The 222,535-nt window shown below is 61.6% G+C and carries 223 protein-coding genes, 3 tRNA genes, 1 pseudogene and 2 riboswitches (2 of these 229 cut by a window edge); of the genes and pseudogenes, 119 read left to right on the top strand and 108 right to left on the bottom strand.

Annotated elements, in window-relative coordinates; genetic code table 11:
• On the bottom strand, positions 1-924 hold the 5' portion of the coding sequence (locus HFC70_RS02200; RefSeq protein WP_168471555.1) for an RsmB/NOP family class I SAM-dependent RNA methyltransferase. Its footprint begins 366 nt before the window's first position; the window shows 924 of its 1,290 coding nt (coding positions 1-924); the start codon lies at positions 922-924; its stop codon lies off the left edge, out of view.
• Between the two features lie 101 nt (positions 925-1,025).
• A complete protein-coding gene (locus HFC70_RS02195) occupies positions 1,026-1,388 on the bottom strand; it encodes a septal ring lytic transglycosylase RlpA family protein (RefSeq protein WP_168471554.1) in 363 nt (120 codons plus the stop codon).
• Here HFC70_RS02195 and HFC70_RS02190 point away from each other — a divergent pair.
• Entirely contained in the window at positions 1,336-1,524 is a 189-nt protein-coding gene (locus tag HFC70_RS02190; RefSeq protein ID WP_168471146.1) for a hypothetical protein, read from the top strand. The genes HFC70_RS02195 and HFC70_RS02190 overlap by 53 nt on opposite strands.
• Before the next feature lie 203 nt (positions 1,525-1,727).
• Here the strand turns inward: HFC70_RS02190 and HFC70_RS02185 are convergent, their stop codons facing one another.
• From HFC70_RS02185 to HFC70_RS02175, 3 genes are read right to left on the bottom strand one after another with little or no spacing between them, the layout of a single operon-like run.
• On the bottom strand, positions 1,728-2,600 hold the full coding sequence (locus HFC70_RS02185) for an SDR family oxidoreductase (RefSeq protein WP_168471553.1): 873 nt from the start codon (positions 2,598-2,600) through the stop codon (positions 1,728-1,730).
• Positions 2,591-3,757 carry a tRNA epoxyqueuosine(34) reductase QueG gene (queG, locus tag HFC70_RS02180; protein WP_168471552.1) on the bottom strand — a complete coding sequence of 389 codons (1,167 nt, stop codon included), beginning with the start codon at positions 3,755-3,757 and terminating at the stop codon, positions 2,591-2,593. The genes HFC70_RS02185 and queG overlap by 10 nt, the downstream gene beginning before the upstream one ends.
• Positions 3,758-3,769: 12 nt before the next feature.
• A complete protein-coding gene (locus tag HFC70_RS02175; protein WP_168471551.1) occupies positions 3,770-4,462 on the bottom strand; it encodes a glutathione S-transferase family protein in 693 nt (230 codons plus the stop codon).
• A gap of 153 nt (positions 4,463-4,615) precedes the next feature.
• On the opposite strand from HFC70_RS02175, the gene HFC70_RS02170 reads away from it, so the two are divergent.
• Positions 4,616-5,422 (top strand): undecaprenyl-diphosphate phosphatase, encoded by an 807-nt coding sequence (locus tag HFC70_RS02170; protein ID WP_168471550.1) that lies wholly within the window; start codon positions 4,616-4,618, stop codon positions 5,420-5,422.
• A 54-nt stretch (positions 5,423-5,476) separates the two neighbouring features.
• On the opposite strand, the gene HFC70_RS02165 is transcribed toward HFC70_RS02170, so the two are convergent.
• The 3 genes from HFC70_RS02165 to HFC70_RS02155 form a co-directional block, all read right to left on the bottom strand.
• On the bottom strand, positions 5,477-5,641 hold the full coding sequence (locus HFC70_RS02165) for a hypothetical protein (protein WP_168471549.1): 165 nt from the start codon (positions 5,639-5,641) through the stop codon (positions 5,477-5,479).
• Positions 5,642-5,830: 189 nt separating this feature from the next.
• On the bottom strand, positions 5,831-6,811 hold the full coding sequence (locus HFC70_RS02160) for a complex I NDUFA9 subunit family protein (RefSeq protein WP_168471548.1): 981 nt from the start codon (positions 6,809-6,811) through the stop codon (positions 5,831-5,833).
• Positions 6,812-6,924: 113 nt separating this feature from the next.
• On the bottom strand, positions 6,925-7,212 hold the full coding sequence (locus HFC70_RS02155; RefSeq protein WP_168471547.1) for a DUF1330 domain-containing protein: 288 nt from the start codon (positions 7,210-7,212) through the stop codon (positions 6,925-6,927).
• 105 nt (positions 7,213-7,317) lie between these two features.
• On the opposite strand from HFC70_RS02155, the gene HFC70_RS02150 reads away from it, so the two are divergent.
• Positions 7,318-8,394, top strand: a complete 1,077-nt coding sequence (locus HFC70_RS02150) for a right-handed parallel beta-helix repeat-containing protein (RefSeq protein WP_168471546.1) — start codon at positions 7,318-7,320, stop codon at positions 8,392-8,394.
• An 18-nt stretch (positions 8,395-8,412) separates the two neighbouring features.
• Here HFC70_RS02150 and pyrF read toward each other — a convergent pair whose 3' ends face one another.
• From pyrF to dnaN, 4 genes are all read right to left on the bottom strand, one after another.
• Positions 8,413-9,111, bottom strand: a complete 699-nt coding sequence (gene pyrF, locus HFC70_RS02145; protein WP_168471545.1) for an orotidine-5'-phosphate decarboxylase — start codon at positions 9,109-9,111, stop codon at positions 8,413-8,415.
• Positions 9,108-9,698, bottom strand: a complete 591-nt coding sequence (locus tag HFC70_RS02140) for a histidine phosphatase family protein (protein WP_168471544.1) — start codon at positions 9,696-9,698, stop codon at positions 9,108-9,110. Before HFC70_RS02140 ends, pyrF begins: the two co-directional genes overlap by 4 nt.
• A 17-nt stretch (positions 9,699-9,715) precedes the next feature.
• Positions 9,716-10,309, bottom strand: a complete 594-nt coding sequence (pmtA, locus tag HFC70_RS02135) for a phospholipid N-methyltransferase PmtA (protein ID WP_168471543.1) — start codon at positions 10,307-10,309, stop codon at positions 9,716-9,718.
• A 185-nt stretch (positions 10,310-10,494) separates the two neighbouring features.
• Positions 10,495-11,613, bottom strand: a complete 1,119-nt coding sequence (dnaN, locus tag HFC70_RS02130; RefSeq protein WP_168471542.1) for a DNA polymerase III subunit beta — start codon at positions 11,611-11,613, stop codon at positions 10,495-10,497.
• A 243-nt stretch (positions 11,614-11,856) separates the two neighbouring features.
• Between dnaN and rsmI the strand changes: the two genes are divergently transcribed.
• The 9 genes from rsmI (at position 11,857) to HFC70_RS02085 (ending at position 21,039) form a co-directional block, all read left to right on the top strand.
• The gene (gene rsmI / locus HFC70_RS02125) at positions 11,857-12,780 is read left to right on the top strand and encodes a 16S rRNA (cytidine(1402)-2'-O)-methyltransferase (RefSeq protein WP_168471541.1); all 924 of its coding nucleotides are present in this window, start codon (positions 11,857-11,859) and stop codon (positions 12,778-12,780) included.
• Positions 12,781-12,818: 38 nt separating this feature from the next.
• Positions 12,819-13,175 carry a YraN family protein gene (locus tag HFC70_RS02120; protein WP_168471751.1) on the top strand — a complete coding sequence of 119 codons (357 nt, stop codon included), beginning with the start codon at positions 12,819-12,821 and terminating at the stop codon, positions 13,173-13,175.
• Positions 13,176-13,320: 145 nt separating this feature from the next.
• The gene (locus HFC70_RS02115) at positions 13,321-14,619 is read left to right on the top strand and encodes an extracellular solute-binding protein (RefSeq protein ID WP_168471540.1); all 1,299 of its coding nucleotides are present in this window, start codon (positions 13,321-13,323) and stop codon (positions 14,617-14,619) included.
• A 160-nt stretch (positions 14,620-14,779) separates the two neighbouring features.
• Positions 14,780-15,661 carry an ABC transporter permease subunit gene (locus tag HFC70_RS02110; protein ID WP_168471539.1) on the top strand — a complete coding sequence of 294 codons (882 nt, stop codon included), beginning with the start codon at positions 14,780-14,782 and terminating at the stop codon, positions 15,659-15,661.
• Between the two features lie 11 nt (positions 15,662-15,672).
• Positions 15,673-16,515 (top strand): sn-glycerol-3-phosphate ABC transporter permease UgpE, encoded by an 843-nt coding sequence (gene ugpE / locus HFC70_RS02105; RefSeq protein WP_168471538.1) that lies wholly within the window; start codon positions 15,673-15,675, stop codon positions 16,513-16,515.
• 17 nt (positions 16,516-16,532) lie between these two features.
• Entirely contained in the window at positions 16,533-17,648 is a 1,116-nt protein-coding gene (gene ugpC, locus HFC70_RS02100; protein ID WP_168471537.1) for a sn-glycerol-3-phosphate ABC transporter ATP-binding protein UgpC, read from the top strand.
• A 121-nt stretch (positions 17,649-17,769) separates the two neighbouring features.
• Positions 17,770-18,270, top strand: a complete 501-nt coding sequence (locus HFC70_RS02095; protein ID WP_168471536.1) for a cupin domain-containing protein — start codon at positions 17,770-17,772, stop codon at positions 18,268-18,270.
• 97 nt (positions 18,271-18,367) lie between these two features.
• Positions 18,368-19,315, top strand: a complete 948-nt coding sequence (gene gshB, locus HFC70_RS02090; RefSeq protein ID WP_168471535.1) for a glutathione synthase — start codon at positions 18,368-18,370, stop codon at positions 19,313-19,315.
• Between the two features lie 194 nt (positions 19,316-19,509).
• A complete protein-coding gene (locus HFC70_RS02085) occupies positions 19,510-21,039 on the top strand; it encodes a YifB family Mg chelatase-like AAA ATPase (RefSeq protein ID WP_168471534.1) in 1,530 nt (509 codons plus the stop codon).
• Between the two features lie 105 nt (positions 21,040-21,144).
• Here the strand turns inward: HFC70_RS02085 and cysK are convergent, their stop codons facing one another.
• Positions 21,145-22,113 (bottom strand): cysteine synthase A, encoded by a 969-nt coding sequence (gene cysK, locus HFC70_RS02080; RefSeq protein WP_168471533.1) that lies wholly within the window; start codon positions 22,111-22,113, stop codon positions 21,145-21,147.
• 135 nt (positions 22,114-22,248) lie between these two features.
• Positions 22,249-22,359 (bottom strand): annotated as a pseudogene (locus HFC70_RS27230) (LysE family translocator); the annotation flags it as partial.
• Positions 22,360-22,458: 99 nt separating this feature from the next.
• Between HFC70_RS27230 and HFC70_RS02070 the strand changes: the two are divergent.
• Positions 22,459-23,091 (top strand): LysE family translocator, encoded by a 633-nt coding sequence (locus tag HFC70_RS02070; protein WP_168471532.1) that lies wholly within the window; start codon positions 22,459-22,461, stop codon positions 23,089-23,091.
• Here the strand turns inward: HFC70_RS02070 and HFC70_RS02065 are convergent.
• Both HFC70_RS02065 and HFC70_RS02060 read right to left on the bottom strand, forming a co-directional pair.
• Entirely contained in the window at positions 23,088-23,390 is a 303-nt protein-coding gene (locus HFC70_RS02065) for an NIPSNAP family protein (RefSeq protein ID WP_168471531.1), read from the bottom strand. The two genes, HFC70_RS02070 and HFC70_RS02065, sit on opposite strands and share 4 nt — an antisense overlap.
• A gap of 12 nt (positions 23,391-23,402) precedes the next feature.
• Positions 23,403-24,302 (bottom strand): DMT family transporter, encoded by a 900-nt coding sequence (locus HFC70_RS02060; protein ID WP_168471530.1) that lies wholly within the window; start codon positions 24,300-24,302, stop codon positions 23,403-23,405.
• Between the two features lie 109 nt (positions 24,303-24,411).
• Here HFC70_RS02060 and HFC70_RS02055 point away from each other — a divergent pair, with 109 nt between their 5' ends.
• A complete protein-coding gene (locus HFC70_RS02055) occupies positions 24,412-24,876 on the top strand; it encodes an Lrp/AsnC family transcriptional regulator (RefSeq protein ID WP_168471529.1) in 465 nt (154 codons plus the stop codon).
• A 9-nt stretch (positions 24,877-24,885) separates the two neighbouring features.
• On the opposite strand, the gene HFC70_RS02050 is transcribed toward HFC70_RS02055, so the two are convergent.
• Both HFC70_RS02050 and dut read right to left on the bottom strand, forming a co-directional pair.
• Positions 24,886-25,773: a GNAT family N-acetyltransferase gene (locus HFC70_RS02050; protein ID WP_246735612.1), complete on the bottom strand. Its 888-nt coding sequence runs from the start codon at positions 25,771-25,773 to the stop codon at positions 24,886-24,888.
• Entirely contained in the window at positions 25,773-26,246 is a 474-nt protein-coding gene (dut, locus tag HFC70_RS02045; RefSeq protein WP_168471527.1) for a dUTP diphosphatase, read from the bottom strand. The genes HFC70_RS02050 and dut overlap by 1 nt, the downstream gene beginning before the upstream one ends.
• A 90-nt stretch (positions 26,247-26,336) precedes the next feature.
• Here dut and HFC70_RS02040 point away from each other — a divergent pair, with 90 nt between their 5' ends.
• The gene (locus HFC70_RS02040; protein ID WP_168471526.1) at positions 26,337-27,920 is read left to right on the top strand and encodes a peptide chain release factor 3; all 1,584 of its coding nucleotides are present in this window, start codon (positions 26,337-26,339) and stop codon (positions 27,918-27,920) included.
• Positions 27,921-27,932: 12 nt separating this feature from the next.
• Here HFC70_RS02040 and HFC70_RS02035 read toward each other — a convergent pair whose 3' ends face one another.
• Complete coding sequence (locus HFC70_RS02035; RefSeq protein ID WP_246735611.1) at positions 27,933-28,607, bottom strand: HAD-IA family hydrolase; 675 nt, start codon at positions 28,605-28,607, stop codon at positions 27,933-27,935.
• Between the two features lie 140 nt (positions 28,608-28,747).
• Positions 28,748-28,844: riboswitch (TPP riboswitch) on the top strand.
• 139 nt (positions 28,845-28,983) lie between these two features.
• Here HFC70_RS02035 and thiD point away from each other — a divergent pair.
• Positions 28,984-29,796 (top strand): bifunctional hydroxymethylpyrimidine kinase/phosphomethylpyrimidine kinase, encoded by an 813-nt coding sequence (gene thiD, locus HFC70_RS02030; RefSeq protein WP_168471750.1) that lies wholly within the window; start codon positions 28,984-28,986, stop codon positions 29,794-29,796.
• 15 nt (positions 29,797-29,811) lie between these two features.
• On the opposite strand, the gene HFC70_RS02025 is transcribed toward thiD, so the two are convergent.
• The 3 genes from HFC70_RS02025 to HFC70_RS02015 form a co-directional block, all read right to left on the bottom strand.
• Positions 29,812-30,342, bottom strand: a complete 531-nt coding sequence (locus HFC70_RS02025; RefSeq protein WP_168471524.1) for a flavin reductase family protein — start codon at positions 30,340-30,342, stop codon at positions 29,812-29,814.
• A 122-nt stretch (positions 30,343-30,464) separates the two neighbouring features.
• Complete coding sequence (locus tag HFC70_RS02020; RefSeq protein WP_168471523.1) at positions 30,465-31,040, bottom strand: tyrosine-protein phosphatase; 576 nt, start codon at positions 31,038-31,040, stop codon at positions 30,465-30,467.
• 106 nt (positions 31,041-31,146) lie between these two features.
• Complete coding sequence (locus HFC70_RS02015) at positions 31,147-32,058, bottom strand: pirin family protein (protein ID WP_168471522.1); 912 nt, start codon at positions 32,056-32,058, stop codon at positions 31,147-31,149.
• Positions 32,059-32,308: 250 nt separating this feature from the next.
• Here HFC70_RS02015 and HFC70_RS02010 point away from each other — a divergent pair, with 250 nt between their 5' ends.
• Complete coding sequence (locus HFC70_RS02010; RefSeq protein WP_168471521.1) at positions 32,309-33,124, top strand: class II glutamine amidotransferase; 816 nt, start codon at positions 32,309-32,311, stop codon at positions 33,122-33,124.
• Here HFC70_RS02010 and HFC70_RS02005 read toward each other — a convergent pair whose 3' ends face one another.
• The 10 genes from HFC70_RS02005 to ubiE form a co-directional block, all read right to left on the bottom strand.
• Positions 33,125-33,484 (bottom strand): MmcQ/YjbR family DNA-binding protein, encoded by a 360-nt coding sequence (locus HFC70_RS02005; RefSeq protein ID WP_168471520.1) that lies wholly within the window; start codon positions 33,482-33,484, stop codon positions 33,125-33,127. It lies immediately after the preceding gene.
• The gene (coaBC, locus tag HFC70_RS02000) at positions 33,481-34,701 is read right to left on the bottom strand and encodes a bifunctional phosphopantothenoylcysteine decarboxylase/phosphopantothenate--cysteine ligase CoaBC (RefSeq protein ID WP_168471519.1); all 1,221 of its coding nucleotides are present in this window, start codon (positions 34,699-34,701) and stop codon (positions 33,481-33,483) included. Before coaBC ends, HFC70_RS02005 begins: the two co-directional genes overlap by 4 nt.
• Positions 34,702-34,809: 108 nt before the next feature.
• Positions 34,810-35,844: a sensor histidine kinase gene (locus HFC70_RS01995; protein ID WP_168471518.1), complete on the bottom strand. Its 1,035-nt coding sequence runs from the start codon at positions 35,842-35,844 to the stop codon at positions 34,810-34,812.
• A 15-nt stretch (positions 35,845-35,859) separates the two neighbouring features.
• Positions 35,860-36,297, bottom strand: coding sequence for a response regulator (locus tag HFC70_RS01990; RefSeq protein WP_168471517.1), 438 nt, complete (start codon positions 36,295-36,297; stop codon positions 35,860-35,862).
• A gap of 4 nt (positions 36,298-36,301) precedes the next feature.
• Complete coding sequence (locus tag HFC70_RS01985) at positions 36,302-37,789, bottom strand: CHASE3 domain-containing protein (RefSeq protein ID WP_210259103.1); 1,488 nt, start codon at positions 37,787-37,789, stop codon at positions 36,302-36,304.
• 86 nt (positions 37,790-37,875) lie between these two features.
• Complete coding sequence (locus tag HFC70_RS01980; protein ID WP_168471516.1) at positions 37,876-39,162, bottom strand: TRAP transporter large permease; 1,287 nt, start codon at positions 39,160-39,162, stop codon at positions 37,876-37,878.
• Between the two features lie 25 nt (positions 39,163-39,187).
• Entirely contained in the window at positions 39,188-39,691 is a 504-nt protein-coding gene (locus HFC70_RS01975) for a TRAP transporter small permease (protein ID WP_168471515.1), read from the bottom strand.
• Positions 39,688-40,716, bottom strand: coding sequence for a TRAP transporter substrate-binding protein (locus HFC70_RS01970; RefSeq protein ID WP_168471514.1), 1,029 nt, complete (start codon positions 40,714-40,716; stop codon positions 39,688-39,690). The genes HFC70_RS01975 and HFC70_RS01970 overlap by 4 nt, the downstream gene beginning before the upstream one ends.
• 159 nt (positions 40,717-40,875) lie before the next feature.
• Positions 40,876-42,450, bottom strand: a complete 1,575-nt coding sequence (gene ubiB / locus HFC70_RS01965) for a 2-polyprenylphenol 6-hydroxylase (protein ID WP_168471513.1) — start codon at positions 42,448-42,450, stop codon at positions 40,876-40,878.
• Between the two features lie 62 nt (positions 42,451-42,512).
• Entirely contained in the window at positions 42,513-43,289 is a 777-nt protein-coding gene (gene ubiE / locus HFC70_RS01960; protein ID WP_168471512.1) for a bifunctional demethylmenaquinone methyltransferase/2-methoxy-6-polyprenyl-1,4-benzoquinol methylase UbiE, read from the bottom strand.
• 149 nt (positions 43,290-43,438) lie between these two features.
• Here ubiE and mutM point away from each other — a divergent pair, with 149 nt between their 5' ends.
• From mutM to HFC70_RS01935, 5 genes are all read left to right on the top strand, one after another.
• Positions 43,439-44,329, top strand: a complete 891-nt coding sequence (mutM, locus tag HFC70_RS01955) for a bifunctional DNA-formamidopyrimidine glycosylase/DNA-(apurinic or apyrimidinic site) lyase (protein ID WP_168471511.1) — start codon at positions 43,439-43,441, stop codon at positions 44,327-44,329.
• A 56-nt stretch (positions 44,330-44,385) separates the two neighbouring features.
• Positions 44,386-45,159, top strand: a complete 774-nt coding sequence (locus HFC70_RS01950) for an enoyl-CoA hydratase (RefSeq protein WP_168471510.1) — start codon at positions 44,386-44,388, stop codon at positions 45,157-45,159.
• Between the two features lie 197 nt (positions 45,160-45,356).
• Complete coding sequence (rpsT, locus tag HFC70_RS01945) at positions 45,357-45,623, top strand: 30S ribosomal protein S20 (RefSeq protein ID WP_168471509.1); 267 nt, start codon at positions 45,357-45,359, stop codon at positions 45,621-45,623.
• An 849-nt stretch (positions 45,624-46,472) separates the two neighbouring features.
• Positions 46,473-48,029, top strand: coding sequence for a chromosomal replication initiator protein DnaA (gene dnaA / locus HFC70_RS01940; protein ID WP_168471508.1), 1,557 nt, complete (start codon positions 46,473-46,475; stop codon positions 48,027-48,029).
• A 58-nt stretch (positions 48,030-48,087) separates the two neighbouring features.
• Positions 48,088-48,684 carry a bifunctional 2-polyprenyl-6-hydroxyphenol methylase/3-demethylubiquinol 3-O-methyltransferase UbiG gene (locus HFC70_RS01935; RefSeq protein WP_168471507.1) on the top strand — a complete coding sequence of 199 codons (597 nt, stop codon included), beginning with the start codon at positions 48,088-48,090 and terminating at the stop codon, positions 48,682-48,684.
• Between the two features lie 15 nt (positions 48,685-48,699).
• On the opposite strand, the gene hemW is transcribed toward HFC70_RS01935, so the two are convergent.
• Genes hemW through rph form a run of 4 tightly spaced genes read right to left on the bottom strand, consistent with a single transcriptional unit; the run spans position 48,700 to position 51,698 of the window.
• Positions 48,700-49,881, bottom strand: coding sequence for a radical SAM family heme chaperone HemW (hemW, locus tag HFC70_RS01930; RefSeq protein WP_168471506.1), 1,182 nt, complete (start codon positions 49,879-49,881; stop codon positions 48,700-48,702).
• A gap of 6 nt (positions 49,882-49,887) precedes the next feature.
• On the bottom strand, positions 49,888-50,532 hold the full coding sequence (rdgB, locus tag HFC70_RS01925; protein WP_168471505.1) for an RdgB/HAM1 family non-canonical purine NTP pyrophosphatase: 645 nt from the start codon (positions 50,530-50,532) through the stop codon (positions 49,888-49,890).
• Between the two features lie 12 nt (positions 50,533-50,544).
• The gene (locus tag HFC70_RS01920) at positions 50,545-50,958 is read right to left on the bottom strand and encodes a VOC family protein (RefSeq protein WP_168471504.1); all 414 of its coding nucleotides are present in this window, start codon (positions 50,956-50,958) and stop codon (positions 50,545-50,547) included.
• A 23-nt stretch (positions 50,959-50,981) separates the two neighbouring features.
• Complete coding sequence (gene rph, locus HFC70_RS01915; RefSeq protein ID WP_168471503.1) at positions 50,982-51,698, bottom strand: ribonuclease PH; 717 nt, start codon at positions 51,696-51,698, stop codon at positions 50,982-50,984.
• Between the two features lie 169 nt (positions 51,699-51,867).
• On the opposite strand from rph, the gene hrcA reads away from it, so the two are divergent.
• Together hrcA and grpE are read left to right on the top strand one after the other, a co-directional pair.
• The gene (hrcA, locus tag HFC70_RS01910) at positions 51,868-52,953 is read left to right on the top strand and encodes a heat-inducible transcriptional repressor HrcA (protein WP_168471502.1); all 1,086 of its coding nucleotides are present in this window, start codon (positions 51,868-51,870) and stop codon (positions 52,951-52,953) included.
• Between the two features lie 172 nt (positions 52,954-53,125).
• A complete protein-coding gene (gene grpE, locus HFC70_RS01905) occupies positions 53,126-53,770 on the top strand; it encodes a nucleotide exchange factor GrpE (protein ID WP_168471501.1) in 645 nt (214 codons plus the stop codon).
• 32 nt (positions 53,771-53,802) lie between these two features.
• Here the strand turns inward: grpE and ptsN are convergent, their stop codons facing one another.
• The 6 genes from ptsN to lptC form a co-directional block, all read right to left on the bottom strand.
• A complete protein-coding gene (ptsN, locus tag HFC70_RS01900; RefSeq protein ID WP_168471500.1) occupies positions 53,803-54,267 on the bottom strand; it encodes a PTS IIA-like nitrogen regulatory protein PtsN in 465 nt (154 codons plus the stop codon).
• A 66-nt stretch (positions 54,268-54,333) separates the two neighbouring features.
• On the bottom strand, positions 54,334-54,906 hold the full coding sequence (gene raiA / locus HFC70_RS01895) for a ribosome-associated translation inhibitor RaiA (protein WP_168471499.1): 573 nt from the start codon (positions 54,904-54,906) through the stop codon (positions 54,334-54,336).
• Positions 54,907-55,133: 227 nt separating this feature from the next.
• Positions 55,134-56,690 (bottom strand): RNA polymerase factor sigma-54, encoded by a 1,557-nt coding sequence (rpoN, locus tag HFC70_RS01890; RefSeq protein WP_168471498.1) that lies wholly within the window; start codon positions 56,688-56,690, stop codon positions 55,134-55,136.
• A 156-nt stretch (positions 56,691-56,846) separates the two neighbouring features.
• Positions 56,847-57,635: an LPS export ABC transporter ATP-binding protein gene (gene lptB / locus HFC70_RS01885; RefSeq protein ID WP_168471748.1), complete on the bottom strand. Its 789-nt coding sequence runs from the start codon at positions 57,633-57,635 to the stop codon at positions 56,847-56,849.
• Between the two features lie 39 nt (positions 57,636-57,674).
• Positions 57,675-58,235: an LptA/OstA family protein gene (locus HFC70_RS01880; protein ID WP_168471497.1), complete on the bottom strand. Its 561-nt coding sequence runs from the start codon at positions 58,233-58,235 to the stop codon at positions 57,675-57,677.
• 13 nt (positions 58,236-58,248) lie between these two features.
• On the bottom strand, positions 58,249-58,914 hold the full coding sequence (lptC, locus tag HFC70_RS01875; protein WP_168471496.1) for an LPS export ABC transporter periplasmic protein LptC: 666 nt from the start codon (positions 58,912-58,914) through the stop codon (positions 58,249-58,251).
• Positions 58,915-59,263: 349 nt separating this feature from the next.
• On the opposite strand from lptC, the gene HFC70_RS01870 reads away from it, so the two are divergent.
• From HFC70_RS01870 to HFC70_RS01840, 7 genes are all read left to right on the top strand, one after another.
• Complete coding sequence (locus HFC70_RS01870; RefSeq protein WP_168471495.1) at positions 59,264-59,566, top strand: integration host factor subunit beta; 303 nt, start codon at positions 59,264-59,266, stop codon at positions 59,564-59,566.
• 149 nt (positions 59,567-59,715) lie between these two features.
• Complete coding sequence (locus HFC70_RS01865; RefSeq protein WP_168471494.1) at positions 59,716-60,060, top strand: lipopolysaccharide assembly protein LapA domain-containing protein; 345 nt, start codon at positions 59,716-59,718, stop codon at positions 60,058-60,060.
• A 105-nt stretch (positions 60,061-60,165) separates the two neighbouring features.
• Entirely contained in the window at positions 60,166-61,299 is a 1,134-nt protein-coding gene (locus tag HFC70_RS01860; protein WP_168471493.1) for a class I SAM-dependent rRNA methyltransferase, read from the top strand.
• Positions 61,296-62,156 carry an RNA methyltransferase gene (locus HFC70_RS01855; RefSeq protein WP_168471492.1) on the top strand — a complete coding sequence of 287 codons (861 nt, stop codon included), beginning with the start codon at positions 61,296-61,298 and terminating at the stop codon, positions 62,154-62,156. Before HFC70_RS01860 ends, HFC70_RS01855 begins: the two co-directional genes overlap by 4 nt.
• Positions 62,153-62,644 (top strand): signal peptidase II, encoded by a 492-nt coding sequence (gene lspA, locus HFC70_RS01850; protein WP_168471491.1) that lies wholly within the window; start codon positions 62,153-62,155, stop codon positions 62,642-62,644. Before HFC70_RS01855 ends, lspA begins: the two co-directional genes overlap by 4 nt.
• Before the next feature lie 115 nt (positions 62,645-62,759).
• On the top strand, positions 62,760-64,412 hold the full coding sequence (locus HFC70_RS01845) for a hybrid sensor histidine kinase/response regulator (RefSeq protein WP_168471490.1): 1,653 nt from the start codon (positions 62,760-62,762) through the stop codon (positions 64,410-64,412).
• 103 nt (positions 64,413-64,515) lie between these two features.
• A complete protein-coding gene (locus HFC70_RS01840; RefSeq protein ID WP_168471489.1) occupies positions 64,516-65,394 on the top strand; it encodes a GNAT family N-acetyltransferase in 879 nt (292 codons plus the stop codon).
• 18 nt (positions 65,395-65,412) lie between these two features.
• On the opposite strand, the gene HFC70_RS01835 is transcribed toward HFC70_RS01840, so the two are convergent.
• A complete protein-coding gene (locus HFC70_RS01835; RefSeq protein WP_168471145.1) occupies positions 65,413-65,637 on the bottom strand; it encodes a hypothetical protein in 225 nt (74 codons plus the stop codon).
• Positions 65,638-65,762: 125 nt separating this feature from the next.
• On the opposite strand from HFC70_RS01835, the gene HFC70_RS01830 reads away from it, so the two are divergent.
• Positions 65,763-66,710: a LysR substrate-binding domain-containing protein gene (locus HFC70_RS01830; RefSeq protein ID WP_168471488.1), complete on the top strand. Its 948-nt coding sequence runs from the start codon at positions 65,763-65,765 to the stop codon at positions 66,708-66,710.
• A 1-nt stretch (position 66,711) separates the two neighbouring features.
• On the opposite strand, the gene HFC70_RS01825 is transcribed toward HFC70_RS01830, so the two are convergent.
• Positions 66,712-68,997, bottom strand: a complete 2,286-nt coding sequence (locus HFC70_RS01825; protein ID WP_168471487.1) for an NADP-dependent malic enzyme — start codon at positions 68,995-68,997, stop codon at positions 66,712-66,714.
• A 199-nt stretch (positions 68,998-69,196) separates the two neighbouring features.
• Between HFC70_RS01825 and mutS the strand changes: the two genes are divergently transcribed.
• From mutS to murJ, 3 genes are all read left to right on the top strand, one after another.
• Positions 69,197-71,848 (top strand): DNA mismatch repair protein MutS, encoded by a 2,652-nt coding sequence (gene mutS / locus HFC70_RS01820; RefSeq protein WP_246735635.1) that lies wholly within the window; start codon positions 69,197-69,199, stop codon positions 71,846-71,848.
• Between the two features lie 99 nt (positions 71,849-71,947).
• The gene (locus HFC70_RS01815) at positions 71,948-74,776 is read left to right on the top strand and encodes a [protein-PII] uridylyltransferase (RefSeq protein WP_168471485.1); all 2,829 of its coding nucleotides are present in this window, start codon (positions 71,948-71,950) and stop codon (positions 74,774-74,776) included.
• A 3-nt stretch (positions 74,777-74,779) separates the two neighbouring features.
• Entirely contained in the window at positions 74,780-76,348 is a 1,569-nt protein-coding gene (gene murJ / locus HFC70_RS01810) for a murein biosynthesis integral membrane protein MurJ (protein WP_168471484.1), read from the top strand.
• 15 nt (positions 76,349-76,363) lie between these two features.
• Here the strand turns inward: murJ and HFC70_RS01805 are convergent, their stop codons facing one another.
• Positions 76,364-76,789, bottom strand: a complete 426-nt coding sequence (locus HFC70_RS01805) for a DUF882 domain-containing protein (RefSeq protein WP_168471483.1) — start codon at positions 76,787-76,789, stop codon at positions 76,364-76,366.
• Positions 76,790-77,157: 368 nt separating this feature from the next.
• Here HFC70_RS01805 and HFC70_RS01800 point away from each other — a divergent pair, with 368 nt between their 5' ends.
• The 16 genes from HFC70_RS01800 (at position 77,158) to HFC70_RS01725 (ending at position 91,256) form a co-directional block, all read left to right on the top strand.
• Complete coding sequence (locus tag HFC70_RS01800; protein ID WP_168471747.1) at positions 77,158-77,565, top strand: VOC family protein; 408 nt, start codon at positions 77,158-77,160, stop codon at positions 77,563-77,565.
• Between the two features lie 88 nt (positions 77,566-77,653).
• Complete coding sequence (gene trpS, locus HFC70_RS01795) at positions 77,654-78,718, top strand: tryptophan--tRNA ligase (protein ID WP_168471482.1); 1,065 nt, start codon at positions 77,654-77,656, stop codon at positions 78,716-78,718.
• Positions 78,719-78,810: 92 nt separating this feature from the next.
• Positions 78,811-79,302, top strand: coding sequence for a universal stress protein (locus HFC70_RS01790; protein ID WP_168471481.1), 492 nt, complete (start codon positions 78,811-78,813; stop codon positions 79,300-79,302).
• 115 nt (positions 79,303-79,417) lie between these two features.
• Entirely contained in the window at positions 79,418-79,978 is a 561-nt protein-coding gene (locus HFC70_RS01785) for a NifU family protein (protein ID WP_168471480.1), read from the top strand.
• Positions 79,979-79,997: 19 nt separating this feature from the next.
• Positions 79,998-80,654, top strand: a complete 657-nt coding sequence (tsaB, locus tag HFC70_RS01780) for a tRNA (adenosine(37)-N6)-threonylcarbamoyltransferase complex dimerization subunit type 1 TsaB (protein WP_168471479.1) — start codon at positions 79,998-80,000, stop codon at positions 80,652-80,654.
• A gap of 7 nt (positions 80,655-80,661) precedes the next feature.
• Entirely contained in the window at positions 80,662-81,159 is a 498-nt protein-coding gene (locus HFC70_RS01775; protein WP_168471478.1) for a GNAT family N-acetyltransferase, read from the top strand.
• 40 nt (positions 81,160-81,199) lie between these two features.
• On the top strand, positions 81,200-81,628 hold the full coding sequence (locus HFC70_RS01770) for a Fur family transcriptional regulator (protein WP_168471477.1): 429 nt from the start codon (positions 81,200-81,202) through the stop codon (positions 81,626-81,628).
• Positions 81,629-81,658: 30 nt separating this feature from the next.
• A complete protein-coding gene (locus tag HFC70_RS01765) occupies positions 81,659-82,456 on the top strand; it encodes a 1-acyl-sn-glycerol-3-phosphate acyltransferase (protein ID WP_168471476.1) in 798 nt (265 codons plus the stop codon).
• 59 nt (positions 82,457-82,515) lie between these two features.
• The gene (miaB, locus tag HFC70_RS01760; protein ID WP_168471475.1) at positions 82,516-83,916 is read left to right on the top strand and encodes a tRNA (N6-isopentenyl adenosine(37)-C2)-methylthiotransferase MiaB; all 1,401 of its coding nucleotides are present in this window, start codon (positions 82,516-82,518) and stop codon (positions 83,914-83,916) included.
• A gap of 42 nt (positions 83,917-83,958) precedes the next feature.
• A complete protein-coding gene (locus HFC70_RS01755; RefSeq protein WP_168471474.1) occupies positions 83,959-85,014 on the top strand; it encodes a PhoH family protein in 1,056 nt (351 codons plus the stop codon).
• Positions 85,015-85,033: 19 nt separating this feature from the next.
• A complete protein-coding gene (gene ybeY, locus HFC70_RS01750; RefSeq protein WP_168471746.1) occupies positions 85,034-85,537 on the top strand; it encodes an rRNA maturation RNase YbeY in 504 nt (167 codons plus the stop codon).
• Between the two features lie 12 nt (positions 85,538-85,549).
• Positions 85,550-86,743, top strand: a complete 1,194-nt coding sequence (locus HFC70_RS01745) for a hemolysin family protein (protein ID WP_168471473.1) — start codon at positions 85,550-85,552, stop codon at positions 86,741-86,743.
• A gap of 115 nt (positions 86,744-86,858) precedes the next feature.
• Positions 86,859-88,454, top strand: coding sequence for an apolipoprotein N-acyltransferase (lnt, locus tag HFC70_RS01740; protein WP_168471472.1), 1,596 nt, complete (start codon positions 86,859-86,861; stop codon positions 88,452-88,454).
• Positions 88,455-88,607: 153 nt separating this feature from the next.
• Positions 88,608-89,027 (top strand): helix-turn-helix domain-containing protein, encoded by a 420-nt coding sequence (locus tag HFC70_RS01735; protein WP_168471471.1) that lies wholly within the window; start codon positions 88,608-88,610, stop codon positions 89,025-89,027.
• 180 nt (positions 89,028-89,207) lie between these two features.
• On the top strand, positions 89,208-90,446 hold the full coding sequence (gene metK, locus HFC70_RS01730) for a methionine adenosyltransferase (RefSeq protein ID WP_168471470.1): 1,239 nt from the start codon (positions 89,208-89,210) through the stop codon (positions 90,444-90,446).
• A gap of 99 nt (positions 90,447-90,545) precedes the next feature.
• On the top strand, positions 90,546-91,256 hold the full coding sequence (locus HFC70_RS01725) for a tRNA (guanosine(46)-N(7))-methyltransferase TrmB (protein ID WP_168471469.1): 711 nt from the start codon (positions 90,546-90,548) through the stop codon (positions 91,254-91,256).
• An 84-nt stretch (positions 91,257-91,340) separates the two neighbouring features.
• Here HFC70_RS01725 and HFC70_RS01720 read toward each other — a convergent pair whose 3' ends face one another.
• Positions 91,341-91,598 (bottom strand): DUF1150 family protein, encoded by a 258-nt coding sequence (locus tag HFC70_RS01720; protein WP_168471468.1) that lies wholly within the window; start codon positions 91,596-91,598, stop codon positions 91,341-91,343.
• 48 nt (positions 91,599-91,646) lie between these two features.
• Positions 91,647-92,075 (bottom strand): Hsp20 family protein, encoded by a 429-nt coding sequence (locus HFC70_RS01715; protein ID WP_168471466.1) that lies wholly within the window; start codon positions 92,073-92,075, stop codon positions 91,647-91,649.
• Positions 92,076-92,240: 165 nt separating this feature from the next.
• Between HFC70_RS01715 and HFC70_RS01710 the strand changes: the two genes are divergently transcribed.
• Positions 92,241-93,185 (top strand): nucleoside hydrolase, encoded by a 945-nt coding sequence (locus HFC70_RS01710; protein ID WP_168471464.1) that lies wholly within the window; start codon positions 92,241-92,243, stop codon positions 93,183-93,185.
• Between the two features lie 68 nt (positions 93,186-93,253).
• Here the strand turns inward: HFC70_RS01710 and HFC70_RS01705 are convergent, their stop codons facing one another.
• The 3 genes from HFC70_RS01705 to HFC70_RS01695 all read right to left on the bottom strand — a co-directional run bounded on the left by HFC70_RS01705 (position 93,254) and on the right by HFC70_RS01695 (position 97,963).
• A complete protein-coding gene (locus HFC70_RS01705; protein WP_168471463.1) occupies positions 93,254-95,587 on the bottom strand; it encodes a methyl-accepting chemotaxis protein in 2,334 nt (777 codons plus the stop codon).
• A gap of 205 nt (positions 95,588-95,792) precedes the next feature.
• On the bottom strand, positions 95,793-96,692 hold the full coding sequence (locus HFC70_RS01700; RefSeq protein WP_168471461.1) for a ribokinase: 900 nt from the start codon (positions 96,690-96,692) through the stop codon (positions 95,793-95,795).
• A 44-nt stretch (positions 96,693-96,736) separates the two neighbouring features.
• Entirely contained in the window at positions 96,737-97,963 is a 1,227-nt protein-coding gene (locus tag HFC70_RS01695) for a DNA recombination protein RmuC (RefSeq protein ID WP_168471460.1), read from the bottom strand.
• A gap of 301 nt (positions 97,964-98,264) precedes the next feature.
• Here HFC70_RS01695 and HFC70_RS01690 point away from each other — a divergent pair, with 301 nt between their 5' ends.
• From HFC70_RS01690 to arsH, 7 genes are all read left to right on the top strand, one after another.
• A complete protein-coding gene (locus HFC70_RS01690; protein WP_168471458.1) occupies positions 98,265-99,797 on the top strand; it encodes a methyl-accepting chemotaxis protein in 1,533 nt (510 codons plus the stop codon).
• 173 nt (positions 99,798-99,970) lie between these two features.
• Positions 99,971-101,479 carry a globin-coupled sensor protein gene (locus HFC70_RS01685; protein ID WP_168471745.1) on the top strand — a complete coding sequence of 503 codons (1,509 nt, stop codon included), beginning with the start codon at positions 99,971-99,973 and terminating at the stop codon, positions 101,477-101,479.
• Between the two features lie 92 nt (positions 101,480-101,571).
• Positions 101,572-102,090, top strand: a complete 519-nt coding sequence (def, locus tag HFC70_RS01680) for a peptide deformylase (RefSeq protein ID WP_168471456.1) — start codon at positions 101,572-101,574, stop codon at positions 102,088-102,090.
• A gap of 68 nt (positions 102,091-102,158) precedes the next feature.
• Positions 102,159-103,094, top strand: coding sequence for a methionyl-tRNA formyltransferase (gene fmt / locus HFC70_RS01675; RefSeq protein ID WP_168471455.1), 936 nt, complete (start codon positions 102,159-102,161; stop codon positions 103,092-103,094).
• On the top strand, positions 103,094-103,867 hold the full coding sequence (gene truA, locus HFC70_RS01670; protein ID WP_168471454.1) for a tRNA pseudouridine(38-40) synthase TruA: 774 nt from the start codon (positions 103,094-103,096) through the stop codon (positions 103,865-103,867). Before fmt ends, truA begins: the two co-directional genes overlap by 1 nt.
• 81 nt (positions 103,868-103,948) lie before the next feature.
• Positions 103,949-104,374, top strand: coding sequence for an arsenate reductase (glutaredoxin) (gene arsC / locus HFC70_RS01665; RefSeq protein ID WP_168471453.1), 426 nt, complete (start codon positions 103,949-103,951; stop codon positions 104,372-104,374).
• Complete coding sequence (arsH, locus tag HFC70_RS01660; RefSeq protein ID WP_168471451.1) at positions 104,371-105,081, top strand: arsenical resistance protein ArsH; 711 nt, start codon at positions 104,371-104,373, stop codon at positions 105,079-105,081. Before arsC ends, arsH begins: the two co-directional genes overlap by 4 nt.
• A 10-nt stretch (positions 105,082-105,091) precedes the next feature.
• On the opposite strand, the gene HFC70_RS01655 is transcribed toward arsH, so the two are convergent.
• The 3 genes from HFC70_RS01655 to dapD form a co-directional block, all read right to left on the bottom strand.
• Positions 105,092-105,688, bottom strand: a complete 597-nt coding sequence (locus HFC70_RS01655; protein WP_168471450.1) for a hypothetical protein — start codon at positions 105,686-105,688, stop codon at positions 105,092-105,094.
• Positions 105,675-106,868, bottom strand: coding sequence for a succinyl-diaminopimelate desuccinylase (dapE, locus tag HFC70_RS01650; protein WP_168471744.1), 1,194 nt, complete (start codon positions 106,866-106,868; stop codon positions 105,675-105,677). The genes HFC70_RS01655 and dapE overlap by 14 nt, the downstream gene beginning before the upstream one ends.
• Positions 106,869-106,934: 66 nt before the next feature.
• Complete coding sequence (gene dapD / locus HFC70_RS01645; RefSeq protein WP_168471448.1) at positions 106,935-107,792, bottom strand: 2,3,4,5-tetrahydropyridine-2,6-dicarboxylate N-succinyltransferase; 858 nt, start codon at positions 107,790-107,792, stop codon at positions 106,935-106,937.
• Between the two features lie 233 nt (positions 107,793-108,025).
• Here dapD and HFC70_RS01640 point away from each other — a divergent pair, with 233 nt between their 5' ends.
• Positions 108,026-108,886: an LOG family protein gene (locus HFC70_RS01640; protein ID WP_168471447.1), complete on the top strand. Its 861-nt coding sequence runs from the start codon at positions 108,026-108,028 to the stop codon at positions 108,884-108,886.
• A gap of 65 nt (positions 108,887-108,951) precedes the next feature.
• Here the strand turns inward: HFC70_RS01640 and HFC70_RS01635 are convergent, their stop codons facing one another.
• Both HFC70_RS01635 and HFC70_RS01630 read right to left on the bottom strand, forming a co-directional pair.
• On the bottom strand, positions 108,952-109,713 hold the full coding sequence (locus HFC70_RS01635) for an EF-hand domain-containing protein (protein ID WP_168471446.1): 762 nt from the start codon (positions 109,711-109,713) through the stop codon (positions 108,952-108,954).
• Between the two features lie 117 nt (positions 109,714-109,830).
• On the bottom strand, positions 109,831-110,547 hold the full coding sequence (locus HFC70_RS01630; protein WP_168471445.1) for a pyrimidine 5'-nucleotidase: 717 nt from the start codon (positions 110,545-110,547) through the stop codon (positions 109,831-109,833).
• Between the two features lie 100 nt (positions 110,548-110,647).
• Here HFC70_RS01630 and HFC70_RS01625 point away from each other — a divergent pair, with 100 nt between their 5' ends.
• Positions 110,648-111,562: a DMT family transporter gene (locus tag HFC70_RS01625; protein ID WP_168471444.1), complete on the top strand. Its 915-nt coding sequence runs from the start codon at positions 110,648-110,650 to the stop codon at positions 111,560-111,562.
• Positions 111,563-111,573: 11 nt separating this feature from the next.
• On the opposite strand, the gene argB is transcribed toward HFC70_RS01625, so the two are convergent.
• A complete protein-coding gene (gene argB / locus HFC70_RS01620; protein ID WP_168471443.1) occupies positions 111,574-112,461 on the bottom strand; it encodes an acetylglutamate kinase in 888 nt (295 codons plus the stop codon).
• A gap of 159 nt (positions 112,462-112,620) precedes the next feature.
• On the opposite strand from argB, the gene HFC70_RS01615 reads away from it, so the two are divergent.
• From HFC70_RS01615 to HFC70_RS01605, 3 genes are all read left to right on the top strand, one after another.
• Complete coding sequence (locus HFC70_RS01615; RefSeq protein ID WP_168471442.1) at positions 112,621-113,160, top strand: sigma-70 family RNA polymerase sigma factor; 540 nt, start codon at positions 112,621-112,623, stop codon at positions 113,158-113,160.
• Complete coding sequence (locus HFC70_RS01610; RefSeq protein ID WP_168471441.1) at positions 113,157-113,873, top strand: anti-sigma factor; 717 nt, start codon at positions 113,157-113,159, stop codon at positions 113,871-113,873. Before HFC70_RS01615 ends, HFC70_RS01610 begins: the two co-directional genes overlap by 4 nt.
• A 202-nt stretch (positions 113,874-114,075) precedes the next feature.
• Positions 114,076-114,633: a fasciclin domain-containing protein gene (locus tag HFC70_RS01605; RefSeq protein ID WP_168471440.1), complete on the top strand. Its 558-nt coding sequence runs from the start codon at positions 114,076-114,078 to the stop codon at positions 114,631-114,633.
• 70 nt (positions 114,634-114,703) lie between these two features.
• On the opposite strand, the gene yihA is transcribed toward HFC70_RS01605, so the two are convergent.
• From yihA to rpmH, 4 genes are all read right to left on the bottom strand, one after another.
• Positions 114,704-115,369, bottom strand: coding sequence for a ribosome biogenesis GTP-binding protein YihA/YsxC (yihA, locus tag HFC70_RS01600; RefSeq protein WP_168471439.1), 666 nt, complete (start codon positions 115,367-115,369; stop codon positions 114,704-114,706).
• 123 nt (positions 115,370-115,492) lie between these two features.
• On the bottom strand, positions 115,493-117,358 hold the full coding sequence (gene yidC, locus HFC70_RS01595) for a membrane protein insertase YidC (RefSeq protein ID WP_168471438.1): 1,866 nt from the start codon (positions 117,356-117,358) through the stop codon (positions 115,493-115,495).
• Entirely contained in the window at positions 117,358-117,747 is a 390-nt protein-coding gene (rnpA, locus tag HFC70_RS01590) for a ribonuclease P protein component (protein ID WP_168471437.1), read from the bottom strand. Before rnpA ends, yidC begins: the two co-directional genes overlap by 1 nt.
• A gap of 32 nt (positions 117,748-117,779) precedes the next feature.
• Entirely contained in the window at positions 117,780-117,914 is a 135-nt protein-coding gene (gene rpmH / locus HFC70_RS01585) for a 50S ribosomal protein L34 (protein ID WP_168471436.1), read from the bottom strand.
• Positions 117,915-118,367: 453 nt separating this feature from the next.
• Between rpmH and HFC70_RS01580 the strand changes: the two genes are divergently transcribed.
• The 4 genes from HFC70_RS01580 (at position 118,368) to HFC70_RS01565 (ending at position 124,036) form a co-directional block, all read left to right on the top strand.
• Positions 118,368-120,383, top strand: coding sequence for a methyl-accepting chemotaxis protein (locus HFC70_RS01580; protein WP_168471435.1), 2,016 nt, complete (start codon positions 118,368-118,370; stop codon positions 120,381-120,383).
• Positions 120,384-120,574: 191 nt separating this feature from the next.
• Positions 120,575-122,059, top strand: a complete 1,485-nt coding sequence (locus tag HFC70_RS01575) for a HAMP domain-containing sensor histidine kinase (RefSeq protein ID WP_168471434.1) — start codon at positions 120,575-120,577, stop codon at positions 122,057-122,059.
• Between the two features lie 137 nt (positions 122,060-122,196).
• A tRNA-Arg gene (locus HFC70_RS01570) sits at positions 122,197-122,273 on the top strand.
• Between the two features lie 269 nt (positions 122,274-122,542).
• Positions 122,543-124,036, top strand: coding sequence for an acetyl-CoA hydrolase/transferase family protein (locus tag HFC70_RS01565; protein ID WP_168471433.1), 1,494 nt, complete (start codon positions 122,543-122,545; stop codon positions 124,034-124,036).
• An 18-nt stretch (positions 124,037-124,054) separates the two neighbouring features.
• Here HFC70_RS01565 and HFC70_RS01560 read toward each other — a convergent pair whose 3' ends face one another.
• Positions 124,055-124,357, bottom strand: coding sequence for a helix-turn-helix transcriptional regulator (locus HFC70_RS01560; protein ID WP_168471432.1), 303 nt, complete (start codon positions 124,355-124,357; stop codon positions 124,055-124,057).
• A 90-nt stretch (positions 124,358-124,447) separates the two neighbouring features.
• Here HFC70_RS01560 and trxC point away from each other — a divergent pair, with 90 nt between their 5' ends.
• From trxC to HFC70_RS01515, 9 genes are all read left to right on the top strand, one after another.
• The gene (trxC, locus tag HFC70_RS01555) at positions 124,448-124,894 is read left to right on the top strand and encodes a thioredoxin TrxC (protein WP_168471431.1); all 447 of its coding nucleotides are present in this window, start codon (positions 124,448-124,450) and stop codon (positions 124,892-124,894) included.
• A 201-nt stretch (positions 124,895-125,095) separates the two neighbouring features.
• On the top strand, positions 125,096-126,331 hold the full coding sequence (locus HFC70_RS01550; protein ID WP_246735633.1) for an alpha/beta hydrolase: 1,236 nt from the start codon (positions 125,096-125,098) through the stop codon (positions 126,329-126,331).
• Between the two features lie 160 nt (positions 126,332-126,491).
• Positions 126,492-127,532: a 4-hydroxyproline epimerase gene (locus HFC70_RS01545; RefSeq protein ID WP_168471429.1), complete on the top strand. Its 1,041-nt coding sequence runs from the start codon at positions 126,492-126,494 to the stop codon at positions 127,530-127,532.
• Between the two features lie 327 nt (positions 127,533-127,859).
• Positions 127,860-128,252, top strand: a complete 393-nt coding sequence (locus tag HFC70_RS01540; RefSeq protein ID WP_168471428.1) for a response regulator — start codon at positions 127,860-127,862, stop codon at positions 128,250-128,252.
• 28 nt (positions 128,253-128,280) lie between these two features.
• On the top strand, positions 128,281-128,778 hold the full coding sequence (locus HFC70_RS01535) for a molybdopterin-dependent oxidoreductase (RefSeq protein WP_168471427.1): 498 nt from the start codon (positions 128,281-128,283) through the stop codon (positions 128,776-128,778).
• A complete protein-coding gene (locus HFC70_RS01530; protein ID WP_246735610.1) occupies positions 128,775-131,054 on the top strand; it encodes an ATP-binding protein in 2,280 nt (759 codons plus the stop codon). Before HFC70_RS01535 ends, HFC70_RS01530 begins: the two co-directional genes overlap by 4 nt.
• Before the next feature lie 17 nt (positions 131,055-131,071).
• On the top strand, positions 131,072-132,169 hold the full coding sequence (locus HFC70_RS01525; protein ID WP_168471426.1) for an HD domain-containing phosphohydrolase: 1,098 nt from the start codon (positions 131,072-131,074) through the stop codon (positions 132,167-132,169).
• A gap of 170 nt (positions 132,170-132,339) precedes the next feature.
• Positions 132,340-133,377, top strand: coding sequence for a dihydroorotase (gene pyrC / locus HFC70_RS01520; protein WP_168471425.1), 1,038 nt, complete (start codon positions 132,340-132,342; stop codon positions 133,375-133,377).
• 90 nt (positions 133,378-133,467) lie between these two features.
• Positions 133,468-133,821 carry a DUF805 domain-containing protein gene (locus HFC70_RS01515; RefSeq protein WP_168471424.1) on the top strand — a complete coding sequence of 118 codons (354 nt, stop codon included), beginning with the start codon at positions 133,468-133,470 and terminating at the stop codon, positions 133,819-133,821.
• A gap of 54 nt (positions 133,822-133,875) precedes the next feature.
• Here the strand turns inward: HFC70_RS01515 and HFC70_RS01510 are convergent, their stop codons facing one another.
• Positions 133,876-134,028, bottom strand: a complete 153-nt coding sequence (locus HFC70_RS01510) for a DUF3096 domain-containing protein (RefSeq protein ID WP_168471423.1) — start codon at positions 134,026-134,028, stop codon at positions 133,876-133,878.
• 14 nt (positions 134,029-134,042) lie between these two features.
• Positions 134,043-134,573: a DUF1269 domain-containing protein gene (locus HFC70_RS01505; RefSeq protein WP_168471422.1), complete on the bottom strand. Its 531-nt coding sequence runs from the start codon at positions 134,571-134,573 to the stop codon at positions 134,043-134,045.
• Between the two features lie 198 nt (positions 134,574-134,771).
• On the opposite strand from HFC70_RS01505, the gene HFC70_RS01500 reads away from it, so the two are divergent.
• Positions 134,772-135,464, top strand: a complete 693-nt coding sequence (locus HFC70_RS01500) for an orotate phosphoribosyltransferase (RefSeq protein ID WP_168471421.1) — start codon at positions 134,772-134,774, stop codon at positions 135,462-135,464.
• A gap of 77 nt (positions 135,465-135,541) precedes the next feature.
• Positions 135,542-136,468: a carbohydrate kinase gene (locus tag HFC70_RS01495; protein WP_168471420.1), complete on the top strand. Its 927-nt coding sequence runs from the start codon at positions 135,542-135,544 to the stop codon at positions 136,466-136,468.
• Positions 136,469-136,548: 80 nt separating this feature from the next.
• Here the strand turns inward: HFC70_RS01495 and pgi are convergent, their stop codons facing one another.
• Entirely contained in the window at positions 136,549-138,174 is a 1,626-nt protein-coding gene (gene pgi, locus HFC70_RS01490) for a glucose-6-phosphate isomerase (protein ID WP_168471419.1), read from the bottom strand.
• A 125-nt stretch (positions 138,175-138,299) separates the two neighbouring features.
• Positions 138,300-140,000, bottom strand: coding sequence for a long-chain fatty acid--CoA ligase (locus HFC70_RS01485; protein WP_168471418.1), 1,701 nt, complete (start codon positions 139,998-140,000; stop codon positions 138,300-138,302).
• Positions 140,001-140,367: 367 nt separating this feature from the next.
• Between HFC70_RS01485 and HFC70_RS01480 the strand changes: the two genes are divergently transcribed.
• A complete protein-coding gene (locus tag HFC70_RS01480; RefSeq protein ID WP_168471417.1) occupies positions 140,368-140,760 on the top strand; it encodes a PRC-barrel domain-containing protein in 393 nt (130 codons plus the stop codon).
• Positions 140,761-140,844: 84 nt separating this feature from the next.
• On the opposite strand, the gene HFC70_RS01475 is transcribed toward HFC70_RS01480, so the two are convergent.
• Together HFC70_RS01475 and HFC70_RS01470 are read right to left on the bottom strand one after the other, a co-directional pair.
• Complete coding sequence (locus tag HFC70_RS01475; protein WP_168471416.1) at positions 140,845-141,474, bottom strand: hypothetical protein; 630 nt, start codon at positions 141,472-141,474, stop codon at positions 140,845-140,847.
• Positions 141,471-142,085, bottom strand: a complete 615-nt coding sequence (locus tag HFC70_RS01470; RefSeq protein ID WP_168471415.1) for a hypothetical protein — start codon at positions 142,083-142,085, stop codon at positions 141,471-141,473. Before HFC70_RS01470 ends, HFC70_RS01475 begins: the two co-directional genes overlap by 4 nt.
• A gap of 352 nt (positions 142,086-142,437) precedes the next feature.
• On the opposite strand from HFC70_RS01470, the gene galE reads away from it, so the two are divergent.
• From galE to HFC70_RS01455, 3 genes are all read left to right on the top strand, one after another.
• On the top strand, positions 142,438-143,424 hold the full coding sequence (gene galE / locus HFC70_RS01465; RefSeq protein ID WP_168471414.1) for a UDP-glucose 4-epimerase GalE: 987 nt from the start codon (positions 142,438-142,440) through the stop codon (positions 143,422-143,424).
• Positions 143,425-143,651: 227 nt separating this feature from the next.
• Entirely contained in the window at positions 143,652-144,959 is a 1,308-nt protein-coding gene (locus HFC70_RS01460; protein WP_168471413.1) for a UDP-glucose/GDP-mannose dehydrogenase family protein, read from the top strand.
• 88 nt (positions 144,960-145,047) lie between these two features.
• Positions 145,048-145,335 (top strand): BON domain-containing protein, encoded by a 288-nt coding sequence (locus HFC70_RS01455; protein ID WP_168471412.1) that lies wholly within the window; start codon positions 145,048-145,050, stop codon positions 145,333-145,335.
• A gap of 62 nt (positions 145,336-145,397) precedes the next feature.
• Here the strand turns inward: HFC70_RS01455 and glgX are convergent, their stop codons facing one another.
• On the bottom strand, positions 145,398-147,473 hold the full coding sequence (gene glgX, locus HFC70_RS01450) for a glycogen debranching protein GlgX (RefSeq protein WP_168471742.1): 2,076 nt from the start codon (positions 147,471-147,473) through the stop codon (positions 145,398-145,400).
• A gap of 189 nt (positions 147,474-147,662) precedes the next feature.
• Here glgX and HFC70_RS01445 point away from each other — a divergent pair, with 189 nt between their 5' ends.
• From HFC70_RS01445 to HFC70_RS01430, 4 genes are all read left to right on the top strand, one after another.
• On the top strand, positions 147,663-148,445 hold the full coding sequence (locus HFC70_RS01445; protein ID WP_168471411.1) for an SDR family NAD(P)-dependent oxidoreductase: 783 nt from the start codon (positions 147,663-147,665) through the stop codon (positions 148,443-148,445).
• A 129-nt stretch (positions 148,446-148,574) separates the two neighbouring features.
• Entirely contained in the window at positions 148,575-148,955 is a 381-nt protein-coding gene (locus tag HFC70_RS01440; RefSeq protein ID WP_168471410.1) for a response regulator, read from the top strand.
• 148 nt (positions 148,956-149,103) lie between these two features.
• Positions 149,104-150,339, top strand: a complete 1,236-nt coding sequence (locus HFC70_RS01435) for an FAD-binding oxidoreductase (protein ID WP_168471409.1) — start codon at positions 149,104-149,106, stop codon at positions 150,337-150,339.
• 128 nt (positions 150,340-150,467) lie between these two features.
• Complete coding sequence (locus tag HFC70_RS01430; RefSeq protein WP_168471408.1) at positions 150,468-150,899, top strand: hypothetical protein; 432 nt, start codon at positions 150,468-150,470, stop codon at positions 150,897-150,899.
• Between the two features lie 7 nt (positions 150,900-150,906).
• Here the strand turns inward: HFC70_RS01430 and HFC70_RS01425 are convergent, their stop codons facing one another.
• Genes HFC70_RS01425 through HFC70_RS01415 form a run of 3 tightly spaced genes read right to left on the bottom strand, consistent with a single transcriptional unit; the run spans position 150,907 to position 153,420 of the window.
• Positions 150,907-151,572 carry a sulfite oxidase-like oxidoreductase gene (locus HFC70_RS01425; RefSeq protein ID WP_168471407.1) on the bottom strand — a complete coding sequence of 222 codons (666 nt, stop codon included), beginning with the start codon at positions 151,570-151,572 and terminating at the stop codon, positions 150,907-150,909.
• Between the two features lie 16 nt (positions 151,573-151,588).
• Positions 151,589-152,962, bottom strand: a complete 1,374-nt coding sequence (locus tag HFC70_RS01420; protein WP_168471406.1) for an FAD-containing oxidoreductase — start codon at positions 152,960-152,962, stop codon at positions 151,589-151,591.
• Entirely contained in the window at positions 152,962-153,420 is a 459-nt protein-coding gene (locus tag HFC70_RS01415) for a DUF4126 domain-containing protein (RefSeq protein WP_168471405.1), read from the bottom strand. Before HFC70_RS01415 ends, HFC70_RS01420 begins: the two co-directional genes overlap by 1 nt.
• 412 nt (positions 153,421-153,832) lie before the next feature.
• Between HFC70_RS01415 and HFC70_RS01410 the strand changes: the two genes are divergently transcribed.
• Both HFC70_RS01410 and HFC70_RS01405 read left to right on the top strand, forming a co-directional pair.
• The gene (locus HFC70_RS01410; RefSeq protein WP_168471404.1) at positions 153,833-154,429 is read left to right on the top strand and encodes a DsbA family protein; all 597 of its coding nucleotides are present in this window, start codon (positions 153,833-153,835) and stop codon (positions 154,427-154,429) included.
• Between the two features lie 47 nt (positions 154,430-154,476).
• Positions 154,477-155,739, top strand: coding sequence for a glycerate kinase (locus HFC70_RS01405; RefSeq protein WP_168471403.1), 1,263 nt, complete (start codon positions 154,477-154,479; stop codon positions 155,737-155,739).
• A gap of 45 nt (positions 155,740-155,784) precedes the next feature.
• Here HFC70_RS01405 and HFC70_RS01400 read toward each other — a convergent pair whose 3' ends face one another.
• From HFC70_RS01400 to HFC70_RS01380, 5 genes are all read right to left on the bottom strand, one after another.
• Positions 155,785-157,500: a patatin-like phospholipase family protein gene (locus HFC70_RS01400; RefSeq protein ID WP_168471402.1), complete on the bottom strand. Its 1,716-nt coding sequence runs from the start codon at positions 157,498-157,500 to the stop codon at positions 155,785-155,787.
• Between the two features lie 82 nt (positions 157,501-157,582).
• Entirely contained in the window at positions 157,583-158,587 is a 1,005-nt protein-coding gene (locus tag HFC70_RS01395; RefSeq protein WP_168471401.1) for an MsnO8 family LLM class oxidoreductase, read from the bottom strand.
• Between the two features lie 96 nt (positions 158,588-158,683).
• Positions 158,684-159,640 (bottom strand): ABC transporter substrate-binding protein, encoded by a 957-nt coding sequence (locus HFC70_RS01390; RefSeq protein ID WP_168471400.1) that lies wholly within the window; start codon positions 159,638-159,640, stop codon positions 158,684-158,686.
• The gene (locus HFC70_RS01385) at positions 159,641-160,414 is read right to left on the bottom strand and encodes an ABC transporter ATP-binding protein (RefSeq protein WP_168471399.1); all 774 of its coding nucleotides are present in this window, start codon (positions 160,412-160,414) and stop codon (positions 159,641-159,643) included. It lies immediately after the preceding gene.
• Positions 160,407-161,180, bottom strand: a complete 774-nt coding sequence (locus tag HFC70_RS01380) for an ABC transporter permease (RefSeq protein WP_168471398.1) — start codon at positions 161,178-161,180, stop codon at positions 160,407-160,409. Before HFC70_RS01380 ends, HFC70_RS01385 begins: the two co-directional genes overlap by 8 nt.
• Positions 161,181-161,398: 218 nt before the next feature.
• On the opposite strand from HFC70_RS01380, the gene HFC70_RS01375 reads away from it, so the two are divergent.
• The 3 genes from HFC70_RS01375 to HFC70_RS01365 are packed head-to-tail and all read left to right on the top strand — an operon-like array spanning position 161,399 to position 165,544.
• Entirely contained in the window at positions 161,399-162,055 is a 657-nt protein-coding gene (locus HFC70_RS01375) for an ABC transporter ATP-binding protein (protein ID WP_168471397.1), read from the top strand.
• A complete protein-coding gene (locus HFC70_RS01370) occupies positions 162,055-164,469 on the top strand; it encodes an FtsX-like permease family protein (protein ID WP_210259099.1) in 2,415 nt (804 codons plus the stop codon). The genes HFC70_RS01375 and HFC70_RS01370 overlap by 1 nt, the downstream gene beginning before the upstream one ends.
• Positions 164,459-165,544, top strand: coding sequence for a lipocalin-like domain-containing protein (locus HFC70_RS01365; RefSeq protein ID WP_168471396.1), 1,086 nt, complete (start codon positions 164,459-164,461; stop codon positions 165,542-165,544). The genes HFC70_RS01370 and HFC70_RS01365 overlap by 11 nt, the downstream gene beginning before the upstream one ends.
• A gap of 74 nt (positions 165,545-165,618) precedes the next feature.
• Here the strand turns inward: HFC70_RS01365 and HFC70_RS01360 are convergent, their stop codons facing one another.
• From HFC70_RS01360 to HFC70_RS01310, 11 genes are all read right to left on the bottom strand, one after another.
• A complete protein-coding gene (locus HFC70_RS01360; RefSeq protein ID WP_168471395.1) occupies positions 165,619-168,768 on the bottom strand; it encodes an efflux RND transporter permease subunit in 3,150 nt (1,049 codons plus the stop codon).
• Positions 168,769-168,816: 48 nt separating this feature from the next.
• Positions 168,817-169,968 (bottom strand): efflux RND transporter periplasmic adaptor subunit, encoded by a 1,152-nt coding sequence (locus tag HFC70_RS01355; RefSeq protein ID WP_168471394.1) that lies wholly within the window; start codon positions 169,966-169,968, stop codon positions 168,817-168,819.
• A gap of 49 nt (positions 169,969-170,017) precedes the next feature.
• Positions 170,018-170,632, bottom strand: coding sequence for a TetR family transcriptional regulator (locus HFC70_RS01350; protein WP_168471393.1), 615 nt, complete (start codon positions 170,630-170,632; stop codon positions 170,018-170,020).
• A 294-nt stretch (positions 170,633-170,926) separates the two neighbouring features.
• Complete coding sequence (mmsB, locus tag HFC70_RS01345) at positions 170,927-171,814, bottom strand: 3-hydroxyisobutyrate dehydrogenase (protein WP_168471392.1); 888 nt, start codon at positions 171,812-171,814, stop codon at positions 170,927-170,929.
• 13 nt (positions 171,815-171,827) lie between these two features.
• A complete protein-coding gene (locus HFC70_RS01340) occupies positions 171,828-172,898 on the bottom strand; it encodes an enoyl-CoA hydratase/isomerase family protein (RefSeq protein ID WP_168471391.1) in 1,071 nt (356 codons plus the stop codon).
• Positions 172,899-172,994: 96 nt separating this feature from the next.
• Positions 172,995-174,590, bottom strand: a complete 1,596-nt coding sequence (locus tag HFC70_RS01335; RefSeq protein ID WP_168471390.1) for a GMC family oxidoreductase — start codon at positions 174,588-174,590, stop codon at positions 172,995-172,997.
• 107 nt (positions 174,591-174,697) lie between these two features.
• Positions 174,698-175,702 (bottom strand): branched-chain amino acid ABC transporter permease, encoded by a 1,005-nt coding sequence (locus HFC70_RS01330; protein WP_168471389.1) that lies wholly within the window; start codon positions 175,700-175,702, stop codon positions 174,698-174,700.
• Position 175,703: 1 nt separating this feature from the next.
• A complete protein-coding gene (locus HFC70_RS01325) occupies positions 175,704-176,591 on the bottom strand; it encodes a branched-chain amino acid ABC transporter permease (protein ID WP_168471388.1) in 888 nt (295 codons plus the stop codon).
• Between the two features lie 4 nt (positions 176,592-176,595).
• Positions 176,596-177,297, bottom strand: coding sequence for an ABC transporter ATP-binding protein (locus tag HFC70_RS01320; RefSeq protein WP_168471387.1), 702 nt, complete (start codon positions 177,295-177,297; stop codon positions 176,596-176,598).
• Between the two features lies 1 nt (position 177,298).
• On the bottom strand, positions 177,299-178,081 hold the full coding sequence (locus HFC70_RS01315) for an ABC transporter ATP-binding protein (RefSeq protein ID WP_168471386.1): 783 nt from the start codon (positions 178,079-178,081) through the stop codon (positions 177,299-177,301).
• A gap of 7 nt (positions 178,082-178,088) precedes the next feature.
• The gene (locus HFC70_RS01310) at positions 178,089-179,294 is read right to left on the bottom strand and encodes an ABC transporter substrate-binding protein (protein WP_168471385.1); all 1,206 of its coding nucleotides are present in this window, start codon (positions 179,292-179,294) and stop codon (positions 178,089-178,091) included.
• Between the two features lie 173 nt (positions 179,295-179,467).
• Between HFC70_RS01310 and HFC70_RS01305 the strand changes: the two genes are divergently transcribed.
• A complete protein-coding gene (locus tag HFC70_RS01305; protein ID WP_168471384.1) occupies positions 179,468-180,385 on the top strand; it encodes a LysR family transcriptional regulator in 918 nt (305 codons plus the stop codon).
• A 54-nt stretch (positions 180,386-180,439) separates the two neighbouring features.
• Here the strand turns inward: HFC70_RS01305 and HFC70_RS01300 are convergent, their stop codons facing one another.
• Positions 180,440-180,784 (bottom strand): hypothetical protein, encoded by a 345-nt coding sequence (locus HFC70_RS01300; RefSeq protein WP_168471383.1) that lies wholly within the window; start codon positions 180,782-180,784, stop codon positions 180,440-180,442.
• Between the two features lie 448 nt (positions 180,785-181,232).
• Between HFC70_RS01300 and HFC70_RS01295 the strand changes: the two genes are divergently transcribed.
• The 7 genes from HFC70_RS01295 (at position 181,233) to HFC70_RS01265 (ending at position 188,096) form a co-directional block, all read left to right on the top strand.
• On the top strand, positions 181,233-181,697 hold the full coding sequence (locus HFC70_RS01295) for an Rrf2 family transcriptional regulator (RefSeq protein WP_168471382.1): 465 nt from the start codon (positions 181,233-181,235) through the stop codon (positions 181,695-181,697).
• A 138-nt stretch (positions 181,698-181,835) separates the two neighbouring features.
• The gene (locus tag HFC70_RS01290; RefSeq protein WP_168471381.1) at positions 181,836-183,590 is read left to right on the top strand and encodes an SLC13 family permease; all 1,755 of its coding nucleotides are present in this window, start codon (positions 181,836-181,838) and stop codon (positions 183,588-183,590) included.
• Positions 183,591-183,647: 57 nt separating this feature from the next.
• Complete coding sequence (locus HFC70_RS01285; protein WP_168471380.1) at positions 183,648-184,103, top strand: Rrf2 family transcriptional regulator; 456 nt, start codon at positions 183,648-183,650, stop codon at positions 184,101-184,103.
• A gap of 202 nt (positions 184,104-184,305) precedes the next feature.
• A complete protein-coding gene (locus HFC70_RS01280) occupies positions 184,306-185,331 on the top strand; it encodes a sulfate ABC transporter substrate-binding protein (protein WP_168471379.1) in 1,026 nt (341 codons plus the stop codon).
• 4 nt (positions 185,332-185,335) lie between these two features.
• Positions 185,336-186,199, top strand: a complete 864-nt coding sequence (gene cysT, locus HFC70_RS01275) for a sulfate ABC transporter permease subunit CysT (protein ID WP_368669487.1) — start codon at positions 185,336-185,338, stop codon at positions 186,197-186,199.
• The gene (cysW, locus tag HFC70_RS01270; RefSeq protein ID WP_168471377.1) at positions 186,183-187,049 is read left to right on the top strand and encodes a sulfate ABC transporter permease subunit CysW; all 867 of its coding nucleotides are present in this window, start codon (positions 186,183-186,185) and stop codon (positions 187,047-187,049) included. Before cysT ends, cysW begins: the two co-directional genes overlap by 17 nt.
• A gap of 15 nt (positions 187,050-187,064) precedes the next feature.
• The gene (locus tag HFC70_RS01265) at positions 187,065-188,096 is read left to right on the top strand and encodes a sulfate/molybdate ABC transporter ATP-binding protein (protein WP_168471376.1); all 1,032 of its coding nucleotides are present in this window, start codon (positions 187,065-187,067) and stop codon (positions 188,094-188,096) included.
• A 55-nt stretch (positions 188,097-188,151) separates the two neighbouring features.
• Here the strand turns inward: HFC70_RS01265 and HFC70_RS01260 are convergent, their stop codons facing one another.
• The 5 genes from HFC70_RS01260 to HFC70_RS01240 form a co-directional block, all read right to left on the bottom strand.
• Positions 188,152-188,301, bottom strand: a complete 150-nt coding sequence (locus tag HFC70_RS01260; RefSeq protein WP_168471375.1) for a hypothetical protein — start codon at positions 188,299-188,301, stop codon at positions 188,152-188,154.
• A gap of 117 nt (positions 188,302-188,418) precedes the next feature.
• A complete protein-coding gene (locus HFC70_RS01255) occupies positions 188,419-188,607 on the bottom strand; it encodes a hypothetical protein (protein ID WP_168471374.1) in 189 nt (62 codons plus the stop codon).
• 323 nt (positions 188,608-188,930) lie between these two features.
• A tRNA-Thr gene (locus tag HFC70_RS01250) sits at positions 188,931-189,006 on the bottom strand.
• Between the two features lie 127 nt (positions 189,007-189,133).
• Positions 189,134-190,183 (bottom strand): DUF1176 domain-containing protein, encoded by a 1,050-nt coding sequence (locus HFC70_RS01245; RefSeq protein ID WP_168471373.1) that lies wholly within the window; start codon positions 190,181-190,183, stop codon positions 189,134-189,136.
• 48 nt (positions 190,184-190,231) lie between these two features.
• A complete protein-coding gene (locus HFC70_RS01240) occupies positions 190,232-191,191 on the bottom strand; it encodes a nitronate monooxygenase family protein (protein ID WP_168471372.1) in 960 nt (319 codons plus the stop codon).
• 308 nt (positions 191,192-191,499) lie between these two features.
• Between HFC70_RS01240 and HFC70_RS01235 the strand changes: the two genes are divergently transcribed.
• Positions 191,500-192,660, top strand: a complete 1,161-nt coding sequence (locus tag HFC70_RS01235; RefSeq protein ID WP_168471371.1) for a hypothetical protein — start codon at positions 191,500-191,502, stop codon at positions 192,658-192,660.
• A gap of 6 nt (positions 192,661-192,666) precedes the next feature.
• Here HFC70_RS01235 and ppk2 read toward each other — a convergent pair whose 3' ends face one another.
• Complete coding sequence (gene ppk2 / locus HFC70_RS01230) at positions 192,667-193,548, bottom strand: polyphosphate kinase 2 (protein WP_168471370.1); 882 nt, start codon at positions 193,546-193,548, stop codon at positions 192,667-192,669.
• A 229-nt stretch (positions 193,549-193,777) separates the two neighbouring features.
• On the opposite strand from ppk2, the gene phoR reads away from it, so the two are divergent.
• The 7 genes from phoR (at position 193,778) to phoB (ending at position 201,479) form a co-directional block, all read left to right on the top strand.
• The gene (gene phoR, locus HFC70_RS01225) at positions 193,778-195,058 is read left to right on the top strand and encodes a phosphate regulon sensor histidine kinase PhoR (protein ID WP_246735609.1); all 1,281 of its coding nucleotides are present in this window, start codon (positions 193,778-193,780) and stop codon (positions 195,056-195,058) included.
• Between the two features lie 194 nt (positions 195,059-195,252).
• Positions 195,253-196,308, top strand: a complete 1,056-nt coding sequence (locus HFC70_RS01220) for a substrate-binding domain-containing protein (RefSeq protein WP_168471368.1) — start codon at positions 195,253-195,255, stop codon at positions 196,306-196,308.
• Positions 196,309-196,377: 69 nt separating this feature from the next.
• Positions 196,378-197,838: a phosphate ABC transporter permease subunit PstC gene (pstC, locus tag HFC70_RS01215; RefSeq protein ID WP_168471367.1), complete on the top strand. Its 1,461-nt coding sequence runs from the start codon at positions 196,378-196,380 to the stop codon at positions 197,836-197,838.
• Positions 197,835-199,190, top strand: a complete 1,356-nt coding sequence (gene pstA / locus HFC70_RS01210) for a phosphate ABC transporter permease PstA (protein ID WP_168471366.1) — start codon at positions 197,835-197,837, stop codon at positions 199,188-199,190. Before pstC ends, pstA begins: the two co-directional genes overlap by 4 nt.
• 23 nt (positions 199,191-199,213) lie before the next feature.
• Entirely contained in the window at positions 199,214-200,002 is a 789-nt protein-coding gene (gene pstB, locus HFC70_RS01205) for a phosphate ABC transporter ATP-binding protein PstB (protein WP_246735630.1), read from the top strand.
• 46 nt (positions 200,003-200,048) lie between these two features.
• Complete coding sequence (gene phoU, locus HFC70_RS01200) at positions 200,049-200,762, top strand: phosphate signaling complex protein PhoU (protein WP_168471364.1); 714 nt, start codon at positions 200,049-200,051, stop codon at positions 200,760-200,762.
• A gap of 33 nt (positions 200,763-200,795) precedes the next feature.
• On the top strand, positions 200,796-201,479 hold the full coding sequence (gene phoB, locus HFC70_RS01195) for a phosphate regulon transcriptional regulator PhoB (RefSeq protein ID WP_168471363.1): 684 nt from the start codon (positions 200,796-200,798) through the stop codon (positions 201,477-201,479).
• A 181-nt stretch (positions 201,480-201,660) separates the two neighbouring features.
• Here phoB and HFC70_RS01190 read toward each other — a convergent pair whose 3' ends face one another.
• The gene (locus HFC70_RS01190) at positions 201,661-202,194 is read right to left on the bottom strand and encodes a GcrA family cell cycle regulator (RefSeq protein ID WP_168471362.1); all 534 of its coding nucleotides are present in this window, start codon (positions 202,192-202,194) and stop codon (positions 201,661-201,663) included.
• Between the two features lie 428 nt (positions 202,195-202,622).
• Here HFC70_RS01190 and HFC70_RS01185 point away from each other — a divergent pair, with 428 nt between their 5' ends.
• The 3 genes from HFC70_RS01185 (at position 202,623) to HFC70_RS01175 (ending at position 205,929) form a co-directional block, all read left to right on the top strand.
• Positions 202,623-203,828: an aspartate aminotransferase family protein gene (locus tag HFC70_RS01185; RefSeq protein ID WP_168471361.1), complete on the top strand. Its 1,206-nt coding sequence runs from the start codon at positions 202,623-202,625 to the stop codon at positions 203,826-203,828.
• Between the two features lie 16 nt (positions 203,829-203,844).
• Positions 203,845-204,762, top strand: coding sequence for an ornithine carbamoyltransferase (gene argF / locus HFC70_RS01180; protein WP_168471360.1), 918 nt, complete (start codon positions 203,845-203,847; stop codon positions 204,760-204,762).
• 174 nt (positions 204,763-204,936) lie between these two features.
• Positions 204,937-205,929: an Hsp33 family molecular chaperone gene (locus HFC70_RS01175; RefSeq protein ID WP_168471359.1), complete on the top strand. Its 993-nt coding sequence runs from the start codon at positions 204,937-204,939 to the stop codon at positions 205,927-205,929.
• Between the two features lie 15 nt (positions 205,930-205,944).
• Here HFC70_RS01175 and apaG read toward each other — a convergent pair whose 3' ends face one another.
• Together apaG and HFC70_RS01165 are read right to left on the bottom strand one after the other, a co-directional pair.
• The gene (gene apaG / locus HFC70_RS01170; protein ID WP_168471358.1) at positions 205,945-206,337 is read right to left on the bottom strand and encodes a Co2+/Mg2+ efflux protein ApaG; all 393 of its coding nucleotides are present in this window, start codon (positions 206,335-206,337) and stop codon (positions 205,945-205,947) included.
• A gap of 179 nt (positions 206,338-206,516) precedes the next feature.
• The gene (locus tag HFC70_RS01165) at positions 206,517-207,701 is read right to left on the bottom strand and encodes an O-succinylhomoserine sulfhydrylase (protein WP_168471357.1); all 1,185 of its coding nucleotides are present in this window, start codon (positions 207,699-207,701) and stop codon (positions 206,517-206,519) included.
• Positions 207,702-207,748: 47 nt separating this feature from the next.
• Positions 207,749-207,827: riboswitch (SAM riboswitch) on the bottom strand.
• Positions 207,828-207,902: 75 nt separating this feature from the next.
• Here HFC70_RS01165 and HFC70_RS01160 point away from each other — a divergent pair.
• A complete protein-coding gene (locus HFC70_RS01160; protein ID WP_168471356.1) occupies positions 207,903-209,000 on the top strand; it encodes a 2'-deoxycytidine 5'-triphosphate deaminase in 1,098 nt (365 codons plus the stop codon).
• Positions 209,001-209,079: 79 nt separating this feature from the next.
• Positions 209,080-209,153 (top strand) — tRNA-Gly (locus tag HFC70_RS01155).
• Positions 209,154-209,220: 67 nt separating this feature from the next.
• Here the strand turns inward: HFC70_RS01155 and HFC70_RS01150 are convergent.
• The gene (locus tag HFC70_RS01150; protein ID WP_168471355.1) at positions 209,221-211,188 is read right to left on the bottom strand and encodes a glycosyltransferase family 2 protein; all 1,968 of its coding nucleotides are present in this window, start codon (positions 211,186-211,188) and stop codon (positions 209,221-209,223) included.
• 60 nt (positions 211,189-211,248) lie between these two features.
• Here HFC70_RS01150 and HFC70_RS01145 point away from each other — a divergent pair, with 60 nt between their 5' ends.
• Positions 211,249-212,130: a transporter substrate-binding domain-containing protein gene (locus HFC70_RS01145; protein WP_168471354.1), complete on the top strand. Its 882-nt coding sequence runs from the start codon at positions 211,249-211,251 to the stop codon at positions 212,128-212,130.
• A gap of 35 nt (positions 212,131-212,165) precedes the next feature.
• Here the strand turns inward: HFC70_RS01145 and HFC70_RS01140 are convergent, their stop codons facing one another.
• From HFC70_RS01140 to HFC70_RS01120, 5 genes are all read right to left on the bottom strand, one after another.
• Positions 212,166-212,579 (bottom strand): tellurite resistance TerB family protein, encoded by a 414-nt coding sequence (locus tag HFC70_RS01140; RefSeq protein ID WP_168471353.1) that lies wholly within the window; start codon positions 212,577-212,579, stop codon positions 212,166-212,168.
• Between the two features lie 73 nt (positions 212,580-212,652).
• Positions 212,653-213,318 (bottom strand): thermonuclease family protein, encoded by a 666-nt coding sequence (locus HFC70_RS01135; RefSeq protein ID WP_168471352.1) that lies wholly within the window; start codon positions 213,316-213,318, stop codon positions 212,653-212,655.
• Between the two features lie 12 nt (positions 213,319-213,330).
• Positions 213,331-213,996: a helix-turn-helix transcriptional regulator gene (locus HFC70_RS01130; protein WP_168471351.1), complete on the bottom strand. Its 666-nt coding sequence runs from the start codon at positions 213,994-213,996 to the stop codon at positions 213,331-213,333.
• A gap of 179 nt (positions 213,997-214,175) precedes the next feature.
• Entirely contained in the window at positions 214,176-214,823 is a 648-nt protein-coding gene (locus HFC70_RS01125) for a response regulator transcription factor (RefSeq protein ID WP_168471350.1), read from the bottom strand.
• 87 nt (positions 214,824-214,910) lie between these two features.
• Positions 214,911-215,342, bottom strand: coding sequence for a hypothetical protein (locus HFC70_RS01120; protein WP_168471349.1), 432 nt, complete (start codon positions 215,340-215,342; stop codon positions 214,911-214,913).
• Positions 215,343-215,470: 128 nt separating this feature from the next.
• On the opposite strand from HFC70_RS01120, the gene HFC70_RS01115 reads away from it, so the two are divergent.
• Positions 215,471-215,815 (top strand): DUF952 domain-containing protein, encoded by a 345-nt coding sequence (locus tag HFC70_RS01115; RefSeq protein ID WP_168471348.1) that lies wholly within the window; start codon positions 215,471-215,473, stop codon positions 215,813-215,815.
• Positions 215,815-216,906 carry a quinone-dependent dihydroorotate dehydrogenase gene (locus HFC70_RS01110; RefSeq protein WP_168471347.1) on the top strand — a complete coding sequence of 364 codons (1,092 nt, stop codon included), beginning with the start codon at positions 215,815-215,817 and terminating at the stop codon, positions 216,904-216,906. Before HFC70_RS01115 ends, HFC70_RS01110 begins: the two co-directional genes overlap by 1 nt.
• Here HFC70_RS01110 and HFC70_RS01105 read toward each other — a convergent pair.
• The 3 genes from HFC70_RS01105 to HFC70_RS01095 are packed head-to-tail and all read right to left on the bottom strand — an operon-like array spanning position 216,882 to position 219,032.
• On the bottom strand, positions 216,882-218,225 hold the full coding sequence (locus HFC70_RS01105) for an MATE family efflux transporter (protein ID WP_168471346.1): 1,344 nt from the start codon (positions 218,223-218,225) through the stop codon (positions 216,882-216,884). The genes HFC70_RS01110 and HFC70_RS01105 overlap by 25 nt on opposite strands.
• Positions 218,226-218,257: 32 nt before the next feature.
• Positions 218,258-218,764, bottom strand: a complete 507-nt coding sequence (locus tag HFC70_RS01100) for a CAP domain-containing protein (protein ID WP_168471345.1) — start codon at positions 218,762-218,764, stop codon at positions 218,258-218,260.
• A 1-nt stretch (position 218,765) separates the two neighbouring features.
• On the bottom strand, positions 218,766-219,032 hold the full coding sequence (locus tag HFC70_RS01095) for a DUF6460 domain-containing protein (protein ID WP_168471344.1): 267 nt from the start codon (positions 219,030-219,032) through the stop codon (positions 218,766-218,768).
• A gap of 144 nt (positions 219,033-219,176) precedes the next feature.
• Here HFC70_RS01095 and HFC70_RS01090 point away from each other — a divergent pair, with 144 nt between their 5' ends.
• From HFC70_RS01090 to HFC70_RS01080, 3 genes are all read left to right on the top strand, one after another.
• Positions 219,177-220,205 (top strand): class I SAM-dependent methyltransferase, encoded by a 1,029-nt coding sequence (locus tag HFC70_RS01090; protein WP_168471343.1) that lies wholly within the window; start codon positions 219,177-219,179, stop codon positions 220,203-220,205.
• A gap of 34 nt (positions 220,206-220,239) precedes the next feature.
• Entirely contained in the window at positions 220,240-220,878 is a 639-nt protein-coding gene (locus tag HFC70_RS01085; protein ID WP_168471342.1) for a YitT family protein, read from the top strand.
• A 133-nt stretch (positions 220,879-221,011) separates the two neighbouring features.
• Positions 221,012-221,647, top strand: coding sequence for a YitT family protein (locus HFC70_RS01080; protein WP_168471341.1), 636 nt, complete (start codon positions 221,012-221,014; stop codon positions 221,645-221,647).
• 19 nt (positions 221,648-221,666) lie between these two features.
• Here HFC70_RS01080 and HFC70_RS01075 read toward each other — a convergent pair whose 3' ends face one another.
• Positions 221,667-222,128, bottom strand: a complete 462-nt coding sequence (locus HFC70_RS01075) for a carboxymuconolactone decarboxylase family protein (RefSeq protein ID WP_168471340.1) — start codon at positions 222,126-222,128, stop codon at positions 221,667-221,669.
• 111 nt (positions 222,129-222,239) lie between these two features.
• Positions 222,240-222,535, bottom strand: partial view of an Rrf2 family transcriptional regulator gene (locus HFC70_RS01070; RefSeq protein WP_168471740.1) — the 3' portion only. 205 nt of this gene lie beyond the right edge of the window; only the last 296 of its 501 coding nucleotides appear in the window; its start codon lies off the right edge, out of view; its stop codon occupies positions 222,240-222,242.

Here is a 222,535-nt window from a genome sequence, read left to right as displayed (position 1 = left end):
GGGTGCGTCGACCAGCACCTTGTCGATCTTGCCGAGCATGGGCACCAGCGCCTTGGCATTGTCGTGCACCTGGACATTATGCGTACCGGCGCGCTTCAGTCGCTCGATGATCGGGGCGAGCCGCTTGCGATCGGAATCATAGGCATGCACCTGACCCTTGTTGTGCATGGCAGCCGCCAGCGCCAGCGTCTTACCGCCGCCGCCGGCGCAGAAATCCAGCACCTGGTCGCCGTCCTTCGGATCGACAAGCGCGGCCACGATCTGCGAGCCTTCGTCCTGCACTTCGAACCAGCCCTTCTGGAAGGACAGTTCAGCCGTCACATTCGGCAGCCGGGACGGTCCTTCGCCGGCAGGAATGCGGATGCCGTTCGGCGCAATCCGGGCGGGCTGAACGCCGGAGCGGTCGAGCGCCTTCAGCGTCTTCTCGCGGGTCGCCTTCAGCGTGTTGACGCGAAGGTCGAGGCTTGGTCTTGCGCTAAGCGCCTTGGCTTCCTCAAGCCAACTCTCGCCGAAGGCTTCCTCGAAGGATGGCTGCACCCAATCCGGGATGTCACCTTGAACGTGAAGCGGCGCCTCGTCGAGGCTGCGGGTCTGAAAGGCGGAGAGCTGTTCTTCCGACAGCGGGGCGGGGGCGAAATGATCGCCCTCCAACTCGGCGGCCAGTGTTTCGGGCGCCTGGTCCCACTGGCGGAACATGACGGCATACCCAAGGGCTGCGGGACTGTCGTCATTCATCAGATAGGCGTGGGACAGTCTCATGCGCAGGGCGTCGTAGACGATATTGCCGATGGCAGCACGGTCGCCGGAGCCGGCGAAACGGTGGGCCAGGCCCCAGTCCTTCAGCGCATCGGCCACCGGCCGCCGCCGTGTCTCGATATCGGTCAGAACTTCGATGGCACCGGCCAGACGTCCGCCCAAACGCATGTGTTAAACTCCTTGAGGTTTCAGGTGTGCGTGGTAGCCGCGAAAGTCCTCAAGAGCAAGCGTCCCGCCGCCTCAGGCGGCTGGGGAAGATCGTGTGGCGATCAGCCGATGATTTCGTAGCAGACCTTGGCGTGGCCGGAACGGACCATGCCGATGTTCTGTGCGGCGGCCTTCGACAGGTCGAGAACCCGGCCGCGGATGAAGGGCCCGCGATCGTTGATGCGAACGATGACGCTTTTGCCGTTGTTGCGATTGGTGACCTTCACCTTGGTGCCGAAGCGCAGCGACTTGTGGGCCGCGGTCATCAGCGACGGATTCATACGCTCTCCGGAAGCAGTCTTCGAGTAGAGGGCGTACCACGATGCGCCGCCACAGGAAGAAGCGGCAAATGCTTGCAGAGGAGCCATTACGGTGAAGGTGGATATAGCTGCCAAGGTGATAATAGAGCGCGTGATGATCGCCAAGTTTCGTTTCCCCTATTCGCATATCCGGGATGGATTTTGCGTGAAGGGGCTTAAACCGGGCGAAAAGTGGCAAAAACGTGCCGAAGGCCATCACGGAATGTTTCATAGTGAAATATTTGTGATGGGAGGCCTTTGATACAAAGTGAATGGACTTGGGAAGATTCTCTTTAAAATCAGGCATAAAAGGGAAAAATATTCCTGCCTGGTCATGCTATATTAGTTCACGAAAATAATCGGAAAAAATTTGCAACAAGCGCCATAATCGCTGCCACATCTGCGAAGATTTTGTGGCAACGGAGCATGGATTTGCGCTCTACGTCAGAAGAACGCCCGAGGTCGCTATTTGTTCCAGACCTTTTCGCTCCACAGCTGGGCCAGTGAAACCCGATAGTCGGGATAGCGAAACGCGAAGCCCATGGCTCGGAGTCGGTCGTTCGCCACCCGCTTGTTCTCACCGTAGAAAGAGCGTGCCATCGGCGATAGTTCCGCGGTCTCGAAGGCCTGTTCGGGCGGCGGCGCCATGCCCATCAGCCGTGCCGCCTCGGTCACCACATCCTGCGGCGGACAGGGCTCGTTGTCGGTGACATTGTAGATCCCGTCGGCCAGCCGTGTCCCCAGGAACAGTGCCGCGGCGCCGATATCCTCGACACGGATGCGGTTGAACACCTGATCCTTCTTGATCAGCCGCCGTGCCGTGCCGTTCGACAGGTTGACGAAGGCATTCCGTCCAGGCCCGTAGATGCCGGAGAGGCGCAGGATGGACAGCGGAAGGCCGGCGGCCTGGGACAGCCCCTGCCAGGCCTGTTCCGCCTCGACCCGTTCGACCGAGCGCACTGACACCGGCCGGCACGGCGTATCCTCATCCACCCAGGCACCGCTGTGGTCGCCATAGACCCCCACCGTGGAAAGATAGCAGATCCATTGCAGCCGGGGCATCAGAGCGCGGATATCGCCTCCTGCCAGATGAACCAGCGGATCGCCCTCCTTACCGGGCGCAATCGACTGCACCAGATGGGTCACCTCCCTAAGCGACGTCCTCAGTTCCGGCGACAGCGTCACGCCGTCGAAGACGAAAGGTGTCAGGCCGATCTCCGCCAGCGCCGGCGCCTTGTCGTGAGAGCGCGTCGTGCCGCCGACGGTAAAGCCTTGAGCCGCAAACTCGGCGCCAATTGCCTTGCCGGAATAGCCGGCGCCGAAAATCATCATCTGCATGCCGCATCTCCTGCCGCAGTCCACTCGTTGCGGACATCGGGATCTGTCTCGTCTTTATAATGGGCCGACAGGTCTGCAAATGCCGGCGGAGCCATCAGCTGCGACAAAGCCCACACGGCCATGCCGCGCACTTCGACCGCCGGGTCGCCTAGCAGCCTCCGGCACGGCTCGATCAGCGAGGCTTCGCCCGAATTGCCGGCGGCAATCAGCACATTGCGCACGAAGCGAACCCGGCCGATGCGCTTGACGGGCGAGCCGCTGAAATGGGCGCGGAACGCCGCATCGTCCAAGGTCAGCAGGAAGGCGATATCGGGTGCACGCAGGTCGTCGCGGGCCTGCAACTTCATTTCACGCGCTGCGGAGGCAAACTTGTTCCACGGACAGGCCGCCAGACAGTCGTCGCAGCCATAGATCCGATTGCCGAAGGCCGCCCTGATCTCCCGGTCGATCAGGCCCTTGTGCTCGATCGTCAGATAGGAAATGCAGCGCCGCGCGTCGATCTGGTAAGGCGCCGGGAAAGCATCGGTCGGACAGGCGTCGAGGCAGGACCGGCAGGACCCGCAATGGTCACGCTCGGCCTCGTCTCTCTCCAGGTCGGCGGTGGTGAAGAGGCTGCCAAGAAAAAGCCAGGAGCCGAACTCGCGGCTGACCAGATTGGTATGCTTGCCTTGCCAGCCGAGGCCGGCGGCAGCGGCCAACGGCTTTTCCATCACGGGCGCCGTATCGACGAACACCTTTACGTCTTCGCCGGAGCGAGCCGCAAAGCGTGTGGCGATCTCCTTCAGCCGGCCCTTGATCAGGTCGTGATAGTCGCGATTGCGCGCATAGACCGAAATCGCCGCCTTTTGCCGGTGCGCCAGGATCGAACGGGGATCGTCGTCGGGACCGTAGTTCATGCCGAACATGACGATCGAACGCACTTCCGGCCACAATATGCGGGGATCGCTGCGCCGGTCGCGGGTCTCTTCCATCCACGCCATGGTGCCATGGCGTCCGGCGGCCAGAAAGGCGCCGAGCCGATCAGGCGCGTCGGGGATCGCATCGGGAGCGGTAATCCGGCAGATGTCGAAGCCGAGGCTCAAGGCCTCCTGCCGAATGAAACCGGTCAGCTTCGATCGTCGCTTCGCTGCGGTGTCGACGGCCTGCTTTTCGGGCATGGCCGCGCTCCCTCAGAAATCGAGATCGGCATAGTGGGACACCGGCGTCATGCCACGTACCCGCTCCGCCAGCAGCGGCCGGAAGGACGGGCGCGACTTGATGCGCTGATACCATTCCTTGGCGATCGGCGATTCTGTCCAGTCGATCTCGCCCATATAGTCGAGAACCGAAATCGCCGACGCAGCGGCGAGGTCGCCATAGCTCAACCGGTCGCCGGCCAGCCATTGCCGCGAGCCGGCAAGCCAGGTCAGGTATTTCATGTGCTGGCGGATATTGCTGCGAGCCGTTCGCAGGATCTTCGAATCCGGCGCACCACCGCCAAGCCCGTTGGGGATCTGCAGCTTGTGGATGCGCTCGCGCACCAAGGGCCGCGTCACGTCCTGCTCCATCTTCTGCAGGAACCAGTCGACCAGCCGGCGGATCTCGGCGCGCTGGAACGGATCTTCCGCCAGAAGCCGGCGATCGCGCTTCAGCACGCCGTGGGTCTCGTCGAGAAATTCGGAAATCACCGTCGCCCCGCACAGCGTGCGCATATTATCGTCAACATAGACGGGCAGGGTGCCGGCCGGGTTGAGCGTCAAAAAATCCCGGCGCTTCTCCCACGTCTGCTCCTCCACGAGGTCGACCTGAAATCCGTATTCGGACAAGATGAGCCTGATGAAGCGGGACGCGGTCGACATGGGATGGTGATACAACGTGGGCATTGCTACTCGAATTCTGTGATCTTGGGATAGCCTCGTGTCGCAGGCCCAGGGCGCATACGACTGGTCACGATGCCAGCATCCAAGCTATAGGTGCTTGGCCCCTTCAATACAAGCGAATCACTCGCCATTCCCCACGCTTGAAAAGGACTATCCATGGACGATCAATCGATTCTCAGCGCGCTTTTCCTTGGCCTGATCGAAGGATTGACGGAATTCATCCCCGTTTCCTCGACTGCCCACGTCCTGCTGGCCGGGCATTTCCTCGGCTTCAAATCACCCGGGAACACCTTTGCGGTGCTGATCCAATTGGGGGCGATCCTCGCCATCCTGACGGTCTATTTCGGAAAACTTCTGGGCATTGCCCTCTCCCTGCCATCGGATGCACGCAGCCGCCGCTTCGTGGTGTCGATCCTGCTCGCCTTCCTGCCGGCTGCGATCATCGGGGCGATCGCCCATGACTTCATCAAGACGGTCCTGTTCGAAACGCCGGCACTGATCTGTGTCGTGCTGATCGCCGGCGGGCTCGTTCTGCTGTGGATCGACAGGCTGAAGCTGACGCCGAAATATACCGACGTCATGGACTATCCGCCATCGCTCGCCCTGAAGATCGGACTTTTCCAGTGCGTGGCGATGATCCCCGGAACGTCGCGCTCGGGTGCCACCATCGTCGGCGCCCTGCTGCTCGGCACGGACAAGCGGTCCGCGGCGGAGTTCTCGTTCTTCCTGGCCATGCCCACGATGGCCGGCGCCTTTGCGCTGGATCTTTACAAGAACCGCGATGCGCTGAGCTTCGATGACGGTGCGATCATCGCCATCGGCTTCATTGCAGCCTTCCTGTCGGCGCTGCTCGTCGTGCGGGCTTTGCTGGATTTCGTCTCGCGGCGAGGCTATGCGCCTTTCGCCTGGTGGCGCATTCTGGTGGGAACCGCCGGACTGATCGGCCTTGCCCTGATGGGCTGAGCCAATCGTCCATCCGGTCCGCAAAACCGCGGGCCGGATAGGCTTGAAGAAAGATTATTGCTGTGCCGCAGTGCCGATCGAGCCGGTGCTGCAGGGGTCGACGCCATAGGCGGGAGCGCAATTGCCCTTGCGGGCGGCAACCGTTGTCGGTGCCATGAACGAGCCTGCCAAAATCACCAGTGCCGCACACGCGAAAAACAGTGCGATAGACTTGCCCATGAACCGTAGCCCCTCAAGAAGTGATATGTCGTTCCCGCGACGCGGCACGGCGCCGAGAACGCGCGCAGTCTTTACGCATTGGTGGTGAAAACATCAATAGTAGAACTTGCTAAACCCGCGGTTAACGGCAGTATTTTTGCTCTGCGTCTTTTGTGCAACGTTGACGCAGATGGACTGCCTTTCGCCGGATCAGGCGGCCTTGCCGGTCCCGGTAAACTGGCCCTGTGGCCGGTAATGGACCATGTAGGACGGCAGGATCGAGCGCAGTTTCGTTGGCACGATTCCCATCCCTTCGAGCGTGCGCCCCTCGGCGCGGGCCGCATCCGAAACCACGTTGTCGCTCTTCAGCAAGGTGACCTGGTCGCTGGTCAGCGGCGGCGCCACGAACGGCACCAGCGAGGCGATCTTGCCGATCAGCGATGCGATGCCGAAGGGCAGGCTGACAAGCATGTTCTTGCGGCCGGTGATCTCGAGCATGGTCTCAAGACAGTCGCGGAATGTCAGCGTCTCGCCGCCGCCCAGTTCATAGACCTTGCCGGGCACGAGTTTGCCATCGACCGACCGCCCGACCGCCTCGGCGACATCTTCGACATAAACGGGCTGGAACTTGGTCTTGCCGCCGCCGATCAGCGGCAGAACAGGCATGGTGCGCGCCATGCCGGCAAACTTGTTGAAGAAGCCGTCTTCGGGGCCGAACACGATCGACGGACGAAGAATGGTTGCATCCGGCTTGATCTTGGCGATGGCCTCTTCGGCGCGACCCTTGCTGGCGGCATAGAGCGATGCCGACTTGGCATCGGCACCGATGGCGGAGATATGGGTGAGGGTGGCGCCGGCCGAGCGGGCGGCCTCAGCCACGGCGCGCGCGCCGAAGTCCTGCACGGAATCGAAATTGTTGCGGCCGCTCTCGAACAGGATGCCGACGCAGTTGACGACATGGCTGGCACCTTCCGCGGCCTTGTCGACTGAAGTCCGGTAGCGCAGGTTGGCTTGCACCAGCGAGATCTGCCCGACATTGCCAAGTGGCAGCAGGAAGCCGGCCAGATCGGGCCGCCGAACGGCAACCCGGATGCGATAGCCGCGTTTTGCCAAAGCCCGCACCACATGGCGCCCGACGAAGCCAGACCCTCCGAACACGGTGACGAGCGGAGGAATATTGGACAAGGTCATGGCAGGCTCCCGGAGATAGGAATGGCGGATGGCATCTAACTTGCTGTCTCTTAGCTGAATTGCCCCTCAAGGTGAAGTGCAATCACGCCGCACTCGATGGGTTCAGCGCCCGTTCAGACGCCTTCCACAACCACCATTTCGGCATCGGCCACTTCCTGGCGGATTTTGGCGGCGATCTGGTATTCCGGAGAATTGTAGCAATCGACGGCGGCCTGCAGGGAGGGAAATTCGATGACGACATTGCGGCCCCGCACCTGGCCTTCGAGAGCGGTGAAATTGCCGCCGCGGGCGAGAAAGTTGGCGCCGTATTTTTCAAAGGCGGGCTTGGCCGCCGCAACATAATCCTTGTAGCGTTCGGCATCGCGAACATCGACTCGTGCAATCCAGTAGCCCTTGGCCATCAAAACACCTCCTGTCGGATTGAAGCTGCCACGGTCATCCGGTAATTTCGCCTGCCGGTCAAGGTCGGCATGGTAGGCCGCAGAGGAAACAGCGCAGTGCATGGCATGACTAAACGCGGCCCGTTGGCCTGTATTCTTTCCGCCCTGGCATGCATCGCCGTATGGGCAATTCTTGCCGGGCAAGCCCAGGCGGCGCCCTGTGGTCCCGAGGTCTATGAACACTTGAGGGCGCCGGCCGGCGAGATGCCGCAGGCGGTCCGGGTGGCTTGCGATCTGGACCTTGATCCGTCCGATGTGATTGCCCGCAAGATCGTCTTTGCCGGCGAACAGTCGTCTGGCACCACGCTTGACTGCCACGGTGCCACCATCGGGACGGCGGCCATGAAATCGGGCCCGCGCGCGCCGACGATTGCCATCCGCTCCGTGCCGAAAGGCCGGGGAGACGCGCAAATCTGGAGCGCCCCGCGCGACATCACGATCCGCAACTGTACCATCGTTGGCAGCCTGCGGCTGATCGGGCTCGGGCCGAATGGCGAAGCAGAGGCCGTGCACCGGTCGTCGCTGACGAGGGATCACACCCGAAACGCCCAGAATTCGGCACCATCGGGTATCGTTCTCGACAGGCTCAAATTTCGGGCAACAGGCGGAATTCCGCTCTATTTCGGTCCCGGTGTCACTCGGACAAGCCTCCGCAATTCTCGCTTTCTTGGTACGACTGAGAAGACGGCAATCTATCTCGACGCGGAATCGGCCGGTAACAATATCTCCAGAAACATATTTGCCATGTCGTCTGTTGGCCGCGAACTCATCGCCGTCGACGGGTCGGCGCGAAACGTCATTGCCAACAATACGTTCCGCAATCCTGAAAACGGCGGGATCTATGTCTATCGCAATTGCGGAGAGGGCGGAACGATCCGCCATCAGAAGCCGCAATATAACGAGATCACCGGCAATCGCTTCATCTATAAGGAAGCCCTAACGGCCCGTCCGGCGATCTGGCTGAACCAGCGGGATATCGGCAAGATCTTCTGCAGCCCCGATCCCAAATATCCGTTCGGCAGCAGTCTTGATTCCAGCGATCAGGCCAAGCACAACATCGTGCGCAACAACCGGTTCGAAGGGCCGTGGTCGCTGCGCATCGTCAATTTCGACGACACCAACCGGATCGTGGGCAACAAATAGCAATAAAGGCAGGCAGACTCAGCCGCCGAGAGCTGCCGTCATTTCATCGAGGATCTGCCGGGCGGCGAGCTTCGGATCCGCCGCCTTGACGATTGGCCGGGCGACGACCAGATGGCTCGATCCGGCCTTGATCGCATCGGCGGGCGTCATGACCCGCTTCTGGTCGCCTCTATCAGAGCCGGCCGGTCGAATGCCTGGTGTCACCAGGGCCATGTCGTGGCCGATGATTTTGCGAACGGCGGCCGATTCCTCCGCCGAGCAGACGATGCCGCCCATGCCGGCTGCCAGCGCCTGTTCGGCCCGGCGCAGCACAAGCGTGTGCGGATCGTATTCGTAGCCGGCATCGATCACGTCCTGCTCGTCCATCGACGTCAGCACGGTCACGCCGAGCAGGCAGAGACCCGAGCCTTTGGCGGCCGACACCGCGGCGCGCATGGCTTTCGGATAGGCGTGCAGCGTCAGCATCGACATGCCCATCTTGACGATGTTCTCGACGCCGGATGCCACCGTGTTGTCGATGTCGAGCAGTTTCATGTCCAGGAAGATCTTCTTGCCGTCGACCGCCAGATCGCGGGCGAATTCCAGGCCGCCAGCAAAGGCCAGTTGATAGCCGATCTTGTAGAACAGGATGTCGTCGCCCAGTGTCCGGACGATTGTTTCCGCCTCGCCAACAGTCGGAACGTCCAATCCGACAATGAGTTTGTCCCGAGCGCTCATGCTGTAAATCCTTGCCAGTCTTCGATGGGCGTCCAGTCGCACGACACGGCGCGCCTCGCAAGATCGAACGCAAAGAGATTGCCGCCGCCAGGTGGTTGATCCCCGGAACGGGCGATCGGCCGGCCTTCGAGATGACATTTGAGAAGCGTGCCGACGCCGCCATGGCCGACAAATGCGATCGGGGCGGTCGGGTCGTGATCGGCAAGGATGGCCTCGACGGCGCCAACGATGCGGGCTTGCGCATCAATCGCCCTTTCCCAACCCTGAAAGCTCTGGTCGGGATGAGCGAAGAACCAGTCAGCGGCCTTTTCAAATTCCGGCGGAGGGAGGAAGCCGGTCGCCGAGCGATCGTTCTCGTGCATGATCTCGACGGTCTCATAGCGGACGCCGGCGGCCTCAGCCAGAATAGCCGATGTCTCGATCGCCTTGACCTCGGCGCTGGAAACAATGCGTTTGATCTGGCGGACCCAGCCTGCACCCGCGGCTTTGTGGGTCCGCGCCATACCGAGATCCGACAGCCCCCATTGTGGAACGGGAACCGTCGCGTCGACCTTCACCTGCGGATGGGTGATGTAGAGAGCGAACATGGCCCGTCCTTCAGGCCTTAACCGCGGCGATAGATCCAGAGTTGTGCCGGCGGAATATTGCGCACGATGAAGTCGAAATGCTGGATATGATAGCGGTCCGGCTGCGCGATGATCGGCGAGACGGCGCCGTAGGAAATCTGCATGACAGGCCGGCCGGCAGGCAGGCGGTCGAGCAGGGACTCAAGCATCTTGATGCGGTCCTGCATCGGGAAATTCAGCAGCGGAACCGCAGAGATGACGCAGTCGAAGGCCAGGTTCTTCAGGTCGCCAAGCGTCTTTTCAATGTCGAAGGCATCGCCATTGATCAGGCGAACGCCGGGATAAGTCCGCTGCAGATGCTGGTAGAAGTCGGTGGAATACTCCACGGCGACCAAACGTTCCGGCGGAAGGCCGCGTGCCAGGATTGCCTTGGTAATCGCGCCTGTGCCCGGTCCAAGTTCCAGAACGGGCAGGCCGGATTGCAGGTCGATGACGCTCGCCATCTTTCGTGCCGTGACCGAGGAGGTGGGGATGATCGAGCCGGTGGTTTTGGGGCGGTCCATCATGCCCTTGAAAAACCGGATTTCCTCGTCGAACTTCTTTTCGAATCGCTGCTTCAGGCGAAAAACCATTGCCCGTCATCTCCACACGAGGTCATAGACGCTTATCATTTGCGTGTTGCCATCTTGTCGAAATTTGTCGCAAAAACAAGGCAAAATGCCGTTTGCGGCAAAAGTTTCGACAAGGACGCCCGTGTTCGGCAATGTCTGGCAACGCGGATGAAGGCCCTTCATCGCGCCAGAAGAGCCTCTGCGGGCTAGACCCGCATCGGCATCAGCACGTAGAGCGCGTCGTCGCCTGAAGTCTCGCGGATCAGCGTCGGCGATCCCGCATCAGCCAGCAGGAAAATCGCATCGTCGCCCGAAAGCTGCGCGGTGATGTCGAGCAGATACTTGGCGTTGAAGCCGATTTCCATCGCATCGTTCTCGTAGCCGACCGCCACTTCCTCCGTCGCACTGCCGGAATCCGGGTTGTTGACGGTCAGGGTCAAGTGTCCATCCGAAATCGCCAGCTTCACGGCACGGCCACGCTCAGAGGAGATGGTAGAAACGCGATCGACGGCGCGGGCGAAGGACTGGCAATCCACCCGCATCTCCTTGTCATTGCCGGTGGGGATGACCCGCTGGTAGTCCGGAAACGTGCCGTCGATCAGCTTGGAGGTCATGACGATCGAGCCGATGGTCATGCGGATCTTGGCGTCGGAAACCTCGACGGTGACGACCATGTCCGGATTGTCGACCAGCTTCTGCAATTCGCCGACCGTCTTGCGCGGAATGATGATGCCCGGCATGCCTTCGGATCCTGACGGGGCCTCGACATCGGCGCGCGCCAGCCGGTGGCCGTCGGTTGCTACAGCCCGCAGCTTCAGCGCACCCTTGTCCTCGATCGTGTGCAGATAGATGCCGTTCAGGTAATAGCGGGTCTCTTCCGTGGAGATCGCGAACTGGGTGCGATCGATCAGCATCTTCAGGTCGGTGGCCTTCAGGCGGAAGGAATGGCTGAAACTGCCGGCCGTCAGGTCCGGAAAGTCCGTTTCCGAAAGGCATTGCAGCGAGAACTTCGAGCGGCCCGAGGCGACCGTCATGGCCGATCCATCCGGATTGACAGCGAGCATCACTTCCGCGCCGTCCGGCAGTTTGCGGACGATTTCGTAAAGCAGATGGGCCGGAACGGTCGTGGCGCCGGCCTGTTCGACATTGGCAGGCGTCGCTTCGGTGATTTCCAGGTCAAGGTCGGTCGCCTTCAGGGCAAGGCTTGCACCTTCGGCCCGCAACAGCACGTTAGAGAGGATCGGGATCGTGTTGCGACGCTCGACCACCCGGTGCACGTGGTTGAGGGATTTCAGAAGATTGGACCGTTCAAGAGTAATACGCATGGACGCTGCCGCTTTCGACCTTTGCGACCCGTGGCACGGGTCGGGCTATTCTCCTTCCGAGCCATATCATGGCCGGACATTTGGGACGGGCAAAATGGCAGCAAACCGAAACAAAAAGCAAGGGCTAGGCAGCTCTAAGCCTTATCCTTTTCCGGGATTGTATTGCGCTGCGCATAAAATACGCCGCCCTTGCCCCGGGCGATGCGGTGAACCATAAAGAGACGCAGTCAGGAGAGCGGCCCCTTGGATAAAGTCACCGAAGCACAGAAAAAGACCGATCCGGTGCCGCGCAGCTACAGGCTGAACGACCAGCCGGTCGTGGCGCGACCGCTTGAGCCCGCACTCTATCTGGTCGCCACGCCCATCGGCAATCTCGGCGACATCACGCTGAGGGCGCTGGAAACCCTGGCCGGCGCCGATGTGCTGGCCTGCGAGGATACCCGCGTCACCCGCGTGCTGCTGGATCGCTACGGCATCGACAACCGGCCCTACGCCTATCACGAACACAATGCCACGACCGTCGGCCCCAAGCTCATCGAGGCGCTGGCGCAGGGTCGGTCTGTCGCTCTAGTGTCGGATGCCGGCACGCCGCTGGTCTCCGATCCGGGCTATCGCTTAGGACAATTGGCGATCGAGGCCGGCCATCGCGTCGTGCCCATTCCCGGCGCCTCGGCGCCGCTGGCGGCCCTTGTCGGCTCCGGCCTGCCCAGCGACGCCTTCTTCTTCGCCGGCTTCCTGCCGACCAAGGATAAGGCCAGGCGTGATCGGCTGACGCAATTGCAGGCGGTGCCAGCGACCTTGATGTTCTTTGAATCGCCGCATCGCATCGGCGCGACATTGACGGCCGCCGCCGATGTGCTGGGCGATGCCCGCCCGGCGAGCGTCTGCCGGGAACTGACCAAGACCTTCGAGGAATTCCGCCGTGGCGGATTGCGTGAACTGGCCGACTATTATTCAGACGACCGTGTCGTCAAGGGCGAAATCGTGCTGGTGGTCGGCCCGCCGGCCGCACCCGAGGCGCCGAGCCAGGGCGATGTCGATGGCGTCCTGATTGAGCTCGCCGGCGCCCTGCCGATGGCGAAGGCTGCCACCGAGGCCGCCAAACGCACCGGCCTGCCGCGCAAGGACCTCTACCAGCGGCTGCTGGAACTGAAGGACGAGGGATGAAACCTGCGCCGCCGACCGACAGCAAGCCGTCGGCGCGCATGCCGAATGCCGATCGGCGCAAGGCGGAGCGCCGGGGTCGGCTTTCCGAATATTGGGCCGCTCTCTACCTGCTGCTGAAGGGTTATCGCATCATCGCGCTGCGCTACCGCACCAGCCTTGGTGAGATCGACATCATCGCCCGCAAGGCAGACCTGGCCGTCTTCGTCGAGGTCAAGGCGCGCCGCTCCGAGCGCGAGGCCGTCGATGCAGTAAGCTATACGGCACAGGCGAGGATACGCTCGGCCGGCGATCTCTGGTTGTCGCGCCAGAAGGACGCCAACCGCCTGTCGCTCAGATACGATATCGTCGCTGTCCAACCGGGCCGCTGGCCGCAGCACTTCAAGGATGCTTTTTAGGTGTACGGCTCCGTTGGCATTCGCAAAAGCAAGCCTTCTCAAAGCCTTAAAAATTGTAATCTTCCTGTCATGAAAGGTTCAAGCCGGCGTCACACATCGTGACTAATGCACTCTTCACCCCAATCTTGGTGGAGAGGATTTTACCATGTTCAAGAAACTTTCGATGGCCGCACTGGCGGTCAGCTTCTCGGCTAGCTCGTCCTTTGCCGCGACCAACATCACCTGGTGGCATGGCATGGGCGGACGCAACGGCGAAGTGATCAACGAAGTCGCGACCAAGTTCAATGCAGCGCAGAGCGAGTGCAGCCTGACCCCGGTCAGCAAGGGCACCTATGAAGAGGCCCTGGCTTCCGGCATCGCCGCCTTCCGTTCGGGCGAACAGCCCAATATCCTGCAGGTTTTCGATGCGGGCGCCGCCACGATCATCAATGCCAAGGGCGCGACCATCGCTGCCGAGGACCTGATCAAGAGCGCCGGTTTCGAATTCAACCGTGACAACTTCATTGAAGGCGTGCGCTACTTCTACGCCGACAGCCAGGGCAAGTTCGTCGGCATGCCGTTCAACTCCTCGGCGCCGATCATGTACATCAACGACGAAGCCCTGAAGAAGGCCGGCGTCGAAGCCCCGAAGACCTGGGAAGAGTTCGAAGCCATCGCTCCGAAGCTGAAAGAGGCCGGCTTCATCCCGCTGGTCCAGGCACAGCTCACCTGGCAGTTCACCGAGAATTTCTTCTCGCGCCATAACCTGCAGTTCGCCTCCAACAACAACGGCTATGACAGCGTCGTCGACACGACGATCAACGTCACCGATCCGAACCATGTCATGATGTATGACAAGCTCAAGGAATGGTACGACGCCGGCTATTTCGGCTATTACGGCGCCGGCTGGAGCGACAACCAGAAGCCTTTCGAAGAAAACAAGGTCGCTCTCTGGATCGGCTCGTCCGGTTCCTTCGGTGGCCTGCAGAAGACGGCGCAGATGCCCTTCTCGGCAACCTTCCTGCCTTACTGGAAGTCGGTCAACCCGACCGGCGTTCACACCTTCATCGGTGGCGCCGCCCTCTTCGCCATGGCCGGCAAGCCGGATGCTGAAAATGCCTGCACGGCCGCCTTCTTCAACTTCCTGACCTCGCCGGACCTGCAGAAGTTCTACCACCAGGCCACCGGTTACGTCGCCATCACCAAGGCTGCCTACGAGCTGGCCAAGTCGGAAGGCTACTACAAGGAAAAGCCGGCCGCCGAAGTCGGCATCCAGCAGCTGTCGCTGCCGGGCGGCGAGTGGGACAAGGGCTATCGCCTCGGCTTCTATCCGCAGATCCGCTCGGTCATGGAACGCGAATACAACCGCATCTTCGCCGGCGAAACCACGCCGAAGGAAGCCATGGAAACCATCAAGAAGGAAGCCGACGAACTTCTCGCCCGCTTCGCCAAGACGGCCGGCTGATCTTGCTCAAGCCAACCCTCCCCCTTGTGGGGAGGGTCGGACCGTAGCGACGGGGAGGGGTTCTGTCTTTTCAGGATGTCCCCTTCCCAACCCTCCCCACAAGGGGGAGGGAGCGCGCCGGAGCAAGCCGATAATTCTTAAAGCCCCATAAGGCTGCATCATGAAGCGCGTCCAGTTTTCCTCGCCGATCCTGCCCTACCTGTTCCTGCTGCCGCAGTTGCTGGTGGTTTTCGTATTTTTCTATTGGCCCTCGGTGCAGGCGATCCAGTCCTCCTTCTATATCGAGGATCCCTTCGGATTCGGATCGAGCTTTGTCGGTCTCGCCAATTATACCGATGCGCTGGGGTCTGCCGAATACCAGAAGATCGCCCGCTTCACCGCGCTCTATACGATTCTCGTCACCGGGCTTGCCCTGTCTGCCGGGCTCATCCTGGCGCTGAAGGCCGATACGGTCATTCGCGGCAGTTCTGCTTATAAAACCCTGCTGATTTGCGTCTATGCCATTGCCCCGCCGGTTGCCGGTCTGATGGGCATGATGTTTTTCGACCAGCATATCGGTCCCTTCGTCAAATTTGCCGCGACGTTTGGCTGGGACATGAAGGTCGGCATCAATTATTTCGACACGGCCTTCGCCATGGTCGTCGTCGCGGTGTGGAAACAGATCCCCTACAATTTCATCTTCTTCCTGTCCGGCCTGCAGGGCATTCCCATGGCGATCCGCGAGGCGGCGGCCATCGATTGCCGCTCGGGAACGCGCCGTTTCTGGACCGTCGTGCTGCCGCTTTTGGCGCCGACCGCGTTTTTCCTGCTGATCATCAACATCACCTATTCGCTGTTCGACACGTTTGCCGTCATCGACGTGATGGTCAAGGACAAGGCCGCCAACAATCCGATCACCCTGGTCTACAAGGTCTATATGGACGGCTTCCGCGGCAACGACCTTGGCAGCTCGTCGGCCCAGTCCGTCATCCTGATGATCGTGGTGTTTGTCCTGACCGTCATCCAGTTCCGCTTCATCGAGCGGCGCGTCCATTACGGTTGAGGAGAACACCGATGTTCCGCACCAAATTCTTCGATCACCTCATCCTGATGCTGGGCGTGTTCTTCATGATCGGCCCGGTCGCAGTTGCCTTCATGACATCGACCCATGCGGCTGCCGACATCCACAGCAATGGTCTGGCGCTGAGCTGGGGCGGCCACTTCGTCGAGACCTATGAAAAGGTGCTGACCCGGGAAGGAGGCTTCACAGGCCAGGTGACCGGCGCGCGCATGGTGCTGAACTCGCTGATCCTGGGCCTCGGTTTTGCCTCGGGCAAGATCGTGCTGTCGATGCTGGCGGCCTATGCCATCGTCTATTTCCGTTTCCGCTTCGCCACGCTTGCCTTCTGGATCATCTTCACGACGCTGCTGCTGCCGCTCGAAGTGCGCATCATGCCATCCTACAAGGTGATGAGCGATCTCGGCCTGCTGAACACCTATACCGGCCTGATCGTGCCGCTGCTGGCCTCGGCTACCGGCACCTTCTTCTTCCGGCAGTTCTTCAAGTCCGTGCCGGACGAGTTGCTGGAGGCGGCCCGCATCGACGGTGCCGGACCGTTCAAGTTCTTCATCGATATCCTGGTGCCGCTGTCGCGCACCATGATCGCCGCCGTCTTCATCATCATGTTCGTCTATGGCTGGAACCAGTATCTCTGGCCGATGCTGATGACCACGGACGAGAGCTTCTACACCCTGATGCGCGGCATCAAGCAGATCCTGCAGGTGTGGATCGGCTCGCAGATCCCCGATTACAACGAGGCCTTTGCCCTGGCGGTCCTCGCCATGCTGCCGCCTATTGTCATCGTCGTGGTCTTCCAGAGCTGGTTCATCAAGGGCCTGACCGAGAGCGACAAATAACTGAAGGTAGTTTTCCTATGGCGTCCATAGACATCAACCAGGTTTCCAAGATCTACGACGGCAACGTCAGGGCCGTGAAGTCGGTCGATATTCAGATCGAGGATGGCGAGTTCATCGTTCTGGTCGGTCCGTCCGGCTGCGGAAAGTCGACGCTGCTGCGCATGGTGGCGGGGCTCGAGACGATCTCTGAAGGCACGGTCAGCATCGGCGGGCGCATCGTCAATCAGGTGGAGCCGGCCGATCGCGACATTGCCATGGTCTTTCAGAACTATGCGCTCTATCCGCATATGACGGTCTACGACAACCTTGCCTATGGCCTGAAGAACCGCAAGACGCCGAAGGCCGAGATCGAGGCGCGGGTGGCGGAAGCGGCCCGCATGCTGGAGCTGGAGCCCTATCTGGCCCGCAAGCCACGCGCCCTGTCCGGCGGCCAGCGCCAGCGCGTCGCCATGGGCCGCGCCATCGTGCGCAAGCCGGCCGCCTTCCTGTTCGACGAGCCGCTGTCCAATCTCGATGCCAAGTTGCGCGTCTCGATGCGCGGCGAAATCCGCCGGCTGCAGCATCGTCTGTCGACCACCGCCATTTATGTCACCCATGACCAGCTCGAAGCCATGACGCTGGCCGACCGCCTCGTGGTCTTGAGCGGTGGCGCGATCGAACAGATCGGCACGCCGCTCGAGGTCTACCATCGCCCCGCCTCCACCTTCGTCGCAAGCTTCATCGGTTCGCCCGCCATGAACCTGCTGTCCGGCACCTTCGACAGCAACCGCCTGACCATCGGTCCGGCGACAATCGCTCTTGAAGGCGATGTCGCGGCCAGCGGTCCGGTCACCGTCGGCATGCGCGCCGAGGATCTCGACATTGCGCCTGAGGGTCGGCCCTATCTGCCGTTCCGCGTCGAGGATGTCGAGGAACTCGGCGCCCACCGCCTCGTGCACGGCATGCTCGGTGACCAGGCCCTGACCGCAGTGCTGGCGCTGGACCGCGACATCACGACGGAGATGCGGCTGTCGATCGCCCCGGAACGGCTGCACTTCTTTTCCAAAGAGAACGGCCGTCGCATCCAGACATCCTTTGCCCAAAGACCCGTGGCGGCTCCGGTCAGCCTGGCGCGGCCGGAACCAGTTGCATGACGAGCCCTCGGGACCGCATCAAATCTGCGCGATCGACGCAATTTTAGCGATCCGGATGACGGGGAAGTAACCGGCATTTGATATCTCTTGGTCGGAAGATACCGGATATCGGGGGATACGGATGCCGTTGAAAATGCTTCTTCTTGGCGTGGCGGGGGTCATGGCTGCGCGCAGTGGCGACATGTCGCCGCCGGCGCTGGAGCCGATGGTGGCCTCCAACAGCGGGCATCTGGCTCTGAAACCGGCGCCGATCGAACCGTCCTGGATCATCAGTGGCACGCCGCACGCTCGCCTGGCCGATCATTCCAGGAGTGCCGACGAAGCCAGTTCGACCGCCGTGTGGGATTGCACGGCCGGCGAATTCCGCTGGTATTTCGGCTGGGACGAGACCGTCGTCATCCAGGAAGGCGAGGTGCATGTGACGGCCGAGGACGGCAGCGAACGGTGGCTGCGGGCCGGCGACATCGCCTATTTCCGCGGCGGCACCTGGGCGACATGGCGGATCGACACTTACGTCCGCAAGATCGCCTTCCTTCGCAAGCCGTTCCCGGCGCCGCTGGCCGTCGTCTACCGGCTGCGCAACGCCTTGAGGCCCCGTGCCAAAGGCGGCTTTGCCGCCTGACGCCGGCAGCAAGCATCAAAAAAATTGGATCGCCACGCCGGTTGCCTTTGCGCCCCCGCCATCTTAAATCTCAGCTGCATTCAGCGAGGGGCAGACAATGGCGAATATCAAGAACGTGGCGATCCAGATGGACCATGTGTCCGGCATCAATATCGCCGGCGATAGCACCTTCGCCATGAGCCTTGAGGCCCAGGCCCGCGGCTACAGGCTTTTCCACTATACGCCCGACAAACTGACGATGCGCGACGGCCGCATTTTCGCAACCGTCGAGCCGATGGAACTGCGCGATGTGAAGGGCGACCATTACACGCTCGGCGAACCGGAGCGCATCGACCTGTCGACCATGGACGTCATCCATCTGCGCCAGGATCCGCCTTTCGACATGGCCTATATCACCTCCACCCATCTGCTGGAGCGCATCCATCCGAAAACCTTGGTGGTGAATGACCCGGCCTGGGTGCGCAACTCGCCGGAAAAGATCTTCGTCACCGAATTTGCCGATCTGATGCCGAAGACGCTGATCACCCGCGATCCCGCCGAGATTGCCCGCTTCCGCCAGGAAATGGGCGACATCATCTTGAAGCCGCTTTATGGCAACGGTGGCGCCGGCGTCTTCCATTCCACCAAGGACGACCGCAACATGTCGTCGCTTCTCGAAATGTTCGGCCAGATGTTCCGCGAGCCCTTCATCGCCCAGGAATACCTGCCGGCGGTCCGCAAGGGCGACAAGCGCATCATTCTCGTCGACGGCGAGCCGGTGGGCGCCATCAACCGGGTGCCGGCCGAGCATGACGCCCGCTCCAACATGCATGCCGGCGGCCAGCCGATGCCGACCGAATTGACCGACCGCGAGCTCGAGATCTGCGCCCGCATCGGTCCGTCCCTCAAGGCTCGCGGCTTCCTGCTGGTCGGCATCGACGTGATCGGCGACTATATGACGGAGATCAACGTGACCTCGCCGACCGGTATCCGCGAGGTGCGCAAATTCGGCGGTGCCGATATCGCCAGCCTTCTCTGGGACGCCATCGAGCGCAAGCGGTCGTAAAGCCTGGCCGCGGAGCCAAGCCTGCGTCTTCCAGCGTTTGTTCTCCTGCTGCAACCCGCTGCAACCTCATCGCAAGAATAGCGGGCGTTTGTTCCGTTATTGTTCTTGTTTGATTCCGCAACCTATGGCAGATTGCAATCTGCAACCCGCTGGAGATGTATCCGCGGGAGGGACTGGGTCACAAGGGGCGGGCAATGGTAGCGCGTGTCAGTACGGTTGCATTCCAGGGAATAGAAGGCGTTCCGGTCGATGTCCAGGTGATGGTGGCGCCCGGCAAGATCGGCATGCAGATCGTCGGCCTGCCCGACAAGGCGGTGGCCGAAAGCCGCGAACGGGTCCAGGCCGCATTGCATGCCTCGGGGCTTGCTTTGCCGCCCAAGCGCGTCACCGTTAATCTTGCCCCGGCCGATCTGCCCAAGGAGGGCTCCCATTTCGACCTGCCGATCGCGCTCGGGCTGATGGCAGCACTCGGCGCCATTCCCGGTGATGCGCTTGTCGACTATGTGGTGATCGGCGAACTCAACCTGGATGGCACGATCGCGCCCGTCGCCGGTGCGCTACCGGCCGCCATCGGCGCCAATGCACTCGGCAAGGGGCTGATTTGCCCCGCCGAAAGCGGCGCAGAAGCCGCATGGGCAGGCCCCGATCTCGATATTCTCGCACCGCGCAGCCTGATTGCGCTGGCCAATCATTTCCGCGGCACGCAGGTGCTCGGTCGGCCGTCGCCGGCCATCCGTGCAGCACCCGCCAACTTGCCGGACCTTGCCGATATCAAGGGGCAGGAGAGTGCCAAGCGGGCACTGGAAGTCGCTGCCGCCGGTGGGCATAATCTGCTGATGGTCGGACCGCCCGGCTCGGGAAAATCCATGCTGGCGGCGCGTCTCGCCTCCGTCCTGCCACCGCTCTCGGCGGCCGAACTGCTCGATGTCTCGATGATCCATTCGATCGCCGGGCAATTGTCGGGCGGTAAGCTGTCCGATCGGCGGCCGTTTCGCCAGCCCCATCATTCAGCCACCATGGCGGCTCTGGTCGGCGGCGGGCTGCGAGCCAAGCCGGGTGAGGCGTCGCTTGCCCATCACGGTGTACTGTTTCTCGACGAGTTGCCGGAGTTCGCGCCGCAGGTGCTGGATGCGCTGCGCCAGCCGTTGGAAAGCGGCACCTGCATCATTGCCCGCGCCAATCACCGCGTGTCCTATCCCGCCAGTTTCCAACTGGTCGCCGCCATGAACCCCTGCCGCTGCGGCATGGCGGGCGAGCCGGGACACAGTTGCCCGCGGGGTCCGCGCTGTGCGGCCGACTATCAGGCACGGATTTCCGGCCCGCTGCTCGATCGCATCGATATCCGCATCGACGTTCCGGCGGTCTCGGCCGCCGATCTGATCCGCCCGCGGCCGGCGGAAAAAAGCGAGGATGTCGCGAGGCGGGTGGCTTTGGCGCGGGAGTGCCAGCGGGACCGTTTTCGCGGCGAGGGCGGCGAACTGACCACCAATGCCCGTTGCTCAACGGCGCTGATCGAGCGGCTGGCCGAGCCGGATGCCGCCGGCCTGCAATTGCTGCGCGACGCGGCGGAAAAATTCAAATTTTCAGCAAGAGGCTATCATCGCGTGCTGAAAGTGGCACGCACGCTGGCGGATCTTGAGGGTGCACCCCATCTGGGGCGCATCCATCTGGCCGAGGCGATTTCCTACCGCATCGCGTCTGAGCGCATGACCGCCGCCGCATGAGGTTTGCCAAGGCACGTCTCCGAAGACGCCAGGCAGGGAAGACTGTGAGACGGGGGGGATCGCGCTTGGCAGGCTGAGTGAACTCACCCGCCAAGCGCCAGGAGATCAGCCGCCGAGACCGTCGAACAGGGCGGTCGAGAGGTAGCGTTCGGCGAAGGACGGGATGATGACGACGATGGTCTTGCCGGCGTTTTCGTCCCGTTGGCCGACCTTGATGGCGGCGGCAAGGGCCGCACCCGACGAGATGCCGACCGGCACGCCTTCCAGCCGCGCCACCAGGCGGGCATGCTCAAAAGCTTCGTCATTGGTGATCGGCACGATCTCGTCATAGATCTTGGTGTCGAGGATGGCGGGTGCGAAACCGGCGCCGATGCCCTGGATCTTGTGCGGACCGGGCGCGCCGCCGGACAGAACCGGGCTGTCGGCCGGCTCGACGGCAATGACCTTGACGCCGGGCTTCTTGGCTTTCAGCACCTGGCCGACGCCGGTGATCGTGCCGCCGGTGCCGATACCCGACACCAGGATGTCGATGCTGCCGTCCGTGTCGTTCCAGATTTCCTCGGCCGTCGTCTTGCGGTGGATTTCCGGGTTGGCGGGGTTTTCGAACTGCTGCGGGATCACGGCGTCCGGCAGGCTGGCGGCCAGTTCCTCGGCCTTGGCGATGGCGCCCTTCATGCCTTTCGGACCTTCGGTCAGCACCAGTTCGGCACCCAGCAGCGCCAGCATCTTGCGCCGTTCGATCGACATGGTTTCCGGCATGGTGAGGATCAGCTTGTATCCCTTGGCCGCCGCCGCAAAGGCGAGTGCAATGCCTGTGTTGCCGGATGTCGGCTCGATCAGCGTCGTCTTGCCGGGGGAAATCTTGCCCTGGGCTTCCAGGCTCTCGATCATTGCCACGCCGATACGGTCCTTGACCGAGGCGATCGGATTGAAGAATTCGAGCTTGGCCAGCAGATGGGCTTTCACGCCCTTTTCCTTCGCCAGTTTGTCCAGCCGCACGATCGGTGTGTCACCGATCGTGTCGGTGATCGATCCGTAGACACGACCGCGGCCCGGTTTCTTGGTGTCAGACATGGTGTTGCTCCCTGGGTTTTAAATTCAGGAGCAGACTAGGCACAAACGCGGCATCTGGCCAGAGTGCGATTATCTGCGCTTCGGCGGTTGAGTGGAAAAAAACCGTGCGGAAGCGGTTGGGCGGAAATGATTATTTCACGCGGCGCGGGTGGCGATGAAAGCGGCCGTGCCCGCCAGAATTCCGGCCGCCACCCGGTTCAAAAGGCTGCGGCGCCACGGCATTGCCAGCAGCGACTACGCCCGGGACACCGGGAGATTTGCCATGGTGACAAGATCGCCGTTGCGCCACTGCCGCTGCTCCGGTTACCTGCTGAGACAATTTAGGATGTCAGCCAAGGTCCCCGTATGCCCACCACGACCTCCCTGCTTGCTTTTGCGCTGATCTGCCTGGGCATGGTGCTGACCCCCGGCCCGAACATGATCTATCTGGTGTCGCGTTCCATCTGCCAAGGACCGGCGGCCGGCATCGTCTCGCTGGGCGGCGTGGCGCTCGGTTTCGTGTTCTACATGCTGATGTCGGCGCTCGGCATCACGGTGCTGATCATGGCCATCCCTTTTGCTTATGATACCCTGAAATTTGCCGGCGCCGCCTATCTGCTGTGGATGGCCTGGCAGGCGCTGAGGCCCGGCGGCCGCTCACCGTTCCAGGTGCGCGACCTGCCAAGGGACAGTCCCCGCCGGCTGTTCACCATGGGCCTCGTCACCAGCCTGCTCAATCCGAAGGTGGCCGTCCTCTATCTGTCTCTGCTGCCGCAGTTCGTCGACCCGGCCGCCGGCAGCGTGCTGCCGCAATTCCTGGTCCTCGGTTCCATCCAGATCGTCATCAGTGTGTCGGTCAATGCGACCATCGCGTTGATGGCCGGCTCCATCGCCACGTTCCTGGCCGGCCGACCCTTGTGGATGGTGGTGCAGCGCTGGTTGATGGGCACCGTTCTGGCCGCACTCGCCCTGCGCATGGCAACTGAAGCTCAGCGCTAAAACACGGGTCGCATGAAGCTGCGCTCGTAGCTCAGGATGCAGCGGCTCCTTTCGGCCAGCGCAAAGGCTGCCTGGCATTCCGCGTCTTCGGCCATGCGCTGGCGATAGACCTGGTAGTCGGCAAGGCTCGGAAAGCTGAACAGCGCCAGCGCGATATTGTTGGCGCCTTCATGCGGCAGGAAATAGCCGTGATGCGTGCCGCCCAGCCGGTTGACCAGCGGGATCCACAATTTGGCATAGTCCTCGAAATCGGAAAGCTTGTAGGGGTCGATGACATATCGAATCGTGCAGGTGATCATGGACAAATCCTTTCAGAGGCTCTTGGCAATACGAAATCCAAGTGGCAGCCGCCAGCCCAGATTCATGCCGGCGGCAGCCAGCAGGATGATCGCGGACCCGGCGATCTGCAGCGGCTGCAATGCATGGCCAAAGGCAAGCCAGTCAACCAGGATCGCCGCAATCGGGTACAGAAACGACAGCGCGCCGGTCAGATGGGTCGGCAGCTTCTGGATCGCGCCATAGAGCAGCACATACATCAGGCCGGTATGCACGATGCCGAGCGTCATGAGCAGCGTCCATGTTCCGGCGTCGGTGGGCAGGCTGGTGAAATCGGCAAAGGGCGCCAGCATCACCACGCCGGTAATTGTGTGGATCAGCGCGATCAGATGCGGTGGCGTGCCTTTCAGCCATTTGGCAGCCAGTGCGGCCAGGGCATAGAAAAACGCAGCCCCCAGCGAAAGCGCAATGCCGAAGGCATAGTTTTCGACGCTTGAGGCGCCGGCCGGCTTGGCCTGGACGATGGCGATCATGCCGGCAAAGGCCAGCAGCAGCCAGAACAGCTTCTGCGCTGTGATCTTCTCGCCCAGAAACAGCGCGCCGAGACCCATCAGCATGAAGGGCTGGGTATTGTAGGCGATCGTCGCAATCGAGATCGAGGCGCGCGGATACGCGGAAAACAGCAGCAGCCAATTGGCAACGATCGCCACCCCACCCAGCACGGCGATGGCGAGTGACCGGCGCGACAGGATGCCCGGCCGCAGGTAGCCATGCACCTGGCAGATGACGGCAAGTGCTGCGGCGCCGAACAGGCAGCGCCAGAACACTACATTGGCAACCGGCTGCGCCGATGTGACGACGAACCAGCCGATCGTGCCGGAAATGAGCATGGCGGCGCTCATTTCCAAAGTTCCCCTTACCCGGTCGTTTTGCATGGCCCTGCTCTCCGCTTCTATAAAGGCAAGGATATTGCGGTGAGATCCGCGAATATATACGCTGTGAAAGGCTGGATCGAAACTTTGCCTAATTAATACGGAGGATGGGGTGGCTTTACCTAACGGAGCAGGCGAGCTGGATGCCGTAGACCGGCGCATGGTTGAGGTGCTGGCCACCAATGCCCGTATCTCGTTGAAGGAGCTGGCCGCCGAAGTCTCCCTGTCGTCGCCGAGCGCTGCCGAGCGCTTGCGTCGCCTAGAGGAACGCGGCGTGATCGGCGGATTTACGATCGACATCCGGCCGGAATCGCTCGGCTATCCCTTGCAGGCCATCGTCCGGGTGCGGCCGCTGCCGGGGCAGTTGCATGTCGTCGAGCGCATCATCCAGGAAACGCCCCAGTTCATCGAATGCGACAAGGTGACCGGCGACGACTGTTTCATCTGCCGGCTGGTCATCCGGTCGATGGGTGAGCTCGATACCATCCTCGACAGGATTTCGGAGCGTGCCGAAACCAATACCTCAATGGTCAAGGCGACGCCGGTGCGCCGCCGTCTGCCGCCGCTCGTCGACTAAGTTAAGGTCTCAGAATTCAGCCAGCGGCGACAGGCAGCAAGGCTCCGTCGGCAGCAGATCGTCGGCGCAGCGCATCATCAACACCAACGGCCCGTCGTCGCCAACCGGCTCGCCATCAAAGGCAAGCCGATCGGGAGGAATGAAGGTCTCGACCGAGGCAGGCGTCAGGTCGAGCGCACCCAGAATCTCGGCCAGGCATGGCACCTGCTCGCCGACCACGTCGAGAAGCTGAAACGCACCGCCATCGGTCATCCGCCAGGCAACAACCGTCTTCTCGTCGGGCATCAGCGACAGGCTGACATCCTCCACCAGATGGCAGTTCAGCAGAAACATTTCGGCTTGGCCGGTCACGGCCAGCCGCTGCGACACAGGCGTACGTTTTGCCAGAAGCCTCTGCAGCAGGCCAAGATCGCTCTCGATCGTCAGGCGGCGAGCAGGCTTTTGCCCGCCAATCGGCCTTGGTGCATCACCCCGAAACGAAAACTGCCGTACGGTGCGAAATCCGTGCGGCGCGTAAAGGCCCGGCTTGTCGGTATAGAGAACGACGGCTTCGAACCCCTGCTCTTCGCCGCGTTGCAGCGTATGGCGGATCAGGGCGCGAAAAAGGCCCAGACCGCGATAGTCGGGACGCACCGCACCCGATTGCCAGCCGGCCGCCTTGACCGGGCGGCCGTCGATGATCAGCGGCATGGCAAAGCCGCTGAGATTGGCGATGCAGCGACCGGACTCGTCGAAGAATGCGGAGGGAAAACTGGTCCGGTCGTAGCCGCCGACGCTATCGAGCGGGTCAAGATCGACCGAGAAGATGTCGTAAAGCAGCGATTTGATGGCCGCCCAGCCGGCCGGATCGTCGAAATAATCCTGCCGGAAATTAAGGCCGGCACGATCCGCTGGCATCATGCCACGCCTGTGGAGCCAAAACCGCCGGCACCGCGCTGCGTCTGGCTGGCGGAGGAGACTTCGGCTACCTGCATCTGCGTAACCGGCGCCATCACCACCTGGGCGATCCGCATGCCGCGGCTGATCGTGAACGGCTCTTCACCGAGATTGATCAGCAGAACCTTCACCTCGCCGCGATAATCGCTGTCGATCGTGCCGGGTGTGTTGAGGCAGGTCACGCCATTCTTGAAGGCAAGGCCGGAGCGCGGCCGGATCTGCGCCTCGAAGCCGGCCGGGATCTCGAAGATCAGGCCGGTCGGCACCAGGGCACGCCGGCCAGGCTCCAGCACCATCGGCTGGTCTTCGTCGACTGCGGCGCGGATATCCATGCCGGCAGAGCCCGCCGTTTCATAGGCCGGCAGGTCGAGGCCGTCGCCATGGGGCAGGCGCAGCAGGTGAAGGGTCGGTTGGATCTTTTGGGAAACGGTCATCGGGCATTAGTTTGTCCTTCGCACCGCAAGGTCAATTGCAATGCGGCGCTTTAGTCGCTAGATAGCCGGCAATTCCACAGGATTCACGACATGGCCGAAACGCTCGCAGAGGCGGTCTCCCGCCGCCGCACCTTCGCTATTATCGCTCACCCGGATGCCGGCAAGACCACGCTCACCGAAAAGCTGCTGCTGTTCGGCGGCGCCATCCAGCTTGCCGGCGAGGTCAAGGCCAAGAAGGACCGTATCCAGACCCGGTCCGACTGGATGAAGATCGAGCGCGAGCGTGGCATCTCGGTCGTCACCTCGGTAATGACCTTCGAATATGGTGGCAATGTCTTCAACATCCTCGACACGCCGGGCCACGAAGACTTCGCCGATGACACCTATCGCACGCTGACGGCGGTCGATGCGGCCGTCATGGTCATCGATGCTGCCAAGGGTATCGAGCCACGCACGCTCAAACTCTTCGAAGTCTGCCGCATGCGCGACATCCCGATCATCACCTTCGTCAACAAGATGGACCGCGAAAGCCGCGACATCTTCGAGATTCTCGACGAGGTCGAGGAGAAGCTGGCGCTCGATACCGCGCCGATCACCTGGCCGGTCGGCCGATCGAAGAGCTTTTGCGGCTCCTACAATCTGGTGGACAATACCTTCCGCGGCTCCGACAAGCAGGTCGAGGCGCTGCCCGTCAACAGTCCGCAGAACGTGGCGGAAAACCTGCCGGAAAACGAGCGCGCAACCTTTATCGACGAACTGGAATTGGCACAGGAAGCCTGCCGTCCGTTCGACAGGAAGGCTTTTCTCGAGGGCCACATGACACCGGTGTTCTTCGGCTCTGCCTTGAGAAATTTTGGCGTGCGCGACCTGATCAATGCGCTGGGCGATATCGCTCCGCCGCCGCGCGACCAGGTGGCCGACATCCGCACTGTGCATGCCGCCGAAGACAAGATGACGGCCTTCGTCTTCAAGATCCAGGCCAACATGGATCCCAACCATCGCGACCGCATCGCGTTTGCCCGCATCTGCTCCGGCAAGCTGGAACGCGGCATGAAGGCGAGGCTCGCCCGCACCGGCAAGCAGATCGGCCTGACGGCGCCGCAATTCTTCTTCGCCGCCCAGCGCCAGCTGGCCGATACGGCCTTTGCCGGCGACGTGGTCGGCATTCCGAACCACGGAACCCTGCGCATCGGCGATACGCTGACCGAAGGCGAAAACCTGGTCTTCCAGGGCGTGCCGAACTTCTCGCCGGAAATCCTGCGCCGCGTGCGGCTGGAAGATGCGATGAAGGCCAAGAAATTGAAGGAAGCCCTGCAGCAGATGGCCGAGGAAGGTGTCGTGCAGCTCTTCTCGCCGGAAGATGGCTCGCCGGCTATCGTCGGCGTGGTCGGCGCCCTGCAGCTCGACGTGCTGAAGGAACGCCTGGCGGGCGAATATACCCTGCCGGTTTCCTTCGAAATGTCACGCTTCTCGGTCTGCCGTTGGATCTCCTCGGACCAGCCGGCCGAACTCGACAAGTTCCTCGCCGTCAAGCGCGGCGACATCGCACGCGATCTGGATGGCGATCCGGTTTTCCTGGCGCAGGATGCCTTTTCGCTGCGCTACGAAGCGGAACGCTTCCCGGCCATCAAGATGGTCGCCATCAAGGAATATCACGTCGCCAAGGCGGCGTGATATCTTTTGGCGTCAGGCCGTCCGGACGATCTGTATGTCGCCCGTGGCATCGACATGGACCTGCAGGCCCTCGTAGCTTGCAAGCGTCGGATACCGGGTCTCCAGGACGTGGCTGTGGGTAGCCGTGATGACCATGACATCGGCTCCGGCCGCCTCGCCGGCCAGAACGCCGGCCATGACATCCTCGAACACCAGGCAGCGGGCCGGATCGGCATTGATGCGGCTGGCCCCCAGCCGATAGCCGGCCGGATCCGGCTTGCCGATCTTCACATCCTCGGCGGTAACAATTTTCGGCGGCTGCGGCAGACCGGCGGCCTCGATCCGTGCTCTGGCCAGTTTGACGGGCGAAGACGTCACGATCGCCCAGCGCTCGGCCGGCAGACCTTTCAGAAAGTCGACGGCACCGGGAAGCGCCACGACGCCGTCGATATCCTCGATCTCGCCGCGCTCGATCTCCAGCGCTTCCGCCTCCGCATCGACGCCCGGCAACGCAAGTCCGCGGATCGTGTCGATACCGCGCTTGCCGTGCATGGTCGGCAGGAAGGCCGCCACATCCAGACCATGACGTGCTGCCCATCGTCCCCAGACCCGCTCGGCGGCGGCTATGGAATTGAGCAGCGTGCCGTCCATGTCGAAGAGGAAGCCCTGATAGCGTTTGTCGAAACCTGTGCTCGGTGGGGAGGTCAATCGTGGAATCCTGATTTGCATGAAGGGACACGGGAACGGAATTAGCGATTTTTGAGGGCTTCCGCAAATCGTTCTCAGGTGTTTGTGCTGCGAAGAGCTTTCCAGGTGACAGCGGCCGGGTCCTGATCTAGAACGAGGTCATCGAAAGACAGGGGCGTTCGTCGCGAGATGGACTGAGAAGAACCCTTAGAACCTGAACCAGATAATGCTGGCGGAGGGAGTCGTTCAGGACCGTGCTTTGAAGCACAAGCTCCCTGGTCGCTGCCCCGCCTGAAAGGGGCATGATGAACGTTTCAATTTCTCCGGCATATCGTTTGGCGGCCATGGGGCATGCGCAGGTCGCTGTCCGCGAATGGACGATCGGCACGGTGCGGTCATGATCCGCAACGTGCTGTCCATCGCCGGTTCCGACCCCTCGGGCGGCGCGGGTATCCAGGCCGATCTCAAGACCTTTTCGGCACGCGGCGTCTATGGCATGGCAGCGCTGACGGCGCTGACGGCGCAGAACACCCAAGGGGTGACCGGCGTTCATGCCGTGCCGCCGGACTTTGTCGCGGCGCAGATCGAGGCGGTCTTTGCCGATGTCTGGGTCGATGCCGTCAAGATCGGCATGATCGCCAGCGCCGAGATTGCAACCGCCGTGGCCGAAACGCTGGCGCGCTATCGCGGCATTCCGATCGTGCTCGATCCTGTCATGATCGCCAAGGGCGGTGCGCCTCTGCTGGCCAAGGAGGCCGTGGCTGCCCTGACGCGCCATCTCCTGCCGCTCGCCACCCTGCTAACCCCGAACTTGCCGGAGGCGGCCGCCCTGCTGGGCGAGGCCGAGGCCACGGACCGAGCCACGATGCAGCAGCAAGCCCAACGCCTGTGCGCACTTGGGGCTGAGGCCGTGCTGGTCAAGGGCGGGCATCTCGGCACGGACGAAAGCCCGGATGTGCTGGCAATCGGCCAGGAGATCCATTGGTTCGAAGGGAAACGAACGGCCACGAAGAACACCCATGGCACGGGCTGCACTTTGTCCGGCGCCGTCGCGGCCGAACTTGCCAAGGGGCATTCGCCGCAGCAGGCGATCGCCGCGGCCAAGCTCTATCTGGCCGGCGCCGTGGCAGCTGCCGGTGACCTGACGGTCGGCACAGGACACGGCCCTGTTCATCATTTCCATGACGTGTGGATGCCGGTCGCGGGATAGCTGGGCCGGCTCGCCCTACGGCATTTTCGATGCGAGCGTAATATCTTCGCCATCCACGGCAAAAGTGCCGTAGCCCTTGTGGTGCAGCATCTTTGGCGCTGCATCGCGCGGTTCGTGCCAGGCTGCCACCACTTCCAGGACAAAGAGATTGTGGCGTTCGACGAAGTCGCGGTCGGTGACCTTGCATTCGAGGTTGGCGAAGCACTCGCCGATCAGCGGTGCGCCGACCTTGCGGGCGGGAAGGGCGGTGAGGCCGATCTCCGCAAATTTGTCGGTGTCGCGGCCCGAGCAGTTGCCGACCGCCACGACCTTTTCCGCCATGTCGGACGCGGGAATGGCGATCACGCATTCGCCGGTCTGCGACAAGGCGGCAAAGCTGTGATCAGCGGAGCTGACGATGCAGCCGATCAGCGGTGGTGTGAATTCCATCATCATGTGCCAGGACATGGTCATGACATTCTGCCGATCGTCGAGTGCTGTCGTCAAAAGGACGACTGGTCCCGGCTCGATCAACTGATAGACCTTTTCGAGCGGGTAGGGTTTCACGGACCTGCCTCCTTGCCGGGTCTGTTGCCCGGCGATAGCTACCCCGGCATCATACGCCGCGGCACCGAGACTTGGTAGTAGCCGCAGTAAATGCCGGTGAGAGTGGCGAGATGGCGCCGGTCTTAGCTGCGCAGGCCGAACGTCCGTTCGAGATTTTCCCAGCTTTCGTCCATGGCAAAGGTCCGGCTGATATAGGGAATGCCGACATGACCATAGAGGATGGGCATCAGCTGTTCTTCCGCCGTGTGTTCGTCCATCAGCGCGACCTGGTTGAGATAGAGGACTGATGCCAGTCCGCTGCGGTCCGCCCCCGCTTGGCAATGCACGAGGATCGGCTTTTGTGCCTTCTTCAGCAGTTGGACCAGTTCCTGAGCCCGCTCGGGCGTCAACGCGTGGGTCGCCGACATCTTGAAATCCACATGGGTGATGCCAAGGTCCTGGGCTGCGAGGGTTTCGTTCTGATACCAGGTCTCGGTCGAGGCGCCCCGAAGGTTAACGATCGTCCTGATCTTGTAGCGCTTGGCATAGTCGGCGATCTGCGCCGCGGTCGGCTGGGCGGATCGGTAATATTCACCGGGGATCACCTCATGAAAATTGCCGGACCATTGCAGATAGCCGAGATAGAGGCCGCAGGTGGCGATGCCTGCGGCACAGATCGCCAGCAGCCGAACGAGGAGGTATCTTCCAGGAAAGGACATTGGCGCGAGATCCGCTCATGAGACAGTTATGATGTCTCGCGCCATGTAGAATTGTTTGCTGACAGCAAGCTGAAAGCGGGCCGGACCTTTCGGTCCGACCTGTTGTTTAATGCGCGGCCTTGATGAAGGTGCCGTTCTGCAGCTCTTTCATCGCCTGCATCAGTTCTTCCCGTGTGTTCATGACGATCGGTCCATGCCAGGCGACGGGCTCCTTGATCGGCTTACCCGACACCAGCAGGAAGCGGATGCCTTCGTCGCCGGCCTGCACGGTGATCTCGTCGCCGCTGTCGAACACGACGAGCGTCCGGTTCCCGGAGAGATCACGGATGTTGAGCTCTTCGCCCTGGTACTCTTTTTCCACCTTGACCCCAAATGGCTTCGAGGCATCGCGGAACGAACCGGAACCGGCAAAGATATAAGCGAAGGCCGAGCGATAGGTATCGACAGGGAAGCTCTTCCGCTTGCCCGGCTGCACCGAGATGTCGAGATAGACCGGTTCGGCGGCAATGCCGTCGACAGGGCCCGATTTGCCCCAGAAATTGCCGGATATCACCCTGACCACCGTGCCGTCGTCATCGACGACGACGGGAATGTCGCTCGCCTTGATGTCCTGATAGCGCGGTGCCGTCATCTTCAGCGAAGAAGGCAGGTTGGCCCAAAGCTGGAAGCCGTGCATCTTGCCGGCAAAATCGCCCTTCGGCATTTCCTGGTGCATGATGCCGCTACCGGCCGTCATCCATTGCAGGTCGCCGGCGCCCAGCAATCCGCGATTGCCGAGGCTGTCGCCATGCTCGACCGTTCCAGCCAGCACATAGGTGATGGTCTCGATGCCGCGATGCGGATGCCAGGGAAAGCCGCGGATGTAATCGGACGGATTGTCATTGCGGAAATCGTCCATCATCAGGAACGGATCGGTCATCGATGGATCGCCGAATCCGAAGACGCGGTGCAGCTTCACGCCGGCGCCTTCCATGGCAGGCGTAGCATGGCTTTCATGTTTGACGGGTCGAATGGACATCAGCTTTGCTCCTTTCGAGCGGATATTCGAGTTGTCGTGAATATAATCGATCCGCAGCAATCCCGAAGACCGCCCAAAAGAACGCACTGTTCACAAAACGCCGTGCCGCACTGCAAAAAGTGATTGCCGGGTCCGTCAAGATTCTGTCATGAATAACCATCTTGTTTAGACTTCGTTAGCCATTGAAGCAAAAAATGCTGGCGATCGTCACCCCGCCGGAAGTTGCGGGCAAGCCGGAGTTGATGGAAGCATGTGTCGCTGGGCCGCCTATCGTGGAGAACCGCTCTATCTGGAGGAGCTGGTGTCGTCACCCGCCCACTCGCTGATCGAACAATCCCACTGTGCCATGCGCGCCAAGACGGCAACCAATGCCGATGGCTTCGGCCTCGCCTGGTACGGGGACCATCCCGAACCGGGGCGCTTTCGCGATGTTCTGCCTGCCTGGTCCGACTGCAACCTGAAGAGCCTCGCCCGGCAGATCCGTTCCCCCTTGTTTCTGGCCCATGTGCGCGCCGCCACCCATGGCGCGACACGGCGTGACAATTGCCATCCCTTCGTGCATGGCAAATGGTCCTTCATGCACAACGGCCAGATCGATCACTTCGAGCAGCTGCGGCGGCCGATGGAATCCATGCTCGATGACGAGCATTTCCATGCCCGCACCGGCACGACCGATTCGGAGCTTCTGTTCCTGCTGGCCCTGCAATTCGGCCTGCGCGATCGGCCTTTGGCGGCGATGGCGGAAGCGATCGGCTTCGTGGAAAATCTCAGCACCCATCTGATGGGAACGGCGCGGGTCCGCTTCACCTCGGCTTTTTCCGATGGCCAGACGCTTTACGCGGTGCGCTACGCGACCGATGCCTATGCACCGACCCTCTATGCGGCTCCGATGGGCGGCAAGGGCGGCTATTGCCTGGTGTCCGAGCCGCTCAACGATGAAACCGACACCTGGGTGGAAATCCCAGCCCGCAGCGCCGTGATCCTCAGCGAAAAAGGGCTGGATGCTGCCTCCTTCGAGCCGGTCGTCGATCGGTCCGCCGCACCGCGGGAAGCCATGGCGGTCTGATCAGCCGGTGATGCCGAGTTCGGCACGCCGTTTTTTCGTGAGGCCCGCTGCGACAAGATCGTAGGAGCGGCGCAGGTAGATCCGCAGTTCTTCGTCCGACAGCGGTGCCGATCGGCCGATCGCCACCCATTTGCGCTTGGCGAAATAGGGCGCCTGGCCGATGCCGTCGAGCGAGGTCAGGATCTCGAAACTTTCTTCGGCGCATTTGACGGTGATGCGCGCCTCTCCATCGCTGTCATTCAGCAGCGTGAACACCTTATCGCCGACCTTTGCGACGCGCGATCCCCATTGGTCGACCAGCATGGTGCCGGCAAAGCCTGTCACGAACCCATCAAATTCCACTTGGTCTAACAGGCTCATGGCTTTGCGCCCTCGACGAGCCTGTCGGCGATCAGCAGGGCGAGGCGCGTTGCCACCTCGTCCTTGTCCATATCCGGCCAGTCCGCGATGCCGGTCGCCGAGATAATCTTCACTCGGTTGCGCGTGCCGCCCATGATGCCGGTATCGGGCGAAACATCGTTGGCGACGATCAGGTCGGCGCCCTTACGCGTGAGCTTGGCGCGGCCATTGTCTTCGACATTCTGGGTCTCCGCGGCAAAGCCGACGACGATCTTGGGCCGCTGCGCATGGTGGCCGACGGTTTTCAGGATGTCCGGGTTTTCCGTCAGCAGCAGGGCAGGGGGAGCGTCGCCCGGTTGCTTCTTGATCTTCTGGCCAGAGGAAGACGCGACCCGCCAGTCGGCGACGGCTGCCACCATCACGGCGATATCGGCCGGCAGCAGCGAGAGCACCGCATCACGCATCTCTTCGGCCCGCTCCACGTGGATCGTACGCAGGCCGGTCGGATCGGCAATGGTGACCGGGCCGGAAACCAGGGTGACCTCGGCGCCGAGCTTGGCAAGAGCCGCCGCGATGGCGTGGCCCTGTCGCCCGGAGGAACGGTTGGCGATATAACGCACCGGATCGATCGGCTCATGGGTGGGGCCTGACGTAACGATGGCTTTCCTGCCGGAAAGCGGCTTGGGAGCATCGTCCAGCAGCGCTTCGACAGCGGCGACGATCTCCAGCGGCTCGGTCATGCGGCCGAGGCCCTGTTCGCCGCTTTCAGCCATTTCGCCGGCCATCGGGCCGATGAAACGAATGCCGTCGGCCTGAAGCGTTGCGAGGTTGCGCCGGGTGGCTGGATGCGACCACATCTTCGGGTTCATGGCCGGAGCGACGAGCACGGGCCGCTCAGTGGCCAGAAGAACGGTCGAAGCGAGATCGTTGGCAAGCCCGTTGGCCATCTTGGCCATCAGGTCGGCGGTGGCCGGGGCAACGAGAACAAGGTCGCATTCGCGCGCCAGCCGGATATGGCCGACATCCTGCTCGTCTTCGCGGGAGAACAGATCCGTATAGACATGGCATGCCGATAGTGCACCGACGGCCAGCGGGGTAATGAACTCTTGCGCCGCTTGGGTCAGGATCGGTCGCACCGTGGCGCCCCGCTCGCGCAAGCGGCGGATGAGGTCGAGGCTCTTATAGGCCGCGATCCCCCCGGAAATGATCAACAGGATACGTTTTTCCGAAAGAACCATGCCTGAATGTCCTCGATGAAGGGATGGCCCTGATCCTATCCCGAAAGCGTCGTCTTTCAAATCGGCAGATCGTCCCGGGTCGAACTCTCCCTGGGCATGCCGGTTGTCTCAGGGGACAATCCGGATTGGCACTTCGGCAATCGTTCCATGCGGTGTTGCGCGATACCGCAGCCCCGGTCCAAGCGCTGCCGACATCGACTTGACGATCCGGCTGCCGAGCCCCGTACCCTTGGGCTTGGAATCGAGATCCATGCCGATACCGTCATCCGCGACGGTCAACAATGCCTCGTTCTCGCCGGTCACCTCCAAGCTCACGCGAATCTCGCCGCTCGTCTCTTCGGGATAGGCATATTTGAAGGCATTTGTTACCAACTCGGTGACGATCATGCCGACCGAAACGGCACGATCGGCCGACAGGGAGATCCGGTCGGCGTCGAAGCTCAGCTTGATAGCCTTGTCCGGATTGCCCAACGAACTGCCGATTTCCGCAACCAGATTCGAGAGATAGATGTTCATCTCGACGCGGCTGACATCGTCCGAGGTGTAGAGGCTGCGGTGCATGCCGGCAATGGCGGTGATGCGGGCCTGGGTTTCCGACAATTCCGCCTTCACTTGGTCATTTTCCGAATTGCTGATCTGCAGGCGCAGCAGGCTTGCGACCAGCGCCAGGCTGTTGGCGACGCGGTGGTTGACCTCGGCCAGCAGCGCTTCGGCCCGTTCCTTGGCCAGGCGCGTCTCTTCGTCGGCCCGTTCCTTGGCCAGGCGCAATTGGGCATTGGCGACCGACTGCTCGATGGCGCTGACCAGCAGCGGCATGAAATCGTCGCTGACGGTCTTGATGACATAATCGGATGCGCCGGCCTTGATGGCCTCGATCGCGATCTGCGCTTCGTTGGAACCGGTGACATAGACCACCGGCAGCATGATGCCTTCGGCCCGCAACCGGTTCAGCACGTCGTGCCCGGTCATGTTGCTCAGGTAATGATCGAGCACGATCGCGTCGAATGCGTCATCGCCCAGAAGCCGCAGCGCAGCATCCAGGTCTTCTGCATGGATGACGGTATGTCCGCTGCGGCCAAGCGCCTTTTGAACGAGCCGCACAATGGCCGCATCGTCATCGAGATAGAGAATGCGGACATTCATGAGGAAGGGCTCGTGTCAGGGGATCTGCATGACGGCAAAAAACAATCCAAGCTGCCGGATGGCATTGGCGAAATTGTCGTAGTCGACCGGTTTGGTGATATAGACATTCGCTCCGAGATCATAGCAACGCTGAATTTCGCGCTCGTCATCGGTCGTCGTCAGAATGACGACCGGCAGGCGGCGCGTGTGAGGATTATTCTTCACTTTTTCAAGGATATCGGTGCCCGACATATCCGGCAAGTTGAGATCGAGCAGGATCAGAAGATAGCGCTCCGCCGAGACCTGGCCGCTGCGGTCCGGCCCGAGGATGTAGTCCAGCGCATCTATGCCGTTGGTAAATGGGATGATCTCGTTGTTGACGCCGGCGCGACGCACGTTCTTTTCGATCAGACGGGCATGACCTTCGTCATCTTCGACCATCACAATGGTGACTTCTTTTCCCACCGCTTTCATCGTCTCAACTCCGTACTAATTTCGATAGATCTGTTGGCAGGCGCAATATGAAGGTCGATCCGTGGCCGAATTCCGACTTGACGGTAATCTCGCCACCGAGATTTCTGGCCAGAGAGCGAACATGGGCAAGGCCGATGCCTTCGCCCACCTGGTTCTGCTGGCCCGACCGTCGGAACAGCTCGAATATTCGCTCGTGGTCTTCCTCCGAAATGCCGCGGCCATTGTCTTGTACTTCGATCCGCACCATACGCTTTCCATCGGCAATGGCACGCACGGACAGCACCAAAGGCCGTTCGGGATGTTTGTACTTCACAGCATTGTCAAAAAGGTTACCGAGGATCTGTTCGAGTGACAGCCGATCGGACACGATTGCGGGCACCTTGATCTCCGTCTCGATCCGCCCGTCGCCCTCGCTGATCTGGTGGTGAATGCTGGCGCCTGTGGCCTCCAGCAGGGCCTTTACGTCGATCCGCTCAGGTTTCAGCTGGCGCCGCCCGTCGCGAGAAATCTTCAGGATCGCGTTGATCAGCCCGTCCATCTTTTTGGTGGAAGAGCGGATGAAGCCTATGGCTTCCGGCAGGTCTTCGGATGCGGCGAGCCGCGCTTCCTGGATCTGCTGGTCGCTCAAGGCCTGCCCATCGGCGAGCACATAGGCCTGCAGGGCCTTCAGCGAGGTGTCGAGCTCGGCCGTGAAGCCCATGACGTTGACAAGCGGCGCGCGCAAATCGTGGGTCACGATATAGGCGTAGCGCTGGATTTCCTGGTTTGCCTTTATCAGGTCTTCCGTGCGCTCATTGACCCGCTCCTCGAGGCCTGAATTGAGCAACTCCACTTCGCTGCGGGCAATGGAGAGATCGCGCACATGCTGGCCGATGATCAGGATGGCCCCGCCGACAACGAGCACGATGGCGATCGCCCCGCCGATGGTGAACCACTGCAACTGGCTGGTTGCCTCGATCTGCTCGGCAACGCCCGTTTCGATATTCACGTCGGACTGCTTCTTGTAGAATTCCAGAATCTGACGGATCTGGTCCATCAGTTCCCGGCCGACTTCGCTGCGCACGGCAACAACCGCTTCTGCCTGCCGACCGTTTTGCACAAGGTCGAGGGTCGCAGACATTTCCGCGCGCTTTGTTTCGATCAGGCGCCGCAATTCCGGCATCCGCTCTTCCTTGATCGGTCGGCCTTTGATCAGCATGGCCAGGCGGTCGAGGTTGGCGCCAATCTCCGATGTTGCTTCCTTATACGGTTCCAGAAAGCTCTGATCGAGGGCGATGATGTAGCCGCGCTGACCGGTTTCGGCATCCACAAGGTTCTGAAGCAGGTCGGCACTCGTGCTGCGGATATTTCGCTCCTGGACAACATAGTCGAACGTCGTGCGGGTCTGGTCCACCAGCCAGAGGGACGACAGGATGATGCCGAGCAAGATCGCCGCGCCCACCATCAGCATCAGCAGGGTCGTGCGGATGAAGGAGGCATTGTTTGTCGACATGAACGGATCCCGGGCCACTGACGTTAAGCCTTATATGTCGGTCATCGTCAGGATCTCAAGGCTGGCCGGCAATTATCGGCCGTACGCTACATATGGGAGGGCAGGTAAAGCACCAGTGCCGGAAACAGCATCAACAGGCCGATGCGCACGAAGTCGATGGCCACGAACGGGATCAGCCCGGAAAAGATCGTTTTCAGGCTGACATCCTTGACCACCGAGCGCAGCACGAAGGCATTCATGCCGACCGGCGGCGTGATGTAGCTGATCTCGGTGACGACGACGATGAACACGCCGAACCAGATGAGATCGAAGCCGGCAGCGGCGACCACCGGATAGAAGATCGGTACGGTCAGCGTGATCATCGACAGGCCCTCCAGCATGCAGCCGAGCACAATGTAGATCGCCAGGATGGTGAGGATGATCGCGGTCGGGCTGTCGCCGAAGATGGTGAGCGCCGATTGCAGATCCTGCGTCATGCCGGAAAGGTTGACGTAACTGGTGAAGGTCAGCGCCCCGAACAGGATGAAGAACATCATTGCCGTGTTCTTGGCTGTGTCGAACAACGTGCGCATCGTGTCCGCGATGGTGAAGCGGCCGCTCAACAGCGCCAGAACCATGGCGCCGGCAGCGCCCATGCCGGCCGATTCGGTCGGGGTGAAGACGCCGAGATAGATGCCGCCCATCACGAAGAGGAAGAGCGCGAGTGCGCCCGTGGTGCCGCGCAGCGCCTTTATCCGGTCGATCAGAGGCAGCTTCTCTTCTACCGGCAGGTCGATGCCGCGCCAGCGCACCGAGATCGACACGGCGATCGCATAGCCGATGACGCCGATAATGCCGGGCACGATGCCGGCCAGGAACAGCTTGCCGATGTCCTGCTGGGTGATGATGCCGTAAAACACCAGGATCACCGAAGGCGGAATGAGAATGCCCAGCGTGCCGCCGGCGGCGATCGAGGCGGTCGACAGGCTGTCGGGATAGCGGTAGCGCCGCATCGACGGCAAGGCGATCTTGGCCATGGTGGCAGCCGTTGCCAGCGAAGAGCCGCAGACGGACGAAAAGCCGCCGCAGGCGATCACGGTGGCCATCGCCAGCCCGCCCTTGCGGTGCCGGAACCAGGCATGGGCCGACTTGTAGAGGTTTTCGGCGATGCCGGACTGCACGACGAAATTGCCCATCATCAGGAACAGCGGCAGCACGGACAGCGAATATTCCCGGCTGTTATCGAAGAAGGTCTGACCGAGCAGCGACAGAGCCGGCTGCAGGCCGATGATCGACAGGGTGCCGAGCGTGCCCACCAGCGCCATGGCAAAGGAAATCGGCATGCCGGCAAACATCAGGACGAGAAGGAGAAGGCTGCCGATCGGCCAGGTCATAATTGCTCCGCAGGCAAGGAGGTGATCATCGGGCGCGCAGGTGCGCGATGATCGAGCCGAAAGTGATGATGGCGGCAATGGCGGTAAAGCCGGCACAGAGATAGGCGATCGGGGCCACCGGAATATGCAGGCTGACGGTGCGCTCGCCATAGGCGCCCATGCCCTGCCCATGCACCAGGATCCGCCAAGCGATCACCCCGAGAACGGCGCCCGATACGAACCGGATCAGCACCTGCCGGACCGGCTGCACGAAGCCTGGCAGGTGGTCGATGACCAGGTCCACAGTGACATGCTCGTCATCGAGACAGACGCCGGTCAGTCCGATGAAGATGACGGAGGAGAGCAGCAGTGCGGTGATCTCGGTGCCGCCGGACAGCGGGCTGTTGAACAGGTAGCGGCCGATGACGTCGGCAACGGTCACCAGCATCATCACCAGGAGCAGAAGGCTGCAGATGGCCGCCAAGCTCTTCTGCAGCCGCGTCGGAGGCCTTGCCGCCGGCTTTGCCTCGGGAGGCGCCTCCAGGCTCATTCGCCCTTCTCGGCCTTGGCAATTTCCGCCTTGAGGGCGGCGATGGCCGCCGGAACGTCGATCCCGGCTTCTGCGGCTTCCTTGAGCTTGGCATCGACGGTCGGCTTCAGGCCGGCCTCGATCGCCTTCATCTGGTCGGCGGTCGCCGTCAGAAGCTTGATCTTGCCGTCCATTTCCGCCTTGCCGGCCGCGTCTGCTTTGTCCCAGGCCTTGCCGGCCGAGCGCGCCAGGGCCTCGCCCGACACGCTGTCGATAGCGGCCTTGTCGGCATCCGACAGTGCGTCCCACTTCGCCTTGTTCATCACCACGAAGAAGGACGTGTTGTAGAGCCCGCCCGGCACGATCAGCGCTGTGTCGAGCATCGGGATCAGCTTGAAGAAGGCAACGGATTCGAAGGGGAAGGTGATGCCGTCGGCAACACCGCTCGACAGCAGTTCGTAAGTCTTGGATGACGGGCCTTCGACCGGAACAGCGCCAAGGCCTTTGACCAGTTCGCCGACGATGCCGCCACCGACGCGCAGCTTGGCACCGGTCAGGCCATCCATGCTGGAAAGATCGCGGCCCTTGGTGAAGATCTCGCCCGGACCATGGGTGAACACGGCCAGAACCTTGACCTTGTCATATTCGCCGGCCTTGCTCAGCATGCTTTCGAACACGCGCCAGTAGCCGACCGAATTGGCCTCGGCGCTATCGCCGAGGAACGGAATCTCGGTGAGGTTCGTGGTCTTGAAGCGGCCGGGATTGTAGCCCTGGACGCCATAAGTGATGTCGGCCACGCCATTGACTGCAAAGTCGAAATGGGCAGCCGGCGGTCCGAGCGGCGCCGGCAGGACATTGATGGTGACGCGTCCTTGCGTGGCCGTCTTGACCGCCTCGGCATAGGGCAGCATCACATCCTTCATCAGCGGATGGGCCGGCGGCAGCCAGTTGGCAAGAGTAAGTGTTTCGGCCTTGGCCGGCAGGGCCGCCGAAAGGGCGGTGCCCAATGCCAGGGCAAGGGGAAGGACGAAAGCCGCAAGACGCATGATGAAACTCCCTGGCCGTGCCCGATTGCCACCGCGCACCAAATGAATGTCGAAAAGGGAAACGACTGGAACCTGTGGCGCTATAAAATCCCGCGACCGCCCGCTTGGCAAGCCGCAGTGCAGCAAAAAACGCGGGGAGCCCGAAAGTGGACGATAGCCTTAGGTGATCTGCCAGGCGAGATAGACCAGCGTCGCGGCAATGATCCAGAGCGCCAGACGGCCGGACCGGGTGTGGCGAGCTTCCGCCTTGCCGATCGCCTGTGCCGTCTCGGCATCGAAGCGCAGACCGTGTTCGGTCATGTGCATCAACTGGCCGTGGAACTTCTCGGTCTTGGCGGCGATCTCGGGTGCGGCCTCGGCCAGGCGCATAGCGGCCTTCAGCCCATCCTTAATGTCGGTCGCGATGCGCTTCGGCCCGAGATTGTCGCGGATCCAGCTGGAGACGACCGGTTCCGACGCCTTCCACATGTTGAAGCGTGGATTGAGGATGCGTGCCACGCCTTCGACCACGACCATGGTCTTCTGCAGCATGACCAGTTCCGGCCGGGTTTGCATGTCGAACAGTTCGGTGACCTCGAACAGCAGCGTCAGCAGCTTGCCCATGGAAATCGTCTCGGCCGGCTGTCCATGGATCGGCTCGCCGATGGCGCGGATCGCCTGGGCGAAACTCGCCACATTGTGGTGTGAGGGCACATAGCCCGCCTCGAAATGCACCTCCGCCACCCGCATGTAATCACGGGTGATGAAGCCGAACAGGATTTCGGCGAGGAACCGGCGTTCCTTTTTGCCCAGCCGCCCGGCAATGCCCATGTCGACTGCGACGATCATGCCCTGGTCATCAACGAAAAGATTGCCCGGATGCATGTCGGCATGGAAAAAGCCGTCGCGCAGGGTGTGACGCAGGAAGGACTGGATCAGCGTGTCGGCCAGCGCGTTCAGGTCGTGGCCGGCGGCCACAAGCGCCTCGACATTCGACATCTTGATGCCGTCGATCCACTCCATGGTGACGACGTCGCGGCCGGTGCGTACCCAGTCGACCTTCGGCACCCGGAAACCCGGATCTTGCCTGGTGTTTTCGGCGATCTCGGAAAGTGCTGCGGCCTCCAGGCGAAGATCCATCTCCAGCTTGGTCGTCTGCTCTAGCGTCTTGGTGACTTCGACAGGCCGCAGGCGCCGCGTATGCGGCAGGAACCGTTCCTGCAGATGGGCGACCAGAAACATTGCTTCCAGATCGTCGGCGAACCGCCTGCGCACGCCGGGGCGGATCACCTTGATGGCGACCTTCCGCCGGCCTTCCGCGGTTTCCACTTCACCGGGATGCACCTGCGCGATCGAGGCAGCGGCGATCGGCTCGCCGAATTCGGCAAACAGCTCCTCGATCGGCCGGCCGAGCGAGTCGCGCACCGAGGCTTTCGCAAGCGCCGTCGGGAAAAAGGCCATCCGGTCCTGCAGACCGGCCAGATCCTCTGCAAAATCCGGACCGACCACGTCAGGGCGGGTCGCCAGGAACTGGCCGATCTTCACATAGGACGGGCCAAGCCGTTCCACCGCATTGGCCAGCCGGTCGGACCGCTCGCGCTTCCGGGCACGGTTGCGGGTGAAAAGGCTCATCGTGGATTTGGCAAAGGCCACCAGCGGCGGCAGCCCTTCGGACGGTAGGGCCGCCACGACGCCTTCGCGAACGAGAACCCAGCCGACGCGCGCCAGCCGGAAATATGCGCCGATCGTGCTCATCGTTGAGGTTCAATCCGTGGGCAAGTGTGGTCGCGATGCTTCATGCAGCTTTGCGCCATGCGTCAGAGCTTCCAGCCGGAATGAAGGGCTGCGATGCCGCCGGAATAATTGGTGAAATTGACCCGCGAAAAGCCGGCCTTGCCGATCATCGCGGCGAAATCCCGCTGGTTGGGAAATTTGCGGATCGATTCCACCAAGTACTGGTAGGGCTCGGCCTCGCCGGTAATCATCTTGCCGAATTGCGGGATCGCCTTGAACGACCACTGGTCGTAGAACTTGTCGAGCAGCGGCATTTCAACGTCCGAGAATTCCAGCACCAGCAGCCGACCGCCGCGCTTCAGGACCCGGTAAGCCTCCTTCAGCGCCACGTCGATGCGGGGAACGTTGCGGATGCCGAAAGCGATCGTGTAGGCGTCGAAACTGTTGGCTTCGAACGGCAGTTCCTCGGCATTGGCCTCGACGAAGGTCAGGTTGTCCGAAAGGCCTTTCTTCTGGGCCCGTTCGGCGCCGACGCCGAGCATCGAACCGTTGATATCGAGCACGGTGGCATGCGCCAGCCGGTTCGAGGCCTCGACGATGCGAAAGGCGATGTCGCCCGTGCCGCCGGCCACGTCGAGAACCTTGTAGCCCGCCTCCTTGCGGGGATTGAGGGCTGCCACCATGGCATCCTTCCACAGCCGGTGCAGGCCGGCCGACATCACGTCGTTCATGATGTCGTAGCGCTTGGCCACCTTGTGGAAGACCTCGTTGACCAGGCCCTGCTTCTCGCCTTCAGGGACGTCGCGGAAGCCGTAGGAGGTTTCCATGCCGCCTTGGGCGGACGTGCGGCTCTCGGCCATCTGATCAACTCCATCGTCTGATATGGTCCGGTGACCATAGCGAAATCGGGTTCGGTGCGCTATCTCTGCGACACTATGGCAATGACGCCTGCTGTCGCGCCGTCTATAGACCACTCGCGCTGGGACTGAAACAGAAAGATGGAGCGGCGATGCCGGAATTGCCAGAGGTGGAAACCGTAAAGCGCGGGCTGGCGCCGTCCATGGAAGGTGCACGGATCGAGCGTCTCGAACTGCGCCGCCCGGATCTGCGCTTTCCCTTCCCGGCAGGCCTTGCCGAGCGAGCTTGCGGGCAGCGCATTCTCTCCCTGTCGCGCCGCGCCAAATATCTGCTGATCGATCTGGAGGACGGCGCGACGGTGATTGCTCATCTCGGCATGTCCGGTTCGTTCCGCATCGAAAAGGCAGGCGATAGGGAACTTCCCGGCGATTTTCACAGGCCCCGCTCCAAGGACGAGAAGCACGACCATGTCGTCTTTCATCTGGAAGGCGAGGCGGGCGCCCTGCGGGTCGTCTATAATGACCCGCGCCGCTTCGGCTTCCTGGATCTGGCAGAGCGGGTCGCGCTCGATCTCTACCCGGCCTTTCGCGATCTTGGACCGGAGCCGGTCGGCAATACGCTCAGCGCCGATTATCTGGCCCGGCGCTTTGCCGGCAAGGCGCAGCCGTTGAAGACGGCCCTGCTTGATCAGAAGACCATTGCCGGTCTCGGCAATATCTATGTCTGCGAGGCGCTGTGGCGTGCCCACCTGTCGCCGACCCGGCCGGTTGGCACGCTGGTCACGGCTACGGGCAAGCCGACAAAGGCATTGCTGGCTTTGACCGAGGCTATTCGTGCCGTGATCATGGATGCGATTGCGGCGGGCGGATCCTCCTTGCGCGATCATATCCAGACCGATGGATCGCTTGGCTATTTCCAGCACACCTTCTGTGTCTACGACCAGGAGGGTGAGCCTTGCCGCACGCCGGGCTGTGCCGGCACGATCGAGCGGCTGGTCCAGGCCGGGCGCTCGTCCTTCTATTGTCGGCGCTGCCAGACATAGAGCGCTGCCAGACGCAGCATCACCAAAATCATTTTTTCGAACCAAGGGAGAGAGACATGACATTTGAAACGCTGCTCGTTGAGACGAGAGGTCCCGTTGCCATCATCACGCTCCATCGTCCGCAGGCCCTCAACGCCCTGAACGCGACGGTGATGTCCGAGCTGACCCAGGCGCTGGCGACGTTCCAGGGCGATGCTGCCATCAAGGCCGTGGTGCTCACCGGCTCTGAAAAGGCCTTTGCCGCCGGCGCGGATATCAAGGAAATGCAGGCGCTCGATTTCGTTGATGTCTATCTCGCAGATTTCATCAGCGGCTGGGATGCGGTGGCGAGCTTCCGCAAGCCGCTGATCGCGGCGGTCTCCGGCTTTGCGCTTGGCGGCGGTTGCGAGCTTGCCATGATGTGCGACTTCATCATCGCCTCGACGACCGCCAAGTTCGGCCAGCCGGAAATCACGCTTGGCGTCATTCCCGGCATGGGCGGAACGCAGCGGCTGGTGCGCGCCATCGGCAAGGCAAAGGCCATGGATCTCTGCCTGACGGGCCGCATGATGGATGTGACCGAGGCCGAAAGCGCCGGCCTGGTGGCGCGCGTCGTGGCGCCGGAGCGTCTACTGGACGAGGCGGTGTCGGCGGCGACGAAAATCGCCTCCTTCTCGCAGCCGGCCCTCAACATGGTGAAGGAAAGCGTCAACCGCGCCTTCGAACAGACCTTGAGCGAAGGATTGCGCTTCGAGCGCCGTCTGTTCCATTCGCTTTTCGCGACGACCGACCAGAAGGAAGGCATGGCTGCCTTCGTTGAAAAGCGCAAGCCGGAATTCAAGGACCGCTAGCCCCGGTTTTCGCAGCGTCCGGCGTAGAATGATTCAGAATCCGCGTTGACGGACGTGTTCTTTCGGGCTATATGCCCGCCCACAGTTAGGAAAGCTTCTGGCTTTTCCACGATTGCTCCCGAATTGCTGGATTGACAGGTCGCAACGACCCGACGCGGCGAAGGCGGAGTTTGGTTTGATTTCGAAGAGAGGCATCCATGGCCAATACATCGTCGGCGAAAAAGGCGACCCGCAAGATCGCGCGCCAGACCGCAATCAACAAGAACCGTCGTTCGCGCGTACGTGGCTTCATCCGCAAGGTTGAAGAAGCAATCGCCACCGGCGATGCGGCTATCGCAAAGACCGCCCTTCAGGCCGCTCAGCCTGAACTGCACCGCGCCGCAACCAAGGGCGTTCTGCATGCCAACACGGCATCGCGGAAGATCTCCCGTCTGGCTCAGCGTGTGAAGGCCCTTTCGGCCTAATTTAAGACAAAGTTTAAATGTTCTATGAGCCTGGCAGTTTTGCCGGGCTTTTTCTGTTTGTCGCGGTTTTAGCGCGTCTGTGTTGCAAATTTGACAATTGCATGTCAGAGGCGTGACACAAAAAGTCCATTGAATTCAATGGGTTGCGCGAGGAGTTGGTTTGTTCTCCAGCTTCACTTTACGGCAGGCGACCCCAGTTTCGAGTCAAGTGATTTTTTTCTTTTTTTGTTTTTGAGCCTGCGTATATCGGCCGAAAAGCCAAACTCCTTGATTCAAAAGCGATTCTTTTTTTGGCCTTTGTGACAGTCAAAAACGGGCGCCCGAGTCAATGGTCACTTCTTAATTTTGCGTAAAATTCACTGTTGATCTTGCCATTTGATCCTGCCTTAATGGCCTTCAACAAGAGGCGCGGGGAACACCCCCGAGGCGGTCTGTAACTGGTTACCAGACATCAGCAAGCCTTCACGTCTCTTGGGACGGAGCATTATCTGTTCCGTTTTTTCTGACAGCGATCGCCGTTGTGCCGGAATCTTGGCGGATTCCGGAGGGTGGAACAATGGGTTAATCTGTGCCGCGTGCGGCCTGTCGGAGAGGGGAAAGCATGGGGGCGAGGCCGTATCTTTCATTACGAGGATGAAAGGTGCGGTGGTGCGGAGAAATCCGCGCGATGATCGGGTAACGGCCGGTCGATAGCGTTTGGCGGCAAACCCATTTGGCTTGGGACTACCGTCGCACGCAAACGGTATTGCATGGGTCGCATCACGCGACTGGTGCAGTGCGGAGCATTCTTAAGTGGCGGGCAGCAATGAAATGGCTGGCCGTCATAGGGACAATTTGGAAGGCGGCGATATGCAAGTGACGACAGTGACGGCCGGTGCATTGGCTGACGGGGACCATGCACACGCGGCGGTAAGTGCCGTTTGCTCCGAAGCGGCGGGGGACAATTCTGAAATGAGGCATAATGCTCTCTTTGAGCGCTTCAGCATTCGGCTGAAGGCTCAAGTCGGACAGGACGTGTTCGCGAGCTGGTTCGGTCGACTGAAATTGCATTCGGCGTCGAAGAGCGTGGTACGCCTCACCGTTCCAACCACGTTTCTGAAATCATGGATCAACAATCGTTATCTGGATCTGATCACCAGCATTTTCCAGGCCGAAGATCCCGACATTCTCAAGGTCGAGATTCTGGTGCGCACCGCCAGCCGCAATACGCGTACTCCTCAGCCGGAGGAGCGTCTGCCGGTTGCCGAGGCCCCGTCTGCATCCCCTGTGCGCAAGCTCGCCGCCCAGTCGATCGGACAGATCGCTGCGTCGTCCGGCAGCGTCACCAGTGTTCGCCCGGCGACGTTCGGCCCGCTGTTCGGCTCGCCGCTCGATTCCCGCTACACCTTTGACGCCTTCATTGAAGGCTCGTCCAACCGCGTTGCGGTGGCCGCGGCCAAGACGATCGCCGAAGCCGGTGCCGGTGCGGTTCGGTTCAACCCGCTGTTCATCCATTCGGCTGTCGGTCTCGGCAAGACCCATCTTCTGCAGGCCATCGCCAATGCGGCGATCCAGAGCCCGCGGGCGCCGCGCGTCGTCTATCTGACGGCCGAATATTTCATGTGGCGCTTCGCAACTGCGATCCGCGACAACGATGCCCTGACGCTGAAGGACACCCTGCGCAATATCGATCTGCTGATCATCGACGATATGCAGTTCTTGCAGGGCAAGACCATCCAGCACGAATTCTGCCATTTGCTGAACATGCTGCTCGACAGCGCCAAGCAGGTGGTCGTAGCCGCCGACCGCGCTCCGTGGGAACTGGAATCGCTTGATCCCCGCGTGCGCTCCCGCTTGCAGGGCGGCGTCGCCATCGAAATGGAATCGCCCGATTACGAGATGCGGTTCGAGATGCTGAAGATCCGTCTGGCCGCAGCCCGCAAGGACGATGCCAGCCTGGATATCCCGGTCGAGATCCTGTCGCATGTGGCCCGCAATGTGGCCAGCAGTGGCCGCGACCTGGAAGGCGCGTTCAACCAGCTGTTGTTCCGCCGATCCTTCGAGCCGAACCTGTCGATCGAACGCGTCGACGAACTTCTCGCCCATCTGGTCGGCGCTGCCGAGCAGAAGCGTGTCCGCATCGAGGACATCCAGCGGGTCGTGGCACGGCATTACAACGTGTCGCGCCAGGAACTGGTGTCCAACCGCCGCACTCGGGTCATCGTCAAGCCGCGTCAAATCGCTATGTATCTTGCCAAGACGCTGACGCCGCGCTCCTTCCCCGAAATCGGCCGTCGCTTCGGTGGCCGCGATCACACCACGGTGCTGCATGCCGTGCGCAAGATCGAGGAACTGATCGGCGGCGATACCAAGCTCAGCCATGAGATCGAGCTGCTGAAGCGCCTGATCAACGAAAACAACGCCTGAACGGACAAGAGGCCGGCAGATTTGCCGGCCTCTTTCGTTTGAAGTGTCAGGAGTGTCGATGCAAAACGCTGATGATCCGTCCGTGGCTTTCTATGCGGCCAACGCGGTCGAGTATGCGGCGCGCGACCGGAAAAGCCCGACCGCGCGTCTGGAGGCTTTCCTCGATAAGCTGGTGCCTGGTGCCCGTATTCTCGAACTCGGCTGCGGTGCGGGCGAGGACAGCGCCATGATGCTGGCGCGCGGTTTCGACGTGACGCCAACCGACGGCACAGTCGAAATGGCCGCCGAGGCGGAACGGCAGCTGCAACGGCCCGTCCAGGTCCTGCGGTTTGACGAGATCGATGCGCTGGAGCTCTATGACGGCATCTGGGCCAATGCCTGCCTCTTGCATGTGCCGAAAGACGATCTTCAGGCGGTTCTGGCGCGGATCCAGAGGGCGACAACACCGGGCGGCATGTTCTACGCCAGCTATAAGACAGGCGGCCCGCAAGGGACGGATCGTTATGGCCGCTATTACAATCGCCCGTCGGCGACATGGCTGTCGGACACCTATCGTGCTGCCGGCTGGATCGATGCTGAGATCGACCACACAACCGGCGGCGGCTATGACGGCGAGCCGACGGACTGGCTTTACGTCACGGCGCGGAAGCCATAGGCCGCGTCAGACCTGTCAGCAGGCGAGATCGGCGACAACGGCGTCGAGGATCAGCATGCCTGACGGCGTGCAGCGCAGGCGGGAATTGCCGATCCGCTCGATGAAACCGTGTTCCAGTAAAGCGGCCTCGCGCTTGGGGTCGGGATCACGGCCCGACAATTGCTGCCAGCGGGCCAGATCGACGCCCTCGCGCAGGCGCAGACCCATCAGCAGCAATTCGTCGGCCTGTTCCTCGAAGCCCAGCATCTCCTGGTCCACCATGCCGTGACCATCGCGCTCGACCAATTCTAGCCATCGCTCCGGGTTGCGCTCGGTGGCGGTCGCGAGCTTGTCATGGCCACGGGTCAGTCGGCCATGGGCACCGGGACCGATCCCGGCATAGTCGCCATAACGCCAATAGGTAAGGTTGTGGCGGCTCTCGGCGCCCGGCCGGGCATGGTTGGACACTTCATAGGCCGGCATACCCTCTCGGGCCATGATGTCCTGCGTGGCTTCATAAAGCGTGGCGGATTGGTCGCCGTCCGGCACGATCAGTTTGCCGGCCTTGTGCAGGCCGAAGAAGGGCGTGCCTTCCTCGATCGTCAGCTGATAGAGCGAAAGATGGTCGACCGCATAGGAAATCGCCTGCTTCAGTTCCTGCTCCCAGGCGCTCACCTCTTGGCGTGGCCGGGCATAGATCAGGTCGAAGGACATGCGTGGGAAAATCTCGCGTGCCAGACGGATCGCCTTCAGCGCGTCCTCGACATTGTGCAGCCGGCCGAGGAATTTGAGATCGGCGTCGTTCAGCGCCTGGACACCCAGCGAAACCCGGTTGACGCCCGCCGCCCGGTAGCCGCGGAAGCGTTCCGCCTCGACGCTGGAGGGATTGGCCTCCATGGTGATCTCGATGCCGTTCGGCATATGCCAGTGGCGGGATATGCCATCGAGGATGGCCGCAACCGTCGCCGGGTCCATCAGCGATGGCGTGCCGCCGCCGAGAAACACGCTGGTGACCGTCTTCGGGCCGCTCAGCGCCCGCATCTTGGCCATCTCCGTCAGGAAGGCGGCCGTAAAGCGCGGCTGGTCGACCGGCTGGTGGCGGACATGGCTGTTGAAGTCGCAATAGGGGCACTTGGCCGCGCAGAACGGCCAATGCACATAGACGCCGAAACCCGGTTCACCCGTATCGGGAAGCAGTAGGGAGGAGGGCTCGGCCATCAGGGTTCAGGTTTCCAGGCAGGTTTCGACAAAGATCTTGAAGGCGCGGGCTCGGTGCGACAAGGCTTGGGGATCGCCCGGCTTCCAGCCGTGCTTTTCCTCGGCGCTCATCTCGCCGAAGGTCACGTCATAACCTTCCGGTTGGAAGATCGGGTCATAGCCGAAGCCCTTGTTGCCGCGCGGCGGCCAGGCCACGATGCCTTCCACTTCGCCGCGGAACAGCTCGGTGTGGCCATCGGGCCAGGCAAGGCAGAGAACGCTGACGAAACGGGCGGTGCGCTGCGATGGCTCGGTCGCTCCCTTGTCGGCCAGCGCCTTCTCGACCTTTTCCATCGCCATGGCGAAGTCGCGGCTGCCATCCTCGCGCTCGGCCCAGTTCGCGGTGTAGACACCGGGCGCCCCGCCCAGCGCATCGATCACGATGCCGGAATCGTCGGAGAGCGACGGCAGGCCCGAGGCCTTGGCAGACGCCAGGGCCTTGATCGTGGCATTTTCCTCGAAGGTCGTTCCGGTCTCGTCCGGCTCAGCGAAGCGCAACTCGGCCGCCGACTTGGCCGAAAAGCCGAAGGGGCCGATCAGGTCGGCAATCTCGGCGATCTTGCCGGCATTGTGGCTCGCCACCACGATGGTCTTGGTCTCAAGCTTGCGCATGCATCATCCTCATCAAAGATCCCAGAGAGCGGGCTCGGCACATTCCAGGCTGTTGCCGGCCGGGTCGCGGAAATAGATCGATCGCGCTCCGTTCGGCCAGCGAAAGTCCGCCTCCAGCGTCACGCCGGCATCGCTCAAACGCTCGACCATCCGGTCGAGATTGTCGGCCGATACGCGGAAACACATGTGCCCGGCACCGCGGCTGCCATGGCTTGGCACGGGCAGGGCGCCGCTAGCCGCCGGCTTTTCGGTTTCCTGCGCATTGAACAGCAGCAGAATGCCGGCCCCGCAGCGAAAGAACACGTGCCGGTCTCCGGCCCGCGATAGTTTTGTGAGGCCCAGTGTCGCCTCGTAGAAGGCTTCTGCCGCGTCGAGGTCGTCGACGTAGAGCGCGGTTTCCAGAATGCCTTCGATAAGGGGCGTCATCTTGAGCCTCGCAATGGTCTCCGTCAGGCGATCGCCTGCTTCTGCAGGGCGACGAGTTCGGCAATGCCGTTGGTCGCAAGGCCGAGCAGGGTCAGCAATTCGTCCTGGCTGAACGGCTTGCCTTCGGCGGTCCCCTGAACCTCGACGATACCGCCGGTGCCGGTCATGACAAAATTGGCGTCGGTCTCGGCGGCGGAATCCTCAAGATAGTCGAGGTCGATCACCGGCTGGTTGGCAAAGATGCCGCAGGAGATCGCCGCGACATGGTCCTTGAGGACACGGTCGGGCTTGATCATGCTGCGCGCTTCCATCCATTTCAGGCAGTCGTGCAGGGCGATCCAGGCGCCGGTGATCGAGGCCGTGCGGGTGCCTCCATCGGCCTGGATGACGTCGCAGTCGATCGAGATCTGGCGTTCGCCAAGCGCTTCCAGGTCAACGACGGCACGCAGTGAGCGGCCGATCAGGCGCTGGATTTCCTGGGTGCGGCCGCCCTGCTTGCCGGCCGAGGCTTCGCGGCGCATGCGCTCGCCTGTGGCGCGCGGCAGCATGCCGTATTCGGCCGTGACCCAGCCCTTGCCGCTGTTGCGCAGCCATGGCGGCGACTTTTCCTCAAGGCTTGCCGTGCAGAGCACGTGAGTGTCACCGAACTTGACGAGACAGGAACCTTCCGCATGCTTGGAAAAGTTGCGCTCGAACGACACCTTGCGCATTTGGTCGGTTTTTCTGCCGGATGGCCGCATTGTTTTCTCCTCGGAATTGCTACCGCCTTCTAAGGTCGGTCGGCGTGATTTGCAAAGGAAAACCATGGAATGCCGGCGCTGCCGGGCGATATTGATGAATTTCCCGTTTGTGATCGGGCGGCGAGTGATTATATTCATTTGATCCGAAATCCAACATCCTGTGCGCGCAATGAGTTTTCCGACTATACCGGTCAAAGAGGTCTCGACGGCGCTGGACGATCGCTCGAAAGAGATATTCAGGCGTATCGTAGAGACATATCTGGAATCGGGAGAACCGCTCGGCTCCAGAAACCTGTCGCGTATTCTGCCCATGTCGCTGTCGCCGGCATCGGTGCGCAATGTCATGAGCGATCTGGAAGATCTCGGGCTAATCTATTCACCGCATATCAGTGCGGGACGTCTGCCGACGCAACTCGGCCTGCGCTTCTTCGTCGATGCCTTCATGCAGGTCGGTGATCTCTCGGAGGAGGAGCGTGGCACGATCGACCGGCATATGCGCGCCGGGCCGGATCAGCCGATGGAAAGCCTGCTGACCGAGGCCAGCCGCATGCTGTCCGGCATGTCGCGCGGTGCGGGGCTGGTGATTGCCGCCAAGTCCGATCCGGTGCTGAAGCACGTGGAGTTCATTCGTCTGGAGCCGACCAAGGCGCTGGCCGTGCTGGTCGGCGACCAGAACCAGATCGAAAACCGCATCATCGAGTTGCCGGTCGGCATCACAGCGTCGCAATTGACGGAAGCGGCCAATTTTCTCAACGCGCATCTCGCCGGACAGACATTGACCGAAGTGCGCAGCCAGCTTGTGACGCTGCGCCAGCAGGTCGCAGGCGAACTGGATGCCCTCTCTCAGGATCTCGTGGAACGCGGCCTGGCCGTCTGGTCCGGTGGTCGCGACGAGGAGAAACCGACCCGGCTGATTGTCAGGGGGCGGGCAAATCTGCTGGAAGGGCTGGCCGGCGTCGAGGATATCGACCGGCTGCGGCTGCTGTTTGACGATCTGGAGCGCAAGGAAAGCCTGATCGAGATTCTGAACCTCGCCGAGAGCGGGCCGGGCGTGCGGATTTTCATCGGATCGGAGAACAAGCTGTTCTCCCTGTCCGGCTCGTCGCTGATCGTGGCGCCCTATCGGGATGGCGAAGACCGCATCGTCGGCGCCGTCGGTGTCATCGGTCCGACCCGGTTGAATTATTCGCGCATCGTGCCGATGGTCGACTATACGGCCCAGTTGATGGCCCGCCTGTCGCGCAATCCGCACTGAGGCACGCTACGCGCCTGCCTCGCCGCACGGATATCGCCTGGTTGCCCGAACCGATGGGCGGCAAATGCCGTCTGGCGACGGTTCGGCAGCGTTCTTTCCACTCAAGCCTTGATTTTTCCACACCAAACCCTGATATCGGGCTCGGATTGAAACCATTATTCCGGAGAACGTCATGACCGACGAAACACACAAGAACGGACCTGACGCGGCGGGCTCTGAGAGCCAATCGGCCGCTCCGCAGGACGGGCAGGCCGCGGGCCAGAACGGCGAGACAGCACGGGAGCCGGATCCCCTTGTCGCGCTTCAGGCCGAAAACAACGAATTGCGCGATCGCTTTTTGCGATTGGCTGCCGAGATGGACAATCTGCGTCGTCGCACCGAACGTGACGTCAAGGATGCCAAGTCCTATGCAGTGACGAACTTCGCCCGCGACATGCTGGCCGTTTCGGATAATCTGCGCCGCGCCATCGACGCCATCCCCGAGGAAACGCGGGCTGCGGCGGAAGCCGGGCTTGCCGCCTTGATCGAAGGCGTGGAAATGACCGAACGCGGCATGCTCTCAACGCTCGAACGCCACGGCGTGAAAAAGATTGAGCCGGTCGGGCAGAAATTCGACCCGAATTTCCATCAGGCGATGTTTGAAATTCCCAATCCCAATGTCGCCAACAATACCGTCGTCCAGGTGGTGCAGGCCGGCTACACGATCGGTGATCGGGTTTTGCGCCCCGCCATGGTGGGCGTGGCCAAGGGCGGACAGAAAAGCGAGGCCGTCGCTGCCGAGCCGGGCACGATACCCGTCAATGAAAAGGACGCCTGAGGCGTCCTTTAAATGCTGATGTGAAAAGAAGATCAGGCGGCGTTGGACGCCTGATCTTCGTTGAGAAACGCGTAGATCGCGGAAGCGGAGTCGGTGGCTCTAAGCTTGGCAACCAGATCCTGGTCGCGCAGCACACGGGCGATCCGTGACAGGGCCTTCAGATGGTCCGCTCCGGCCCCTTCCGGCGCCAGCAGCAGAAACACGAGATCGACCGGCTGCTCGTCGAGCGCTTCGAAGTCCACGGGTGTCTCCAGCCGTGCAAAGACGCCGACGATCTTGGGGATGCTGCTCAGCTTGCCATGTGGGATGGCTATGCCGTTGCCCACGCCGGTCGAGCCAAGCCGCTCGCGCTGCAGGATGACGTCGAATATCTCCCGCTCCGCCAGTCCGGTGAGCTTGGAGGCCTTGGCCGCCAGCTCCTGCAATAATTGCTTTTTGGAATTTACCCTTAAGGCGGGAACAATCGCGTCTTGCTGCAGCAAATCTGCCAAGGCCATCTCAAAATCCTTCGTGCCGCCGAAACAAGGGTCTGGGGAGCGACTGTGTCGCCGCTCCTCAGTATCTCAGCTTTTGATATTGGCGGAATCGATCCAGCCGATATTGCCGTCATTGCGGCGATAAACAATGTTCAGCTCTTCATTACCCGGGCTCCGGAACAGGAGTACGGGCTCGTCGGTCATGTCCAGCGCCATCACGGCGGTCGCAACGGACATGGTCTTCAGCTTCTTCGAGCTTTCCGCCACGATCGTCGGAGCGAAATCCTCGGCAATTTCTTCGTCTTCGTCGGGAACGGCATCCATCACCGTATAGGCGATCTCGGCATTGTTCGGCAGCGCATTGGCGTGGTGATCCTTCAGCTTGCGCTTGTAGCGGCGCAGCCGCTTCTCCACCCGCTCCGCCGCCATGTCGAACGCGGCCTGCGGATCATTCGCCTCTCCGGCGGCGTGCAGATTGACGCCTGTGTCGAGGTGAACCATGCAATCGGCGCCAAAACGCGACGTCGACTTGGTTACCGTCACCTGACCGGAATACCCTCCGTCGAAGTACTTGGCGACCGCCGCTTCAATCTGCTCCTCGATCCGCACGCGGAACGAATCGCCGATTTCCATATGTTTGCCGGATACACGCACACTCATGGAGTTTTCCCTTCTTATCGTGATTTGCGAGTATCAGTTTACGCCAAGCGCCGCGCGCATCCAAGCGTTTCAAGCAGCAATGTCTACAAGACCCGAATCCGCCGAGCGGATGTTGGGGATAAGCGGTTTCCACCGAAACTTTCCCGTATCTGTCGCGGCGGGCTTCTAACTCTGGCATTGCCAAAAGTCAACGGCGCGGCTTGGGCGTCCGGCTTTCCCCCAGTGGATTATCCGACGGAAACACGGGCATGCGCCCGCTTTTCGCGCCGCCGCTGCACCGAGGACGGGATATTCATCGCTTCCCGATATTTGGCAACGGTGCGGCGGGCAAGATCCACGCCGCCGATCTTCAGGCTGTTGACGATATCGTCGTCCGACAGAACCTCGTCCGGGCTCTCCTGGGCGATCAGCATCCGGATGCGGTGCCGGACCGACTCCGCGGAGTGATTGTCCCCGCCTTCCGCCGAACCGATGGAGACGCTGAAGAAATATTTGAGCTCGAACAGGCCGCGTGGCGTCAGCATGTATTTGTTCGAGGTGACGCGGCTGACCGTGGATTCGTGCATCTTGATCGCGTCGGCCACTGTCTTCAGGTTGAGCGGTCGCAGATGGTCCACGCCGTGCAGCAGGAAGGCATCCTGCTGGCGAATGATCTCGCTGGCCACCTTCATGATCGTCCGGGCGCGCTGGTCGAGGCTGCGGGTCAGCCAGTTTGCCGTCTGCAGGCATTCCGACATGAAGGCATGGTCGTCGTTTCCGTCCGAGCCCTGTCGGGCGATCGCGGCGAAATAGGTCTGATTGACCAGCACACGCGGCAGGGTCTCCGGGTTCAACTCGACCAGCCAGCCGCCTTCTGAAGAGGGCCGCACGATGATATCCGGCACCACCGATTCCAGGACGCTGCTCTCATAGCCGCTGCCAGGCTTCGGATTGAGCTTGCGGATCTCCCCAAGCATGTCGAGCAGATCTTCCTCATCGACGCCGCACAGCTTCTTCAACGTCGCGAAATCGCGCTTGGCGAGCAGTTCCAGATTGGCGATCAGCGCTGCCATGGCCGGATCCAGGCGATCCTTTTGCTGCAGCTGGATCGCCAGACATTCGCTGAGGCTGCGGGCAAACACGCCGGCCGGCTCGAAGGTCTGCAATATGGCCAGCACGGCTTCGACTTCGCCAAGCGTCGTGCCCATACGCTCTGCCATGTCCGCAAGATCGGCGCGCAGGTAACCGGCGTCATCGAGCTGGTCGATCAGCGCCAGGGCGAGCAGGCGATCGCGCGGCGTGGTCACCGCAAACGGCAGTTGCTGATTCAACTGGTCGCGAAGGGTGATCTGTCCGGCAACGAAATCGTCAAGATCGTAGCTGTCCCCGCCTTCGGAGGAACTGCCGGGCATCGATTTCCACTGGCCGAGCAGTTCCGGGGCATCGAGGCGCTGCGGCGAGCTGTCGTCAGCAAACGCATTGTCGAAATTGGTGTCGAGGCGATCGTTCAGCGTTCCGCCATTGCCGGACTCGTACCAGTCGCTGTCGAGGCTTTCGCCGTGTCCCTCGAAGCCATCGCCGCTTTCCGCCTGCGAGGACTGCTCCGCGTCAGCGCGGCTGTTGTCATTGCCCGTTTCGCCATCATCTGGCGCAATTTCGAGCAGTGGATTCTTTTCCACTTCCTGCGAAATGAACTGGACGAGTTCAAGATGGGTCATCTGCAGCAGCTGGATGGATTGCATCAGCTGCGGTGTCATGACCAAAGACTGGTTCTGGCGTAGGAAAAGGTTGGCTGAAAGTGCCATGGCGGACGAGAAACTCCCCTACAATTCCCCTTCGGACCTCTTTTGTTCCGCTTTGTGGAACGAGTAAATCCTAACTGGCCCAAAAATTGCTTTTTTATTTGGTTTGGTCAAGCGGGACTATGGCGGGGGGGAAGATTTTGTTGCGCCGCAAGCGCCTCAGAGGCTGAATTTATCGCCGAGATATAGCCGGCGGACATCCGGGTTGTTGACGATGTCATTGGCGCGACCATGGGTCAGCACTTCGCCAGCATGGATAATATAGGCCCTGTCGATCAACCCGAGGGTTTCGCGGACATTGTGGTCTGTAATCAAAACCCCGATACCGCGTGCCGTCAAGTGCCGAACCAGATTCTGGATGTCGGAAACCGAAATAGGGTCGACGCCGGCAAACGGTTCGTCGAGCAGCATGAAGGTCGGGTCAGTGGCAAGCGCCCGCGCAATTTCCAGACGCCGCCGCTCGCCGCCGGACAGCGCGACGGCCGGCGACTTGCGCAGTTTCTCGATATTGAACTCGTTCAACAGCTCATCGAGCTTGCGCTCGCGTTTGGTTTTGTTGCTTTCGTGCAGTTCCAGGACGGCCCGAATATTCTCCTCGACGGTCAGCCCCCGGAAGATGGATGCTTCCTGCGGCAGGTAGCCGACGCCCAGCCGCGCCCGCCGGTACATCGGCATGGAAGTGACGTCATTGCCGTTGATGGCAATCGTCCCGGCATCCACGGGGACCAGGCCGGTGATCATGTAGAAGCAGGTGGTCTTGCCGGCGCCGTTCGGCCCAAGCAGCCCGACAGCCTCGCCGCGCCGTACCACCAGCGAAACGCCATTCACCACGCGCCGCGTGTTGTAGCTTTTCGTCAGCCCGTGGGCGATCAGCGTGCCCTCGTAGCGGCTCTTGTCGCGCACGGTTTCAGCCTGCGCAGGCTGGCGCGCCGATGGCTTCGGAATCATGGTTTTGAGGGAGGGTATTTTCACGGCCTGTTCGGAAACCTATGGTTTCTTGCCGGATTTGGGATCTAGCTGAATCTGCACGCGTCCGCCGCAGCTATCGAGCTTTGCCTCTCCGGTGGTCATCTTGACGGTCAGCTTGCAGCCGACGAATACATTCTGCCCTTCGGACAGCACGACACGGTCGCCTTGAAGGGTGAAGACCTGGGCCGCCAGGTTGAATTCGCCGGAATCGGCGGTGGCCTGCTGTGTGCCGGACGACAGGAAGACCTTCTGTGACACGTCGATCTTCTCGATATCCGCGTCACCATTGGTGACCGATGTGCCTTCGCCGCGATAATAGACGGTCATCAGCCCGGCCTGTAGCGTGGTCGTGCCCTGCACGACTTTCACATTGCCGGTGAACACGGCGACCTTGTCCTGCTCGCGGATCTCAAGCTGGTCGCTTTCGATCTGGATCGGCTGATCGTTGGACAGCTTCATGCCGTCCATGCTCTTGCTTGTGGCCTGGGCCATGACCGAAGAGGCCAGCCCGAGCGCCAGCCCACCTGCCGCAAGCAGCGCGCCAGCCTTGTAGAACGATGAACGGCAGATGGTTTTCATGGCGGGCCGGCTCTCAGTTGTCCGTGTTGCGAATAGCGGATGGTTCGATATTGACGCGAACGGCACCCGCAAAGGTGATGACGCGTCCCTTATCCGTCATCTTGAGGGACTGTGCAACAATCGAAGCTTCTTTAGCAGTAATTGCGATGGGGTCGGTTGTATTCATTGTTCCGCCCTTGATGTCGAGGTGGGCGGATTGGAAATGCGCCTCCAGGCCGGTGCTCAATTTGATGACGAAAGGCTCTTCCATGTCGAGCCGATCATTGGCGCGATCGAAGATGCCACTCGTCGCCTCGATCCGCGCAATGATCTTGTCATTGACTGGCACGGCAGCCTTGATGGTTTCAAGGGCGATGATGTTTGGATTCTTGATGTCCTGCAGAGCCCGTAGTGCGCTCATGGAATAGCTGATGCCGTCGGCATTTCGGCCGGAAACGGCCGGCTTTTCCATCACGACCTTGCCATTTTCTATCCGGGCGGATTCAAGCTGCAGGTTTTCAGGCAGATAGGCACGGATCACCGAAACGGCGATGAAGGCCAGCGAGATCAGAAGCGCCGCCACAGGCAACAGCACTTTCAGCCGGCGTACCCGTGCCGAATGCTCCATCGCCCGCCGATAGAGATCGCCGACCGGCGCAGGAATGGCTCCCGCCTTGCTGTCGTCCAGGCGATTCAGCATTCGTATGGCCTGTTTGATATCGGTCCGATCACACTAAGGGTCCGTAAATAGAAGGCTTCCCATGGTGGGGACGTTTCGCATTATTGCCTTGGCTTGCCAATATGGATTTTTTTAGCGGCGATACAAGATGAAGCCAAAAAGAGGCTTCAGGCTGCCTTTGTCCCGACCGGGCAAGGCCTACGGCATATTTTGATGCAGCGGGATTGGCTTAAGCGATTGATTCATGCAAGTGTTTGTGATGTTTTACGCCATGCCGCCGGGTCTGTCCCGGGTCGAGACCTGTTCTTGACGACCTTTTTGGGGTTTGGCACTTTCTACCATCCGACGACAAAGATTTCAGGGGGCGACCGTGATTAAATCGGAACTGGTGCAGATTGTTGCGGCGAGAAATCCGCACCTCTATCACCGTGACGTTGAGAATATCGTCAATGCCGTTCTCGATGAAATCACCGATGCGCTTGCCGGCGGCAATCGCGTCGAACTGAGAGGCTTCGGGGCCTTCTCGGTCAAGAACCGCCCGTCGCGGTCGGGGCGCAATCCGCGGACCGGCGAAACCGTGTTCGTCGAGGAAAAATGGGTGCCGTTTTTCAAGACCGGTAAGGAACTGCGCGAACGCCTGAATCCCGGAATGGACGACGACGCGGACGAATAATCCGTGTTTGGACCGATCCGCGCCACCGTGGCTGGTGGATCATGACTTGGGCGCGGCAATCCTGCGCTTGATTGCCATGCATTTGCTTCTATTCTGAAAGACAGCAATGCGTGATGGGCGGCCGCACCGGCCGCGAAGGAGATTGCACGATGATGAAAAAGATCGTCAACCTGGTCATTCTGGTGCCGCTCGGAATCGTTTTGATCGTACTTTCTGTCGCCAACCGGCAAAGCGTGAGCCTGGCGCTCAACCCGTTTCAACCGGAAGACCAGCTTCTGTCGGTCGCAGCGCCCTTCTTCGTCTTCCTGTTTCTGGCATTCCTGCTCGGCCTCTTCGCCGGCTCCCTGGCGACCTGGTGGTCGCAGGGCAAATACCGCAAGCGGGCCAAGCGGGAGTCGCGCTCTGCCATGCGCTGGCAGGCCGAAGCCGATCAGCACAAGAAACGCGCCGAGCAGATCGCCGGCCAGGGTCTGGCGCAATTGCCCTCGAAGTGAATTCGGCCGCCGCTTTCGGACAGCCAGCGGGAAAGCGCTTTTCGCGCTGACCGGGCAATGCTAAGGGCTGGCGTCGACCCCAAGCCATGGAAAGCCGATCAAGCCGTGAAGAACAAGATACGCCGGTCTCCGCCAAAGGTGTCCGATCCCGGAGCCCCGAAGCCGCGCCGCCCTGAAAAGCGTGCCGCCACCGGCAAGCCCGACGGCGCGCAGCGGGTGGAGCGCACGCCTGCGCGAGCCGCCGACCGGCGGGAGGAGCCCGTGAGATCTGCCAAAGCGGAAGCGTCCGCGCCGCCACCGGAACGTCTGGAATTGCGCGCCGGCGAACGTCCCGGCGAACGGGTTCCGCTCATCCTGGAATCGCCCGGTGCCGGCGATTTTCACCTGATCGACAGCGGCCATGGCCTCAAGCTTGAGCAGTACGGCCCCTATCGCATCATCCGACCGGAAGCCCAGGCGCTCTGGCCGCCGGCTTTGCCCGCCCATGTCTGGGAACGGGCCGATGCGGTTTTTTCCGGCGATACGGATGAGGAGGGCATGGGCCGCTGGCGTTTTCCGCGCGAGGCGCTCGGTGAAACCTGGCCGCTTGCTTTGCTCGGCGTCGATTTTCTCGGCCGCTTCACTGCCTTTCGCCATGTCGGCGTCTTTCCCGAGCAGATTGCCCACTGGACCTGGATGAAGGAGCGCATCGAAGCCTCCAAGACGCCGCTGAAAGTCCTCAACCTGTTCGGCTATACCGGCGTCGCCTCGCTGATCGCCGCCCGGGCCGGCGCGGAAGTCACCCATGTCGATGCATCCAAGAAAGCCATCGGCTGGGCCCGCGAAAACCAGGCGCTCAGCCGCATGGACAAGGCACCGATCCGCTGGATCTGCGACGATGCAATGAAATTCATCCAGCGCGAGGAGCGCCGCGGCAGCCGCTACGACATCATCCTCACCGATCCGCCGAAATTCGGTCGCGGACCGAATGGCGAGGTTTGGCAATTGTTCGACCATCTGCCCGCCATGCTCGACATCTGCCGCGATATCCTGTCGCCGAGGGCCGAAGGTCTGGTACTGACGGCCTATTCCATTCGGGCGAGCTTCTATTCGATCCACGAACTGATGCGCGAGACCATGCGCGGCAAGCGTGGCACCGTGGAATCCGGCGAACTGGTGATCCGCGAGACCGGAGTGGATGGCAAAACGCCCGGCCGGGCGCTCTCGACCTCTCTTTTCAGCCGCTGGGTGCCCAAATGACGGAAGATTATCGCGATCACGGAGCCCGCCGGGTCGGCCAGGTCAAGGAAGTGACTAGCCTTGCCAATCCGATCGTCAAGGATATCAAGGCGCTTTCGCAGAAAAAGATGCGCGACGAGACCAGAACCTTCATGGCGGAAGGGCTGAAACTCGTGATCGATGCGCTGGAGCTTGGCTGGACCATTCGCACCCTGATCTATTCGAAAGCGGCCAAAGGCAAGCCGCTGGTCGAGAAGATCGCGGCCAGGACGGTGGCGTCCGGCGGTCTGGTGCTGGAGGTCAGCGAAAAGGTGATGGCATCGATCACCCGTCGCGACAATCCGCAGATGGTGGCCGGCGTCTTCGACCAGCGCTGGATGCCGCTTCGCGACGTGAAACTGTCAATGGGCCAGACCTGGATCGCGCTCGATCGGGTTCGTGACCCCGGCAATCTCGGCACGATCATCCGCACGGCCGATGCAGCCGGCGCCTCCGGTGTCATGCTGCTGGGCGATTGCACCGATCCGTTTTCCATGGAAACGGTGCGTGCCACCATGGGCTCGATGTTTGCTTTGCCGCTGGTCAAGGCGACGGTCACCGAGTTCCTGGCCTGGAAGGCGTCGAGCGGCGCGCAGGTGGTCGCCACCCATCTGGCCGGGGCCATCGATTATCGGACGGTCGATTATCGCCGCAAGCCGGTTGTCCTGATGATGGGCAATGAGCAGTCCGGCCTGCCGGAGGAGCTGGCCCGCCAGGCCGACGTGCTGGCCCGCATTCCGCAGGCCGGCCGCGCCGACTCGCTGAATTTGGCGATTGCCACGGGCGTGATGCTCTTTGAGGCGCGCCGCGACCAATTGAAACTCGACGAGTCGACATGACCGACAGACCTGCGCTCTTCTCTCGGCCCCTGCCGGCCCTGCTGCTGATCCTGGCGGCCCTTCTCGTCGACCAGGCGATCAAGGCCGCGGTCGAGGCCTATCTGCCGATGCATGAAGCCGTGCCGGTCATGCCCATGCTGGCCCTCTATCGGACCCACAATCTCGGCGTGGCCTTTTCCATGCTCGCCGGCATGGATGGCTGGTTCATCGTCGGCATGCGGCTCTTCATCGTTGCCTTTGTGCTCTGGCTCTGGCGCCAGACCGATGTCACCCATCGATTTGCCCATCTGGGCTATGCGATGATCATTGCCGGCGCGATCGGCAATCTGGTCGACCGTTTCGTTTACGGACACGTGATCGACTATGTCCTGTTCTATACGGATACATGGTCTTTCGCCGTCTTCAATCTGGCTGATAGCCTGATTACGCTCGGTGCTGGCCTCATTCTCCTCAACGAGATCCTCGGCCGGAGACAGCCGAACCCGTAAAACTTGAGCGTTTTGGCACACGTTCTCGAAATCAGCTGTCTGTTACTGTCCACCAATGGGTACGCTTGCGCGATTGCAGAAATGGCTGAGATTTGTCCCCGACCTTTCGTTCGGATTGGACACGGCTGCCGCTGCCCAGCAGCCGGCAAATAACGGCCGCGGCGAGGATGCGGTCGAACGTCTCGCCCGCGCCGAGCGGGTCAATGCCGCCAAGACCCGCCTGCTGGCGACCGTCAGCCATGAGATGCGCACGCCGCTGAACGGCATTCTCGGCATGACCCATCTTCTCGAGCGCACCAGTCTGACCGCCGAGCAGAAGAACTATCTGGCCGGGATCGTGCAATCCGGCGAGGCCCTGCAGCAATTGGTCGCCGACCTGCTCGATTTCTCAACCCTTGATGCCGGGCGGTTTTCCCTTCACAAGGAAACCGTCAGCCCGAGGCGGCTGGTGGAGAGCGTCATCGAGATGCTGGCGCATCGCGCCCACGAAAAGGGCGTGGAGATTGCCGCAACCATCAATGCCGATGTTCCGGCCATGCTCGATGTCGATGCGGCGCGGCTTCGCCAGGTTCTGTTCAACGTCATCGGCAATGCGGTCAAGTTCACGGCAAAGGGTGGCGTGTTTGTCAGTGCCTGCCTGGATGGCGATGCCCTTCTCATCCAGATCCGCGACAGTGGACCCGGCATGGACAGCGAAGAGCAGTCACGCCTGTTTCTGGAGTTCTCACAATCCGGCGATTCCAACCAGAAGAGCGGTGGCACCGGCCTGGGCCTGGCCATCTCAGAACGGCTGATGCGTGCCCAGGGCGGATCGCTCTCGCTCGCTCACAGCCGCAAGGGCGAGGGCAGTCTCTTCGAGATCCGGCTGCCGACCGGCAAGCATGACGACGGCGGCTTTTTCGAACGCTGTATGGCCCTGACACGGTCTGCCGTTCTGCTATTGGCCCCGGACGGGCCATCCGCCGAAGCAACGGCTGCGACCATCCGTGCGCTGGGCGGCGTCTGCCACCAGGTCATGGATGCCGGCTCGGTTCTTTCGGCCATCGACAGGGCGGCAGAGGCGGCACGGCCGTTCACCGATATCATCGTCGATCATCGTTGCGTCGGCGAGTTCAGCGAGGACGTGGCGGTGCGGCTGGATCGCTACGGCCCGGTCCGCAAGATCTACCTGGTCAGCCCCGAGGAACGATCCGGACGGCCGCATCCGGGTTTTGATGCCTGGCTCATCCGGCCACTGCGCGAGCAGACGCTTGTCGAGGTTCTGCTGGGTGTCATGCGGGGTGTCGAAATCCGGGAGCCGCTGCAGGCGCCGTCGGCGCAATCCGGCGAGCCGGCGCGTAGCGACTTGCATCACGGCAAGGCGCTTCGGGTGCTGATGGCCGAGGACGATCCTGTCAACGCCACTCTGCTGCGGGCCGTGCTGAGCAAAGCCGGGCATCAGGTCGTAGCCGTCACCGATTTCGATGCCCTGCGCCGGGCGGTATCGGCTGAGGACGGCGCCGGTTTTGATTTGATCATCACCGACCTCGGCATGCCCGGCGGCGATGGCCCGGCCGTCATCCGCTACATCCGCATGGTCGAACAGCTCCGGCATCAGAGCCGAACGCCGATCATCGTGCTGACCGGCGACATGCGCGACCATATCCGCACGGAGGTTCTGGCCAACGGCGCGGATCTCCTCTTGGAAAAACCGGTGAAGCCCAACCGCTTGCTAAAGGAAGTTCAGACTCTGGCATCCTTTCAGCCGAAAGTGTCACAAACCGGGTGAAATGCGCTGGCACCAGCGGCCCGGATGTGACAATTATTGTCACGTTCCTGTCGTACATCCATGGTTTATGACCTTAACCTGAACAGGTTCCGGACGAATCGCCATGACACTTGAACTGTTAGAACGCTCTGGCCTGCTTGACGGCAATAAGGCCTCGCCGCGCGCTCCGATCCCGGAGAAAAGCGATATCCTCGGTCGGATCGGAACGCTGGAAACGCGCCTGGCGCGCACCCAAAGCGAAGTCGATGCGGCCCAGTCGGTGCGGTTTCGGGTTTTCGTCGAAGAGATGAAAGCCCAGCTTGCGCCGGACGCCATGCGTTGCAAGCGCGATATCGACAGCTGGGATGCGATCTGCGATCATCTTCTCGTGCTCGACCGTGCCATTGAGGGCGATCCGGAAGACCAGATCGTCGGCACCTATCGTCTGTTGCGCCATGATGTGGCGCTGGCCAGCGGCGGTTATTACTCATCTTCGGAATTCGCGATCGGCGATCTGCTTGCCCGCCACCCCGACAAGCGCTTCATGGAACTCGGTCGCTCCTGCGTGCTGCCGGAATACCGCACCAAGCGGACCCTGGAGCTTCTGTGGCAGGGTAATTGGGCCTATGCGTTGCGGCACGGTGTCGATGCCATGTTCGGTTGCGGCTCGTTTCCCGGCGTTCGCCCGGAAGCCCATGCCCTGGCGCTGTCCTTCCTGCACAACAACGCCCTGGCGCAGGGTGACTGGGCGGTCGAGGCCCGCCCCGAACTGTTCCGCACCATGGATCTGATGCCGGAGGAGGCCATCAGTGCCCGCAAGGCGCTGTCGGCCATGCCGCCGCTGATCAAGGGCTATCTGCGTGTCGGCGCCATGGTCGGCTCCGGGGCCGTGGTCGATCATGCCTTCAACACCACCGACGTGCTGATCATCTTGCCGATTACCAGCATTTCGGATCGCTATCTCAACTATTATGGCGCTGACGCCGGGCGCTTCGCCAGCTGATCATTGCTTTTCCAGTCCTCAACCCGCCATTCGTGTCCGAGTTGGCGGGTTCTTTTTGAGAGGAACCGCGCGTTCGGGCTCGGCCAGGAAACAGAGCGGCTCCATTGGCAGATCGGCCAGTTCCCGCTCCGTCATATCCAATAGAGCCGGATGGCTGAGCGGATCCAGGCGCCAGATCTCAGCGCTTTGCCGAATGGCATCGGCTCGCTGACGACGTGTGATATTCCAGAAAAACTTGAACATGGATCCGCGCCTTTCTCGTAACGGGTGCTATCCTGCGGTTTGCAGCGGTTCATCCATGTGCAATGTCCCTCTTCCGGGACCAGTCCTCAATTGAGATGTGCGCTGGTTTGCTATAGAGAAACTATATGCAAAACCTCAATCTCGTGCATCTGAACGGCCTGCGCGCCGTCGAAGCGGTGGGCCGGCTTGGTTCGCTCCAGGCCGCTGCCACAGAGCTGGGCGTCTCGATCGGCGCCGTCAGCCAGCAGGTCATCAAGTCGGAACAGCAGCTTGGCCGCCAGCTGTTCGAGCGCACGCCGAAGGGCATGGTGGCGACCGAGGTCGGACAGGTCATTCTGGCGCGGCTCGGCGAAGGGTTTCGGCTCTTGTCGAGCGCGGTGGCCGCGGCCCATAGGCGCGATGAGAATGTGCTGACCATTTCTGTGGCCCCCGTCTTCGCCGCCCGCTGGCTGGTCAATCGTCTCGGCAGTTTCTCCGAGCGCTGCCCGGATATCAGCCTGAGGATCGATGCCTCATCAAGCCTGACCGATCCGGCGACGTCGGACATCGATCTGTGCATCCGCGTCGGACGGGGCACATGGCCGGGCGTTCGCTCCGAACTGCTGCTGGAGCAGCAGGTCTTTCCGGTCTGTACGCCGACCCTTGCCGCGCGGCTGAAAGCGCCCGCCGATCTTTTGAACCTGCCGGTCATCCGCGACGGAAGGGCGATGTTTTCCTGGGATGTCTGGCTGCGGGAAGTGGGCCTTGCCGGCCGGCCGGTGGAAAGCCGGCACGTCTTCAACGAGGCGTCGCTTTGCCTGGATGCCGCGATCTCCGGCCAGGGTGTCATGCTCGCCTGGCAGACACTCGCCTCCCATGCCATCCAGGCCGGACAATTGGTGGTGCCCTTCGGCCCCTGGGCGAAGACCGGCGACGGGCATTACTTCGTCACGGCCGAAAATGCCCGCCGCAGCGAACGCATCGAGGCGTTCAAGCGCTGGCTGCGCGAAGAGCTGGCCGCCGATATGGCGAAGTTGAAACAGGTGGTGGCGACCGGATGCGAGCAGCCCCCGTGGCAACCCGCATCCGATTGATCTATTCGCCGGCGTTATAGGCGGCAATCGTCGCCATGTTGACGATATCGGTGTCCTTGGCGCCCATCTGGGCGATCTGCACCGACTTGTCGAGGCCGACCAGCAGCGGGCCGATGACGGTCGAGCCGCCCAGTTCCTGCAGCATCTTGGTGGAGATCGAGGCCGAGTGAAAGGCCGGCATGACAAGCACATTGGCCGTGCCCGACAGGCGGCAGAACGGATATTGCTCCATGCGATGCACGTTGAGCGCCACATCCGCCCCCATCTCGCCGTCATATTCGAAATCGACCTGGCGGGTGTCGAGGATCTTGACCGCCTCGCGCAGCCGCTCGGAGCGTTCTCCGGTCGGATGACCGAAGGTCGAATAGGCCAGCAGCGCCACACGCGGCTCATAGCCCATGCGCCGGGCAAGACCGGCAGCACCCTCGGAAATATCGGCCAGTTCTTCCGCCGTCGGCATGTCGTGTACGGCGGTATCGGCCACCAGCACCGTGCGGCCGCGCGACAGCACCAGCGAGACACCGATCACCCGCTGGCCGGGTCTCGCATCGATGCAGCGGCGCACGTCTTCCAGTGCCGTTGAATAATTGCGGGTCGTGCCGGTCACCATGGCATCCGCATCGCCGAGCGCCACCATGCAGGCCGCGAAATGATTGCGGTCGGTGTTGATCAGGCGCTGGCAGTCGCGATGCAGGTAGCCCTTGCGCTGCAGCCGGGCATAGAGATAGTCCGTATAGGCCTCGACCCGGGTCGACACGCGGGCATTGACCAGTTCGATGCCGGGACGGTCGAGGTCGATGCCGGCCCGCTCGGCGGTGGCTTTCAGCGGTTCGTCGCGGCCCAGCAGGATGGCAGTGCCGAGCCCCTGGTTGGCAAACGAGATGGCAGCCCGCATCACCTGTTCTTCCTCGCCTTCGGCAAAGACCACGCGCTTCGGATTGGTCTTGACCCGCTCATAGAGACGCTGCGTCGTCGCCGCGATCGGGTCGCGCCGGGCCGACAGCTCACGGGCATAGGCGTCGAGATCGGGGATCGCCTTGCGGGCCACCCCGCTCTCCATCGCAGCCTTGGCCACGGCCACCGGAATGGCCGAGATCAGTCGCGGATCGAAGGGCACGGGGATGATATATTGCGGCCCGAAGCGCGGCCGGTTGCCCTGGTAGGCCGCGACCACGTCGTCCGGCACGTCTTCGCGGGCAAGGCTTGCCAGCGCCTGAGCCGCAGCGCTCTTCATCGCCTCGTTGATCGAGGAGGCCCGCACATCGAGCGCCCCGCGGAAGATATAGGGAAAGCCCAGCACATTGTTGACCTGGTTGGGATAATCCGACCGCCCGGTCGCCATGATCGCATCGCTGCGGATTTGCGCGACCTCTTCCGGCGTGATTTCCGGGTCGGGATTGGCCATGGCGAAGATGATCGGATTGGGCGCCAGCGAACGGATCATCTCGGCGCTGAAGGCACCCTTCTGCGACAGCCCGAGCACGACATCGGCCCCTGCCATGGCCTCTGCCAGGCTGCGGCGGTCGGTCTTGGCGGCATGCGCCGATTTCCACTGGTTCATGCCCTCGGTGCGGCCCTGGTAGATGACGCCCTTGGTATCGCAGAGAATGATGTTCTCATGGGAAAAACCCATGCTCTTGATCAGCTCGATGCAGGCGATCGCCGCAGCACCGGCGCCGTTGCAGACCAGCTTTGTGGTCTTGAAGTCGCGCCCCGTCAGTTCAAGGGCGTTGATCAATCCGGCCGCGGCAATGATGGCGGTGCCGTGCTGGTCGTCGTGGAAGACGGGAATATCCATCAGTTCGCGCAGACGCTGCTCGATGATGAAGCAGTCGGGCGCCTTGATGTCTTCCAGATTGATGCCGCCGAAGGAGGGGCCGAGATAGCGCACACAATTGATGAATTCCTCGACATTCTCGGTGTCGACTTCCAGGTCGATACTATCCACGTCGGCAAAGCGCTTGAAGAGCACGGCCTTGCCCTCCATCACGGGCTTGGAGGCCAGCGCCCCGAGATTGCCGAGGCCGAGAATCGCCGTGCCGTTGGAAATCACCGCCACCATGTTGCCGCGTGTCGTGTAGTCGTAAGCCGTTGCCGGATCGGCGGCGATCGCCTTGACCGGCACCGCGACGCCGGGGGAATAGGCGAGCGACAGGTCGCGCTGCGTGGCCATCGCCTTGGTCGGGGTGATTTCCAGTTTGCCGGGGCGACCCTGCGAATGGAAATCGAGCGCTTCCTGCTCGGTGACGGACGTGCGCGTCCGCTCGGCTTTGTCCTTGATCGGCATGTTTCCTCAAACCTAGTTGTGGGCAGCCATGCGTGCGGCAGCCCTTTGTTATTGTCTTTGGCGCGTTGACGTCGTTAGTGTTGCACGACTTTTCGCCCAAGAAAATATGAGGATCGTGACAATCGAAAACGCGCCTGCTGCCGAGGTTTTGAACGTCGCCGAACTCGCGTCGGAGGAGAGCCGTGCCTCCGCCACGCCGATGATGGAGCAGTATATCGAGATCAAGGCGAACAATCCCGGTTCGCTGCTGTTCTATCGCATGGGCGATTTCTACGAGCTGTTCTTCGAGGATGCCGTGGAGGCGTCGCGCGCGCTCGGCATTACGCTGACCAAGCGCGGCCAGCACATGGGTCAGGAAATCCCCATGTGCGGCGTGCCGGTGCATGCCTCCGACGATTATCTGCAGCGGCTGATCGGGCTTGGTTTCCGTGTCGCCGTTTGCGAGCAGATCGAGGACCCGGCGGAGGCCAAGCGGCGCGGCTCCAAATCGGTGGTCAAGCGCGATGTCGTGCGGCTGGTGACACCCGGCACGATCACCGAGGAAAAGCTGCTCTCGCCGTCCGAATCCAACTATCTGATGGCGCTGGCCCGCGTGCGCGGCGGTTCAGAGCCGCAGCTGGCGCTCGCCTGGATCGATATTTCCACCGGCGTTTTCCGACTGGCCGAGACGGACGCCGCACGGCTGCTCGCCGATATTTCCCGCATCGATCCGAGCGAGCTGATCGTCGCCGACGCGCTGTTCCAGGATCCCGAGATCCGCCCGGTCTTCGACGTGTTGGGCCGCGTGGTCGTGCCGCAGCCGGCGGTTCTGTTCGACAGCGCCGCGGCGGAAGGCCGGATCACCCGCTATTTCGGCGTGAAGACCCTCGATGGTTTCGGCAGCTTTTCCCGCGCCGAAATGGCCGCCGCCGCCGCCGCCGTCGCCTATGTCGAAAAGACCCAGTTCGCCGAGCGCCCGCCGCTCGGCCTTCCCGAGCGCCAGTCGGCATCCTCGACCTTGTTCATCGACGCAGCGACCCGGGCCAATCTGGAACTGGTCAAGACGCTGTCCGGCAGCCGCGACGGCGCGCTGCTAAAAGTCATCGACCGCACGGTGACCGGTGGCGGGGCGCGGCTCCTGGCCGAGCGGCTGATGTCGCCGCTGACCGACCCGGTGCAGATCGCCGACCGGCAGGATGCCATCGCCTTTCTGCTGTCGGAACCGTCGCTGGCTGATCGACTGCGTGCCGTGTTGAAGCGCGCACCCGACATGCCGCGGGCCCTGTCCCGGCTGGCGCTGGACCGTGGCGGTCCGCGCGACCTTTTGGCCATCCGCCAGGGACTGGCCACCGCCAGGGACATCGGCATGCTGTTCCGGAACGTCGATCTGCCGGCCGAACTGCGCGCCGCCGCCTCGCAGCTGCAGGCCTTGCCGGATTCCCTGGAGGCCATGCTGACAAACCTGCTGGCTGACGAATTGCCCTTGCTGAAGCGCGACGGCGGTTTTCTGCGCGATGGCGCGGATGCGGATCTGGACGAAGTAAGGGCGCTGCGCGATCAGTCGCGACGCGTCATTGCCGGCCTGCAGCTGCAATATTCCGAAGAGACCGGCATCAAGTCGCTGAAGATCAAGCACAACAATGTGCTGGGCTATTTCATCGAGGTGACGGCCGGCAATGCCGGGCCGATGATCGACACCGACGCCGCCAAGGCACGCTACATCCATCGCCAGTCCATGGCCAATGCCATGCGCTTTACCACCACCGAACTGGCCGATCTGGAAAGCCGCATCGCCAATGCGGCGGCCCGCGCGCTCGAAATCGAGCTGAAGGCCTTCGAGCGCATGGTGGCCGCTGTCGTGATGGAGGCCGAGGCGATCAAGGCCGCCGCGCGGGCGCTGGCCGCCATCGATGTCGCCGTTGGCCTGGCAACGCTTGCCGAAGAGCAAGGCTATTGCCGGCCGGTCGTCGACGACAGCCGCATGTTTGCCATCGTCGCCGGTCGTCATCCGGTCGTCGAGCAGGCGCTGCGCCGCCAGTCCTCCGGTCCCTTCATCGCCAACAATTGCGATCTGTCGCCGACCGACGGGGCGGCAGACGGGGCGATCTGGCTGCTGACCGGCCCCAACATGGGCGGTAAATCGACCTTTCTGCGCCAGAACGCGCTGATCGCCATTCTGGCCCAGATGGGCTCCTTCGTGCCGGCGGGATCGGCCCATATCGGCATTGTCGACCGGCTGTTCTCGCGTGTCGGCGCGTCGGACGATCTGGCGCGCGGCCGCTCCACCTTCATGGTCGAGATGGTCGAAACGGCGGCCATCCTCAACCAGGCCGGCGACCGTTCGCTGGTCATCCTCGACGAAATCGGCCGAGGCACGGCAACCTTCGACGGCCTGTCGATCGCCTGGGCGACTGTCGAGCATCTGCACCAGGTCAATCGCTGCCGTTCGCTGTTTGCCACCCATTTCCACGAGCTGACCGTGCTGTCGGAAAAGCTCGACCGCCTTTCCAATGTCACAATGCGGGTCAAGGAATGGGACAACGACGTGATCTTCCTGCACGAGGTCGGTCCTGGCGCTGCCGACCGGTCCTACGGCATTCAGGTGGCGCGGCTCGCCGGGCTGCCGTCTTCGGTCGTCATGCGTGCCAAGGATGTACTGTCGCGGCTGGAAGATGCCGATCGGAAGAACCCGGCAAGCCAGCTGATCGACGACTTGCCGCTGTTCCAGATCGCGGTGCGTCGCGAGGAGGCCCGCAAGGCCGGCCCGTCGAAGGTCGAGGAGGCGGTTCGGGCGCTGGACCTTGATGACCTGACGCCGCGCCAGGCGCTCGACGCGCTCTATGAGCTGAAGAAACAACTTGGCAAGTCTTGACGGTTAAGATGGTTGTCCAGCGCGCTCGAAACGCGTTATAGCGCGCCAATCGTCAACGCCTTCGACAGCAGGCCAGACAAGGGAATATCCGTAAACACCATGGCCAAGCTCGATGACGAATATCGCGACGTTCTGGATGTCGCGGGCCTGAAGGCGCAATGCGAAGCCGCGGCCAGAAGCAATAACGGCAACTTGCTGGAGACGCGCGCCGCCCTGCTGCCGATTCTCAAGAAGGCCAGCGCAGAGGGCCGGGAAGTGGCGCATCGCCGCCTGTTCCAGGACGGCAGCGGGCTGAACTGCGCCCGGATGATTTCCTGGCTTCAGGATCAGTTGATCAGCATTCTTCACGGGGTAATTGTCCATCAGGTCTATCGCGACCGAAGCAATGAAATGGCTGTGGCGGCCGTCGGCGGCTACGGCCGCGGCACGCTGGCGCCGGGCTCCGACATCGACCTTTTGTTCTTGCTGCCGCCGAAATCCGAAGGCGATGGACGCAAGGCCGTCGAGGCCATGCTCTATGTGCTGTGGGATCTCGGCTTCAAGGTCGGCCACGCCACCCGCACGGTGGAAGAATGTCTCCGCCTGTCGAAGACCGACATGACCATCCGCACGTCCATTCTCGAGATGCGCTATATTTGCGGCAACGGCGTATTGGTCAACGAACTGGAGAAGCGCTTCGATACGGAAGTGGCCGAGAAGACGGCGCCGGAATTCATTGCCGCCAAGCTTGCCGAGCGCGACGAGCGCCACCGCAAGGCTGGCGACACGCGCTATCTGGTCGAACCGAATGTCAAGGAAGGCAAAGGCGGTCTACGCGACCTGCACACGCTGTTCTGGATTGCCAAATACAACTACCACATTCGCGATTCCGCCGAACTGGTGAAACTCGGCGTCCTGTCACGCCAGGAATGGCGCCTGTTCGAAAAGTCCGACGATTTCCTCTGGGCCGTGCGCTGCCACATGCATTTTCTGACCGGCAAGCCGGAGGAGCGACTGTCCTTCGATATCCAGCCGGAGATCGCCCAGAGCCTTGGTTACCAGCCGCGTCCGGGTCTCTCGGCTGTCGAGCGCTTCATGAAGCACTATTTCCTTGTTGCCAAGGATGTCGGCGACCTGACGCGGATCATCTGCGCCACACTGGAGGAGCAGCAGGCGAAGGCCGCGCCGGGCCTGTCCGGCGTGTTGGGCCGCTTCACCAACCGTCCGCGCAAGATCCCCGGCACCATCGAGTTCATCGAGGACCGCGGTCGCATCGCGCTCGCCAATCCGGACGTTTTCAAGAACGACCCGATGAGCATCATGCGGCTCTTTCATGTCGCCGACATCCATGGCCTCGAGTTTCATCCAGACGCGCTGAAGGGCATCACCCGATCGCTCTCGTTGATCAATGACGATTTCCGCGACAGCGAGGAAGCCAACCGGCTGTTCTTGTCGATGCTGACCTCAAGGCGCGATCCGGCGCAGATCCTGCGTCGCATGAACGAGGCCGGCGTTCTCGGCAAGTTCATCCCCGATTTCGGGCGCATCGTCTCGATGATGCAGTTCAACATGTACCATCATTATACGGTCGACGAGCACCTGATCCGTACGCTGGAAGTGCTCTCGGATATCGACAAGGGCAAGACGGAGGAGATCCATCCGCTGGCCGCCAAGCTGATGCCCGGCATCGAGGACCGGCAGGCGCTTTATGTCGCCGTGCTGCTGCACGATATCGCCAAGGGCCGGCAGGAAGACCATTCGATCGCCGGCGCCAAGGTGGCACGCAAGCTTTGCCCGCGGCTCGGCCTCTCGCCGAAACAGACGGAGCTGGTCGCCTGGCTGATCGAGCAGCATCTTTTGATGTCGATGGTCGCCCAGACCCGCGACCTGCATGACCGCAAGACGATCACCGACTTTGCTGAAAAGGTGCAGTCGCTTGAGCGGCTGAAAATGCTGCTGGTGCTCACCGTCTGCGATATCCGCGCCGTCGGCCCAGGCGTGTGGAATGGCTGGAAAGGCCAATTGCTGCGCACGCTCTACTATGAGACGGAACTGCTTCTGTCCGGCGGCTTCTCGGAAGTGTCGCGCAAGGAGCGCGCCAAGCATGCCGCCGAGCAGCTCGGCAAGGCCCTGGCCGACTGGAGCCAGAAGGACCAGAAGACCTACACCAAATTGCACTACGAGCCCTATCTTCTGTCGGTAGCCCTCGAGGACCAGGTTCGCCACGCCCATTTCATTCGCCAGGCCGACAAGGCTGGCCAGGCGCTTGCGACCATGGTCAGGACCCATTCCTTCCATGCCATTACCGAGATCACGGTCCTGTCGCCCGACCATCCGCGCCTGCTGTCGATCATCGCCGGGGCCTGTGCCGCGGCCGGCGCCAACATTGCAGACGCGCAGATCTTCACCACCTCGGACGGGCGGGCGCTTGATACCATTTTGATCAACCGCGAATTCCCGATCGACGAGGACGAGATGCGCCGCGCCGCGACCATCGGCAAGATGATCGAGGACGTGCTGTCGGGGAAGAAACGCCTGCCCGAAGTCATCGCCACCCGCAGCAAGGGGCGCCGCAAGAACAAGAATTTCCCCGTGACGCCGCATGTCACTTTCTCGAACAGCCTGTCCAACAAGTTCTCGGTCGTCGAAGTCGAATGCCTCGACCGCATCGGCCTGCTGGCCGAGGTGACCGCCGTATTGTCGGATCTGTCGCTGGACATTCACTCGGCCCGTATCACCACGTTTGGCGAAAAGGTCATCGATACCTTCTACGTCACCGATCTGGTGGGCCAGAAGGTCATCAACGAGAACCGCCAGGGCAGCGTCATGGCACGGCTGAAGGCTGTGATGAGCGAACAGAGCGACGAATTGCGCGACCGGATGCCGTCCGGCATGATCGCGCCATCGCCGCAACGAACGGTCTCGCCGCCGAAAAAAGCCAGGGCCTGAACCATGAGCCTGATGAAGAAGTTCATGACGGTCGGCGGCGCGACGCTCGGCAGCCGCATCTTCGGCTTCGCCCGCGAAACGCTGATGGCGGCGGCCCTTGGCACGGGGCCGATGGCCGACGTCTTTTATGCCGCCTTCCGTTTTCCGAACCTCTTCCGCCGGCTGTTTGCCGAAGGGGCCTTCAACGCCGCCTTCGTCCCGCTGTTTTCCAAGGAGATCGAGGCGAACGGCATCGACGGTGCCAAGCGCTTCTCCGAGGAAGTGTTCGGCGTCCTGTTCTCGGTGCTGCTGCTGATCACCATTGCCATGGAACTCTGCATGCCCTGGCTGGTCGCCTGGGTCATCGCGCCGGGTTTTGCCGACGATCCGGAAAAGCTGTCGATGACGGTCAAGCTCGCCGTGGTCATGTTCCCCTATCTGATGTGCATGTCGCTGACGGCGATGATGAGCGGCATGCTCAATTCGTTGCACCATTTCTTCGCGGCAGCCATTGCGCCTGTCTTCCTCAATGTCGTGATGATCGGCGCCCTGTTCTACGCGCTCTATATCGGTGCCGATCCGGCATTGACGGCGTGGTATCTGTCCTGGTCCGTGTTGGTGGCAGGCGTCCTGCAATTGGCGGTCGTCTATGCCGGCGTGCGCCATGCCGGCATGAGCATCGGTCTCAAATTTCCGCGTATCACGCCGAACGTGAAGCGCCTGCTGATTCTGGCCGTACCGGCTGCCGTCACCGGCGGCATCACCCAGATCAACCAGATCATCGGCCAGGCGATCGCTTCCAGCAAGGAGGGCGCGATTGCCGCCTTGCAATATGCCGACCGGATCTACCAGCTGCCGCTGGGTGTCGTCGGCGTGGCCGTCGGCGTCGTGCTGCTGCCGGAACTGTCTCGGGCGCTTAAAGGCGGGCAGATGAAGGAGGCGGCCACGATCCAGAATCGCTCCATCGAATTCGTGCTGTTCCTGACGCTGCCGGCCGCCGCCGCCCTCTGGGTGCTGTCGGACGAAATCATCCGCGTCCTTTACGAGCGCGGCGCCTTCTCCGCAGAGAATACCGAAGTTGTCGCCTCGATTCTCGCGCTTTACGGCATCGGCCTGCCGGGCTTCGTGCTGATCAAGGCGCTGCAGCCGGCTTTTTATGCGCGGGAAGATACCAAGACGCCGATGCGCTTTACGGGCGTGTCGGTGGTAGTCAACTCGGCGCTGGCAATCTCGCTCTTTCCGCTGCTGGCCGAGCGCGGCATCGCGATCGCCGAGGCGACGGCCGGATGGATCAACACTGTCCTGCTGTTTTCCACCTTGCTGTGGCGCGGTGATCTGAAATGGGAATGGGCCCTGGCCGGTCGCACGGCTCGGCTGTTGATCGCGTCGGCCGCCATGGCCGGCGTGCTGGTCTATCTCTCAGACCTGTGGAGCGCCTGGCTGTCGCCGGCAACGCCGCTCTTGCAGCAGATTGGTGCGCTTAGTGCGCTGGTGGGCGTCGCCATGATCGTCTATTTCGGCATCGCCTTTGCCATCGGCGGCGCCGATCTCGGCATGCTGCGGCGCAATTTGAAGCGCAAGCCCAAAGCCTGATCCAGTAAAAGCCCTCTAGTGGCAATGGGACCATTTGCGCTTCGGGCCGATATCGACATGCACGATGCCGTTGCAGTAGCGACCGATGCCGCCGATCCCGGGCGCCGTGGCCGCCGCCGCCAGAATTTTCCTTTCCGACACACCCGGAACACGGATATCGGCCGCGTAACAATGGCTGTGCTGGGATGTGCCGGACCGCGGCCGGTGTCCTGAGGTCACCATGGGCTTTCGCCCAGTCTCGGTGGCGATATGGGCCAGGATGGCCTTCAGCTTGGTGGGAAAGCAGCTGGCCCGCACGCTGACACGCTGCAGCGTATAGGCCGCGGTATAGTCATGCTTGAAGCTGGTGGTTCGGCGTTTCTCGCTGTCGCCGGCATGGACGGTGGCGTGAAGGCTGAGCGTCAAAAGGCAGGCGAGCGCGACGCGAAAGGTATGGCGCATGGTATCCCCCGAGCAGGGCCATTCATCATGAAAGGCCTTCGTCGTTTCGATGGGGTATTTCCTTCCAAAAATAGGCGCAAATAAGGAGATATTTGCTCAGAAATAGGGTGATTTCTGCCCTAAAGGCTAACAACCGTTAATCTATTCCGAGAGCGCCTGGGAATAACATGCCTTTTGGTGTCTCGATTCAGGAGGTTGTCCCGCTCATGACGGCGGCCTTTTGGGGCCATCCCTCTCATGGTTATGGCGGCTGCACTCACGTTACTTGAATGTTTTGCGAGACCTCTTGAATGGAGCGCATTGCTTCGCCAAAGTCACTCACGCTGGCAATCCGCAGGCGCAAAATCGCTAGAATTCGGAGTTTCCGCATGCCCGTCCAATCGCTGTTTCTCACGGCCCTAATCGTCGACGACTATGAACGAGCCAAGGCCTTTTATTGCGATATGCTCGGCTTCGATTGCCTTGAGGACAGCATTCAACCGGAAGGCAAGCGCTGGGTCGTGGTGAAGCCGAAGGGCGGCGATGGTGCGGGTCTGTTGCTGGCTAAGGCCGCCAACGACATGCAGAAGGCTGCAATCGGCAACCAGACCGGCGGCCGGGTGGGCTTTTTTTTGAAGACGGATGATTTCGTTCGCGACCACGCCGCTATGTCCGCCAAGGGCGTCCGATTCCTTGAAGAGCCGCGGCACGAGGTCTATGGCTCTGTGGCGGTGTTTGCCGATCCTTATGGCAACACCTGGGATCTCATTGAACACGCGGTTCCGCCAGCCTCTTGATCCTCCGCGCTTCGCGGTGCATAAGCCGCCGCGTTAGCTACATGGCCCGTTCGGGCCTGGGGCCCTCCACCAGCCTATTGAGGACGATATGAACACGTTCAAACCGCTTGTCTTTTCCGGCGTCCAGCCGACCGGTAACCTCCATCTCGGCAACTATCTCGGCGCCATCCGCAAATTCGTCGCGCTGCAGGAAAATAATGACTGCATCTACTGCGTCGTCGATCTGCACGCGCTGACCGCCCAGCTCGTCCATGACGACATGCCGGGACAGATCCGCTCGATCACCGCGGCCTTTCTCGCCAGCGGTATCGATCCCAAGAACCATATCGTCTTCAACCAGTCGGCCGTGCCGCAGCATGCGGAACTCGCCTGGATCTTCAATTGCGTGGCGCGCATCGGCTGGATGAACCGCATGACGCAGTTCAAGGACAAGGCCGGCAAGGACCGCGAGAATGCCTCGCTGGGTCTGTTCGCCTATCCGAGCCTGATGGCCGCCGACATTCTCGTCTACCGCGCCACCCATGTGCCGGTCGGCGACGACCAGAAGCAGCATCTGGAACTGGCGCGCGACATCGCCATGAAATTCAACATGGACTTCATGGAAAAGATCCGCGCCTCGGGCTACGGCGTCGACATCACGGTCGGCGAAGAGCCGGTGCATGCCTATTTCCCGATGGTCGAGCCGCTGATCGACGGCCCGGCGCCGCGCGTCATGAGTCTCAAGGACGGCACCAAGAAGATGTCGAAGTCGGATCCCTCCGATCTGTCGCGCATCAACCTGATGGACGATGCCGAGACGATCGCCCGCAAGATCCGCAAGGCCAAGACCGATCCCGACGCGCTGCCAAGCGAAGTCGACGGCCTGAAGGGCCGGCCCGAGGCCGACAATCTGGTCGGGATCTTTGCAGCGCTTGCCGACAAGACCAAGGCCGAGGTTCTGGGCGAGTTCGGCGGCCAGCAGTTCTCGGTGTTCAAGCCGGCGCTGATCGAACTGGCCGTCGACGTCCTGGCACCGGTCAACGCCGAAATGCGCAAGCTGATGGCTGATCCGGGTCATATCGACGCGGTACTGCGCGACGGCGGGCAGCGCGCCCGCGAAAGGGCGGAAAAAACCATGAAGGAAGTCCGCGACATTATCGGTTTCGTGCAGTAAAGTTGCCCCGCCTGGGGAGGAACTCGGCCCCCGCTCGATTCGGGCGGAGGGCTGACATTGACGGCAATGTAATCTGGCGGCGGGGCTATCGAATGGTTTCTAAGCGTCTATCGCGTCTGGAAGGTCACCGGCGCAAGTTCATGGCGGTGATCGATGGGACACCGGAATGCTATCGTGCCGTGCACTATGCCGGACGGCGTGCGAAGAACTCCAACGGCGGCCTTGTCCTGCTCTACGTCATCCCCGAAGGGGATTTTCAGCAATGGCTGGGTGTAGAGGAGATCATGCGGGCCGAGGCGCGGGAAGAGGCCGAAGCGGCTTTGGCCAAGGCGGCCCAGACTGTGCGGGAAACGATCGGCACGGAGCCGGAAATCGTCATCCGCGAGGGAAGTGCCGCGACCCAGATCCATGCACTGATCGAGGAGGATCGCGACATCGCCATTCTGGTGCTGGCGGCCGGCTCGACCAAGGAAGGGCCGGGTCCGCTGGTCTCCATGATCGCCGGACGCACGGCGGCTTTTCCCATCCCGGTCACGGTTCTACCCGACAGCTTGACCAATGAAGAGATCGACGCGCTGTGCTAAAGGCTGCCGCCGGATGACAATCATCATTTCGTGACTTGTCGGCGGGGGCCAATGCTCCTATTTTGGAAGTATTCTAAAAACCGATGCGCGCCGTAACGCCGCAAGGAGAGACCCAATGTTCATTCAGACCGAATCCACGCCGAACCCGGCAACGCTGAAGTTTCTGCCCGGCAAGGTGGTCATGGCGACCGGAACCGCGGATTTCCGCAGCGTCGACGGTGCAGCGGACTCGCCTCTGGCCCAGCGCCTGTTTGCCATTCCCGGCGTCAGCGCCGTGTTCTTCGGCTACGACTTCATCACCGTCACCAAGGACGGCCCGGAATGGGCGCATCTGAAGCCGGCCATCCTCGGCACGATCATGGAGCATTTCATGACCGGCGCGCCGGTCCTGCAGTCGGCTGTCGCCAATGACGAAGAATCCGACGAAGAGTTCTTCGATGCCGGCGACGAGACCATCGTCCAGACCATCAAGGAACTGCTGGAGACCCGCGTTCGGCCTGCCGTCGCCCAGGATGGCGGCGACATCACCTTCCGTGGTTTCCGCAACGGCAAGGTCTTCCTCAACATGAAGGGCGCCTGCGCCGGTTGCCCGTCTTCGACCGCCACCTTGAAGCACGGCGTGCAGAATCTGCTGCGTCATTTCGTGCCGGAAGTGCAGGAAGTCGAAGCAGTCTGAGCAAAGGCGGGTTGGGGGGATGATCGTTCTGGCGATCGATACGGCCGGCGTCGATTGCGCCGCCGCACTTTACGATAGCGACAAGGATTGCCTGCTGGCCGAGGTCAGCGAGACGATCGGTCGTGGCCATGCGGAAAAGCTGATGGCGATGATCGATCAGGTGCTGGATGCTGCCCATCTGCCGATGCAGGCCGTGGAGCGGGTCGGCGTCACCATCGGTCCGGGTTCGTTCACCGGCATACGAGTCGGGCTGGCAGCCGCCCGCGGCCTCGCTCTCGGGCTTGACGTCGAAATCGTCGGCGTCTCGACGCTGCAGGTCATGGCAGCGGCCTATCGCCAGACGGCAGGTGCGAAGAGCGTTCTGTCGGCAATCGACGCCAAGCGCGGTGAGGTCTATGCGCAGGCATTTGATGACGATGGCGTGCCGATCGGCGAGCCACAGCTTCTGAAGGCCGATTTTGCTGCGGATCTGGTGCGACAGGAGGGACTCGCCGTGACGGGATCGGCAGCCTCGCTGCTGCTGTCCGGTGAACCGGACGAACGTCCCGATCATTTCCCGATCGAAATCGTCGCAAGGCTGGCCGCTGAAGCGCCGGTCGGCGACAAGCCAAAACCGCTCTACCTCCGCGGCCCGGATGCCAAGCCGCAAACCGGCTTTGCCGTCGCAAGAATGTGAACTGTCGATGCGTGACACGATCTTTACCCGCAAGCCCGAATTCGAAATCCTGCCGATGACCGCCGACGACTGCGCCGCGGTGTCGCAACTGCACGGCCAGCGCTTTGCGCGACCGTGGAACGACGGCGAGTTCCTGAGCCTGCTGTTGCAGCCCAATTCCTACGGTTTTGTCGCCCGCCAGACCAATGCCCTGATCTTCAAGCCGCCGCTCAGCGGTTTCGTGCTGGCGCGCGAAGTGGCCGGCGAGGCGGAAATCCTGACGATCGCCGTTCATGACAAGGTCGGCCGGGCCGGGCTCGGCTGGCGCCTGATGCAGGCAGCGATGCGCGAAGCCCATGCGCGCGGCGGCGAGGCGATGTTCCTGGAGGTCGACGATGGCAATGCCGCGGCGATCGGCCTCTACAGGAAGCTCGGATTCGAGAAGGCGGGCGAACGCCCGGCTTATTATGCGGACAACCAGGGCCGCAAATCCGCGGCGCTTGTCATGAAGCGTGTTCTTCGGTAACTGCCTGTAGTGAAACGAACGGCATTGAACCCGGATTGCCATGAACGAGATCGTCAAATCGCTGGAGGAATTGTGCGCCGAGCGCGGCATGCGCATGACCGAGCAGCGCCGTATCATCGCGCGCATTCTGGAAGAATCGGATGATCATCCCGATGTCGAGGAATTGTATCGCCGTTCGGTGAAAATCGATGCGCGGATTTCGATCTCGACCGTCTATCGCACGGTAAAACTGTTCGAGGATGCCGGCATCATCGAGCGCCACGATTTCAGGGATGGCAGGTCACGTTACGAAACGGTGCCCGAAGAACACCACGATCACCTGATCGACCTGAAGACCGGCGTGGTGATCGAATTCCATTCGCCGGAAATCGAGGCTCTCCAGGAGCGGATCGCCCGCGAGCATGGTTTCCGCCTGGTGGATCATCGGCTTGAACTCTATGGCGTTCCCCTCAAGAAGGACGATCGCTGAGACGATGGGCAGCGTCCGGGAAAGACACGATTGATCACCTGGATAAGGATCGTTCTGGTTCTGTCGGCCATCGCCCTGATGACCGTGGTTCTGGCGCCGCTGCAGATGGTCGGCCTTGTCTTCGATCTCAAGCTGCGCCGCCGGCTGCCGCGCCTCTGGCATAGGATGGCCTGCTGGCTCTTGGGGATCCGCATTCATGTCCACGGCGAACTTGATCGCCGCCGTCCACTGATGATTGCTGCCAATCACGCCTCCTGGAAGGATATTCTGGTGCTCGGTTCCCTGGCCGATGTGGTCTACATCGCCAAGGCGGAAGTAGCCGAATGGCCTGTCTTCGGCGTGCTCTCCAAGCTCCAGAAGACGATCTACGTGGTGCGTGAGCAGAAACGCACGACCGGCGACCAGGTCGGCGAAATCGCCCGTCGCATGGCCGATGGCGAGATCGTCGTGCTGTTTCCCGAGGGAACCACGTCCGATGGCAATCGCATGCTGGAGGTCAAGTCGTCGTTGTTTGGTGCCGCCGCCGCCGCCCTGCCGCTGGCCCCGGCGGGCATCGTCTATGTCCAGCCGGTGGCAATCGCCTATATGCGCGTGCAGGGCATGCCGATGGGGCGTTACCACAGGCCGATCGCCGGCTGGCCGGGTGACGTCGCGCTGCTGCCGCATCTGCTCGGCGTGCTCAAGGCGGGGGCGCTGGACGTCGATGTCACCTTCGGCCGCTCGATCGAGCATACCAAGGCCAGCAAGCGCAAGGAGGTCAGCTCGCGCATCGAGGTGATGATCCGTCGCATGCTTCTCGACCGGTTGCGCGGTCGGCATAAGCAGTAACGACGGTGCTTGCACATTTTTTGATTTTATATCCGGCAGAAACCCACTAAATAGCCGCCATGACCCAGGATATCGTTACCCTTCCAGAGGCCGTTGTGCCCACTGGCGCCAAGTCGAACAGCCGCAAGGTCTTCATCAAGACCTATGGCTGTCAGATGAACGTCTACGACTCCGGCCGCATGTCCGATGCGCTGGCCGGCGAAGGCTATGAGGCGACGGAAGACATGCAGCAGGCCGATCTGGTTCTGCTCAATACCTGTCACATTCGCGAAAAGGCCGCCGACAAGGTCTATTCGGCGCTCGGTCGCCTGCGTGACATGAAGAAGGCGCGCGAAGCCGAAGGCCGGGAATTCATGATCGGCGTGGCCGGCTGCGTGGCCCAGGCCGAAGGCGAGGAAATCCTGCGCCGCGCCCCGGATGTCGATGTGGTCATCGGGCCGCAGACCTATCACCGCCTGCCACAGGCCCTGCGCAAGGCGCGCGGCGGCGAGCGGGTCGTCGATACCGACTATGCGGTCGAGGACAAGTTCGAGCACCTGCCGGATGCCCCCAAGCGCAGCGGACCGCGCATCGTCACCGCCTTCCTCACGGTTCAGGAAGGTTGCGACAAGTTCTGCACCTTCTGCGTGGTGCCCTATACCCGCGGCTCCGAGGTGTCGCGACCGCTGGCGCAGATCGTCACGGAGGCCGAAAAGCTGGTCCAGGCCGGTGCCCGCGAGATCACCCTGCTCGGGCAGAATGTCAACGCCTGGCACGGCGCCGGCCAGACGGGCGAGGATCTTGGCCTCGGTGACCTGCTCTACCGGCTGTCGGAGATTCCGGGACTGGCCCGGCTGCGCTACACGACCAGCCATCCGCGCGACATGGACGACCGCCTGATCGACGCCCATCGCGATCTGCGAACCTTGATGCCCTACCTGCATCTGCCGGTGCAGTCAGGCTCCGACCGCATCCTCAAGGCCATGAATCGCCGCCACAAGGCGGCCGAATACGTGGCCCTTGTCGAGCGCATCCGCACTGCGCGGCCGGATATCGCCCTGTCGGGCGATTTCATCGTCGGCTTTCCCGGCGAGACGGACGCGGATTTCGAGGCCACCATGGCGCTGGTCGAGACGGTTCGATATGCGCAGGCCTATTCGTTCAAATACTCGACCCGGCCGGGAACGCCCGGAGCCGATCTCGAGGATCAGGTGCCGGAAGGCGTAAAGGCCGAACGGCTGGCACGACTTCAGGATTTGTTGCTGAAACAGCAGCGCGAATTCGCCGAATCCTGCATCGGCAAGACCATCGATCTGCTCTTGGAAAAGCCGGGACGCATGCCGGGACAGCTCATCGGACGGTCTCCTTGGCTGCAGTCTGTGAATGTTGATGCAAAAACATCGCAAATCGGTGACATTATCAATGTACGAATCACCGCAGCCGGCCCAAACAGCTTGTTTGCCGAGGTGGCAGAGAGCTAGAGTAGGGGCCGGACCACTGATTGAAACAGGAGCCTGACCCGCTTGAACGCACAAGAATTGGTTTCTTCATCCTCGCGCACCGCCCGCACCGCCGCGACCGACGCCAATCATTTTATACTGACGTTCGAGAACAACAGGTTTGCCAGCGAGCTTTTTGGCCAATTCGACCAGAATTTGAAGCTTCTCGAAGAGCGCCTTCAGATCCATGCCCGGGCACGCGGCAATTCGGTTTCCATTTCCGGGGAGTTGCTGGCGACCAACCAGGCGCGCCGCGCTCTCGATTTTCTCTATGCCCGGCTGCAAAGCGGCGGCACGGTCGAGACCTCGGATGTTGAAGGGGCGATCCGCATGGCGGTTGCCGCCGATGACCAGTTGACCCTGCCGACGCTGGAGCGCAAGGCCAAGCTGACCATGGCGCAGATCTCCACCCGTAAGAAGACCATCGTCGCCCGTACACCAACCCAGGATGCCTATATGCGGGCGCTTGAGCGCTCCGAACTCGTCTTCGGCGTTGGCCCGGCCGGCACCGGCAAGACCTATCTGGCGGTGGCCCATGCCGCGCAATTGCTGGAGCGTGGCGTTGTCGACCGCATCGTCTTGTCGCGGCCGGCCGTCGAGGCCGGCGAGCGTCTCGGCTTCCTGCCCGGCGACATGAAGGAAAAGGTCGATCCCTATCTCAGGCCGCTCTATGACGCGCTCTATGACATGATGCCGGGCGACAAGGTCGAGCGCGCCATCACCGCCGGCGTCATCGAGATTGCACCGCTTGCCTTCATGCGCGGCCGTACCCTCTCCAATGCGGTTGTCATTCTCGACGAAGCCCAAAATACCACGACCATGCAGATGAAGATGTTCCTGACCCGCCTTGGTGAGAACGGCCGTATGATCGTCACCGGCGACCCGAGCCAGGTCGACTTGCCGCGCGGCGTGAAATCCGGCCTTGTCGAGGCGCTGCAGATCCTGCACGACATCGAAGGCGTTTCGGTGACCCGGTTCAAGGATGTCGACGTCGTGCGTCACCCGATGGTGGCGCGCATCGTGCGGGCCTATGAAGCGCAGACCGCCGTTCCGGATGAAAGCGAGCATATCGGCCGGTAAGACCGGACCCATAAAAGCCATGCAGACACTGGATATACAAATCGCGGTCGAAGACGAGGAGTGGCCGGAAGAAGGGCAACTTCAAACGATGGCGGAGCGGGTTTTGAGCGAGGCTGTTCGTCATCTGGCCACGCTCGGCCAACCCTTTCCGGACCAGGCGCCTGAGCTTTCCATGGTCTTCACTGGCGATGATGAGATCCGCACCATCAATGCGCAATGGCGCGATCAGGACAAGCCGACCAATGTGCTGTCCTTTCCGGCCTATCCCTTGGCTCCGGGCGATCCGCCGGGACCAATGCTGGGCGACATCATCATTGCCAGGCAGACCGTCGAGCGCGAAGCGATCGATCTCGGCAAGAGCTTTGACGATCACCTGACCCATCTGATGGTCCATGGTTTCCTGCATCTTTTCGGCTACGATCACCAGCAGACGGACGAAGCTGAAATTATGGAAGGCCTGGAGACTGGCATTTTGGCTTCACTTGGCTTATCTGATCCCTATGCGGGCCACGACCCGGTTTAACAGTTTGGTAGAATGAGCGACTTTACGACACATACGGCCGCAGAGGCCAAGGAGGGCTCGGAGAGCTCCTCATCGGAGGAGGGCTCTAGTCCCTTGCGGCAGGCGGTGTCCGCCAGGCCGCACTTTTCTCTCTGGTCGCGCGCCGCGCGCATCCTGCGACCCGGAAACGGATCGAGTCTCCGTGAAAATCTGACCGACGCCCTGATGGCCGATGCCGGCGGCAGCGAAGCCTTTTCGCCCGAAGAGCGGGCCATGCTGCACAACATCCTGCGCTTTCGCGAGGTTCGCGTCGAAGACATCATGGTGCCGCGCGCCGATATCGAGGCCGTCGACCAGACCATCAGCATCGGCGAATTGATGACCGTGTTCGAGGAATCGGGCCGGTCGCGCATGCCGGTCTATAGCGAAACACTCGATGATCCCCGTGGCATGGTGCACATTCGCGATCTCCTGTCCTACGTGGCAAAACAGGCGCGAAACAAGCGTCGGGTTGGTACGAAGGCCGCAGCGAACGGATCGGCGACGAGCGAAAAGACGGAAAAACCCGAAAAGCAGACTCGGACGGCGAGAGCGAATTTCGACCTTGGCCGTGTCGACCTCGACAAGACGGTGGCCGAGGCCGGCATCACTCGCTCGATCCTTTTCGTGCCGCCCTCCATGCATGCCTCCGATCTGTTGAGCCGAATGCAGGCGGCCCGCACCCAGATGGCGCTGGTCATCGATGAATATGGCGGCACCGATGGGCTGGTGTCCCATGAAGACATCGTCGAAATGGTCATCGGCAATATCGAGGACGAGCACGACGACGAGGAAGTCATGTTCAGCCGCACTTCTGACGACGTCTTCCTAGCTGATGCCCGCATCGAGCTTGAGGAAATTGCTGCGGCCATCGGTTCGGATTTCGATGTCCGCGACCAGGTCGATGATGTGGATACCTTGGGTGGCCTGATCTTTTCGGCGCTTGGCCGCATTCCGGTGCGGGGTGAAGTAGTGCAGGCCCTTGCCGGGTTCGAGTTCCATATCCTCGATGCCGACCCGCGACGGATCAAGCGCGTGCGCATCATTCGAAAGCGTCCCCCAGCCCGCCGCCGCCTTGCCAAGGGCGAAGTGGACAGCGCGCCGATTGCTGCCAAACGCAGCGGCGCGGCCGCCAATGGCAAGCATGATCCCGTCGAAGCCGATCCAGCCGAACCCGTTGGCGATTGATCGCATCCCTTTGGATCTCGTCGCCGGGCGTAGGCTTGCGACTGCAGGGGACAAAACCGGCGTTTTTTGAAAAGCTAGCCCCGTGTGATTCGATCGGCATGGGAAAGGACGACGCATGGAGCGCCTTGCGGGCAGGATAATTCTGGTCTGGGGCGTGCGCCGCGCCGCATTGGCCGTTCTTGCTGGTGCCGTTGGGGCGTTGGCTCTTCCCCCGGTCGGCTTTTTCGCGGCACTTTTCGTCTCCTTTACCGTGCTGGTATGGCTGCTGGACGGGGTCAGCGGCAATCCGGACAACAGCTATTCGCGCGGCTTGCGCTCCGCCTTTGTGACGGGCTGGCTTTTTGGTTTCGGCTATTTCGTTGCAGGCCTCTGGTGGCTCGGCAATGCACTGCTGGTCGAGAGCGACGAGTTTGCCTGGGCGCTGCCTCTGGCCATTCTTGGACTTCCGGCCGTTCTGGCGCTCTTCTATGGTCTGGCGGCGATGCTGGCCAAGCTTCTGTGGTCGGACGGCGTCGGCCGAATTGCAGCTCTTAGTGCCGCCTTCGGTCTGGTCGAATGGCTGCGCAGCGTCGTGGCGACCGGCTTTCCCTGGAATGCGATCGGCTACGGAGCCATGCCGATCCCGCTGATGATGCAGTCTGCGCATGTGATCGGGCTTTTTGGCGTGACCACGCTGGCGGTCTTCGTCTTCGCAGCGCCAGCCTTGATTGGCACACGCCGAGGTATCTTGCCGGGCCTCACCGTGGCGGCACTGCTTTTCGTCGCCCATATCGCCTACGGTGCCTATGTGTTGCTGATGCCGCAGATAGCGCAAGAGGATGCCAAGTCGGTGTCGGTCCGGCTTGTGCAGCCGGTCATCGACCAAGCGGCCAAACTTGAGAATTCTGATCGCGCGGCGATCTTCGAAAAGCACCTGTCCCTCTCGGCCCTGCCGCCGGCACCTGACGGAAAGCGGCCGGATGTCATCGTCTGGCCGGAGACGTCGGTTCCTTTCATTCTGACCGAAAATCCGGATGCGCTGCTGCGCATTGCCGATGTTCTGGAAGAGGGACAGGTGCTGGTCGCCGGCGCCGTCCGCTCCGAGGAGCAGGGCGCCGGCGCCGCGCCGCGCTTCTACAATTCCGTCTATGTCATCGACGACAAGGGGCAGATCGTCGCGGCGTCCGACAAGGTCCATCTGACGCCCTTTGGTGAATACGTGCCGTTTGAGGATGTCTTGCGGCGGTTCGGCGTCGAGAATCTGGTGAACCTGCCGGGTGGCTTCTCGGCGGCGGCCGACCGATCGTTGCTGCCCTTGCCAGGCGGCATCAAGCTCTATCCGCTGATCTGCTACGAGATCATCTTTCCGGACGAAATGACGCCGGCTCTGAGCCAGGCCGGCGCCATTCTCAATGTGACCAATGATGCCTGGTTCGGCTATTCGCCAGGTCCCTATCAGCATCTGCTGCAGGCCCGCGTTCGTGCCGTGGAGAATGCCCTGCCGGTGATCCGCAACGCCAATAGCGGTATTTCGGCCGTAATCGATGCCCAGGGCCGAATTATTTCCGGGCTGGATTTTAACGTTGAAGGAATTGCGGATTCAACCCTGGCGCTAGAATCTGTGCCGGAACGATACAACTATGCGCTGATATTAAACTTCTGGTTGATCGTCCTGGGTCTGGCGTCGTGGGCTGTAATTTCCCGCCTAGGTTTTATTATTGCAAAGAATTGACCAAAAACCCCTAAAATTGCATAGTGGGTTGAGCCATATGTCTGTGAGTATGCTTCCGGTTGGACGGAGGTCTACACAACGTCACGTTATTGACGACTTGCATCCAGCAAGGACTGTGGAATTGATTTGCTAACCATGTGTCAGGACCGCATCATGATCGAGAATAAAAAGAAGCCGAACCCGATTGATATCCATGTCGGAAGTCGGATTCGTCTTCGCCGGACAATGCTTGGAATGAGCCAGGAAAAGCTCGGAGAGAGCCTGGGCATTACGTTCCAGCAGATCCAGAAGTATGAAAAGGGCACCAATCGTGTTGGCGCCAGCCGCCTGCAGAACATCTCCAGCATTCTCAACGTGCCGGTCTCGTTCTTTTTCGAAGACGCACCTGGCGATCACGCAACGGGCGCGAGCGGCATGGCGGAGGCTAACAGCTCCAACTATGTCGTCGACTTCCTGTCCTCGTCGGAAGGTCTGCAGCTCAATCGGGCTTTTGTGAAGATTGCCGACCCGAAGGTCCGTCGCAAACTCGTTGACCTGGTGAAGGCTCTGGCCGCAGAGGCCGATACGGAGTAATTCCGGACCGGCAGGCGACAGCCTGAAAAGAGAGCGGCCGCAGGGCCGCTTTTTTTGTGGCTTGTTGTCAAAAACGCAAGGAATGCTGACATAAAGATATATTTATGTCGTTGTGCGCTTGTTTTTCCGGCGCGAACTGACTAACACATTTCGAAACTGGTTCTTCGAGGGGAATCCCGCATGCGTGCCAACTATCTGTTTACCAGCGAATCCGTTGCAGAAGGTCACCCGGATAAGGTCTGCGACCGCATTTCCGATGAAATCGTCGATTTGGTGTATCGCGAAGCGTCCAAGACCAATGTCGATCCTTGGACCGTGCGCATTGCCTGCGAGACCCTGGCGACCACCAACAGGGTGGTCATTGCCGGTGAGGTCCGCCTGCCGCCAAGCCTGATGAAGAAGGACAAGGATGGCAAGGACGTCATCAATCCTGCGAAGTTCAAGGCCGCCGCCCGCAAGGCGATCCGCGACATCGGCTACGCGCAGGCCGGATTCCACTGGAAGACAGTTAAGATTGATGTGCTGCTGCATTCCCAGTCCGCCGACATTGCCCAGGGCGTCGACAACGCCGCAGACAAGCAGGGCGACGAGGGTGCAGGCGACCAGGGCATCATGTTCGGTTATGCCTGCCGCGAAACCCCGGATCTGATGCCGGCACCGATCTATTATTCCCACAAGATCCTGCATATTCTGGCGGCTGCCCGCAAGAAGGGCGAGGGAGATGTCGGCAAGCTTGGTCCGGACGCCAAGAGCCAGGTCACTGTTCGTTACGTCGATGGCAAGCCTTTCGAAGTGGCGTCGATCGTTCTGTCGACCCAGCATCTCGACGAGAGCTGGGATTCGGCCAAGGTCCGCTCGGTCGTCGAGCCTTATATCCGCGAGGCACTTGACGGTCTTCCGATCGCCGACGACTGCAACTGGTACATCAACCCGACCGGCAAGTTCGTCATTGGCGGCCCTGATGGCGACGCCGGCCTGACCGGCCGCAAGATCATCGTCGACACCTATGGTGGTGCCGCACCCCACGGCGGCGGCGCCTTCTCGGGCAAGGACACGACCAAGGTCGACCGCTCGGCCGCCTACGCGGCGCGTTACCTCGCCAAGAATGTCGTGGCCGCCGGCTTTGCAGATCGCTGCACCATTCAGCTGTCCTACGCCATTGGCGTGGCGCAGCCGCTGTCGGTCTATGTCGATCTGCACGGCACTGGAAAGGTTGATGAGGACAAGGTCGAGGAGGCCGTCCGCAAGGTCATGGACCTGTCGCCTTCGGGCATCCGCCGTCACCTGGATCTGAACAAGCCGATCTATGCGAAGACCTCGGCCTATGGCCATTTTGGCCGCAAGGCCGGCCGGGATGGTTCGTTCTCCTGGGAACGCCTCGATCTCGCCAAGGCCCTGAAGGACGCGGTCAAGGCTTGACGGCGCGGCCAAGGACGGTCAGAGAACTGTCTGTTTGAAGCTTTTAAAGCGGATGTTCCCGAACGGAGCGTCCGCTTTCATCGTTGAAGGAAGCATGACATGACTGAGGAACGCCGAGGCCGCGGCACGGAAGCCTTTTTCGGACGCCGCAAGGGCAAGCCTCTGCGCCATCTGCAGGCTGAACATCTTGAGACCGTTCTGCCTGCCTTCAAGCTGGACCTGTCGACACAGGCACCCTCAGACCTTCGCCAACTCTTTCCGAATGCCGTCGATCGCACGCGCATGGAAATCGGCTTCGGCGGCGGAGAACACCTCATTCATCGCGCCGTTGAAAATCCCGCGACCGGTTTTATTGGCGTCGAGCCCTTCGTCAATTCCATGGCAAAACTCGTCGGCCAGATCGTCGCGAAAGGTGCCGAGAATATCCGGCTTTACGACGACGATGCCACGCAGGTGCTGGATTGGTTGCCGGACAATTGTCTGGATCAGATCGACCTGCTCTATCCCGACCCGTGGCCGAAGAAGAAGCACTGGAAGCGCCGTTTCGTGTCCGACGTCAATCTCAAGCGGTTTCATCGCGTGCTGAAGCCGGGTGCCCTGTTCTGCTTCGCCTCGGATATCGATACTTATGTCAACTGGACGCTCGCCCATTGCCGCGAGCATGGCGGTTTCGAGTGGACGGCGCGCAACGCCAGCGACTGGAAGACGCCCTATGCTGGCTGGCCGGGCACCCGCTATGAAGCCAAGGCCAAGCGCGAAGGCCGATCCTCTGCCTATCTGACCTTCCGGCGTCGGGACGTGCCGGCCTGAAACCATGAGGCGGCACGGCGCTTTGCATCCAAGGGCCGGAACGATCCGGGCGACCGGTCTAAGCCAGGCGCAAATCTTTGGCGATCAATGCAGGCTGACGGTCTTCAGATCGTCTTCCGCCGCCTTGTAGAATGTGCTGGATCTGTTGTCGGTCAACAGGATTGGCGTACCGTCGGCGCCGAATAGAGCCCAAAGATCCAGCGTCGGATCAATATCGGGGGCATCCGGGAAACAGCGAGACACCTCTTCGAAGCGCATCTTGCGAATATAGCCCACTTCCCCCGCACCCAGATGGGCAAGTTGGGATTTGGTCAGGTTTGTGTTGGCTTCTTTCAGTAACATTCCGATCCTCCGTCGATGAGGGAGCAACGGCAGACAGGGCCGTTAACCCTACTTTGAAGTCGAAATGTTAATTTTTCTCACCACTTGGCTCGCTTCGGGACGAATAAGATCGATGGCCAGCAATCCGTTGTGCAGACGTGCCTTCAGCACGTCCATGCCGTCTGCAAGCACGAAGACCCGCTGGAACTGCCGGGCCGCAATGCCGCGAAACAGGAAATCGCCCTCCGGCCGCTCTGCCTGCCTCCCGCGGATGACCAATTGGTTGGCATCGACGGAAACGTCCAGTTCCTCTTGCGAAAAACCTGCCACGGCAAGGGTTATGCGCAGAAGGTCTGCCTCGTCCGGCTCCGCCCGGCGTAGAATCTCGATATTGTAGGGCGGGTATCCATCATTGGTTCGGGCGATCTGGGAAAGCATAGTTTCCGTGGCATCGAACCCCAGCAGGAGAGGATTGGCGAGAGACTTTATCCGGCTCATTCATGGTCCTTAAGTCGGTCAAGTCCGCCTTGGCCGATGCCGAGGCAGATTGTCCCCTAATATGGGAATGCCGGCTGCGTCCTGCAAGCGCTAGCCGGCTTGACAAAGGACAACCTCAGCAGCCATCAAGCGGTCCATTGCGCAACACGTGTTTGGACGGATGGAATGGAAAAACCCAGCAAGATCATTATCGACACCGATCCGGGGCAGGATGATGCGGCGGCAATCTTGCTGGCGCTGGCAAGCCCTGAAGAGTTGGATGTCCTGGGTCTGACGATCGTGGCCGGCAATGTTCCGCTGTCTTATACCAGCCGCAATGCGCGCATCGTCTGCGAACTGGCTGGCCGGAGCGACGTTGCCGTTTACGAGGGCGCGCTCAAGCCACTTGAGCGCCCGCAGGTGACGGCCGAGCATGTGCACGGCAAGACCGGCCTTGACGGTGCCGTACTGCCGGAGCCGACCATGCCGGTCCAGCCGTTGCACGCCGTCGATTTCATCATCGAGACCCTGCGCCACGAAGAGCCGGGCACAGTGACGATATGCACGCTGGGACCGCTCACCAATCTGGCGCTCGCCCTTAAGAAGGCGCCCGATATCGCGCCGCGGATCAAGGAACTGGTGATGATGGGCGGCGGTTTTTTCGAGGGCGGCAACATCACGCCGGCTGCCGAATTCAATATCTATGTCGACCCGCAGGCCGCCGACATCGTCTTCCGCTCCGGCATGCCGATCACCATGCTGCCGCTCGACGTGACCCACCAGTTGCTGACCACCAAGGCCCGCGTGGCGCGGATCGCGGCACTGGGAACGGACGTGTCAAGGGCGATGGTCGGTTGGCTGGAGTTCTTCGAGCGCTTCGACGAGGAGAAATACGGCTCCGATGGCGGTCCGCTGCACGATCCTTCGGTGATTGCCTATCTGCTGAAGCCGGAACTCTTTTCCGGCCGCCACTGCAATGTCGAGATCGAGACACAGTCCGAACTGACGGTCGGCATGACCGTCGTCGACTGGTGGCGCGTCTCCGGTCGCAAGGCCAATGCCAATGTAATGCGCAATGTGGATGCCGGTGGTTTCTTCGACCTGCTGATCGACCGGCTCGGCCGTCTCTGACCAAATATTGAAACGACCGCCGGACAAATCGTCCGGCGGCCGTTTACGTCTGGGATCTGGTTCTGTCGTCAGAATTCCTGCCAGTCTTCCTTGACGGCTGCCGACGAGCCACCGGCACTGCGCTTGGGCGCCGCTGCTCTTGCCGGCATCGATGCCGGTCGGCTGCTGGATAGCGCGCGCATCGTCTGCGCCACGGTGCGCAGTGGCTGGGTGCTCTGCCCGCCGGAGGTCCGGAACCGCGCAATGAGCATCCGCAGGTTCTCGGCTTCAGTGCGCAGGGTCACGCTTGCCGCCGTGGTTTCTTCCACCATGGCTGCGTTCTGCTGGGTCACCTGGTCCATCTGGTTCACCGCGGCGTTGACCTCCTTGAGGCCGGAGGCCTGCTCGCTGGCCGAGGATGAGATCTGGCGCACCAGACCGTTGATCTGCATGACCTGGTCGGCGATCTTGTGAAGGGTCTGGCCAGCCTGGCCGACCAGTTCCACGCCGTCCTTGACCTGCGATCCGGACGTGGTGATCAGCGTCTTGATCTCCTTTGCCGCGCTGGCGGAGCGCTGGGCCAGTTCGCGCACTTCCTGTGCCACGACCGCAAAGCCCTTGCCGGCATCGCCGGCGCGAGCCGCTTCCACCCCGGCATTGAGCGCGAGAAGGTTGGTCTGGAATGCGATTTCGTCGATCACGCCGATGATCCGTGAAATTTCCTGTGAGGACTGTGCGATACCCTGCATGGAGGCAACGGCCTTCTGCACGACTTCACCGGACTTCTCTGCATCGTCACAGGCCAGGCTAACGGTCTTCGCGGCGGTGTTGGCATTATCGGCGCTGGAATTGACCTGTTCGGTCAGTTCGTTGAGGGCTGCTGCGGTCTCCTCCAGGCTGGCCGCCTGCTGTTCGGTGCGCTTCGACAGGTCGGCGGCGCTGTCGGTGATTTCACCGCTGCCGTTGCCGATATTGACGACGCTCGCATTGACGGCCTCAATGGTTTCTTCGAGGCTCGCCACGGCAGCGTTGAAATCCTCCTTGAGGGCGGCGTAGTCGTCCGGGAATGCCTCCTGGATTCGATAGCTGAGATCGCCGTTCGACAGCGCAGAAAGGCCGGTGCCCAGCACGGCGACGATCCGCTGCTGCACGGCAGCCGTTTCGCCGCGTTGGGCCTCCGAGCGGCTGCGCTCGGCCTCCGCTGCGCGGCGCTGTTGTTCCGCCTCGCCCTCCAGGGCGCGGCCGTTGGCCAGCCTGTGGCGGAACCCTTCAAGGGCCTTGGCAACCAGTCCCATTTCGTCGGCGCGCGTCTGGCCGCCCACTTCAGCATCATACTCGCCGCGGCCGAGCCGATCGACATCGCCGAGAAGATCATGTAGCGGCTTTTGGACATAGCCCTTGACGGCAAACCACAGGGCCAGCATGACGGCGCCGAGCACGACGAAGCCGCCGACGATCATCATATAGGTCTGGGCCTGGACCGGAGCGCTTATCGCGCTATGCGGAATGTCGACGATGACGGCCCAGGTGGCATTCACGCCGGGCACCTCGAACGGATAAACCAGACGGTCGAAATTCTCGGTCTCCGCCGATTGCAGATCGCGCACCAGACTGCTCCGGCCGGACGACAGACCGGTCTTGACGGCATCTGCGCCTTCACCCTCATAGGGCTTCATCAGCAGATCATCCGAAGGGGCGACCAGCCATTGCGCGCCTTGCGACAGCAGCATGACACGCCCCGAACCGAAGGGATGCAATCCCTTCAGCTTTTCCGAAAGTGCGGCAAGCGAGACATCCACGCCGGCAACACCGATCAGTTTGCCGCCGGACAGGACCGGATAGGCGATTGAGCTCATGGTCGTCGGCACTTCGGTGCCTTCAGCACGATAAGGCGCCGTGATCGCTCCCTTGCCGGTCTTGGACGCCAGGGCGTACCACTCGGCGGGATAATCGTTCTTGAAGGTCGAGAATTGAATTCCACCGTCCCTCGTCTTCGACCAGTAGGGTGTGAACACGCCCTTGTCGTTGCCGCCAAGCTCGGTGTTGTTGACGACATCGTCCTGCCGTCCGTCGAAGGCCTTGATCTCCTCGCAGAACCAGCTGCCGAAGGCAAAGGCGTTCTGTTCCACATTGGCCTTCAGCAGGTTGATCGCGCCCTTGCGGTCGAACGAGGCGCCTTCATGGCCGCGGCCAAGAATGCCGGCCATGGAGCGGGCGGCACTTGCCAGTTCGCCGATATCGCCGGCGACCTCGTTGGCGATCGCCTTGGCCTCGCTGTCGGCCTGATCCATGGTCAGCGTCTGGACGCGGTCACGGGTCTGGTAAATCAGGAAAAGGTTTGAGAAAATCAGGACGAGCGCGATGGCCAGTCCGGTCACCAGCAGGAGTTTTGTGGCAATCGATTTGGAATTCAATTTTAACATCGGGGCCTCGAACAGCGAACGACCGGCATGGCCGGTCTGCAGAACGCTCGGTGTGGGAATGCCCCTTCATGGAGCCGGCGTTTCCAGCCTCAAGCCTTGTTGAAGCCCGGGCGAAATCGCGCGGATACTAGGCCGGCAATACTTAATTCGGATTGAAAGCGGGCAGCGTTTTTTCGCATGGTACCTGGAAGCAGGTGAGCACTCCCTAGAGAGCGGCCGCGACTGCGTCAGCCGTTGGAATCGATGGTTGGGCACCGTGCTGCAGGCAGGCGAGCGAACCGGCGACGGCCGCACGCCGCAGAGCGGTGGAAAAGTCCAGCCCCTGATCCAGTCCGGCTGCGAAGTAACCGCAGAATGTGTCGCCCGCTCCGACGGTATCGACCGGAACGATCTGCAGTCCCTCGGCCTGGTATTCGGTGCCCTCATGGATGGCGATGACGCCCTCGGCGCCGAGCGTCACGATCAGGGTCTGCGCTGTCTCGGCATGAAGCCGGCGCAGCGCATGCCGCCGCCCGTCGGCCCCCATGCCTTCCCAGGCCGCCAGACGCTCGAATTCCGTCTCGTTGGCAATGACGATATCGGCCATCCGTCCCAGGCGGGCCGCTTCGCTGGTGAGCGGTGCAATGTTGATGATAGTCTTGACGCCGCGCGCCCGGGCCTGGGTGAGGGCGTGCTCGACGGCTGCGGCCGGAATTTCCAGCTGCAGCATCAGGATATCGCCGGCCTGCATGCCGGCCACGGCGCCTGCCGCTTCGGCCTCCGTCAGAGTGCCATTTGCCCCTGCGATGACGGCGATCATGTTCTCGCCATCGCCGCCGACCAGGATCAGCGCGGTGCCGGTCGATGTCGGACTGCGGATCACGGAGGACAGATCGGTACCGGCGACATCCAGCAGCGACAGGGCGGGATCGGCGAAGCCGTCATCGCCGACCGCGCCGACCATGCGCACCTGAGAACCGGCTCGGCGGGCCGCCAGGGCCTGGTTTGCACCCTTGCCACCGGCTGCCGTCGAGAACGTATCCCCCGCAACCGTTTCGCCCGGCAGCGGCAGGCGCTTCGTCGTGGCGATGAGGTCCATGTTGATGGAGCCGAATACCGTGATCATTCTTCTTGTCCGCCTTTTGATTGAGGGCCACCGGCCGGCGATCGTCAGTCGTCGTCCACCACGCGCAGCCGTAAAAGCCCCGTTCTGCTTTCCACCGAAGGAGCCTCTGGTTGCCCGGGCTCGGCAGGGCCGGCGCCAGCTTCGAACTCCATCGCTTCTATCTTGGCGCCCCTCTTTGTCAACTTGTCCGCCGAGGTCAGGATCATATCCACGTCTTTTTGCGCCGCCAGGAAATGGCTCTGCAGCTTCCGGGTCCGGTCGTCCAGCCGGGTCAGATCCTCCATGAGATGCAGGACTTCACCCTGGATCAGATGGGCCTGTTCGCGCATGCGCTGGTCCTTCAGAACGGACTGGATCACCTGGATCGACAGCATCAGCAGGGAGGGAGAGACGATGACGATCCGCAGGCGGTGCGCCCTTTGCACGATGCTCTCGAAATGCTCGTGGATTTCGGCAAAGATCGATTCGGACGGTACGAACAGGAAGGCCATTTCCTGGGTCTCGCCGGCGATCAGGTATTTCTCGGCGATATCGCGAATATGCACGTCCAGGTCACGGCGGAACTGCTGGCTTGCGGCCTTTCGCATCTCAGGGCTGCCGGCATCGCGGATCGCGTTCCAGGCCTCCAGCGGAAATTTTGCGTCGATGACCAGGGGCGGCGAGCCGTTCGGCATGCGGATCGTGCAATCCGGCCTTGAACCGTTCGAAAGGGTCGGCTGGAAGGAATAGGCGCCCATCGGCAGACCGTCGGCCACGATGGTTTCCATGCGCGACTGGCCGAAGGCGCCGCGCGTCTGCTTGTTGGACAGAATGGCCTGCAGGCCGACCACATCCTTTGCCAGGTTCTGGATGTTGTTCTGGGCCGCATCGATCACCGCCAGGCGTTCCTGCAGGTGCCGCAGGTTCTCGTGGGTCGATTTGGTCTGCTCCGTGATGGTTGCTCCGATGCGATGGGTCATGCCGTCGAGCCGCTGGTTGATCGCGTGATTGAACTCGCTCTGCTTGGCGCCGAAGACCTCCGACATGGCGGCAAGCCGGCCCTGCATGTCGGCCTGGGCCCGCAGGAGATCTGCCATGCGCTGTTCGGCGAGGGCATCGCGCCTGGCTGCCTCGGCGCGGATTGCAGCACGCAGCGCTCTGCCACGCCACACAATCAGGGCGATTGCCAGCAGAAGCGCTCCAGCAAGGCCTTTCACGAAAAGCCCGAGCGAGATCTGCAAGTCTCCGATTGCAAAAAGGGATGTGCCGGATGTGAGTTCAAAACCATTCATGGACCGGAGACTACCAGATTTTGCAAGCGAATCCAGATCAAAACAAGAACATGATGCATCTCTGCGCGCTTCATGGAGGCAGGAGAGCGACGTGGTGTGTCAGCGGAAGCTCTTCGAAGCAACGGGTCGGAATCTTGATAAAGATCAAAATATGTAGTTATTTAATATTTACCTTATGAAGGTAGTTGTAATTTAAGATATTAGCTAAATGGAAAATTTACCAATTTAAGCGTTTATTGTTTCCATCAAACGTTGCAATTGGGCGCGCCATCCGGACTGCCTTAACATGCCAGGGGACATCATGATTTCGCACGACGAAAAGAATGCGCTTAGCAAGCGCCTGGACTTCATCGGCTTTGATGACGTCGCGCGGCAGAAGTTGCGTGCCCTTGGCCCGATCATCAAGAATAACGTCGGCGCAGCACTCGATGTCTTCTATCAGCGGGTTCGAAAGACACCCGAAACCGCAGCGTTCTTCCGCAGCGAGGATCACATAAAGGGTGCGAAAAAGCGCCAGGAAGAGCACTGGACCGTCGTCGGCACGGCCCAGTATGACGAGCGTTACGTCGAAGGGGTCCAGGCTGTCGGGCGAGCCCACGCCCGTATCGGTCTCGAGCCGCGCTGGTATATCGGCGGATATGCGCTTCTGCTCGAACAGCTCATTCATGCTGTCGTGCGGGAGCGTTGGCCGTCGAGATTCGGCAGAGGTGGTTCGCAGAAATTGGCAGATGAGGTCGCGATCGTCGTCAAGGCTGCCCTTCTGGACATGGACTATTCCATATCGATCTACCTCGATATTTTGGCAGATCAGCGCAACCAGGCGGAAGCCGCTCGCCTCAAGGGCGAACAGGAACAGGCCGTCGCCTTGTCTGCCCTGAGTGCCGTTCTGGCACAACTGTCCAAGGGCGATCTGGATTCTACGCTTCCTCGGGACCTGCCGGACAATTTCGTCAGCATGGCAGGTGACTACAACAATTCCGTGGACACCCTGCGCAACACGATTGGCACCGTGCGAAGTGCTGCCGAAGAAATCCTGCGCTCTACGACCGCCATTTCAGAAGCGGCCAATCATCTGGCCCATCGCACCGAGCAGCAGGCCGCGGGACTCGAAGAGAGCACGGCTGCCCTGCAGGAATTGACGCACAGCGTCGCCCAGGCCGCCGATGGCGCCCAGAAAGCGACCGTCGTGGTCAAGATGGCACTGAACGAAGCCAAGACTTCGGGAGAGGTCGTGACCAAGGCCGTAGCGGCAATGGGCGCGATCGAGAAATCCTCCGATGAAATTTCGAAGATCATCGGAGTCATCGACGAGATTGCTTTCCAGACCAATCTTTTGGCCCTCAATGCTGGTGTCGAGGCGGCGCGTGCCGGCGAGGCCGGCCGAGGTTTTGCGGTCGTCGCCCAGGAAGTCCGCGAACTGGCGCAGCGTTGCGCCAATGCAGCTAAGGAAATCAAGGGGCTGATCTCTCAGAGTTCCGGCCAGGTGCAATCGGGCGTAGGCTTGGTGAACAACGCCGGCGAGGCGCTGGAGAAGATCATCAACCGGATTGGCGAGATCAATGGCATCGTCACCAGCATAGCCTCGGCGGCGTCGGATCAGTCGGGTGGACTGAAGGAAGTCAACATCGCCATCGGCAGCATGGACACCATCACCCAGCAGAATGCCGCGATGGTCGAAGAAACTTCGGCCCAGACCATAACCCTGCGCGACGAGGTCGAGCGCTTGGTCAGTGCCCTGCGCAAATTCAAGGCCCGCGACGGATATGTCGAGCGGGTCAGCCCGGAGCGACGCGGCGAAACTGACGGGAGTTCCGTCCACCGCCGCGCCGGTTGAGCTGAGGCCCGTTGCGCCAAAATAGCGCACCGAAACCCCCAATTGACGAAAAAAGTCGGATTGTCGCGCATTGTTTACCGTCCGTTTATGAAACTGCCGAATTCTCAGCTCTCGGCAGAAGTCGCTCGCGTATTCCCGCGAGCACGAAGGCCGGGAAGAGTGGCCGCGAGCAACTGATGACCGATAAAAACGATACTGCCCTAGCCGAGCGTCTTGCCTTTGTGGAACTGGATGAGGCCAGTTGTCGAACGCTCAAGGCGCTGCGTCCGACCCTCACGGACATCCTGGGCGGCGCCCTCGACAAATTCTATGCAAAGGTCGGCGCCACTGCACAGATCTCGGGTTTCTTCCGCGATAAGGGCCATATGGCGGCCGCCAAACAGGCGCAGCAGGGCCATTGGGACAAGGTCTCGGCCGGCAAGTTCGACGACGTCTATGTCAAGGGCGTGACTGCGATCGGCAAGGCCCATGCCCGCATCGGTCTCGAGCCGCGCTGGTATATCGGCGGCTATTCGGTGCTCTTGACCGAACTGGTCAGCGGCGTGCTGCAGAAGCATTGGCCTTTCCCATTCGGCAAGCGCCATGCCGCTGTCCTTGCAGACAAGCTCGGCGTGCTGATCAAGGCTTCCATGCTCGACATGGACTATTCGATTTCGGTCTATCTGGATGCACTGGAGGAAAAGCGGCGCGAACTGGAAAGCGAGCGCGAGCGGTTTGCAGCCGATCAGCGCATGGCGATGGAGCATCTGCGGCGCGGCCTGGCAGCTCTTGCCGACGGCGATTTCGCATCGCGCATGACGACGGACCTGCCGGGCGATTTCAAGCAGATGGCCGACGATTACAACCAGACCGTATCTCGCCTGAGCACGTCTTTCGCCGCGATCCGACGGGCATCCGAAGAGATCCTCGACGGCACGGAGACCATCGCCAAGGGCTCCGACGAACTGGCGCTTCGCACGTCGCAACAGGCCGCCGGTTTGCAGGAAAGCGCTACCGCGTTGCAACAGCTTTCCGTCAGCGTCAACCAGACCGCCTCCAATGCCGAGCGGGCATCCGCAGCCGTGCGCGATACCCAGCAGCAGGCGCGCAACTCTGGCGAGGTGGTGAACAAGGCGATCGCGGCCATGGCGGAAATCGAAAAATCGTCTTCGGAAATCTCCAAGATTATCGGCGTTATCGACGAAATCGCCTTCCAGACCAATCTTCTGGCGCTGAATGCCGGCGTCGAGGCGGCTCGGGCCGGCGATGCCGGCAAGGGTTTTGCAGTTGTTGCCCAGGAGGTCCGTCTGCTTGCTCAGCGCAGCGCCGACGCCGCCAAGGAGATCAAGGGGCTGATTTCCCAGAGCTCGAGCCAGGTCAACGAGGGCGTGGGGCTGGTCAGCAACACCGGGACGGCGCTGGCCGACATGAGCGATCGCGTCAACCAGATCAACGCGATTGTGTCCGATATTGCAGGCGCTGCCAAGGACCAGGCAACGGGTCTGCAGGAGATCAATCTTGCCACGCGCGGCATGGATGCCTTGACCCATCAGAATTCCAGCATGGTCGAGCAGACGTCTGCCGAGACCCGGCGGCTGCGCAATGAAGTGGCGGGGCTTGTCGGTCTTCTCGGCACGCTTGGCACCGAGATGCGGCAGTCAGGTGGTCAATTCCGGCCGGGCACACAAAGCCGCGCCGCCTAAGGTCAAAAATTCGCTCCGGTTCAGCAAAAACCGGAGCGAAGGGCCACGTTTTTCGATTTCCTCCAGAAAAGAGATGGGTTATGGGAAAAGCCATGACCATCAAGCCTATAATCATCATCCCGGATCCGTTGCTGCGTCAGGTCTCCAAGCCTGTCGAACGGGTCGATTCGGACCTGACACACCTGATCGACGATATGCTCGACACCATGTATGACGCGCCGGGCATTGGCCTGGCTGCGGTGCAGGTGGCGGTGCCTCGTCGACTTCTGGTGATCGATGTGTCCAAGGAAGGCGAAGACAAGCAGCCGCTGGTCTTCATCAATCCGGAAATCGTCCGGTCGTCCGAAGACCGCTCTGTCTATGAAGAGGGCTGCCTGTCCATTCCGGACTATTATGCGGAAGTCGAGCGCCCGGCCGCGGTCACCGTCAAGCACCTCGATCGTAACGGCAAGGAACAGGTGACGGAGGCCGATGGCCTGCTGGCCACCTGCCTGCAGCACGAGATCGACCATCTGAACGGCATTCTCTTCATCGACCACATCTCGCGGCTGAAGCGCGAAATGGTCATCAAGAAGTTCAGCAAGGCGGCCAAGTCCAAGGTGACTGTCTAAGTCACCGGCGCGGCGCGGCATCCGGTTTCGCCGGCCAATCGTTCGAACCCGTATCGTGGAGACCGACCATGGCGCTGCGCATCATCTTCATGGGAACGCCGGAATTTTCGGTCGCGACTTTGCGGGCTCTGGCGGAGGCCAGGCATGAGATCGTTGCGGTCTATTCCCAGCCGCCGCGGCCAGCCGGCCGCCGTGGCCTCGATCTGACCAAGTCGCCCGTGCACCAGGCCGCCGAAGAACTCGGCATTCCGGTTCTGACGCCGCTCAATTTCAAGGGTGATGAGGATCGTCGGGCTTTTCAAGCTTTCGAGGCCGATGTGGCCGTGGTCGTTGCCTATGGGCTGCTGCTCCCGGAAGCGATCCTCAGTGGCACACGGCTCGGCTGCTACAATGGCCATGCCTCGCTTTTGCCGCGCTGGCGCGGTGCAGCACCCATCCAGCGTGCCATCATGGCCGGCGATGCGGAGACCGGCATGATGGTCATGAAGATGGACAAGGGGCTCGACACTGGCCCGGTTGCATTGACGAGAACCGTCGCCATTCGCCCTGACATGACCGGTGGCGAATTGCACGACGCGCTGAAGCTGGTGGGTGCCGAGGCCATGCGCGAGGCCATGGCGCGGCTTGAAGCGGGCGACTTGCCGCTGACGCCGCAGCCGGCCGACGGCGTGCTCTATGCGGCCAAGATCGACAAGGCCGAAACCCATATCGATTTCGCGCGCCCTGCCGGCGATGTCCATAACCGCATCCGCGCCCTGTCGCCATTTCCGGGTGCCTGGTTCGAGGCGGAGATCAATGGCCGCGTTGAGCGGATCAAGGTTTTGGCGAGCCTGTTGGCCCAAGGGAGCGGCCGGCCGGGCGAGGTGCTGGACGATGACCTGACCATTGCCTGCGGCGAGGGGGCCGTGCAGCTGACCCGCTTGCAGAAGGCCGGTGGCAAGCCGCTGCCGGCGGTGGACTTCCTGCGCGGTGCGCCGCTTGTTCCCGGAACGGTGGCGCACTGATGCCACGCTTCAGCATGACGGTCGAATATGACGGCACGCCCTATGTTGGCTGGCAGCGCCAGGACAATGGCCATTCCGCGCAAGGCGCGCTCGAAAAGGCGGTGCTGCTGCTGACCGGAGAGACCGTCAAGGTCCGCGGCGCCGGCCGTACCGACTCCGGCGTTCATGCCCGTGGTCAGGTAGTGCATGTCGATCTGACCCGCGACTGGGTGCCCTATAAGCTGCGCAACGCCCTCAATGCCTATCTGGCAACCGGCCGCGAAAGTATCAGCGTGCTGGAGGTGAAAGCGGTCAGCGAGGCTTTCGACGCCCGCTTTTCGGCCCTGCGCCGGCACTATCTCTACCGCATCATATCAAGGCCTTCGAGGCTGGCGCTGGAGGCCAACCGCGCCTGGTGGGTGTCGAAAGAGCTCGACCATGCGGTCATGCACGAAGCGGCGCAACAATTGGTCGGCAAGCACGACTTTACCACCTTCCGCTCGGTCCATTGCCAGGCCAACAGCCCGGTGCGCACGCTCGATCGTCTCGATGTCAGCCGCGACGGCGACCTGATCGAGATCCGCGCCACGGCGCAGAGCTTCCTGCACAATCAGATCCGCTCCTTTGCCGGCACGCTGAAAATGGCCGGCGAGGGCAAGATGAGCATTGCCGATGTCCGCGCCGCACTTGAGGCCCGCGACCGCTCCGCCTGCGGCCCTGTCGCGCCGCCGGAAGGTCTCTACTTCATGCAGGTCGACTATCCCGACGACAGCCATTTCGCCCGGACCTGCTGAGACGGGGTTGCGCCTTTTCTCGAAATCACGTATCGATATTTCAAGAATTATGGAAATATTGGACGCGACAGGAGACCCGTCATGACGATCACCATCTATCACAACCCGGCCTGCGGCACGTCGCGCAACACCTTGGCGATGATCCGCCAGTCGGGCGAAGAGCCCACGGTCATCGAATATCTGAAGACCCCGCCCAGCCGCGAGCGCCTTGTGGAGCTGATCGCCGCCATCGGCGCGCCGGTGCGAGACATCATGCGTCAGAAGGGCACGCCCTATGAGGAACTGGGACTGGACGATACCGCTGTCACCGACGCGCAACTCATCGATGCCATGCTGGCCCATCCGATCCTGATCAACCGTCCGATTGTCGAGACGCCGAAGGGAACCCGGCTCTGCCGGCCGTCTGAAGTGGTTCTGGAGATCCTGCCCAATCCGCAGATCGGTACTTTTACCAAGGAAGACGGCGAAGTGGTCACCTTTGATGGCGCGAATGGCGCGCAATCATGACGGATACTCCGAACATCGATGAGACGCAGTTCCGTCCGGTCGATGACGTGCGCTTGCACCAGCCGGACCGCAAGACGCATCCGCCGCGCATCCTGATGCTCTATGGATCGCTGCGCGCCGTCTCCTATTCCCGGCTTCTGACGGAAGAAGCGGCTCGCATCCTGCGCCGCTATGGCGCCGAGGTCCGAATCTTCGATCCGCACGGTCTGCCGCTTGCCGATGCGGAGCTTGCCTCCCATCCCAAGGTCCAGGAATTGCGCGATCTGTCGCTATGGTCGGAAGCCCAGGTCTGGTGCTCGCCGGAGCGGCATGGCGCGATGAGCGGGCTGATGAAGACCCAGATCGACTGGCTGCCTTTGTCGCTTGGTGCCCAACGTCCCACGCAAGGCCGCACGTTGGCGCTGATGCAGGTCTGCGGCGGCTCGCAGAGCTTCAACACGGTCAACCAGATGCGAATCCTTGGCCGCTGGATGCGCATGGTGACCATTCCCAACCAGTCGTCGGTACCGAAGGCCTTTATGGAATTCGATGAACACGGCCGCATGAAGCCGTCGGCCTATTACAATCGCGTCGTCGATGTCATGGAAGAACTGATGAAGTTTACGCTTCTGGTCCGCGACCGTGCCGATTATCTGGTCGAGCGTTATTCGGAGCGGGTCGAAAGCGCCGAAGAACTGTCGAAGCGGGTCAACCAGCGGTCGATCTGAGCTTTGCCGCTTATCCCGGGAATACGCCGAGAAACCGTTCCAGGACTTCCGACAGGATCATCGACGGGACCAGCAGCAGCATGGTCAGCGTTGCGACCATGGCGAACTGGTTGCCGCAGATCATGCCGATGATCCGGAACAGGGCGAGAATGACGGCGAAAAAGGCGACGAACCATAGCAGCACGATGAGGCTTGCGGCGCCCGGCAGGAGCATCATCACCAGAATCAGGAAGGCATAGGTGTAGGAGACCGGAATGGCCATCCAGTTGGTCGCGACCACGACGGCGGAGAATTTCTGGCCAACGCCGAGCGCCAGCATCAGCACGCCGACGAAGATCAGCGGCAGCAGCCAGTTGGAGGCCTCGATCATCGCCAGCCGCAGGAAGAACAAAGGCCCGGTCTCGGTGTCGGGCGGCATCTTTTCCAGATAAGTCGACCGCCACCAAATCCACGACACCAGCATGGCCGGAAGGGTCCAAACGACTGCCCAGAACGAGCGCAGGCTGCCGCGTTCTGAAAGATCCAAGTACTGGAACCCCTTGGGGTCGCGCAGCACCAGCAGCCAGAGGCCGGTCAGATAATGTTCGACCTCTTTAAGCGATGGCATCAGCAAACCAGGCGTGGATGAAATGCGTGTAGATCCGCGTCAGCGTTTCGAGATCCTCGACCGCCACCCGCTCGTCGACCATGTGCATGGTTTGCCCGACCAGGCCGAACTCCACCACGGGGCAATAATCCTTGATATAGCGCGCATCCGACGTGCCGCCGGTGGTCGACAGCTTCGGCGTGTTGCCCGTCACCTTTTCGATCGAACGCGACAGCGAATCGATCAGCGCGTTGTTGCGCGTCAGGAAGACATGGCTCGGGCGCTCGGACCATTGGATATCATAGGCGAACGGCGCGCGACCGGGGCGCAGATACTGGTCAGCCGCCGCGGCGTCGAGGCGCCGAATGATTTCCGCCTGCAGGCTCTCGGCCGTCCAGGTATCGTTGAAGCGGATATTAAAGCGCGCCATGGCCTTGGCGGGAATGACATTGGTGGCCGGATTGCCGACATCGATCGTCGTCACTTCGAGGTTGGACGGCTGGAAATTGTCGGTGCCGTGGTCGAAGACCGGATGCATCAGCGCCTGGGTCAGCTGGATGATGCCGCGCACCGGATTGTCGGCCAGATGCGGATAGGCGGCGTGGCCCTGAATCCCCGATACGGTGATGGTGCCGGAGAGCGAACCCCGCCGGCCGATCTTGATCATGTCGCCCAACTGGTCGGGATTGGTCGGTTCGCCGACCAGGCAGGCATCCCAGCGCTCACCTTGGGCCGCGGCCCATTCCAGAAGCTTGATCGTTCCGTTGATAGCAGGGCCTTCCTCGTCGCCGGTGATCAGCAGCGAGATCGATCCTTTCGGCGGCCCGTTCTGCTCGATCGAACGGGCAAGCGCCGCCACGAAGCAGGCTATGCCGCCCTTCATGTCGACGGCGCCGCGGCCAAACAGCATGCCATCGGCAATTTCGGCGGCAAAGGGCGGGTGCGTCCAGTCGGCAGCATTGCCGACCGGTACGACATCGGTGTGTCCGGCAAACATCAGATGCGGACCCTCGCTGCCGATGCGGGCATAGAGGTTTTCGATATCCGGGGTTCCGGGTTCGCTGGACGTAATTCGCGATACCGTGAAGCCCAAGGGCTCCAGCATGGCCGCAAGCACCGTCAACGCACCGCCTTCGGCAGGCGTCACGGAGGGGCAGCGGATCAGGGACTGCAGATTGTCGATCGGGTTTTGTGCGGTCATGGCCATCGGATATGTCTTGAGGCGGGCATTTTCGAGGCGCCGTCAGCGCCCCGAAAAATGTTGACGTCAGTCGCGCAGCAATTCGTTGATGCCGGTTTTCGACCGGGTCTGGGCATCGACGCGCTTGACGATCACCGCGCAATAGAGGTTCGGGGCCACCACGCCGTTCGGCATGACATTGCCGCTGCCCATCGAGCCGGCAACCACCACCGAATAGGGCGGCACTTCGCCATAGGTCACCTCGCCGGTGGCGCGGTCGACGATCTTCGTCGACTTGCCGATGAACACGCCCATGCCGAGCACCGAGCCTTCGCGCACGATGCAGCCTTCGACCACTTCCGAGCGGGCGCCGATGAAGCAATTGTCCTCAATGATGGTCGGGCCGGCCTGCATCGGCTCCAACACGCCGCCGATGCCGACGCCGCCGGACAGATGTACATGGCTGCCGATCTGCGCGCAGGAGCCGACGGTGGCCCAGGTATCGACCATCGTGCCCTCGCCGACATAGGCGCCGAGATTGACAAAGGACGGCATCAGGATGGCGTTCGGGGCGATATAGGCCGAGCGGCGCACCACGGCATTGGGAACGGCACGGAAGCCGGCGGCGCGGAACTGGTTTTCACCCCAGCCTTCGAACTTCGACGGAACCTTGTCCCACCAGGTTGAGGCACCGGGGCCGCCCTTGACGACCTCCATGTCATTGAGGCGGAAGGAGAGCAGAACGGCCTTCTTCAGCCACTGGTGCACCGTCCAGTTGCCGTCTTCGCCCCGTGTCGCCACGCGGGCCTTGCCGCTGTCGAGAAGGGTGAGCGCGGTCTCGATTGCGTCGCGGATTTCGCCGCGGGTCGATGTGTTGACCGTGTCGCGATTGTCGAAGGCGGCATCGATGATGGTCTCGAGAGCGGTAAGATCCGTGGCGTGCATGAGGATTCCTTAAACTTCATTGTCTAACGTCAAATCCGAAACCATCGGATTGGCGATCGGAAACTGGCGATCTGCTCTAGCGCATTCCCCAGGTCTTGAAAACCGCCGTCGGCACATTCTGCGCCGATTGCCGTGACGACCAACCGTCTCCGCAATGGGTTTGACGAGAGAAGGCTGGTTGGAGCCTGGGCGCCGCGTTGCGCCTGAGTTCAACCCGAAAAAGGGCATTGAGAATGGCGAAGGCACGCAATGGCAGGAACAGGCGCAGCGATGGCGTTTGGGATCCACTGAAGAACAGCTCATCGGACCGCAAGGAAGCAGCCGTCGTCCCCAAGACGCCCCAGTCGGAATCGCCCTCCTATCGCCTTGCCTATGCCGATGACGATTTCATGTGCCGTGAGGAATTGCGCCCCGTCCGCCTGCAGCTGGAACTGCTCAAGACGGAAATGATCCTCACCGAAAAGGGCATCAAGTCGACCATCGTGATGTTCGGCGGCGCCCGCATTCCGGCCCCCGGAGCCGCCGCCTGGGCCGCCCGCAACGAGACCCAGCGCCGGAACCTCGAGGCGGCATCGGTCTATTACGAGGAAGCGCGAAAGTTTGCCCGGCTGTGCGCCGAGCATGCGGCGCGCTACGCCCATCAGGAATATGTTGTCATGACCGGCGGCGGACCGGGCGTGATGGAGGCCGGCAACCGTGGCGCCGCGGAACTCGACGCGCCGTCGATCGGCCTCAACATCGTGCTGCCGCATGAGCAGGCGCCCAATCCTTATGTGACGCCAGACCTGTCCTTCAACTTTCACTATTTCGCCATCCGCAAGATGCATTTCCTGATGCGGGCCAAGGCCATCACCATCTTTCCCGGTGGCTTCGGTACGCTCGACGAATTCTTCGAGGCGGTGACGCTGATCCAGACCAAGCGCATGGCGCCGATTCCGCTGATCCTGTTCGGGGAGGCCTTCTGGCGGAAGATCGTCAATTTTGACGCGCTTGCCGAATTCGGCACCATCGCGCCAGACGACCTGAAACTCCTCAATTTTGTCGAAACGGCTGAACAGGCCTGGAAGATCATTGCGGATCACTACGAACACTGAACACAACGGAAAACGCCCGCGGCAAGGGCCGCGGGCGGTTCAGTTCAGAGTTCAGATGCGAAATCCTAGCGCCAGAACGGACGCTTCGGGAAATCGTCGGCGGAGATTGCGCCGTCCTTGTTGGTGTCCATGCGCTCGAACATCTTGTCGATGGCAGCCGATGCTTCGGCCTTGCTGATCTGGCCGTTCTCATCGGCATCGATGCGGCGCATCATGCCCATCGGTCCCATTGGGCCGCCGCGGTCCATGCCGGCCCGGTCACGAGGACCATCGCGATCACCGTGGCGGCCGTGATGTTCGCCGCGCTTGCCCCAGCCGGGACGATCGTCGCCGCGCGGACCGCGGTCCCCGTCCGGACCCATGCCATCGGGCGGGCCCATGTCGTCGGGTGGCCCCATATCGTCCCCGTCATCCATATCGTCGTCAGGCGCCATGCCCTGCGGGCCGGAACCGTCCTTCGGACCGGCGTCCGGGCCATCCTTCGGACCCTTGCCGTCTGGACCTTTACCGTCGCCGGGGCCATTACCCTCGGCTTTCATCTTTTCCATCATCGCTTCGCGATGCTTGCGCATTTCACCCGGCGTCAGCGCGCCATCCTTGTCGGCATCGATCTCCGCAAAAAGCTTGTCTTCGGCCGCCTTGGCTTCTTCCTTGGAAACCTTGCCGTCCTTGTTGCTGTCGACGTCCTGCAGCAGACGGATGAACATGCCCTCGTGGCCAGGACCGGGACCGGGGCCCCGGACGTCACGCGCCAAGGTGGCAGTGGCCGATGCGCTGAGCAGGAGGCTTGTGGCCAGTGCCGCGAGCGTAAATGTTTTGCCGTTCATTGGAATTCCTTTCATCCTCGTTGGATGACAGGATAATGGGGGCGGCGCCTATAAGTTCCTACTTAAACATTTGTAACGCTTCATGAAATTTTGGTAAGATTTGGATATCGTCAAGGGTCAGTCGGCAAGCAGAGCCGATAGAAACCCGGTCAGGTCGTCCGTAATGAAGTCGATGGACCCGGTGCCTTCCGCGCCCTCGGCGCGTTCCCAAGTCTCGAGAACGACCCCTTCGAGATTGCGCGGCACCAGCAGAACCGTCTTCATGCCGAGCGATTTCGGCACCACAAGGTTGCGCGGCAGATCCTCGAACATCGCCGCATGGCCGGTTTCGATGCGGTTCAGCTGGGTGAATTTGTCATAGGTGCTGCCGGCCGGCTTCGGCACGTATTCGGCGGCGACAATGTCGAAGATATCGTCGAAGTGATCGAGAATACCGAGCGCCCGGGCCGCCGCCTCGGCGTGGCTGACCGTGCCATTGGTGAAGATGAACTTGCGACCTGGCAGCGCCTTGATCACCTCGCCAAGCGCTGGATCCGGCAAAAGCGGCGAATAGTCGATCGCATGGGCCTTTTCCAGAAAGGCGTTCGGATCGACATTGTGATGTAGCATCAGGCCTTTGAGTGTCGTGCCGTGATCGTGATAATAGCGTTTCTGCAAAAGCTTGGCCTCGGCCGGCTCCATCTGCAGCAATTCCGCCACGAACTCCGTCATGTTGCGGTCGATCTGCGCGAACAGATTGATGTGATGCGGGTAGAGCGTGTTGTCGAGATCGAAGACCCAGTCCCTGACATGGGCGAAGTCGGCTTTGGTGGCGGTGGTCTTTAGCTCTGTCATGTCGGATCTCTCGCAAGGCTCACGGCAAAAATAGACGGCAATCAGCTTTTTGCTCCTCCTGCTTATGGCGAACCGCGGCCGTGCATGCTAGCGCAAATCCATGGAATTCTGGGCTGTCATCACTTTCGCGAGCGCATTCCTTCAAAATCTGCGCTCCGTTCTCCAAAAGCATCTGAAGGGCCGGATGGGCACGACCGGGGCGACATTCGTGCGCTTCGGTTTTGGCGTGCCTTTCGCGTTCTTTTATCTGGCGCTGCTGATCTATGGTTTCGACCGGCCGCTGCCCGAGGCCAATGCCAGCTTCTGGGTCTGGGCCGTGATCGGCGCCTTCTCGCAGATTGGTGCCACTTTCCTGCTGGTGCACCTGTTCTCGTTCCGCAATTTCGCCGTCGGCACCGCCTATTCGCGCACCGAACCGGCCCAGGCGGCAGTGATCGCGCTTCTGTTCTTCGGCGAGCGGATCACCTGGGCCACTTTCCTGGCCATTGCCATCTCGGTCGTCGGCGTCATGGTCATCTCGGTGGCCCGCACGGCGATCACCCTGCGGTCCCTGCTGACATCGGTGTTCAGCCGCATCGCGCTGATTGGCCTTGCCTCGGGGCTGCTGTTCGGCATGTCAGGCATATCCTACCGCCAGGCGTCGATCGCCCTGGCTCCCAGCCTGCCGGCGCCGGACTCCGTCATGCAGGCGAGTTTCACGCTGGTCATGGTCATCCTGATCCAAACCTTCTCCATGCTGGCTTGGATGCTCTGGCGCGACAGGGCGGAACTGGCAAGAGTGGCCGCCGCCTGGCCGGTGGCGATCGTCGTCGGCTTCGTCGGCGCCACGGCGTCCTTCGGTTGGTTCACCGCCATGACGCTCCAGCAGGTCGCCGTGGTGAAGGCCCTGGCGCAGGTGGAAATGCTGTTCACCTTTGCCTCCTCGGTCTTCATCTTCAAGGAGAAGATCAACACGCTAGAGGTCGCCGGTTGCCTGCTGATCGTCGCCGGCATTCTGGCACTGCTACTTCTCTAGGTCAGCAGAAATCAGGGCACGATCAGTGTGCCGGCACCGTGCTCGGTGAAGATTTCCAGCAGCACGGAATGCGGTGTCTTGCCGTTGAGAATGACGACACCCTGCACGCCGGCATTGATCGCGTCGATGCAGGTCTCGACCTTGGGGATCATGCCGCCGGAAATCGTGCCGTCGCGGATCAGGGCCCGGGCCTGGGTCACCGACAGTTCCTTGATCAGTTCTCCCTGCTTGTCGAGCACGCCCGGTACATCGGTGAGGAACAGCAGGCGCGTGGCGCTCAGCGCACCGGCAATGGCGCCGGCAAAGGTATCGGCATTGATGTTGTAGGTATGACCGTCCCGGCCCGGCGCCACGGGTGCGATGACCGGGATCATTTCCGATTTCGCCAGAAGGTCGAGCAGGGTGCGGTCGACTTCGACCACTTCGCCGACGAAGCCGAGGTCTAGGACGCGTTCGATATGGCTGTCGGGATCGATCACCGTCTTCTTGGCCTTTTCGGCAAACACCATGTTGCCGTCCTTGCCGCACAGCCCGATCGCCCATTCGCCGGTCTGGTTGATCAGCGCGACGATCTCCTTGTTGATCGAGCCGGCCAGCACCATTTCGACGATCTCGACGGTCTTCTGGTCGGTGACGCGCAGGCCGCCTTCGAACTTCGATTCGATGCCCATCTTCGACAGCATGGCACCGATCTGCGGTCCACCGCCGTGAACGACGATCGGGTTGACGCCCGATTGCTTCAGAAGCGCAATGTCGGCTGCAAAGGCCTTGCCCAGTTCGGCGTTGCCCATGGCATGACCGCCATATTTGACGACGATCGTCTTGTTCTCATAGCGCTGCATGAAGGGCAGGGCCTGTGCGAGAAGTCTGGCCTGGGTTTCGCTTTCGGACGCAGTCATGGGCACCCCTTTGTGTTGGATGGCGGCCTTTTAGCGCAAGATTCGGCCGGAGGGAATAATCGTGGCCAAAGATAACGGCGTGATGATGATCCGCGATGCATCCCGATGCGTAGTGACATCACGGCCAAGCCAGTTGAATGACCGGGAACCGGGAGCCAGATGACGAACGACGATGTAGCCGTTTTGTTGAGCCGCGTGGCCCTGAAGGACCGCAGCGCCTTTTCCCTGCTCTATTCTCGCGTCGGAGCGAAACTTTTTGCGATCTGCCTGCGTATTCTGAAAGACAGGAGCGACGCTGAAGAGGCATTGCAGGATGTCTTCGTGAAAATATGGCAGCGCGCCGATAGTTTTGCCGCCGGCAGCAGCAGTCCTATGGCCTGGCTGGTGGTTATCGCGCGCTATCATTGCATCGATCGCCTCCGGGCGCGTCGACCTGTCGGGAATTCGCTGGACGAGGCGGCCGAAATCGCCGATCTTTCGCCGGATCCGGAGGAGACTGCCGTGATGCGCGGTGAGGGAAAGCGGATTGACACATGCATGGAACAGTTGGATTCTGATCGCGCGCGGGCCGTGAGGCACGCTTACGTGGAGGGGCTCAGCTATCAGGAGCTGGCGGATCAGTTCGGCGTACCGCTGAACACGATGCGCACGTGGTTGCGCCGCAGCCTTTTGAAATTGAGAGAGTGCTTGGACACATGACGACGCCAGACCAGAGCAAGGGTGACCGTTCGCGGGATGAAGTCCTGGCGGGCGAATATGTCCTTGGCGTGCTCGGCGCCGATGCCCGGCTGAAAGTCGAGGCGCGCATCCGGCGTGACCGGCAGTTCGCTGCCATCGTCCACCGCTGGGAGGAGAATCTCGCGGAGTTCAGCGACGAATACGGGGTCGAACTGCCGCCACCCGACGCCTTTTCGGTGATTGAGAGCCGGCTGTTCGGTGAGGTGCCACGTGGCAATCGTTCAGGGCTCGGCTCGCTGTGGAATTCGCTGGCCGTCTGGCGGGTGCTGACCCTGGCCAGCGTGCTGGCCGCGCTGACGCTCGGGACAACCGAATTGGCGTCCTGGAGGCAGCCGGCGCCGGGCCGGCTGCTGATCGCCGAAATGGCGGGCAAGGATGAGGCAGTCTCACTTGTGGCGCGCTACGATGATCAGTCGGGCCGCCTTCGGGTCACGCCTGTCGCAGCCGGCGAGGGCCAGACCAAATCGCTGGAGCTTTGGCTGATCGAAGGTACGGATCCGGCCCGGTCGCTCGGCATCTTGCCGCAGACCGGCGAGGGCGAGATGATCGTTCCCGCTGACATGCGCCGGCAACTCAAGCAGGGTGTCGTCCTGGCGGTCAGCCTGGAGCCCTTCGGCGGATCGCCGACCGGCCAGGCGACCGGCCCGATCGTGGCACTTGGGCCGGCACAGTAACTGAGGCTGTTGTCTCGACACAAAATAGCCAGATAAAACAAAGGCTTTTGAATTTTTATCGAAATTATCGCGCCACCCTGAAACTAAAATTCCTCCACCTTCGTCCTTTGTCATGTTCCCGCTGAAGGGAAACGTGAGTTATCCGTCCGCACCGGCCTTGCCGGCCTGGCGCGGGTCAAAAACAGAGGAAGAGGAAACCATCATGATCAAGTCAACGCTCCGCACGCTCGCCCTTGCGACCGTCATGGCCGCAGGAACGCTTGGCGCTTATGCGGCGAACCCGGAGGTCGGTGGCGCGGCGATGTTCGAGGACAAGAACATCGTTGAAAATGCCATGAACTCCAAGGATCACACCACGCTGGTGGCCGCGGTCAAGGCCGCGGGCCTGGTCGAGACACTTCAGGGCAAGGGACCGTTCACGGTTTTCGCGCCGACCAATGCCGCTTTCGAAGCCCTGCCGGCCGGTACCGTCGACACGCTGCTGAAGCCCGAAAACAAGGAACAGCTGACGAAGGTACTGACCTGCCATGTGGTGGCCGCCAATGCCATGTCTGACGCGATCGGCAAGATGATTGCCGACGACAAGGGCGAACATGACGTCAAGACCGTCGGCGGCTGCGTTCTGAAGGCCAAGCAGGCCATGGGCAAGATCACGCTTACCGATGAAACCGGCGGCGTCGCCACCGTCACCATCGCCGATGTCAAGCAGTCGAATGGCGTCATTCACGTCATCGACAAGGTGCTTCTGCCCAAGATGTAATCCGGGCGCAGCGGCCAGATCGTAAGTCGGCCCGTCGCTCTCGCAGCGGCGGGCCATTCAACGTGTGGGGTTATGCCGTGGCCCGGCGGCCGACCACGACGCCGATCGCCTGGCGCAGCTCGTCCAGGCCTTCGGTCTTTTCCGATGATGTGGCGAGCACTTCCGGAAAGGCAGCCGGATGCTTCTTGATCTTCTCCAGCGTCTCCGCCAGCAATCTGGGCACGCCTGCGGCCTTGATCTTGTCGGTCTTGGTCAGCACGATCTGATAGGACACGGCGGCCTTGTCGAGCAGGTCAAGCACTTCGTCATCGTTTTTCTTGATGCCGTGGCGGCTGTCGATCAGCACATAGACGCGCTTCAGCGTGGCGCGGCCGCGCAGATAATCGAAAACCAGCTTGGTCCAGGCGTCCACATGTTCCTTCGGCGCCTGCGCGTAGCCATAGCCCGGCATGTCGACCAGCGCCATCGGCGGCATGTCGCCCGCTTCGCCGCTATAGCCGTCGGGAACGAAGTAGTTCAGTTCCTGGGTACGGCCGGGCGTGTTGGACGTGCGGGCCAGGCCTTTCTGCCCGACCAGCGCATTGATCAACGACGATTTGCCCACGTTGGACCGTCCGGCAAAGGCCACTTCCAGCGGCCCTTCGGGCGGCAGGAATTTCATCGACGGCACGCCGCGGATGAAGATCCACGGCCGGCCGAACAGGACCGGTTCGTTGGCGGGTGTTGTCGATGTCATGGCAGTGCCTCTTTACGGATCTCCTGAAAGCCGGAATCCGGGTTTTGAACTGTGATGTCAAGGGGCGGCGAAATTCGGGAGGCCCCATAAGAAAAAAGCCCCGGAAAACCGGGGCTTTCTGTATTACTTGGTCGCGGCAGGCTTTCGTCGGAACATGCCGCGAAGATTGTCGAACAGTTCCACCTTCATGCCCTGGCGCTTCATGATGATACCCTGCTGCAGGATCGACAGCGTGTTGTTCCAGGCCCAGTAGATCACCAGACCGGCCGGGAAAGTCGCCAGCATGAACGTGAAGATCAGCGGCATCCAGTTGAACAGCATCGCCTGGGTCGGATCCGGCGGCGTCGGGTTCATGCGCATCTGAAGGAACATGGTAATGCCCATGATGATCGGCCAGACACCGAGATGCAGGAAGGTCGGACCTTCAAACGGCAGCAGCCCGAACAGGTTGATGAAGGTCGTCGGATCCGGTGCCGACAGGTCCTGAATCCAGCCAAAGAACGGCGCATGGCGCATTTCGATGGTGATGTAGATGACCTTGTAGAGTGCAAAAAACACCGGGATCTGCAGCACGACCGGCCAGCAACCGGCGATCGGGTTGATTTTCTCGGTCTTGTAGAGCTCCATCATGGCCTTCTGCAGGGCCATCTTGTCGTCGCCGAATTTCGTCTTCAGCTCTTCCATCTTGGGCTGGACGCGCTTCATGGCGGCCATCGATGAGTATTGCTTGTTGGCCAGCGGGAAGAACAACAACTTGACGACGATCGTCGTCAGCAGGATGGCGACGCCGAAGTTGCCGACCAGACGGAAGAAGAAGTCCATCAGCTTGAACATCGGCTTGGTGAAGAAGTAGAACCAGCCCCAGTCGATCAGGAGGTCGAAGCGCGGCACTTCGTAACTTGTCACCACTGTCTTGTCGGCCGTGAACAGGCTGGTGAACATCGTGCCGAACCAGGAATTGTCGCGGGCATAGCCGTCAACGACCGGCACTTCCTTGGCGCCGGCAAAGACGAGGGTCTTCATGGTGGCGGACTGGCCGGGAGCCACCGAAACGGCATCGTTCTTGTAGTCTGCCTGGAAGCGCGGCTGACCGTCGGTGAAGTGCGAGAAGCGGCTCTCATACGCCAGATCCTGCGGCGGAATGAGCGCTGCGGCCCAATATTTGTCGGTCATGCCGAGCCAACCACCGGTCGCCTTTTCATTGGCGATCGGCTCTTCTTCGACACTGTCGTATTTCTTTTCGACAAGCCCACCCGCCGTGCCGATGACGCCCAGGAAGCCTTCGTGCAGGACATAAACGGAGGCCGTGGTCGGCTTGTTATAGCGTGTGACGCGGCCGTAGGGCGCGACGCTTGCAGCCTGCGTTCCGGCGTTGGACACGGTGTCCTCGATCTGGAACATGTAGTGCTGATCGACCGAGATCTTGCGGGAGAATGTCAGGCCCGCGTCATTGACGTAGGTCAGCGTGACGGGCGTGCTTTCGGTCAGCTTGTCGTTACCGGACACCGTCCAGACGGTGTTCGGACCGGGAGCGCCGCCGGCATTCTCTCCGGCGATATAGCCGATTTCCGCGAAATATCCGTCCTTGGTGTCGGCCGGATTGAACAGGGTGATGATCGGGCTCGAATCGTCCACTGTCTCGTGGTAGCCCTTGAGCTTGAGGTCATCGAGACGGGCGCCGGTCAGGTTGATCGAGCCGGACAGGGCTTCGGTGTCGATGGCCACGCGGGCCGTCTTGGCAATGGCTTCGTCACGGCTTGCAGTGGCATTGGCCTGCGTGGAGCCGGGCAGGGCGCCGTTTACGGTGCCCGCGGGTGCCGGCGTCGCCGCGTTGCCGGCCGCCGGAGCGGTCTTGGCTTCCTGCTCAAGGCGCGCCTGTTCGGCCTGCCGCTGCTTCTCGATCCTCGGGTTCATATAAAGGAACTGCCAGGCAAGGACGACCAGCACCGACATGGCAATCGCGATGAAATAATTGCGGTTGTTTTGCATCATACTTTCCTGGGGCGGGTCGCGTCGGAACGCTCGGATCTTGGATTGGCTTCGATGCGTTGATGCAACTGGGTCACAAGCTGCCTGAACGGCGCGGCCAGTACGTCCCGCCGGGCGACAATCACATAGTCATGTCCGGGCATCATTGCAAACCCTGCGCTCACTCGTACGGCCTCTTTGAGGCGCCGGCGCATCCGGTTCCGTTCGACCGCGTTTCCATGCTTCTTGGTCACGGTGAAGCCGACGCGGGGTGCAGTCTCGGGTTCGGCGCGGTCGAGCACTTCCAGGAGGAAGTATTTGCCTTTGCGCCTTTCACCTTCGCGAACAGCAAGAAACTGCGGCCGGCTTTTCAGCCGCCCGGCAGTTTGTTTGTGAGTATCAGACGTCATTCGCCCGGTGCTTTCATCGGGCTCGTCCGGCCTTAGGCCGAAAGACGCTGACGACCGCGTCCACGACGGGCGCAAAGAACCTTGCGGCCGCCCTTGGTGGCCATACGTGCACGAAAACCATGGCGACGCTTGCGAACAAGCTTGGATGGTTGGTAGGTACGCTTCATTTTTTTAATACCGCGGTGTGCGGCCCTTCTTGGGTTTGCATTGCTGCAAGAGCGTTGGATTGTGTGAGAACGGCTGGAGGACCCGCAGAAACGGGCGCTCCTATCCGAACGCGCGCCTTATACGGACGATGTGCGTCAGAGTCAATCGGCGGGCCTCTTCCACTCGCCATCAGCACCGGGATGGTCAAATCTTGCCGTCCACGGTTAACATTCTTCCTCTTGCCAAAAAGAAATAAAAGTCAGCTTTCGAGACCTTTCTCTGTGTCGCAAGTCGGGATTGGAAGAAAGTATGCTGGCTAATTCCGCTCCAGGCGCTCTCGACCAAGTCGATGACCCGATCGGCACAAAATTTACCGAGCAATAATTCGTTAACGCGCAAGGCGTATTTTTATGAATATTGAGGGGCTGACACCGCGCTGGCCCCGGATGAGTTACATATCAGGAGTCGGGCTAGTGAAGATTAGCGGCAAAGTCTATTCGTTGGTCGGCATGTTGGGATTTGCTGCTGTCGTCATCGGGGCGATGGGTATTTTCGTCACCGTGCAATACGGCGCCAAGTCCGAGCAGGTGCACTCTGTTTCGGAGCGGGCCTATATGGGCGAGCGTCTGAACCGTCTCGTGACGGCAGTGGTGATGGAAGCGCGTGGTATCTATGCGGCGCCGACCACGGAAAAGGCGGAGGGCTTTGCCAAGGGCCTCCTGAAGAACCTCGATTCCATGGACAAGGTCATTGCGGACTGGAAGCCTATGGTGCCCGCCGCCCAGCAGGCGACGTTTGACGCCATGGCCATGCGGGCTGCCGAATTCCGCACGTTCCGCGCAGAAACCGCTCGTCTGGGCACGCAGGTCGACCCGAAGGCCGCCAACGAGCAGGGCAACAACGAAGCCAACCGTGCCAACCGCAAGGCATTCCAGGCGGAGATCGATGCGGTCGTCGACAGCGACAAGGCCGAACTCGCCGCCCTCACGGACTCGCTTGCCGCATTCCAGACGACCATGCTCATCCTGATTTCCGCCGTCACCCTGCTGGCTGTTGCCGCCGGCACGGGGTTTGGCATGTTCGTCGGCGTCAACCAGTTGAGCCGTCCGATCCGCAACGTTACCAATGCCATGAAGAGAGTGGCTGACGGCGATTTTGAAGCCGAAGTGCCCTATGCCGGCCGTCGCGACGAGATCGGCGACATGGCCGCCGCCGTCGAGGTGTTCAAGCAGAATGGCTTGGCCGTCAATCGCCTGAACGCCCAGGATACGGCGATGCGGGCCAAGAGCGACGATCTGCAATTGAGCATGGCAACCGTCGTCTCTGCCGCTGCTGCTGGCGATTTCACCAAGCGGATCGAAAAGAACTACGACGACGCCAACCTCAATCGCTTTGCAAGCAACATCAACGACCTTCTGATGACGGTCGATACCGGCGTGACGGAGACCCGTCGCGTCATTGCAAACCTGGCCGAAGGCGATCTGACGCAGAACATGCGTGGCGAATTCCGCGGCGCCTTTGCCGAGTTGCAGACCAACGTCAACACCACGTTCGAGCGTTTGCGCCAGACGATGAGCGAGATCCGCCACAAGACCGACTCCATCAACGGCAATACCGATGAACTGACCTCGGCGACCAACGATCTGTCGAAGCGCACCGAGCAGCAGGCCGCCGCCCTCGAGCAGACCTCGGCCGCGCTGGACCAGATCACAGTCGTGGTGCGCAGCTCCAGCGAACGCGCCCAGGAAGCAAGCCAGATGGTATCCGAAGCCAAGCAGAGCGCCGCCCAGTCGGGCGTTGTCGTCCGCGAAGCGGTCGATGCCATGGGTCGGATCGAACAGGCCTCGCGCGAGATTTCGCAGATCATCAATGTGATCGATGAGATCGCCTTCCAGACCAACCTCCTTGCGCTGAATGCCGGCGTCGAGGCAGCCCGCGCCGGTGATGCCGGCAAGGGCTTTGCGGTCGTCGCCCAGGAAGTCCGTGAACTTGCCCAGCGCTCTGCCAATGCCGCCAAGGACATCAAGGCGCTGATCACCAAATCCGGCACCGAAGTCGCCGGCGGCGTCAAGCTGGTGCAGCGCACCGGCGAAGCGCTCGGCGAGATCGAGGTGCGGGTGCTGAAGATCAACGATCACATCCACTCGATTGCCACGGCCGCGCAGGAACAGGCAACCGGCCTTCAGGAGGTCAATACCGCCATCAACCAGATGGACCAGGTGACCCAGCAGAACGCAGCCATGGTCGAGGAAACCTCGGCGGCAACTCACAAGCTGTCGTCGGAAGCGGCCGGCCTTGCCAGCCTGGTATCCTACTTCCGCCTGTCTGACCGCGCTCCGGCCCGCTCGGCGCCTGTCGTTGCAGCGCCTGCGACCCACAAGCCGGTCACATCGCATGTACGCAACATGCTCGGCAATGTCGCGAAGGCCTTCGGCGGCGGAAAGACCGCGACAGCGGCCAGCGGTGGCGGCAACTGGGAAGAGTTCTGATCGTCCTTTTCAAGGTCGGCTATTGGATGAAACAAAGCATCGCGGCCTCGTGCCGCGATGCTTTTTTGCACTGCGGTGACGAGCATTTGGAAAAAATACCGGAACCTTCTATGCTGGCGTCTTCATATGCAGAGCTTGGGCAGGGCGAATCGTCGTCGATTGCCCTTTGAGTCGGAAGCGAGGTGGCCGCCATGCAGGAGCAAGAGCGGATATTGGCCGCAGCGGCGGCGTCGCCGGTCGGCGCCATGCCGGGCTTGTTTCGTGGACTGTCCGGCAAGCTGCTGATCCTGACGGCTGTCTTCGTCATGCTAGCCGAAGTGCTGATCTTTACGCCGTCGATCGCGAATATGCGGATCGGCTGGCTGCAGAACCGTCTGAATACGGCCGCCGCCGCCAGCGTCGTCATCGATGGACTGCAGCCCATCGAACTGCCCCGCAATGTCCAGAACGACGCCCTGATGGCGACGGGCACCAAGGCGATCGTGCTGCGGAAGGACGGCACGTCCAAGCTGCTGGCCGTGGACGACATGCCGCCGCAGGTCGACGCGCAATACGACCTCTCGAATGTCCAGATGCTCGACGCAGTCTGCGATGCGCTGTCAACGCTGGTGTTCGGCGAGGATCGCGTGGTGCGGGTCTTCGGCCCGGTGGGCGACAGCGATGTGCAGATCGAAATGGTGCTGGAGGAAAAAAGCCTGCGCCAGGCCATGCTGTCCTACGCGGGCAATATCCTGATCCTGTCGCTGCTCATATCGGTGATCACCGCGCTGCTGATCTTTCTGGCCATCAACCGCATGATGATCGGCCCGGTGCGCCGGCTGACCCGCAGCATGGAGGATTTTGCAGAGAACCCCGAGGACCCGTCGCGCATCATGGTTCCAAGCCGCGGCGGCGATGAACTGGCGTTTGCCGGACGGCATCTGGCGGCCATGCAGGGACAGCTGCAAAAGACGCTGAAGCAACAGAAGAACCTTGCCGATCTCGGCCTTGCCGTGTCGAAGATCAACCATGACATGCGCAATATCCTTGCCTCGGCCCAACTGATGTCTGACCGGCTGGTCGATGTCGACGATCCCATGGTCAAGAGCTTTGCACCGAAACTGCTGCGCACCATCGACCGTGCCGTTGGTTATACCAATGAAGTCCTCGCCTACGGCCAGGCCTCGGAGGCCGAGCCGCGCCGCCGTCGGCTGCGTCTCTCCGCCCTTTGCCAGGAGGTGCGCGATATTCTGGCCATAGAACCGGAGAGCGGCATCGAGTTCGTCGACATGGTGGCTTCCGATCTCGAGGTGGACGGCGATAGCGAACAACTGTTCCGCGTCATTCACAACATCTGCCGCAATGCCGCCCAGGCACTCGCCAACCACGGCGCCGAGCTGCCACAGGCTCCGCGCCGGATCACTGTCGCGGCGCAGCGCATCGGCAGCGTTGTCAGCATCACCATTGACGACACCGGACCGGGCATGCCGCGCAAGGCGCGCGAAAACCTGTTTGCCGCCTTCCGCGGCTCGGCCCGCTCAGGCGGAACAGGCCTTGGCCTGGCCATTGCCCGCGAACTGGTGCTGGCCCATGGCGGCACCATCGCGCTGGTCGAAAAACCGGTGCCGGGAACCCTTTTCCGTATCGAGATACCCGACCGTCCGGTGGCCCTCGACGATTGGCGGGCTCGGGCCTGAACAGGCATTCGGCAATGATTTCAATTGGGTGATCGCTATATTTCAGCGAAATGACATTTTTTGTTCGAAATACGCTTGCATTAAAATCAAGGAGGCTTTAGAGGATCGCCACGCCACCGGTCATGCCGGTTGGACACGCACCCGTAGCTCAGCTGGATAGAGCACCAGACTACGAATCTGGGGGTCAGGAGTTCGAATCTCTTCGGGTGCGCCATTTCTTTTTCAGTCTTGATGTGTGCAAACGTCTGAACTGGATGATGCGATTTCGTGTTCTATCGATCTCGCCGATCTCTTTGCCGCCTTCCGCCCATTCGCTGCAGCCTGTGTGCGTTATGCATTGAGCGCATAGCAGCTGCGCGTCCTTTGCGACGGAAGAATGATTGCCACACCCGCATCCCGCCCTCTAAGCCATTGAGACAGCCGGCCCTTGAAGGACCGGACGCCTTGGAGTTTCTCCCGGCTGAATGAACGAGGATTGTGCGAATGCTGCGTGACCGGATCCGATACAGGCCCTTGATGGACAAGCTCGCGAGTGCCGACGAGGCCGCGGCCTATATCAAAGATGGAATGACGGTCGGTATGAGTGGCTTCACGCGTGCCGGCGAAGCCAAGGCGGTGCCGCTGGCACTGGCCGAGCGGGCGCGTAAGGATCCGTTGAAGATCACGCTTTTGACCGGTGCGTCGCTTGGCAACGATCTCGACAAGACGCTGGCCGAGGCCCACGTGCTGGCCCGACGCATGCCCTTCCAGTCCGATCCCGGATTGCGCAAGGCGATCAATGCCGGGGAGGTGATGTTCATCGATCAGCATCTGTCCGAGACCGTCGAGCAGTTGCGCACCAGGCAGATCAAGCCGGTCGACATCGCCGTCATCGAGGCGGTCGCCATCACCGAGCACGGCGGCATCGTGCCGACCACCTCCGTCGGCAATTCCGCAAGCTTTGCCATTCTCGCCGACAAGGTGATCGTCGAACTCAACATGTCGCAGCCGATCACGCTCGAAGGCCTGCACGACATCTATATCCCGTCGCGTCGTCCGGCCCGCATGCCCATCCCGGTCGTTACGCCGGAAAGCCGCGTCGGCCTGCCCTATATCTCGATCCCGCCCGAAAAGATCGTCGCCGTTGTCGTGTCGGAAAAGCATGACAGCTCGGCCAGCATTCTGCCGCCCGACGACGAGACACGCGCCATCGCCGGCAACCTGACGGATTTCCTGCGAAACGAAGTGAAGCAGGGCCGTCTGGGTTATGAACTGCAGCCGCTGCAGGCCGGCATCGGCACGATCGCCAATTCAGTGTTGCATGGTTTCATCGACACGCCGTTCCATGACCTGAAAATGTATTCCGAAGTGCTGCAGGATTCGACGTTCGAGCTATTCGATGCCGGCAAGCTGACCTTTGCCTCGGGCTCGTCGATCACCCTGTCGGCCGATATGTATCAGAAGGTCCTGCCGCGGCTTGCCGAATACAAGCACCAGCTGATCCTGCGTCCGCAGGAGATCAGCAACCATCCGGAAGTCATCCGCCGCTTAGGACTGATCTGCATCAATACCGCGTTGGAGTTCGATATCTACGGCAACGTCAATTCCACCCATGTCGGCGGCACCCACATGATGAACGGCATCGGCGGATCGGGCGATTTCGCGCGCAACGGCTTTATGTCGATCTTCGTGACCAAGTCCGTTGCCAAGAACGGCTCGATTTCCAGCGTCGTGCCGATGGTCAGCCATGTCGACCATACCGAGCATGACGTGGATATCCTGGTGACGGAGATAGGCCTTGCCGATTTGCGCGGCCTTGCGCCACGCGAGCGCTCGGCTGTCATCATCGCCAATTGCGTGCACCCGGATTATCGTGATGCGCTGCAGGATTATGTCGACCGTGCCACCGTGCGGGGCGGCCAGACACCGCATCTCATTGAGGAGGCGTTCTCCTGGCACGATGCCGTGCGCACGCGCGGCACGATGCGCCCCGCCTGACGCGGGGCTGCCCGTTCTCTACGTCGCGCAGAAAGATGTGTAGAGGGCGCTGATGACGCTGCGTGCCGGTTCGCTTTCGATCCGGTACCAGATCGTCTGGCCGTCGCGCCGGCCGGCAATGATCCTGTCGCGGCGCAGCAGGGCGAGGTGCTGGGAGACCGTCGAATCGCGGATACCCAAGAATTCCGCCAGTTGTCCGACCGAACGTTCGCCGTCGATCAACTGGCAAAGGATGAGCAGCCGATGCCGATTGGCCAGAGCCTTCAGCAACTCGCTGGCGTCGTCGGCAGCGCCCTGCATGGTTTCAGGATTAAGTTTCATTCTTGCGTATCTACGTTAATTTGAATATAATGTCAAGCCAAAGCATGGCCCCGATATGCAACGGGGCACGAATTCGCGGAGAATGGCAAGATGGAAAAGGGCTATCAGGTTGTCTGCCCTAACTGCGCAGCAGTCAACCGGTTGAGACAAGGGCCTGCCGCGGACGCGGCCAAATGCGGGAAATGTGCAGCAACGTTATTTCAAGGCCATCCGGTGGAGGCCGGCCCTGCCATGTTCGACAGGCAGACCACACGTAGCGCCATTCCGGTTCTGGTGGATGTCTGGGCGCCCTGGTGCGGCCCCTGTCGGGCCATGGCGCCGGCCTTTGAAGAGGCGGCTCGCGCCATGGAGCCGCAGGTGCGCCTGATCAAGCTCAATTCCGAGGATCACCCCGACATTGCCGGTCGGTTCGCCATTCGCGGCATTCCCACCATGCTGCTGTTCGACAAGGGCCGCGAAATTGCCCGCGTCTCCGGGGCGATGACCACCCGGCAGATCGTCGACTGGACCCGCAGCCAATTGGGCACCTCTGTCTGAGGCAACGGTCAAGGCGCTGGCCGAGGGGGGAAGCGATCGAAAAGGGGTGGATCGCAGGTGTCTTTGCCTTTAAAACGCCTGCTAGAGGTGGCGTAGGATAGCGCGTATGCGGTTTGCGCGTTGTGCGTCCGGGCCGATCGGGAACAGGCCGCCATGACGATTTCATGTTCTTTCAGACAGCGTCCCAATCGGGCTCTTGCCATGATGGCGGCACTGGCTCTTACCCTGACTGGGTGTGCCGGCCGGCCGATCGGCGTCATGCAGCCCGTCGGCGCGCAAGCCTCAAGCGGAGCCTCGCAGGTCCATCTGATTGCCGCGACCACTCGCGCGCCGGCCGCCGACAAGGCCGTACTGTTCACCGGTGAGCGTGGCACGGGACTGATGATTGACGCCGTCACCATTTCCATTCCGCCGGATGCCGTACGCAAGGTGGGGGAAGTGCAATGGCCGAAACGCCTGCCGCCGGATCCTGCCAAGGAGTTTTCGACCGTTGCCGTTGAACCGCTCGCCACGCCGGCGAAGGGCCAGGTATGGCTGAAGGCCCATTCGGGCAAAAGCCGCCGCGTCCTGGTCTTCGTCCACGGCTTCAACAATCGCTATGAGGAGGCGATCTACCGCTTCGCGCAGATCGTGCATGATTCCAAGACGGATGTTGTGCCGGTCGTGTTCACTTGGCCGTCGCGCGCCAGTATTTTTGATTATAACTACGACAAGGAAAGCACCAATTATTCCCGCGACGCGCTGGAGGAGCTTTTAAGCCGCATTGCCAGTGACAAGTCGGTGGATGAAATCACCGTCATGGCCCATTCCATGGGAACCTGGCTGGCCGTCGAGGCGTTGCGGCAAATGGCCATCCGCGATGGCAAGGTGAACGCGAAGATCAGCAACGTGATCCTCGCAGCACCTGACCTTGATGTCGATGTCTTCGGCCAGCAGTTCCGCAGCTTTGGGCCGAACCCGCCGCATTTCACCCTGTTCGTCTCGCAGGATGACCGCGCCTTGACGCTGTCGCGCCGCATCTCCGGCAATGTCGAGCGGCTGGGGCAGATCGATCCGAGCAAGGAGCCCTATCGCTCCCAGCTGGAAAGCGCCGGCATTACCGTCCTTGATCTCACCAAGCTGAAGTCCGGCGACAATCTCAACCACGGCAAATTTGCCGAAAGCCCCGAAGTGGTTCGGCTGATCGGCGACCGGCTGATTGCCGGCCAGACCGTCACCGATTCGGATATCGGACTTGGCGAGAGCCTGGGCGCTGTCACCATCGGCGCAGCAAATACCGTCGGCCAGGCCGCAAGCACGGTGATCAGCGCCCCGATCATGATCTTCGATCCCCGCACCAGGCGCAACTATGACAGGCAATTGCTGTTGCTGGGAGAGACCGCTGGCGGCACGCTCAATTCGGTCGGAGACACGGTGGGCAGCGCCGTCGGCCAATAGCGCGCGACCGACCGCGGCCGCCCGATGGAAGGATTGGCGCGCATATTGTGGGCCAACGCCTTGCGCAATGCGCTTTCTGTGGCAAGACCATAGGCAGGCGACGCAATGTGATATATCAGATAGAGCAAGTGTTGTCCGATGATAGCTGGAGACTGAAGACATGAGATGGAAGCGTACGATCCAGTTGCTCGATGTGCATTGCGAAGGCGAAATCGGCAAGGTCGCCATTGGCGGCGTGCCGAACATCCCGGGCAATTCGATCGCCGAACAGCTGAACTGGCTGAACACCGATCCCAAGGGCCAGGAACTGCGCCGCTTTCTGGTTCTAGAGCCACGCGGAGCGCCGATCGGCTCGGTCAATCTTCTTCTTCCGCCCAAGCATCCCGATGCCGATGCAGGCTTTGTCATTCTGCAGCCCGACCAGGCCCATGCCAGCTCCGGATCGAATTCGATCTGCGTGACCACGGCGCTGCTTGAAAGTGGCATCGTCGAGATGCAGGAGCCGGAGACGACGGTTGTCCTCGATACGGCAGCAGGTCTCGTCAAGGCGGTGGCGTTCTGCCGGGACGGGCGCTGCGAACGCGTCAAGCTCACTATGGTGCCGTCCTTCGTTCATGAGCTGGATGTCGGGATCGACACCGAGGAATGGGGCCGGATCACGGTCGACCTCTGCTATGGCGGCATATTTTATGCGCTGGTCGATGTGTCGCAGATCGGCACGACGATTGAAAAGGGCAATGCCCGGCGGCTGGTCGAGGCAGGAATGGTGCTGAAGGACCTGATCAACCGGACGATCCCGGTGGTGCATCCGGAAATTCCCGCCATCTCGGGCGTAGCCTATGTGATGTTCCGCGACGTCGATCCGGACGGCGCAATCCGCACCTGCACGACGATGTGGCCGGGGCGGGTCGACCGCTCTCCCTGCGGAACCGGCAACTCCGCCAATCTGGCAACACTCCATGCGCGCGGCAAGGTAAAGCCCGGCGATACGCTGCTGTCCCGCTCCATTATCGGCTCTGAATTCGAGGTCGGTCTGGCGGGTCTAACAGAGGTCGCGGGAAAGCCGGCCATCATTCCGACCATCAGCGGTCGGGGCTTCACCTTTGGCCTGCATCAGGTGGCGCTCGACCCGTTCGATCCGCTGGCCGGTGGTTTTGCGCTGACGGATGTCTGGGGTCCCTCCGCTGGCGGAATCGACTAATCCCAGCGACGATGAGAACCCGCCCGTCGGCGAGGCCCTTTGCCTGAAGCGATATCGCCGCTCAATGCGCAACGATAGTATCGTATTCTTTTGTGAATTGGCCCCGGCCGTCGGCGAAAATGGACGGGTATGGCACGCTTTAGGGTCAGCTAATCCTTAATGCTGGCTTAAAGTACCAAAAGCTAAAATTCGATCCAATAATTTCAGTCTATTTCAGGCCACCTTTGGTAATTCAGGGGGGAGCAAACGGCGCATGTGCCTCAATGAGGTGCGTCGAAACAGGATCTTTGCTGGAGCTATTCGGTAGGCGGGATGGGGAGCGCGGCGATGACAATTCTGATTGTTGAAGACAATGCCACCAATGCGATGATCCTCAAGCACCTTGCCAAGAAGGTAGCCGATGACGAGATCGTCGTGGAAGGCGATGCATCGGAGGCCTTGAAGCTCTGCCACAACACCTTCTTCGACATGCTGATTGTCGATCAGATGCTTCCTGGCATGAATGGGCTGCAGTTTGCCAAGGCGATCCGCATGATGAGCCGTTACGACGCCGTGCCGATCATCATGGTGACGGCCGACCTGGATCCGGCGCTGCGCGATGCCGCCATTCAGGTCGGCATAACGGATTTCCTGACCAAGCCTGTTGAAGCGATCCGGTTCCGTGCGCTGCTTCAGCAACATCGCCAGCGTCGTACGGCCGCCATTTCGGCAACAGGTTGAACCTTCTTTCGCAAATCGGTGGATCAGAATGAAACGCGCCCTCCCACTCCTTGCCGTTTTCTTGCTCGCCGGCAGCCAGGTCGTGGCTCTCGAGCCGCCGCAGGGAGAGGTCATCCTGACAATTTCCGGCAAGCTGGACCATCCAAACCGCGATGGACAGGCCGTCTTCGATCTTGCCATGCTCGAGGCGCTCGCTGGTCGTGCGGCATCGATGGAAACACCCTGGACCGAAGGCGAGATCCAGTTTTCCGGTCCGCTGCTGCGGGCGGTGCTCGCCGCTGCCGGCGCTCATGGTCAGGAAATGACCGTCAAGGCGCTCAACGGCTATTCGGCGGACGTCCCGGTCAACGATGCCTATGGCCTCGATACCATGCTGGCCACTCGGATTGCCGGTAAGCCAATGTCGGTGCGCGAGAAAGGCCCATTGATGCTGGTCTATCCGTTTGATCAGGATGCCAGCCTTTATAACGAGCGATATTTTTCCCGTTCCGTTTGGCAGATCCAGTCGATCGAGGTCGCGCCTTGACCGGATTTGGACGCATCACAGCCGAGATCATGAAAAGCGCAGGCAAGACCACGGTCATCCTGCAGGTACTATCGACCGTCCTGCTTGTCGTGCTTATCATATTGTTCTCGAATATATCCGACCGTTTCCGCTATCTGCATGACGGCGTTCGCGAGAATGCAGTCTGGTCGGTGTACCAACTGGATCGGGAAGCCCGCACCCTGGGCTACAGTCTTGCTGAACTGCGTCGGAGCGATGTCGCAGGCGACAACCGCATCAATGACCTGACGCTTCGCTACGATATCCTCTACTCGCGCGCCAAGCTGGTCCGTGAATCTCGCTTCAGCGCCTATTTCTCGGCCGATCCGGAAATTGAGGTCAGCCTGGCGGATATCGAGCGGCAGGTTTACGGACTGCAGCCCATCTTCGATGGCTTCGTAGAGGGTGCGCGGCCGACCGATGTCCAAATGGAGGCAATTGGTCAGCAATTGGAAGCTCTGTCGAAAAAGACTGAACAGCTGTTGGTCCTGACGAATGCCAGAGTAAGCGACGAGCGCACCGAGATTCGGGGTATGGTGCTGGATCTCGAACGGACTTCGGCGATAATGCTGGGACTTCTGATGATTTCGGTCATCTTCCTGGTCGTCACGCTGCGCCGTCAGTTGAAATCGGTGCGCGAGGCCGGCCTTCGCCTTGAACGTATGGCGGGGGAGCTTTCCGACGCCTATGATGCCGCCGATGCCGGCAATCGGGCCAAGTCGCAGTTCATGGCCACCATGGGCCATGAGATCCGCACGCCGCTCAACGCCATTCTCGGCATGGCCGAACTGCTCGAATATGCGGAACTGCCGGACGATGCCGTCTCCAGCGTCAAGACCATCCGCTCGTCGGGTGAAGCCCTGCTGGAAGTCATCAACGAGATCCTTGATTTCTCCAAGATCGAGCATGGCAAACTTGAGCTTGAAGAGCGCGCCGTCGACATATCGAGCCTTGCCGACAATACGATCAGCATCATCCGCGGCCGGGCAGAGGATCACGGCAATGCCATCGTTCTCGACATCCCCGACTCCCTCCATGCGCTGTATGTGCGCACCGACCCGACGAGGCTGCGCCAGGTCATGCTCAATCTTCTGAGCAATGCGGTCAAGTTCACGCAGAACGGCACGGTCACCCTGCGGCTCAGGGAATTCTACCGTGGCAGCGCGCTGATGCTGCGTTTCGAGGTGGAGGATACCGGCATCGGCATCGATGAAGCCGGTCTTGAACGGCTGTTCAAACCATTCTCGCAGGTCGATGCCAGCATTAGCCGCAAATATGGCGGCACCGGTCTGGGATTGACCATCTGCAAGCAGATCGTCGAGAAGCTGGGTGGCGAACTGGGCATGAGCAGCACGGTCGGTGTGGGCAGTATTTTCTGGTTCGAGCTGCCGGTCATGGCAGCCGGCAAGGACGATGTCCGCCATCAGCCTGGCCTGCACGACATGTCGGCCAACTTCCCGCAATTGCGCATTCTTCTTGTCGAGGACAATCAGGTCAACCGGCAGGTGGCGACGCGGTTTCTGGACAAGCTCGGGCAGACTGTCGAGATCGCCTGCAACGGCGCCGAAGCGGTCGCGCTGACCGAGACCGAAGCCTTCGACCTGATCCTGATGGACATGCAGATGCCTGTCATGGACGGCATAGAGGCAACGCGTCGGATTATCGAGGGTGGTGGTCCATCCGCACTGACGCCGATCGTTGCCATGACGGCCAATGCCTCCGACGACGATCGGCGGCGCTGCCTGGCGGCCGGCATGGTGGGCTTTGAATCCAAGCCCGTCACCATGGGCCGGTTGCGTGGCGTCATCGTCTCTTTTGCACCAACCGTTGCCGATACCTCCTGGGAGGCTGAGCAAGCCATGGAAATAAAAGCATTCTCTGATCTCGATCTGAGTGGAGACCTGGCGCTTTCCGGCGACCATCCCTTCCACCAGCCCTCAAGCGGCATCGCCGGCATCGATGAAGCCCGTTATTTCGAACTGGTGGAAGCCCTGGGCGAAGATGTCTATCGCGAGTTGATCGAGTCCTTCTTCGACGATGCTGCATCGCTGCTGGTGGATCTGCATGCAGCGCTTGCCACTGAAAAAGGCTCGGACATCGATCGGGTTCTGCACACGATCAAGGGCGCGGCGATCAATGTCGGATTGAGCGATATTGCCGTGAAGGCCGATGCGCTGCGTGATCAGGAACCGACGACGGCCGACGTCGACATGCTGTCAGACGAAATCGAAACATTGAAATTGAAACTGGTAGCCTGAGAGCTGCGGAGGCGTTTATGCGTATCTTGCTGGTAGATGACAACAATACCAACCTTAAGCTTCTGACGAAACTGGTCAAGAAGTTGGACAATTGCGAAGCCGTGCCTTTTTCAACCCCGGAGGCCGTGCTCTCGGCCCTTCCGGAGCTTGATTTCGATATTGCCATTATCGACTACCAGATGCCGGTCTATAACGGTGTGGAGCTCTTCACCGAGATCGTCCGGTTCGAAAAATATGCCAATGTTCCGGTCGTCTTCGTGACCGCCGACAAGGACATGACGACCCGCATGGCGGCGTTGAATGCCGGTGCCATCGATTTCCTGACCAAGCCGGTCAATCCCGTCGAATTCCAGGCCCGTGTCCAGAACATCGTCAGCCTGACGGTCGCACGCCGGCAACTGTCCGACCAGGCCGAGTGGCTGCGCCGCGAGGTCGACAAGGCGGTTGGCGAGTTACGCTTGCGGGAGCAGGAGATCATCCATCGCCTGACACTGGCGGCCGAGTACAAGGATCCGGAAACCGCACGCCACACCCTCCGCGTTGCCTCTTACTCGGAAGCGATCGCGCGGGAACTGGGCCTGTCCGACCAGGAATGTACCGATATTCGCCTTGCGGCTCCGATGCACGATATCGGCAAGGTAGCGATGCCGGATAAAGTGCTGCTCAAGCAGGGCCGGTTGACCGAGGCCGAATATCGCCAGATGCAGGCCCACGCGCAGATCGGCAGCGACATTCTCTCCCGCTCCCATTCCTCGCTGCTGCAACTGGCCTCCGAAATCGCCGCCAGCCACCACGAACGCTGGGACGGGCAGGGCTATCCCAATCGCCTGAGCGGTGACACCATCCCGATCTCCGGCAGGATCGTCTGCATCGCCGACAATTTTGATGCGCTGACAACAGAGCGTCCCTACAAGTCGGCCTGGTCCTATGACAAGACGGTTGAGCACATCCTCGGCCGCGCCGGCACGCAGTTCGATCCGGCTTGCGTGGCGGCTTTCGAGCGGGCTCTGCCGACGATCCGCGAGATCATGGAGACGGACCGGCGCGAACAGGCCCAGGAAGCAGCGCTTCGGGCTGCAGCGCTCGATGTCGGAAAAATCGCGATCGCTCGGTAGAACAGTTACACCGAAAGTTCAGCGCGGTTTGCGTCCGGAATTGGGGAAGAGAGAGGGATAGAGCGTTTCCGCAATTTGAAGACGTGCGGAAATGTTCCGGCAGCGATTTTCCTGGCCGGCGGAAAGTGGTATCGACGGCGCAACCTGTTGCAGCCCGGAGACCTTGAGCCATGCCGTCGATCACCATCCGCCGCCCCGATGACTGGCATCTGCATCTGCGCGACGGTGCGATGATGGAAGGGGTGATTGGCGATACCAGCCGCCATTTCGCCCGCGCGATCATCATGCCCAACCTGGTGCCGCCGGTGGTCACTACTGCCGACGCTAAAGCCTATCGCGATCGTATCATGGCCGCACTGCCGGCCGACGATCGCTTCCAGCCGCTGATGACCCTTTACCTGACCGAGCAGACCAGCCCGGACGATGTCGAAGCCGGCAAGGCAAGCGGCCTGATCACTGCTGTCAAACTCTATCCGGCGGGTGCCACGACCAATTCCCATGGCGGCGTGCGCGACATGGACAAGGCGATGCCGGTCCTGGAGCGCATGGCGAAGATCGGCCTGCCGCTTTGCGTGCACGGCGAGGTGACGACGCCGGAGGTCGACATATTCGACCGCGAGGCCGTTTTCATCGAGACGGTGCTTGATCCGCTGCGCCGGCGCCTGCCGGAGCTGAAGGTGACGATGGAGCATGTCACCACCAGCGACGGCATCGACTATATCAAGTCTGCGGAAAAGAACCTGGCCGGTTCCATCACCACCCATCACCTGATCATCAACCGCAACGCCATCCTCGTTGGCGGCATCAAGCCGCATTATTATTGCCTGCCGGTTGCCAAGCGCGAAAGCCACCGCCTGGCCCTGCGGACGGCTGCGACATCCGGCGACGCCCGCTTTTTCCTCGGCACCGATTCGGCGCCCCATGTCGATCCGCTCAAGGAATGCGCCTGCGGCTGCGCCGGCATCTATACGTCGATCAATACCATGAGCTGCCTGGCCCATGTCTTCGAACAGGACAATGCGCTGGACAAGCTCGAAGCCTTCACCTCGCTGAACGGCCCAGCCTGGTATGGACTCAAGCCGAATGACGAGACGATCACGCTGGTCAAGCGCGAGACGCCGGTCAGCTTTCCGGCAAAGATCGAAACCGGCGCCGGTCCTGTCACGGTTTTCGATCCGATGTTTCCGCTTTATTGGGACGTCGTCTGATCGAAATTACGGAAGGCTCATCGCCCTGTTGTTGACGGGGTTAGAGTGGCCTAACATCTTGGCGGTTATTTCCAGAATGAGGATGCTGTCATGACGTTCGAAGACTCCATCAAGACTGTACTGACGAAATATGCGACTTTTACAGGCCGGGCGGCGCGACCGGAATTCTGGTGGTTCGCGTTGTTCGGCTTCATTGTTAGCCTCATCGCCTCTTTCATCGATGCCATTCTCTTCGGCATCGATATCCTCGGGACGATCGTCGGCCTCGCTCTTATTGTGCCGCAACTTGCCGTCGCCACACGTCGCCTGCACGACATCGACAAATCCGGCTGGTGGCAACTCCTCATTCTGGTGCCGGTCATCGGTTGGATCGTGCTGATCTATTTTTATGTTCAGCCCGGTCAGGCGTCGGCAAATCGGTTCGGACCGCCGCCAGTGGCCTGAATCAATGGTGATCGGAATGCCGGGGCTGCAAGGCCCCGGTATTCGTGTGGTGGGTCAGACGCCGCTCATCAGCTGCGGCCAAAGGCCGGTGATGCCGACGAGGATCAGGTAGATGGCAACCACGTAGTTCAGCAGGCGCGGCATCACTAGGATGAGAATGCCGGCCAAGAGGGCGATCAGGGGTTGGATGGTAACCATGGTCAACATATCAAATTCTCCTGTTACGCCGCGTTGTCGTCAACGGCCGCTGCGGTAGCCGGTTTCGCCCGCGCCTTGTCGAAGGCAGCGCGCAAATCCTGTTCTTTGGACGTGTCCAGATTGGTGCGGATGATGTTACCGCCATGCCCGCTCAGACGGTCGATGACCTTGTCGGATGCTGCACGCTCGGCGAGGATGAAAAGGGCGGCCTGCCCAGGCTGCAGGACGCTGGCCACATCCTTCATGAAGGCGTCGTTGATGCCGTAGTCGGTAAGTGCTCCGGCGAGGGCACCAGCCCCGGCACCGGCTGCAACGCCGATCAGCGGGTTGAAGAACAGGATGCCGGCAAGCAGGCCCCAGAAGGCACCTGCGCTGGCGCCAAAGCCCCACATCGGCACCATCTGGTGCAGTTTGATCTGGCCCTTGTCGTCGGCCTCGGCAATGACCGCGTCCTGGATCTCGACGAGATATTCCTTTGACAGCTGGTAGAGCGTCAGGCGTGCCGCTTCCGCGGCCTGGTTGTTCGGATAACCGATCACGATCAGTTCGGACATCGATGGCTCCTTGAGGTTGGTTGGTCTGCAATACATGTGGGGTGGTATTCAGCCCCGGAAAGGCGCCGGCCGGGTTAAATCTTCGTCATCTTCTGGAATTGGCTGTAAATCTTCAAGCAACATGTGCCTGACGCTGGCAAGAGCCGTCGCGAGCTGGTATCTGCCCCTTTCGGATGCCGTAACGCGACAGGAGCCGAAATGATCCAGACCCCCTTCACCGAACCCACCGTCATGGCCGAACTGCTTGCCAAGATGCTCTGGGAGATCAAAGCGGTCCATTTCAATGCCGCGGATCCGTATAAGCTGTCGTCCGGCATGCGCAGCCCGGTCTACATTGATTGCCGCAAGCTGCTCTCCTATCCGCGCGTACGCTCGGCGGTCATGGACTTTGCTGCGGCCACGCTGCTGCGCAATGCCGGCTTCGAGCAGTTCGACTGCATCGCGGGCGGCGAGACGGCCGGTATTCCGTTTGCAGCCCTCTTGGCCGACCGCCTCGCCCTGCCGATGATCTATGTGCGCAAGGCACCCAAGGGCCATGGCCGCAATGCCCAGATCGAAGGCCATATGCCGGAAGGCGCGCGCGTACTGGTGATCGAGGACCTCACGACGGCCGGCGGCAGCATGTTCAAGTTCATCGATGCCATCCGCGCTGCCGGCGGTGTCGTCGATCACGGCATCGCCTTGTTCTTCTATGGGATCTTCAACGAGGCTTACGAGCGTTTCGACAAGGGCGGCGTCAAGCTGCACTATATCGCCACCTGGCGCGATGTGCTGGCCGTGGCAACGTCGCAGAAGCTGTTCGACGACAAGACCCTCTCGGAAGTCGAGGCCTTCCTTGATGCGCCGCTCGAATGGTCGGGGCGCAATGGCGGGGTTTCGTCGCTCGGCTGAGCAAATGCTCACAGTCGCACTGGAATTTGGGCGCGACTTGGTTTAAATCGATTGAAACAGATGACTGGGAGGTCGAGATGATCCTGTGTTGCGGCGAAGCGCTGATCGACATGTTGCCACGCGAAACCACGCTCGGCGAGCGCGCCTTTGCGCCCTATGCCGGCGGCGCGATCTTCAACACGGCGATTGCGCTCGGTCGCCTCGGCATCAAGACGGGCTTCTTCACCGGCCTGTCCGACGACATGCTGGGCGACATCCTGCGCGACACGCTGAAATCATCGGGTGTCGACTTCAGCTATTGCGCGACGCTGTCGCGCCCGTGCACCATCGCCTTGGTCAAGCTGACCAACGGTCAGGCGTCCTACGCCTTCTATGACGAGAACACGGCAGGCCGCATGATCACCGAGGCCGATCTGCCTGATCTCGACGACAGCTGCGAGGCGCTGCATTTCGGGGCAATCAGCCTGATCCCGGAACCCTGCGGCTCGACTTACGAAGCGCTGATGACCCGTGAGTACAAGACCCGGGTGATCTCGCTCGATCCGAACATCCGCCCCGGCTTCATCAGGGACAAGCAAGCCCACCAGGCCCGCATCGCCCGCATGGCTGATATGTCCGACATCCTGAAATTCTCGGACGAGGACCTGGACTGGTTCGACCTGCCCGGCAGCCAGGACGAACGCGCCGCCTACTGGCTGACGCGCGGCGCCAAGCTCGTGGTGCTGACCAAGGGGGCGGAGGGTGCCACCGCCTACACCGCAAACTTCAAGGTTTCGGTGCCGTCGAACAAGGTCGAGGTGGTCGACACCGTCGGCGCCGGCGACACGTTTGATGCCGGCATCCTAGCGTCGCTGAAACGTCAGGGCCTGCTGACCAAGACCTCGGTGGCAACGCTTTCCGAAGCACAGGTCGAGGCCGCATTGTCGCTGGGGGCCAAGGCAGCGGCGGTCACCGTATCGCGTGCCGGCGCCAATCCGCCCTTTGCCCACGAAATCGGATTGTAAGTTTATTCTTACATTTTTGCGCTTGAGAGACAGAAGGGCAGCCGCGAGACTGCCCTTTTGCATGTCAGAAAAAACTTTGGTCAGTGCAATCCGCTACGCAGCGCTTCCACAAGCCCTGCCGTCGACGCATCCTGGCCCTCGGTTCCAACCTTGCCTTCCACGACAGGCAGCAGGCCGGTCGCCAGTTCCTTGCCGAGTTCCACGCCCCACTGGTCGAAGGAGTTGATGCGGAAGAGCACACCCTCGACGAAGACGCGATGTTCGTAGAGCGCGATCAGCCGGCCGAGTGCAAAGGGTGTCAGCTGGTTGTAGACGAAGGTTATCGACGGCCTGTTGCCGGTAAAGACCCGGTGCGGCGCGATGAAATCGGCCTGGCCGTCGGCCATGCCCTTCGACGTCAGCTGCGCCTTGGCTTCTTCTAGCGTGCGGCCCTTCATCAGGGCGGCCGACTGCGCCAGGCAATTGGCGATCAGCAAGTCGTGCTGGTGGCGCAGGTCCGGCTCGAAACCATTGGCGGCGATCATGAATTCGGCCGGGATGATGCTCGTGCCCTGATGGATCAGCTGGTAGAAGGCATGCTGGCCATTGGTGCCGGGCTCGCCCCAGACGACCGGGCCGGAATTGCCCTCGACGGGCGTGCCGTCCACGGTCACGCCCTTGCCGTTCGACTCCATGTCGAGCTGCTGCAGATAGGCGGCGAAGCGCGACAGGCGCTGGTCATAGGGCAGGATGGCGCGGGTGGCATAGTCCAGGACATTGCGGTGGTAGAAGCCGATCAGGCCCAGGAGCATCGGCAGGTTCTGGCGGAAGGGTGCGGTGCGGAAATGGTTGTCCATCGCATGGCCGCCGTCGAGAAACTGGCCGAAATTGTCCATGCCGACGGCTATCATCACCGGCAGACCGATCGCCGACCAGATCGAATAGCGTCCGCCTACCCAGTCCCAGAAACCGAAGATGCGATCGGACGGAATGCCGAAGCTGCCGACCTTGTCGAGGGCGGTGGAGACGGCGGCGAAATGCTGGCCGACCGCGTCTTCGCCCAGCGCCGAGGCGATGAAGCGCCGCGCCGTCTGGGCATTGGTCATGGTCTCGATGGTCGTGAAGGTCTTCGAGGCGACGATGAACAGCGAGGTTTCCGGGTCGAGCAGTTTCAGCGTATCGCTGATATGGGCGCCATCGACATTCGAGACATAGTGGAGACGCGGCCCGTCATGGAATGGCGCCAGCGCCAGCGTCACCATGGCCGGACCGAGATCGGAGCCACCAATGCCGATATTGACGACATCGGTGATCTGCTTGCCGGTCGAGCCGGTGATCGTGCCCAGGCGAATGCCTTCGGCAAAGGCACCCATGGCCTGCAGAACGGCATTGATATCAGGCATGACATCGCGGCCATCGACCACGACGGGCGTGTTCGAACGGTTGCGCAGCGCCGTGTGGAGAACGGCGCGGCCTTCGGTGAAATTGATCGCCTCGCCGGCAAACATCGCCTCGCGCTTGGCGGCCACGCCCGCTTTGTCGCAGAGTTGTTCCAAGAGGTCCATGACCGGTTCGTTCACGGCACATTTGGAATAATCCATCAGCAGATCGTTTGCCCGGGCGCTGAACCGGCCGAACCGTTGGCTGTCGCCCGCAAATGCGGCACGGATATCCGTGGCATCGGTCCTGGCGGCGGTCTCTTTGAGTTGGGTGACGATGGCCTGCATGGGGCGCTTCCTCCGATCCGGTGACGGTGGGGGAAACTAGTCGCTTCGGTCCCTGCAAATCAAGTTGGCAAAGGACAAAAACTGTCCGCGGGCCATTCTTTGGCAAATGGCCCGCCTTGTGCTCCCTAGCCGCGCAGGTCCTTGCGCAGGATCTTGCCGACATTGGACTTCGGCAGTTCGGTACGGAATTCGACGAAACGCGGACGCTTGTAATTGGTGAGATTGGTCGCGCAATGGGCCTTTACATCGGCCTCGGTCAGATTGGGATCTTTCTTGACGACATAGAGTTTCACCGCTTCGCCGGAATGGGGATCCGGAACGCCGATCGCCGCACATTCCAGAATCCCGGGATGCATGGCCGCCACTTCCTCGATTTCGTTCGGATAGACGTTGAAGCCGGACACCAGGATCATGTCCTTCTTGCGGTCGACGATCTTGACATAGCCATGCTCGTCCATCAGGCCCATGTCGCCGGAGCGGAAGAAACCGTCGGCGCTGATCGCCTTTGCGGTCTCCTCCGGCTTGTTCCAGTAGCCGGCCATGACCTGCGGACCGCGAATGCAGATTTCGCCGACCTCGCCCAGCGGCAACGTATTACCGTCCTCGTCGCGGATCTCGATGTCGGTCGACGAAATCGGCAGGCCGATCGATCCGGAGAATTCCTTGGTGTCCAGCCGGTTGGCGGTGGCAACGGGCGATGTTTCCGAAAGCCCGTAGCCTTCGGTGATCGGGCATCCGGTCATGGCATACCAGCGTTCGGCCACCGGCCGCTGCACGGCCATGCCGCCACCGAAAACAAGAAGCAGTGCCGAATGGTCTGTTTTCTTGAAGTCTTCGTTGTTCATCAGCGCATTGAACAGTGTGTTGAGGCCGGGGAAGACATGGACCTTGTATTTCTGCAGTTCCTTGACGAAGGCCGGAATATCGCGCGGATTGGCGATCAGGATGTTGTGGCTGCCGGTGGCGACCCCCATCAGCGAATTCACCGTCAGGGCGAAGATATGGTAGAGCGGCAGGGCGCAGGCAAAGTTCAGGACGTCAGGCCGCGGCTTGGTCACGAAGGCCGAATCCAGCCAGATTGCCATCTGCTCCTTGTTCGACAACAGGTTCGAATGGGTGAGCACCGCCCCCTTCGAGACGCCTGTCGTGCCGCCGGTATATTGCAGGAAGGCGATGTCGCTCGGCGTCACTTCGACAGGTCGGATCGCCTTGCCGGCGCCGTCCGACAATACCTGCCGGAAGCTGCGGGCTGAGGGGATCGACCAGGCTGGAACGAGTTTCTTCACCTTGCGGACGATGAAATTGACGATATGGCCCTTGAGGCCCAGCATGTCGCCCATGGTGGCGACCACCACATGGCGAACCTCGGTGCGGGCCAGAACCTGCTCGACCGTATGCGCGAAATTCTCCAGAACGAAAATGGCCTTGGCGCCGGCATCCTTCAGCTGGTACTCCAGCTCGCGCGGCGTATAGAGCGGGTTGACATTGACGACGACCATGCCGACCCGCAGGATGCCATAGACGATAACCGGATTCTGCAGGATGTTGGGCAGCATCACGGCCACCCGGTCGCCCTTGGCAAGGCCCTGCGCCTGCAGCCAGGCGGCGATCTTGCGCGATTGTGCTTCCAGTTCGCGGAAACTCATGGCCCGGCCCATGCTGGAAAACGCCGTGCGATCAGCATATTTGGCGCAGCTGTCTTCGAACAGCGCCCCAAGCGAGGGATGGTGCAGCGGAGGAAGCTCCGCGGGAATCGTCTCCGGATAGGACGAAAGCCATATCTTCTCGGAGGCTCGGCCACTGGTGCGACCAGACAATTCCATCATGCTCTTCTCCCTATGTCTCGGCCGCTACACGATGCCGTCCTCCCGGCATGCATGAAGCCCTCCTCAAAGCCGAACTAACCTCAGATTATGTCTTTACTCGATTGATTCAAGTGCCAATAGCTCTATCTAACCTTAACGTAAACGTCAATAATTGGCGCGTCGTCAAGTGGCCAGAGTCCGCGACGTGTCAGATGACCCGCGGTCGGTGGGAAAGACGAGATCCCCAGCGCATACACCACGTTCAAAAGGTCGCCTGGCCGCCCGATGGATATACATGCGGCCGGACCGTAGCTTTTGGGAACCTTTCCCGTCCCTGCTCGTTTTCCTGATGTGATTATACGAGGAAACACGAAAAAGGAGATGCGCCATGTTGCATCAGAACAGTGCACGCCAACAGAACCCCGACGTCCATGAGACCCCGGCCCTGATTGCCAGCGACAAGGTCGAAGGCACTAAGGTCTACGGCTCGGACGGCAAGCACATCGGTTCGATTGAGCGGATCATCCTTGAAAAGCGCGGCGGCCGCGTGTCCTACGCCGTGCTCAGCTTCGGCGGTTTCCTCGGTATGGGCCACGACCACTACCCGCTTCCCTGGGAAAAGCTGAGCTATGACGAAGATCTTGATGGCTACCGCATCGATCTGACGAAGGCCGACGTTGAAAACGCTCCGCGCTTCACCAATGAAAACGAAGCCGATTGGTATCGGGACAACGGCCGCAAGGTGTACGATTACTATGGTATCCCCCCGTACTGGATGTAATCGTCATATGGGAAGGGCTGCGCGATGCGTGGCCCTTCCTTTTGCGTGTGGGTCGGCCTTCTTTTTCCGCGCGTTAAGGCGCGCTCAGCCCTTCCTACGTCGCTTTGAATGCGCCGCATCCTCTCTCATCCAGGGAAGAAAACCGTCCAGGAACCGGGTGGTCGCGGGCATGAAATGCGAGCCATGATGAAAGAACGGATCGAGGCTGGTGATGATCATCCGGCCTTTCGTGGTTACCTCATCGATATAGAGAATGGGCTTTCCCGCGCCGTTGACGGCCAGCACCTCGACGCCGTCCGGCGGGTCGAACCAACCATGTAGGTGCCATGTCAGGTCGCTTTGCGAGAGATGGCTGAACAGGGTGTGATCGGGCGCGGCAATCCGGACTCCGAGATCGGCGCCGGGCTCTAGCCACCACCACCAGTTCGTCGGCTGCTCCGTGAAGGTGATGCCAGGTAGAAAAAGCTCGCTATGGCTTTCGCCTGTCGCGATCACCGTACCTCCCCGATCCAGAAAATCCAGCAGGCGTCCGGCATGCGGTGCCATGCGGTCGGCCGGCGTGCGGCAGGGAACGAGGATCGTTTTAAACCGGCATAGATCCACCGTGGCCAGCTCCTCCGGCCGGCAAAGCTGATCGAAATAGGCCGCATAACGCGGCGCCTCCAGGCTTTCGATGTGGTAATAGGCGCCAGGATGGATGGCCAGGACACTCATGTTGCCAACTCCCCACCTGCCCACGCGACGGCCCGGTCGGCGAGCCGCTGTTTGGTCGCGGCATCATCGCCGCATCCCCAGAATTCGTTGCCGGCATGGGACAGGATCGCGCCGCCCTCCGGCCGCTGCCAGACCCAGTCGATGGGGTGATTGTCAGGACCGATACCGTTGATCGCCACGGCTTCGTCCGGCAGCGGGTTGTAGCCCCGGCCGTAAAAGCCGGCGACCCCATGATTGGTTTCCAGCGTCTTCTGGTCGATACCGTCGAAGATTGGATGACGGCAAAGGCGACTGAGCGCGAAATCGCCGCGCTTCGGGCTCTCCAGCCGTCGATATAGCCCAAGGCCGCCGATCGGCGGCCGCAACATATGGCCGTTGAAAATCCATCTCCCGCCACCTGACAGAAAAGCCGTCACGGCATCGGCAAACCGGCGAAAGCCGATCTGGTCGAGATGCATCGTGGTGATCAGGCCGCTGATAGCCTCGAAATCCTCTTTGTGCAGCGACAGTTCACGCACCGGCCGGACCCGGCCCTCGGCCACGGCTCCTTCGAACGGCGAAGGCGCCATGCCATCGGATGGGTATTGGGATTGGATCAGAAGAACGGTCATGAATGCTGTGATCCTGCAAAAGCCGGCAAAACGGCGCTACGGTGATAATGGTGTCTGGGCCGCACCATTGGCGGCTTCGTCACCATTGCAACGTAGGTGGCGGTTCGCGCATGCTTCGGCTCGTCCGGCGTCAGCCTTAATCAAACATTATAAATATGACTATAGCGGTCAAGATATTGTAGGTCGCAATCCCCGCCAATGGCCCGCCTCGGTTGCCGGAGGGTGGAAAAAGACACAAAGGTCTGCCCAAAAAGAACCGGAATGCTCAGGCTGGTTGCCGGCGCCCCCCCTTGTCGTGGCAACAGCCCGCCCTTAAGACTTGGCGGCCAAGGATAACAACGGAAGCAATTTCATGACGGATACGCCCATTCTCGTCGTCGGCGGTGCCGGCTATATCGGCTCGCACACCTGCCTTGAATTGTCGAAGCGTGGCTTCCTGCCGATCGTCTATGACAACCTGTCGAACGGGCATGGCGAGTTCGTCAAATGGGGTCCCCTGGAGCGCGGCGATATCCGCGACCGCGAACGGCTCGACGAGGTCATGCGCACCTATCAGCCTGCCGCCATCCTACATTTCGCAGCGCTGATCGAGGTTGGGGAATCCGTCAAGGATCCGGTTTCGTTCTACGACAACAACGTCATCGGTTCGCTGACGCTCCTGTCGGCAGCCCAGGCCGCAGGGATCAAGGCCTTCGTGTTTTCCTCGACCTGCGCCACTTATGGACTGCCGGAAATGGTGCCGATCGACGAGCAGCACCGCCAGGCACCGATCAATCCCTATGGCCGCACCAAATGGATCGTCGAGCAGGCGCTCAAGGACTACGATCAGTATAATCAGTTCCGCTCGGTCATCCTGCGTTATTTCAATGCAGCCGGCGCCGATTTCGACTGCCGCGTCGGCGAGTGGCATACGCCGGAAACCCACGCCATTCCGCTGGCGATCGATGCAGGGCTTGGCCGGCGCCAGGGCTTCAAAGTGTTCGGCAGCGACTATGAGACACGCGACGGCACGTGTGTGCGCGATTACATCCATGTGCTCGATCTGGCCGATGCCCATGTCCGCGCCGTCGAATATCTGTTGAAGGACGGCCCGTCGGTCGAACTCAACCTGGGCACAGGAACAGGCACGACTGTCAAGGAGCTGTTGTCGGCCATCGAGGACGTCTCGGGCCGCCCGTTCCCGGTCGAGTATATCGGTCGTCGGGAAGGCGATTCCCACACGCTGGTGGCCAATAACGACAAGGCGCGGGATGTATTGGGCTGGGTTCCCCGCTACGAGTTGAAGGATATCATCCAGTCGGCCTGGAAGTGGCATTCCACGTCCAACCTGTTGCGCTGAAGGCGGGTTTCATCGCTGCATTGCCCCGCCACGCATAGGCTGCGGTCTCTGCGGCCATGCGTTGGCCGGCTTGTAAAATACTGTGGAATAAGCAAGCTAGGCCAAGTGAGTCCGAGAGCGCTGTCATCTACAAGCGACCGGGTTTGCCAAATACGCGATGCGCATCTTCAAACGCGATTTCTGCGATGCGGCGGAGCGATCCGAAATTTAAGGTTCTGGAGTGGGCAGTGCGCATTGCGATTATTGGTTCAGGGTATGTCGGCCTGGTGTCCGGCGTGTGTCTCGCGGATTTCGGCCATCAGGTCACCTGCATCGACAAGGACGCGGCGAAGATCGCCCTGCTCAATGCGGGACATGTGCCGATCTTCGAGCCCGGCCTTGATGCGCTGATCGCCAAGAATATTGCGGAAGGTCGCCTGACATTCACCACCGATCTTGCCGAACCGGTCGCTGCCGCTGAGGTCGTCTTTCTTGCTGTCGGCACACCATCGCGCAAGAGCGATGGCCATGCGGACCTGTCCTATGTATTCGCCGCCGCCCGCGAAGTGGCAGCGGCTGTGCGCGGCTTCACGGTTATCGTGACAAAATCGACTGTTCCCGTCGGCACCGGTGACGAGCTTGAGCGCATCATGGCCGAGACGAATCCGCAGGCCGATCTGGCGATCGTCTCCAATCCGGAGTTCCTGCGTGAGGGAGCCGCCATCACCGATTTCATGCAACCCGATCGCGTCGTGGTCGGCCTTAACGACGATCGCGCCCGCGATATCATGGCCGATGTCTATAGCGCGCTGGATCGCCAGAAGCACCCGCTTCTCTTCACCTCCCGCCGCACCGCCGAATTGACCAAATACGCCGCCAACGCCTTCCTGGCGCTGAAGCTTGCCTATATCAACGAGATCGCCGATCTCTGCGAGCATGTCGGCGCCAATGTTCAGGACGTGTCACGCGGCATGGGGCTGGACAGCCGCATCGGCCAGAAATTCCTCAACGCCGGACCCGGCTACGGCGGCTCGTGCTTTCCGAAGGACACGCTGGCCTTGGTCAAGACGGCGCAGGACCATAACAGTCCGATCCGCCTGATTGAGACGATCGTCGGCATCAACGAGACGCGCAAGCGAGCCATGGCTCGCAAGGTCGAAAGTGCCGTCGGCGGCCAGTTGCGCGGCAAGGTGATCGGCATTCTCGGATTGACCTTCAAGCCGGACACCGATGACATCCGGGAATCGCCTGCACTCGCCATCGTTCAGGCCTTGCTCGATAAAGGAGCCATTCTCAAGGCCTACGATCCGGAGGGTATGCCCTCCGCAAAATCGGCCATGCCCGAGCTTGCCTATTGCGATGACGTCGAGAGCGTCGCCGAAGGTGCCGATGCCCTGGTCATCATCACCGAATGGAACGCCTTCAAGGCGCTGGATTTCGCCAAGCTGAAAGCGATAATGACATCGCCTGTTCTGGTCGATCTGCGCAATATCTACACGGCCCCGGATGTCGTCGCTCAGGGCTTTTCCTATTCCAGCGTCGGCCGCGCCTCCTGACGGCGATGGGGCGATAGAGCCCCATTGCAACCATCCCCTGCGTGCCGCGTTAACCTCGCATCGAAACAGTGATGCGAGGTGAAAGACCATGGTGTTCAAACCACAGAAATTCTACGGCGAAGAGCCGGTCCGCGACAATGCGAAAATCCCCCCGGCGGAAGTCGCTCTGGAAACAAGCGTCGCCGAACAGCTGGCAGTCAGCGACGGCATCGACGCTTCAAGCGTTTCGGCAACGGCAATAAAGCGAGAGATCGTGCTTTCCGGCACGGTCGGTTCGGCCCAGGAGGTTGACCGGGCGGTCCAGGTGGCACTTGATGTGCCGGGCGTGGATAAGGTCTCCGTCAACCTCGCCATCGGCGAGCGCAGCGGCATCTGACGGTCGAAGTTGAAACTCTCCCCTGGCCGCAAGGTCAGGGGAGGGTGCGATGACGATTGAATTCAGCTTTTTCGGAACAAGGCAAGGCAACGGGCCGGCAAAACGAATTGCTCGGTTTTCCTGGCAATATCGCCGTGCTGCTCCGGGTTGCTGGTAATCAGTTCCAGAACCCAGTCATTGTCGCCGGTGGCCGGAATGGTAAAGGCGGCATCGTCGTCGACCGGATTGAACAGGATCAGGACATCGGACCAGATGCCGGGATGATCGGCCAAGTCATCCCGATGCAGGCGTAGCGCCAGCGCATTGCCGTCCAGCCAATGTTCCGGCCTTTGTGCCCCGCCATGCATGTTGAACCAGTCGATCACCATGCCGTCGCGCCAGTTCTCCCGCCGCAGCAGCGGCTGTTCCTTGCGCAGCGCGATCAGGCGCCGGGTAAAGCTGCGCAGTGCCTCGCAGCTGTCCGGCAGGTTTTCCCAATGCAGCCAGCTGATCTCGCTGTCCTGGCAATAGCCGTTGTTGTTGCCCATCTGCGACCGGCCGAATTCGTCGCCGGCCAGCAGCATCGGTGTCCCGTGTGAGAGCAGCAAGGTCGCCAGAAAATTGCGTTTCTGGCGCTCCCGTAGCGCGTTGATGCCCTCGTCCTCGGTCGGTCCCTCTACTCCGTAATTGTGGCTGCGGTTGTCGTTGTGACCATCATTGTTGTCTTCGCCGTTGGCCTCGTTGTGCTTGCTGTCATAGGAGACGAGGTCGTTCAGTGTGAAGCCGTCATGGGCGGTGATGAAGTTGACGCTTGCCCAGGGGCGACGGCCGCGCAGATCGTAGATATCGCCGGATCCGAGCAGGCGTGCGGCAAAGTCCGGCGCGCAATTGTCGCCGTTCAACCAGTATTCGCGGGTCGAATCGCGATATTTGTCGTTCCACTCGGCCCAGCCCGGCGGAAAGCCGCCGACCTGGTAGCCTCCGGGACCGATATCCCAGGGCTCGCCGATCAGCTTGACGCGGCTGAGCACCGGATCCTGCGTCATTGCATCGAAATAGCCGCCGCGCTGGTCGAACCCCTCCGGCTCCCGGCCCAGAATGGTGCCGAGATCGAAACGGAAGCCGTCGACCTGCATGTCTTCGGCCCAGTAGCGCAAGGAATCCATCACCATTTGCAGCACGCGCGGATGCGATGTGTTCACCGTGTTTCCGGTGCCGGTATCGTTGATATAGTAACGGTGATTGTCCGGCAGTGTCCGATAATAGGAGAAATTGTCGATGCCCTTGAAGGACAGCGACGGGCCGAGTTCATTGCCCTCGGCTGTGTGGTTGTAGACCACGTCGAGAATGACTTCGATGCCGGCATCGTGAAATGCGCGCACCATCTCGCGGAAGCCATGCAATCCCTGCGGCCCGTAGTAACGCTGGGCCGGGGCGAAGAAGCCGATGGTGTTGTAGCCCCAATAATTCCGCAGTCCCTTGTCGAGCAGGTGGCTGTCATCGGGGAATTCGTGGATCGGCAGGAGTTCGACGGAGGTGATGCCGAGGCCCTTGATATAGTCAACCGCAGCCTTGTGCCCGAGCCCTTCGAACGTGCCGCGCAACTCCTGCGGAATGGCCGGATTGAGCTGTGTAAAGCCCTTCACATGCGTTTCATAGACGATCGTGTCCGACCAGCCGATCGCCGGCCGCTGGATCGAGCCCCAGCCCACGGCGTTGCGGTCCACCACGCGGCATTTCGGCATGCCCGAAGCGCTGTCCATGTCGTTGAAGGACAGATCCTTCTCCTCGCTGTCCAGATCATAGGCGAAATGCGCTTTCGACCATTTGATCGGACCGACCAGTTCTCGCGCGTAGGGATCGAGCAGCAGCTTGTGCGGGTTGAAGCGATGGCCATTGGCCGGATCATAGGGGCCATGTACCCGGTAGCCGTAGAGCGCTCCCGGTTTCAGGCCCGGCACATAACCGTGCCAGATCTCATTGGTGTATTCCGGCAGGTCGAGACGGGCGATCTCGGTCATGCCGGTCGGGTCGTAGAGGCACAGGTCCACGCGCTCGGCATGAGCCGAAAACAACGCGAAATTGGTGCCTTTGCCATCGAAATGCGCGCCCAGGCTCTGCCATTGGCCGGCCTCGATTGCGAAACGTGCTCTGCTCATGTCCATGGGAAAGTACCTCAGGGCCGGTGAAGAGTTGCGTCGAGATAAGCCGCAAGCGCAGCATTTGTTCCGCACCGCCGCAAAAACCGTTCGCCCACTATCGAATGGTGAGGAACAAAACCCGTTCCGCCGTGTTCCAAAGGAACGGGGCGCACGCTTTCCCAGGACTTTTAGTAAGGAACACGAATGATGGACTTCCACGGAGATGTCGCCCTGGTGACGGGCGGCGGTTCGGGCATCGGCAAGGCAGCAGCCCGGCATCTGGCCGCGCAAGGTGCCTATGTCGCCGTTCTGGGACATACCGCCGAGGAATTGCACGCAACAGTCGCCGAGATCGAGGCGGCCGGCGGTGAGAGCGTCGCCCTGGTGGCTGATATCACGGATGAGCAGCAGATGGCTCGGGCGGTCGGGACACTGTTCGATAGCAAGGGGCGTCTCGATATCGTCGTGGCCAATGCCGGGATCAACGGCATATGGGCGCCGATTGATGATCTGAAGCCCGATGAATGGGACCGCACCATCGCTGTCAACCTGCGCGGCACCTACATGACCCTGCATATGACTGTGCCCTATCTGAAGACATCGGGCGGCGGTTCGATCATCGTGATCTCGTCGATCAACGGAACGCGGACCTTCACGTCGCCGGGCGCCACCGCCTATTCGGCGACCAAGGCGGCACAATTGGCCATGGTGCAACAACTGGCCCCGGAACTGGGCAAGCACAATATCCGTATCAACGCGGTCTGCCCCGGCAAGATCGATACGGAAATCCAGGACAATACCACGATGAGAAACAGCGAAGAGGCAGGGGTACCGGTCATCTGGCCGGAGGGCGATATTCCGCTCACCGCAGGCATTGCCGGTGCCAGCGAGGATGTCGCCGAAGTCATAGCCTTCCTGGCATCTGACGGCGCGCGCCATGTGACGGGAACACCGATCTGGGTCGACGGGGCTCAGAGCCTGCTGCGATGACATCGAAGTACCGGTCCCTCGCGCACGGGCGGCCAGATTTAACCATTTGTTCACCATGTCGTTTTCAATTTTAGCAAAAGATGAACAAACCGGCCGGCAATGCGTTTGGCAGTCGAAGGAGACAAGAATATGCGCACAGAGCCCGATACAATCCTGATCGTCGAGGACGATGTTTTCATTTCCATGGACGCTGCCGACAGCGTGTCCAAGGCCGGTGCCAATGTAGTGACTACGGAAACGGTGCGCGATGCGCTGGAGTTCCTGGACAATGGCCGGGTAACGGCGGCGATACTGGATTTCCAGGTGCTTGATGGTGTCGTGACCCCTGTGGTGGAACGGCTGCGCTCTGCCGGAATTCCCTACCGGGTGGTCTCCGGCACGCCGGCCCAGGAGATCATTGCGTTGGGAATTCCCGCCGACCGGATCGTCTCGAAGCCGGCGGACTATTTCAAGATATTCGTGTCGCTGATCAATGACCGTCCTTGGGCGAGCCTGCGCGCCACCAATTGATTGTGCCGGTCGGCATTTCCGCAGGCAAAAGATAAGACTGGGAACTTAAGACGGTTCCTGGGGTTACTGCCTCGGCCAGCCAAGGGGGCTGTGCCATTGACTGAAGGCGCTCCGATTGTATCGGATTTCCGCAAGGGGCAGGGGTTTCATGACGAAAACGACGGATGGCGTGACGCGCCGCAAAACTTTGCGCACGGATCATCCCTTGTGGGCAGCAACGCCTCGCATCACCGTACCGTCCAGCAGCACGCCGCGACATCAGGACTATGACGTAATCATCGTTGGCGCCGGCATTAGCGGCGCGATGATGGCCGAGGCGCTTGCCGACGGAAAACGGCGCATCCTGGTGATCGATCGCCGGCTGCCTGTGCGGGGTAGTACCATGGCCAGCACGGCGATGATCCAGCATGAAATCGATATTCCGCTGCATCAGCTGGATAAGCTGATCGGCAAGGAAAAGGCGGCACGCGCCTGGCAGCGCTCCAGTGAGGCCGTCAAACATCTCAAGCGCACGATCGCCCGGCTCGATATTCGTTGCGCCTTCGAAGAGCGCTGCACGCTCTATCTGGCCGGCGAGGAATACGGATCGCGCGCGCTGCAGACTGAAGCCGATCGACGCATTGAGGCAGGCCTGCAGGCCGAATATCTGAAATCGGCTGAGCTGCGCGAACGTTTCGGCATCCAGCGGACGGCGGGTATCGTCTCAAATCCATCGGCCTCCGCCAATCCCGCCCAGTTGACCGCCGGCCTGCACAAAGCTGCCGCTGTGCGGGGCGTGGAAACGGTATCGCTGCTTGACATTACCGACCTGCGCGAAACCCGCGACGGCGTGGTCCTGGCAACGGCGGGCGGCCGGTTGCTGACAGCCGCCGACGTGGTGTTCTGCACAGGATACGAATTCCTGGAAGTCATGGAGAGCCCGGCCCATCGGGTGATTTCCACCTGGGCGCTGGCCAGCGAGCCGCGCATTCCGCGCCCGGCCTGGCTCGACGAGTTCCTGGTTTGGGAAGGATCCGATCCCTATCTCTATTTCCGCTCGACGCCGGACGGCCGCATCATTGCCGGCGGCGAGGACGAAGCCGATCCGGTCGCCCATCTCGATCAGGACAAGGCGAAGGCCAAGTTTGCCCGGATTGCCGAAAAGCTCAAGGATCTGACCGGGATCGACATCGGCAAGCCCGCCTACGGCTGGGCGGCTGCCTTCGGCACGACCACAACCGGCCTGCCGATCATCGACCGGACGCCCGGCATGGACCATGTGCACGCGGTGATGGGGTTTGGCGGCAACGGTATCACCTTCAGCGCCATTGCCTCTGAGCTGGTTGCCTCGAGAATAGCCGGACAACCGGACCCAGAGGAGGATCTGTTTCGCTACCCCGAGTGATGTTCGGGGCATGGTCGTCCCTTGCCGAAACCCATTGACCTTGGGCTTTTATATTTTATGCTTAAACTATTGACCGGGCATCGGTTGGCGGCTGGTGCGTACAGACCGGCGCGAAAAAGGGGATAGTCATGCAGGATCCGCATTGTCATTCGAGCAGCATCGTTGTCGAGCGACCGGCCCGTATCGCCTTTGCCCTGATGTCCGACGGCATCAAACAGGGGCAATGGGCCTGGGGTAGCATGGATCGCTCCGAAGTCGAGCCAGGCCTGTTTCTCGGAACCTCGACGTTCACCGGCCGGCAGACCTATGTACGCCTGCATGTCGACCAGGCGCGGTTCCAGGTCGACTACGAGGTTGGCGGCACCAAGGAGACCATGCAGTTCCGAAACATGTCGCGGGTCATTCCGGGCGGGGTGCTGAAGATGGGCGTCGATACCTGCGTCGTCAGCCTGCTGACCTGGCGCCTTGCCACCCAGACGGATGCCGAATGGACGCAGTTCGGCTGCATCCACGAGGCGGAAATGTTCCTGATCAAGGGCCTGCTGGAACGCGCCGGATGATCCTGTCTCAATCCTCGGAATAACGCTCCTCGGCCCAGGGGTCGCCGCGCATGTGATAGCCGTTCTTTTCCCAGAAGCCGGGGCGGTCAACCGCCAGGAAGTCGATCCGTTTCAGCCATTTGGCGCTTTTCCAGAAATAGAGATGCGGTACCACCAGCCGCACCGGCCCGCCATGGTCCGTGGTCAGCGGCTTGCCATCCCAGCTATGGGCAATGATCGCGTCTTCAGCGGCAAAATCGGCCAGCGGCAGATTGGTCGTATAGCCATCGTAGCTGGTCAGCATCACGGCATTCGCCGTGTCGGAGGGCGAGACAAGTGCCAGCAGATCGCGGGTCGCCACACCCACCCAGTCGTTGTCGTAGCGCGACCACGTCGTCACGCAGTGGATGTCGGAGCGCATGTCGCTCTGTGGCAGGTCCTGGAACGCCTGCCACGTCAGGCTCCGCGGGGCCGCCACCAGCCCGGCCACCTCCAGTTTCCATTGCGATTGCGAGATGTGCGGCTGCTGACCAAGGTCCAGCACCGGCCAGTTCTTGACCAGATGCTGGCCCGGCGGCAGGCGGTCGCTGTCCGGCCGTGCCACGCGACCAGTCAGAAACTTGCCCTCCGCCGCCCAGCGCTGCTTGGTCACGGTCAGTTTGGTCAGTTCCGGGCTCAACTCTTCGTCGCTCATGGTAGAATCCTCGTTCTCAGGCAGGCTTCAATCCCCCGACCAGCGTCGGAATGAGTTCCGAAACGGTTGGATGAATCGGCACCGCCCATTGCAGGGTCGGATAGGCGATGTCGGCATTCATGATATCCAGGATGCCGTGGATCGCCTCGTCGCCCTCGATGCCGAGAATGGCGGCACCAAGGATCTTCTGGGTTTCTGTATCGGCGATCAGTTTCATGAAGCCCTTGGTCTCGTCGCGCTCGATCGCCCGGCCGACGCGGCTCATCGGCCGGGTGGAGATCGAAATCGGCCTGTTGGTCGCCCGCGCCTCCCGTTCGCTCATGCCGACCCGCCCGAGCGGCGGGTCGATGTAAAGGGCATAAGCGGATATGCGATCGGAGAGCTTCCGATCGTCGCCATCCAGAAGATTGGCGGCGACAATTTCGAAGTCGTTATAGCTCGTGTGGGTGAAGGCACCCCGGCCGTTGCAGTCGCCAAGCGCCCAGATGCCTGGCACGTTGGTCGCCAGTCTGTCATCCACTTGGATATAACCGCGCCCATCGACCGCAACGCCCGCGTTGTCGAGGCCGAGATCATCGGTATTCGGCTGGCGTCCCGTGGCCACCAGCACATGGCTACCCCACACCTCCGGCTCGCCCGATGTGCAGTTGACGCGCACGGCGACGTCGTTTCCTTCGGGCCTCAATCCGATGCAGTCGGCCTTGGTGCGAATGGCGATGCCTTCGGCTGTCAGAATCTCGGCAATGGCTTGGGAAATATCCGCATCCTCGCGCGGCAGCAGATGATCGCCGCGCTCGACCACGGTCACTTGCGCCCCGAAGCGTCGGTACATCTGCGCGAATTCCAGCCCGATATAGCTGCCGCCGACCACCACCAGATGGCGGGGAACGGTGTCCAGCGCCAGCATGCTCGTGCTGGTGAGGTAGGGAACGCTGTCGATCCCATCGAGATCCGGCTTTGCCGGCCGTCCGCCGACATTGAGAAAGATTTTCGGCGCCGTCAGGGTCTCGTCGCCAACCTGCACGGTGTCGGCGCCGAGCAGGCGTGCCTGGCTGCGGATCAGCGTCAGGCCCGGCATGGAGCCGAGCCAGTCTTCCTGGCCGCTGCGGGCATTGTGGATCACCGTCTGGGCGCGGGCCCTGACCCTGGCGATGTCGATGCCAGGGGCGCCTTCCAGCACGATCCCGAAATCGGCGGCGCGGCCGGCCACATGGGCTGCCCGCGCCGAAGCGATCAGCGTCTTGGTCGGCATGCAGCCGGCATTGACGCAGGTGCCGCCGACGAATTTCCGCTCGATCAGCGCTACTGACATGCCGGCACCCGTCAGCCGGCCGGCAAGCGAGGGGCCGGCCTGTCCGGCCCCGATCACGATCGCGTCGAAGCTCTTCATCAGAGGCTGGCCACGATGATATAGGCACCGAGAATGGCGACGGCATCCTCGATCAGCGCGGCTGGGAGATCCCTGCCGAACACGGCTGCCAGGCGGCCGCGTGCTGCAGCCCCGCCATAGGTGCCGGCAATGGCACCGACGATGCCGGCGATCAGCCCCGCCACCAGCAGGCCGAAGCCGGCGCCGATGGTGGCGCCCGCCAGGCCGCCCATGATGATGCGGGCGGCAAACTGCGGCGGCACCTTGCGGCTCGGCGTCGATGGCAATTGGTCGGTCACCAGTTCGACCAGGGCCAGGACCGTGAAGATCCACGGCGTCCAGGCATAGCCCATGAAGGCCAGCGGCGTTTCGGACACGTTGATCCAGCCGAGTGCGGCAGCCCAGCTGACGGCGGCCGGCGCCGTCATGGCCCGAAGACCTGCAACGATGCCGATGAGAAACGAGAATATGGCGATCATGACGAAATTCCTTTGGCTCGATATAGGAAAGGTAGATCACAATCAGTCGGGCGTCCGGATCGGGGCGCGGATCGCCGGCAATATAAGCATTGGGAGCAGAAGCTCCTGTAATTGAAGCATGCGCAAGAATTCATGTCCCCGGCCCGTCGAGGATAAACAGTAAAAACGCCGATCTCAATTCTTTAACTTGGCATTCGTCACTTTTTTCGGCGCTTTGCGATAACGGGCGGAACGGCTTGGCGCGGCCGTGCCGATCCTCTAATACCAAATCTCGATAATAGAAACCTATAGGACCGGCTCGATCGGTCCTGCCGGCGTCGTCGAGACTTGGTATAAGAAATGCAACGGCCAAACCATCCCGGGCGGCGGCCGATACGCAACCAGCAGTACCGGATGAGGAGAGACTGAGACGATGCTGACCCGCCGACACATGCTCGGGACCGCTGCCCTTGCCCTCATCGCCCCGCGCGCTTCCTTTGCCGTGGAACTGACTCAGCATGAGCTTTATTTCGACAAGGACGCGCCGGTTCTCGGCAATCCAAAGGGCGACGTGACATTGGTCGAGTTCTTCGACTATCAGTGCGGTTACTGCAAATCGAGCCATCCGATCGTCAGAAGGATCGTCAAGGAAGACGGCAATGTCCGTCTTGTATTGAAGGACTGGCCGATATTCGGCGGCGTTTCGGTCTTTGCGGCCCAGGCCGTTCTGGGCGCGGCCCAACTCGGCAAATACGAGCCCGCCATGGAGGCTGTGATGAAGATCCAAGGGCGGGTCAGCGAGGAGGCGGTGGAACAGGCGCTGGCCAGTGTCGATCTGCCGATGGACCGGATCGCCGCCGCGGTCAACAAGCACAATACCAAGATATCCGGGCTTCTCGACCGCAACTACGCCCAGGCGACGAGTTTCAACCTGGTCGGTACGCCGTCCTTCGTCACGGGCACGTCCCTTTATCCAGGCGTTCTGGACGAAGAGGGGTTGAAGAAAGCCATTGCCAAGGCGCGCGCCTGACTGACGCTCCGCATCCCGCCACCAGAGTTTCGCAAATGGAAAGTCCCATGCCTCCTGTCGAGCCCCGTTCCTTTTTGACCACACTGTTTCAGGCAGCCGTCACTGCTGCGGATCCGCTGGAGGGCATACGCAAACACCTGCCGCAAAAGCCTGTCGGCCGCACCATCGTGATCGGCGCCGGCAAGGGGGCGGCCCAGATGGCGCAGGCGCTGGAAAGCCTGTGGGATGGCCCGCTCGAAGGTGTCGTCGTGACGCGCTACGGCTATGGCTGCACGCTCGATCATATCGACCTGATCGAGGCGTCCCATCCGGTGCCGGATGCTGCGGGTCTGAAGGCCGCCAAACGGCTGATGGCGGCGGTTGGCGATCTGACGGCCGACGATCTGGTGATCGCATTGATCTGCGGCGGCGGCTCCGCCCTGCTGCCTGCACCTCCGGCCGGGCTGACGCTCGATGACGAGATCGCGCTGAACGAAATGCTGCTCGCCTCCGGTGCGCCGATTTCGGCGATGAACGTGGTGCGCAAGCATCTGTCCACCATCAAGGGCGGCCGACTTGCCGCCGCCACCAAGGCCAGAGTCGTCAGCCTGATCGTGTCGGATATCCCTGGAGACAATCCAGCCCATGTGGCCTCCGGCCCGACGGTTGCCGACGGCTCCATCCGCCACGATGCCTTGGAGATCGTTCGCCAATACGGCTTGGCCCTGCCTCAGGCGGCGATCGATCATCTGAATTCCCCGGCCGCCGATGCACCGGATCCCGCCGATCCGGTTTTTGCCAGGCACGAGCATCATATCATCGCTTCCGCAGGCGTCTCGCTGCAGGCCGCCGCCGCCCTTGCGCAGGCGCAAGGCATTCCCGCCGTCATCCTGTCGGATTCGATCGAGGGCGAGGCCAGGGATGTTGCCCTGATGCATGCGGCGATCGCCCGGGAAGTGCTCACCCGTGACCGGCCCTTCAAAAAACCGGTGGTGATCCTGTCGGGTGGCGAAACCACGGTGACCTTGCGCACCAGGGGCGGTCGCGGCGGACGCAATGGCGAATTCACGCTGGCCATGGCGCTGGCGATCGACGGGCACGATATCCACGTGCTGGCCGCCGATACCGATGGCATAGACGGCTCGGAAAACAATGCCGGCGCCTTTGCCGATGGCGGCAGCGTCAAGCGGCTGCGCGCCGCCGGCCTGGATCCGCGCCGGCTGCTGGATGGCAATGACAGCTATTCCGGCTTCTTGGCCATCGGCGATCTGTTTGAGACCGGCCCGACCGGCACCAATGTCAACGATTTCCGCGCCATCCTCATCGTCTGACGGGATGGTTTCGAGCGAGGAAAATGGTCAAGCGCCGGCCTTTCATCAATCGTCACTCATGCTGTCCACGGTGTCGTCCATGCGGGCGATCGACCGCAGCCGGCTGCGGCTCCTGGGTAATCGCTTGTCCATGTCTTTGAGCGGCACCAGCCCGGCAAGCTCTCGCCCAAGTTCGGCGATGCGCTCCGCCTTGTCCTTGATGGCCTCGCGCTCCTTGCGGGTCAACTGGCCGAACGATTGCGGTTCGTAGTCGACGGCAAGGTCCGCATAGGCCATGGAACCCGGCTGCGGTTCGGCGTAATAGGCCTCGGCAAAGTCGCGCAGCATGTCGTCGATCGCGCGGATTTCCACAAGGTAGCGCCGCCAGCGATGTTCATCGAGCTCGAATTTCCCGACAATCTCCTGGCCTGCCAACGCCCCATATCGGGTCAGATCCCGGATCCGCTCGGCCGGCATGGCAAGATTGAGGCCGCCTTCGTCCTCCGTCAGGTTCACCGTCACGATGCGCTCCCGGTAGCCCGGCAGAATGGATTGCAGCGAATCCTGCCAGTCCTTGGCGCTGCCGAACAGTGCCATCACGAAGCCGAAAATGCCCTTGATGCCGCGGGTCGGCAGAAGCTGGCCCTGGATGGCCTTCAGCGGTAGCACGATCCGGTCGTCGCCGGTCTTGGCCCGCAGGGGATTGTGCTCGCCAAGCGAGATGCCGAAGGTCGGCGTATGGGGCAGGAACCGGTCGAAGAAATGCACCGGAAAATTGCTCGAAAGCCCGCCATCGGAAAACAGGCAGCGCACCAACTGCTCATCGCCGCTGACATTGACCAGGGTATAGTCGTAGCGCCAGAGCGGAACCGCCGATATCAGGCCGGGGAAGCTGAGACTCATGCGCGCCATCACCACCAGCGGCATATTCTCGACATTGAAGTAATGGAGGTCACGGCTCTTGTCCTCAGTCTCCACCCGCTTGCTGGCGGTCACCATCGCATCGACGATCCGCTTGGGAAACAGCCGTCGGAATTCTCGCTCGGAGAAGAAATGCAACCGGTTGCCCATCGGCAACGCATAGGGCCGATGGGTGGAGATGTCGGTGGTGACCGTGTTGACGCGGATGTCGCGCAAGCGCAGATCGGCAATGCCGAGCGGCGGATCGCCCGGTCCGAGCCCGGCAACCCGGTCGATCGTCTCGGCCAGCCAGTCGGTCAGCGCCGGGCCGTCGGTGCCGGGCTGCGTCAGCCCGCTGCACAGCCCGAAATCCGCCTCCGGCAGGGCGCTGGTTACCTGCCGGATCGCCGAATAGACCGGGGCGGCAAGACCGCCTGCCACTACCAGAAGAAGCCCGAGCACACAATAGCCGGAAGACTGCGACGACAGCGCCAGCAACAGGATGACAAGCCCCGGCAGTGCCCCGAGCGCCGCGCTCTTGCGGTATCCGGTCAGAAGCGCGGTGAGCACCGTCGTCCAGCGTTTGGACAGCGCCGCCAGCAGCAGCACGAACAGAGGCCGCAGATGCGGCAGGGGCTGGAATTTCTGCAGCAGCGTTTGCGACAGCTCGTCCGGCAGCTTGCCCACCTTCTCGAAGCCGCCGCTGTCGCGGCCATATTCGGCAGCCGCCGTCACCACGGCGGCAATCGCACCGGCCGACGTGCCGCCAATATTCTCGAAGCGGTACTCTTTCGAGAGTTCAATCACCGCGCGCGGATAGACCACGCCGCTGGTAATCCCGCCCTTCATTACCAGGTCACAACGTTTCAGCGGCGTCGTCATGACGTCCATCCCCCAGAGCAAGGCTGGCGAGATCATGCCTCAAAAGTTGTGATTGCGATAGATGGCAACCGCTCTTGCTGCGTCAGATGTCGAAGACATTTGCCAGCATTTCGTACTGGTGCAGCCGCAGATCGGCATCATGGATGAAGTCCTGCACCATGATCTCGGTCGCACCGGTCTGCGCTGCCATACGGTCGATGATCGCCTTGACCCGCTGTGGCGTGCCGATCACATAGGCCGGCCAGTCGGCATCGTCCGCCGGCAGCAATCCGCCCATCATTTCGATTGCCTCGTCGGGAGACGGCAGGCGCTCCAGCATTATATTGTCCTGGCGGCGCAGTTTGAAGGCGGCGCGCATCGGCATGGCCAGCCGCTCGGCCTCTTCCTGGGTTTCGCCGACAATGGCGCGGATCGCCAGCAGGATCGTTGGCCGGTCCACTCCGGCCGCATGGCTCGACGGCTGGAAGTGACTGTTATAGGCGGCCATGGCGCCGGGCGCATTTTCCGGCACGTGAAAGGCGCTGCAGGCCAGCGGCAGGCCGAGACGTGCCGCGCGGATGGCACTCGCCTCCGTGGCCGCCAGAATGAAGGGCAGCGGTCCGGCCGGTTCGTCCGGCATGATGGCGATACCGTGAAAGGGAGAGCTTTTCGGCAGGTCACTGCCGAGCCAGCCGATGAATTCCTCAACCTGGGCGCCGTGGTCGTCCGGCGTTGCAACGTCGCGCAGCCGCTTGAGAGCGGTATCGGCGGTGATCCCCGCCGTTGCCCGGCCGATGCCGACGTCGATCCTGCCTGGAAAGAGCGCATTCAGGGTGCGCACCGCTTCGGCGGCCTTGTAGGGACTGTAGTGATTGAGCAGGACCCCACCGACGCCGATACGGATCCGGCTGGTGGCGCCGGCAAGGGCTGCGGCAAAGACCTCCGGCGCGGGATTGGCCTCGAAGGGCACGGCATGATGCTCTACCACCCAGTAGCGGTGATAGCCCAGGCGCTCGGCAGCCTGCGCCAGCGCAACGGAGGCGCGCAAGGCGCCACCGGAGGCCTGGCCCTGCGGGATCTGCACCGGATCGAGGATCGACAGTTTCATGTTTGAAAACCTGAAGTGGTTAGCATGCGCTGACCGTTGCGCGTGGCCGCACCGAATGGAGGAGGGCGGTTTCCTGCCCTCCGGCCGGTGGTTTCTTTACTTCAGTTCGAATGCCGAAGGCGCGACGAGGTCGGCCTTGATATCGATGACATTGTCCTTCGGCAGCATGCCGGCTTCCACCATGAAGCTCTGGTCCGCCGTCAGGTTGGCGATGTCCTCGTCGGTCATGACAGAGGTGAAGTCGTAGAGCGGCATCTGCGCCTTGGCATCCTCAACCGTGATCTTCTGTTCCTTGGCGGCGATCTCCATGGCCTCGTCCGGATGCTCGGCCATGAAGGCAAGCGCCTTGCGGTGCGCCTCGAAATAGGCCTCGATCAGGTCAGGATGTTCCTCCACGAATTTTCCGCTGGCGCCGATCACCGTCGTTGGCTTGATGAAGCCTTCGCCGCTGGTCAGCACCTTGCCGCCGGCTTTTTCGACCATCACGGCATTGGCGCCGGCCAGGGTCACCACGTCCACCTGGCCCGAAAGCAGTGCGGCGCGGGCGGTTGGAAGATCCATGTTGATATATTCGACATCATCGAGCGTCAGCTTCTGCGACACCAGAGCCGAAACCAGCAACTGGTTCAGCACGGTGCCCTTCGGGCCGGCGATCTTCTTGCCCTTGAGATCGGCAAGCGTGGCCGGACCATCGGCGCGGGTCATCAGGAAATAGGCCTTGGGCGAGCGGGCATAGGCGGCGATCACTTTCAGGTCGACGCCATTGGCCTTGGCGAGAATGGCGGATGTGCCGCCGAGCACGCTGGCAATGTCGATTTCGCCGGCAGCGATCGCCTGGGTCTGCTGGGCGCCGGAGGTGATTTCCGGGCTTTCGACCTTGATGCCGAGCGGTGCGAAGGCATCCGTCAGATAGCCCTTTTCGCGCATGACGATCGACGGAACATTGAAGGGCGAGGCCACATAAGTGATGCGCACGGTGTCCGGCTTGTCGGCCGCAAGGACCGGCGTGAAGGCCACGGAAACGGCAAGAGTAAGGGAGGCGAACAGTTTCATTTAACTCTCCGGAGTTGGGGTGGAACAATCGCCGGCATTTGGTGCGCCGGACACTTGGGATAAAAGGCGGTCGAGAATGGCGCGGCGATGGGTGCCGACCAGAGCATCGGTCGGGTCGCGCGGATAGGGCAGGTCAACCCTGTCCTGTCCCGCCATCCGGCCATGGGCCAGTTCCACGACGGTCTGGCCGAGCACGACGGCTTCCTCGACGTCATGGGTGACGAACACCACGGTCGCGCCGCGCTTCTGCCAGATGGCGATCAGCTCGTTCTGCATGGAGCGGCGGGTGAAGGCATCGAGTGCGGCAAAGGGTTCATCGAGCAGCAGCAGGTCCGGTTCGAGAACCAGGGCGCGCGCCAGCGCCACGCGCTGCGCCATGCCGCCGGAGAGCTGTGTCGGCAGAGCATCTCGGAAGGGACGCAAGCCAACGAGATCGAGAATGGCGCCGCAGCGCGCCTCGATGGCCGGTCCGTCATGGCGCCCCTTCAGCCCGAAGGCGATATTGTCGAAGACGGTCAGCCACGGCATCAGCCGCGGCTCCTGAAAGACAACGCCGACTTTGAGTTTCTCGCCCGCGCCGCTTGTCATCATCGTGCCGTGGCTCGGTTCGGTCAGGCCGGCCAGGATCCGCAGCAGCGTGGTCTTGCCGCAGCCGCTGCGCCCGACCACGGTTGTGAAGCTGCCGCGGCTGAGCGAAAGGTCGATGCCGGAGAGAGCCGTGACGTCTCGCTGGCCGACACGATACCGTTTGCCGATGTCGCGCAGCTCAAGCACGGGCCATCTCCAGGTCGGTTGCAAGCCAGGGTGCAGCCCGGGCGATCGACGCCTTGAGGGCCAGGTCGGCCAGCAGGCCGATCACGCCGATCACCAGAATGCCTGCCAGAACGATGTCGGTGCGGGCAAGGTTTTCCGCGTCGACGATCATGTAGCCAAGGCCGGCCGACGAGGCGATCAACTCGGCGCCGACCAGGGCGCGCCAGCTATAGCCAAGGCCGATCCGCAATCCGACCACCAGCGACGGCATGGAGGAGGGCAGGACGATGCGCCGCATGATGTCGCTGCGGCTGAGGCCGCAGACCCGGCCGACCTCGATCAGCTTCGCGTCGACCTGCGCAATGCCGCCGCGCACGCCGAGAAAGATCGGGAAGAAGCAGGCCAGGATGATGATGCCGACCTTCTGGGTCTCGCCGATGCCGAGCCACAGCATCAGCAGCGGCATCAGCGCCAGCGGCGGGATCTGTCTCAGAAACTCCAGCAACGGCTCCAGCAGATTGCGGACCAGGGTGCTGAAGGCAAAGACCACGGCCAGCGGCACGGCGATGGCCACCGCCATTCCATAGCCGAGCGCCACCCGCTGCAGGCTGACCAGGGTGTGTTTGGCAAGGGCACCCGATTGCGCCAGTTCGAAGAGGGTACGCGCCACCTTTTGCGGCGAAGGCAGCAGGAAGGCATTGATCCAGCCAAAGGCGCTGGCCGCCCACCATAGGCAGGCCGTCGCGGCAAATACGGCAGCAGCGATCAGGGGACGCGGCAGGGACATCGGGCTCAGTCTCGGAATGCAGGAGTTCGATCGTGCGAAGCTCTAGAACAAATACATGACAAAAGAAATCATCTTTAAATTGTAAAGACGATTCCGGTGAATTCTATGCATATCGACGTTCGACGCAGAACGTCGCAGGGACTCGCACGTCGGCCCGCAATGCCCTAAGTAGACCCTGCGCCGAAGCGGCCGGCCGACGGATGGAGAATGGCGAGCGGATGGTACTGGCACTGCAGCAGGTGACGAAATCCTACCGGACCTCCGAGGGACCGCTGACGGTCCTGAAGGAGATCGACCTCAATCTGGCGGCTGGGCGAAGTCTTGCCCTGACCGGCGAATCCGGCAGTGGCAAAAGCACGCTGCTGCATCTGGCAGCGGGGCTGGACGGTCCGGATTCCGGCCTGGTCATCGTTGCCGGGCAGACCATTTCAAATCTTGGCGACAGCGGCCGGGCGGCACTGCGCCGCGGTGTCGTCGGGCTGATCTTCCAGCAGTTCAATCTCATTCCCTCGCTCGACGTGGCGGCCAATCTGGCCTTTCATGCCCGTCTCGCCGCCCGCTACGACGCCGAATGGCAGTCGCTTCTGATCGCCAAGCTCGGGCTTTCGGATCTGTTGAAGCGCTATCCGGAACAGCTGTCCGGCGGCCAGCAGCAGCGCGTCGCCATCGGCCGGACGCTGGCCGCCCGCCCGCGGCTGGTGCTGGCCGACGAGCCGACCGGCAATCTGGACGAGGCGACCGGCGATGCCGTTCTGGCGCTGATGATGGAACTCGTTGCTGAAACCGGCGCGTCATTGCTGATGGTCACCCATTCCACGCGGCTCGCCGAGCGGCTGGACGAGCGGGTGCATCTGCGCGCCGGGCGGATCGTCTGATGCTGCGGACCAGCCTGTCGGCCCTCCTGTCCCATTGGCGCTGCCGGCCGCTGCAACTGGCCATGCTGCTGATGGGCCTGTCGCTGGCCACTGCGCTCTGGTCAGGCGTCCAGGCGGTCAATGCCGAGGCGCGTGCCAGCTATGACCGTGCGGCGGCCATGGTCGGCCAAAACCGGCTTGTGCAGCTTGTCCGCGCTGATGGCGGTTTGATCGACCAGCAGGTCTATGTCGACCTGCGCCGGGCTGGCTGGCCGGTGTCGCCGATCCTCGAAGGCGATCTGCGCCTCGGTCCTGTTCGCTTGACGGTGATCGGCATAGACCCCCTGACGCTGCCGAGTGATGCCCGGCAGATCGACGTCAGCGGCGGAGACGGCTTGCTGGCTTTTCTGGCACCGCCCGGCTTGCTCTACGTCGCGTCGGCCACTGCCGAGCGCTTGGCGGCCAGCGCGGCAGTGCTGCCGCCGCTCCGCATCACCAAGGACCTGCCACCGGGCACGGCGATCACCGATATCGGCCGCGCCCAGGCGCTGCTCGGCAAACCGGGAGAGATCAGCCGGCTTGTGCTGGCGCCCGGAGCGCCGCCGGACACGGCCGCGCTGGAAACCCTGGCGCCGGGCCTTGTGTTGCGCGCGCCCGATAGCCAGGGCGATCTGGCGCGGTTGACCGACAGTTTCCACCTCAACCTGACCGCTTTCGGCCTGCTGGCCTTCGTGGTCGGCCTGTTCATCGTCTATTCGGCCATCGGCCTTGCCTTCGAGCAGCGCCGGCCGAGTTTTCGCACCCTGCGGTCGCTGGGTGTGCCGGCCGGCACCCTGATGGGACTGCTGCTGGCCGAACTGCTGATCCTGGCGCTGGTCGCCGGTTTGATCGGCGTGGCACTCGGTTATCTCGTCGCCTCCCTGTTGCTGCCGGATGTCGCGGCGACCCTGCAGGGCCTCTACGGCGCCGATGTGCCGGGAACGCTGACGCTTCGCCCGCAATGGTGGGCGACGGGGCTGGCCATTGCCGTGTTCGGAACGCTGGTCTCCTCGGCCCAGAGCCTCTGGCGTGTCTGGCGCATGCCGCTGCTGGCGCCGGCCCAGCCGCGCGCCTGGGCGCGGGCCTCGGAAGCCGCCCTGCGCATCCAGGCACTGGCATCGCTCGGCCTGTTTGCCCTGTCGCTGGGCTTTGCCACATGGGGTTCGGGCCTGGTCGCGGGCTTTGCCGTGTTGGGCGCCCTGCTGCTCGGATCGGCTTTGCTGTTGCCGGTGCTGCTGGCGCTGTTTCTGGCCCTCATGCAGCGCCTCTCCAAGGGGCCCTTGTCGACATGGTTCTGGGCGGATGCCCGCCAGCAGCTTCCCGGCCTGTCGCTTGCTTTGATGGCCCTGTTGCTGGCGCTGTCCGCCAATGTCGGGGTCGGAACCATGGTCGCGAGCTTTCGCCTGACATTTACCGGCTGGCTCGACCAGCGCCTGGCATCCGAGCTTTATGTGACGGCCCGCACCGAGGACGAGGCCGCGGACCTTCGCGCCTGGCTCACGCCGCGCGTGGATGCCGTTCTGCCGATCTGGAGTGTCGAGGGCGAGATCGCCGGTCAGCTGGCGCAGATCTACGGCGTTGCCGATCATGCCACCTATCGCGACCATTGGCCTTTGCTGGAGGCCGGGCCTGAGCTGTGGAACAGGATAGCGCGTGGCGAGGCAGCGCTGGTCAACGAGCAGATGGCGCGCCGCGACGGCCTGCAGCTCGGCGATCCGCTGACCCTGCCGGGTGGATGGCAAACGGTGGTGGCCGGGGTCTATTCCGACTACGGCAATCCCTTGGGCCAGGTAATCGTCGGCATCGAGGCCCTGACGGCCCACTATCCCGATGTCGCACGACTTCGCTATGGCCTGCGCCTGCCGCCGTCCGATACCGAACGGTTGAAAGACGAGCTGCAATCCCGCTTCGACCTGCCCTCGCGAAACGTTGTTGATCAGGCAAGCATCAAGCAGCGGTCGCTGGAGGTGTTTGAAAAGACCTTCGCGGTGACGGCGGCGCTGAACGTGCTGACGCTCGGCATTGCCGGTCTGGCGATGTTTGCCAGCCTGATGACCCTGTCGGGCCCGCGCCTGCCGCAGATCGCACCGATCTGGGCCATGGGCCTGACGCGCCGCCATCTGGTGCTGTTGGAACTGGCACGCACCATGGTGTTGGCCTCGCTGACCTTGCTGGCGGCCCTGCCGGCCGGTCTCGGCCTTGCCTATGTCCTGCTGGCGATCGTCAATGTCGAGGCGTTCGGCTGGCGGCTGCCCGTCCATCTGTTCCCGGCCGACTGGCTGCGGCTGGCGGCCCTTGCGTTCGTTGCCGCACTGTTGGCGGCCCTCGTTCCGCTGCGCAACCTGGCGCGGCTGACGCCGTCCGATCTGTTGAGGGTGTTTGCCAATGAGCGCTAGGATCCTTCTGTGTTGCGTCGTCGCAGCCCTCATGATGCAGCCCGGCCACGCCGGGGCGCAGGGCTTTGCCGGTCTCGGCACCAGCGCCGACGGTTTTGCCGTGCCGCAGCCGGGCGTCCAATTCCAGTTCCCGGCCGATCACGGCCCCCATCCCGACTACCGGATCGAATGGTGGTATGTCACCGCCAATCTCCAGGCCGCCGATGGCACCGACTACGGGGTCCAGTGGACGCTGTTCCGCTCGGCCCTTGCCCCCGGCGAGGCGGAGGGCTGGGCAAGTCCGCAGGTCTGGATGGGGCATGCGGCCGTAACCACGCCGAGCGCCCATTTCGTCTCCGAACGACTGGCGCGCGGCGGCATCGGCCAGGCCGGTGTATCCGCGGCATCGTTTGAGGCCTGGATCGACGACTGGCACATGCGGGCCGCAGCACCGTCCGGAGAGGTTTCGACGGGCAGCGATGGCCTGGCCCGGCTCGATCTGGCGGCAACGGGTGATGACTTCGCCTACGATCTGCGGCTCGACGCCAAGGGGCCGCTGGTGCTGCAGGGCGATGGCGGCTATTCGCTGAAATCGGCCGCCGGACAGGCAAGCTACTATTACTCGCAACCGTTCTACACGGTGAGCGGCACGCTCCACCTGCCGGGTGGCGACGTCGCGGTGACTGGCAATGCCTGGCTCGACCGGGAATGGTCGTCGCAGCCACTGGCCGCCGACCAGACGGGCTGGGACTGGTTCTCCCTGCACCTCGACAGCGGCGAAAAGCTGATGGGGTTTCGCCTTCGCGACAGTGGCGCAGGCTTCACCTCCGCCAACTGGATCTCGGCCGACGGCAGGCTGGGACCTTTGCCGCCGGGCGCGATGACCGTGACGCCGCTCGACTATGCCTCGGTCGCCGGCAAGACGATCCCGGTGCGCTGGCGTGTCGATGTTCCCGCCAAGGGCTTCAGCGTGACGACCGTGCCGATCAATCCTCAGGCCTACATGACGACGCGCTTTCCCTACTGGGAGGGACCGATCCGCTTTTCCGGAACCCATGCCGGCCGCGGCTATCTCGAAATGACCGGCTACGAATAGGCCGATCCGTCTTCCGCTGCCTTCGGCCAAGTGCTGGCCGAAGGAGGAGCTTGCTTCAGGATGAAGCCGAACATTTATTCAGCGGCTGCTCCGAACGCCGGCGCGTTAGGCGTTCCGTCCGTATTGGCCGGTGTCTTGTCGGTCTTCGTAGCGCCGCCCTTCGGTTCGCGACCGAAGAACAGTGCATAGCCGGCCGGCAAAACGAAGATTGTCAACACGGTGGCCACCAGAATGCCGCCCATCATCGCGTAGGCCAGCGGCCCCCAGAACACGCCGCGCGAGATCGGGATCAGGGCCAGAACCGCCGTCAGCGCCGTCAGCATGATCGGCCGGAAACGCCTGACGGCTGCACCGATGATTGCCTCCGAACGCACCATGCCGGCGGCGATATCCTGGTCGATCTGGTCGACGAGGATGATCGAGTTGCGGATGATGATGCCGAGCAGCGCGATGACCCCGAGGATGGCCACGAAGCCGAAGGGAGCGCCGGTGACCAGCAGGGCAGCCGAAGCCCCGATGATGCCGAGCGGTCCGGTGGCCAGCACAAGCATGGCCTTGCCGAAATGCTGGAGCTGTACCATCAGCAGCACGACGATGAAGAACAGCATCACCGGCGCCTTGGCGGCGATCGAGGCCTGGCTGCTGGCCGATTCCTCGGCCCCGCCCTGGATCTCGATCGAGTAGCCGACCGGCAGGCTGTCGCGCAGATCCTGCATGCTGTTGTAGAGCGCCACGCCGACATCGCTGCCTTCCACGCCGTCGGGCAGGGTGCCGCGCACGGTGATGGTCGGCAGGCGGTCGCGGCGCCATTCGATGCCCTGTTCCAGCACAGGCACGACCTTGGCGATCTGCGAAACCGGCACGAAACCGCCGAAATCGGTCGGCACGTAGACCGAGTCCACGGCCGAGAGCAGGCGACGTGTGGCGTCCGGTTCGCGGGCGACGATGGAAACGGTTTCCTCGCCGTCGCGGAAGGAATCGAGCGGTGCGCCGGAGACGGCGGCCTGCACCATCTGGCGAACCCGCTGCGAGGTGACGCCGAGGGCACGGGCGCGATCCTGGTCGATGACCAGTTTCATCGTGGTCACCGGCTCCAGCCAGTCGTCATGAATGGTGGCGATGCGCGGATCCTGGGCGAAACGTTCTTTCACTTCATCGGCGATCCGGCGCACTTCGTCGCGCTCCGGTCCGATGACGCGCAACTGCACGGGCCAGCCGACCGGGGGACCAAGGAACAGGCGGTCGACCTTGAAGCGTACCGAGGGAAAGTCCTCGGTGAGGATCGAGCGCAGCTTGGGGATCAGCCGCTCGCGCGCCTCGGCGTCTTTCGACATGACGAGCAGCTGGGCGAAATTCGGATTGCGCAGCTGCTGGTCGAGCGGCAGGAAGAAGCGAGGGATGCCTTCGCCGATATAGGTGGCCACGAAGGTCTTGTCCGGATCGTCCATGATCCGCTGCTCGAGCGCACGGGCCTGGTTTTCGACCTCGCCAATGCCGGTGCCCTCGGGCAGCCACAGGTCGACGAGGATTTCCGGCCGCGAGGATTGCGGAAAGAAGCTCTGTGGAATAAAGCCGAAGGAGAACAGGCTGCCGGCGAAGACGGCAAGCGTCAGGCCGAGCACGATAACGCGGTGGCGCACCGACCACGCCACGGTCTTGTAGAGACGGCGATAGAAGCGAGTGTCGAACACGTCGTGATGCTCGCCGCCGGCATGGGCGCGCTGCCTGAGGATCATGTGCCCGAGCCAAGGGGTGAAATAGACCGCGACGACCCACGATGTGACCAGCGCGATGCCCACCACGTAAAACAATGAGCGCACATATTCGCCGGCCGTCGATGCGGCAAATCCGACCGGAATGAAACCGGCAATGGTGATCAGCGTGCCGGTCAACATCGGAAAGGCGGTGGACGTATAGGCAAAGCTCGCCGCGTCCAGCTTTTCCATGCCTTCCTCGAGCTTGCGCTCCATCAATTCGACCACGATCATCGCATCGTCGACGAGCAGGCCGAGCGCGATGATCAGCGCGCCAAGCGAGATGCGCTGCAGCTCGATGCCCATCTGGTACATGATCGCGAATGTGGCAGCCAGCACCAGCGGAATGGTGATGGCGATGACCAGGCCGGAACGCCAGCCGATCGACAGGAACGACACCACGAGAACGATTGCCAGCGCCTCCAGCAGCGCCTGGGTGAATTCGCCGACGGCTTCGGTCACCACTTCAGGCTGGTTGGAGATCTGGTCGACCGAAACCCCGATCGGCATCGCCTCGACGAAGCGGTCATAAGTGGCCTCGACGGCCTTGCCCACGTCGATGACGTTGAAGCCGGGGGCCATGACGACACCGATCTGCACGCTGTCCTGGCCGTTGAAGCGGAATTTGCGGGTATAGGGATCCTCAAGTCCCGCGGTCACCGTGGCGATGTCCCCGAGGCGGACGATCTGGTCGCCGGCCTTCAACCGCAGTTCGCGGATATCGGCTTCCGAGCGTACGCCGCCCTCGACCGAAACACGCACCGAGCGCAACGAGGTTTCCACCGATCCGGCGGCGTCAACGGTGTTCTGGCCCGCCAGCGCATCGGCGAGGTTGGTCAGCGTCAACCCGCGTTCGGCCAGAACCTTGGAGGAGATGTCGATGAAGATCTTGCGCGGCTGGTCGCCAAGGATTGTCGCTTTTTCAACGCCCGGCGTCGCCAGCAGCATGTCGCGGGCCTGGATGGCAAAATCCTTCAGCTCGGGAAAGCTGTAGCCCTCGCCAGTCAAAGCATGCATGGTGATGAAGGTGTCGCCGAATTCGTCGTTGAAATACGGCCCCATCAGGCCGTCCGGCAGTTCGTTTTCGATGTCGCCGATCTTCTTGCGCACCTGGTAAAAGGCATCCTTCACCTCGGCCGCATTGGTGTCGCCCTTGATGTTGACGGTCGTCACCGAAATTCCGGCGCGGGTATAGGAGCGGACATAATCGAGATGCGGCGTTTCCTGCAGCTTGCGCTCGATCTTGTTGACCACCTGGTCCTGCATCTCCTCGATCGAGGCGCCCGGCCAGACGGCCTGGACCACCATGACGCGGAAGGTGAAGTCCGGGTCTTCCTTCTGGCCCATATTGGCGATGCCGAGAGCACCGGCGATGATGATCAGCGCAAATAGGAAGCGCGCGATGCTGGTGTGGCCAATCGCCCAGCGCGACAGGTTGAAAGACGCATTTTCTCGGTCGGACGTGCTCATCGTGAGCCCCTTCGCTGTCGGGATTTTCTGGACGAATGGATCTTGGAATTAGCGGACGACGACCGGTTCCGGTCCTTCGGCCTTGGCCGTGCGCAGGCTTTCTGGACCTGCGACGCGAACCTTCATGCCAGCCTTCATGAACTGCGTGCCGGCGGTGACGATCGTGTCGCCCTTCTGCAGCCCCGATGTGACCAGCACGCCGTCTCCGGAGAAGCTGGCGAGCGTGACGGGACGCGGATGCACGGTGCCTGCCGCCCTGTCGACCACCCAGACCGTCGGCGCGTCACCCTCCTTGGAAAGAGCGGCGAGCGGAATCTCGTAGCCGTCGGCACTGCCGTCTGTCACGGCATTAATGGTGGCCGTCATGCCCAGCAGGACGCGCGGGTCGTCGGGAAGGCTGACGCGGACCGAAAACGTGCGCGACTGCGGGTCGGCGCTGCCGGCAACCTCACGCACGGTGCCGTCGAGCAGCAGGGCATCGTTTGACCAGAAGCGTGCCTTGACGCGCATTCCGGTCTGGAACTGGGCGATATCGGTTTCCGGAACTGCGATCTGGACTTCTTTCTCGCCATCGATCGCCACCTTGACCACAGGCGTGCCGGAGCCGACCACCTGGCCGGGCTCTCCGGCAACTTCGGTGACGATGCCGGTCACGTCGGAACGCAGCTGCGTATAGGTGACCTGGTTCTTGGCCTGCTCCAGCGCCGATATTGCGGACTGCTGTGTCGAGACGGCCTGGTCGTAGCTGAGCGTGCGCTCTTCCAGTTCGGATTTCGAAGCGGCGTTCTTGGCGAACAATTGCTCGGCGCGGGATTTGGCGATCCTGAGCGTCGCCACCTGGCTGTTTGCCGATTGCAGAGCTGCCTCGGCGCTGCGAACGCTCAAATTATAGTCGGAGGCGTCGACGCGGGCGAGCAGATCCCCCGGCCGAACCCGCTGGCCGATGTCCACCACGCGCTCGATGATCTTGCCATCAACGCGGAAGGCGAGGTTCACTTCGTAGCGTGCCTTGACCGAGCCGGAATATTCCAGCTTGCGGCCCTGGCTCATGGCGGTGACCTCCACGACCTTGACCGGGCGGATCACTTCGGGCGCTTCGGCCACCTCCTCGCTGCAGCCGGTTGCCGCAAGGGCGATGACGGCCAGGGCAAGGCCCGCAAAAAGGGATCTTCCGGCACTGCTATTGCTCAACGTAACCATGATGCGCTCCTGGCATACTGAATGGGTCGGGAACGGCGAGAGCCGTGAACTATCTGTTTTTCTTCAGGGATCTCAGGGCAAACTCGATGAGTTCATCGGCATTCGCCCTGTTTGGCTTCTGCAGGCATTGGGCCACCATCTGCGGGTGGCAAAGCGTCACCATGCAGGCGCCGAAGCAGCGTGCCGCACGGATGGGGTCTTGTTCCTCGAATTCGCCGGCAGCAATACCGTCACGGATGATCGACGCGACCACGTCGTCCAGCCGCGAAATATGACCTTCGATGACCGGCCACTGCTGGTCGAGCGCGACGACGACCATCTCGTGGACCTTCTCTTCGTCCAGCATGGTCTCGACCGTCATGCGGTGGAGCTGCAGGCCATATTGGCGCAGCCGCTCCTCCGCACTCAGGGGCAGGCGGGCGATCGCCAGTACCGCCTCATGGCCGGCATCCAGCATGCGCTGGGCGATCGCCTGATGAATATCCGCCTTCGACGAAAAGAAGCGATAGATGTTGGCCGGCGACATGCCGAGGTCACGGGCAATGTCGGCAACGTTGGTCTTCGCGTAGCCGTAGTGACGGAACAGCCGTTCCGCCGCATCGAGGATGCGGTGGACATTGTCCAGCCGAGTGGATTCGGCGGCGGCTTCCAGGGGTTCAATCATACGGCAGTTCACTTTCGATTTACGACTGACGAATTATCATTTTCGTTAGTCGTAAATCGGAAAGCGACATTTGTCAATCCCACTGCCCGGGTTGCAGGACATGGTAGCGCTGCAAAAGACACATGGCGGCCCGGCCGATCAGTCAGATGGGCCGGGCGGGCAGGGCAGGGGAGTCTGGGGAAAGGCGAGACGAAAGAAGCCGTTTGCGGCTGCTGAATGGCCTTATACCAAATCTCGATGATAGGAACCTACAGGATGGCTTCTCGGTCCTGCTGGCGTCGTCGAGATTTGGTGTTAAGAGGTGGACTTGCCGCGCAGCATCTCGATGATGGCGGAAAAATCGCGGCCGGCATTGCCCTGTTTCTCAAACAGGCCGTAGAGTTGCGCGGCTTCTGCACCAAGCGGGGTGGATGCGCCGCTTGCCAGCGCCGCCTCCTGCGCCAGCATGAGATCCTTGAGCATCAGGGCGGCGGCAAAGCCGGGTTTGTAACCGTTGTTGGCCGGCGAGGTCGGCACCGGACCGGGCACCGGGCAATAGGTGTTGATCGACCAGCACTGACCGGACGAGGTGGACGCGACATCGAACAGTGCCTGATGGGAGAGCCCGAGCTTTTCCCCGAGCGCAAAGGCTTCGCAGACGCCGATCATCGAGATGCCGAGGATCATGTTGTTGCAGATCTTGGCGGCCTGTCCGGCGCCTGCGCTGCCGCAATGCACGATCTTGGCGCCCATGCTGTTGAGGAAAGGTTCAGCCGCGGCGAAGGCGGCTTCGGTGCCGCCGGCCATGAAGGTCAGCGTCCCGGCGCTCGCACCACCGGTGCCGCCCGAAACCGGTGCATCAAGCGACAGGCAACCAGCCTCCTCGGCCAGCCTGTGGGCACTGCGTGCACTGTCCACATCGATCGTCGAGCAATCGATCAGCAGGGTACCAGCCGGCACGGCTGCAACAAGATCACGCCAGACGGACAGAACATGGGCGCCCTTCGGCAGCATGGTGATGACGCCTTGCACAGACTGCAAGGCCTCGGACAGTGTGCCGCATGGCTTGACCCCGGCCTCGGCCGCCGCTTTCAACACGGTTTCCGACAGATCGAAACCGGCCACCTGATGGCCAGCCTTGACGAGGTTTGCGGCCATCGGTCCGCCCATATTGCCAAGGCCGATAAAAGCGATCTGTGTCATCTCTGGGATACCTTCATAAACGGTGATCGGGAAAAAGCGGGTGATGCCCGATAACGAGATAGCGGGCGATGTCAGTGTCGGAGACGGCGCCGAGATTGGCCGGCTGCCATTGCGGATTGCGGTCCTTGTCGATGATCGCGGCGCGCACGCCCTCGTAGAAATCGTGACCGCGCAGCACTTCCGTGCCGGCGGCGAACTCCCGCTCCAGGCATTCGACAAGGCCTGAACTCTCCCGGCCGAGCCGGAGCAGTCGGAGCGCCAGCTTCAAGCTGGTCGGCGAGCGCTTCAGCATGGTGGCGCGGCTGTCCTTAGCGAAATCGCCAGGTTCGTGCTCCAGCGCCGACAGGATCTCCTCCACCGTATCGAAACGGAAGGCCCGGTCGATCACGGTCCGGTTCTGGCTGAGAGACCCCTCCGGAAGAGCGAGGGAGAACCGTCCGACCACCGCCTCGACGGCCTCGAGGTCGGCATCGGCTCTTAATGCGCCAAGCGCTGCCACCAGCCCGTTGAGATCGGCGGATGCCACGGCATGATCGGCAAGGCCGGCAAAGAGTGCATCCGCCGGGCTGATCTCGTTGCCCGTCAGCGCCATCCATGTCCCGGCCTCGCCGGGCGCCCGTGGCAGCAGCCACGTGGTGCCGACATCGGGAAAATAGCCGATGCCTGTCTCGGGCATGGCAAGGCGGGTGCGCTCGGTGACGATCCGGACGGCGCCGTGCGAGGCAAGGCCCACGCCGCCGCCCATGGTGATGCCGTCCATCAGCGCCACATAGGGCTTGGGATAGTGGGAGATCGTATAGTTGAGCGGAAATTCCTCCCGCCAGAACTGCGTCACCGCGGCATCGCCGGCCTTGCCCTGATCATAGATCTTGCGGATATCGCCGCCAGCGCAAAGACCGCGCTCGCCAGCACCGGCCAGGATGACGCAGGCCACATCAGGGTCGTCGATAAAATCCGCCATGGCTCGTTTCATCACCCGCACCATGGGCAGGGTAACGCTGTTCAGCGCCTTCGGCCGGTTGAGGCGAAGGATCGCTGCGCTGCCTTGCCGTTCGATGAGGATTTCGTCGGTGTCGTGTTCCATGTCGTGCATCTCTCTCCCGCCGATTGGTCATTTTCCCGAAATGGACCCGTTGGCGGCGGCTGTCCAGCGCATAGGCGGCCAGACAGGCCCTTGGCTCTATCGGTTATCCCTGAGGATCATTTCGGCGGCTTTTTCGGCGATCATGATGGTCGGCGAGTTGGTATTGCCCGAGGTGATGGTCGGCATCACCGAGGCATCGGCAATCCGCAGCCGCCTCAGCGCCCGCATTCGAAGCCGCGGATCGACCACGCTGTCCGGATCGCCGCCCATGCGCATCGTGCCGGCGGGATGGAAGATCGTCGTGCCGATGTCACCGGCGGCCCTTTCCAGGTCCGCATCCGTTTCGAACGCGGGACCGGGCCTGTATTCCTGCGGATTGAAGCGGGCGAACGAGGGTTTTGAAACGATCTCCCGGGTCAGCCGGATCGCCCTGACGGCCACGTCGCGGTCCGACTGGGTGGAGAGATAATTCGGCCGGATTTTTGGTTGTGCGGCAAAATCCGGGCTTCTCACATGCACCGAGCCGCGGCTTTCGGGCCTCAGGTTGCAGACGCTGGCGGTCATTGCCGGAAAGGCATGGACAGGGTCGCCAAACTTGTCGAGCGACACCGGCTGCACGTGATACTGCAGATCCGGCGTCTCCTTGTCCGGTCCGGAGCGGGTAAAGATGCCGAGTTGACTCGGCGCCATCGACATCGGTCCGGAGCGCTTCAGCGCATATTCGAGGCCGATCGACGCCTTGCCGAAGAAGGAACTGGCCTTTTCGTTCAGCGTCGGCACACCGGTCACCTTGTAGACCATGCGCAGTTGCAGGTGGTCCTGCAGGTTCTCGCCGACCCCCTTGACCTCTTTGATAGTCTCGATGCCGGCTTCGCGCAGAATGTCGCCGCGGCCGATGCCGGAGAGTTCCAGAATATGCGGCGAGCCGATCGACCCGGCACAGAGAACGGTCTCACGCCGTGCCAGGGCCTGCTTTGCAACGCCGTCATGCTGATATTCGACGCCCGTCACTTCGCCGTCCTCGACCAGCAGCCGGCGCACCTGTGCCTTGGTCAGAACCGTAAGATTGGCGCGGCCGCGGGCCGGCTTCAAAAAGGCCTTCGCGGTGTTCCACCGGATGCCGGAGCGCTGGTTGACGTCGAAATAGCCGGCGCCTTCGTTGTTGCCACGGTTGAAATCCTCGGTCGCCGGAATGCCGGCCTCTCCGGCCGCCTTCTGGAAAGCCTCCAGCACATCCCAGCGTACCCGCGCCTTTTCCACCCGCCATTCACCGCCGGCGCCGTGCAGATCGCTTTCGCCGCGATAGAAATCCTCCGACTTGCGGAAGATCGGCAGCACATCGTCCCAGCCCCAGCCCTCGCAGCCCATCTGCCGCCAGAGATCGTAGTCGCGCGCCTGGCCGCGCATATAGATCATGCCATTGATCGACGAGCAGCCGCCCAGCACCTTGCCGCGCGAATAGTTCAGCGCCCGGCCGTTCAGCCCCGGCTCGGCCTCGGTCATGAAACACCAGTCGGTGCGCGGATTGTTGATGCAATAGAGATAGCCGACCGGGATATGGATCCAGTGGTAATTGTCGCTGCCGCCGGCCTCCAGAAGCAGGACGCGGTTGTTGCGGTCGGCCGAGAGGCGGTTGGCAACCACGCATCCGGCACTGCCGGCCCCGATGATGATATAGTCGAACTGGTCCATGCCCATTCTCCGCAGGTCTTCCTTGCCGCCTGTCGCGCGACAGCGGGCCTGCTCATTCTTTGCTGTATCCCATGGTCGGAGCCGGGCAGGGCCTGGCTCGCCATGCCTTATTTGCGGTGTTCGAAGCCGAATGCCCGGCCAAGGCGGGATGCGTAGAATTCGCCGATCAGGCCCCGCCGGAAGAGCAGGACGCAAACCATGAAGACAACGCCCGTGATGATGGTCACCGGGAAATCCGAGGTCGCCAGGTAGTTCTGCAGGGCGACCACCAGGCCGGAGCCGAAAATCGGGCCGATCAGCGTGCCGATGCCGCCGAGCAGCGTCATCAGGATGACTTCGCCGGACATCTGCCAGGTGACGTCGGTCAGCGTCGCGAACTGGAAGACCAGCGCCTTCAACCCTCCGGCAAGACCGGTCAGCGCTGCAGACATCACGAAGGCGCCAAGCTTGTAATACTGCACGGAATAGCCGAGTGAGATCGCCCGCTGTTCATTTTCGCGGATCGACTTCAGGATCATGCCGAACGGCGAGTTGACGAAGCGCCAGATGATGAGCAGGCCGATGACGAAGACCGCTAGCACGAAATAATACATATTGGTTGGCCCGGAGAGATCGATCAGGCCGAACAGATGGCCGCGCGGCACGCCCTGAAGTCCATCCTCGCCTTTGGTGAACTCGGCCTGCAGGCAGAAGAAGAAGAACATCTGCGACAGCGCCAGCGTGATCATCGCGAAATAGATGCCTTGCCGCCGTATCGCGAAGAAACCCATGATGAGGCCGAGCACGGCGGCTCCCAGCACGCCGACCAGGATCGCCAGCTCCGGCGTCAGGCCCCATTCCTTGGCGGCATGGGCGGTGAAATAGGCCGCGCCACCGAAGAAGGTCGCATGGCCGAACGACAGCAGGCCGGTATAGCCGAGCAGCAGGTTGAAGGCGCAGGCAAACAGCGCGAAGCACAGGAGCTTCATCAGGAAAATCGGATAGAGGAAGATCGGGGCGAGAAGCAGCGCAATGAGACCGACCGCCAGGAAGGTGATCTGCACCGCTGCAGCCTTGCGGCTGAGGCCCGAGGATTGGATCTTGGAACTGGTCATATCGGTGATATCCGCCATGTTACGCATCCCGTCCGAAGAGACCGGCCGGCCTGATCAGCAGGACCACGGCCATGATCACGAAGACCACGATATTGGATGCCTCGGGATAGAAGACCTTGGTCAGCCCCTCCGCCACCCCCAGCATATAGCCGGTGATGATGGCGCCGAGGATCGAGCCCATGCCGCCGACGACCACGACCGCGAAGACCACGATGATGATATTGGTGCCCATCAGCGGCGACACCTGGTAGATCGGCGCCGCCAGCACGCCGGCAAAGGCGGCGAGACCGGCCCCGAGCGCGTAGGTCAGCGTCAGCAGCAGCGGCACATTGATGCCGAAGGCCTGCACCAGGACAGGATTTTCCGTCGCCGCCCGCAGGTAGGAGCCGAGCTTGGTCTTTTCGATCAGCAACCATGTAGCGATACAGGCCAAAAGCGAGACTACCACGACCCAGCCGCGATAGATCGGCAGGAACATGAAACCGAGATTGACGCCACCGGCCAGGGCTGAGGGGACCGAATAGGGCTGGCCCGAGGCGCCGTAGAGATAGCGGAACGTGCCCTCGATGGTCAGCGCTAGGCCGAAGGTGAAGAGCAGTCCGTATAGCGGATCGATCTTGTAGAGCTGGCTGAGCATGGTCCGCTCGATGGCAGCACCGAACAGGCCGACCAGAAGCGGCGCCAGGATCAGCGCAAACCAGTAGTTGATGCCGAGATATTGCAGGAGCAGCAGGGCAACGAAAGCCCCAAGCATATACTGCGCGCCATGGGCAAAATTGATGACCCGCAGCAGGCCGAAAATGACCGCAAGGCCAAGGCTGAGCAAGGCATAGAAGGAGCCGTTGATCAGTCCGATCAGCAATTGCCCGAACAGGGCCTGCATGGGTATTCCGAAAATCATCGTCATCTCGTCAGACCCCCAGAACCTTGTTGAGCATGCCCATGCGTTCGGGCAATTCCGCCACCGGGAAATCGCCAACCATCTGGCCGTGATCCATCAGGTAGAACCGGTCGGCGACCTTGCTGGCAAAGCGGAAATTCTGCTCGACCAGCAGCACGGTCATACCGCGGGTTTTCAGTTTCTTCAGCACCTCGCCGATGCGCTGGACGATGACGGGCGCCAGACCTTCGGTCGGCTCGTCGAGGATCAGCAGCCTGACGCCGGTGCGCAGGATACGGGCCATGGCCAGCATCTGCTGTTCGCCGCCCGACAGCTTGGTGCCGGGGCTGGAGCGACGCTCCAGGAGATTGGGAAACAGCTCATAGATCTCGTCGAGCGGCATGCCGCCCTTGGCGACCACCGGCGGCAGCATGAGGTTCTCCTCGACGGTCAGCGTCGAGAAGATGCCGCGCTCTTCGGGCACGAAGCCGATCCCGGCATGGGCAGTGCGATGCAGAGGCACAGACATCATGTCGCGGCCGTCGAAGCGGATCTCGCCCTTGCGTTCGCGCAGGATGCCCATGATCGTGCGCAGTGTCGTCGTCTTGCCGACGCCGTTGCGGCCGAGAATGGTGATCATCTCGCCTTCCTCGACGGTCATGTCGACACCGTGCAGAACATGGCTTTCGCCGTACCAGGCGTTCAAATTCTTGACTTGCAGCAGAGTGCCCATGTCAGTGCTCCTCGTTGCCCATATAGGCCGTCCGCACCCGGGGATCTTCGCTGACCTTGGCATAATCGCCCTCGGCCAGGATCTCGCCGCGCTGCAGAACCGTGACATGGTGGCAGATATCGGCAACGACTTTCAGATTGTGTTCGACCATCAGCACGGCCCGTTCCCTGGCGACATTGCGGATGATCTCGGCAACGATGCCGACGTCTTCCTGCCCCATGCCGGCCATCGGCTCGTCGAGCAGCAGCACTTTCGGTTCAAGCGCCAGGGTTGTTGCGATCTCCAGCACGCGCTTGCGGCCGTAGGAAAGATCGGCGGCAACCGCATTGCGTTCCCTGGAGAGGCCGACGGCGGTAATCAACTCGTCGGCCCGGGCATTCAGCCGGTCGAGCGCCGACATCGGCTTCCAGAATTGCGTGGCCAGATGGTTGGGTCGCTGCAGGGCGACGCGCACATTGTCGAGCACCGTCAGATGCGGGAAGACGGCCGAGATCTGGAAGGAGCGGACCAGTCCCAGACGCGCCACCTTGTCGGGAGCGACCCGCGTAATGTCCGTGCCGAGAAGACTGATCGTCCCACTCGTCGGCGCCAGAAACTTGGTCAGCAGGTTGAAGACCGTGGTCTTGCCGGCGCCGTTCGGCCCGATCAAGGCATGGACGCGCGCATGGTGCACATCCAGATCGACATTGCTGACGGCGGCGAAAGCCCCGAAGCTCTTGCAGAGACCGCGGGCGGACAAGACCACCCGCGGTTCTTCCTGCATCTGTGCAGTGTTCAGCGACATGTGTGCTTTACTTCGCAGCCAGATCGCAGCCGCTCTTGGCCGGATCGATATAGGCTTCCTTGCCGGGGATCGTGGCGAGAACGTCGTAGTAATCCCAGGCAACGTCGCTCTCACCGGGCTTCTTGACCTGCAGCAGGTACATGTCGTGGAACATCCGGCCATTGGCGCCAACCGTGCCGCCGCGTCCGAACACGTCGTCGACCGGCATTTCATGCAGCACCTTCGAGACGGCTTCCGTCTCATCCGTGCCGGCCTTGTCGATTGCCTTCAGGTATTGAAGCACGGCGGAATAGGTGCCGGTATGCACCATGTTCGGCATCTTGCCGGTGCGGTCGAAGAAGCGCTTGCCGAATTTCTGGCTTTCCTCGTCGCGGTTCCAGTAGAAACCCTCTGTCAGCGTCAGGCCTTGCGCGGCCTCAAGCCCAAGGCCATGCACTTCGGCCAGGGTGAAGAGAAGGGCCGCCAGTCGCTGGCCGCCGGCCGTGATGCCGAATTCGGCGGCCTGCTTGATGGCATTCTGGGTGTCGGCGCCGGCATTGGCAAGGCCGATGACTTTTGCGCCGGACGATTGGGCCTGCAGAAGGAAGGACGAGAAATCGTTGGAGGCGAGCGGATGGCGCACGGCGCCGGTGATCGTCCCGCCATTGGCCTTGACGAAATCGCCGGTCTGCTGCTCGAGCGAATAACCGAACGCATAGTCGGCGGTCAGGAAGAACCAGCTGTCGCCGCCCTGCTTGACCAGAGCACCGCCGGTGCCGACGGCCAGGGCGTGCGTGTCATAGGCCCAATGGAAGCCGTAGGGGCTGCACTGCTTGCCGGTCAGTTCCGTGGTTGCGGCACCGGTGACGATGTCGATTTTCTTCTTTTCCTTGGCGATCGCCTGCACCGCGAGCGCGACCGAAGACGTCGTCAACTCCATGATCGCGTCGACCTGCTCGGTGTCGAACCACTGGCGGGCGATGTTGGAAGCGATGTCGGCCTTGTTCTGGTGGTCGGCGTCGACAATCTCGACCGGCACGCCCAGCACCTTGCCGCCAAAATCTTCAATGGCCATCTTGGCCGCTTCGACCGAAGACTTGCCGCCGAAATCGGCATAGACGCCGGACTGGTCGTTCAGGATGCCGATCTTGACCTTGCCATCCGACGCATCTGCGAATGCCGAGGTGCTGCTTGCCAGCACGAGTGCCATGGATGCGATAAGATTCTTGCGCATAATTTCTCCTCCCAGAGATGCCAGATTGCGAGTCTGTTCAAAAATGGTGAACAGCCACTCCTCAAAGCTGCTCCCCTGACGCTACGTTCCCGAAATTGTCTGATTGACGCAAGACCGCATTGGTCGCTATTTGCAAACAGGGTCTGTTCATTTTTGAACAGATGGAGAAGGCTATGACGCAAAAGCACCGGACATTGTTCACCTGGGACGATCTGCAGTTCTTTCTCGCGGTGGCCCGCACCGGGCAATTGTCCACAGCGGCACGACAGCTACGCTCAAGTCATGCCACGGTCGCCCGTCGGATCGACCGGCTCGAATTCGTCCTGAAGGTCAAGCTGTTCGAGCGCAACCCGCGCGGCTACGTGCTGACCAATGTCGGGCAGCGCTTCATCGAGACGGCCGAGCGGATGGAAACCGAGACCGAGCGCCTGCAGGCCGATATTTCCTCAGGACTCACCACCTTGCGCGGCGTCGTGCGGCTCAGCGCCCCGGAGGGTTTTGCCAATTTCTTCTTTACCGAGCGCCTGACGGAGTTCGTGGCAGACCACCCGAATATCTCGCTGGAACTGGTGACGATCCAGCAGATCATGTCGCTGTCGCGCAAGGAAGCGGATGTGGCGGTGGCGCTGGATCCGTCCAAGGCCGGTCCTTATGTCTCCGAAAAGATCGGCGATTACAGTCTGCACGTCTACGGCGCACGATCCTATCTCGCCGACAGCGCTCCGATCCGCAGGCGCGATGACCTGCTCGACCATCCCTTCATCGGCTATATCGAGGACATGATCTTCGCCCCGGGTCTCGATTATCTGGGCGACGTGCATCACGGCCTCAGGGCAAAATTTCAGAGTTCCAGCATCTTCGCGCAGCTGACGGCCACCCGCAACGGCCTTGGCCTCTGTGTTCTGCCGAATTTCATCGCTTCAAAATATCCTGATCTGGCGATCGTTCTGCCGGACGAGGTGACGCTTCGGCGCAGCTATTGGCTGGTCTGCCACCGCGACCTGCGCGATGTGCCCCGTATCCGCAGCGTGGCCGGCTTCATCGCCAAGGCCTATCAGGCGAACACCCAGGACTTCACCCGTAATTCCTGACGGCAGCAACCGACGTCTCATCAGCGAGATATAGGTCCCAACCGTTTGCCGGCTTCAATCGTGATACCAGTGATCGGGATTAGCCTGTTCGACCGACCGCGCGAAACGATTGGCCATGGCGACGACAGGCGCTGCGACCAGTGCTGAAATCCATGCCCAGGCCGTTGACGTGCGGTATCGTATCGGGTCGACTACGCCCGGCCCTGCGCCGCGCGACCGCGTCCTCTTGACCTCTGCGCCTCCACAGCGTGGCGAAAGCTGCTCAGCGGCGGTTTTCTTCTTCGGCGAAATCCGGTCCAGGCGGCAATGTCTGGCGCGACCTGCGGCTACGGCACTCGCGGACATCACTCCGCCCGACAGATCGAGCAGGGCCGATTTCAGATCAAAGACCTGGGGCAAGCCATGATCCTTGCGGCCCATCGGACGGCTCGCAGGCTTCAGCAAAATCGGGTTTTGGCGGCGCATCTCTTTTCCTCCTGCAGACGTTGACGTTTTCAGTCGGCTTACAAAAGATAGGGACTCTTTCATGCCATGTGTAGGTAAAGCATTTTTTAAATCTATATATTTTATAGAAAATATGTCTATTTAATTCATGGCGCGCCCGAAGGTTCCATCCGGTTTCCTGGAAAATCCAAATCCGAGCGGAGTCCGACCAACAAAGATCTGCGGATTGCGCATGCGGGGCCGTTCTCCCGACACAATCGCCAGCGACGAACTTGCGTATGAAATTTATAATTTTTATATGGTTTTAAGGCTTGTGGACCAGCATCCGGCAATGTTGGATGTACACATGCTTGGATGATTTAGGCTGGCGCGCGCCTCGGCGCGGTGTGGAAAGCAGACGGCAATGCTGACGAAAAAAGGCAAATACGGATTGAAGGCCCTCGTCGATCTGGCCAAGCTTGGTCCGGGAGAAACGGCATTCATCAGCGAGATCGCGCTGCGCAACAATATCCCGAAGAAGTTCCTCGACACCATTTTGCTGGAACTGCGCAATGGCGGCATCCTGCGATCCAAAAAGGGGCCAGGTGGCGGTTACTCCCTTTCGCATCCCGCCAGCGAGATCCGTATTGGTCACGCAATTCGAATTATCGACGGACCGTTGGCGCCGATTCGTTGCGCCAGCCGGACTGCCTTTGAGGCTTGTGACGACTGTGCCGATCCGGAAACCTGTCAGGTGCGGCGTTCGATGACCCAGGTCCGCGACGCCATTGCTGCTATTCTGGACACCATGACGCTTGAGCAATTCGTGGCTGCACCTGGCCTCAACGACTTGACCCAGGACGAACCAATGGAAAAGCGCGCCAGCTGAATTGGCGTCGCCTGCCGGTCGCTTTCCGCAACCTCGAGCCGCCGTGCCGCGGCGTGCTGACCACTTGCTAAGACCGGGCCGTGATTGCACAATGTAGACTTGAAGATTACGCCGTGAAGGCCGGAGCGACCGAGCAAGATGCAGGCAACGGCACCAGCGTTTGACCAGGTCGCGATCGTTGGCCTGCTGGCCGCAATGTTTGTGGCCTTCGCAACCGAACGGTTCCGCATGGAACTCGTTGCCATCGCCGGCGTTGCCGCCGGCTTCCTCCTGGGCCTGGTGCCCGTCGGCGACATCTTCTCCGGCTATTCCAGCTCTGCCGTCGTCACCGTTGTCGAAGTGTTGATCATCGTGCAGGTTCTCGGACGCTCGCGTGTGCTGGATCCTGCCACCCGCTTCATCTTGCGTTTCGCACACTCGGATATAGCAGTTATCGTCGCTCTCTCGGCGCTGGCGGCCTTCGTTTCGGTCTTCATGAACAATATCGGCGCCCTGGCGCTCGTTCTTCCTATGGTCTTTCAGATCGCCGCCTCGACCGGTATGTCTCAGCGCAAACTGTTGCTGCCGGTGTCCTATGCCACCTTGCTTGGCGGCACCTGCTCGCTGATCGGCACCCCGGCAAACCTCATTGTCAGTGCCGCAAACCGTGATTTCACGGGCGAGCCGCTTGGCTTCTTCGATTTCGCTTATGCTGGCGTGCCGGCAACAATCATGGGTCTGGTGATCCTGGTGCTCTGGGTGCCGCGGATCTTGGGCGAGGAACGGGACGAAGCACCGGCGGGCGAGCACGGCGGGCGACGGATTCTGGCCGAGTTTCGTATTCGCGACGGATCCGGTTGGACCGGTTGCCGGTTGCCCGACATCGAAAGCAGCCAAAACCTGAGCCTGCACACCGTCGTGCGCGATGGCCGCTATCTGTTTGCCCGGCGCGGCGATATCGTTCTCCAGTCGGGCGATGTCGTGCTCATCAATGGTGAACTGGGCAGGATCACCAAGCTAATCGACACGGGCGCGCTTGCCTATGCCGATCGCGACCATGACGACGGGACGCCGCTGCTCGAAGCGGTGGTCATGCCGGAAAGCACGCTGGTCGGCTCGTCCATCCGGACGCTGGAGGTGTTTCGCGCCCGCGGCATTTCCGTCGTCGGCATCGGAACGCAAACGGCGCGCATCGAGGGCCGGCTGGTCGACCAGCGCATTTCAATCGGCGATATCCTCTATCTGCGCGGCGACCAAAAGGACGTCGCCACCGCCTTGCGCGAAGCCGAAAGCCTGCAGCTCTGGCCCTCGGCGGAGCGTTGGAAAGCGCCGCCGTCCCTGCTGTCGCTTGGCGTCTTTGCCCTGGGTGTCCTGTTGGCCGCATTCGAACTGGTGCCCACCGAAATGGCATTCGGCCTGGTGGTTCTTGTGCTGCTGGCAATGAGGCAGCTCAATCTGCGGGCGGCGCTTGCCGATATCAACTGGCCGATCATCATCATGCTGGCCTCGATGATGCCGCTGGCCGCAGCCGTCGAAACCACCGGGGCGGCCGCATCCATAGCCCGCTGGCTGGCCAGCGCCATGCCGAGCGATGCGCCGGTGGCGGCGGTCGGCCTGATGCTGGTCTCCGCCTTCCTGTTGACGCCATTCATCAACAACGCCTCGGCAGCCCTTGTCCTGATCCCGGTCGCAGTCGAGATGGCCCGCCATTTTGATTGTCCGGTCGAGGCTTTGCTGTTTGCCGTGGCAATCGGCGTTTCGGTCGATTTTCTGACGCCCTTCGGGCATCATAACAATACCATTGCCATGGGAATTGCCGGATACCGCTTTTCGGACTTCCCGAGGGCCGGCTGGCCTGTTAGCTGTGCCGTACTGCTCGTCGCCTTCTTTGCAATCACCGTGGTGTGGCTGTAGAATCGATAATGAGGCCGCCCCTTCCGGGACGGAATCCTGGCTGTTTGGCGGAATGACATGATATCGCAAAAGGCAAAATATGCACTTCGGGCTCTGACGGCCTTGGCGCGCGCCACCCCGTCCGAACCGGTCCTGATCGCCGATATCGCCGAGTCCCAGAATATTCCGCGCAAGTTCCTGGAGCAGATCCTGCTCGACATGAAGCATCACGGCATCGTCGCCAGCCGGCGTGGCAAGCAGGGCGGCTATCTGCTGCTGCGCGCAGCCGATACCATCACCTTCGGCGAAATCCTCAGAATGATCGACGGGCCGATCGCGCCGCTGCCCTGCCTGTCCATCACCGCCTATCGCCGCTGCGACGATTGCCGGGATGAGGGAAGCTGCGAGATCCGGCACGTCTTTGCCCGTGTCGCCGAACAGACCCGCGCGGTGCTGTTTGGCACGACGATTGCCGATGCTTTGCACGACGAAGACGAGGGCCAGGGTCTGATGCCGGCGCTTGCCAAGGCCTGAAACCTCGCGGTAGCGACGCTCCGCATTTTGTCGCAGGACCCCCGTCTTGTCCGCGTTTGTTTTGTCTGCATGGGCTTTTTCAGAACGAATGAGTTCCCGGCCAGCGCCGCAGGGAATGATTTTTGCGAACGCATCCTGGCTTGTTGACTAACTCTACTAAGTCAGTAGAGTAAATGGGCAGATCACAACGGGAGTGACGGAAATGCTCAGTTTTTCCAAAGGGTTAATGACAGCAATTGTGGGGGTCAGCCTGTCGCTCGGATCGGTCTCCGGCGCCATGGCGCAGACAACTTTGCTCAACGTGTCCTATGATCCGACACGCGAACTCTACAAGGAATACAACGACGCCTTCGCCGCTCATTGGAAGGCCGAGACTGGCGAGGACGTCACGATCCAGCAGTCGCATGGCGGCTCAGGCAAGCAGGCGCGCGGCGTGATCGACGGGCTGGAAGCGGATGTCGTGACGCTGGCGCTGGAAAGCGACATCAACGCCATCGCCGAAAAGACCGGCAAGATCGCCAAGGACTGGCGGACCCGCCTGCCCAACAATTCTTCGCCCTACACGTCGACGATCGTCTTCCTGGTGCGCAAGGGCAATCCCAAGGGCATCCACAACTGGGGCGATCTGGTAAAGGGCGACGTCACGATCGTCACCCCGAACCCCAAGACCTCCGGCGGTGCACGCTGGAACTATCTGGCGGCGTGGGCCTGGGCGAACGAGGAATTCGGCGGCGATCAGGACAAGATCAAGGCCTATATCTCTGAACTGTTCAAGCGGGCGCCCGTACTCGATACCGGCGCGCGGGGTTCGCTGACGACATTTGCCCAGCGTGAAATCGGCGACGTGCTGCTGGCCTGGGAAAACGAGGCTTATCTGGCCGGTGCAGAGTTTGGCGCGGATGCTTTTGACATTGTCGCCCCGCCGATCTCGATCCGGGCAGAGCCGCCGGTCGCCGTCGTCGATGGCAATGTCGATGCCAAGGGCAGCCGCAAACAGGCCGAAGCCTATCTGGCCTATCTCTATTCGGAAGAGGGGCAGAATATCGCCGCCAAGCATTTCTACCGGCCGTCGAAGCCGGAGCTTGTGAAGCCGGAGTTGCTCAAGCAGCTGCCTGAGATTAAGCTGGTGACAATCGACGATCCGATCTTCGGCGGATGGGTGAAGGCACAGCCTGAGCATTTCGGCGATGGCGGCGTCTTCGACCAGATCTACAAACCGGGAAACTGAGTTCGTGACGACATCCACCACTGCAAGTGCAGGGTGGCGGATCAGAAAGCCAAGCGTCATTCCGGGTTTCGGACTGACGCTTGGCTTTTCCCTCGCCTACCTGACCCTCATCATCCTCATTCCCCTGTCCGGCCTTGTCTGGCGCACATCGGCGCTCAGCGGCGCTGAATTCTGGGCGATCCTCACCGACGAGCGCACCGTCAACGCGCTTCGGGTGAGCTTCGGAACTGCACTGATCGCCGCCTTGATCAACGCTGTGTTCGGCGTTGTGGTCGCCTGGGTGATCGTTCGCTATGAATTTCCTGGACGGCGAATCATCGACGCGGTGGTCGACCTGCCGTTTGCCCTGCCTACGGCCGTTGCCGGCATCGCGCTGGCGGCGCTCTACGCACACAACGGCTGGGTTGGCAGCATTCTCGGTCTCATCGGCATCAAGGCCGCCTTCAATCCGACCGGCATCGTCATTGCGCTGGTGTTCATCGGCCTGCCCTTCGTGGTGCGCACCGTCCAGCCCGTCATGGAAGAGATCGATCGGGAAGTGGAGGAGGCTGCGGCAACGCTCGGCGCCAACCGTTTCCACACCGTGTTCCGGGTGCTTCTGCCGGGTCTCGCGCCCGCCATTCTCACCGGCTTCGCGCTCGCCTTTGCCCGCGGCGTCGGCGAATATGGCTCGGTCATCTTCATCGCCGGCAACATTCCTTATGTGTCGGAGATCGCGCCGCTGCTGATCGTCATCCGCCTGGAAGAGTTCAACTATGCGGCCGCCACCGCCATTGCGGCGATTATGCTGTCGATCTCCTTCTCCATGTTGCTGGTCATCAATCTCATTCAGGCCTGGAGCCGCAGGAGGTATGGTTATGGCGCATAAAGCCCGTCACATGCCGTCGCCGACGACGGAAGCGCCGTTCGCCCGCTACACCCTAATGGCGGCTGCCTTCCTGTTTCTGCTGCTGTTTCTGCTGCTGCCGCTGGTGGCCGTATTCATCGAGGCCTTCCGCAAAGGTCCTGGCGAGTTCATCGCCGCCCTGGGTGAACCCGACACCCTGGCCGCCATTCGGCTGACCCTGCTGGTGGCGGTGATTTCGGTGCCCCTGAACCTCGTCTTCGGCGTCGCCGCCGCCTGGGCGATCGCCAAGTTCGAGTTCAAGGGCAAGGCCTTCCTGACCACCCTGATCGACCTGCCGTTTTCCGTGTCACCGGTTATTTCGGGCCTGGTCTATGTGCTGCTGTTTGGAGCGGGCAGTGCGCTTGGTCCCTGGCTGAAGAGCTACGGGATCGAGATCCTGTTTGCCGTGCCGGGTATCGTGCTGGCCACCATCTTTGTGACCTTCCCCTTCGTTGCCCGCGAACTGATCCCGCTGATGCAGGAACAGGGCAATGGCGACGAGGAAGCGGCGCTGTCGCTGGGCGCCAATGGCTGGCAGACTTTCTGGTATGTGACGCTGCCCAATATCAAATGGGGCCTGCTCTATGGCGTGTTGCTCTGCAATGCCCGCGCCATGGGCGAATTCGGCGCCGTCTCGGTGGTTTCGGGCCATATCCGCGGGCTGACCAACACCATGCCGCTGCATGTGGAGATTCTCTACAACGAATACAATTTCGTCGGCGCCTTCGCAGTCGCCTCGCTGCTGGCAGCTTTGGCCCTCGTCACCCTCATCATCAAGACAGTTCTCGAATTGCGGTTCGGCGCGGAAATCGCCGCTGGCCGCAAGCATTGAAAGGCATTGCCTCCTATGGAAGTGAGAGTTTCCAATATCCGCAAGGAATTCGACCGCTACCCCGCGCTGCACGATGTGTCCCTCGACATCCGCTCCGGCGAATTGATCGCGCTTCTGGGTCCTTCGGGCTCTGGCAAGACGACGCTGCTGCGGCTGATCGCCGGCCTTGAGCAGCCGACCCGCGGCCAGATCTTCTTTGGCGACGAAGACGCCTCGCTGAAGAGCGTCCAGGAGCGCCATGTCGGTTTTGTATTCCAGCACTATGCGCTGTTCCGCCATATGACGGTGGCCGACAACATCGCTTTCGGCTTGACGGTCCGGCCGCGCGGCGATCGTCCGCCAAAGGCGGAGATCCGCCGCCGCGCCCTGGAACTGCTCGACATGGTGCAACTCTCAGGCCTCGAAAAGCGCTATCCGAACCAGCTCTCCGGCGGTCAGCGCCAGCGCGTGGCGCTTGCCCGTGCCATGGCCATCGAGCCGAAAGTGCTGCTGCTCGACGAACCCTTCGGTGCGCTGGATGCCAAGGTGCGCAAGGAATTGCGCCGTTGGCTGCGCGATTTCCATGAACGCACCGGCCACACCACCGTCTTCGTCACCCATGACCAGGAAGAAGCCCTGGAACTGGCCGACCGCGTCGTGGTGATGAGCCAGGGGCGCATCGAGCAGGTCGGCTCCTCGGACGATGTCTATGACCGGCCGAACTCGTCTTTCGTGTTTTCGTTCATCGGCGACAGCGCCCATATCCCGGTGACGATTGTCGGCGGCCAGGTGCTGTTCCAGGGCGCGCCGATCGGCATTTCCGCCGCGGGCGAAGGCGAGGCGACCTTGTTCTTCCGCCCGCAGGATGTGGTTCTTGTTTCGGAGGGCGAAGGACTGAAGGGAGCCGTCACCACCAGCCGCCGTCTGGCCGGTACGCGCATCACCGAAGTCGATGTCGGAAATTCTGGCGAGGCCCACCACATTGAGATCGAGATTCCGCTCGATGTGATCGCCAAGGTCGGTTCCGAGATCAGCTTCCGGCCGACCCGCTGGAAACTGTTCTTCTGAGAGTGGAGCCGCTCGGCGCAGCTTGGGCGCCGGGCGTCAGTGCTTTATAACTGTCTCAGAAGACGAACAGCACGACCGTGACGAACATATAGGCCGCAACCACGATCACAACCTGCGCAGTCCTATGTAGCGATACTGTCCAGGTGCTGTGCACCGGCCGGCTGAACGGCGCGCGGCGCGGCGGTGTTTCGAAGGTGATGGACATGGCAGACCTCGTGCCGCTAAAGCAATTCCAGCAAAGCGCGCAAACGGCGTCGCGTCCGGAATTGCGTGAAAACAAAGGATTGATGCACTTTCCCTGCCCGGATTTGACCGGAATGCCTCAAAGAATCGGATACATCCCCCAGAAGAAGATCTCGTGATTTCTGGCGGATGCTTTCTCACATACGTCCGCTTCCGCAGCCTCGACGCTCTTCTGTTCAACTTTGCCCTCCTGCTCAGACCGCATGGCCTGCAGATGCCGGGAAAGCCCGAAGAAATCGAAGGAAAACATGGTGATTCCAATTGGCATTGTCATTCTCCTGTTTCCGTTGGCCTGATGTAATGACCTGAGTTTGGCTCCTTCTCGTGTTAAAGTCAATTATATCTATAAAAACTATAGACTAAATTGAAGAGCAAGCGGAGCAAAATTTAGCGTCGAACCCGCCCCACTGCAGATCGCCCGCCTTCCGCGCCCTACTGAACGCACAATCTCGGCGATCGGAAGCAGACTGGAGCCAAATCAGGATAAGGGGAATACGACGAGGCGATTGACAATCCGTCCGGCCGGAGGTTGTCACCCATGTCTTAGGGACAATCTGTTATCTATGTATCCGGGTCGGACAAGGATCAAACTGGTGCCGCTTGCAGGACTCGAACCTGCGACCCCATCATTACGAATGATGTGCTCTACCACCTGAGCTAAAGCGGCACTCTGCGAAGGGGCCTTGAGCCTGTCCGCGTTGGTGTTGCGGCTGATACAGGCATTGCGGCGTGATTTCAAGCCGGATTTCTTGGTGTCGTGCAAAAAATGGCGGGCGGGGCGGTCGAGCCGTTTTTCATCTCAGCGGCCATTGGGCCGGCCAGTTCTCCGGTCCGTCGAGATCCTTGCCGTCGCAATCCTTGGATGTCTGGCGGTCGAGAACCAGAACCGGTCCGGCCTGTCGGCGCGACATGTGCCAGGCATTGTAGGTGCCGCAGTCGCCGATGCCGCGGCCGCGGAAAAAGGCCGACAGCTTTCCGGTCTCGAAGTCGTAGTCGAGATTGTAGGCGTCGGCCATCGTGCTCGGGGCGCCCTCGTGCAGGACAGGGAAGGCCATTTTCGAAATGACGCCAAAGCTCTCGGTGAACATTGCAATGGGCGTGTTGTAGGCGCCCGGTGTTCCGCACGGCGTCGCGTAAATCGCCTCGTCGCCGGATAGCTGGTGGACGAAGGCGCTGCCGTCCAGCTGGCTCTCTTCCGTATCCGCACATTCACCGCCCTCTGCAAAGCGGTTGCGGATCGCCTCCGGAAGCTCGGCCAGCGTGCGGATCTCGCGAAACGGGACAGCCGGGAACGGTGGCTTGTCGCCTTTGGCGCTGAGGGCATCGGTATGGCCGACCCGCTTTTGCTGGTCGTCCATGAACAGCAGGCTGGCGGCTACGCCGGCGAGCGGAACGTCGCCCTCGGCAACAGCTTCGCCCCGCGTCAGCATTACATGCAGGCTTGCCCCGTTCTTCATGGCCATCACCAGCCCGTTGCCGATGAAGTCGCCGGTAAGCACCCAGACGGCCGCGGCCGGATCATAGCGGATATCCCCGGGCGATACGGAAACCGGCGCGCCGCCATCGACGGAAACCGAGGCTCTGACGTCGCGTGCGTCCTCGGAGAAAGCGGGATTGTCCGTGGACGCTGCGATCGACAGCGGCGTGTCCGGTCCGCCATCGCGCCGTAGCTCCAACTGGCCAATGGCGCTGCCGGAGAGAAACTGCCGCATGGTGCAATTGCGCGCCTGGCTGCAGATCACCTGCCATGTCTGGAACTGTTCGAAGCCGCCAGAGTCTGCAAGACAGACGGCGGTGCCCGACAGCAGCAGGGCGAAGGTGGATGGCAAGACTGGAAACCGCATGAATATCCTCCGGCAATGGAATACGGGAGGACGTTAGCAGCGGCCTTCTTAAGCGCAAATCGCCTTTTTTGCGCCTAAATATTCGCGCGCCAGCCGATCGACCAGGGCCGCCACCGGCTCGACCGCTTTCACAGCACCGATGCCCTGGCCGCAGCCCCAGATATCTTTCCAGGCCTTGGCGCCGGTTGTCGCCTTGTCGAAATCCATCTTGGTGGGATCGGCCACTGGCAGGTTGTCCGGGTCCATGCCGGCCGCCACGATCGAGGATTTCAGGTAGTTGCCGTGGATGCCGGTGAAGAAATTCGAATAGACAATGTCATTGGCATGCGCATCGACGATAGCCTGCTTGTAGGCATCGGAGGCGCGGGCTTCGGTCGTGGCGATGAAGGGCGAGCCGATATAGGCCATATCGGCGCCCATTGCCCGGGCAGCCAGAATGCCGCCGCCGGTGGCAATCGCGCCGGCCAGCAGCAGCGGCCCGTCGAACCATTCGCGGATTTCCTGCACCAGCGCAAAGGGCGACAGCGTTCCGGCATGGCCGCCGGCGCCTGTGGCAACCGCGATCAGCCCGTCGGCCCCCTTGCGGATGGCAGAATTGGCATGGCGGTTGTTGATGATGTCGTGCAGTACGATGCCGCCATAGGAATGCACGGCGGCATTGACCTCGGGCACGGCGCCCAGCGATGAAATGACGATCGGCACCTTGTATTTGACGCACATCATCAGATCGTGCTCGAGCCGCTTGTTGGACGTATGGACAATCTGGTTGACGGCAAAAGGTGCGGCCGGCCGTTCGGGGTTCCGGGCATTATGGGCGGCAAGATCTTCGGTGATCATCGCCAGCCATTCATCGAGCTGGCTTTCGGGACGCGCATTGAGAGCAGGAAAGGAGCCGACCACGCCGGCCTTGCATTGCGCAAGCGTCAGGTCGGGATGCGAGATGATGAACAGCGGCGAGGCCACCACGGGAAGCCGCAGATGATCCGAAAGAATGGGGGGCAAAGCCATGGCGCACCTCTTGACGATTTACGTTTACGGAAACGTCAATTGGATAGCAGAACCTTCGATCCAGGAAAAGAGGGGCCAGTGAATTCCCGCGGTTCCGGGCCGGTCTTTGGATATGCCTGAATTTCGGCCCGTTTTTCCTCATTTCTCGGCGGGGAAGCCGTGAACGGGGATTTTCCTCTGGGTATCGCCTGCAAGCTCCCGTGCAAGGGCTTGCGGATTGGCAAGCCACCCGTTACCGAATCGTAAACGGCCATCGGACGCTTGCAAGGGCGGGTCCGGAGGACCTGAAATAAGGAGTAGGATCGCCCGTGAGCGGATTGGAAACGGCCATCAGAAGCGCGCTGGAGCGCTCGGATCGCGCCAATGCGGAAATCCGAGCCCGCATCTATCAGTCGGCGCGCCACGCCCTCGAAGCAGGCTTGCGCAAGCAGGACATCAACGATCCCGAAACGGTCGCCCAGCAGCGGCATCGCCTGGAAACGGTCATTCATGGCATCGAGCAGGAGGAGCGGGGACGGCTCGCCGCATCCAGCCGAACCGAACCAGACGCGCCGGCGACGGACGGCCAGCCGGCCAGCCGGAACGACCGCCGCGACCCGCCATCCGTCGACGATCACGGCATGGAGTTGCGCGCCGAGCGGCATCGCCAGCCTGCCCCGTCAGGCGACATGTCCGATCTGCGCGCCGAGCGCGGCGGCCGAACTCTCGATGACCAGGATGGCGTCGAACCGGCGTCGCAATCCGCGGCGGCGGCCCATCCGCAGTCTTTGGACATCCGGCCGGAGGCGGTCATCCATCATAAGAAGCGTCGGCGCGGCTTCTTCTCTCGATTCTTCATCTTTACGGTTCTGCTTGTCACCGTCGGCATGGGCGCCTGGTGGGTCTATACTTCGGGTCTCTTGATGACGGCCGCCGAACGCGACACCAGCGTGCCCAATCCGCCGCCTCGTGCCGAGGAGGAGGATTTTTCCGGCAATGTCCCGCCGCAGCCACAGCCGCAGCCGCTCGATCAGGGCTTTTCGGACGAATGGATCGAGGTCTTTACGCCGAAGCAGATCGAGGCCGTCAAACCGCGCGGCAATGCGCTGGTCGATGTCGTCACTACCGGTGACGGACCGGCGGTCCAACTGGTGTCGCGCAGTGCCGATGCGGATGGCAGCGTGGCCATCACCATACCTGTGGACGTATTGCGCGACATGGCCGGCCGCGTCTCGACCATTGCCTTGACGCTGCAATCTGTCTCCGACAAGCCGGTGCAGATTTCGGTGGAGTGCAATTTCGACCGGCTCGGCGATTGTTCGCGCCACCGCTTCACCGTCAATCCGGAAAAGGCCGATATCCTGTTCCAGATCGACTTCGAGCGCGCCATCGCGCCTGCAACGCCGGGCCAGTTGCTGGTCAACGGCGATCTGAGTGGCCAGGGACAGGGTGTCAATCTCTATTCGGTGCGGGTTCTGCCGGGGCAGTGATCCCGCTCAATCGAGCATGTCCTCACCCCGGCCGATGATCTTGCGGTCGGTCTCGCCGATATTGCTTTTGTCCTTGCCGTCATAGTCGAGGGCATTCAGGATATGGCGGATGACATTCAGCCGGGCGCGACGCTTGTCATTGGCGCGAACGACCGTCCATGGGGCGTGGTCGGTGTCCGTCTTCTTCAGCATACGGTCGCGCTTGTCGGTATAGTCGTCCCATTTGTCGAGGGCGGCGATGTCCATCGGCGAGAGCTTCCATATCTTCAGCGGATCGTGGCGCCGGTCGTGGAAGCGTTCGAGCTGCATTTCCCGGCCGATATTCAACCAGAATTTGAAGAAGTGGATGCCCTCTTCTTCGATCAGCTCTTCGAAGCGCGGCACCTGCTCGAGAAAATGCTTGTACTGGTCCGGCGTGCAGAAGCCCATGACCGGCTCGACAACCGCACGGTTGTACCAGGAACGATCGAACAGCACGAACTCGCCGGCGCTTGGAAACTGCGCCACGTAGCGCTGGAAATACCATTGCCCGCGTTCGGTCTCGGTCGGCTTGGTGAGGGCCACGACGCGGGCGGTGCGGGGATTCATGTAGGACAGGATCGCGTGGATCGTGCCGCCCTTGCCGGCCGCATCGCGCCCCTCGAACAGGGCCATCACTCGCTTGCCGGTCGCCTGCTGCCAGAACTGCACCTTCACCAGTTCGACCTGCAGTTTTTCCAGCTGGTCCTCGTAGTCGTCCTCGTCCATCTTCTTGTCATAGGGATAGTCGCCGGAGCCGAGCGACACGTCGTCGACCCATTTCGGCAGCTTGGGATCGTCGATGTCGAAAACGCGTGTCTCGCCGCCGATTTTCAGTTCGACCGCGCGGCTTTTCTTCGGCTCTTCCATGACGCTGCTCTCCTGCTTGCCTGTTGCGGGGCCACGCAAGGCGTTGTCCACCGCAATATTTCTCACGCCAGAAAGGGCATAGTTATAGAGTAAATTCAAGATCCTGTTGAGGCGCAGCAGGCTTTGCCGGTCCTCCACGGGGATTATTCACGCCCGCCATGGCCGGGCACGTAAACTTCTGTCATCAATGAACGTTAACAAGAAAAATCCGCGATTTCATCGCGTCCGCTTGCTGCTCGCCGAGGTGCTTTTGAACGATACGCTGCCGCCACTGCGCCGATTGAGGGCGCTTTTATCCGCCAGAGGGATCCTGCTGGTCACCGCTGCCCTGGTGGCGGTGACGGTCTATCTGTCCGGTGCCGACGCGACTGTGACCGCCATCCTGTTCGGCCTGTGCGCGATCGCCATCCTGATGCAGCGCCAGCCCGAGGCAGCGCTGGCGCAAAAGCCTGCTTCCCAGGACGGCGATCCGCCCCCGGCGGACCTGCTGCGTCCGACCGTCTACGCCACTCTCGGTGCGCTTGAGTTGCCTGTGGTGGTTTTCCGCAAGGATGCGACCGTGCTCTTCCAAAACCGGGCGATGGATAAGGCTTTCGGGCCATTGGCGGAAGGATCGCATCTGTCGGCCCGCTGGCGTTCGCCCAGCATCCTCGATGTGATCCGCGAGACGATCGCGACCGACGAGCCGAACCAGATCGAGCATTCCGAACGCCTGCCGTCCGAACGGGTCTATGTGGTGCGCATCGCTCCAGTCGATCTGCCGGTGGGCATGCCGACTGGCGACAAGCTCTACATCATGTCCTTCAAGGATATCTCTGAACTCCGGCGCATCGACCGCATGCGCAGCGATTTCGTGGCTAATGCCAGTCATGAACTGCGCACGCCGCTTGCCTCTCTCAAGGGCTTCATCGAGACCATGCAGGGACCGGCGCGCACCGACGTCAAGGCGCAGGAGCGGTTTCTCGCCATCATGCTCGATCAGGCCAACCGCATGAGCCGGTTGGTTGACGACCTGCTGTCCCTGTCGCGGTTGGAGTTGAAGGCGCATCTGGCGCCCAACGAGATGGTCGATCTCGTGCCGGTTATCGGCCATGTGCGCGATTCCCTGGCCCCGCTCGCCGCCGAGCTTGGTATAGAACTTCGCCTTCATCTGCCGCCGTCCAGGGTCGAAGTCATGGGCGACCGCGACGAATTGGTCCAGGTGTTCGAAAACCTGATGGAGAACGCCTGCAAGTACGGACAGGAAGGCAAGGTGGTCGATGTTCATGTACGCAACGAACCCGGCCACGCCGTCGAAGTGAGCGTCGTCGACCATGGGCCGGGCATCCCTGCCGAGCACGTGCCGCGGCTCACCGAGCGCTTTTATCGGGTCAGCGTCGCCGACAGCCGTTCCAAGAAAGGCACAGGCCTGGGGCTTGCCATCGTCAAACATATCCTGACCCGCCACAGGGCTCGGCTGATCGTAAAATCCGAAATTGGCAAGGGAACGGACTTTACCGTGCGGTTTTGACATAAAACTGCGGCTCTTTGCCGATATTTTTTAAAAACACTATAAAAATCAATAGATTGAACTGTCACAAATGTTTCACGGAACTGACATAAAAGCTTGGGGTAAGAGCCGCTATTAAGAGCGGGCCGATGCACGGCAAACGTGGGCGCCGCAAGCGTGCCCACATACACAAGCCCATTGACGGGAGAATTCATATGAACGTTTTGAAACTTACGGTAGCCGCCCTCGTGGCCTCTGCTGCCTTTGCCGGCGCTGGCGTCGGTGCTGCTGTTGCTCGCGACCAGATCCAGATCGCCGGTTCGTCGACTGTTTTGCCTTATGCCTCGATCGTGGCTGAAGCCTTTGGCGAGAACACCGATTTTGGTACGCCGGTCGTTGAATCCGGTGGCTCTGGCGCCGGCCGCAAGAAGCTCTGCGAAGGCGTGGGCGAGAACACTATCGACATCGCCAACTCTTCCTCGCGCATCAGCCAGTCGGATATCGACCTTTGCGCCGCCAACGGTGTGAAGGAAATCCAGGAAGTTCGCATCGGTTACGACGGCATTGTTTTCGCTTCCGACATCAATGGTCCGGAATACGCATTCACCCAGGCTGACTGGCACAATGCCCTGGCTGCCAAGGTCCTGAAGGACGGCAAGCTGATCGACAACCCGTATAAGGCATGGAACGAGATCCGCGCCGACCTGCCGGCCCAGCCGATCCTCGCCTTTATCCCGGGCACCAAGCACGGCACCCGCGAAGTGTTCAACGAGAAGGTCATCGTCGACGGCTGCAAGGAAGACGGCGCCTACGACGCTCACCTGGCTGCCGCCAACAATGACAAGGCCGAAGCAGCGAAGGCCTGCATGGCGCTTCGCACCGACGGCATCTCCACCGACATCGACGGCGACTACACCGAAACGCTGGCTCGCGTTGCTGCCAACAAGAACGCCATCGGCGTCTTCGGCCTGTCGTTCTACCAGAACAACACCGACAAGCTGCGCGTCGGCACCATGGCCGGCGTTGTGCCGTCTGTTGAGACGATCGCCAAGGGCGAATATCCGGTATCGCGTCCGCTCTACTTCTACGTCAAGAACGCTCACCTCGACGTGATCCCCGGCCTGCAGGAATACGTTGAGTTCTTCGTATCCGACGACATGGCCGGCCCGAACGGCCCGCTGGCTGCCTACGGTCTGGTTTCCGATCCGGAACTGGCCAAGACCCAGGCTGCCGTCAAGGCCCGTACCCCGATGGGTCCGCTGAAGAAGTAATACTCGGAAGTCCCGGCGGCGCGATCCTCGCGCCGCCGGTTTTCATTGTTTTCAGGGGATGTGGGCGAAATGAGTGTGGGCATCATTATCCTTGTCGTGCTAGGGCTTTCGGCACTTGGCTTTTTTCTCGGCAGGCGGCGCGCTCTGTCTTTGTGGACCGCTGGCGGCGTAAAGCTGCACTCCCTTCCGGGCTATTACGGCCAGACGGTCGCGCTATTTACCGCAGTGCCAGCCTTTATACTGCTGGTCCTGTGGCTTTCGGTTCAGCCGGCCATCATCGAAGGTCGCATTAGCAGTATGATCCCCGACAGTGTGGTGCCCGAGGGGGGCGCGCACAGTCTTGTGATGTCCGATGTCCGTCGGATCGCCGAGGGATTGGACGCCGTCATCAAGCGAGGCGGGGTCGGCGAGAGTGAACTCGACGACGGTCGTATCGATTTCAACAATATCCGCGCACGTCTTGCGGAAGTGGGTGTCGCCCTTGGCGGTGACGTGCCGATCGAAGTATTCGAGGCGGCAAGGGCTTATCGGCAAAGCGCCAGCACCAGCAACCTGGTGATGACGATCGCAGTGCTCGCCCTGGCGGTGATCCTCGGCCCGCTTGCCTATCTACGCATTCGTCCGGAGCAACGCGCCCGCAATCAGAGCGAAAGCTTCGTCAAGTGGGTTCTGCTGGCCTCGTCGCTGGTCGCCATCATGACCACAGTCGGTATCGTCGGATCGCTTGTCTTCGAGACGATTACCTTCTTCAAGCTCTATCCGTGGCAGGATTTCTTCTTCTCCACGGTCTGGAACCCGCAGTTTCGCGGTGGTTCCGATCTTGGCATCCTTCCCCTGCTTTGGGGTACGTTTTACGTGTCGATCATTTCATTGGTCGTCGCCGTTCCGATCGGCCTGATGATTGCGGTCTTCCTGTCCGAATATGCCGGCCCGAAAACACGCAGCGTCGTCAAGCCGGCCATCGAGGTGCTCGCGGGCATCCCGACGATCGTCTACGGCTTGTTCGCCCTGGTCACCGTCGGCCCGTTCCTGCGCGACTGGTTTGCCGAACCTCTCGGCCTTGGAACCTCGTCTTCCTCGGTGCTGACGGCAGGCTTGGTCATGGGCATCATGATCATCCCCTTTGTCAGTTCCCTGTCGGACGACATCATCAACGCCGTTCCGCAGGCCTTGCGTGACGGTTCCTATGGTCTCGGAGCCACGCAGTCGGAAACCATCAAGCTGGTTGTCCTGCCCGCCGCGCTGCCCGGCATCGTCGGTGCCGTTTTGCTGGCGGCCAGCCGGGCGATCGGCGAAACCATGATCGTCGTGCTTGGCGCGGGTGCGGCTGCAAAACTCGATATCAATCCATTCGAAGCCATGACGACCGTGACCGTAAAGATCGTCAGCCAGCTGACCGGCGACACGGAATTTTCAAGCCCCGAAACGCTGGTGGCGTTCGCTCTGGGCCTGACCCTCTTCGTGATAACGCTCGCGCTCAACGTGCTGGCCCTTTACATCGTGCGCAAATACCGGGAGCAGTACGAATGACCGACGTCTCCGTGTTCACCAATGCCGCCGTTCCGCCGCAGGGAAAGTCGCTTCTGACCCCCGATGAACGGACCCGCCGCCGCAATGCCTCTGAGATGCGATTTCGCCTGATGGGCAAGATCGCCGTGGGGGTCGGCATCCTGGCCCTGATCGGTCTGCTCTTGTCCATCCTGTCGAATGGCGCAACGTCCTTTCAGCAGACCTATATCTCGCTCAATGTTTTTCTGGATCCTGCCAGCCTGGATAAGACCGGCGCTCGCAATCCGGAGGACATCGCCAAGGTCTCGACCTTTGGCTATGCGCCGCTGATCGAGAAGGCACTCAGTGACGCAATGGCTGCCAAGGGCGTTGCCGTTGACGGCATGAACGCCAAGGCCGCTGCCGAGCTGATTTCCAAGGAAGCGCCGGCCGATCTGCGCCGGTTCGTTCTGGCCGATCCTTCGGTGATCGGTAGCACGCATGGCTTCGAACTGCTGGCGGCCGGTCGTATCGACGGCTACTACAAGGGGCGCGTTACCATGGAAAGCGCCGCGCTGGATCGTAATACCTCGCCCGAGCAGCTCATGCTGGCGGACAAGTTGAAGGAAGCCGGCATCCTGACGACCCGCATCAACTGGTCCTTTTTCACCGCGCCGGATGCGTCCGACACGCGGCCGGAAGCGGCGGGCCTGGGCGTGGCCATCATCGGTTCCGTCTACATGATGCTGATCGTCATCGCGCTCTCGCTACCGCTCGGTGTCGCCGCATCGATCTATCTTGAGGAATTCGCACCCCAGAACCGCTTTACCGACCTTATTGAGGTCAATATCGCGAACCTGGCGGCGGTGCCTTCGATCGTGTTCGGTATCCTGGGTCTGGCAATGCTGATCAATTTCTTCGGCCTTCCCCAGTCTGCACCCATCGTCGGCGGTCTGGTCCTCACCCTCATGACGCTGCCGACGATCATCATCGCGACCCGCGCTGCTTTCAAGGCCGTGCCGCCGTCGATCCGCGATGCAGCCCTCGGTGTCGGTGCCTCGAAGATGCAGTCCATTTTCCACCATGTCCTGCCTCTGGCGATGCCGGGCATTCTGACCGGTGCGATCATCGGCCTGGCCAGAGCTCTTGGCGAGACCGCGCCGCTGCTGTTGATCGGGATGGTCGCCTTCGTGCGGGAATTTCCGGCAGGTCCTCCGGACGGCTTTTTCGATCCGGCCTCGGCCCTTCCGGTTCAGGTCTACAACTGGACCCAACGCGGTGACCCGGCCTTTGTCGAGCGCGCGTCCGGTGCAATCATCGTCCTGCTGGTGTTTCTGATAACGATGAACCTAGTCGCAATCATTCTTCGCCGTCGCTTCGAGCGCCGTTGGTAGAGGGAACCGTAATGATGAACAATATGTCAACGACGATGAAGGCTGAAGTCATGAATGAATCGAAGATTTCCGCTCGCGGTGTTCAGGTTTATTATGGTGAAAAACACGCCATCATTGATGTAAATCTTGAAATCCGCCCCCGCACTGTCACGGCCTTCATCGGTCCGTCCGGCTGTGGAAAGTCGACCTTTCTGCGTTGCCTCAACCGGATGAACGATACGATTTCGATCTGCCGCGTCGAAGGCCATATCTCGATGGACGGCGAGGACATCTACGATCCGAAGGTGGATCCGGTACAGTTGCGTGCCAAGGTGGGCATGGTGTTCCAGAAGCCGAACCCGTTCCCCAAGTCGATCTACGAGAACGTCGCCTATGGCCCGCGCATTCATGGCCTGGCCCGCAACAAGGCCGATCTCGATGAGATCGTGTCCGCCGCTTTGCAGAAGGCGGGTTTGTGGAACGAGGTCAAGGATCGTCTGCAGGAGTCCGGTACCGGCCTGTCCGGTGGCCAGCAGCAGCGCCTTTGCATCGCAAGAGCCATCGCGGTCAGCCCCGAGGTCATCCTGATGGACGAACCCTGCTCGGCGCTCGATCCGATCGCAACCGCCAAGGTCGAGGAACTGATCCACGAGCTTCGCGCCAATTTCACCATCGTCATCGTCACCCATTCGATGCAGCAGGCAGCCCGCGTGTCGCAACGCACAGCCATGTTCCATCTGGGCTATCTGGTCGAAGAAAACGACACCGACAAGATGTTCACCAATCCGGACGATCAGCGTACGCAGGATTACATCATGGGCCGTTTCGGCTGATCCGTGTGTCGCTGGGCTGCGGTTTCAAAATTCAAGGACAATGAACATGTCATCTTCACATATCTACACGGCCTATGACGAAGACCTGAAATATCTGATGCGCCGGATCTCCGAAATGGGTGGTCTTGCCGAGCAGATGGTTGGCGAATCCATGCGCGCACTGGTCAATTCCGATGCGGCGTTGGCCCAGAAGATCATCTCCGACGACGTCATCATGGACAGTGCCGAGCGGGAAGTCGGCGACAAGGCGATCGTCACGATCGCCCGTCGCCAGCCTGTCGCCTCGGACCTTCGCGAAATCATCGGCGCGCTGCGCATCGCCAGCGATCTGGAACGTGTTGGCGATCTGGCCAAGAGCAACGCCAAGCGTGTCATGGTCGTCCAGGCTTCCGGCATTCCGCGCACCCTGGCACGCGGTATCGAACACCTCTCGGAACTGGCGCTCGTCCAGCTCAAGGAGGTGCTCGACGTCTACACGACGCGTTCGGCCGAAAAGGCAAAGTCGATCCGCGATCGCGACGAGGAAATCGATGCGATCTATACGTCGCTGTTCCGTGAACTGCTGACCTACATGATGGAAGATCCGCGCAATATCACCACCTGCACGCATCTCCTGTTCTGCGCAAAGAATATCGAGCGCATCGGCGACCACGCCACCAACATCGCCGAAACCATCTATTACATGGCGACCGGCGCGCAGCCGGAAGGCGAGCGTCCGAAGGACGACCTGTCGTCGACTGTTGGCGTCTCAGCTGAGTAATGATGTTTCCCGCCTGAAGGGGTACTTGAGCAAATGCTGCCGAAAATAGCTGTGGTTGAGGACGAAGAAGCACTGAGCGTGCTTCTTCGCTACAACCTTGAAGCCGAGGGCTACGAGGTCGAAGCCATTCTTCGTGGCGACGAGGCCGAATTGCGCCTGCAGGAGCGTGTCCCCGACCTGCTGATCCTCGATTGGATGCTGCCCGGCGTGTCGGGTATCGAATTGTGCCGGCGCCTGCGCATGCGGCCGGAGACCGAGCGCCTGCCGATCATCATGCTGACGGCGCGCGGCGAGGAAAGCGAACGGGTTCGCGGCCTTGCAACCGGCGCAGACGACTATGTCGTCAAACCCTTCTCGACACCGGAACTGATGGCCCGCGTCAAGGCCATGCTGCGTCGGGCACGCCCCGAGGTCCTGTCGAGCGTGCTGCGCTGCGGGGATATCGAACTGGACCGAGAAACCCATCGCGTTCATCGCAAGAGCCGCGAAGTCCGCCTGGGCCCCACGGAATTCAGGCTTCTGGAGTTCCTGATGGCATCTCCTGGCCGGGTCTTTTCAAGGTCCCAGCTTCTGGACGGCGTCTGGGGGCACGATATCTATGTGGATGAGCGCACGGTGGACGTTCACGTCGGACGTCTGCGCAAGGCACTTAACTTCTCAAGCATGCAGGACGTCATCCGCACGGTTCGCGGCGCCGGTTATTCCATGGAGGCTTGACGCCCGGTTCATCTGCCGCGGGCACAACGAAAAAAGCGGGCCATGAGCCCGTTTTTTTGTGACTTGTGACGGGAGATGAATGGCGCGTTCGAGCCGGTCTGCCGGCAACAGTGCTTCCGTCACTACAAACGAAACAGGTCGAGACCTTCGGACCGGATCGATCCCAAGGTCTCGGGCAAGCTCAGCGGGCTGCAGCCTTGCGCCGCTCGCCGACCGGCTGGTAGGCCATCTTCGCGTGATAGGCGCAATAGGGTGACGCATCGGGGGAATCGCAGCCGCAGAAGTGGAAGTCGTCCTTCATCGGATCGCCGACCGGCCATTTGCAGGTGCGCTCCGTCAGGTCAGTCAGCAGCAGCTTCTTGGCGATCGGCACGACCACATTGCTGGGGCGCGCAATCTGCACTTCCTCCAGGCCGTCGACTTCGATCTCTTCCTTGATCATCGTCGCGCCGGCCGCACGGGTGACCGTGTGGGTGGTGACGCGCGAGGCGTAGTTCGGCGCACGCGGCGCGGATGTGGGGCGCTGCTTGGCAGCCACTCGGCTCGCCGATGTGCTGCCTCCTGCTTTCGCCCGGCCCGGCAGGCACAGTCTATGTACCTTGCCGATCACAGCATTTCTGCTGACGCCACCCAGTTGGGCCGCAATTTGGCTCGCACTCAGCCCTTCGGCCCAAAGTCTTTTGAGCCTCTCGACGCGTTCGTCTGTCCAGTTCATGCCGCTATCTCCGCCTATCGCGTGTCTGTTGGCAGAATCCCTCACCGTTGCTCCGGACGAATCCGGAACGCAACTTGCCTCGTTACTGTCGGTGACTAGTTCCGCCGCATGCAGTCTAGTAATTATTCGTTAACCTAGTGTGAGCCTGACTCCGTGACAAGAGTCGGCCGAATCATCGTGATTCGATTTTCGGGTTTTCCCCAACTTGCTCATTTATGCGCGCCCGAAGATTCCCACCCGGCACGCGTCGCGACAATCCTCCGAGGCTCCCAAAAAACACTGTTTTCGCGTTGTTTTGTTGACAGCATCCGCCGAAATCGGGATAGTGCTCTCGCCGCCGCAAGGCGGCATTTTTAATTTTTCGGACATGTCCGATCTTTTGACGGTCGGAATGAACATTTTAGCCTCGTCGAAGGAGTTTTTGCGCCATGGCTGAAGCCTCGCCGCTTTACGAAACCTACATGCGGGCACCCCTGCGTTTCGTGCGCGGGGAAGGGGTCTGGCTGTTCACCGAAGATGGTGAGCGTTATCTCGACTTCGCCGCCGGCGTCGCCGTCAACTCGCTCGGCCATGCCCATCCGCATCTGGTCGAGGCCATCAAGGCGCAGGCCGACAAGGTCTGGCACCTCTCCAATCTCTACGAGATCCCGGGTCAGGAGCGTCTGGCACAGCGGCTTTGCGCCGCGACATTCGCCGACAAGGTGTTTTTCACCAATTCCGGTGCCGAGGCGCTGGAATGCTCGATCAAGACCGCCCGCCGGTATCAGTATTCCAAGGGACATCCTGAGAAGTTCCACATCATCACTTTCGAAGGCGCCTTTCATGGCCGCACCATCGCGACGATCGCTGCCGGCGGCCAGGAGAAATACCTGGAGGGCTTCGGCCCGAAGGCCCCCGGCTTTGACCAGGTGCCGTTCGGCGACATGGATGCGTTGAAGGCCGCCATCACCGATGCGACCGCCGCCATCCTCATTGAGCCTGTTCAGGGCGAGGGCGGCATTCGCACCGTTTCCAACGAGGTGTTGCGCGAGCTTCGCTCGATCTGCGACGAGAACGGCCTTCTGCTGATCCTCGACGAGGTGCAGTCGGGCGTTGGACGCACCGGCAAGCTGTTTGCCCATGAATGGGCCGGAATTACACCGGATATCATGGCGGTTGCCAAGGGCATCGGCGGCGGCTTCCCGCTCGGAGCGTGCCTGGCGACCGAAGAAGCGGCGTCCGGCATGAAGGCCGGCACCCACGGCTCGACCTATGGCGGCAATCCGCTGGCCATGGCTGTCGGCAATGCCGTTCTCGATATCGTGCTCGCCGATGATTTCCTGCCGCATGTTCGCGATGTCGCGCTGGTCTTCCGCCAGGGGCTGGCCGCCTTGAAGGACCGTTTTCCCGATGTCATCGAGGAAATCCGCGGCGAGGGCCTGATGCTCGGCATCAAGGCCAAGGTGCCGTCCGCGGAATTGCTCAAGGCCATGCGGGCCGAGCATATGCTCGGCGTTCCGGCGGGTGACAATGTCATCCGTCTTCTGCCGCCGCTGACAACCACCGTCGAGGAAGCCCGCGAGGGTCTCCATCGTATCGAGCTGGCCGCAGAAAGCCTCGGTGCGCGCGAACCCGTGTTGGCGGCCCGGGCATGAAGACAGGTATGGAATAATGGTATCTCCCAAGCACTTCCTGGATCTCTCGGCGATGACGGCCGAGGACTTGCGCAAGATTCTCAACGACGCCCGCACCCGCAAGACCGCCACCAAGGCCGGCACTGCCGACAAGCCGCTGGCCGGCAAGATGCTGGCGATGATCTTCGAAAAGCCCTCGACCCGCACGCGCGTCTCCTTCGATGTCGGCATGCGCCAGTTGGGCGGAGAAACGCTGTTCCTGTCGGGCACCGAAATGCAGCTTGGCCGCGCCGAAACCATCGGCGATACGGCCAAGGTTCTGTCGCGTTATGTCGATGCGATCATGATCCGCACCACCGACCATTCGCGCCTGCTGGAAATGGCCGAACATGCCACCGTTCCGGTGATCAACGCGTTGACGGATCTCACCCATCCCTGCCAGATCATGGCGGATATCCTGACGATCGAGGAGCATCGCGGTCCGATCAAGGGCAAGACGCTTGCCTGGACCGGCGACGGCAACAATGTTCTGCATTCCCTCGTGGAAGGTGCCGCACGCTTCGGTTACCGCATGAACATGGCCGTGCCGCTCGGCTCCGAGCCGGATGACCGCATCCTCAACTGGGCGCGCAACAATGGCGGCGAGATCATGCTCTGCCATGATGCCGATCGCGCCGTTGCCAATGCCGATGCCGTGATCACCGATACCTGGGTGTCGATGAACCTCGAGCACAAGGCTCGCGGCCATAATGTCTTCCAGCCGTTCCAGGTCAATCCGCAGTTGATGGCCAAGGCCAATTCGGATGCGCTCTTCCTGCACTGCCTGCCGGCCCATCGCGGCGAGGAAGTGACGGATGAGGTCATCGACGGTCCGCAGTCGGTTGTCTTCGACGAGGCGGAAAACCGCCTGCATGCGCAGAAATCCATCCTTGCCTGGTGCTTCGGAGCGGTTTAACCGTTTCCGGGGTATCGTATCGTAAAGCAGGTTGAGCACAGGGCGCGATGGTCGTCAGATTGCGATGGCTTGTCCGTGCTTGATCTTGCGCTGCGAAGACCCCATGTGTGCGCTTTCCGTGAGGCCGCCAGGCCTCTTTTGATCGGGCGTCCCTGACGCCATGGAGTAGCAATTATGTCAGACAGGTCGAGTGCGCTTGGCGAATTCGATTTCGCCGGAGATGACCACGTCGTACCCTTCCAGGTCGAAGGCCTGGATGTGCGCGGTCGTGCCGTACAATTGGGGCCCTTGCTCAATACCATTCTGGGGCGGCACAACTATCCGCCGGCCGTGGCCAGGCTTCTGGCGGAAGCAATCGTGCTGACCGTGCTGATCGGCACCTCGCTGAAGTTCCAGGGCAAGTTCATCGTCCAGACCAAGACCGACGGCCCGGTGGATCTGCTGGTGGCGGATTTCGCGGCACCCGACAATGTGCGCGCCTATGCCCGTTTCGACGAAGAGCGGCTGGTCGCGGCCATTGCGGCCGGCGAAGCTTCGCCGCCGCAGCTTCTCGGCAATGGCATTCTGGCCCTGACCATCGACCAGGGCAATTACATGCAACCCTACCAGGGTATCGTGCCGCTCGACGGTTCGACGCTGGAAGACATTGCCGGTTTCTATTTCCGCCAGTCCGAACAGATCCCAACTCGTGTGCGGCTTGGCGTGGCCGAGTTGTTCGACCGTGACGAGGAAGGCAAGCCGCGCCATTCCTGGCGTGCCGGCGGCCTGATGGCGCAGTTTCTGCCAAGCGCGCCCGAGCGCATGCGCCAGCCGGACCTGCATGGCGGCGACGGTGACGTCGACGAGGGCGATGATCATGTCGAGGATGACGCCTGGGCCGAAGCCAGGGCACTGGTCGAGACCATCGATTCCGACGAGTTGACGGATCCCTTGATCGGCGTGGAGCGGCTGCTGTTCCGCCTGTTCCACGAACGCGGTGTGCGGGTCTATCCGCCACAGAAGGTCCTGGATCGCTGCAGTTGTTCGCGCGACAAGATCAAGGGGGTGCTGAAAGGCTTCAGTGCCGAAGAGATCGCGTCGAGCGATGAAGGGGGCGAGATCGCGGTGACCTGCGAATTCTGCTCGACCACCTATCGCTACCAGCTGGAAGAAGTCGAGAACGCCTGAAACGGGGGGCTTGGTCTAGTTGAGGACACGCAATAGTCCGGGTGCATCGAGAGAAAAGGCCGGGATAGCCACCTCGAACATCTCGCCGCGGTCGGTCTGCATCAGGTAGTGGCCGAACATCAGTCCGGACGGCGTGTCGAGCGGGCAGCCGGAGGTGTATTCGAAGCTGTCGCCGGGCTCCAGCCGGGGCTGCTCGCCGATCACGCCTGGTCCGTTCACTTCGTCCACCTGGCCGTTCTGGTCGGTGATGTGCCAGTAGCGATGGGTGAGCTTCACGGTCTCGACCGAGTGATTGGCAATCACGATGCGGTAACCCCAGACATAGCGGTCGTCGTCCGGATCGGATTGCTCCTCCAGATAGAATGGCTCGACCACCACTTCTATGTCCCGTGTCAAGGCACGATACATGCGCCGTCCCTTTTTAAAGATCTACTAAGCATATTCTATAGGATGGGATTGGCGTCAAGAAATGCAACAATCCCAACGGATTTTGAGGCCGTTCAAGCGGCCCTTTTTCGTCTTAACGCTAATAGTTTAGGTAAACAGATCAGGCCCGCCCGCAAATGATGCCGGGCGGGCCATGGGGTTCAGGCCGAAACGGCCCGCAATGCCTGTGCAAAATCCTCGAGAAGATCGTCCGTATCCTCGATGCCGCAGGAAAGACGCACCGTCCCGCCGGAAATGCCGAGTTCCGCACGGGCCTCATCGGTGAGGTTCTTATGGGTCGTGGTCGCCGGATGGGTGATCAGCGTCTTGGCATCGCCGAGATTGTTGGAAATCAGCACGATGTCGAGCGCGTTCTGCAGCGCGAATGCCGCCTCCTTGCCGCCCTTCAGCTCGAACGCCACCAGGGTCGAGCCGCCGCTCATCTGCTTGGCGACGATATCGGCTTGCGGATGGTCGGCGCGGCCCGGATAGATCACCTTGGCCACCTGGTTCTGTTCGGCCAGGAAGTCCGCGATCCTTGCTGCGGTCTGGGTCTGCTGCTTGACCCGGAGCGCCAGCGTCTCCACGCCCTTGAGCAACGTCCAGGCGTTGAACGGCGACATCGCTGGGCCGGTATGGCGGAAATAATCGTGCAGGTGTTCGTCGACCCATTCCTTGTCGGAGAGCACGACGCCGCCCAGGCATCGGCCCTGGCCGTCGATATGCTTGGTGGCCGAATAGACGACAATATGGGCGCCGAGTTCCAGCGGCTTCTGATAGAGCGGGGTGGCAAATACGTTGTCGACCACGACCTTGGCGCCGATCTGGTTGGCAAGCTTGGCGACACCTGCAATATCAACCACTTCGAGCGTCGGATTGGTCGGGCTTTCGAGGAAAAACACCTTGGTGTTCTTCCGGATCGCTTTTTCCCAATTGGCAAGGTCGCGTCCGTCGATCAGCGTGAATTCGATACCGTAGCGCGGCGCCAGCGTTTCGACCACCCAGCGGCAGGAGCCGAACAGGGCGCGGGCAGCAACGATATGGTCGCCGGCCTTCAGCTGGCAGAGAAGGGCAGCAGAAACGGCGGCCATGCCGGATGCGGTGGCGCGAGCCTCTTCGGCGCCTTCCAGCATGCACATGCGCTTTTCAAACATGTCATTGGTCGGGCTGCCGTAGCGCGCATAGATGAAACCATCGGTCTCGCCCTTGAAGCGCGCTTCGGCGGCCTCGGACGAGTCGTAGACGAAGCCCTGGGTCAGGAAGATCGCTTCGGAGGTTTCGCCATATTGCGAGCGCAGGGTCCCGCCATGGACCAGTTGCGTTGCCGGACGCCAATTCTTGCTCATGCCATCACGCCTTTCAAATACAAAAAAACCGGCCGCGAATACGGACCGGTTTTGAGTACCCGGTCTATTTAGCCATTTGTTTAACGTGGCTGCAAGCCGACCGGCCAAATCACCACGGGATAAGGCTCAATTACGCCGATCTCGGGCTTGCGTCAATTCCTCGACTTTGGTTTTGTCGGGCCAAAATCGAAGGTGATGGACATGACGAGGACGAAGGGAATTCTGGCCGATCGCGCCATCGAGGCGCTGTTCGCCTCGGGTGGCCTGAAAAGCGAGGCGGCACTCGACGCCGACCAGATCCAGCCGGCCAGCCTCGACCTGCGCCTAGGCTCGAAAGCGCTGCGTGTGCGCGCCAGTTTCATGCCGGGCCGAGATGCAAAAGTTGCCGACAAGCTGGAGCGCTTGACGCTGCACGAAATCGATCTCGAAAACGGCGCCGTGCTGGAAACCGGCTGCGTCTACATCGTGCCGTTGATGGAAAGCCTCGATCTGCCGGCCGCAATGTCGGCCTCGGCCAATCCGAAAAGCTCGACCGGCCGGCTCGACATTTTTACTCGCGTCATGGTCGATCATGCCCAGGAATTCGACAAGATCCCGGCCGGATACAAAGGTCCTCTCTATCTGGAAATCAGCCCGCGCACCTTCCCGGTCATCGTGCGCCGCGGCTCGCGCCTGTCGCAGATCCGCTTTCGCATTGGCCAGTCGCTGCTCGGCGAGAGCGAACTTCTCGAATTGCACCGCACCGAGACCCTGGTTGCCAGCGAAGCCCCCAATGTGTCGGGCGGCGGCATCGCGCTGTCGATCGACCTGAAGGGGACCGGACCGGACGGACTGCTCGGCTATCGCGGCAAGCACCATACCTCGGTCATCGATGTCGACCGCAAAGGTGTCCATGATGTGCTGGATTTCTGGGAACCGCTCTATAGCCGCGGCCGCGACGAACTGATCCTCGATCCCGACGAATTCTATATTCTGGTTTCCAACGAGGCGGTGCATGTGCCGCCGATGTATGCCGCCGAAATGACCCCCTATGATCCGCTGGTCGGCGAATTCCGCGTTCACTACGCCGGCTTCTTCGATCCGGGCTTCGGCCATGCGGCAGCCGGCGGCACCGGCAGCCGTGCCGTGCTTGAGGTGCGCAGCCACGAGGTGCCGTTCATTCTCGAACACGGCCAGGTCATCGGCCGCCTCGTCTACGAACACATGCAGGAACGCCCGCAGGGGCTCTACGGCAGCGGCCTCGGCTCCAATTACCAGGCCCAGGGCCTGAAATTGTCCAAGCATTTCCGGGCCGCCTGAGATGTTCGAACTCCCCGTCGCTCTTGACAGCCCGTCGCTCTTGACAGAAAGCGGCAACTGTAGGACTTCTGCGGCAATCGCGGGTGTAGCTCAATGGTAGAGCAGCAGCTTCCCAAGCTGAATACGAGGGTTCGATTCCCTTCACCCGCTCCATTTCCTCATATCTCCCTGCTACCAACGGCTTGCACGTCAGACATGCTTTGAGCCTGGCGCGCGAAACCTATGGCCGCGGTGCGGTGCCGTTCACGGCCTCTTTCTCCGGTCGCGCCGCCGTTGGCCTATGCGGTGTCTTGTTCCAGAAGAACGGCCGCGAGCGCAGTTCGAATACGGCGCGCCAGGCCGCCATCGACATCATCAGCCAGTAAACCGGAATGAAGATCCAGCGCCAGCTCACCAGCCGAGTTTCAAAGCGCGTCATCTTGGTGGCGCCGAGCGCCAGGAAGGTGGCGTAGCTTCCCAGTACATTGATCATGTCGGTGTAGAACAGCACCTTATCCAGGACCGACATTGCTGTGCCGGGCGACCTCATCATCGCAAGGGTCGATTGGGTCAAAAACAGGATCATGACGGGATGGGCCAGCGACGAAAGCAGCATCCCGCCGATCAGCAGCTGGAAGACCACAAAGGCGCATGGCCCCATTTCGGCAATGGCGAGGGACGGCGACCGCATCACCACCAGCCAGGTCTGCAGCCAGCCCTTGAACCACCGCGTTCTCTGTCCGGTCCAGACCGGGATCGAGGTCGGCGCATCTTCGAGCGTCTGGCGACGAATGACCTCGGCCCGGTAGCCGAGGCGATAGAGCCTGAGGCCGATATCGGCATCTTCGGTCACGTTATACGGATCCCATCCGCCTGCCGCCCGCAGCAGGTGCGTCCTGAAGTGATTGGAGGTGCCGCCGAGCGGCAGCGGCATGCTGTGGCGCGCCAGAAAGGGTAGCAACCCGCGAAACAGCGCCGAATACTCCAGCGAAAACAGTGCGCTGATGCAACTGGCCTTGGCATTGGCAATGATCAGCGGCGCCTGCAGGCAGGCGATGTCGTCCGGAGTGCATGAAAAATGCTGATAGGCCTCGAGCAACTGGTCGGGATGCGGACGGTCCTCCGCATCGAATATGGCGACATAGTCACCGCGTACGCCCGCCAGTGCGTAGGTCAGCGCCTTCGGCTTGGTGCGTGGGCCGCAAGCCGGAACTTCGACAATCTCGAACTGTGGGCCTGGCTCCAGTGCCTTGATCGCCGCGATCGTGCCCAGGTCGTCTTCTTCGCAGACCAATTTGATATCGAGGCGCGACTTCGGCCAGTTCAACCTGTCGAGCGAGGTCAAAAGCTGGCTGACGACCTCGGTCTCCTGGTAAAGCGCCACCATCACCGAATAGACCGGCAGAGCTTGGCCCGGCAACAGGGCCGGCATGGCCGACGGTCGGGACCGGCGGGATTGCACCACCGCCGTGAGGCGCGGCATCAGTGACAGGAAGAAGATGAGTGTCAGCACGATATGCAGCACCAGTAAGGTCGCGTCGGTCTCAAGAAGCAGGCTTGCCAGGAATGCTGTCAGCAGGCTGCCGATCCAGAAGCCCTGCCGTCCCGCCAGCACGACCCGCGCGGAAAAACGTGGGTCTGCCTCGAACAACCCATTGACCGCCGCGTGCGATCGACGACGGGCACCGGCGCGCCACACCGCCTGCCGAACCGTCGAGGGGGCGGCAATAGCCAGGGATGTCCGCAGATCCGGAAGCCGGGCAAGCGTCGCCGTCAGATCCGCAAACCGGCGCGCTTCCGGCACGATCACCGTCACCGGCGGCTTGTGGCCATGGTTCAAGCGGATCTGGGTGGGTCTTTGCAACTGGCTATCCAGACCGCGGATATCGGTGACCTGGCCATCTTCGATTGCCTCCACGAAGGGCAGGCCTGCCAGGCGCGCCATGCCCGCATAATAGGCGTCCTCCCGCACCCCGCCACCGTGCAGCAGTTCCCGCTCGATCGTCGTGCGGTTGCGCAATGCCCTTTGCGCCATACGGGCGATCAAAGGCTTGCCGATGCCCAGTTGCTTGAGGACGAGGGCCTCGTCCCAGAGGGCGGAGACGGCATCCCGATCCGGGACTGCGCTCGCTGGCGCGGCACCGATCGGCACAATTCGAGACCCGACGGCCAGCGTTAGCGCCAGCCTTTCATGTTCCCCAGCCCGCATTCCTCTGCTAAACCGTCACCAGATCGATGACGCCCCAGATTATCCCCGGAATGGATCATAATGATACGCGCAGGAGTTTCATCCCTAGGTTTAAAGGGGGCAAGCGCAATGGTCGCGGCCGTATGTCTTGGCTTGGCGGCACCCCAGGCGGTATGCGCCGCCGACGGCGCGGCTCCGGACTTCCCCGTTCTGTTCGATGCCCGCGAGCGGCTGCCTAGGCCGGATCTCTCCGTATTGCTGCGCCTGCGATTTCTCACCACGACGGATTTTCCGCCCTTCAATTTCATCGACCAGACCGGTCATCTCGCCGGATTTCACGTCGATCTGGTCCGAGAGATCTGTGTCGAACTGGGCATCGAAGCCAAATGCCAGATCCAGGCCATGCCCTTTGCCGATCTGCAGGCGGCCCTGACCAACAAGCAGGGCGACGCGGTGATCGCCGGCACGGCGGTGACGGGCGAGCTTCGGCGGTCTTTCGCCTTTTCGCGACCCTTCGTGATGCTGCCGGCGCGGTTCGTCCGCAATCGCAGCGCGCGGCTTGAAGGGGAGACGATCGGAGCGCTGCGGGAAAAATCCGTTGGCGTCGTCACAGCCACCGCCCATGAAGCCATGCTCAAGGCATTCTTCCCCGATTTGCGCGGCGTGCCCTTCGATAATCGCAGCGCCATGCTCGACGCCTTGAAGAAGGGTGATATCGATGCAGCCTTTGCCGATGGCCTGCAATTGTCGTTCTGGCTGGCATCGGATGCGTCGGCGCAATGCTGCGCCTTCCTTGACGGACCCTTCGTCTCCGAACGGTTTCTCGGAGAGGGCCTGACCATCATGATGCGGCAGGAGGACCGGTTTCTGGCCGAAGCCTTCGACAGCGCATTGGCCGCTCTGTCGCGCAAGGGCCGGCTAAAGGAGATTTCGCTGCGCTACTTCCCCCTCGGGCTTTACTGAGCGGCAATCGTCGCAAGTGCTTGCTGTCTGCCGTGTCAGGCCTTGCGGTAGCGGGCGATGGCGCTGCGCTCGATGGCAGCACAGGTCAGCTTGTCCAGGGACAGCCGATCGCGCAGCAATTGCAGCATGCGAATCTCTTCCGGGCGGATTTCCAGGTCGACAGAGGCCACTTCCACCGCCAGCGCATAGGCCGTGTCGAACAGCCGCGGCGGCAGGGTATCGCGGATCGTCTCAAGCGCGATATCGAGGCCTTCCGGCCCGGCCAGCATGTCCGCGCAGCGCTTGGAGACGGCGATCAGTTCGGCTTTTTCGAAACCCTTGAAGACCGGCAGAAAGTCGACCAATTGGCCGATGCGTTCCAACTCCTTGTCATTCATGGAATTATCGACGGCGGAGACCATGACCATTGCAAAAATCAGGGCGTCATGGGTGGTAAGCGGGCTATTCATCTGTCAGGAACCTCGTTGTCTATCCGCAAGAGTAAGAAGTGACTTGCCGCCTTTCAAGACGCAGCCATTGCCTTTACCGCGGATCGTCGCCAAAGAGACCGAGCCTGGCTGATCGGGCAGCCTCGGAAAGCGTCATCAGCGCCGGATCGTCTGCCGCTTCCGTCCAGCCGTTGCTGATCAGCCATTCGGCGATATCCATGTCGCCGATGCGGCAGGCTGCCACGATCGTTCCCGTCCAGTTGGCGCTGGCGATATCGCAGGCGACGGATCGGTTTCTGAGGAACAGCCGCTGCTGGGTTCGCGCCACCATGCCGCAGGGCCATGGCGTCCCGTCGCTGTTTTGACAGAGCCGCTGGCGCTCCGTCGGCTTCACGCCGCGCAGTTGCAGGGTGCGGGCGCCGAACGCCATGCGCCCGGCGTCGATGGTCTGCGGTCGGGGCAGGACGGCCACTCTTTCCGGTTTGGCCGGCGCCGGGTCTGGCCGTGGCGCGATGCGCTCGAAGCCGCCGGTGTCGCTTGCCGCAACCGGGGATGCGAAAGTATCGGGGCTGATGGGCCGCACGGGCCGGGTTTCGATGATCGGGGGCTTGTCCTTCGGCGCCTCGCTGATGACCAGTTCGTCGGCCATCTCCTCGGCCCTGTCGGGTGTCTGCCTCAGATCGGTGGAGAGAAACATCAGGGCGAGGCTCCAGAGGCCGACTCCGGCAAGACCGGTTAAGAAAGTGCCGACTGGCCGCATCGGTCAATCATCCTATTGGCTTGCCCAGATGATCCGCGCCATCCAGTCCACGTCGGTGAGATCGAGACTGCGGTTGGCGTGTTCCGGATTGAGCGACAGGAGCTCAATCGAGCGTGCGCTGTGCCGGCCAAGGATCTTGGCCATCACTTCGCCGTCGCGGGTTTTCACCACCACCCTGTCGCCGCGGCGCACCTGCGCGCCAGGCTCGACGATCAGCACATCGCCGTCCCGGTAGAGCGGCATCATGCTGTCGCCCTGTACTTCCAGCGCATAGACATTGGCGTTGCGTGACGGCGAGGCCGGAAACTCGACGACATCCCAGCCCTGGCCGGCGGGAAATCCACCATCGTCGAAGAACCCGCCGGCGCCGGCCTGGGCAAAGCCCAAGAGGGGGATGTCGCGGGCTTGCGGCGCAATGCTGCTCTCACTCATGCCGCGGCCGGACGAGCCGGCGCCGATGAAGCTCATGAACTGGTCGATGCTGGCGCCGGTGGCGTCCAGCACTTTCGAAATGGATTCGGTCGAGGGCCAGCGCTGTCGCCCATCCGGTCCGGTCCGCTTGGATTTGTTGAAGGATGTCGGGTCGAGCCCGGCGCGGCGCGCCAGGCCGGAGGCGGTCAGTTGATGTTGCTCGGCAAGCCTGTCGATGGCGCCCCAGATTTTTTCGTGTGACAGCATTGTCGCCCGTGCCCCAAAGCCGGGGAAGCGATGCCCTGGTCCCGCTCTCCACCGTGCAATGCAGCGACTTTAATCAAGCCGGCCTTCGGAGTAAAGAAGAAAGGAATAAAATCCTCTTTCTTTCCGGCGCCAAGCATCCGGAAAGATTTTCGCATCCCTGCTTCTTGGCAGATACCGTTTCAGGCCACCATCGCCATGTTGATCTTGCCGAGCTGGATGACGGCCTGGGTGCGGCTGTCGACCTTCAGCTTCAAGAGAATCGCCGAGACATGGGCCTTGATCGTGGCTTCCGACACGCCCAGTTCATAGGCGATCTGCTTGTTGAGCAGGCCTTCGCCCAGCATGCCCAGCACGCGGCTCTGCTGCGGGGTGAGGGTGCGCAAGCGGTTGATCAGGTCGGCGACATCGGGATCGTGTTCCTGGCCGCCGTGGTAGGAGCGCGGTGTCCAGACATCGCCTTCCAGAACCGACTGGATGCCGGCGCGTATATCGTCGATCCCGGAGGATTTGGAAATGAAGCCGGATGCGCCAAGCTCGATGGCCCGGCGAATGGTCGTCGGATCGTCGGTGGCCGACACGATGACGATCGGCAGGTTGGCAAATTCGGCCCGGAGTGACATCAGTCCGGAAAAACCGCTGACCCCTGGCATGGCCAGATCAAGCAGCATGACATCGGCTTCGGGGTGAAGTGCGGCGACGCGGCGGGCCGCCTCGAAATCGCCGGCCTCGACGATCGTCTGAGGCCCCTCCATACCACTGACGGCCTGACGCAACGCGCCACGAAACAACGGATGATCGTCTGCAATGATAATCGTGCGTTCTGTCATGGATTGCCCCCTCCCAAGAGCCTCTCCCGGCAACCGCCGGTACCGATGTTTGTTCTTTTAGCGGCACCGGAGAATATATACAATAGTCTATGTTTTCTGTGGGACTCCCGGTGCAGGGTTTTCCTCGTTTTGCTTGAACTCCTCGACCAGCCCGAAAAAGCTGCGCATGAAGCGTTCCATAATGCCGATCGAGCGCTCGACCTCCTCGTCGGACGGTGTCGCACTGGGGGCGGCAAGACCGCTGCCGGTCTGGCTGAGTTGTTCCAGTGCCTGTACCCGCTTTTCGAGCAGCGCCAGATCTTCTTCGTAGGCCGCCCGCTCGTCGGCCGCCATCAGGCAGACCAGCGCGCCGTCCTTCTCGCGGCACAGCGTCATAGCACCGGTGCGCGTGTCGAGCCGGACGAATCCATCCTCGCTTTTTTCCATCTGGAAGCGGCCGGTCTCGCTGACTTCCTGCGCCAAGGCGGCGGAGGCCAGCAGGCTTGCGGCGACGATGGCCAGCAGTGTTGTCGACTTCATTGCGATCCTCCAAAAATGGGTGCATCTGCATCGCCCCCGCCCGTCAGCCGTGGACAAGAGGCCGCATTTGCGGCAAATCCCTCGGTAGCTTGAATGCCGAACAAGGACTAATACCCGTGTCAGCCCCCATGCCAGCCATAATCTACAAGATCGTGCCGATGGAATTATGGCAGAAAGCCCGCGAAGCCGGCGTCTTCAAGGGTGCGGCGATCGATCTGAGCGATGGTTACATCCATTTTTCAACAGCCAGCCAGGCGGTGCAGACGGCGCGGCTGCATTTTGCCGGCGTCAATGGCCTGCTGCTGGTCGCGGTCGAGACCGCGGCTCTGGGCGAAGCGCTGAAATTCGAGCCGTCGCGCGGCGGCGATCTTTTCCCGCATCTCTATGCGGATCTGCCTCTGGCGGCGGTGTTGTGGGAAAAGCCCCTGCCGCTCGATGCCGCAGGGCTCCACGTTTTCCCGGAGATGCCGTGATGATCGATGTGTTCAAGAGTTTCGCCCGCAAGGGCCTCTTCCTGTTCGATCCGGAAACCGCTCATGGCCTGTCGATCGCGGGACTGAAGACAGGACTGTTTCCGGCCTGCCGCCCAGCCGCCGATCCGCGCCTCGTCCAGACGGTGGCCGGCCTCAGCTTCGCCAATCCGCTCGGCATGGCGGCCGGCTTCGACAAGAATGCCGAAGTGCCGGACGCGCTCTTGCGCCTCGGTTTCGGCTTTGCCGAAATCGGCACGCTGACGCCAAGGCCGCAATCTGGCAATCCCAAGCCCCGCATCTTCCGGCTGGAAGCCGACGGCGCGGTGATCAACCGGCTCGGCTTCAACAACGAGGGCCATGACGCCGCCTTCGCGCGCCTTACCGCCCGCGCGCAGAAAGGCGGTATCGTCGGCGTCAATATCGGTGCCAACAAGGACAGCGAAGACCGCGTCGCCGACTACGTGGCCGGCATTCGTCGTTTCGCCTCGCTGGCGAGCTATTTCACCGCCAATATTTCCTCGCCCAACACGCCAGGCCTGCGCGATCTGCAGGCGCGCGACAGCCTGTCGGCTCTGTTGAGTGCCGTTCTGGCCGCCCGCGATACGGAATCCCAGAAGCTCGGCCGCCCGCTGCCGGTCTTTTTGAAGATCGCTCCGGATCTGACCGAGGAGGGTATGGACGATATTGCCGCCGAGGCGCTGGCCCATAATCTCGACGGACTGATCGTTTCCAACACGACGCTGTCGCGCGAAGGTCTGAAGGACCAGCACCAGGCCGGCGAAGCCGGTGGCCTGTCCGGGCGGCCGCTGTTTGAAAAATCGACCGCAGTCCTCGCCCGCATGCGCAGCCGCGTCGGCCCCGATATGCCGATCATCGGCGTCGGCGGTGTGTCTTCGGCCGAAACGGCGCTGGAAAAGATCCGCGCCGGCGCCGATCTGGTGCAGCTTTATTCCTGCATGGTCTATGAAGGTCCCGGCCTGCCGGCCCGCATCGTCCGCGATTTGTCGAAACTGCTCGACCGAGAAGGCGTCGCGTCGATCCGTGACCTGCGTGACAGCCGGCTGGATCACTGGCTGTCGGTGAAGGTCTGATCGAGCTTCGACCTGAGCCGCGCCAAAAGCAGAAGGCCGCGTAAGGCGAGGAACAGGTTGAGCGCGATCCACAGGCCGTCATTGCCCATCAGCGGCACCAGCAGCGCCACGCAGGCCAAGTAGCCGGCCAGCGACAGGATCATCATGTTGCGCATCGCGGCCGACCAGCTGGCGCCGATGAACACGCCATCCATCTGGAAGGCCAGTGCGCCGGTCAGCGCCGTCAGCGCGGCATACGGCAGGTAGCGCACGGCTTCGGTGCGCACATCCGGCGCGGTTGTGATGAAGCCGATGATTGCCTCGCCAAGCCCGAGGAAGAAGGCGACGCTCAGAAGTGCCAGCCCCAGCGACCAGATGCCGGTGAGCTTGACGGCCGTCTCGAAAGCTTTGCGGCAGCGTGCCCCGACCGCCTGGCCGGTGATCTGCTCGGCAGCCGTGGCAATACCGTCGAGATAGAAGCTGGCGATCATGAAGAAGTTCATCAGCACCGCGTTGGCCGCCAGCGTCACCGCGCCAAAGCTCGCGCCGATCCTGGTCATCACGATAAAGGCGGTGGTGAGCGCGAAGGTGCGGATCAGGATGTCGCGGTTCAGCCGGAACAGGCCCCTGAGTCTGGCCGCGTCGGTCAGCATCGACAGTTGCGGCAGAGCAGCGCGGCCATAGCGCCAGAACACGAACGCCATGCCGGCCAGCACCGCCGCTGCCTCGCCGATCACCGTGCCCCAGGCAACGCCTGCAATACCCCAGCCATAGATCAGCCCGAGCGTGATCGACATGACGATGTTGACGCCGTTCAACAGGATCTGCAGCGCGAGCCCGACCGAGCCCATGCCGCGGCCCAGAACGAAACCTAGCAACGTGAAATTCGACAGGGTCAGGGGACCTGCCACAATGCGGATGGCGATATAGGTCGCCGCTGCTTCCGCCACCGCACCCTCCGCCCCCATCAGCGCCAGGCCCGTCCCGATGATCAGCGGCGAGAGCGCCAGGATCAACAGGCCGAAGCCGACCGACAGTGCCATGGAGCGCCAGAACACGGCAAACACCTCTGCGCTATCGCGCCGTCCTTCGGCTTGCGCGGTCAACGCAGTTGTCGAGGCCCGCAGGAAATTGAGGCTGGAAAACAGGAGGTCGAACAGCGCGGCGGCGATCGCCAGTCCCGCAAGGGCTGACGCTTCGCCTGTGCGGCCGATCACGGCGGTGTCGGTCAGGCCGAGCAGCGGCGTGGTGATGAAGCCGAGCGTCATCGGTACGGCAATGGCCAGCACCGAGCGATGCGAAACGTCGAAAACCGGGGAGGGGGAGGTTGTCTTGCTCATGCCTTGCCATCCGTCTGCAAGGCGGGAATCACCTAGCTCGACAATACCATGGCCCAATAAGGCTTGTTGGCGGAAGAGGGATCGCGCGCCACGGCAACGCCCAAGCCCCGATAACTGCCCAGCATGTTCTCCAGGTGTTTCGGCGACTCGATCCAGGCAGTCACGGCGCGCGCCGTTTCCTGCTGTCCGGCGGCAATGTTTTCGGCGGCCGGCAGGGCGACGTCGGAGGCTTTCATGCGGTCCTTGAAGTCATCCCGGATACCGATCAGATGGGCCATCTTGTCGGCCCGCGCCATGCGCTTGGCCTGGATGATGGCGGCCGCCTGGGCGGGCTTGTCCGCCACCAGGGGCGAAAGGCCGCGTTTGGCGCGCAGCGCATTGACCATGGCCAGCGCCTCTTCGGTCGTGTCGGTCGACGTGCCGCTGTCGGTCGTCAGGATATCGCTGCTGCGGCAGCCGGCAAGGCCGGCCGCCAAGGCGGTGCCGGACCATAGCAGAAGCGTCCGGCGGGACGGTGTAGGAAGGGATGATGGACGCATCTCAGGCCCGGGAGTTCAGCAGTCTGAGCACGATGAAGACCGGGATGACCACAGTGGCACCCAGCAGCAGATAATCGCCGATCCGCCCTAGCGCCGCAAAACCCTTGTGCCATAGGTCGAAGAAGAAATCGCGCACGCCATCCAGGATGTCGATCGGGTAGATGCCGAAAATGCTCATCACGAAGCCGACGATCAGCGACACCACCACCAGCTTGACAACCGTGCGGGCCGGTGAATCGCCGAGAAACCTGTTGATGCCATCCGCCATGCGAAATCTCCTGTTTGTCCTGACATAGGCACGCTTAACGCGGCTCGCAAGCGGATTTGCGGCAATCCCGCCGCTGTCGAAGAAAATAGCGCTTGTATTTTGGCCCGGCATCGGCGACCACCGCGCATCCCTTGGAGCCTCTTCATGCGACACGATCAGCTATCCTCAGGCGACGCGACAGCCGATCGTCGGGCCGACTATGCCCGGATGCTCGATGAAGGCGGAGATCCGGCAGCCGCCGCCGAACTGATGGAGCAGGCGCTGGAACTCACCCCCGGTTGGCCGGCGGGTTGGTTTCAGCTGTCGCAATACCGTAGCAGGGCAAACAATGTCGCCGGTGCAGCTTCTGCTCTGCAGACCCTGCTGGAACTCGACCCGGACGATCTGTTCGGCGCCCACCTGAAGCTGGCGCTGCTCGGCGTTACCGCCGTTCCTGCGGCGCCGCCGAGCCGTTATGTCGAGGCACTGTTCGACGAATATGCCGACCGCTTCGAGATCTCCCTGGTCGAGAGGCTCGACTACTGCATTCCCGAGAAACTGACCGCCTTGCTGAGACGCATCGATACCGCCGATCGTCGCTACGATCTTGCGGTGGATCTCGGCTGCGGCACCGGCCTGTTCGGCATCGAAATCCGCGACCGGGTGGACAGGCTGGAGGGGTTCGACCTCTCCGCCAACATGCTGGCGAAGGCCCAGGAGAAGGGCATCTACGACCTGCTCGCTCAAGCCGATCTGTCGTTGGGTCCGGACACGTCTGGTCTTTTCGCGGACGGGCTTGCAAGGCACCGCGCCGATCTCGTCGCCGCTGCCGACGTGATGATGTATCTGGGCAGTCTGGACACCGTCCTGCTGTTGGCGGCTGAACTGATCGCGCCGCTTGGAATCCTGGCCTTCTCGGTGGAGGAACCGGACGAGGGGGACGGCTATATCCTCGCCGAGTCGATGCGATATCAGCATTCCGAATCCTATATTCGCACGCAATTGGCGCAGTTCGGATTCCGATGCCTGGCGACGGAGAAAACGGCCATTCGCAAGGATGGCGCGAAACGCGTTCCGGGTATCCTTTTTATTGCCCGCAGAACCAGGGGAAAGACCGAAAATTGCGATCTTTCCGATAGGTCAGCATTCCTTACATATCGCTCTTGCCGAAAGCGGGAACTGCGCGCATCCTGATGGCCAACAACCGACAGTTCCGGAGAGAATGGTCATGGCGCAGGCAGGCAGCATGTTCGGCATCTGGAATACCAATCCCGCCCGTCATTCGACCGCGGAAGACATTCAGGGCCTGCTGGCCGGCAGCATGATTTCCGCGCTTGGGCTCTATATCCTGGCGCAGGTCGGCCTCCTGACCGGCGGCATGGCAGGCCTTGCCTTCGTGCTGCATTACGCCAGCGGCATCAGCTTCGGTCTCCTGTTCTTCGTCCTCAACCTGCCCTTCTACATCCTGTCCTTCAAACGTGTCGGTCTGGACTTCACCCTGAAGACCTTCGCCGCCGTCGCGACCACTTCCTTTCTTGTCGAAATCGAAAGCCGGTTTTTGTTGATCCAGATGATCAATCCGATCTGGGCCGCGGTGCTCGGCGGCCTGCTGCTTGGCTTCGGCCTGTTGGCGCTTTATCGCCATCGCGCCAGCCTCGGCGGCCTCGGCATTCTCGCCGTCTATATCCAGGATCGTTTCGGCATCCGCGCCGGCCTGGTGCAGCTTGCCTTCGACCTGGTGGTCATGGCCTGCGCCTTTTTCGTGGTCAGCCCCATGGTGGTGGTCTATTCGATTATCGGCGCCGTCGTTCTCAACCTGTTCCTGGCCATCAACCACCGCTCCGACCGCTACATCGCCCTTCGCTAAGGCGATCGGCGTCAAATCCCAATCCGGCAATCTTGACGTCCGGCGCCGGCAGCGTATTGCTGCAGTACACGGGTTGGCGGTTCATCGACCGACGCTACCCCGTGTTCTGAACCTCAGCCGGAGACCGCCCGACATGCCGCCACGCAACGCCCTTGCCGCACTCTGGGCCTCAAGCTCCGAGCGTCATTCGGTTCTGGACGATGCGCAGGGGCTGGCCGCCGGTAGCATGCTGGCCTCGCTCGGCGTGCTCCTGCTATCCACCGGCGGCCTTTTGACCGGCGGCACGGCCGGCATCGCCTTTCTCCTGCATTACGCGACCGGCATCGCCTTCGGCGTGATCTTCTTCCTGATCAACCTGCCCTTCTACTATCTGGCCTTGAAGCGCTTCGGCCTGACCTTCACACTCAAGACCTTTGCCGCCGTCACGCTGACCTCGCTGCTGACCGAAGCCCTGCCGCGCTATATTGGCCTTGCCGACATCGATCCGCTGATTGCCGCGCTGTTCGGCGGCCTGCTGGTCGGCACCGGCATGCTGGCGCTGTTTCGCCACCAGGCAAGCCTTGGCGGTTTCGGCATTCTCGCCCTCTTCCTGCAGGACCGGTTCGGCTGGCGCGCCGGCCTGGTGCAACTGGGTTTCGATGCCGTGGTGCTGGCTTTCTCCTTCTTCGTCGCCAGCCCGCTGATCATCGCCTGCTCGGTGGCCGGCGCCGTGGTGCTCAACATCACGCTCGCCTTCAACCACCGCCGCGACCGCTACATCGCGCGGTAACGGTCGCGCTGTCCCATGGTCAGGCGGCCTTGGCCGGCTGGTCGATCGGATGCTGGAAGCGCAAGCCGACCGCCAGGCGATTCCAGACATTGATCGTGCCGATAGCGACGGTTACCTTGACGATCTCCTCTTCCGTGAAATGTGCCTGCAGGGCCTGGTATTCCGCATCCTGCGCGCCGGTAGAGGCGATGTTGGTCACGGCGTCGACCCAGCCGAGCAAAGCCCGCTCGCGCGGCCCGTAGACCGGCGATTCCCGCCAGACGCACATCAGATTGATCCACTGTTCGCTGAGGCCGTCATGGCGCGCTTCCTTGACATGCATGTCGACGCAGAAGGCGCAGCCATTGATCTGCGACGCCCTGAGCTTGATCAGATGAATGTCGGCGCGGGACAGACCGCAGGACTGGACGTAGTTTTCGAGGTTGAGAACGGCTTTGAAGGCAGCCGGAGACGCTTTGCCCATGTCGAGACGCTGGTGCATGACAATATCCTCTTGGTGGCCGGGCGGTCCTTCAGGAACACGCCAGCGGCTATGGTTGCGATGATGACCGGTAGAGCCGGCGGATGTTCGATGTGGCTGGCCCGCCGTTGACTACCGGCTGGCCTTTCGTTCGTGGTGGTCGAGGAAGGCGCAGCCGCGAGCGGCGATGCCTCCGTCGTCATTGGCCTGCAGATCTCTCTGCAGATCCGCGATGCTCGTTTTCGCAAGCTCGGCGCGATAGACGCGCTCTGCTGAAAGCATCACGGCGGCGATCCCGCAGGGTTTCTGAAAATACCGGGCGGGAAGGGGATCAGGCCCCCGCTGGCGGATTTCGTTGCAGCGAAAGGCCGGTTGCGGCCCCTCCACGGCAAGCACGATGTCGAGCATGGAGATCTCGGATGGCGCCT

This window comes from Agrobacterium sp. a22-2, assembly GCF_012276985.1.
In the GTDB taxonomy this organism is placed as follows: Bacteria; Pseudomonadota; Alphaproteobacteria; order Rhizobiales; family Rhizobiaceae; genus Allorhizobium.
The sequence above is the reverse complement of the archived record's forward strand: the minus strand, read 5'-3'. Positions and strand labels throughout refer to the sequence as shown.

Excerpts from the sequence above, each read along its gene's own strand:
- dnaA (WP_168471508.1), top strand. The coding sequence starts at position 46,473 with ATGCAAGTGACGACAGTGACGGCCGGTGCATTGGCTGACGGGGACCAT.
- HFC70_RS01220 (WP_168471368.1), top strand. The coding sequence starts at position 195,253 with ATGAACGTTTTGAAACTTACGGTAGCCGCCCTCGTGGCCTCTGCTGCC.
- ubiE (WP_168471512.1), bottom strand. The coding sequence starts at position 43,289 with ATGGCCGAGAGCCGCACGTCCGCCCAAGGCGGCATGGAAACCTCCTAC.
- HFC70_RS02005 (WP_168471520.1), bottom strand. The coding sequence starts at position 33,484 with ATGAGCCTGTTAGACCAAGTGGAATTTGATGGGTTCGTGACAGGCTTT.
- HFC70_RS01815 (WP_168471485.1), top strand. The coding sequence starts at position 71,948 with ATGGCCAAGCTCGATGACGAATATCGCGACGTTCTGGATGTCGCGGGC.
- queG (WP_168471552.1), bottom strand. The coding sequence starts at position 3,757 with ATGCCCGAAAAGCAGGCCGTCGACACCGCAGCGAAGCGACGATCGAAG.
- HFC70_RS02065 (WP_168471531.1), bottom strand. The coding sequence starts at position 23,390 with ATGATCACCTGCACGATTCGATATGTCATCGACCCCTACAAGCTTTCC.
- HFC70_RS01410 (WP_168471404.1), top strand. The coding sequence starts at position 153,833 with ATGCTGACCCGCCGACACATGCTCGGGACCGCTGCCCTTGCCCTCATC.
- pmtA (WP_168471543.1), bottom strand. The coding sequence starts at position 10,309 with ATGGTTTTTCGCCTGAAGCAGCGATTCGAAAAGAAGTTCGACGAGGAA.
- trpS (WP_168471482.1), top strand. The coding sequence starts at position 77,654 with ATGAACACGTTCAAACCGCTTGTCTTTTCCGGCGTCCAGCCGACCGGT.
- HFC70_RS01330 (WP_168471389.1), bottom strand. The coding sequence starts at position 175,702 with ATGGCGGATATCACCGATATGACCAGTTCCAAGATCCAATCCTCGGGC.
- HFC70_RS01995 (WP_168471518.1), bottom strand. The coding sequence starts at position 35,844 with ATGAATGTCCGCATTCTCTATCTCGATGACGATGCGGCCATTGTGCGG.
- trxC (WP_168471431.1), top strand. The coding sequence starts at position 124,448 with ATGGAAAAGGGCTATCAGGTTGTCTGCCCTAACTGCGCAGCAGTCAAC.
- fmt (WP_168471455.1), top strand. The coding sequence starts at position 102,159 with ATGGCGCTGCGCATCATCTTCATGGGAACGCCGGAATTTTCGGTCGCG.
- HFC70_RS01640 (WP_168471447.1), top strand. The coding sequence starts at position 108,026 with ATGGCGAAGGCACGCAATGGCAGGAACAGGCGCAGCGATGGCGTTTGG.
- HFC70_RS01835 (WP_168471145.1), bottom strand. The coding sequence starts at position 65,637 with ATGTTCAAGTTTTTCTGGAATATCACACGTCGTCAGCGAGCCGATGCC.
- truA (WP_168471454.1), top strand. The coding sequence starts at position 103,094 with ATGCCACGCTTCAGCATGACGGTCGAATATGACGGCACGCCCTATGTT.
- HFC70_RS01500 (WP_168471421.1), top strand. The coding sequence starts at position 134,772 with ATGATCCAGACCCCCTTCACCGAACCCACCGTCATGGCCGAACTGCTT.
- HFC70_RS01295 (WP_168471382.1), top strand. The coding sequence starts at position 181,233 with ATGCTGACGAAAAAAGGCAAATACGGATTGAAGGCCCTCGTCGATCTG.
- HFC70_RS01395 (WP_168471401.1), bottom strand. The coding sequence starts at position 158,587 with ATGAAACTGTCGATCCTCGATCCGGTGCAGATCCCGCAGGGCCAGGCC.
- HFC70_RS01735 (WP_168471471.1), top strand. The coding sequence starts at position 88,608 with ATGATCGAGAATAAAAAGAAGCCGAACCCGATTGATATCCATGTCGGA.
- cysW (WP_168471377.1), top strand. The coding sequence starts at position 186,183 with ATGGTTATGGCGCATAAAGCCCGTCACATGCCGTCGCCGACGACGGAA.
- grpE (WP_168471501.1), top strand. The coding sequence starts at position 53,126 with ATGACCGACGAAACACACAAGAACGGACCTGACGCGGCGGGCTCTGAG.
- HFC70_RS01310 (WP_168471385.1), bottom strand. The coding sequence starts at position 179,294 with ATGCGCAAGAATCTTATCGCATCCATGGCACTCGTGCTGGCAAGCAGC.
- HFC70_RS01165 (WP_168471357.1), bottom strand. The coding sequence starts at position 207,701 with ATGAGCAAGAATTGGCGTCCGGCAACGCAACTGGTCCATGGCGGGACC.
- HFC70_RS01175 (WP_168471359.1), top strand. The coding sequence starts at position 204,937 with ATGTCAGACAGGTCGAGTGCGCTTGGCGAATTCGATTTCGCCGGAGAT.
- ybeY (WP_168471746.1), top strand. The coding sequence starts at position 85,034 with ATGCAGACACTGGATATACAAATCGCGGTCGAAGACGAGGAGTGGCCG.
- HFC70_RS01635 (WP_168471446.1), bottom strand. The coding sequence starts at position 109,713 with ATGAACGGCAAAACATTTACGCTCGCGGCACTGGCCACAAGCCTCCTG.
- HFC70_RS01455 (WP_168471412.1), top strand. The coding sequence starts at position 145,048 with ATGGTGTTCAAACCACAGAAATTCTACGGCGAAGAGCCGGTCCGCGAC.
- HFC70_RS01100 (WP_168471345.1), bottom strand. The coding sequence starts at position 218,764 with ATGCGTCCATCATCCCTTCCTACACCGTCCCGCCGGACGCTTCTGCTA.
- HFC70_RS01365 (WP_168471396.1), top strand. The coding sequence starts at position 164,459 with ATGAGCGCTAGGATCCTTCTGTGTTGCGTCGTCGCAGCCCTCATGATG.
- dnaN (WP_168471542.1), bottom strand. The coding sequence starts at position 11,613 with ATGCGTATTACTCTTGAACGGTCCAATCTTCTGAAATCCCTCAACCAC.
- HFC70_RS01470 (WP_168471415.1), bottom strand. The coding sequence starts at position 142,085 with ATGACCGTTCTTCTGATCCAATCCCAATACCCATCCGATGGCATGGCG.
- HFC70_RS01350 (WP_168471393.1), bottom strand. The coding sequence starts at position 170,632 with ATGATTGAACCCCTGGAAGCCGCCGCCGAATCCACTCGGCTGGACAAT.
- HFC70_RS01335 (WP_168471390.1), bottom strand. The coding sequence starts at position 174,590 with ATGGACCAGTTCGACTATATCATCATCGGGGCCGGCAGTGCCGGATGC.
- HFC70_RS01260 (WP_168471375.1), bottom strand. The coding sequence starts at position 188,301 with ATGTCCATCACCTTCGAAACACCGCCGCGCCGCGCGCCGTTCAGCCGG.
- HFC70_RS01255 (WP_168471374.1), bottom strand. The coding sequence starts at position 188,607 with ATGCCAATTGGAATCACCATGTTTTCCTTCGATTTCTTCGGGCTTTCC.
- ugpE (WP_168471538.1), top strand. The coding sequence starts at position 15,673 with ATGTTCCGCACCAAATTCTTCGATCACCTCATCCTGATGCTGGGCGTG.
- glgX (WP_168471742.1), bottom strand. The coding sequence starts at position 147,473 with ATGAGCAGAGCACGTTTCGCAATCGAGGCCGGCCAATGGCAGAGCCTG.
- HFC70_RS01975 (WP_168471515.1), bottom strand. The coding sequence starts at position 39,691 with ATGAGCCTGGAGGCGCCTCCCGAGGCAAAGCCGGCGGCAAGGCCTCCG.
- HFC70_RS01105 (WP_168471346.1), bottom strand. The coding sequence starts at position 218,225 with ATGAGCAAGACAACCTCCCCCTCCCCGGTTTTCGACGTTTCGCATCGC.
- ugpC (WP_168471537.1), top strand. The coding sequence starts at position 16,533 with ATGGCGTCCATAGACATCAACCAGGTTTCCAAGATCTACGACGGCAAC.
- HFC70_RS01800 (WP_168471747.1), top strand. The coding sequence starts at position 77,158 with ATGCCCGTCCAATCGCTGTTTCTCACGGCCCTAATCGTCGACGACTAT.
- yidC (WP_168471438.1), bottom strand. The coding sequence starts at position 117,358 with ATGCAAAACAACCGCAATTATTTCATCGCGATTGCCATGTCGGTGCTG.
- HFC70_RS01290 (WP_168471381.1), top strand. The coding sequence starts at position 181,836 with ATGCAGGCAACGGCACCAGCGTTTGACCAGGTCGCGATCGTTGGCCTG.
- pgi (WP_168471419.1), bottom strand. The coding sequence starts at position 138,174 with ATGCAGGCCATCGTCACCCAACTCAAAGAGACCGCCGCCAGGACCGAT.
- HFC70_RS01690 (WP_168471458.1), top strand. The coding sequence starts at position 98,265 with ATGATTTCGCACGACGAAAAGAATGCGCTTAGCAAGCGCCTGGACTTC.
- lnt (WP_168471472.1), top strand. The coding sequence starts at position 86,859 with ATGGAGCGCCTTGCGGGCAGGATAATTCTGGTCTGGGGCGTGCGCCGC.
- HFC70_RS01305 (WP_168471384.1), top strand. The coding sequence starts at position 179,468 with ATGACGCAAAAGCACCGGACATTGTTCACCTGGGACGATCTGCAGTTC.
- HFC70_RS01420 (WP_168471406.1), bottom strand. The coding sequence starts at position 152,962 with ATGAAGAGCTTCGACGCGATCGTGATCGGGGCCGGACAGGCCGGCCCC.
- HFC70_RS01150 (WP_168471355.1), bottom strand. The coding sequence starts at position 211,188 with ATGCGGGCTGGGGAACATGAAAGGCTGGCGCTAACGCTGGCCGTCGGG.
- HFC70_RS01125 (WP_168471350.1), bottom strand. The coding sequence starts at position 214,823 with ATGACAGAACGCACGATTATCATTGCAGACGATCATCCGTTGTTTCGT.
- HFC70_RS01445 (WP_168471411.1), top strand. The coding sequence starts at position 147,663 with ATGGACTTCCACGGAGATGTCGCCCTGGTGACGGGCGGCGGTTCGGGC.
- HFC70_RS01075 (WP_168471340.1), bottom strand. The coding sequence starts at position 222,128 with ATGCACCAGCGTCTCGACATGGGCAAAGCGTCTCCGGCTGCCTTCAAA.
- HFC70_RS01120 (WP_168471349.1), bottom strand. The coding sequence starts at position 215,342 with ATGAAGTCGACAACACTGCTGGCCATCGTCGCCGCAAGCCTGCTGGCC.
- HFC70_RS01115 (WP_168471348.1), top strand. The coding sequence starts at position 215,471 with ATGCCAGCCATAATCTACAAGATCGTGCCGATGGAATTATGGCAGAAA.
- HFC70_RS01625 (WP_168471444.1), top strand. The coding sequence starts at position 110,648 with ATGGAATTCTGGGCTGTCATCACTTTCGCGAGCGCATTCCTTCAAAAT.
- HFC70_RS01745 (WP_168471473.1), top strand. The coding sequence starts at position 85,550 with ATGAGCGACTTTACGACACATACGGCCGCAGAGGCCAAGGAGGGCTCG.
- HFC70_RS01110 (WP_168471347.1), top strand. The coding sequence starts at position 215,815 with ATGATCGATGTGTTCAAGAGTTTCGCCCGCAAGGGCCTCTTCCTGTTC.
- HFC70_RS02010 (WP_168471521.1), top strand. The coding sequence starts at position 32,309 with ATGTGTCGCTGGGCCGCCTATCGTGGAGAACCGCTCTATCTGGAGGAG.
- dut (WP_168471527.1), bottom strand. The coding sequence starts at position 26,246 with ATGACCGTTTCCCAAAAGATCCAACCGACCCTTCACCTGCTGCGCCTG.
- HFC70_RS01090 (WP_168471343.1), top strand. The coding sequence starts at position 219,177 with ATGCGACACGATCAGCTATCCTCAGGCGACGCGACAGCCGATCGTCGG.
- arsH (WP_168471451.1), top strand. The coding sequence starts at position 104,371 with ATGACGGATACTCCGAACATCGATGAGACGCAGTTCCGTCCGGTCGAT.
- pyrC (WP_168471425.1), top strand. The coding sequence starts at position 132,340 with ATGCCGTCGATCACCATCCGCCGCCCCGATGACTGGCATCTGCATCTG.
- coaBC (WP_168471519.1), bottom strand. The coding sequence starts at position 34,701 with ATGGTTCTTTCGGAAAAACGTATCCTGTTGATCATTTCCGGGGGGATC.
- HFC70_RS01550 (WP_246735633.1), top strand. The coding sequence starts at position 125,096 with ATGATGGCGGCACTGGCTCTTACCCTGACTGGGTGTGCCGGCCGGCCG.
- HFC70_RS01785 (WP_168471480.1), top strand. The coding sequence starts at position 79,418 with ATGTTCATTCAGACCGAATCCACGCCGAACCCGGCAACGCTGAAGTTT.
- pstC (WP_168471367.1), top strand. The coding sequence starts at position 196,378 with ATGAGTGTGGGCATCATTATCCTTGTCGTGCTAGGGCTTTCGGCACTT.
- HFC70_RS01265 (WP_168471376.1), top strand. The coding sequence starts at position 187,065 with ATGGAAGTGAGAGTTTCCAATATCCGCAAGGAATTCGACCGCTACCCC.
- HFC70_RS01240 (WP_168471372.1), bottom strand. The coding sequence starts at position 191,191 with ATGGCTTTGCCCCCCATTCTTTCGGATCATCTGCGGCTTCCCGTGGTG.
- HFC70_RS01545 (WP_168471429.1), top strand. The coding sequence starts at position 126,492 with ATGAGATGGAAGCGTACGATCCAGTTGCTCGATGTGCATTGCGAAGGC.
- HFC70_RS01355 (WP_168471394.1), bottom strand. The coding sequence starts at position 169,968 with ATGGTTACGTTGAGCAATAGCAGTGCCGGAAGATCCCTTTTTGCGGGC.
- HFC70_RS02115 (WP_168471540.1), top strand. The coding sequence starts at position 13,321 with ATGTTCAAGAAACTTTCGATGGCCGCACTGGCGGTCAGCTTCTCGGCT.
- pyrF (WP_168471545.1), bottom strand. The coding sequence starts at position 9,111 with ATGAGCGCTCGGGACAAACTCATTGTCGGATTGGACGTTCCGACTGTT.
- lspA (WP_168471491.1), top strand. The coding sequence starts at position 62,153 with ATGACCGACAGACCTGCGCTCTTCTCTCGGCCCCTGCCGGCCCTGCTG.
- HFC70_RS01775 (WP_168471478.1), top strand. The coding sequence starts at position 80,662 with ATGCGTGACACGATCTTTACCCGCAAGCCCGAATTCGAAATCCTGCCG.
- HFC70_RS02185 (WP_168471553.1), bottom strand. The coding sequence starts at position 2,600 with ATGCAGATGATGATTTTCGGCGCCGGCTATTCCGGCAAGGCAATTGGC.
- HFC70_RS01605 (WP_168471440.1), top strand. The coding sequence starts at position 114,076 with ATGATCAAGTCAACGCTCCGCACGCTCGCCCTTGCGACCGTCATGGCC.
- HFC70_RS01475 (WP_168471416.1), bottom strand. The coding sequence starts at position 141,474 with ATGAGTGTCCTGGCCATCCATCCTGGCGCCTATTACCACATCGAAAGC.
- HFC70_RS01985 (WP_210259103.1), bottom strand. The coding sequence starts at position 37,789 with ATGTCGACAAACAATGCCTCCTTCATCCGCACGACCCTGCTGATGCTG.
- HFC70_RS01840 (WP_168471489.1), top strand. The coding sequence starts at position 64,516 with ATGACACTTGAACTGTTAGAACGCTCTGGCCTGCTTGACGGCAATAAG.
- HFC70_RS01380 (WP_168471398.1), bottom strand. The coding sequence starts at position 161,180 with ATGTCCCTGCCGCGTCCCCTGATCGCTGCTGCCGTATTTGCCGCGACG.
- HFC70_RS01320 (WP_168471387.1), bottom strand. The coding sequence starts at position 177,297 with ATGGGCACTCTGCTGCAAGTCAAGAATTTGAACGCCTGGTACGGCGAA.
- HFC70_RS02110 (WP_168471539.1), top strand. The coding sequence starts at position 14,780 with ATGAAGCGCGTCCAGTTTTCCTCGCCGATCCTGCCCTACCTGTTCCTG.
- HFC70_RS01095 (WP_168471344.1), bottom strand. The coding sequence starts at position 219,032 with ATGGCGGATGGCATCAACAGGTTTCTCGGCGATTCACCGGCCCGCACG.
- dapD (WP_168471448.1), bottom strand. The coding sequence starts at position 107,792 with ATGCACGCCACGGATCTTACCGCTCTCGAGACCATCATCGATGCCGCC.
- HFC70_RS01535 (WP_168471427.1), top strand. The coding sequence starts at position 128,281 with ATGAAACGCGCCCTCCCACTCCTTGCCGTTTTCTTGCTCGCCGGCAGC.
- HFC70_RS01575 (WP_168471434.1), top strand. The coding sequence starts at position 120,575 with ATGCAGGAGCAAGAGCGGATATTGGCCGCAGCGGCGGCGTCGCCGGTC.
- rph (WP_168471503.1), bottom strand. The coding sequence starts at position 51,698 with ATGCGGCCATCCGGCAGAAAAACCGACCAAATGCGCAAGGTGTCGTTC.
- HFC70_RS01880 (WP_168471497.1), bottom strand. The coding sequence starts at position 58,235 with ATGAAAACCATCTGCCGTTCATCGTTCTACAAGGCTGGCGCGCTGCTT.
- HFC70_RS02060 (WP_168471530.1), bottom strand. The coding sequence starts at position 24,302 with ATGCAAAACGACCGGGTAAGGGGAACTTTGGAAATGAGCGCCGCCATG.
- HFC70_RS01160 (WP_168471356.1), top strand. The coding sequence starts at position 207,903 with ATGACGAGGACGAAGGGAATTCTGGCCGATCGCGCCATCGAGGCGCTG.
- HFC70_RS01715 (WP_168471466.1), bottom strand. The coding sequence starts at position 92,075 with ATGAGCCGGATAAAGTCTCTCGCCAATCCTCTCCTGCTGGGGTTCGAT.
- rpsT (WP_168471509.1), top strand. The coding sequence starts at position 45,357 with ATGGCCAATACATCGTCGGCGAAAAAGGCGACCCGCAAGATCGCGCGC.
- lptB (WP_168471748.1), bottom strand. The coding sequence starts at position 57,635 with ATGATTCCGAAGCCATCGGCGCGCCAGCCTGCGCAGGCTGAAACCGTG.
- HFC70_RS01505 (WP_168471422.1), bottom strand. The coding sequence starts at position 134,573 with ATGTCCGAACTGATCGTGATCGGTTATCCGAACAACCAGGCCGCGGAA.
- gshB (WP_168471535.1), top strand. The coding sequence starts at position 18,368 with ATGGCGAATATCAAGAACGTGGCGATCCAGATGGACCATGTGTCCGGC.
- HFC70_RS01770 (WP_168471477.1), top strand. The coding sequence starts at position 81,200 with ATGAACGAGATCGTCAAATCGCTGGAGGAATTGTGCGCCGAGCGCGGC.
- HFC70_RS01710 (WP_168471464.1), top strand. The coding sequence starts at position 92,241 with ATGGAAAAACCCAGCAAGATCATTATCGACACCGATCCGGGGCAGGAT.
- HFC70_RS01525 (WP_168471426.1), top strand. The coding sequence starts at position 131,072 with ATGCGTATCTTGCTGGTAGATGACAACAATACCAACCTTAAGCTTCTG.
- phoU (WP_168471364.1), top strand. The coding sequence starts at position 200,049 with ATGTCATCTTCACATATCTACACGGCCTATGACGAAGACCTGAAATAT.
- mutM (WP_168471511.1), top strand. The coding sequence starts at position 43,439 with ATGCCGGAATTGCCAGAGGTGGAAACCGTAAAGCGCGGGCTGGCGCCG.
- HFC70_RS01935 (WP_168471507.1), top strand. The coding sequence starts at position 48,088 with ATGCAAAACGCTGATGATCCGTCCGTGGCTTTCTATGCGGCCAACGCG.
- HFC70_RS01080 (WP_168471341.1), top strand. The coding sequence starts at position 221,012 with ATGCCGCCACGCAACGCCCTTGCCGCACTCTGGGCCTCAAGCTCCGAG.
- rdgB (WP_168471505.1), bottom strand. The coding sequence starts at position 50,532 with ATGCGCAAGCTTGAGACCAAGACCATCGTGGTGGCGAGCCACAATGCC.
- HFC70_RS01560 (WP_168471432.1), bottom strand. The coding sequence starts at position 124,357 with ATGAAACTTAATCCTGAAACCATGCAGGGCGCTGCCGACGACGCCAGC.
- HFC70_RS01375 (WP_168471397.1), top strand. The coding sequence starts at position 161,399 with ATGGTACTGGCACTGCAGCAGGTGACGAAATCCTACCGGACCTCCGAG.
- HFC70_RS02165 (WP_168471549.1), bottom strand. The coding sequence starts at position 5,641 with ATGGGCAAGTCTATCGCACTGTTTTTCGCGTGTGCGGCACTGGTGATT.
- HFC70_RS02140 (WP_168471544.1), bottom strand. The coding sequence starts at position 9,698 with ATGTTCGCTCTCTACATCACCCATCCGCAGGTGAAGGTCGACGCGACG.
- HFC70_RS01440 (WP_168471410.1), top strand. The coding sequence starts at position 148,575 with ATGCGCACAGAGCCCGATACAATCCTGATCGTCGAGGACGATGTTTTC.
- HFC70_RS01425 (WP_168471407.1), bottom strand. The coding sequence starts at position 151,572 with ATGAGCGACGAAGAGTTGAGCCCGGAACTGACCAAACTGACCGTGACC.
- HFC70_RS02160 (WP_168471548.1), bottom strand. The coding sequence starts at position 6,811 with ATGACCTTGTCCAATATTCCTCCGCTCGTCACCGTGTTCGGAGGGTCT.
- ppk2 (WP_168471370.1), bottom strand. The coding sequence starts at position 193,548 with ATGGAAGAGCCGAAGAAAAGCCGCGCGGTCGAACTGAAAATCGGCGGC.
- HFC70_RS02020 (WP_168471523.1), bottom strand. The coding sequence starts at position 31,040 with ATGTCCTTTCCTGGAAGATACCTCCTCGTTCGGCTGCTGGCGATCTGT.
- pstA (WP_168471366.1), top strand. The coding sequence starts at position 197,835 with ATGACCGACGTCTCCGTGTTCACCAATGCCGCCGTTCCGCCGCAGGGA.
- HFC70_RS01245 (WP_168471373.1), bottom strand. The coding sequence starts at position 190,183 with ATGCGGTTTCCAGTCTTGCCATCCACCTTCGCCCTGCTGCTGTCGGGC.
- argB (WP_168471443.1), bottom strand. The coding sequence starts at position 112,461 with ATGACTGCGTCCGAAAGCGAAACCCAGGCCAGACTTCTCGCACAGGCC.
- HFC70_RS01280 (WP_168471379.1), top strand. The coding sequence starts at position 184,306 with ATGCTCAGTTTTTCCAAAGGGTTAATGACAGCAATTGTGGGGGTCAGC.
- HFC70_RS01830 (WP_168471488.1), top strand. The coding sequence starts at position 65,763 with ATGCAAAACCTCAATCTCGTGCATCTGAACGGCCTGCGCGCCGTCGAA.
- HFC70_RS02155 (WP_168471547.1), bottom strand. The coding sequence starts at position 7,212 with ATGGCCAAGGGCTACTGGATTGCACGAGTCGATGTTCGCGATGCCGAA.
- HFC70_RS01400 (WP_168471402.1), bottom strand. The coding sequence starts at position 157,500 with ATGACGACGCCGCTGAAACGTTGTGACCTGGTAATGAAGGGCGGGATT.
- metK (WP_168471470.1), top strand. The coding sequence starts at position 89,208 with ATGCGTGCCAACTATCTGTTTACCAGCGAATCCGTTGCAGAAGGTCAC.
- HFC70_RS01185 (WP_168471361.1), top strand. The coding sequence starts at position 202,623 with ATGGCTGAAGCCTCGCCGCTTTACGAAACCTACATGCGGGCACCCCTG.
- argF (WP_168471360.1), top strand. The coding sequence starts at position 203,845 with ATGGTATCTCCCAAGCACTTCCTGGATCTCTCGGCGATGACGGCCGAG.
- HFC70_RS01405 (WP_168471403.1), top strand. The coding sequence starts at position 154,477 with ATGCCTCCTGTCGAGCCCCGTTCCTTTTTGACCACACTGTTTCAGGCA.
- HFC70_RS01085 (WP_168471342.1), top strand. The coding sequence starts at position 220,240 with ATGGCGCAGGCAGGCAGCATGTTCGGCATCTGGAATACCAATCCCGCC.
- HFC70_RS01340 (WP_168471391.1), bottom strand. The coding sequence starts at position 172,898 with ATGGAACACGACACCGACGAAATCCTCATCGAACGGCAAGGCAGCGCA.
- mmsB (WP_168471392.1), bottom strand. The coding sequence starts at position 171,814 with ATGACACAGATCGCTTTTATCGGCCTTGGCAATATGGGCGGACCGATG.
- rpmH (WP_168471436.1), bottom strand. The coding sequence starts at position 117,914 with ATGAAGCGTACCTACCAACCATCCAAGCTTGTTCGCAAGCGTCGCCAT.
- HFC70_RS01135 (WP_168471352.1), bottom strand. The coding sequence starts at position 213,318 with ATGCGGCCAGTCGGCACTTTCTTAACCGGTCTTGCCGGAGTCGGCCTC.
- phoB (WP_168471363.1), top strand. The coding sequence starts at position 200,796 with ATGCTGCCGAAAATAGCTGTGGTTGAGGACGAAGAAGCACTGAGCGTG.
- HFC70_RS02175 (WP_168471551.1), bottom strand. The coding sequence starts at position 4,462 with ATGCCCACGTTGTATCACCATCCCATGTCGACCGCGTCCCGCTTCATC.
- HFC70_RS01825 (WP_168471487.1), bottom strand. The coding sequence starts at position 68,997 with ATGCCGATCAAGGACAAAGCCGAGCGGACGCGCACGTCCGTCACCGAG.
- mutS (WP_246735635.1), top strand. The coding sequence starts at position 69,197 with ATGATGGAGCAGTATATCGAGATCAAGGCGAACAATCCCGGTTCGCTG.
- HFC70_RS01485 (WP_168471418.1), bottom strand. The coding sequence starts at position 140,000 with ATGATGGAATTGTCTGGTCGCACCAGTGGCCGAGCCTCCGAGAAGATA.
- HFC70_RS01865 (WP_168471494.1), top strand. The coding sequence starts at position 59,716 with ATGATGAAAAAGATCGTCAACCTGGTCATTCTGGTGCCGCTCGGAATC.
- HFC70_RS01970 (WP_168471514.1), bottom strand. The coding sequence starts at position 40,716 with ATGCGTCTTGCGGCTTTCGTCCTTCCCCTTGCCCTGGCATTGGGCACC.
- HFC70_RS01855 (WP_168471492.1), top strand. The coding sequence starts at position 61,296 with ATGACGGAAGATTATCGCGATCACGGAGCCCGCCGGGTCGGCCAGGTC.
- hrcA (WP_168471502.1), top strand. The coding sequence starts at position 51,868 with ATGAGTTTTCCGACTATACCGGTCAAAGAGGTCTCGACGGCGCTGGAC.
- apaG (WP_168471358.1), bottom strand. The coding sequence starts at position 206,337 with ATGTATCGTGCCTTGACACGGGACATAGAAGTGGTGGTCGAGCCATTC.
- pstB (WP_246735630.1), top strand. The coding sequence starts at position 199,214 with ATGTCAACGACGATGAAGGCTGAAGTCATGAATGAATCGAAGATTTCC.
- HFC70_RS01790 (WP_168471481.1), top strand. The coding sequence starts at position 78,811 with ATGGTTTCTAAGCGTCTATCGCGTCTGGAAGGTCACCGGCGCAAGTTC.
- HFC70_RS01920 (WP_168471504.1), bottom strand. The coding sequence starts at position 50,958 with ATGACGCCCCTTATCGAAGGCATTCTGGAAACCGCGCTCTACGTCGAC.
- HFC70_RS01805 (WP_168471483.1), bottom strand. The coding sequence starts at position 76,789 with ATGCGCCATACCTTTCGCGTCGCGCTCGCCTGCCTTTTGACGCTCAGC.
- HFC70_RS02085 (WP_168471534.1), top strand. The coding sequence starts at position 19,510 with ATGGTAGCGCGTGTCAGTACGGTTGCATTCCAGGGAATAGAAGGCGTT.
- HFC70_RS01705 (WP_168471463.1), bottom strand. The coding sequence starts at position 95,587 with ATGTTAAAATTGAATTCCAAATCGATTGCCACAAAACTCCTGCTGGTG.
- thiD (WP_168471750.1), top strand. The coding sequence starts at position 28,984 with ATGATCCGCAACGTGCTGTCCATCGCCGGTTCCGACCCCTCGGGCGGC.
- rnpA (WP_168471437.1), bottom strand. The coding sequence starts at position 117,747 with ATGACGTCTGATACTCACAAACAAACTGCCGGGCGGCTGAAAAGCCGG.
- murJ (WP_168471484.1), top strand. The coding sequence starts at position 74,780 with ATGAGCCTGATGAAGAAGTTCATGACGGTCGGCGGCGCGACGCTCGGC.
- HFC70_RS01725 (WP_168471469.1), top strand. The coding sequence starts at position 90,546 with ATGACTGAGGAACGCCGAGGCCGCGGCACGGAAGCCTTTTTCGGACGC.
- HFC70_RS01430 (WP_168471408.1), top strand. The coding sequence starts at position 150,468 with ATGCAGGATCCGCATTGTCATTCGAGCAGCATCGTTGTCGAGCGACCG.
- arsC (WP_168471453.1), top strand. The coding sequence starts at position 103,949 with ATGACGATCACCATCTATCACAACCCGGCCTGCGGCACGTCGCGCAAC.
- ptsN (WP_168471500.1), bottom strand. The coding sequence starts at position 54,267 with ATGGCCTTGGCAGATTTGCTGCAGCAAGACGCGATTGTTCCCGCCTTA.
- HFC70_RS01950 (WP_168471510.1), top strand. The coding sequence starts at position 44,386 with ATGACATTTGAAACGCTGCTCGTTGAGACGAGAGGTCCCGTTGCCATC.
- HFC70_RS02070 (WP_168471532.1), top strand. The coding sequence starts at position 22,459 with ATGCCCACCACGACCTCCCTGCTTGCTTTTGCGCTGATCTGCCTGGGC.
- HFC70_RS02150 (WP_168471546.1), top strand. The coding sequence starts at position 7,318 with ATGACTAAACGCGGCCCGTTGGCCTGTATTCTTTCCGCCCTGGCATGC.
- HFC70_RS02170 (WP_168471550.1), top strand. The coding sequence starts at position 4,616 with ATGGACGATCAATCGATTCTCAGCGCGCTTTTCCTTGGCCTGATCGAA.
- lptC (WP_168471496.1), bottom strand. The coding sequence starts at position 58,914 with ATGCTGAATCGCCTGGACGACAGCAAGGCGGGAGCCATTCCTGCGCCG.
- HFC70_RS01435 (WP_168471409.1), top strand. The coding sequence starts at position 149,104 with ATGACGAAAACGACGGATGGCGTGACGCGCCGCAAAACTTTGCGCACG.
- HFC70_RS01390 (WP_168471400.1), bottom strand. The coding sequence starts at position 159,640 with ATGAAACTGTTCGCCTCCCTTACTCTTGCCGTTTCCGTGGCCTTCACG.
- HFC70_RS01615 (WP_168471442.1), top strand. The coding sequence starts at position 112,621 with ATGACGAACGACGATGTAGCCGTTTTGTTGAGCCGCGTGGCCCTGAAG.
- HFC70_RS01130 (WP_168471351.1), bottom strand. The coding sequence starts at position 213,996 with ATGCTGTCACACGAAAAAATCTGGGGCGCCATCGACAGGCTTGCCGAG.
- galE (WP_168471414.1), top strand. The coding sequence starts at position 142,438 with ATGACGGATACGCCCATTCTCGTCGTCGGCGGTGCCGGCTATATCGGC.
- HFC70_RS02120 (WP_168471751.1), top strand. The coding sequence starts at position 12,819 with ATGCCGAATGCCGATCGGCGCAAGGCGGAGCGCCGGGGTCGGCTTTCC.
- def (WP_168471456.1), top strand. The coding sequence starts at position 101,572 with ATGACCATCAAGCCTATAATCATCATCCCGGATCCGTTGCTGCGTCAG.
- HFC70_RS01480 (WP_168471417.1), top strand. The coding sequence starts at position 140,368 with ATGTTGCATCAGAACAGTGCACGCCAACAGAACCCCGACGTCCATGAG.
- HFC70_RS02040 (WP_168471526.1), top strand. The coding sequence starts at position 26,337 with ATGGCCGAAACGCTCGCAGAGGCGGTCTCCCGCCGCCGCACCTTCGCT.
- dapE (WP_168471744.1), bottom strand. The coding sequence starts at position 106,868 with ATGACCGCACAAAACCCGATCGACAATCTGCAGTCCCTGATCCGCTGC.
- HFC70_RS01700 (WP_168471461.1), bottom strand. The coding sequence starts at position 96,692 with ATGATCACGGTATTCGGCTCCATCAACATGGACCTCATCGCCACGACG.
- HFC70_RS02050 (WP_246735612.1), bottom strand. The coding sequence starts at position 25,773 with ATGCCAGCGGATCGTGCCGGCCTTAATTTCCGGCAGGATTATTTCGAC.
- HFC70_RS01285 (WP_168471380.1), top strand. The coding sequence starts at position 183,648 with ATGATATCGCAAAAGGCAAAATATGCACTTCGGGCTCTGACGGCCTTG.
- cysK (WP_168471533.1), bottom strand. The coding sequence starts at position 22,113 with ATGTCTGACACCAAGAAACCGGGCCGCGGTCGTGTCTACGGATCGATC.
- HFC70_RS01720 (WP_168471468.1), bottom strand. The coding sequence starts at position 91,598 with ATGTTACTGAAAGAAGCCAACACAAACCTGACCAAATCCCAACTTGCC.
- HFC70_RS01140 (WP_168471353.1), bottom strand. The coding sequence starts at position 212,579 with ATGAATAGCCCGCTTACCACCCATGACGCCCTGATTTTTGCAATGGTC.
- HFC70_RS01610 (WP_168471441.1), top strand. The coding sequence starts at position 113,157 with ATGACGACGCCAGACCAGAGCAAGGGTGACCGTTCGCGGGATGAAGTC.
- HFC70_RS01325 (WP_168471388.1), bottom strand. The coding sequence starts at position 176,591 with ATGACGATGATTTTCGGAATACCCATGCAGGCCCTGTTCGGGCAATTG.
- HFC70_RS01360 (WP_168471395.1), bottom strand. The coding sequence starts at position 168,768 with ATGAGCACGTCCGACCGAGAAAATGCGTCTTTCAACCTGTCGCGCTGG.
- HFC70_RS01695 (WP_168471460.1), bottom strand. The coding sequence starts at position 97,963 with ATGAATGGTTTTGAACTCACATCCGGCACATCCCTTTTTGCAATCGGA.
- HFC70_RS01655 (WP_168471450.1), bottom strand. The coding sequence starts at position 105,688 with ATGCCATCGCTTAAAGAGGTCGAACATTATCTGACCGGCCTCTGGCTG.
- rpoN (WP_168471498.1), bottom strand. The coding sequence starts at position 56,690 with ATGGCACTTTCAGCCAACCTTTTCCTACGCCAGAACCAGTCTTTGGTC.
- HFC70_RS01415 (WP_168471405.1), bottom strand. The coding sequence starts at position 153,420 with ATGATCGCCATATTCTCGTTTCTCATCGGCATCGTTGCAGGTCTTCGG.
- HFC70_RS01980 (WP_168471516.1), bottom strand. The coding sequence starts at position 39,162 with ATGACCTGGCCGATCGGCAGCCTTCTCCTTCTCGTCCTGATGTTTGCC.
- HFC70_RS01495 (WP_168471420.1), top strand. The coding sequence starts at position 135,542 with ATGATCCTGTGTTGCGGCGAAGCGCTGATCGACATGTTGCCACGCGAA.
- ubiB (WP_168471513.1), bottom strand. The coding sequence starts at position 42,450 with ATGAGCACGATCGGCGCATATTTCCGGCTGGCGCGCGTCGGCTGGGTT.
- HFC70_RS01315 (WP_168471386.1), bottom strand. The coding sequence starts at position 178,081 with ATGTCGCTGAACACTGCACAGATGCAGGAAGAACCGCGGGTGGTCTTG.
- HFC70_RS01515 (WP_168471424.1), top strand. The coding sequence starts at position 133,468 with ATGACGTTCGAAGACTCCATCAAGACTGTACTGACGAAATATGCGACT.
- miaB (WP_168471475.1), top strand. The coding sequence starts at position 82,516 with ATGACCCAGGATATCGTTACCCTTCCAGAGGCCGTTGTGCCCACTGGC.
- yihA (WP_168471439.1), bottom strand. The coding sequence starts at position 115,369 with ATGACATCGACAACACCCGCCAACGAACCGGTCCTGTTCGGCCGGCCG.
- HFC70_RS02095 (WP_168471536.1), top strand. The coding sequence starts at position 17,770 with ATGCCGTTGAAAATGCTTCTTCTTGGCGTGGCGGGGGTCATGGCTGCG.
- hemW (WP_168471506.1), bottom strand. The coding sequence starts at position 49,881 with ATGGCCGAGCCCTCCTCCCTACTGCTTCCCGATACGGGTGAACCGGGT.
- HFC70_RS01370 (WP_210259099.1), top strand. The coding sequence starts at position 162,055 with ATGCTGCGGACCAGCCTGTCGGCCCTCCTGTCCCATTGGCGCTGCCGG.
- HFC70_RS01145 (WP_168471354.1), top strand. The coding sequence starts at position 211,249 with ATGATACGCGCAGGAGTTTCATCCCTAGGTTTAAAGGGGGCAAGCGCA.
- HFC70_RS01565 (WP_168471433.1), top strand. The coding sequence starts at position 122,543 with ATGCTGCGTGACCGGATCCGATACAGGCCCTTGATGGACAAGCTCGCG.
- HFC70_RS01630 (WP_168471445.1), bottom strand. The coding sequence starts at position 110,547 with ATGACAGAGCTAAAGACCACCGCCACCAAAGCCGACTTCGCCCATGTC.
- HFC70_RS01540 (WP_168471428.1), top strand. The coding sequence starts at position 127,860 with ATGACAATTCTGATTGTTGAAGACAATGCCACCAATGCGATGATCCTC.
- tsaB (WP_168471479.1), top strand. The coding sequence starts at position 79,998 with ATGATCGTTCTGGCGATCGATACGGCCGGCGTCGATTGCGCCGCCGCA.
- HFC70_RS01190 (WP_168471362.1), bottom strand. The coding sequence starts at position 202,194 with ATGAACTGGACAGACGAACGCGTCGAGAGGCTCAAAAGACTTTGGGCC.
- HFC70_RS01510 (WP_168471423.1), bottom strand. The coding sequence starts at position 134,028 with ATGTTGACCATGGTTACCATCCAACCCCTGATCGCCCTCTTGGCCGGC.
- raiA (WP_168471499.1), bottom strand. The coding sequence starts at position 54,906 with ATGAGTGTGCGTGTATCCGGCAAACATATGGAAATCGGCGATTCGTTC.
- HFC70_RS01990 (WP_168471517.1), bottom strand. The coding sequence starts at position 36,297 with ATGAAAGCGGTGGGAAAAGAAGTCACCATTGTGATGGTCGAAGATGAC.
- HFC70_RS02015 (WP_168471522.1), bottom strand. The coding sequence starts at position 32,058 with ATGTCCATTCGACCCGTCAAACATGAAAGCCATGCTACGCCTGCCATG.